The sequence below is a fragment of the Sneathiella sp. HT1-7 genome (genome assembly GCF_020731145.1).
GTDB lineage: Bacteria > Pseudomonadota > Alphaproteobacteria > Sneathiellales > Sneathiellaceae > Sneathiella.
In genome coordinates, this window is sequence record NZ_JAJFZN010000004.1 from 286,856 (window position 1) to 517,541 (window position 230,686).

The 230,686-nt window shown below is 50.8% G+C and carries 222 protein-coding genes, 6 tRNA genes, 4 pseudogenes and 2 riboswitches (2 of these 234 cut by a window edge); of the genes and pseudogenes, 93 read left to right on the top strand and 139 right to left on the bottom strand.

The window, feature by feature from the left end:
* From rpsB to LKE13_RS15110, 37 genes are all read right to left on the bottom strand, one after another.
* Window positions 1-610, bottom strand: partial view of a 30S ribosomal protein S2 gene (rpsB, locus tag LKE13_RS14930; RefSeq protein WP_265334915.1) — the 5' portion only. Its footprint begins 254 nt before the window's first position; 610 of the gene's 864 nt are visible here — the first part of the coding sequence; the start codon lies at window positions 608-610; its stop codon lies off the left edge, out of view.
* A gap of 193 nt (window positions 611-803) precedes the next feature.
* Entirely contained in the window at window positions 804-4,319 is a 3,516-nt protein-coding gene (gene dnaE / locus LKE13_RS14935; protein ID WP_227952191.1) for a DNA polymerase III subunit alpha, read from the bottom strand.
* 359 nt (window positions 4,320-4,678) lie between these two features.
* Complete coding sequence (locus LKE13_RS14940; RefSeq protein WP_227952192.1) at window positions 4,679-6,589, bottom strand: mechanosensitive ion channel family protein; 1,911 nt, start codon at window positions 6,587-6,589, stop codon at window positions 4,679-4,681.
* Window positions 6,590-6,725: 136 nt separating this feature from the next.
* Window positions 6,726-7,406, bottom strand: a complete 681-nt coding sequence (locus LKE13_RS14945) for an ABC transporter ATP-binding protein (RefSeq protein ID WP_227952193.1) — start codon at window positions 7,404-7,406, stop codon at window positions 6,726-6,728.
* Window positions 7,399-8,619 (bottom strand): lipoprotein-releasing ABC transporter permease subunit, encoded by a 1,221-nt coding sequence (locus LKE13_RS14950; protein ID WP_265334933.1) that lies wholly within the window; start codon window positions 8,617-8,619, stop codon window positions 7,399-7,401. The genes LKE13_RS14945 and LKE13_RS14950 overlap by 8 nt, the downstream gene beginning before the upstream one ends.
* A 23-nt stretch (window positions 8,620-8,642) precedes the next feature.
* Complete coding sequence (proS, locus tag LKE13_RS14955) at window positions 8,643-9,962, bottom strand: proline--tRNA ligase (RefSeq protein WP_227952195.1); 1,320 nt, start codon at window positions 9,960-9,962, stop codon at window positions 8,643-8,645.
* A gap of 80 nt (window positions 9,963-10,042) precedes the next feature.
* Entirely contained in the window at window positions 10,043-10,450 is a 408-nt protein-coding gene (locus LKE13_RS14960; protein ID WP_227952196.1) for a hypothetical protein, read from the bottom strand.
* A gap of 12 nt (window positions 10,451-10,462) precedes the next feature.
* Window positions 10,463-10,723, bottom strand: a complete 261-nt coding sequence (locus tag LKE13_RS14965; protein WP_227952197.1) for a DUF1467 family protein — start codon at window positions 10,721-10,723, stop codon at window positions 10,463-10,465.
* Window positions 10,724-10,732: 9 nt separating this feature from the next.
* Complete coding sequence (mce, locus tag LKE13_RS14970) at window positions 10,733-11,137, bottom strand: methylmalonyl-CoA epimerase (RefSeq protein WP_227952198.1); 405 nt, start codon at window positions 11,135-11,137, stop codon at window positions 10,733-10,735.
* 13 nt (window positions 11,138-11,150) lie between these two features.
* Complete coding sequence (locus LKE13_RS14975) at window positions 11,151-12,830, bottom strand: ribonuclease J (RefSeq protein ID WP_227952199.1); 1,680 nt, start codon at window positions 12,828-12,830, stop codon at window positions 11,151-11,153.
* Between the two features lie 8 nt (window positions 12,831-12,838).
* Window positions 12,839-13,606: a type III pantothenate kinase gene (locus tag LKE13_RS14980; RefSeq protein ID WP_227952200.1), complete on the bottom strand. Its 768-nt coding sequence runs from the start codon at window positions 13,604-13,606 to the stop codon at window positions 12,839-12,841.
* Between the two features lie 12 nt (window positions 13,607-13,618).
* Window positions 13,619-14,401 carry a biotin--[acetyl-CoA-carboxylase] ligase gene (locus LKE13_RS14985; protein ID WP_227952201.1) on the bottom strand — a complete coding sequence of 261 codons (783 nt, stop codon included), beginning with the start codon at window positions 14,399-14,401 and terminating at the stop codon, window positions 13,619-13,621.
* Window positions 14,398-15,837: an NADH-quinone oxidoreductase subunit NuoN gene (nuoN, locus tag LKE13_RS14990; protein WP_227952202.1), complete on the bottom strand. Its 1,440-nt coding sequence runs from the start codon at window positions 15,835-15,837 to the stop codon at window positions 14,398-14,400. Before nuoN ends, LKE13_RS14985 begins: the two co-directional genes overlap by 4 nt.
* Before the next feature lie 14 nt (window positions 15,838-15,851).
* Complete coding sequence (locus tag LKE13_RS14995) at window positions 15,852-17,363, bottom strand: NADH-quinone oxidoreductase subunit M (RefSeq protein ID WP_227952203.1); 1,512 nt, start codon at window positions 17,361-17,363, stop codon at window positions 15,852-15,854.
* Between the two features lie 3 nt (window positions 17,364-17,366).
* The gene (gene nuoL / locus LKE13_RS15000) at window positions 17,367-19,301 is read right to left on the bottom strand and encodes an NADH-quinone oxidoreductase subunit L (protein WP_415776544.1); all 1,935 of its coding nucleotides are present in this window, start codon (window positions 19,299-19,301) and stop codon (window positions 17,367-17,369) included.
* A 12-nt stretch (window positions 19,302-19,313) separates the two neighbouring features.
* Window positions 19,314-19,622, bottom strand: a complete 309-nt coding sequence (gene nuoK, locus LKE13_RS15005; protein WP_161315086.1) for an NADH-quinone oxidoreductase subunit NuoK — start codon at window positions 19,620-19,622, stop codon at window positions 19,314-19,316.
* Between the two features lie 8 nt (window positions 19,623-19,630).
* Window positions 19,631-20,245 (bottom strand): NADH-quinone oxidoreductase subunit J, encoded by a 615-nt coding sequence (locus LKE13_RS15010; RefSeq protein ID WP_227952205.1) that lies wholly within the window; start codon window positions 20,243-20,245, stop codon window positions 19,631-19,633.
* A gap of 64 nt (window positions 20,246-20,309) precedes the next feature.
* On the bottom strand, window positions 20,310-20,798 hold the full coding sequence (gene nuoI / locus LKE13_RS15015) for an NADH-quinone oxidoreductase subunit NuoI (protein WP_227952206.1): 489 nt from the start codon (window positions 20,796-20,798) through the stop codon (window positions 20,310-20,312).
* A gap of 75 nt (window positions 20,799-20,873) precedes the next feature.
* Window positions 20,874-21,899 carry an NADH-quinone oxidoreductase subunit NuoH gene (gene nuoH / locus LKE13_RS15020; protein ID WP_227952207.1) on the bottom strand — a complete coding sequence of 342 codons (1,026 nt, stop codon included), beginning with the start codon at window positions 21,897-21,899 and terminating at the stop codon, window positions 20,874-20,876.
* Window positions 21,892-23,943 (bottom strand): NADH-quinone oxidoreductase subunit NuoG, encoded by a 2,052-nt coding sequence (gene nuoG / locus LKE13_RS15025; protein ID WP_227952208.1) that lies wholly within the window; start codon window positions 23,941-23,943, stop codon window positions 21,892-21,894. The genes nuoH and nuoG overlap by 8 nt, the downstream gene beginning before the upstream one ends.
* Before the next feature lie 26 nt (window positions 23,944-23,969).
* A complete protein-coding gene (gene nuoF, locus LKE13_RS15030) occupies window positions 23,970-25,250 on the bottom strand; it encodes an NADH-quinone oxidoreductase subunit NuoF (protein WP_227952209.1) in 1,281 nt (426 codons plus the stop codon).
* The gene (gene nuoE, locus LKE13_RS15035) at window positions 25,250-25,852 is read right to left on the bottom strand and encodes an NADH-quinone oxidoreductase subunit NuoE (RefSeq protein WP_227952210.1); all 603 of its coding nucleotides are present in this window, start codon (window positions 25,850-25,852) and stop codon (window positions 25,250-25,252) included. Before nuoE ends, nuoF begins: the two co-directional genes overlap by 1 nt.
* A complete protein-coding gene (locus LKE13_RS15040) occupies window positions 25,849-27,027 on the bottom strand; it encodes an NADH-quinone oxidoreductase subunit D (RefSeq protein WP_227952211.1) in 1,179 nt (392 codons plus the stop codon). The genes nuoE and LKE13_RS15040 overlap by 4 nt, the downstream gene beginning before the upstream one ends.
* Complete coding sequence (locus LKE13_RS15045; protein ID WP_227952212.1) at window positions 27,027-27,635, bottom strand: NADH-quinone oxidoreductase subunit C; 609 nt, start codon at window positions 27,633-27,635, stop codon at window positions 27,027-27,029. Before LKE13_RS15045 ends, LKE13_RS15040 begins: the two co-directional genes overlap by 1 nt.
* Before the next feature lie 20 nt (window positions 27,636-27,655).
* The gene (locus LKE13_RS15050; protein ID WP_415776537.1) at window positions 27,656-28,225 is read right to left on the bottom strand and encodes a NuoB/complex I 20 kDa subunit family protein; all 570 of its coding nucleotides are present in this window, start codon (window positions 28,223-28,225) and stop codon (window positions 27,656-27,658) included.
* Window positions 28,195-28,560 (bottom strand): NADH-quinone oxidoreductase subunit A, encoded by a 366-nt coding sequence (locus LKE13_RS15055; protein WP_227952214.1) that lies wholly within the window; start codon window positions 28,558-28,560, stop codon window positions 28,195-28,197. Before LKE13_RS15055 ends, LKE13_RS15050 begins: the two co-directional genes overlap by 31 nt.
* 215 nt (window positions 28,561-28,775) lie before the next feature.
* A tRNA-Asp gene (locus tag LKE13_RS15060) sits at window positions 28,776-28,852 on the bottom strand.
* Window positions 28,853-29,252: 400 nt separating this feature from the next.
* Window positions 29,253-29,329 (bottom strand) — tRNA-Val (locus LKE13_RS15065).
* A gap of 112 nt (window positions 29,330-29,441) precedes the next feature.
* Complete coding sequence (locus LKE13_RS15070; protein WP_161315097.1) at window positions 29,442-29,717, bottom strand: HU family DNA-binding protein; 276 nt, start codon at window positions 29,715-29,717, stop codon at window positions 29,442-29,444.
* A 151-nt stretch (window positions 29,718-29,868) separates the two neighbouring features.
* The gene (lon, locus tag LKE13_RS15075; RefSeq protein ID WP_415776545.1) at window positions 29,869-32,280 is read right to left on the bottom strand and encodes an endopeptidase La; all 2,412 of its coding nucleotides are present in this window, start codon (window positions 32,278-32,280) and stop codon (window positions 29,869-29,871) included.
* Window positions 32,281-32,391: 111 nt separating this feature from the next.
* Window positions 32,392-33,654, bottom strand: a complete 1,263-nt coding sequence (gene clpX, locus LKE13_RS15080) for an ATP-dependent Clp protease ATP-binding subunit ClpX (protein WP_227952216.1) — start codon at window positions 33,652-33,654, stop codon at window positions 32,392-32,394.
* A 208-nt stretch (window positions 33,655-33,862) separates the two neighbouring features.
* A complete protein-coding gene (clpP, locus tag LKE13_RS15085; protein ID WP_321576146.1) occupies window positions 33,863-34,507 on the bottom strand; it encodes an ATP-dependent Clp endopeptidase proteolytic subunit ClpP in 645 nt (214 codons plus the stop codon).
* Between the two features lie 95 nt (window positions 34,508-34,602).
* Complete coding sequence (tig, locus tag LKE13_RS15090; protein WP_227952217.1) at window positions 34,603-36,051, bottom strand: trigger factor; 1,449 nt, start codon at window positions 36,049-36,051, stop codon at window positions 34,603-34,605.
* 93 nt (window positions 36,052-36,144) lie between these two features.
* A tRNA-Leu gene (locus tag LKE13_RS15095) sits at window positions 36,145-36,229 on the bottom strand.
* A 253-nt stretch (window positions 36,230-36,482) separates the two neighbouring features.
* Entirely contained in the window at window positions 36,483-36,719 is a 237-nt protein-coding gene (locus LKE13_RS15100; RefSeq protein ID WP_227952218.1) for a hypothetical protein, read from the bottom strand.
* Between the two features lie 103 nt (window positions 36,720-36,822).
* A complete protein-coding gene (locus tag LKE13_RS15105) occupies window positions 36,823-38,304 on the bottom strand; it encodes an NAD(P)H-hydrate dehydratase (RefSeq protein WP_227952219.1) in 1,482 nt (493 codons plus the stop codon).
* A 3-nt stretch (window positions 38,305-38,307) separates the two neighbouring features.
* Window positions 38,308-39,723, bottom strand: a complete 1,416-nt coding sequence (locus LKE13_RS15110; protein ID WP_227952220.1) for an amidase — start codon at window positions 39,721-39,723, stop codon at window positions 38,308-38,310.
* Window positions 39,724-39,834: 111 nt separating this feature from the next.
* Here LKE13_RS15110 and LKE13_RS15115 point away from each other — a divergent pair, with 111 nt between their 5' ends.
* The 3 genes from LKE13_RS15115 (at window position 39,835) to LKE13_RS15125 (ending at window position 41,167) form a co-directional block, all read left to right on the top strand.
* Window positions 39,835-40,086: a PGPGW domain-containing protein gene (locus LKE13_RS15115; RefSeq protein ID WP_227952221.1), complete on the top strand. Its 252-nt coding sequence runs from the start codon at window positions 39,835-39,837 to the stop codon at window positions 40,084-40,086.
* 89 nt (window positions 40,087-40,175) lie between these two features.
* A complete protein-coding gene (locus LKE13_RS15120) occupies window positions 40,176-40,682 on the top strand; it encodes an RrF2 family transcriptional regulator (protein WP_227952222.1) in 507 nt (168 codons plus the stop codon).
* 20 nt (window positions 40,683-40,702) lie between these two features.
* Complete coding sequence (locus LKE13_RS15125) at window positions 40,703-41,167, top strand: carboxymuconolactone decarboxylase family protein (protein WP_227952223.1); 465 nt, start codon at window positions 40,703-40,705, stop codon at window positions 41,165-41,167.
* Window positions 41,168-41,217: 50 nt separating this feature from the next.
* On the opposite strand, the gene LKE13_RS15130 is transcribed toward LKE13_RS15125, so the two are convergent.
* Both LKE13_RS15130 and LKE13_RS15135 read right to left on the bottom strand, forming a co-directional pair.
* Window positions 41,218-41,294 (bottom strand) — tRNA-His (locus LKE13_RS15130).
* Between the two features lie 50 nt (window positions 41,295-41,344).
* Window positions 41,345-42,514 carry an aminotransferase gene (locus tag LKE13_RS15135; RefSeq protein ID WP_227952224.1) on the bottom strand — a complete coding sequence of 390 codons (1,170 nt, stop codon included), beginning with the start codon at window positions 42,512-42,514 and terminating at the stop codon, window positions 41,345-41,347.
* Between the two features lie 179 nt (window positions 42,515-42,693).
* Between LKE13_RS15135 and LKE13_RS15140 the strand changes: the two genes are divergently transcribed.
* From LKE13_RS15140 to glnA, 5 genes are all read left to right on the top strand, one after another.
* Window positions 42,694-43,863: a pyridoxal phosphate-dependent aminotransferase gene (locus tag LKE13_RS15140; RefSeq protein ID WP_227952225.1), complete on the top strand. Its 1,170-nt coding sequence runs from the start codon at window positions 42,694-42,696 to the stop codon at window positions 43,861-43,863.
* Window positions 43,864-43,870: 7 nt separating this feature from the next.
* Complete coding sequence (locus LKE13_RS15145) at window positions 43,871-44,074, top strand: SlyX family protein (RefSeq protein ID WP_227952226.1); 204 nt, start codon at window positions 43,871-43,873, stop codon at window positions 44,072-44,074.
* A gap of 80 nt (window positions 44,075-44,154) precedes the next feature.
* Window positions 44,155-44,469: a DUF3253 domain-containing protein gene (locus LKE13_RS15150; RefSeq protein WP_227952227.1), complete on the top strand. Its 315-nt coding sequence runs from the start codon at window positions 44,155-44,157 to the stop codon at window positions 44,467-44,469.
* Window positions 44,470-44,672: 203 nt separating this feature from the next.
* Window positions 44,673-45,011, top strand: coding sequence for a P-II family nitrogen regulator (locus LKE13_RS15155; RefSeq protein WP_227952228.1), 339 nt, complete (start codon window positions 44,673-44,675; stop codon window positions 45,009-45,011).
* A 68-nt stretch (window positions 45,012-45,079) separates the two neighbouring features.
* Window positions 45,080-46,486: a type I glutamate--ammonia ligase gene (gene glnA / locus LKE13_RS15160; protein WP_227952229.1), complete on the top strand. Its 1,407-nt coding sequence runs from the start codon at window positions 45,080-45,082 to the stop codon at window positions 46,484-46,486.
* 83 nt (window positions 46,487-46,569) lie between these two features.
* Here the strand turns inward: glnA and LKE13_RS15165 are convergent, their stop codons facing one another.
* Window positions 46,570-46,944 carry an acyl-CoA thioesterase gene (locus tag LKE13_RS15165; protein WP_227952230.1) on the bottom strand — a complete coding sequence of 125 codons (375 nt, stop codon included), beginning with the start codon at window positions 46,942-46,944 and terminating at the stop codon, window positions 46,570-46,572.
* Window positions 46,945-47,061: 117 nt separating this feature from the next.
* Here LKE13_RS15165 and parE point away from each other — a divergent pair, with 117 nt between their 5' ends.
* On the top strand, window positions 47,062-49,023 hold the full coding sequence (parE, locus tag LKE13_RS15170; protein ID WP_227952231.1) for a DNA topoisomerase IV subunit B: 1,962 nt from the start codon (window positions 47,062-47,064) through the stop codon (window positions 49,021-49,023).
* 8 nt (window positions 49,024-49,031) lie between these two features.
* Here parE and LKE13_RS15175 read toward each other — a convergent pair whose 3' ends face one another.
* Window positions 49,032-49,739, bottom strand: coding sequence for an alpha/beta fold hydrolase (locus LKE13_RS15175; protein ID WP_227952232.1), 708 nt, complete (start codon window positions 49,737-49,739; stop codon window positions 49,032-49,034).
* Window positions 49,740-49,985: 246 nt separating this feature from the next.
* Between LKE13_RS15175 and LKE13_RS15180 the strand changes: the two genes are divergently transcribed.
* The 14 genes from LKE13_RS15180 (at window position 49,986) to LKE13_RS15245 (ending at window position 62,763) form a co-directional block, all read left to right on the top strand.
* Window positions 49,986-51,428, top strand: coding sequence for a DEAD/DEAH box helicase (locus LKE13_RS15180; protein WP_227952233.1), 1,443 nt, complete (start codon window positions 49,986-49,988; stop codon window positions 51,426-51,428).
* A 134-nt stretch (window positions 51,429-51,562) separates the two neighbouring features.
* A complete protein-coding gene (locus LKE13_RS15185) occupies window positions 51,563-51,805 on the top strand; it encodes an Lrp/AsnC ligand binding domain-containing protein (protein ID WP_227952234.1) in 243 nt (80 codons plus the stop codon).
* Window positions 51,806-51,978: 173 nt separating this feature from the next.
* Window positions 51,979-53,115, top strand: coding sequence for an ABC transporter substrate-binding protein (locus LKE13_RS15190; protein WP_415776546.1), 1,137 nt, complete (start codon window positions 51,979-51,981; stop codon window positions 53,113-53,115).
* A gap of 99 nt (window positions 53,116-53,214) precedes the next feature.
* Window positions 53,215-54,144 carry a branched-chain amino acid ABC transporter permease gene (locus LKE13_RS15195; protein ID WP_227952236.1) on the top strand — a complete coding sequence of 310 codons (930 nt, stop codon included), beginning with the start codon at window positions 53,215-53,217 and terminating at the stop codon, window positions 54,142-54,144.
* On the top strand, window positions 54,141-55,133 hold the full coding sequence (locus LKE13_RS15200) for a branched-chain amino acid ABC transporter permease (RefSeq protein WP_227952237.1): 993 nt from the start codon (window positions 54,141-54,143) through the stop codon (window positions 55,131-55,133). The genes LKE13_RS15195 and LKE13_RS15200 overlap by 4 nt, the downstream gene beginning before the upstream one ends.
* Window positions 55,130-55,882, top strand: a complete 753-nt coding sequence (locus tag LKE13_RS15205; RefSeq protein ID WP_227952238.1) for an ABC transporter ATP-binding protein — start codon at window positions 55,130-55,132, stop codon at window positions 55,880-55,882. The genes LKE13_RS15200 and LKE13_RS15205 overlap by 4 nt, the downstream gene beginning before the upstream one ends.
* 2 nt (window positions 55,883-55,884) lie before the next feature.
* Complete coding sequence (locus LKE13_RS15210) at window positions 55,885-56,586, top strand: ABC transporter ATP-binding protein (protein ID WP_227952239.1); 702 nt, start codon at window positions 55,885-55,887, stop codon at window positions 56,584-56,586.
* A 185-nt stretch (window positions 56,587-56,771) separates the two neighbouring features.
* Window positions 56,772-57,800 carry a GGDEF domain-containing protein gene (locus LKE13_RS15215; RefSeq protein ID WP_227952240.1) on the top strand — a complete coding sequence of 343 codons (1,029 nt, stop codon included), beginning with the start codon at window positions 56,772-56,774 and terminating at the stop codon, window positions 57,798-57,800.
* Between the two features lie 166 nt (window positions 57,801-57,966).
* Window positions 57,967-58,749: an enoyl-CoA hydratase-related protein gene (locus tag LKE13_RS15220; protein ID WP_227952241.1), complete on the top strand. Its 783-nt coding sequence runs from the start codon at window positions 57,967-57,969 to the stop codon at window positions 58,747-58,749.
* A gap of 1 nt (window position 58,750) precedes the next feature.
* A complete protein-coding gene (paaI, locus tag LKE13_RS15225) occupies window positions 58,751-59,215 on the top strand; it encodes a hydroxyphenylacetyl-CoA thioesterase PaaI (RefSeq protein WP_227952242.1) in 465 nt (154 codons plus the stop codon).
* Complete coding sequence (gene pcaF, locus LKE13_RS15230; protein ID WP_227952243.1) at window positions 59,212-60,414, top strand: 3-oxoadipyl-CoA thiolase; 1,203 nt, start codon at window positions 59,212-59,214, stop codon at window positions 60,412-60,414. Before paaI ends, pcaF begins: the two co-directional genes overlap by 4 nt.
* A 16-nt stretch (window positions 60,415-60,430) precedes the next feature.
* On the top strand, window positions 60,431-61,729 hold the full coding sequence (gene paaK / locus LKE13_RS15235) for a phenylacetate--CoA ligase PaaK (RefSeq protein ID WP_227952244.1): 1,299 nt from the start codon (window positions 60,431-60,433) through the stop codon (window positions 61,727-61,729).
* 9 nt (window positions 61,730-61,738) lie between these two features.
* Window positions 61,739-62,440, top strand: coding sequence for a DUF2461 domain-containing protein (locus tag LKE13_RS15240; protein WP_227952245.1), 702 nt, complete (start codon window positions 61,739-61,741; stop codon window positions 62,438-62,440).
* Between the two features lie 98 nt (window positions 62,441-62,538).
* On the top strand, window positions 62,539-62,763 hold the full coding sequence (locus tag LKE13_RS15245; protein ID WP_227952246.1) for a hypothetical protein: 225 nt from the start codon (window positions 62,539-62,541) through the stop codon (window positions 62,761-62,763).
* Between the two features lie 72 nt (window positions 62,764-62,835).
* On the opposite strand, the gene LKE13_RS15250 is transcribed toward LKE13_RS15245, so the two are convergent.
* On the bottom strand, window positions 62,836-63,885 hold the full coding sequence (locus tag LKE13_RS15250; protein ID WP_227952247.1) for an alcohol dehydrogenase: 1,050 nt from the start codon (window positions 63,883-63,885) through the stop codon (window positions 62,836-62,838).
* Between the two features lie 32 nt (window positions 63,886-63,917).
* A complete protein-coding gene (locus LKE13_RS15255; RefSeq protein ID WP_227952248.1) occupies window positions 63,918-65,423 on the bottom strand; it encodes an aldehyde dehydrogenase in 1,506 nt (501 codons plus the stop codon).
* Window positions 65,424-65,630: 207 nt separating this feature from the next.
* On the opposite strand from LKE13_RS15255, the gene LKE13_RS15260 reads away from it, so the two are divergent.
* The 3 genes from LKE13_RS15260 to LKE13_RS15270 all read left to right on the top strand — a co-directional run bounded on the left by LKE13_RS15260 (window position 65,631) and on the right by LKE13_RS15270 (window position 67,862).
* Window positions 65,631-66,551: a LysR family transcriptional regulator gene (locus tag LKE13_RS15260; RefSeq protein WP_227952249.1), complete on the top strand. Its 921-nt coding sequence runs from the start codon at window positions 65,631-65,633 to the stop codon at window positions 66,549-66,551.
* A 233-nt stretch (window positions 66,552-66,784) separates the two neighbouring features.
* Window positions 66,785-66,985, top strand: coding sequence for a hypothetical protein (locus tag LKE13_RS15265; RefSeq protein ID WP_227952250.1), 201 nt, complete (start codon window positions 66,785-66,787; stop codon window positions 66,983-66,985).
* A gap of 103 nt (window positions 66,986-67,088) precedes the next feature.
* Entirely contained in the window at window positions 67,089-67,862 is a 774-nt protein-coding gene (locus tag LKE13_RS15270; protein WP_227952251.1) for a crotonase/enoyl-CoA hydratase family protein, read from the top strand.
* Here LKE13_RS15270 and LKE13_RS18800 read toward each other — a convergent pair.
* Window positions 67,859-68,395 (bottom strand): Lrp/AsnC family transcriptional regulator, encoded by a 537-nt coding sequence (locus tag LKE13_RS18800; protein WP_321576149.1) that lies wholly within the window; start codon window positions 68,393-68,395, stop codon window positions 67,859-67,861. The two genes, LKE13_RS15270 and LKE13_RS18800, sit on opposite strands and share 4 nt — an antisense overlap.
* Window positions 68,396-68,457: 62 nt before the next feature.
* Between LKE13_RS18800 and ald the strand changes: the two genes are divergently transcribed.
* Window positions 68,458-69,576, top strand: a complete 1,119-nt coding sequence (ald, locus tag LKE13_RS15280) for an alanine dehydrogenase (protein WP_227952252.1) — start codon at window positions 68,458-68,460, stop codon at window positions 69,574-69,576.
* 76 nt (window positions 69,577-69,652) lie between these two features.
* On the opposite strand, the gene LKE13_RS15285 is transcribed toward ald, so the two are convergent.
* From LKE13_RS15285 to LKE13_RS15300, 4 genes are all read right to left on the bottom strand, one after another.
* On the bottom strand, window positions 69,653-70,468 hold the full coding sequence (locus tag LKE13_RS15285; protein ID WP_227952253.1) for an ABC transporter ATP-binding protein: 816 nt from the start codon (window positions 70,466-70,468) through the stop codon (window positions 69,653-69,655).
* Window positions 70,465-71,475, bottom strand: a complete 1,011-nt coding sequence (locus LKE13_RS15290) for a FecCD family ABC transporter permease (protein ID WP_415776538.1) — start codon at window positions 71,473-71,475, stop codon at window positions 70,465-70,467. Before LKE13_RS15290 ends, LKE13_RS15285 begins: the two co-directional genes overlap by 4 nt.
* Window positions 71,476-71,485: 10 nt before the next feature.
* Complete coding sequence (locus LKE13_RS15295; RefSeq protein WP_227952255.1) at window positions 71,486-72,280, bottom strand: ABC transporter substrate-binding protein; 795 nt, start codon at window positions 72,278-72,280, stop codon at window positions 71,486-71,488.
* 83 nt (window positions 72,281-72,363) lie between these two features.
* On the bottom strand, window positions 72,364-74,316 hold the full coding sequence (locus tag LKE13_RS15300; protein WP_227952256.1) for a TonB-dependent receptor plug domain-containing protein: 1,953 nt from the start codon (window positions 74,314-74,316) through the stop codon (window positions 72,364-72,366).
* A gap of 238 nt (window positions 74,317-74,554) precedes the next feature.
* Window positions 74,555-74,761, bottom strand: a riboswitch (cobalamin riboswitch).
* Window positions 74,762-75,034: 273 nt separating this feature from the next.
* Between LKE13_RS15300 and LKE13_RS15305 the strand changes: the two genes are divergently transcribed.
* The 8 genes from LKE13_RS15305 to LKE13_RS15340 all read left to right on the top strand — a co-directional run bounded on the left by LKE13_RS15305 (window position 75,035) and on the right by LKE13_RS15340 (window position 82,949).
* Entirely contained in the window at window positions 75,035-75,724 is a 690-nt protein-coding gene (locus LKE13_RS15305; RefSeq protein WP_227952257.1) for a MotA/TolQ/ExbB proton channel family protein, read from the top strand.
* Complete coding sequence (locus LKE13_RS15310; RefSeq protein ID WP_227952258.1) at window positions 75,711-76,097, top strand: ExbD/TolR family protein; 387 nt, start codon at window positions 75,711-75,713, stop codon at window positions 76,095-76,097. Before LKE13_RS15305 ends, LKE13_RS15310 begins: the two co-directional genes overlap by 14 nt.
* Window position 76,098: 1 nt before the next feature.
* Window positions 76,099-76,515: an ExbD/TolR family protein gene (locus tag LKE13_RS15315; RefSeq protein ID WP_227952259.1), complete on the top strand. Its 417-nt coding sequence runs from the start codon at window positions 76,099-76,101 to the stop codon at window positions 76,513-76,515.
* Window positions 76,512-77,363: an energy transducer TonB gene (locus tag LKE13_RS15320; protein WP_227952260.1), complete on the top strand. Its 852-nt coding sequence runs from the start codon at window positions 76,512-76,514 to the stop codon at window positions 77,361-77,363. Before LKE13_RS15315 ends, LKE13_RS15320 begins: the two co-directional genes overlap by 4 nt.
* 81 nt (window positions 77,364-77,444) lie before the next feature.
* The gene (locus LKE13_RS15325; RefSeq protein WP_227952261.1) at window positions 77,445-77,879 is read left to right on the top strand and encodes a hypothetical protein; all 435 of its coding nucleotides are present in this window, start codon (window positions 77,445-77,447) and stop codon (window positions 77,877-77,879) included.
* Window positions 77,880-77,952: 73 nt separating this feature from the next.
* Window positions 77,953-80,013 (top strand): TonB-dependent receptor family protein, encoded by a 2,061-nt coding sequence (locus LKE13_RS15330; protein ID WP_227952262.1) that lies wholly within the window; start codon window positions 77,953-77,955, stop codon window positions 80,011-80,013.
* Between the two features lie 58 nt (window positions 80,014-80,071).
* Window positions 80,072-81,571 carry a hypothetical protein gene (locus LKE13_RS15335; RefSeq protein ID WP_227952263.1) on the top strand — a complete coding sequence of 500 codons (1,500 nt, stop codon included), beginning with the start codon at window positions 80,072-80,074 and terminating at the stop codon, window positions 81,569-81,571.
* Between the two features lie 226 nt (window positions 81,572-81,797).
* Entirely contained in the window at window positions 81,798-82,949 is a 1,152-nt protein-coding gene (locus tag LKE13_RS15340) for a tyrosine-type recombinase/integrase (RefSeq protein ID WP_227952264.1), read from the top strand.
* A 95-nt stretch (window positions 82,950-83,044) separates the two neighbouring features.
* Here LKE13_RS15340 and LKE13_RS15345 read toward each other — a convergent pair whose 3' ends face one another.
* From LKE13_RS15345 to LKE13_RS15400, 12 genes are all read right to left on the bottom strand, one after another.
* A complete protein-coding gene (locus LKE13_RS15345; protein WP_227952265.1) occupies window positions 83,045-84,274 on the bottom strand; it encodes a CoA transferase in 1,230 nt (409 codons plus the stop codon).
* 20 nt (window positions 84,275-84,294) lie between these two features.
* A complete protein-coding gene (locus LKE13_RS15350) occupies window positions 84,295-85,467 on the bottom strand; it encodes an acyl-CoA dehydrogenase family protein (protein ID WP_227952266.1) in 1,173 nt (390 codons plus the stop codon).
* A 74-nt stretch (window positions 85,468-85,541) separates the two neighbouring features.
* On the bottom strand, window positions 85,542-86,993 hold the full coding sequence (locus LKE13_RS15355; RefSeq protein WP_415776547.1) for an aldehyde dehydrogenase family protein: 1,452 nt from the start codon (window positions 86,991-86,993) through the stop codon (window positions 85,542-85,544).
* Window positions 86,994-87,048: 55 nt separating this feature from the next.
* The gene (locus LKE13_RS15360) at window positions 87,049-88,212 is read right to left on the bottom strand and encodes a CaiB/BaiF CoA transferase family protein (RefSeq protein ID WP_227952268.1); all 1,164 of its coding nucleotides are present in this window, start codon (window positions 88,210-88,212) and stop codon (window positions 87,049-87,051) included.
* A gap of 23 nt (window positions 88,213-88,235) precedes the next feature.
* A complete protein-coding gene (locus tag LKE13_RS15365; RefSeq protein ID WP_227952269.1) occupies window positions 88,236-88,994 on the bottom strand; it encodes an SDR family NAD(P)-dependent oxidoreductase in 759 nt (252 codons plus the stop codon).
* Window positions 88,995-89,095: 101 nt separating this feature from the next.
* On the bottom strand, window positions 89,096-89,707 hold the full coding sequence (locus LKE13_RS15370; RefSeq protein WP_227952270.1) for a TetR/AcrR family transcriptional regulator: 612 nt from the start codon (window positions 89,705-89,707) through the stop codon (window positions 89,096-89,098).
* A gap of 70 nt (window positions 89,708-89,777) precedes the next feature.
* Window positions 89,778-90,764, bottom strand: coding sequence for an aldo/keto reductase (locus tag LKE13_RS15375; RefSeq protein WP_227952271.1), 987 nt, complete (start codon window positions 90,762-90,764; stop codon window positions 89,778-89,780).
* A 19-nt stretch (window positions 90,765-90,783) separates the two neighbouring features.
* Window positions 90,784-92,337 (bottom strand): AMP-binding protein, encoded by a 1,554-nt coding sequence (locus tag LKE13_RS15380; RefSeq protein ID WP_227952272.1) that lies wholly within the window; start codon window positions 92,335-92,337, stop codon window positions 90,784-90,786.
* Between the two features lie 67 nt (window positions 92,338-92,404).
* Window positions 92,405-93,715 carry a TRAP transporter large permease gene (locus LKE13_RS15385; RefSeq protein WP_227952273.1) on the bottom strand — a complete coding sequence of 437 codons (1,311 nt, stop codon included), beginning with the start codon at window positions 93,713-93,715 and terminating at the stop codon, window positions 92,405-92,407.
* An 8-nt stretch (window positions 93,716-93,723) separates the two neighbouring features.
* Complete coding sequence (locus LKE13_RS15390; RefSeq protein WP_227952274.1) at window positions 93,724-94,284, bottom strand: TRAP transporter small permease subunit; 561 nt, start codon at window positions 94,282-94,284, stop codon at window positions 93,724-93,726.
* Between the two features lie 102 nt (window positions 94,285-94,386).
* Entirely contained in the window at window positions 94,387-95,418 is a 1,032-nt protein-coding gene (locus LKE13_RS15395) for a C4-dicarboxylate TRAP transporter substrate-binding protein (RefSeq protein ID WP_227952275.1), read from the bottom strand.
* Between the two features lie 89 nt (window positions 95,419-95,507).
* On the bottom strand, window positions 95,508-96,767 hold the full coding sequence (locus LKE13_RS15400; protein ID WP_227952276.1) for a thiolase family protein: 1,260 nt from the start codon (window positions 96,765-96,767) through the stop codon (window positions 95,508-95,510).
* A 415-nt stretch (window positions 96,768-97,182) separates the two neighbouring features.
* On the opposite strand from LKE13_RS15400, the gene LKE13_RS15405 reads away from it, so the two are divergent.
* Window positions 97,183-97,698, top strand: a complete 516-nt coding sequence (locus tag LKE13_RS15405) for a hypothetical protein (protein ID WP_227952277.1) — start codon at window positions 97,183-97,185, stop codon at window positions 97,696-97,698.
* Here the strand turns inward: LKE13_RS15405 and LKE13_RS15410 are convergent.
* The 11 genes and pseudogenes from LKE13_RS15410 to LKE13_RS18925 all read right to left on the bottom strand — a co-directional run bounded on the left by LKE13_RS15410 (window position 97,641) and on the right by LKE13_RS18925 (window position 105,768).
* Window positions 97,641-98,168: an integrase core domain-containing protein gene (locus tag LKE13_RS15410; RefSeq protein ID WP_265334937.1), complete on the bottom strand. Its 528-nt coding sequence runs from the start codon at window positions 98,166-98,168 to the stop codon at window positions 97,641-97,643. The genes LKE13_RS15405 and LKE13_RS15410 overlap by 58 nt on opposite strands.
* A gap of 126 nt (window positions 98,169-98,294) precedes the next feature.
* A complete protein-coding gene (locus LKE13_RS15415; RefSeq protein WP_227952278.1) occupies window positions 98,295-98,699 on the bottom strand; it encodes a DoxX family protein in 405 nt (134 codons plus the stop codon).
* Window positions 98,696-98,911, bottom strand: a complete 216-nt coding sequence (locus tag LKE13_RS15420) for a DUF1427 family protein (protein WP_227952279.1) — start codon at window positions 98,909-98,911, stop codon at window positions 98,696-98,698. Before LKE13_RS15420 ends, LKE13_RS15415 begins: the two co-directional genes overlap by 4 nt.
* A gap of 86 nt (window positions 98,912-98,997) precedes the next feature.
* Window positions 98,998-99,138: pseudogene (locus tag LKE13_RS18920) on the bottom strand (XapX domain-containing protein); the annotation flags it as partial.
* Window positions 99,135-100,766, bottom strand: a complete 1,632-nt coding sequence (locus LKE13_RS15430; RefSeq protein WP_227952281.1) for an MFS transporter — start codon at window positions 100,764-100,766, stop codon at window positions 99,135-99,137. The gene LKE13_RS15430 and the pseudogene LKE13_RS18920, both read right to left, overlap by 4 nt.
* A 3-nt stretch (window positions 100,767-100,769) precedes the next feature.
* Entirely contained in the window at window positions 100,770-102,632 is a 1,863-nt protein-coding gene (locus tag LKE13_RS15435; protein ID WP_227952282.1) for an amidohydrolase, read from the bottom strand.
* Window positions 102,633-102,686: 54 nt separating this feature from the next.
* Window positions 102,687-103,367 (bottom strand): hydrolase, encoded by a 681-nt coding sequence (locus LKE13_RS15440; RefSeq protein WP_227952283.1) that lies wholly within the window; start codon window positions 103,365-103,367, stop codon window positions 102,687-102,689.
* A gap of 19 nt (window positions 103,368-103,386) precedes the next feature.
* Window positions 103,387-104,109: a pirin family protein gene (locus LKE13_RS15445; RefSeq protein WP_227952284.1), complete on the bottom strand. Its 723-nt coding sequence runs from the start codon at window positions 104,107-104,109 to the stop codon at window positions 103,387-103,389.
* Between the two features lie 31 nt (window positions 104,110-104,140).
* A complete protein-coding gene (locus LKE13_RS15450) occupies window positions 104,141-104,962 on the bottom strand; it encodes an alpha/beta fold hydrolase (protein ID WP_227952285.1) in 822 nt (273 codons plus the stop codon).
* 184 nt (window positions 104,963-105,146) lie between these two features.
* The gene (locus tag LKE13_RS15455; RefSeq protein WP_227952286.1) at window positions 105,147-105,518 is read right to left on the bottom strand and encodes a response regulator transcription factor; all 372 of its coding nucleotides are present in this window, start codon (window positions 105,516-105,518) and stop codon (window positions 105,147-105,149) included.
* Between the two features lie 112 nt (window positions 105,519-105,630).
* Complete coding sequence (locus tag LKE13_RS18925; RefSeq protein ID WP_227952433.1) at window positions 105,631-105,768, bottom strand: LuxR C-terminal-related transcriptional regulator; 138 nt, start codon at window positions 105,766-105,768, stop codon at window positions 105,631-105,633.
* 133 nt (window positions 105,769-105,901) lie between these two features.
* Between LKE13_RS18925 and LKE13_RS15465 the strand changes: the two genes are divergently transcribed.
* The 7 genes and pseudogenes from LKE13_RS15465 to LKE13_RS15495 all read left to right on the top strand — a co-directional run bounded on the left by LKE13_RS15465 (window position 105,902) and on the right by LKE13_RS15495 (window position 114,385).
* Window positions 105,902-107,524, top strand: a complete 1,623-nt coding sequence (locus LKE13_RS15465) for an MASE4 domain-containing protein (protein WP_227952287.1) — start codon at window positions 105,902-105,904, stop codon at window positions 107,522-107,524.
* Window positions 107,521-108,147 carry a response regulator transcription factor gene (locus LKE13_RS15470; protein ID WP_227952288.1) on the top strand — a complete coding sequence of 209 codons (627 nt, stop codon included), beginning with the start codon at window positions 107,521-107,523 and terminating at the stop codon, window positions 108,145-108,147. The genes LKE13_RS15465 and LKE13_RS15470 overlap by 4 nt, the downstream gene beginning before the upstream one ends.
* 112 nt (window positions 108,148-108,259) lie before the next feature.
* Window positions 108,260-108,423: pseudogene (locus tag LKE13_RS18930) on the top strand (alpha/beta fold hydrolase); the annotation flags it as partial.
* Between the two features lie 20 nt (window positions 108,424-108,443).
* Window positions 108,444-109,415, top strand: a pseudogene (locus LKE13_RS18935) (zinc-dependent alcohol dehydrogenase family protein).
* A gap of 427 nt (window positions 109,416-109,842) precedes the next feature.
* Window positions 109,843-112,542, top strand: a complete 2,700-nt coding sequence (locus LKE13_RS15485) for an AAA family ATPase (protein WP_227952291.1) — start codon at window positions 109,843-109,845, stop codon at window positions 112,540-112,542.
* A 536-nt stretch (window positions 112,543-113,078) separates the two neighbouring features.
* The gene (locus LKE13_RS15490; protein ID WP_227952292.1) at window positions 113,079-113,318 is read left to right on the top strand and encodes a helix-turn-helix domain-containing protein; all 240 of its coding nucleotides are present in this window, start codon (window positions 113,079-113,081) and stop codon (window positions 113,316-113,318) included.
* An 11-nt stretch (window positions 113,319-113,329) separates the two neighbouring features.
* Entirely contained in the window at window positions 113,330-114,385 is a 1,056-nt protein-coding gene (locus tag LKE13_RS15495) for a tyrosine-type recombinase/integrase (RefSeq protein ID WP_227952293.1), read from the top strand.
* Window positions 114,386-114,399: 14 nt separating this feature from the next.
* Here the strand turns inward: LKE13_RS15495 and LKE13_RS15500 are convergent, their stop codons facing one another.
* The 8 genes from LKE13_RS15500 to LKE13_RS15535 all read right to left on the bottom strand — a co-directional run bounded on the left by LKE13_RS15500 (window position 114,400) and on the right by LKE13_RS15535 (window position 119,419).
* Window positions 114,400-116,253 (bottom strand): 7-cyano-7-deazaguanine synthase, encoded by a 1,854-nt coding sequence (locus LKE13_RS15500; RefSeq protein ID WP_227952294.1) that lies wholly within the window; start codon window positions 116,251-116,253, stop codon window positions 114,400-114,402.
* On the bottom strand, window positions 116,228-117,007 hold the full coding sequence (locus LKE13_RS15505) for a hypothetical protein (protein ID WP_227952295.1): 780 nt from the start codon (window positions 117,005-117,007) through the stop codon (window positions 116,228-116,230). The genes LKE13_RS15500 and LKE13_RS15505 overlap by 26 nt, the downstream gene beginning before the upstream one ends.
* A gap of 149 nt (window positions 117,008-117,156) precedes the next feature.
* Window positions 117,157-117,233 (bottom strand) — tRNA-Arg (locus tag LKE13_RS15510).
* Between the two features lie 24 nt (window positions 117,234-117,257).
* Window positions 117,258-117,518, bottom strand: coding sequence for an ETC complex I subunit (locus tag LKE13_RS15515; RefSeq protein ID WP_415776539.1), 261 nt, complete (start codon window positions 117,516-117,518; stop codon window positions 117,258-117,260).
* 49 nt (window positions 117,519-117,567) lie between these two features.
* The gene (locus LKE13_RS15520; protein ID WP_227952297.1) at window positions 117,568-118,185 is read right to left on the bottom strand and encodes a PA14 domain-containing protein; all 618 of its coding nucleotides are present in this window, start codon (window positions 118,183-118,185) and stop codon (window positions 117,568-117,570) included.
* Window positions 118,186-118,356: 171 nt separating this feature from the next.
* Window positions 118,357-118,433 (bottom strand) — tRNA-Pro (locus tag LKE13_RS15525).
* 75 nt (window positions 118,434-118,508) lie between these two features.
* A complete protein-coding gene (locus LKE13_RS15530) occupies window positions 118,509-118,940 on the bottom strand; it encodes a PaaI family thioesterase (RefSeq protein ID WP_227952298.1) in 432 nt (143 codons plus the stop codon).
* 14 nt (window positions 118,941-118,954) lie between these two features.
* Entirely contained in the window at window positions 118,955-119,419 is a 465-nt protein-coding gene (locus LKE13_RS15535) for a DUF192 domain-containing protein (protein ID WP_227952299.1), read from the bottom strand.
* Between the two features lie 47 nt (window positions 119,420-119,466).
* Window positions 119,467-119,572, top strand: a riboswitch (TPP riboswitch).
* On the opposite strand from LKE13_RS15535, the gene LKE13_RS15540 reads away from it, so the two are divergent.
* The 3 genes from LKE13_RS15540 to LKE13_RS15550 all read left to right on the top strand — a co-directional run bounded on the left by LKE13_RS15540 (window position 119,566) and on the right by LKE13_RS15550 (window position 122,107).
* Window positions 119,566-120,375, top strand: a complete 810-nt coding sequence (locus LKE13_RS15540) for an ABC transporter ATP-binding protein (protein WP_227952300.1) — start codon at window positions 119,566-119,568, stop codon at window positions 120,373-120,375. Its footprint overlaps the riboswitch before it by 7 nt.
* Complete coding sequence (locus tag LKE13_RS15545; protein WP_227952301.1) at window positions 120,372-121,154, top strand: ABC transporter permease; 783 nt, start codon at window positions 120,372-120,374, stop codon at window positions 121,152-121,154. The genes LKE13_RS15540 and LKE13_RS15545 overlap by 4 nt, the downstream gene beginning before the upstream one ends.
* Window positions 121,155-121,165: 11 nt before the next feature.
* A complete protein-coding gene (locus LKE13_RS15550) occupies window positions 121,166-122,107 on the top strand; it encodes an ABC transporter substrate-binding protein (protein WP_227952302.1) in 942 nt (313 codons plus the stop codon).
* A gap of 37 nt (window positions 122,108-122,144) precedes the next feature.
* Here LKE13_RS15550 and LKE13_RS15555 read toward each other — a convergent pair whose 3' ends face one another.
* Window positions 122,145-122,714, bottom strand: a complete 570-nt coding sequence (locus LKE13_RS15555; protein ID WP_227952303.1) for a cold-shock protein — start codon at window positions 122,712-122,714, stop codon at window positions 122,145-122,147.
* A 300-nt stretch (window positions 122,715-123,014) separates the two neighbouring features.
* Between LKE13_RS15555 and LKE13_RS15560 the strand changes: the two genes are divergently transcribed.
* Genes LKE13_RS15560 through LKE13_RS15600 form a run of 9 tightly spaced genes read left to right on the top strand, consistent with a single transcriptional unit; the run spans window position 123,015 to window position 130,566 of the window.
* Entirely contained in the window at window positions 123,015-123,491 is a 477-nt protein-coding gene (locus LKE13_RS15560; protein ID WP_227952304.1) for a Na+/H+ antiporter subunit E, read from the top strand.
* Window positions 123,491-123,778: a monovalent cation/H+ antiporter complex subunit F gene (locus tag LKE13_RS15565; RefSeq protein ID WP_415776548.1), complete on the top strand. Its 288-nt coding sequence runs from the start codon at window positions 123,491-123,493 to the stop codon at window positions 123,776-123,778. The genes LKE13_RS15560 and LKE13_RS15565 overlap by 1 nt, the downstream gene beginning before the upstream one ends.
* The gene (gene mnhG, locus LKE13_RS15570) at window positions 123,778-124,119 is read left to right on the top strand and encodes a monovalent cation/H(+) antiporter subunit G (protein WP_227952306.1); all 342 of its coding nucleotides are present in this window, start codon (window positions 123,778-123,780) and stop codon (window positions 124,117-124,119) included. Before LKE13_RS15565 ends, mnhG begins: the two co-directional genes overlap by 1 nt.
* A gap of 29 nt (window positions 124,120-124,148) precedes the next feature.
* Window positions 124,149-125,201: a DUF4040 domain-containing protein gene (locus tag LKE13_RS15575; RefSeq protein WP_415776549.1), complete on the top strand. Its 1,053-nt coding sequence runs from the start codon at window positions 124,149-124,151 to the stop codon at window positions 125,199-125,201.
* Window positions 125,201-125,566, top strand: coding sequence for a cation:proton antiporter subunit C (locus LKE13_RS15580; RefSeq protein WP_227952307.1), 366 nt, complete (start codon window positions 125,201-125,203; stop codon window positions 125,564-125,566). Before LKE13_RS15575 ends, LKE13_RS15580 begins: the two co-directional genes overlap by 1 nt.
* A gap of 10 nt (window positions 125,567-125,576) precedes the next feature.
* Window positions 125,577-127,064: a monovalent cation/H+ antiporter subunit D family protein gene (locus LKE13_RS15585; RefSeq protein ID WP_415776550.1), complete on the top strand. Its 1,488-nt coding sequence runs from the start codon at window positions 125,577-125,579 to the stop codon at window positions 127,062-127,064.
* A 4-nt stretch (window positions 127,065-127,068) separates the two neighbouring features.
* Entirely contained in the window at window positions 127,069-128,574 is a 1,506-nt protein-coding gene (locus LKE13_RS15590) for a monovalent cation/H+ antiporter subunit D family protein (RefSeq protein WP_227952309.1), read from the top strand.
* A gap of 11 nt (window positions 128,575-128,585) precedes the next feature.
* Complete coding sequence (locus LKE13_RS15595) at window positions 128,586-128,858, top strand: hypothetical protein (protein ID WP_227952310.1); 273 nt, start codon at window positions 128,586-128,588, stop codon at window positions 128,856-128,858.
* Window positions 128,851-130,566 (top strand): Na(+)/H(+) antiporter subunit D, encoded by a 1,716-nt coding sequence (locus LKE13_RS15600; protein ID WP_227952311.1) that lies wholly within the window; start codon window positions 128,851-128,853, stop codon window positions 130,564-130,566. Before LKE13_RS15595 ends, LKE13_RS15600 begins: the two co-directional genes overlap by 8 nt.
* A 4-nt stretch (window positions 130,567-130,570) precedes the next feature.
* On the opposite strand, the gene LKE13_RS15605 is transcribed toward LKE13_RS15600, so the two are convergent.
* On the bottom strand, window positions 130,571-131,182 hold the full coding sequence (locus tag LKE13_RS15605) for a hypothetical protein (RefSeq protein WP_227952312.1): 612 nt from the start codon (window positions 131,180-131,182) through the stop codon (window positions 130,571-130,573).
* Window positions 131,183-131,398: 216 nt separating this feature from the next.
* Here LKE13_RS15605 and LKE13_RS15610 point away from each other — a divergent pair, with 216 nt between their 5' ends.
* From LKE13_RS15610 to LKE13_RS15685, 16 genes are all read left to right on the top strand, one after another.
* On the top strand, window positions 131,399-131,893 hold the full coding sequence (locus tag LKE13_RS15610; protein WP_227952313.1) for a PAS domain-containing protein: 495 nt from the start codon (window positions 131,399-131,401) through the stop codon (window positions 131,891-131,893).
* A gap of 82 nt (window positions 131,894-131,975) precedes the next feature.
* Window positions 131,976-132,629 (top strand): SRPBCC family protein, encoded by a 654-nt coding sequence (locus LKE13_RS15615; RefSeq protein ID WP_227952314.1) that lies wholly within the window; start codon window positions 131,976-131,978, stop codon window positions 132,627-132,629.
* A 148-nt stretch (window positions 132,630-132,777) separates the two neighbouring features.
* Window positions 132,778-133,245, top strand: a complete 468-nt coding sequence (locus tag LKE13_RS15620) for a (2Fe-2S)-binding protein (RefSeq protein WP_227952315.1) — start codon at window positions 132,778-132,780, stop codon at window positions 133,243-133,245.
* A gap of 3 nt (window positions 133,246-133,248) precedes the next feature.
* Window positions 133,249-135,600, top strand: a complete 2,352-nt coding sequence (locus LKE13_RS15625; RefSeq protein ID WP_227952316.1) for a xanthine dehydrogenase family protein molybdopterin-binding subunit — start codon at window positions 133,249-133,251, stop codon at window positions 135,598-135,600.
* 14 nt (window positions 135,601-135,614) lie between these two features.
* Entirely contained in the window at window positions 135,615-136,403 is a 789-nt protein-coding gene (locus LKE13_RS15630; RefSeq protein WP_227952317.1) for an FAD binding domain-containing protein, read from the top strand.
* 135 nt (window positions 136,404-136,538) lie between these two features.
* Entirely contained in the window at window positions 136,539-137,456 is a 918-nt protein-coding gene (locus LKE13_RS15635) for an AAA family ATPase (RefSeq protein ID WP_227952318.1), read from the top strand.
* Window positions 137,453-138,673: a vWA domain-containing protein gene (locus tag LKE13_RS15640; RefSeq protein WP_227952319.1), complete on the top strand. Its 1,221-nt coding sequence runs from the start codon at window positions 137,453-137,455 to the stop codon at window positions 138,671-138,673. Before LKE13_RS15635 ends, LKE13_RS15640 begins: the two co-directional genes overlap by 4 nt.
* Window positions 138,670-139,008 carry an XdhC family protein gene (locus LKE13_RS15645; RefSeq protein WP_227952320.1) on the top strand — a complete coding sequence of 113 codons (339 nt, stop codon included), beginning with the start codon at window positions 138,670-138,672 and terminating at the stop codon, window positions 139,006-139,008. The genes LKE13_RS15640 and LKE13_RS15645 overlap by 4 nt, the downstream gene beginning before the upstream one ends.
* A gap of 9 nt (window positions 139,009-139,017) precedes the next feature.
* Window positions 139,018-139,707, top strand: a complete 690-nt coding sequence (locus LKE13_RS15650) for an XdhC family protein (protein ID WP_227952321.1) — start codon at window positions 139,018-139,020, stop codon at window positions 139,705-139,707.
* Window positions 139,704-141,329 carry an NTP transferase domain-containing protein gene (locus LKE13_RS18805; protein WP_227952322.1) on the top strand — a complete coding sequence of 542 codons (1,626 nt, stop codon included), beginning with the start codon at window positions 139,704-139,706 and terminating at the stop codon, window positions 141,327-141,329. The genes LKE13_RS15650 and LKE13_RS18805 overlap by 4 nt, the downstream gene beginning before the upstream one ends.
* A gap of 9 nt (window positions 141,330-141,338) precedes the next feature.
* Window positions 141,339-141,770, top strand: a complete 432-nt coding sequence (locus tag LKE13_RS15660) for an iron-sulfur cluster assembly scaffold protein (RefSeq protein WP_227952323.1) — start codon at window positions 141,339-141,341, stop codon at window positions 141,768-141,770.
* Window position 141,771: 1 nt separating this feature from the next.
* Entirely contained in the window at window positions 141,772-141,993 is a 222-nt protein-coding gene (locus tag LKE13_RS18940; protein WP_227952324.1) for a DUF1289 domain-containing protein, read from the top strand.
* 77 nt (window positions 141,994-142,070) lie between these two features.
* Window positions 142,071-142,565, top strand: coding sequence for a cell wall hydrolase (locus LKE13_RS15670; RefSeq protein WP_227952325.1), 495 nt, complete (start codon window positions 142,071-142,073; stop codon window positions 142,563-142,565).
* A gap of 261 nt (window positions 142,566-142,826) precedes the next feature.
* Window positions 142,827-143,363 carry a PadR family transcriptional regulator gene (locus LKE13_RS15675; RefSeq protein ID WP_227952326.1) on the top strand — a complete coding sequence of 179 codons (537 nt, stop codon included), beginning with the start codon at window positions 142,827-142,829 and terminating at the stop codon, window positions 143,361-143,363.
* Between the two features lie 39 nt (window positions 143,364-143,402).
* On the top strand, window positions 143,403-144,530 hold the full coding sequence (locus tag LKE13_RS15680; RefSeq protein ID WP_227952327.1) for an efflux RND transporter periplasmic adaptor subunit: 1,128 nt from the start codon (window positions 143,403-143,405) through the stop codon (window positions 144,528-144,530).
* Entirely contained in the window at window positions 144,527-147,703 is a 3,177-nt protein-coding gene (locus LKE13_RS15685; RefSeq protein ID WP_227952328.1) for an efflux RND transporter permease subunit, read from the top strand. Before LKE13_RS15680 ends, LKE13_RS15685 begins: the two co-directional genes overlap by 4 nt.
* 63 nt (window positions 147,704-147,766) lie before the next feature.
* On the opposite strand, the gene LKE13_RS15690 is transcribed toward LKE13_RS15685, so the two are convergent.
* The 7 genes from LKE13_RS15690 to LKE13_RS15720 form a co-directional block, all read right to left on the bottom strand.
* Window positions 147,767-148,594: a CDP-alcohol phosphatidyltransferase family protein gene (locus tag LKE13_RS15690; protein WP_227952329.1), complete on the bottom strand. Its 828-nt coding sequence runs from the start codon at window positions 148,592-148,594 to the stop codon at window positions 147,767-147,769.
* Window positions 148,595-149,293, bottom strand: a complete 699-nt coding sequence (locus LKE13_RS15695) for a phosphatidylserine decarboxylase (protein WP_227952330.1) — start codon at window positions 149,291-149,293, stop codon at window positions 148,595-148,597.
* A gap of 110 nt (window positions 149,294-149,403) precedes the next feature.
* Window positions 149,404-151,236 (bottom strand): ABCB family ABC transporter ATP-binding protein/permease, encoded by a 1,833-nt coding sequence (locus LKE13_RS15700; protein WP_227952331.1) that lies wholly within the window; start codon window positions 151,234-151,236, stop codon window positions 149,404-149,406.
* Window positions 151,237-151,357: 121 nt separating this feature from the next.
* On the bottom strand, window positions 151,358-152,473 hold the full coding sequence (locus LKE13_RS18810) for a LysM peptidoglycan-binding domain-containing protein (protein ID WP_227952332.1): 1,116 nt from the start codon (window positions 152,471-152,473) through the stop codon (window positions 151,358-151,360).
* A 97-nt stretch (window positions 152,474-152,570) separates the two neighbouring features.
* Entirely contained in the window at window positions 152,571-153,470 is a 900-nt protein-coding gene (locus LKE13_RS15710) for a c-type cytochrome (protein WP_227952333.1), read from the bottom strand.
* Window positions 153,471-153,503: 33 nt separating this feature from the next.
* A complete protein-coding gene (locus tag LKE13_RS15715) occupies window positions 153,504-153,971 on the bottom strand; it encodes a c-type cytochrome (protein WP_227952334.1) in 468 nt (155 codons plus the stop codon).
* 77 nt (window positions 153,972-154,048) lie between these two features.
* The gene (locus tag LKE13_RS15720) at window positions 154,049-154,417 is read right to left on the bottom strand and encodes a hypothetical protein (RefSeq protein WP_227952335.1); all 369 of its coding nucleotides are present in this window, start codon (window positions 154,415-154,417) and stop codon (window positions 154,049-154,051) included.
* A gap of 30 nt (window positions 154,418-154,447) precedes the next feature.
* Between LKE13_RS15720 and LKE13_RS15725 the strand changes: the two genes are divergently transcribed.
* A complete protein-coding gene (locus tag LKE13_RS15725) occupies window positions 154,448-155,032 on the top strand; it encodes a TIGR00730 family Rossman fold protein (protein ID WP_227952336.1) in 585 nt (194 codons plus the stop codon).
* A gap of 103 nt (window positions 155,033-155,135) precedes the next feature.
* Entirely contained in the window at window positions 155,136-156,350 is a 1,215-nt protein-coding gene (locus tag LKE13_RS15730) for an NADP-dependent isocitrate dehydrogenase (protein ID WP_227952337.1), read from the top strand.
* A gap of 81 nt (window positions 156,351-156,431) precedes the next feature.
* Here the strand turns inward: LKE13_RS15730 and recA are convergent, their stop codons facing one another.
* The 8 genes from recA to LKE13_RS15770 form a co-directional block, all read right to left on the bottom strand.
* On the bottom strand, window positions 156,432-157,517 hold the full coding sequence (recA, locus tag LKE13_RS15735) for a recombinase RecA (RefSeq protein ID WP_321576148.1): 1,086 nt from the start codon (window positions 157,515-157,517) through the stop codon (window positions 156,432-156,434).
* 344 nt (window positions 157,518-157,861) lie between these two features.
* Window positions 157,862-158,266: a hypothetical protein gene (locus LKE13_RS15740; RefSeq protein ID WP_227952338.1), complete on the bottom strand. Its 405-nt coding sequence runs from the start codon at window positions 158,264-158,266 to the stop codon at window positions 157,862-157,864.
* A 516-nt stretch (window positions 158,267-158,782) separates the two neighbouring features.
* Window positions 158,783-160,297 (bottom strand): M81 family metallopeptidase, encoded by a 1,515-nt coding sequence (locus LKE13_RS15745; protein WP_227952339.1) that lies wholly within the window; start codon window positions 160,295-160,297, stop codon window positions 158,783-158,785.
* The gene (locus LKE13_RS15750) at window positions 160,294-161,289 is read right to left on the bottom strand and encodes an ABC transporter ATP-binding protein (RefSeq protein ID WP_227952340.1); all 996 of its coding nucleotides are present in this window, start codon (window positions 161,287-161,289) and stop codon (window positions 160,294-160,296) included. Before LKE13_RS15750 ends, LKE13_RS15745 begins: the two co-directional genes overlap by 4 nt.
* Window positions 161,282-162,262, bottom strand: a complete 981-nt coding sequence (locus LKE13_RS15755; protein ID WP_227952341.1) for an ABC transporter ATP-binding protein — start codon at window positions 162,260-162,262, stop codon at window positions 161,282-161,284. The genes LKE13_RS15750 and LKE13_RS15755 overlap by 8 nt, the downstream gene beginning before the upstream one ends.
* Window positions 162,263-162,267: 5 nt before the next feature.
* A complete protein-coding gene (locus tag LKE13_RS15760; RefSeq protein ID WP_227952342.1) occupies window positions 162,268-163,197 on the bottom strand; it encodes an ABC transporter permease in 930 nt (309 codons plus the stop codon).
* 7 nt (window positions 163,198-163,204) lie between these two features.
* Window positions 163,205-164,179 (bottom strand): ABC transporter permease, encoded by a 975-nt coding sequence (locus LKE13_RS15765; RefSeq protein ID WP_227952343.1) that lies wholly within the window; start codon window positions 164,177-164,179, stop codon window positions 163,205-163,207.
* A gap of 76 nt (window positions 164,180-164,255) precedes the next feature.
* Window positions 164,256-165,842 carry an ABC transporter substrate-binding protein gene (locus LKE13_RS15770; RefSeq protein ID WP_227952344.1) on the bottom strand — a complete coding sequence of 529 codons (1,587 nt, stop codon included), beginning with the start codon at window positions 165,840-165,842 and terminating at the stop codon, window positions 164,256-164,258.
* 189 nt (window positions 165,843-166,031) lie between these two features.
* Between LKE13_RS15770 and LKE13_RS15775 the strand changes: the two genes are divergently transcribed.
* The 3 genes from LKE13_RS15775 (at window position 166,032) to LKE13_RS15785 (ending at window position 171,498) form a co-directional block, all read left to right on the top strand.
* Window positions 166,032-166,958, top strand: a complete 927-nt coding sequence (locus LKE13_RS15775) for a LysR family transcriptional regulator (RefSeq protein ID WP_227952345.1) — start codon at window positions 166,032-166,034, stop codon at window positions 166,956-166,958.
* Window positions 166,959-167,532: 574 nt separating this feature from the next.
* Window positions 167,533-169,392, top strand: coding sequence for a hypothetical protein (locus LKE13_RS15780; protein WP_227952346.1), 1,860 nt, complete (start codon window positions 167,533-167,535; stop codon window positions 169,390-169,392).
* Window positions 169,393-169,437: 45 nt separating this feature from the next.
* Entirely contained in the window at window positions 169,438-171,498 is a 2,061-nt protein-coding gene (locus LKE13_RS15785; protein ID WP_227952347.1) for a hypothetical protein, read from the top strand.
* 303 nt (window positions 171,499-171,801) lie between these two features.
* On the opposite strand, the gene LKE13_RS15790 is transcribed toward LKE13_RS15785, so the two are convergent.
* The 8 genes from LKE13_RS15790 to LKE13_RS15825 all read right to left on the bottom strand — a co-directional run bounded on the left by LKE13_RS15790 (window position 171,802) and on the right by LKE13_RS15825 (window position 178,380).
* On the bottom strand, window positions 171,802-174,261 hold the full coding sequence (locus tag LKE13_RS15790; protein ID WP_227952348.1) for a PAS domain-containing sensor histidine kinase: 2,460 nt from the start codon (window positions 174,259-174,261) through the stop codon (window positions 171,802-171,804).
* Between the two features lie 51 nt (window positions 174,262-174,312).
* Complete coding sequence (flhB, locus tag LKE13_RS15795; RefSeq protein WP_227952349.1) at window positions 174,313-175,389, bottom strand: flagellar biosynthesis protein FlhB; 1,077 nt, start codon at window positions 175,387-175,389, stop codon at window positions 174,313-174,315.
* A gap of 6 nt (window positions 175,390-175,395) precedes the next feature.
* Window positions 175,396-176,157 (bottom strand): flagellar biosynthetic protein FliR, encoded by a 762-nt coding sequence (gene fliR / locus LKE13_RS15800; RefSeq protein WP_227952350.1) that lies wholly within the window; start codon window positions 176,155-176,157, stop codon window positions 175,396-175,398.
* Window positions 176,158-176,174: 17 nt separating this feature from the next.
* Entirely contained in the window at window positions 176,175-176,438 is a 264-nt protein-coding gene (fliQ, locus tag LKE13_RS15805; RefSeq protein ID WP_227952351.1) for a flagellar biosynthesis protein FliQ, read from the bottom strand.
* A 39-nt stretch (window positions 176,439-176,477) separates the two neighbouring features.
* Window positions 176,478-176,798 (bottom strand): flagellar hook-basal body complex protein FliE, encoded by a 321-nt coding sequence (locus LKE13_RS15810; protein WP_227952352.1) that lies wholly within the window; start codon window positions 176,796-176,798, stop codon window positions 176,478-176,480.
* 20 nt (window positions 176,799-176,818) lie between these two features.
* Window positions 176,819-177,229 (bottom strand): flagellar basal body rod protein FlgC, encoded by a 411-nt coding sequence (flgC, locus tag LKE13_RS15815; protein ID WP_227952353.1) that lies wholly within the window; start codon window positions 177,227-177,229, stop codon window positions 176,819-176,821.
* Between the two features lie 26 nt (window positions 177,230-177,255).
* Complete coding sequence (gene flgB / locus LKE13_RS15820) at window positions 177,256-177,657, bottom strand: flagellar basal body rod protein FlgB (RefSeq protein WP_227952354.1); 402 nt, start codon at window positions 177,655-177,657, stop codon at window positions 177,256-177,258.
* A gap of 153 nt (window positions 177,658-177,810) precedes the next feature.
* Window positions 177,811-178,380, bottom strand: a complete 570-nt coding sequence (locus tag LKE13_RS15825) for a DJ-1/PfpI family protein (RefSeq protein WP_227952355.1) — start codon at window positions 178,378-178,380, stop codon at window positions 177,811-177,813.
* A 360-nt stretch (window positions 178,381-178,740) separates the two neighbouring features.
* On the opposite strand from LKE13_RS15825, the gene LKE13_RS15830 reads away from it, so the two are divergent.
* The 7 genes from LKE13_RS15830 to LKE13_RS15860 all read left to right on the top strand — a co-directional run bounded on the left by LKE13_RS15830 (window position 178,741) and on the right by LKE13_RS15860 (window position 181,878).
* Entirely contained in the window at window positions 178,741-179,028 is a 288-nt protein-coding gene (locus tag LKE13_RS15830) for an EscU/YscU/HrcU family type III secretion system export apparatus switch protein (RefSeq protein WP_227952356.1), read from the top strand.
* A gap of 23 nt (window positions 179,029-179,051) precedes the next feature.
* Window positions 179,052-179,345 (top strand): hypothetical protein, encoded by a 294-nt coding sequence (locus LKE13_RS15835; RefSeq protein ID WP_227952357.1) that lies wholly within the window; start codon window positions 179,052-179,054, stop codon window positions 179,343-179,345.
* A 79-nt stretch (window positions 179,346-179,424) separates the two neighbouring features.
* Window positions 179,425-179,727 (top strand): flagellar biosynthetic protein FliO, encoded by a 303-nt coding sequence (locus tag LKE13_RS15840; RefSeq protein WP_227952358.1) that lies wholly within the window; start codon window positions 179,425-179,427, stop codon window positions 179,725-179,727.
* Window positions 179,724-180,515: a flagellar type III secretion system pore protein FliP gene (gene fliP, locus LKE13_RS15845; RefSeq protein ID WP_227952359.1), complete on the top strand. Its 792-nt coding sequence runs from the start codon at window positions 179,724-179,726 to the stop codon at window positions 180,513-180,515. The genes LKE13_RS15840 and fliP overlap by 4 nt, the downstream gene beginning before the upstream one ends.
* Window positions 180,487-181,050, top strand: a complete 564-nt coding sequence (locus LKE13_RS15850) for an EndoU domain-containing protein (RefSeq protein WP_227952360.1) — start codon at window positions 180,487-180,489, stop codon at window positions 181,048-181,050. The genes fliP and LKE13_RS15850 overlap by 29 nt, the downstream gene beginning before the upstream one ends.
* A gap of 9 nt (window positions 181,051-181,059) precedes the next feature.
* Window positions 181,060-181,392 carry a hypothetical protein gene (locus LKE13_RS15855; RefSeq protein WP_227952361.1) on the top strand — a complete coding sequence of 111 codons (333 nt, stop codon included), beginning with the start codon at window positions 181,060-181,062 and terminating at the stop codon, window positions 181,390-181,392.
* A 93-nt stretch (window positions 181,393-181,485) separates the two neighbouring features.
* Window positions 181,486-181,878, top strand: a complete 393-nt coding sequence (locus LKE13_RS15860; RefSeq protein ID WP_227952362.1) for a flagellar basal body rod protein FlgC — start codon at window positions 181,486-181,488, stop codon at window positions 181,876-181,878.
* Between the two features lie 11 nt (window positions 181,879-181,889).
* Here the strand turns inward: LKE13_RS15860 and LKE13_RS15865 are convergent, their stop codons facing one another.
* A complete protein-coding gene (locus tag LKE13_RS15865; protein ID WP_227952363.1) occupies window positions 181,890-182,585 on the bottom strand; it encodes a 4'-phosphopantetheinyl transferase family protein in 696 nt (231 codons plus the stop codon).
* Between the two features lie 195 nt (window positions 182,586-182,780).
* On the opposite strand from LKE13_RS15865, the gene LKE13_RS15870 reads away from it, so the two are divergent.
* Window positions 182,781-183,332: a hemerythrin domain-containing protein gene (locus LKE13_RS15870; protein WP_227952364.1), complete on the top strand. Its 552-nt coding sequence runs from the start codon at window positions 182,781-182,783 to the stop codon at window positions 183,330-183,332.
* 32 nt (window positions 183,333-183,364) lie between these two features.
* On the opposite strand, the gene LKE13_RS15875 is transcribed toward LKE13_RS15870, so the two are convergent.
* The 6 genes from LKE13_RS15875 to LKE13_RS15900 all read right to left on the bottom strand — a co-directional run bounded on the left by LKE13_RS15875 (window position 183,365) and on the right by LKE13_RS15900 (window position 191,816).
* On the bottom strand, window positions 183,365-185,380 hold the full coding sequence (locus LKE13_RS15875) for a putative 2-aminoethylphosphonate ABC transporter permease subunit (protein WP_227952365.1): 2,016 nt from the start codon (window positions 185,378-185,380) through the stop codon (window positions 183,365-183,367).
* Between the two features lie 2 nt (window positions 185,381-185,382).
* Window positions 185,383-186,528, bottom strand: a complete 1,146-nt coding sequence (locus tag LKE13_RS15880) for a putative 2-aminoethylphosphonate ABC transporter ATP-binding protein (protein ID WP_227952366.1) — start codon at window positions 186,526-186,528, stop codon at window positions 185,383-185,385.
* Window positions 186,529-186,611: 83 nt separating this feature from the next.
* Window positions 186,612-187,631 carry a putative 2-aminoethylphosphonate ABC transporter substrate-binding protein gene (locus LKE13_RS15885; protein WP_227952367.1) on the bottom strand — a complete coding sequence of 340 codons (1,020 nt, stop codon included), beginning with the start codon at window positions 187,629-187,631 and terminating at the stop codon, window positions 186,612-186,614.
* Between the two features lie 226 nt (window positions 187,632-187,857).
* Entirely contained in the window at window positions 187,858-189,321 is a 1,464-nt protein-coding gene (gene phnY / locus LKE13_RS15890) for a phosphonoacetaldehyde dehydrogenase (RefSeq protein WP_227952368.1), read from the bottom strand.
* Window positions 189,322-189,326: 5 nt separating this feature from the next.
* Complete coding sequence (phnA, locus tag LKE13_RS15895) at window positions 189,327-190,592, bottom strand: phosphonoacetate hydrolase (protein WP_227952369.1); 1,266 nt, start codon at window positions 190,590-190,592, stop codon at window positions 189,327-189,329.
* Window positions 190,593-190,619: 27 nt separating this feature from the next.
* Window positions 190,620-191,816 carry a 2-aminoethylphosphonate--pyruvate transaminase gene (locus LKE13_RS15900; RefSeq protein ID WP_415776551.1) on the bottom strand — a complete coding sequence of 399 codons (1,197 nt, stop codon included), beginning with the start codon at window positions 191,814-191,816 and terminating at the stop codon, window positions 190,620-190,622.
* Window positions 191,817-191,986: 170 nt separating this feature from the next.
* On the opposite strand from LKE13_RS15900, the gene LKE13_RS15905 reads away from it, so the two are divergent.
* Window positions 191,987-192,868: a LysR substrate-binding domain-containing protein gene (locus tag LKE13_RS15905; RefSeq protein ID WP_227952371.1), complete on the top strand. Its 882-nt coding sequence runs from the start codon at window positions 191,987-191,989 to the stop codon at window positions 192,866-192,868.
* 8 nt (window positions 192,869-192,876) lie between these two features.
* Here LKE13_RS15905 and LKE13_RS15910 read toward each other — a convergent pair whose 3' ends face one another.
* The 15 genes from LKE13_RS15910 to LKE13_RS15980 all read right to left on the bottom strand — a co-directional run bounded on the left by LKE13_RS15910 (window position 192,877) and on the right by LKE13_RS15980 (window position 211,042).
* Window positions 192,877-193,470: an HD domain-containing protein gene (locus LKE13_RS15910; RefSeq protein WP_227952372.1), complete on the bottom strand. Its 594-nt coding sequence runs from the start codon at window positions 193,468-193,470 to the stop codon at window positions 192,877-192,879.
* Complete coding sequence (locus LKE13_RS15915; RefSeq protein WP_227952373.1) at window positions 193,460-194,629, bottom strand: TauD/TfdA family dioxygenase; 1,170 nt, start codon at window positions 194,627-194,629, stop codon at window positions 193,460-193,462. Before LKE13_RS15915 ends, LKE13_RS15910 begins: the two co-directional genes overlap by 11 nt.
* Before the next feature lie 26 nt (window positions 194,630-194,655).
* On the bottom strand, window positions 194,656-197,109 hold the full coding sequence (locus tag LKE13_RS15920; protein WP_227952374.1) for a GcvT family protein: 2,454 nt from the start codon (window positions 197,107-197,109) through the stop codon (window positions 194,656-194,658).
* Window positions 197,110-197,991 carry a phosphotransferase gene (locus tag LKE13_RS15925; RefSeq protein ID WP_227952375.1) on the bottom strand — a complete coding sequence of 294 codons (882 nt, stop codon included), beginning with the start codon at window positions 197,989-197,991 and terminating at the stop codon, window positions 197,110-197,112.
* Window positions 197,992-198,162: 171 nt separating this feature from the next.
* Window positions 198,163-198,507: a zinc ribbon domain-containing protein YjdM gene (locus LKE13_RS15930; RefSeq protein ID WP_227952376.1), complete on the bottom strand. Its 345-nt coding sequence runs from the start codon at window positions 198,505-198,507 to the stop codon at window positions 198,163-198,165.
* A gap of 256 nt (window positions 198,508-198,763) precedes the next feature.
* On the bottom strand, window positions 198,764-200,590 hold the full coding sequence (locus LKE13_RS15935) for an AMP-binding protein (protein WP_227952377.1): 1,827 nt from the start codon (window positions 200,588-200,590) through the stop codon (window positions 198,764-198,766).
* Window positions 200,583-201,407 carry a thioesterase domain-containing protein gene (locus tag LKE13_RS15940; protein WP_227952378.1) on the bottom strand — a complete coding sequence of 275 codons (825 nt, stop codon included), beginning with the start codon at window positions 201,405-201,407 and terminating at the stop codon, window positions 200,583-200,585. The genes LKE13_RS15935 and LKE13_RS15940 overlap by 8 nt, the downstream gene beginning before the upstream one ends.
* A complete protein-coding gene (locus tag LKE13_RS15945; protein ID WP_227952379.1) occupies window positions 201,404-202,588 on the bottom strand; it encodes a GNAT family N-acetyltransferase in 1,185 nt (394 codons plus the stop codon). Before LKE13_RS15945 ends, LKE13_RS15940 begins: the two co-directional genes overlap by 4 nt.
* Window positions 202,585-204,339 (bottom strand): gamma-glutamyltransferase family protein, encoded by a 1,755-nt coding sequence (locus LKE13_RS15950; protein WP_227952380.1) that lies wholly within the window; start codon window positions 204,337-204,339, stop codon window positions 202,585-202,587. Before LKE13_RS15950 ends, LKE13_RS15945 begins: the two co-directional genes overlap by 4 nt.
* A 239-nt stretch (window positions 204,340-204,578) precedes the next feature.
* Window positions 204,579-206,207 carry a class I adenylate-forming enzyme family protein gene (locus LKE13_RS15955; RefSeq protein WP_227952381.1) on the bottom strand — a complete coding sequence of 543 codons (1,629 nt, stop codon included), beginning with the start codon at window positions 206,205-206,207 and terminating at the stop codon, window positions 204,579-204,581.
* A 56-nt stretch (window positions 206,208-206,263) separates the two neighbouring features.
* The gene (locus LKE13_RS15960; RefSeq protein WP_161316040.1) at window positions 206,264-207,067 is read right to left on the bottom strand and encodes an enoyl-CoA hydratase/isomerase family protein; all 804 of its coding nucleotides are present in this window, start codon (window positions 207,065-207,067) and stop codon (window positions 206,264-206,266) included.
* Between the two features lie 39 nt (window positions 207,068-207,106).
* A complete protein-coding gene (locus LKE13_RS15965; protein ID WP_227952382.1) occupies window positions 207,107-207,910 on the bottom strand; it encodes an ABC transporter permease in 804 nt (267 codons plus the stop codon).
* Entirely contained in the window at window positions 207,907-208,752 is an 846-nt protein-coding gene (locus LKE13_RS15970; protein ID WP_227952383.1) for an ABC transporter permease, read from the bottom strand. Before LKE13_RS15970 ends, LKE13_RS15965 begins: the two co-directional genes overlap by 4 nt.
* 70 nt (window positions 208,753-208,822) lie before the next feature.
* Complete coding sequence (locus LKE13_RS15975) at window positions 208,823-209,893, bottom strand: ABC transporter substrate-binding protein (protein ID WP_227952384.1); 1,071 nt, start codon at window positions 209,891-209,893, stop codon at window positions 208,823-208,825.
* Between the two features lie 36 nt (window positions 209,894-209,929).
* Entirely contained in the window at window positions 209,930-211,042 is a 1,113-nt protein-coding gene (locus LKE13_RS15980) for an ABC transporter ATP-binding protein (RefSeq protein ID WP_227952385.1), read from the bottom strand.
* 297 nt (window positions 211,043-211,339) lie between these two features.
* Between LKE13_RS15980 and LKE13_RS15985 the strand changes: the two genes are divergently transcribed.
* Together LKE13_RS15985 and LKE13_RS15990 are read left to right on the top strand one after the other, a co-directional pair.
* On the top strand, window positions 211,340-211,966 hold the full coding sequence (locus tag LKE13_RS15985; RefSeq protein WP_227952386.1) for a TetR/AcrR family transcriptional regulator: 627 nt from the start codon (window positions 211,340-211,342) through the stop codon (window positions 211,964-211,966).
* Between the two features lie 80 nt (window positions 211,967-212,046).
* Window positions 212,047-213,087: an amidohydrolase family protein gene (locus LKE13_RS15990; protein ID WP_227952387.1), complete on the top strand. Its 1,041-nt coding sequence runs from the start codon at window positions 212,047-212,049 to the stop codon at window positions 213,085-213,087.
* Between the two features lie 346 nt (window positions 213,088-213,433).
* Here LKE13_RS15990 and LKE13_RS15995 read toward each other — a convergent pair whose 3' ends face one another.
* Genes LKE13_RS15995 through LKE13_RS16020 form a run of 6 tightly spaced genes read right to left on the bottom strand, consistent with a single transcriptional unit; the run spans window position 213,434 to window position 219,457 of the window.
* On the bottom strand, window positions 213,434-215,047 hold the full coding sequence (locus tag LKE13_RS15995) for an AMP-binding protein (RefSeq protein WP_227952388.1): 1,614 nt from the start codon (window positions 215,045-215,047) through the stop codon (window positions 213,434-213,436).
* Window positions 215,047-215,763, bottom strand: a complete 717-nt coding sequence (locus tag LKE13_RS16000) for an ABC transporter ATP-binding protein (RefSeq protein ID WP_227952389.1) — start codon at window positions 215,761-215,763, stop codon at window positions 215,047-215,049. Before LKE13_RS16000 ends, LKE13_RS15995 begins: the two co-directional genes overlap by 1 nt.
* The gene (locus tag LKE13_RS16005) at window positions 215,760-216,524 is read right to left on the bottom strand and encodes an ABC transporter ATP-binding protein (protein ID WP_227952390.1); all 765 of its coding nucleotides are present in this window, start codon (window positions 216,522-216,524) and stop codon (window positions 215,760-215,762) included. Before LKE13_RS16005 ends, LKE13_RS16000 begins: the two co-directional genes overlap by 4 nt.
* Window positions 216,524-217,414, bottom strand: coding sequence for a branched-chain amino acid ABC transporter permease (locus LKE13_RS16010; protein WP_227952391.1), 891 nt, complete (start codon window positions 217,412-217,414; stop codon window positions 216,524-216,526). Before LKE13_RS16010 ends, LKE13_RS16005 begins: the two co-directional genes overlap by 1 nt.
* 13 nt (window positions 217,415-217,427) lie before the next feature.
* Window positions 217,428-218,297, bottom strand: a complete 870-nt coding sequence (locus LKE13_RS16015; RefSeq protein WP_227952392.1) for a branched-chain amino acid ABC transporter permease — start codon at window positions 218,295-218,297, stop codon at window positions 217,428-217,430.
* A gap of 17 nt (window positions 218,298-218,314) precedes the next feature.
* Entirely contained in the window at window positions 218,315-219,457 is a 1,143-nt protein-coding gene (locus LKE13_RS16020; protein WP_227952393.1) for an ABC transporter substrate-binding protein, read from the bottom strand.
* 329 nt (window positions 219,458-219,786) lie between these two features.
* On the opposite strand from LKE13_RS16020, the pseudogene LKE13_RS18945 reads away from it, so the two are divergent.
* Window positions 219,787-219,897 (top strand): annotated as a pseudogene (locus tag LKE13_RS18945) (DNA-binding response regulator); the annotation flags it as partial.
* A gap of 42 nt (window positions 219,898-219,939) precedes the next feature.
* Here the strand turns inward: LKE13_RS18945 and LKE13_RS16025 are convergent.
* The 6 genes from LKE13_RS16025 to LKE13_RS16050 form a co-directional block, all read right to left on the bottom strand.
* Window positions 219,940-220,635: a GntR family transcriptional regulator gene (locus tag LKE13_RS16025; RefSeq protein WP_227952394.1), complete on the bottom strand. Its 696-nt coding sequence runs from the start codon at window positions 220,633-220,635 to the stop codon at window positions 219,940-219,942.
* 67 nt (window positions 220,636-220,702) lie between these two features.
* Window positions 220,703-221,728 carry a Gfo/Idh/MocA family protein gene (locus LKE13_RS16030; RefSeq protein ID WP_227952395.1) on the bottom strand — a complete coding sequence of 342 codons (1,026 nt, stop codon included), beginning with the start codon at window positions 221,726-221,728 and terminating at the stop codon, window positions 220,703-220,705.
* The gene (locus tag LKE13_RS16035) at window positions 221,721-222,638 is read right to left on the bottom strand and encodes an SMP-30/gluconolactonase/LRE family protein (protein ID WP_227952396.1); all 918 of its coding nucleotides are present in this window, start codon (window positions 222,636-222,638) and stop codon (window positions 221,721-221,723) included. The genes LKE13_RS16030 and LKE13_RS16035 overlap by 8 nt, the downstream gene beginning before the upstream one ends.
* Before the next feature lie 70 nt (window positions 222,639-222,708).
* Entirely contained in the window at window positions 222,709-223,992 is a 1,284-nt protein-coding gene (locus tag LKE13_RS16040) for a TRAP transporter large permease (RefSeq protein WP_227952397.1), read from the bottom strand.
* Window positions 223,989-224,534 (bottom strand): TRAP transporter small permease, encoded by a 546-nt coding sequence (locus tag LKE13_RS16045; protein WP_227952398.1) that lies wholly within the window; start codon window positions 224,532-224,534, stop codon window positions 223,989-223,991. The genes LKE13_RS16040 and LKE13_RS16045 overlap by 4 nt, the downstream gene beginning before the upstream one ends.
* An 80-nt stretch (window positions 224,535-224,614) precedes the next feature.
* A complete protein-coding gene (locus LKE13_RS16050) occupies window positions 224,615-225,637 on the bottom strand; it encodes a TRAP transporter substrate-binding protein (protein ID WP_227952399.1) in 1,023 nt (340 codons plus the stop codon).
* 403 nt (window positions 225,638-226,040) lie between these two features.
* On the opposite strand from LKE13_RS16050, the gene LKE13_RS16055 reads away from it, so the two are divergent.
* From LKE13_RS16055 to LKE13_RS16075, 5 genes are read left to right on the top strand one after another with little or no spacing between them, the layout of a single operon-like run.
* Window positions 226,041-227,141, top strand: a complete 1,101-nt coding sequence (locus LKE13_RS16055; protein WP_227952400.1) for an isocitrate/isopropylmalate dehydrogenase family protein — start codon at window positions 226,041-226,043, stop codon at window positions 227,139-227,141.
* 18 nt (window positions 227,142-227,159) lie between these two features.
* Window positions 227,160-228,452: a 3-oxo-tetronate kinase gene (gene otnK / locus LKE13_RS16060; RefSeq protein WP_227952401.1), complete on the top strand. Its 1,293-nt coding sequence runs from the start codon at window positions 227,160-227,162 to the stop codon at window positions 228,450-228,452.
* The gene (locus LKE13_RS16065; protein ID WP_227952402.1) at window positions 228,449-229,123 is read left to right on the top strand and encodes a class II aldolase/adducin family protein; all 675 of its coding nucleotides are present in this window, start codon (window positions 228,449-228,451) and stop codon (window positions 229,121-229,123) included. The genes otnK and LKE13_RS16065 overlap by 4 nt, the downstream gene beginning before the upstream one ends.
* 2 nt (window positions 229,124-229,125) lie before the next feature.
* Window positions 229,126-229,416, top strand: coding sequence for a putative quinol monooxygenase (locus tag LKE13_RS16070; protein ID WP_227952403.1), 291 nt, complete (start codon window positions 229,126-229,128; stop codon window positions 229,414-229,416).
* Window positions 229,417-229,418: 2 nt separating this feature from the next.
* A complete protein-coding gene (locus tag LKE13_RS16075) occupies window positions 229,419-229,811 on the top strand; it encodes a methylglyoxal synthase (RefSeq protein WP_227952404.1) in 393 nt (130 codons plus the stop codon).
* Between the two features lie 26 nt (window positions 229,812-229,837).
* Here LKE13_RS16075 and LKE13_RS16080 read toward each other — a convergent pair whose 3' ends face one another.
* Window positions 229,838-230,686, bottom strand: the 3' portion of a protein-coding gene (locus tag LKE13_RS16080) for an acetolactate synthase large subunit (protein ID WP_227952405.1). The gene runs 699 nt beyond the window's last position; the window shows 849 of its 1,548 coding nt (coding positions 700-1,548); its start codon lies off the right edge, out of view; it ends in the stop codon at window positions 229,838-229,840.

A 230,686-nucleotide genomic window follows, 5' to 3' on the forward strand; every position in this document is an offset into this window, starting at 1 on the left:
TACCCGGGATCGGATAGGTGATGCCATCCGGATCAGAGTTACTATCAAGGATCGCAACAACCGGAATACCAAGCTTGTTAGCTTCCTGTACAGCCAGTTCTTCCTTGTTGGTATCGATCACAACGATCACATTCGGCAGACCGCCCATTTCCTTAATACCACCGAGCGCGCGTTCAAGTTTGTCGCGCTGACGGGTCTTTTTCAGGATTTCCTTCTTGGTCAAACCTGTATGTTCCCCCGCGAGCTGCTCTTCGAGCTGGCGCAGCTGCTTGATCGACCCTGAAACTGTCTTCCAGTTGGTCAGCATACCGCCGAGCCAGCGATGGTTGACATAGAACTGGGCGCATTGTGTGGCGCTTTCTGCAACGACGTCAGATGCCTGGCGCTTCGTGCCGACGAACAGAACACGTCCGCCGCCTGCGACTGTATCGCGCACAACTTTCAGCGCCTGATAAAGCATCGGCACTGTCTGTTGCAGATCGAGAATATGAATTTTGTTACGAGCGCCGAAGATATAAGGACCCATTTTCGGGTTCCAGCGACGTGATTGGTGACCAAAGTGAACACCAGCTTCCAAAAGCTGACGCATGGTAAAAGTTGGCAGAGCCATTCTGCAATCTCCTTTTCCGGTTGAACCTCCGTGAGCAGCGGTCCAAAGGATTATCCTTAGAACACCGGAAGGGAAAGACCAACACAGCCTTACCCAAAGCTCACGTGTGAATTTAACAGGTCGCTAAATAGGCCCCTCCGCCACCTTATGCAAGGGAAAAATGCCGATTTATCGACAATTCCAACACAAGTGTCTAAATATCGTGAACGTCGATCACGCCAAGGGCGGATTTTAGGGCCTGGCGCACCTCTGGCGTAATGTTTGCCTGATCAGAGAGGTCAAATTCAACTTCCTTCGCCTCCGCCTCAAGATTGAGGACAAACGCAACACGTCCCCGCCCTCGTCCGCCTTGTTTCAGGATCGTTGCGACTTCGGCAAGAGGCTTGTCATCATTCGCAAAAATACGCACGCCATCGGCAATCGTAGCCGCCATGGATTCTAACCGTTGCAAGCTCTGGACTGTCAGCCGAGGTTGATCATTATCAAGGTTTCCGGTCACCCGTAAAACAAGCGACTGCCCCACAACCAGAAGATCGCGATATTTTTCAAGAGTCTCGGAAAACATCGTGACCTCATATGCGCCAGTCGCATCAGAAAGCTGGACAAATGCAAGCGGTTTTCCTTTTCGCGTTCGAAGCTCTCGCTTGCCCATGACAGTACCCGCAAGCATCCCGGCACTTTCGGCCGATCCAAGTCCCGCCAGATAACTCACGGACGTGCGCACACCGGCTTTATCAAGGGTTTTTTCCCAGGCATCGAGCGGATGGCCGGAGAGATAAAAGCCAATGGCATCAAATTCCTGCTTCAGTTTCTCCATTGATGTCCACGAGGACACCTCGGGCAGGTCAGGCCGCACCACCAGGGATTCCGCCGCGCCACCGAAGAGGTTCACCTGACCCGATCCACGTTCCTCCGCCGATTGTTGCGCCTGTCGCAGCAGGACCTCGATTGAGGTAAATACCTGTGCCCGATGATCCAGAAGGTCGTCGAAGGCGCCGGCCCGAACAAGGTTTTCCGCCTGTCGTTTGTTCATATGCTTCGGGTTAAGTCGTTCAGCGAAGTCAAACACGTCTTTGAAGGTGCCATTTTCCTCACGCTCCCGCACGATTCCGGCCATCGCCTCCCGCCCGACATTCTTGACCGCCGCAAGAGCATAACGCACAGCCCCTTGATCGCCATCAAACTCCACAGAGAATTCCACCTCTGAATTATTTAGGCACGGCGGATACACGGGGATTTTCATCCGATCCAGATCCTGACGGAAGATATTGAGCTTATCCGTATTGTTCATATCGAGGCTCATGGAGGCGGCCATGAACTCCACCGGATAGTTCGCCTTGAGCCAAGCAGTATGATAGGAGACAAGTGCGTAGGCAGCAGCATGCGATTTATTGAAACCATAGTTCGCAAATTTCGCCACCAGATCGAAAATATGGGTGGCATCCTTCGAAGAAACCCCTTTTTCCTTGGCGCCTTTCGCAAAAATGGCGCGCTGTAGATCCATTTCCGACTGAATTTTCTTACCCATCGCGCGGCGCAGAATATCAGCATCGCCAAGACTATATCCGGCAAGTGTTCTGGCAATCTCCATCACTTGTTCCTGATAGATGATGACGCCGTAAGTTTCCTCCAGCACAGGCTGCAGCTTCGGGTGAAGATAGTCCGGCTCTTCCTCTCCATGTTTACGGCGAATATAGGTCGGGATGTTCTCCATCGGTCCGGGGCGATAGAGCGCGACGATAGCGATGATATCCTCAAAAGCATCGGGGCGCATTTTCCGGAGCATGTCCCGCATACCGGAACTTTCAAGCTGGAAAATACCGATGGTATTCCCGGTTGAGAGAAGTTCGAACACAGCGGGATCATCAAGCGGTACTTTTGCGTAATCGACCTCGATCCCCCGGCGCGCGAGCAACGCCTTGGCACGGTCGAGCACCGTCAGGGTCTTGAGCCCGAGAAAGTCAAATTTCACAAGCCCAGCAGTTTCCGCGTACTTCATCGAAAACTGTGTCACGGGCATATCGGAGCGCGGATCACGATAGAGCGGGACAAGTTCATCGAGTGGCCGGTCGCCGATCACCACACCGGCGGCGTGGGTCGAGGCATGACGATACAGCCCTTCAAGTTGCAAAGCGATTTCCAAAAGCCGGGCAACGTCCGCATCATTCGCACGCTCTTCACGGAGGCGCGGCTCGGTATCCAATGCCTGTTGCAGGCTGACCGGGTTGGCCGGGTTAGCGGGGATCATTTTACTGATCCGGTCGACCTGACCGTAAGGCATCTGCAAAACACGCCCCACATCACGCACTGCCGCCTTGGCCTGCAGTTTACCAAAGGTGATGATCTGCGCGACCTGATCATGACCGTATTTATCCTGCACATAGCGGATTACCTGTTCGCGCTTGTCCTGGCAGAAATCAATATCGAAGTCGGGCATGGACACGCGCTCAGGATTGAGGAAACGTTCGAAAAGCAGCCCGAACCGAAGCGGATCGAGATCGGTGATGGTCAGCGCCCAGGCCACCACGGAGCCCGCACCCGACCCACGGCCCGGCCCCACCGGTACGTCATGTTCTTTCGACCATTGGATAAAATCGGAGACGATCAGGAAGTAGCCCGGAAAGCCCATTTCATTGATCACACCGATTTCAAACTCAAGGCGATCAAAATACTCAGCCGACTTGGCCTCTCGCTCCTCCTCCGTCATGTTCTCTGTGAAGACTTCATTCTCAAGCCGGACTTTAAGTCCCTCAGTTGCCATCGCGGCAAGTTCGCCCGCCTCGTCTCGCCCATCCGCTGAGGAAAAGGCTGGCAAGATCGGATCGCGTGTGGGTGAGGCAATGGCGCAACGCTGTGCAATCACCAACGTATTGTCAATTGCCTCCGGCAGGTCAGAGAATAGATCGACCATCTCCGCTTGCGACTTGAAATAATGCTCAGGCGTGCGTTTGATCCGGTTCTGGTCTCCGACATACTTTCCCGTTGCTATACAAAGAAGCGCATCATGCGCCTCATACATTTTTCGGTCAGAAAAAAAGACCTCGTTGGTCGCCACCAAGGGAATATCAAAATCATATGCGATTTTAAGGAGACCTGGCTCAGTCATCTGTTCCAGCGGAAGCCCGTGGCGTTGAATTTCCATGTAAAGCCGGCCATCGAATATTTCGACAAGCCTTTGAGCATATCCCTCCGCTGTCTCCAGTTGATCCGACGCGATCAATCGGCCAATAGGTCCTTCCGCTCCTCCGGTCAGACAGATGATACCCGCAGAGTTCGCCGCGAGAATCTCAAAAGGAACCTGCGCTGTCTCACCTGATTCTGTTTTGAGGAATGCATGTGACGTCAATTTCAGGAAATTGTGATATCCCTCCTCATCCTGCGCCAACAACACTATGGGGTCTGGTTCAGGTCGTCGACCACTCCGATCGACACCATCTTCTCGCAGAACCGCAATCTGGCAACCAATAATCGGCTGCACGCCGCCGCCCATCATCGCCAAGGAAAACTCCAAAGCACCGAACAGGTTGCTGGTATCGGTAAGCGCCACAGCCGGCATCCGGTTGTCCGCGCAAAGCTTCTGAAGCTGCTTGATCTGTACCGCCCCTTCCGAAAGAGAATAAGCGGAATGGACACGTAAATGCACGAAGCGGGGATCATTCTGGGCGGTGGACAACGGCAGATTTCCAATCTGTGATTTCAGCCGTCCCACTATTACATGTCCTTCTCTAAAGGTCAGGTCCTGACAGACTCAACCGATAAATTTCTTGTGGATAACTCCCCTCTTGCTGCCATTAGGCCGCGATATTAGTTCTCAACCAGTCAAGCCGGTCACGATATCCGCCCAAAACACCATCATGCCTAACGCCCCCGCAAAAGCCGCACATTCAAATCCACTCTTTATGATCCGGTCGATATCCATGATTGCTACTCCTTCTATCTGTTGAAGGTCATATTGTTCTTGTTTTGTTCTTATGTCAACCTGCTTTTCATCAAAAGATTTAGTCTCCCTAGTTAGTTGATTTAATTAAAAAATAAATGGGGAAATAAACAGAAAGAAGGAAAACACATTTACTTAGACAAAGCTTTCGCATCATCCTTCTGCGGCCACGCAATCAGAGAACTTCCCGCCTCCGGCGTACTGTCGGAGGCAAGATAGGTTGTTGTCGACGGGAAGGCGAAATCGGCACCGCGCGCCCGAACTATCCCGACGATTTTCATCAGGACTTCTTCCTGAACACGGAGGAATTCCGGCATACTGCCGACATCCACATAGGCGTAAATTTCAATGTTAAGTGAATAATCGCCCAGCTCGACAAACCGGACCCGGAGGGGATCGGCTTTTACCTGGATGTGATCTTCAAGATATTTATGGATATCATCAATGATTATGGTCAGTTGCGCTTGCGTCGTTTCATACCTCAATCCGATGCGATGGCGGAGATGAAACTGATCCCGGCGACTGAAATTTGTAATCTTGCGCTTGGCGAGATCCGCATTCGATATGGTAATGACCGTCCGATCAAGCGCTCGTATCCGGGTGGAGCGAATACCAATGGATTCAACCGTGCCAGACAGGTTGTCAAACTGACAAAACTCACCAACCCGCACCATCCGGTCCGCATAAAGAATAATGCCACCAATCAAGTTTTCAATGGTTGGCTGGGCGGCAAGCGCGATCGCCAAACCACCCACACCAAGCCCGGCAATAACGCCATAGACAGGAATACCGATCTGCGTAGCGCCATAGCCCATGATGATGAGTGCCACCGTACAGGAAAACACACGGAAACCAGTCCGCAACAGGCTCGCGTCGATACTGCCCGTTGGCACCGCCGGGTTTCTGATGGCTGAAGAATAGAGAAAATTCAACAGCTGATACGTCAGCAACGCGACGCAGGACCAGACAATGGCCGTCGTTACCGTGCTGATTCCCTGCATCAATCCGCCGGTAATATTGATCTGCCCATTACAAAGGTAACGATACAACAAGGCGAGGAATATAATGGCGCTAAAGGAAATCATCTGCCGGATTTGGTGGTGCGCGGTTACCTCTTCCTCCTCACTCCGTCTGGACCTTCGGAGAAAGACTGCGGGCAGACCCGCAAACAGGAGCGTCAAAATAGCCAGCATCGCCCACTGCCAAACCGTCTGATTATAAAATTCCTTCTGCAACCAGTCTGGCCCTGCAATCAGGAAGTCATACCATTTCGGGGCGACGAATCCGCCCGGCGTATAGATGTAGTAGTTATAAAGATCTTCCGTCCGATCATGTTTCAGCGGGAAAGTTTTTATTGTTTCATAATCTTCCGGAATACGTTCAACAGTTTCCTTGGAAAAGAGAAAGGCTCCCTGCTCTGCCCCCGGCTGCACCCGCGCAATGACAATATTTGTTCCAGGAACCGACCAGCTTGAAGGCAGCGTTTTAAGATCGGCGGCAGCAGGAAAGATACCTACTTCATAGCCTGGAATATCGACCAGTTCAGGAAGGTCAATCCTGTCAAATATTTCAAGGAGCTGGAGAACGGTTTCAATGCTCACATGTTCACGCGCACTGGCCGGCACTGCGCTTAAGTCAAACGTCTGCGATGCTTTTTCAAGGATCGCCTGAACCATACCAAGGCGCCGTTCATCGGCCGGGCTTAAAAATACAGTATCACCTTTCGCGTAATCGTCACGAACATCAAGCCAGATATTGCGCGCCTCGCCCAAGAGGAAGAGAAAGCTCTCAATCGTTGCACGCGGACTAGAAGTATCAGGCGGCGATATCGGATTTTCCAGCAGATATTTTTTCTGGGACCGGGACGGATCCGGATGAACATCCGGCACGATAGAGGGGTTGATCGTCTCACTAACTTCCGTTTGCTGCGCTGTGGCGGGCGGCACCATCCCTATAAACAGGGCACAAAGCACTGCCCCCACGGCAAGAGTTAGTTGCCGTAAAAATCCGGTGACGTTTTCGATCGAAAATTGGTTCGACATACTATCCCATACCCAATGTCATTTAGAGTTAATGAGATATTGACGAAAACTGCTTTAAATTATGTTAACTAAGGCCTTTCAACAAAGAAAATTGACCCCTGCCTTGGAAGCAGGCACAAGTCGCAAAAAATGAAGGTTATTCAATAACCAAGCTGTGATCATGGACACGGACAATGCGGTCCATACGGCGTGCGAGATCAGTATTATGAGTCGCGACCAGAGCTGCAACGCCGCGATCACGGGTCACATCGAGGAAATATTGAAACACCATCTCCGCCGTCTGCTCATCAAGGTTTCCCGTTGGCTCGTCGGCCAGCAGAATGAGCGGATCATTTGCGAGCGCCCGGGCAATGGCAACGCGCTGCTGTTCCCCACCGGAAAGCTTCGCCGGACGATGGCCGAGCCGCTCCGCCAGCCCCATCCGGGTCAGGAGTTCCGTTGCATGTTCTTTTGCTTGTTTCTTGGGGACACCGGAAATCAGGTTCGGCATCATCACATTTTCAAGCGCCGAGAACTCCGGTAGCAAATGATGGAATTGGTAGACAAACCCAATCTTGTCGCGGCGGACTTCTGTGCGTTTATTATCCCTTGCCTTGCTGCAATCGACGCCATCGATAATGACCGATCCACTTGTCGGAGGCTCCAACAATCCGGCAATCTGCAGAAGGGTCGATTTACCCGAGCCCGACGGGCCGAGCAGCGCGACAATTTCGCCGGGGTGCAATTCAAGCGCTACTTTTTCGAGAACGAGCAGCTTCTCCTGCCCTTGCGCAAAAGTTCGACCAATATTCTCGAGTTTGAGGACAGGCTCACTCATAGCGCAACGCCTCTACCGGATCGAGCCGAGCCGCGCGCCAGGAAGGGTAAATCGTCGCAAGCAATGAAATGACGAGAGCCATAATCACAACGGTTGTCACTTCCATCGGGTCGACTTTCGCCGGTAAATGGGAAAGGAAATATATCTCGGCGGAGAAAAGCTCGGCGCCGGTGATCCCCTCAATCAATTCCTTGATCTTATCGATATTCATGCAAAACCCGAGGCCAAGCAAAAAGCCAAACAGCGTTCCCACAACGCCAATGCTGGCCCCCGCAATAAAAAAGACGCGCATGATCATGCCGCGTGTCGCCCCCATAGTGCGAAGGATCGCTACATCCCGCCCCTTGTCCTTCACCAGCATAATCAGGCTGGAAATAATGTTGAACGCGGCGACAAGGATAATCAGGGTCAGGATCATAAACATGACGTTCCGTTCAACTTCAAGCGCATTGAAAAAGCTCGCCCGGGACTGCTGCCAGTCATAGATAAAGGCGCGGATATTTACGGCCTGAATAATTTCGCGGCGGATTTCAAGCGCTTTGTCGGGATCAACTGCGAACACTTCAAGCGCCGTCACCCCCTCGCCCAATCTGAAATAGCTCTGCGCGGCTTTCAGCGACATATAGATATAGCCGCTGTCATACTCATACATGCCCGTATCAAAGAGCGCGGCGACATCATAGGTCTTGACACGAGGCATTGTCCCGAAGGCCGTCGGGGTACCATTAGCGGAAATGAGCTTTACCTTATCACCCGCTGCAACACCCAAAGTGCGCGCGAGCCGATACCCAAGAATAACAGAATTATTCTCGCCAAAACTCTCAAGAGAGCCACCAATGATATTGGAGGAGAGCACATCTAGGGATGCCAGCTGATTTGGCGAAATGCCGCGTACAAGGGCACCACTTGCCTCTTTGCCGGACGCCATAACCTGCCCTTCGACTATCGGGGTTACGCGCACTACATCAGGGATATCCGCGAGACGGGCAACAACACCGTCGTAATCGACAAGGGTATCCGGCGCAGGCGCACGCACTTCATAATGACCATTAAGGCCAAGAATGCGATCGAGCAGTTCTGCGCGAAAACCATTCATCACAGACATGACGATAATCAGGGTCGCAACACCAAGACCTATTCCTAGAAAAGAGAAGGTGGCGATGACGGAGATAAACCCCTCCTGCCGTCGGGCGCGCAAGTATCGAAGCGCCATCGTCCATTCAAACCGGGAAAACACTAGTTCTTGCCTGCCAACAATTTTAGCGCGTCGTCAACGGAAAGTTCCTGCTTTTCCCCCGTACGGCGGTTTTTCACCTCAACAACTCCAGCCTTGACCCCGCGCGGGCCGATCGTTGCCTGCCAGGGAAGCCCGATCAGATCCATCTTGGCGAATTTCTCGCCAGCCCGGCCTGCCGTATCATCATAAAGGACATCAACGCCAGCATTTTGCAGTTTACCATAGAAATCATCACACGCCGCATCGCAGGCGGCATCACCACCCTTGAGGTTGATCAAGCCAACCTTGAACGGCGCAACACTCTCCGGCCAGATGATGCCGTCATCATCATGGCTCGCCTCGATGATGCCACCGACGAGACGGGAAACCCCGATACCATATGACCCCATGGAGACCGTGACATCCTTGCCTTCCGCCCCGGCAACCGTTGCGCCCATGGCGTTCGAATATTTATCACCGAAATGGAAGATATGCCCAACCTCAATCCCGCGCCGGGTGACAAGATCATCACTGCTTACATCGCATTTCTCCGGATCATGCATATCGTCGGCCGCGGCGTAAAAACTGGTCCACTGATCAACAATTTCCTGCAACTCCTCCGCCGTGTAATTATCGCGGTCTGGCGTTTTCTGCGCGAGAAGGTCTTTATGGTAGAACACCTCACTCTCGCCGGTATCCGCGAGGACAATAAATTCATGGGACAGGTCGCCGCCGATGGGTCCGGTTTCTGCACGCAACGGAATAGCATTCAGCCCAAGCCGCGCAAATGTTTTAAGGTAAGCCACGAACATATTGTTATAAGCCGTTTTAGCGCCTTCATAATCCAAATCAAAGGAGTAGGCATCCTTCATCAGGAATTCACGCCCGCGCATAATCCCGAAACGCGGTCGCACCTCGTCACGGAACTTCCACTGGATATGATAAAGATTAAGTGGCAAATTCTTGTAGCTTTTTACATGGTTGCGGAAAATATCCGTCACCTGCTCCTCATTCGTCGGACCATAGAGCATATCGCGCTCATGCCGATCGGTGATCCGCAGCATTTCCTTGCCATAGTCATCATAGCGACCGGACTCCCGCCAGAGGTCAGCTGGCTGAATGGTCGGCATCAGAATTTCGAGTGCGCCGGCCCGGTCCTGCTCTTCGCGCACAATCCGTTCGATATTTTTCAGCACCCGAAAGCCCATCGGCAACCAGCTATATATCCCGGCTGAGGATTGCTGGATCATTCCTGCCCGCAGCATGAGCCGGTGAGAGACAATCTGCGCCTCCTTCGGGTCTTCCTTCAGGGTCGGGAGAAAAAAACGGGACAAACGCATGGGGGCCTCGGCTCAATTACACGGAGTTGATTAGATTTCTGACTTTTAACGGGATTCACAAAGATTGCAAGGACTTCGCCCTATTGATACCGCTTGCGGCATTCTTTGGCGATGGCATTCTGCGCTGGATCTGTAAGTTCCTGACCATTGTAGAGAAGCCGGCCCGATGCGATATCATATTCCACCGTTCCTACATATACATCAGCATTTGCAAGCTTTGGATTATAGTTTCTAAGTAAGTCTTTAAACGGCAAGGACAAATCAATAAAAATGCGATCCGGGATCTGTATCTGGCTGCCGTTCAAATCGGCGGGCGCAACTGGTTTTCCATGGACATCGACACCCGGTTTATAGGCGACATCAGGATCAGGCGTATATTTCACGATCCGCTCGCAATCCTTGCGGGACACTTCCATCCGGACATCTTCCGCCATAGCAGAGCCTACAAATCCGATCAGAAATAACAGGACAAGGAAAGATCGGATCATGAGTTCATTCCTTTATATATTCTGAAAAAATGCACGTAGATCAAACAGTTCCAATTCAAATATCGTCCAGATAATGATGAATATCAGGGTCGTTATGACAGTGGTCATGGCGAACTTCGTCCAGATTCTGGGGTTGATCGGTGCGCTTTCAACTGTTCCCGGCTCAATCTCTTCGTCTTCCTCCCCTTGCGGTCTTACACCGAAGGGCAGCACGGTGAACAAAACCACCATCCAGGTAATGCAGAAAATAACAATGCCGCCAACAAAAGACATTTGCGCGCCCTATACCTGTTCCAACTCAACCAGCGTTCCGCTGAAATCCTTCGGGTGCAGGAAAAGCACCGGCTTTTTATGGGCGCCGATCTTGGGTTCCCCATCGCCCAGGACACGTGCGCCCTTGGCTCTCAGACGGTCCCGCGCCTCGATAATATCCTCAACTTCATAGCATACATGATGAATGCCACCGGAAGCGTTTTTCTTCAAAAACCCCTCAATCGGAGAGTTTTCCCCTAGTGGATGCAGCAATTCAATTTTCGTGTTTTCGAGTTCGACAAAAACCACGGTCACGCCATTTTCCGGCTCGTCCTGAGGCGGGCTTACCTTCGCTCCAAGCGTGTCACGATAAATCGTTGCCGCCGCGTCAAGGTCCGGCACGGCAATGGCAACATGGTTTAAACGTCCAATCATCTTTCTTTAATCCTTATTCTTCTTCAAATCTGATTACGTAAATATCAGTTATCGGCCGCCGACCGGCCAATCGGCGAAAAACCCGCCGCACCGCGTTATGCGCCGTTTCCTCGACCCGATCATCATCCATTTTATCCTGATTTTTCAGCTTACTATGGTTGATTTTTATCTGCTCACGTAACTCTTTCTGCAAATCAGGAAACAAATTTTCATCCAACACACCCCGCAGGCGAATGATCGGATCTTCCGTTATCTGGCCCTTTTCATTGACGATGACAACCCCGCTTACACTGCCATTATAAACAAGGCGCCGACGGGTTGTCAGGAATTCCCCGTCAAGCGGCGTCAGACCACCCGCATCGACCGCGAGCCGACCTGAAGGGACATCATCTATAATTTCGGCATTACCTGGAGCCAACTTCAAGACATTGCCATTTGTAATTTCAATAGCCTGTTCAACACCAAGGGACAATGCCAACTCGCAATGCGCGCGGATATGACGCGCCTCCCCATGCACCGGAATCGCAATTTTTGGCTTCACAATCCTGTACATATCGGTCAGCTCTTCCCGCGCGGGATGACCGGAAACATGAACAAATTCATCGGCTTCGGTGATCACATTAACACCGGATTCCGTTAATTGGTTATGTAGTCCGTAAAGCGATTTTTCATTTCCCGGTATAACCTTAGAGGAAAAAATGACAGTATCACCTTCGGAAAGTTCGATATGGGCATGCTCCCCACGTGCAATGCGGGCCATGGCACCGCGGGGCTCCCCCTGACTTCCCGTACAGAGCAGCAGGATTTTATCGCGCGGAATATGTCCTGCATTTTTCTCATCAAGAAACGGCGGTAAGTCGTTAAGGTAACCCGCTTTTTTGGCGGCCCCCGTCATACGGTGTAATGATCTGCCAACAAGGACGACATGTCGGTCGTGACGCTCCGCTACATAAGCGATGGTCTTGAGGCGGGCGATATTGGAGGCAAAGGTTGTGACGGCAATGCGGCCCGTTGGAATATTTCGCAGCAGCGCGTCAAGACTTTCCTGAACTGCAAGTTCGGAGCCGGAGACGCCTTCTTTAAAAACATTTGTGGAATCACAAATCATGGCGAGGACGCCCGCTTCGGAGACTTTCTGCATCTTGGCAAGATTACTCGCGGGGCCAACGACGGGATCGGGATCGAGTTTCCAGTCGCCACTATGCAACACCCGGCCATAGGGCGTCGTAATCATCAGGGCCTGCATCTCCGGGATAGAATGGGTCAGGTCGACAAAATCGATATGATAGTCGCCAATGGCCATGGAACTGCCCGGCGCAATTACATTCACTTCCACCTCGTCCCCGAGTCCCTCCTCCGCTAGTTTGAGTGCAAGTATCTCGGCCGTAAAGGGGCTGGTATACACAGGGCAGCGAAACTGCGGCCAGAGACGTGCAACGGCGCCGACATGGTCCTCATGCGCATGGGTGACAATAATCGCCAAAAGATCATCACGGCGATCTGCGATCCAGCCTGGATCGGGCACAATGACATCAACGCCCGGCGCGCGATCATCGGCGAAGGAAATCCCGCAATCAATCATCAACCATTTACCGTTACAGCAATAAAGATTGAGGTTCATGCCGATCTCTCCGCTACCGCCGAGCGGGAGAAAATAAAGGCCTTCCTTAAGCGTCGTATCAAGTTTGGTCATAAAGACTTTCAGCTATTTCGATAAAAAATTTCAACCAATCCGGCAAGCGTGAGATCGCCATTAACGATCTCAATCTTATCCGTACCCTTCGAGAAGAGCGGCGCGAGACCACCGGTTGCCACCGTTTTCATGTCCGAACCATATTCTGCGCGGATACGGCTGACGAGCCCCTCCACCATCGCGATATATCCGCAGTAAATGCCTGCCTGCATACATTCAATCGTATTCTTGCCAATCACGCGACCAGGCGCTTCCACAGCGATACGGGGGAGTTTAGCTGCCGCCCGGTAAAGCGCATCAAGGCTGAGATTAACACCGGGCGCAATAACACCGCCGATATAATTTCCTGTCTCATCGACAACATCGAAGTTTGTTGCTGTGCCAAAGTCGATCACAACAAGCGGGCCGCCATAGAGGGAGTGGGCACCCACAGCATTGACGAGACGATCCGCCCCGGCCTCCGACGGACGATCGATCAACGGCGTCATGCCAAGATCGACATTCGGCTCCCCAATTACGAGCGGGGTCACCCCAAAATAGCGCCTGCAAAAGCCCTTGATATTGAATAATGTTTCCGGGACAACCGTCGCAACGATTGCATGTTTCACATCTTTCAGATGTAGTCCGTCAATGGCCATTGCCTGACTGAGCCAGACGCCATATTCCTCGGCAGTGCGAGAGGCAGATGTTGATATCCGCCATTCATTGACCAATTCCCGCTCTTTATAGGCCGCGCAGGTTATGTTCGTATTTCCGACATCAATCGCCAGTAACATCAAGGCCTCCTATTAAGTACGGGCTGAGGGAACTATAAACACTTCTCCCGCTGTGATCAGTTTTCTTTCACCATTATCCATCGAAAGGATCAGCGCGCCGTTTTCATCCAAATCCGTGAACACACCTTCCAGCGTCTCCTTGGAAAGTTTTACAGTTATTCGGCCACCGAGCCCTGTTGCATTAGCCAGCCATTCCTTCCGGATTGGAGCAAATCCTTCGCGTTTCCAGATCATATAAAGATCGTAGAAGGCCTTCGCATATGCCGATAGGACCTCAGGAACAGACACATCCGCCCCAACCTTTTTAAGGGAGATCGCAGGTAGCCCATCCGTATGTTCCGGATAGGTTGCGATATTAACCCCCGTCCCGACAATGACATAGCTCATCTGCCCATCGGGTTTCGTTTTACTCTCAAGAAGAATGCCCGCCGACTTATGCCCGTTAATAAGGACATCGTTTGGCCATTTAAGCCGGACATCAACATCGGGATTCACAAATTCAGAGACGGCCCGGCGGATGGCAAGTGCCGTCAAAAAGGAAAGGCGCGCGGCAGAAGACGGATCACATTCAGGGCGTATTACCAACGAACAATACAGATTGCCTTCGGGGCTTGACCATTGCCGACCACGTCGACCAACGCCCCGCTCCTGCCTTTTCGCCCAGACGATAGCTCCTTCGGCATCTCCAGCATCTGCAAGCTTGAGAGCCTCGATATTCGTGCTACCCGTCGTTTCAAGGACCGTAAGCGTATAAAACGGCGGGAGATCAATCCTGCCATCGGAAGTCTGGGTCACGGGAATAGCACAGCCGCCGCAGCCTGGGCGCCATCAAGCAGCGGTCCCGGAAAGATGACGAAGAAGGCAATAAACAGCCCCGACGCCGCCATGATGATCGACTGTGTACGGCTAGCCGGCTCAAATCCTTCCGTCGGATCGTCGAAGTACATGATCTTCACAATCCGAAGATAATAATAAGCACCGACAACAGAGGTAACCAAGCCGATCACGGCAAGCGGAATAAGCCCGGCATTGACCGCCGCGATGAAAATGTAGAATTTCCCGAAGAAACCTGCAAGCGGCGGAATTCCTGCCAAGCTGAACATGAAAATGAGGAAGAAGAACGCCATCCAAGGCTGCGTCTTGCTGAGGCCAGCAAGCTCCGAGATATCCTCAACCATACCATCTCGATGACGCATTGAAAGGATACAGGCAAAAGTCCCGATATTCATCACCACATAGATCGACATATAGATCAGGACGCCCCGCACCCCTTCTTCGGTCCCTGCGGCAAGACCAACAAGTGCATAGCCAATGTGCCCGATGGAGGAATAGGCCATCAGCCGTTTGATATTCTTCTGGTTGATCGCAGCAAAGGCACCAAGAACCATCGAGGCGATGGAAACGAAAACAATAATCTGTTGCCATTGTTCGACCAGTTCGCCAAAGGGAGTAACGAATACGCGCAGGAACAGGGCGATTGCCGCCACTTTCGGCGCAGCCGCGAAAAAGGCCGTCACCGGCGTCGGCACCCCTTCATAAACATCAGGCGCCCACATATGGAACGGCACAGCGGACACCTTAAAGGCAAGGCCCGCAATCATGAAGACCATGCCGATCAGAAGGCCGATGCCCGCCTCTTCTTCTCCGCTGGTGAAGAGGTTGGCGAGAACATCGAAGTTTGTCGTGCCGGTAAAGCCGTAGATCAGGGAAACACCATAGAGCAGCATGCCCGAGGAAAGGGCCCCAAGAACGAAATATTTAAGGCCCGCCTCGGTCGAGCGGACGCTGTCGCGCTTGAAGGCCGCTGTCACATAGAGTGACAGGCTCATCAATTCGATACCCATATACATGGTCATCAGGTCATTTGCCGAAATCATGACCATCATACCAAGCGTAGCAATCACGATCAGGATCGGGAACTCAAAGCGAACCAGCTTCTCGCGCTTATTGAAATCAATCGACATGATGATGGCAAAGGCGGACGCACCAAGGCACAGCGTCTTCATAAAGACCCCATAGGCATCGTCGCGGTAAAGTCCGCCGAATGTGGTAATGGTGCTGTATCCGTCAAACTGGACTAACAGCCCGGCCACAATGAAAGACAGTACCGACAGCCAGGAAATCAGGCTTGTCGACTTGTTTCCCCGAAACGCGCCGATCATCAAGAGCGCCATGGCGGCACAGGCGAGGAATATTTCCGGAAGTGCGATTGAAAAATCAGGCAAAACCATTTCTTTAAACCTACCTACTTAGCCGCGTTGAGTATTGTTTTGCTGGCCTGCATGGCCGTCTCATGCTGATCCATCAGATTGATGACAGAAGCATGCATAACGTCCAAGAATGGCTCTGGATAAATACCAATCCAGAAAGCCACCAGAATAAGCGGGGCGAAAATCAGGATCTCCCGCCGACCAACATCCATAATATTTTTAAGGTCATCCTTCACCAATTCACCGAAGACCACCCTGCGATAGAGCCAGAGGCTATAGGCCGCGCCAAGAATAACGCCGATAGTCGCAAAGAAGGCCACCGTTGTGCTGACCTGATAGGCACCAACCAGGATCAAGAATTCACCCACAAACCCGCTGGTACCGGGCAGACCGATTGTCGCCATTGTAAAGATCAGGAAAATCAACGCATAGCGCGGCATCCGATTAACAAGGCCGCCATAGCGAGAAATCTCACGCGTATGCAGCCGATCATATACCACGCCCACACAGAGGAACAGCGCGCCAGAGACGATACCATGGCTGATCATCTGCAGAATGCCGCCCTCCAGCCCCTGCTGGGTGAAGGTAAAAATTCCGATGGTAATAAAACCCATATGCGCAACGGAGGAATAGGCGATCAGTTTCTTCATATCCTTCTGCACAAGCGCCACAAGCGATGTGTAGATAATTGCAATAACACTGAGCGCGAAGACAAGCGGCGCAAAATATTCGGACCCTTCTGGGAACATCGGGATAGAGAATCGCAGGAAACCATACCCCCCCATCTTCAGAAGCACGCCCGCCAGAATGACCGAGCCCGCCGTCGGTGCCTGCACATGAGCATCAGGCAACCAAGTATGTACCGGCCACATCGGCACCTTCACCGCGAAAGAGGCAAAGAACGCGAGCCACAGCCATAGCTGCAAATGCGGATCAAAACTGAAGTTGATCAAGGTCGGGATATCCGTCGTGCCGGCAATGAAATACATTGTAATCATCGCCACCAGCATCAACACAGAGCCGATCAGGGTATAGAGGAAGAACTTGAAGCTGGCATAAACGCGCTGTCCACCGCCCCATATTCCGATAATCAGGAACATCGGGATCAATCCGGCCTCAAAGAAGAGGTAGAACAGAACCATATCAAGTGCGCAGAAAACACCGATCATCAGGCATTCCATCACCAGGAACGCGATCATATATTCCCGCACGCGAACGGTAATCGCCTCCCAACTCGCCAAAATACAAAGCGGCATCAGGAAGGTTGTCAGGATAATGAACAGCATCGAAATACCGTCCACACCCATATGATAGTTTATGTTATTACCCAGCCAGCTGCTCTTTTCCACGAACTGGAACGCCGCAGTATTATTATCGAAATTAATCCAGATAAAGAGCGAAATGACGAAGGTGAACAGGGTTGTCCAAAGCGCAACCCAACGGGCATTACGCGCCGCCGACTCTTCCTTGCCGCTGGTCAGCAGGATAAGCACTACCCCGATCAGGGGCAGAAATGTCACCGTTGATAAGATTGGCCAATCAAGCATGACTTAATGTCCACCCGCAAAGAAAAAGTAAGAAACAAAAGCAACGACGCCGAGAAGCATGGCAAATGCATAATGATACACATAGCCGCTCTGGAGTTGGGAGGCGCGCCGCGCCAACACCAGTACCCGACCGGCAACTCCGTTCGGACCCAGTCCGTCAATCACCTTGCCATCGCCAAAGGTCCAGAGGAACCGGCCGATAGCTTTCGAAGGCCGGACAAAGACGAAATCGTAAAGCTCATCAAAATACCATTTGTTGAGCAGAAACTGGTAAAGCGCTGAATGGGTCTTGGCGAGCTGCACCGGAATATCCGTCCGGCGGATATACATCTGGTACGTCAGGGCAATCCCGAAGACACCCAGAACCAGCGGCAGCAACTTGACCCAGAGCGGCACATGATGCGCATCAATCATTGCCGTGCTGTTCTCCAGCATCAGGATGGAGGCTCCCCAGAATTCCTTGTAATGTTCTTCCCCGGTCATGTAGGGGGCGAATAGCATGCCAGCGAAAATCGCGCCGAGCGCCAGGACACCCAGCGGAATAAGCATCACCTTGGGGCTTTCATGAACATGGGCCATCACTTCCTTGCTGGCGCGCGGCTTGCCATGGAACGTCATGAAGATGAGGCGACCTGAATAGAAGGCCGTCAAGAGAGCGGCGGCAACACCAGCCCAGAAGGCATACTCACCAACCCCAGTATGGGCCGCAAAGGCGCTTTCGATAATCAGGTCCTTTGAGTAGTAACCCGCAAGAGGCGGAATACCGGCAAGCGCAAGAGACCCGATCCACATCATTGCATAGGTGACTTTAATATGCTTCCACAGGCCGCCCATATTGCGCATGTCCTGCTCATCAGAAACCGCATGAATAACGGAGCCTGCGCTTAAGAACAATAGCGCCTTGAAGAAGGCATGTGTGAAGAGATGGAAAATCGCCGCCGGATAGGCGCCAATCCCGAGCGCGAAGAACATATAGCCGAGCTGAGAACAGGTTGAATAGGCGATCACGCGCTTGATATCATTTTGTACCAATCCGATGGTCGCCGCGAAGAAACAGGTCGAAGCGCCGACGATTGTCACCACCATCAAGGCGTCAGGCGAATATTCGAATAGTGGCGAGCAGCGTGCTACCATAAAGACACCGGCCGTCACCATCGTCGCCGCATGGATAAGAGCAGATACTGGTGTCGGGCCTTCCATGGCGTCCGGCAACCAGGTATGCAGGCCGAGCTGGGCCGATTTACCCATCGCGCCAACGAAGAGCAGCAGGCAGAGCGTTGTCAGGACATCAACCTGATAGCCAAGGAACTCGAAATGCTGTCCGACCTGGCTCGGTGCGGCGGAGAAGACATCATCGAAGCTGACGGAATCAAAGACAAGATAAATGCCCATGATACCAAGAGCAAAGCCGAAATCACCAACACGGTTGACAACAAACGCCTTGATCGCAGCGGCATTAGCAGAAGGTTTCTTGTACCAGAAGCCAATCAGCAGATAACTTGCGAGGCCAACCCCTTCCCAGCCGAAATAAAGCTGTACGAAGTTATCGGAGGTGACCAGCATCAGCATCGCAAAGGTAAAGAGCGACAGATAGGCCATAAAACGCGGCTTATGGGGGTCATGCGACATATAGCCGATGGAATAAACATGCACGACGGCGGAAACCGTGTTCACCACTACCAACATAACGGCAGTCAGACTGTCAATCCGGAGCATCCAGTCGACATCGAAATCACCTGAATCGATCCAGGTCATCAACTCGATCACTTCTGTCGTCTGCTGAAACGCGATCTGGTAAAGCGCGACCCATGACAGGATGGCGCTGATAATAACGGCAGTGGATGTGATCAACTGGCTACCGCGATCCCCGATAGCGCGGCCGAACAGCCCGGCAATCAGCGCCGCAAGTAACGGCAGGAAAACGATGAGGACGTACATCATGATTTTGTCTTAACCCTTCATGTGATGGATGTCCTCAACCGCGATAGTGCCGCGATTTCGGAAGTAAACGACGAGAATAGCAAGCCCGATCGCTGCTTCACCGGCCGCAACGGTCAGAATAAACAGCGCGAACACCTGCCCAACCAGATTGCCCAGATAAGCAGAGAAAGCAACAAGGTTGATATTAACAGCAAGCAACATCAACTCGATCGACATCAGGATCACGATGACATTCTTCCGGTTCAGGAAGATGCCGAAAATACCCAGGGTCAGCAAAATCGCGGACACCGTCAGGTAATGAGCAAGACCGATTTCCATGTTTCCCCCTACACGCCTTGTCCAGGCTCGACTTTACGAACCGCCATCGACTCTTCAGGACGGCGATATACCTGCCGGGCAATATTTTGTTTGCGAACGCCCGGTCGGGACCGGTTGGTCAACACGATCGCCCCGATCATCGCCACCAGCAGGATCATGCCCGCAATCTGGAACAAATAGGCATAGTCCGTGTAAATAACGTGCCCCAGCTGCTCCGTATTGGTAAGGTCCGACACAACAGGTGCCACCTGCGATCCAACCTGTATTGCCTCCGGTGAGAGCGCCCAGCCACTAACCACCAGTATCAATTCAATCAACAGGATCACGCCGATCAGGCCTCCGATTGGCAGATACTGCAAAAAGCCCTGACGCAATTCAGCGAAATTGATATCGAGCATCATGACAACGAATAGGAAAAGGACCGCCACAGCGCCCACATACACCACGACAAGGATCATCGCGATAAATTCAGCTCCTAGAAGCACGAACAGAGCCGCCGAATTGAAGAAGGCGAGGATAAGATAAAGCACGGAATGAACCGGGTTCTTCGCCGAGATCACCATAAATGCCGAGGCAATAGTCATCGCCGCAAAAAGATAGAAGGCAATTGTCGAGATAATCATCGCGCCCCTCTTCCCGTGATATTTAGATCCGTCTTTCGCATGGCTGTCACAATCTTACTTTCGATTATCTATAAGGCGCTTCCGCAACAAGGTTTTGGGCAATTTCCTGCTCCCAGCGGTCGCCGTTCGCAAGCAGCTTCTCCTTATCATAGAAAAGCTCTTCGCGGGTTTCCGTCGCAAATTCGAAATTCGGCCCTTCTACAATGGCATCAACCGGGCAGGCTTCCTGACAGAAACCGCAATAGATGCATTTCGTCATGTCAATATCGTAGCGAGTAGTGCGTCGGCTACCATCGTCACGCGGCTCTGCCTCGATTGTGATAGCAAGTGCGGGACATGCCGCCTCACACAATTTACACGCAATGCACCGCTCTTCCCCGTTGGGATAGCGCCGCAGGACGTGCTCACCACGAAACCGCGGGCTCAAGGGTCCTTTTTCATATGGATAGTTGATGGTCGCCTTCGTCTTGAACATATAGCGGAACGTTGTCGCCAGACCGGTGACAATCTCCGCCAGAAGCAGACTACGCGCCTGTTTGTCGATAAAGCTCATTTTAAAACAGCCTTTTCACTATCTCATTTCTTGCCGTCGCCCGAATTCCGGCGCCGACGGTTACTAAAACTTGCCTTATGCCGGAACCATGTCGAAATAGACAAGGAAACCAGCCGTCAAAACTACCCATAACAAGGAGAAGGGCAAAAACACCTTCCAGCCAAGTCGCATCAATTGATCATAACGATACCGAGGTAGCGTCGCCCGAACCCAGATAAAGACGAACAGCAAAATCGCAATTTTGATGCCAAACCAAATGATCCCCGGGATCCAGGTGAAGATCGCCCAATCCGCCGGCGGCAACCAGCCACCCAGAAACAGCACCGTACAAATTCCGCTCATCAGGATCATGTTGGCGTATTCACCAAGGAAGAAGAGCGCAAACGCCATCGACGAATATTCTGTCTGATACCCCGCAACCAGCTCCGCCTCTGCTTCGGGAAGGTCAAATGGATGCCGGTTCGTTTCCGCCAGGATCGAGATGAAGAAAATAATGAACATCGGGAAAAGCGGTATAAACCACCAGTTCAAAAGGCCGAGGTCGCCTTTTTGCGATTCTACAATACCTGAAAGGTTAAGGGTTCCCGCACAGAGCAGCACCGTCACAATCACAAACCCGATGGACACTTCATATGACACCATCTGCGCTGCGGAGCGGAGGGCACCAAGGAAAGGATATCGGGAGTTAGACGCCCAGCCCGCAACAATAATGCCGTAAACACCGAGAGAGGAGATCGCAAACAGGTAAAGTCCGCCCACATTGATGTCCGCAAGCACCCATCCTTCGTCAAAGGGAATGACCGCCCAGGCAATCAAACTAAGAATAAAGGTCACCATAGGAGCAAGCAGGAACAGTATTTTGTTCGCGCCTGTCGGAACGACTGTTTCCTTGAAGAAAAGCTTCGCACCATCCGCGAGTGGTTGCAGCAATCCAAACGGACCCACCACATTCGGCCCCTTACGGAGCTGCATCACCGCCATGACTTTACGCTCATACAGCGTCAGATAAGCCACCGCAACCAAGAGCGGCACAACAATCAGCAGGATCTGGCCGACAATAATCAGGGCCGGGAGAAGATAAATATCCCAAAACTCAGCCATTTGTACCGGTCCCCTCACCCTTTACCTTAGAGAAAGTCGCACTGCATTCCGCCATAATCCGGCTCGAACGGGAAATCGGGTTCGTCAGATAGTAATCCGTGATCGGGTTGACGAAAGGCGCATCGTCTATTGCCCCGTCCGTGCCGAATGCCCCCCAGTCAGCGGAAGTCACTTGATCTATATCGGCAAAGTGAGGCGCCACCTCAATCATCTTCTCTCGAAGTTCCCGTATCGTGTTGTAAGGAAGCGTTTTCCCGAGTTTTTCAGAAAGCGCCCGGAGGATCGTCCAATCCTCCCTTGCGTCACCCGGCGGGAAGATGGCTCGCCGACCTAGCTGAACCCGGCCTTCCGTATTGACCCAAGTGGCATCTTTTTCCGTGTAGGCCGCACCCGGCAGGATGACATCGGCGGCGCTTGCCCCGGCATCCCCGTGGCTGCCCTGATAGATTACGAAGCTATTTGTAAGCTTTGATGTATTGATTTCATCGGCCCCCAGCAGGAACAGCACATCAAGCGACCCGTCCAGCATTTCCCTCGCACTCTTGCCGCCTTCACCTGATACGAAGCCGAGATCAAGACCAGCAACCCGTGCGGCCGCCGTATGAAGAACGTTAAAGCCGTTCCAATCATCAGAGGCAAAACCGTAATCATCGGCAATTTTCTTCGCCAACGCCAGAACCGCCGCGCCATCATTCCGGCTAAGCGCGCCCTGCCCGACAATAATCATCGGACGCTCGGCCTTTTTAAGGGTTTCGGCGAAAGAATGCTTACCTTCAGCCACTTCCTTCAAGGTCGCAGGACCGGCACCGAGATAATCATAGCTGTAGGTCAAATCGACTTGCTCACCGATCAGCGCAACCGGGAAGTTACCCGCTTTCCAACGCTTGCGAATGCGGGCATTGATCAAGGCCGCCTCATGACGTGGATTACTACCCACGATCAAAAGCGCATCCGCCTCATCAATTCCGGCGATGGTCGTGTTAAAGAGATACCCGCTCCGGCTTTCCGTCGTCAGCGCAGCGCCATCCTGTCGGCAATCGATATTCGGCGATTCCAGTAGATTCATCAGGTCTTTCAGCGCGATCATGCTCTCGGCGCAGGCCAGATCCCCGGCAATCGCTCCAATCTTCGCCCCTTCGACGCCCTCCAGCTTGGCGGCGATAGCATCGAACGCCTCGCCCCAGCTTGCGGGCTGAAGTGTTTCGTCTTTGCGAACATAGGGGGTATCCAGTCGCTGAGCTTTCAGGCCATCGTAAGAAAAGCGCGACCGGTCCGAAAGCCACTCTTCGTTCACGTCCTCATTGAGGCGCGGTAAAAAGCGCATGACTTCCTTGCCGCGGCTATCAACCCGGATATTCGCCCCGACGGCGTCGAGCACGTCGATACTCTCGGTTTTGGAAAGCTCCCACGGGCGTGCCGTAAATGCATAGGGCTTCGATGTCAGCGCCCCAACCGGGCATAAGTCAATGATATTACCGGAGAGTTCGCTATCGAGCGCTTGCTCAAGATAGGTCGCGATCTCCATATTTTCACCACGGTTAATAGCGCCAAGTTCCTCAACTCCCGCAACCTCCGTCGCGAATCGCACGCAACGTGTACAGTGAATACAGCGAGTCATCGTCGTCTTGATGAGTGGCCCCATATTCTTTTCTGTAACGGCGCGCTTCATTTCATGATAGCGGCTGTTGCCGGAGCCATACGCCATCGATTGATCCTGCAAATCACACTCACCGCCCTGATCGCAAATCGGGCAATCAAGCGGATGATTGATCAGCAGGAATTCCATGGCCCCCTCACGGCCTTCTTTCACCTTTTGGGTATTGGTGTGAATGACCATACCATCGCCAGCGGGCATTGCGCAGGAGGCGATCAGCTTCGGAGCCTTTTCCATCTCCACCAGGCACATGCGGCAATTACCGGCGATCGACAACCGCTCATGATAGCAAAAGCGCGGGATTTCCGCGCCCGCTTCCTCACAGGCCTGAAGGACCGTGGTTCCCGGATCGACTGTAACTTCTACACCATCTACTGTAAGTGTCGGCATTCTTCACTCCCCACGCGGTCCAGCCCTCAGGCCGCCCGTGCAGCCTTCCGTGATTTAATACGTTCCTCAATAACCGGGCGGAAGTGCCGCACCAGTCCCTGAATTGGCCAGGCCGCCGCGTCACCAAGGGCGCAGATGGTATGACCTTCAATCCGTTTTGATACATTGATCAGCATGTCAATTTCCTCAACCTCCGCATCGCCGGAGACAAGGCGCTGCATCACCCGCCACATCCAGCCAGTGCCTTCACGACACGGCGTGCATTGGCCACAGCTTTCATGCTTATAGAAATGGGAGAGCCTCTCAATCGCCCGGATCACATCTGTCGATTTATCCATGACAATGACGGCAGCCGTACCGAGCCCGCTCTGGGCATCGCGCAAACTATCGAAATCCATCAGCATCGTATCGCAGATATCTTTCGGCAACATAGGAACGGAAGACCCACCGGGAATAATGGCCAGCAAGTTATCCCAACCACCCCGAACACCGCCCGCATGCTTTTCGATCAGCTCTTTGAGCGGAATGCCCATTTCCTCTTCGACATTGCAGGGCTTGTTCACATGGCCAGAAATACAGAAGAGTTTGGTGCCGGTATTGTTTGGGCGGCCAAGACCGGAGAACCATCCTTCCCCGCGCCGAAGAATTTCAGGCGCAACGGCGATACTCTCAACATTGTTTACGGTCGACGGACAGCCCCAGACACCGACATTGGCAGGAAATGGCGGTTTCAGTCGTGGCTGACCCTTGTTGCCTTCAAGGCTCTCGATCAGAGCCGTTTCCTCGCCGCAAATGTAAGCGCCGGCGCCGCGATGCAGATAAATATCGAAATCATAGCCGGAACCAGAGGCGTTCTTGCCGATCAGCCCATCGTCATAGGCTTCCTGGATGGCAATCTCCAGATTGATCGCCTCCTGTACAAACTCCCCGCGAATATAGATATAGGCCGCAACGGCACGCATGGCGAAACCGGCGACGAGACAGCCTTCCAGCAGACGGTGCGGATCGAAGCGCATGATTTCCCGGTCTTTACAAGTACCCGGCTCTGATTCGTCGGCATTGACCACAAGATAGCTTGGACGGCCATCGGATTCCTTGGGCATAAAAGACCATTTCAAACCCGTCGGAAAGCCCGCACCGCCGCGACCGCGAAGGCCGCTTTCCTTCATCGCATCGATAATACCGTCCTGCCCCATCTCTATGAGTGTCTTGGTATTATCCCAGATACCGCGGCTTTTAGCGCCCGCAAGCTTCCAGTCGTGAATGCCGTACAGATTAGTGAAAATCCGATCCTGATCTTTCAGCATTACGCGCCCTCCGTCTTTTCAAGCAATGTCGTCGGGCCACCTTCCGGTGCCGAATTGGTCCGATCAATCTGTGGACCCTTGGGCGGAACCTCACCTTTGGCTAGCTTATCCAGAACGACCTCGAAGTTTTCAGCGTTCAGATCTTCATAGAAATCATCATTGATTTGCACGACCGGTGCATTCACACAGGCACCAAGGCATTCCACTTCGAGAAGGCTGAACATCCCATCCTCTGTGGTCTCGCCATTGGTGATCCCCAGCTTGTTCTTGCAGACCGCTTCCAGATCGTCGCTTCCACGCAGCCAGCAGGGCGTCGTCCGGCAAAGCTGCAGGAAATATTTTCCGACAGGCTTGAGGTTATACATGGTGTAGAAGGTTGCCACCTCCAGCACGCGCATATATGGGACATTCAAGTAGTTCCCGACATACTCAAGCACTTCCTTGGAGAGCCAGTTCTCATTCTGGCGCTGCGCAAGATCAAGAAGCGGCATCACCGCGCTTTGCTGACGGCCTTCAGGGTATCTCGCGATGAATTTCTGGGCCTTTTCGACATTTTCAGCCGTAAATTCAAAGGCTTTTCCTGTTTCGATAACCTGACTCACCGGTCCACCTCACCAAAAACGATATCCAAACTGCCGAGAATTGCCGACGCATCGGCCAACATGTGCCCCTTGGTTAAAAAGTCCATGCCTTGCAAATGCGCAAAACCCGGCGCCCTGATCTTGCAACGATAGGGTTTATTTGACCCATCGGAGACCAGATATACGCCAAACTCGCCCTTTGGCGCCTCTACCGCTGTATAAGTCTCTCCAGCAGGAACTTTAACACCCTCAGTGTAATGCTTGAAATGATTGATCAAGGCTTCCATAGAGGTTTTCATTTCGCTCCGACGTGGCGGTGCAACCTTAGGATCAGTTGAAAGAACCGGTCCCGGCTTCATCTGATCAAGGCACTGCGTCATAATCCGCATGGATTGGCGCATTTCTTCCATCCGCATCAGATAGCGATCGAAACAATCCCCATTAAGGCCAACGGGAATATCAAAATCCATCTTTGCATACACATCATATGGCTGCGCTTTTCTGAGGTCCCAGGCAAGCCCGGTAGACCGAAGCATTACACCAGAGAACCCCCAGCCCATTGCCTCTTCTTCCGAGACAATACCGATATCGACATTCCGCTGCTTGAAAATACGGTTTTCAGTGAGCAGCGCCTCGACATCGTCAAGAACAGCCGGGAAATGCTCGATAAAAGTGCGAATATCATCCTCGAGCTTTTCAGAAATATCCTGATGAACGCCGCCAACACGGAAATATGCGGCATGCATCCGCGCGCCACTTGCCCGCTCATAAAACTCCATCAATGTTTCGCGCTCAACAAAGGCCCAGAGCATCGGCGTTGTCGCGCCAACATCCATGGCCTGCGCGCAGACATTCATGATATGATTGAGAATACGGGAAATTTCAGAAAACAGGACACGGATATACTGCCCGCGTTCCGGCACTTCACAGCCCAGCAGTTTTTCTGCCGCCAGCACAAAGGCATGCTCTTGGCTCATCGCCGCCACATAATCGAGACGGTCGAAATACGGCATCGCCTGCATATAGGTTTTATGCTCGATCAGCTTTTCAGTGCCACGATGAAGCAGACCGATATGCGGATCGATCCGCTCAACGACTTCACCGTCAAGTTCCATCACCATGCGCAGCACACCATGGGCCGCAGGATGCTGAGGACCGAAGTTAAGCGTATAATTCTTGATCTGGACTTCCGCCATCAGCCCTGTCCTTCTGCTTTTTCGTCGCCGGGCAGAACATACTCAGTTCCCTCCCAGGGGCTTTCAAAATCAAACTTGCGAAATTCCTGCGTCAGATTGACCGGTTCATAGACAACCCGTTTTTCATCTTCGCTATAGCGCAGCTCCACATAGCCCGTAAGCGGGAAATCCTTGCGTAAAGGGTGCCCCTCGAAGCCATAATCAGTCAGCATCCTGCGCAAGTCCGGATGGCCGGAGAACATAATGCCATACATATCCCAGGCCTCGCGCTCAAACCAGTTCGCTGTCGGGAACAATCCGACAACAGAAGGGACCGGCGTCCTCGCGTCAGTTTCCGCTTTGACAATAATCCGCTGATTATGACGGAGGCTGAGAAGATTATAGACGACATCGAACCGCTTCGCGCGCGTCGGATAATCCACCCCGCAGACATCGCAGAGAATCTCGAATTTGCAATTCGGATCATTGCGCAGGAATTCGAGAAACTTATCCAGCGATTCTGCGCGCACAATAACAGTCAGCTCACCGAAGGCGACGTTAGTTGACACCACTTCGTCGGAACGTTCGGCCGCGATTAACTCGCCCAGCTCTACAAGCGCTTCATTCATGTAACTGACGACCCTTTCCGTTAGCGCAAAAATGTTCCGGTGCGATGAATTTTCTTCTGCAGCTGAAAGACACCGTAAATCAGCGCTTCTGCCGTTGGTGGACAACCGGGAACATAGATGTCAACCGGGACAATCCGGTCGCAGCCGCGCACTACAGAATAAGAATAATGATAATATCCGCCGCCATTAGCGCAGGAGCCCATCGAAATGACATACCGCGGCTCCGCCATCTGGTCATAAACCTTGCGAAGTGCTGGTGCCATCTTGTTAGTAAGCGTCCCCGCCACAATCATGACATCAGACTGACGAGGCGAACCACGAGGAACAACACCGAGCCGCTCCATATCGTATCGAGGCTGCCAGGCATGCATCATTTCAACAGCGCAACAGGCTAAACCGAAGGTCATTGGCCAAAGGGAGCCCGTACGGGCCCAATTGACGAGTTTGTCTACCTGAGTGACGACAAAACCCTTGTCATCCAGCTCCTGACCAACCTGACGGAAAAACGCGTCCTGATCTTGTGCGCCGGGTTGGGTGTCTGCACCGACCAGTTCAGAACCTACTCCCATTCCAGAGCTCCCTTTTTCCATTCATAAATAAACCCGATCGTGAGGATCCCGAGAAACACCATCATCGACCAGAACCCAAACAGCCCGACCCCACCTAGAGAAATGGACCAAGGGAAGAGAAAGGCGACCTCAAGATCGAAAATGATGAACAAGATAGCGACCAGATAGAACCGGACGTCAAACTGATTGCGGGCGTCATCGAAAGGTTCAAAACCACATTCATATGGCGAGAGCTTTTCAGAGTCCGGATGCTGCGCTGCGACAACCATGGACGCAATCACAATGACTGCGGACAACCCGACCGCCAATCCCAGAAAGATCAGAATGGGCAAATATTCTACAAGCAAGGCTTCCATACTATCAAAACTGCCACGATAAACGGGTAAAGATCAACCCGTTTGGCGGCAACCCCTCTTACCAATTACGTTCGGTATTATAGTGTCGGGTTATAAGGAAGAAAACCGAATTAGCAACAAAATTCGGCCATATTTTACAATGCAGGAACCCAAATGTGTGCCGCCCCGGTTGAATGACGGGATAGCTGAGAATCGTTCGCAATTTTGGGAAAAAGTGGCGGGAGTGACGGGGCTCGAACCCGCGACCTCCGGCGTGACAGGCCGGCGCTCTAACCAACTGAGCTACACCCCCGCAGGGACGCTGTTTTCTATTGGACCTCACCCGCCATGTCAAGCCGGATAAGCAGTTTTTGAAAAGAAAATTTTGCCCCCCGCAACGGCATCGCAATTTTCAGCGTCTTTGACGTTATATGAACTTTCTTGCAACCAGTTCGATGTTCCCCAAAATCCTGATGGCGGGCACCCCGGTTTGATTCGACATCAGTTCTAGGAAGGCAAAATAAACGCAGCGCTATGACCGTTTTCTCTCAGCACCTATCTAATCTAAGAGCAAGCTTTGTTGCTTCAATATAAAAAAAGTAGTCTTCATGGCGCGCATGAGCCAAAGCTACAATCCCACCGGATTAGCTAAAGAATTGCACACTGGCCCGGGTGTCGGGCCTGCTGCAACAAATGATGCGTTTAATGAGAAATGGTGGGTGATGAGAGATTCGAACTCCCGACCCTCTCGGTGTAAACGAGATGCTCTAACCAGCTGAGCTAATCACCCTAATTCCAAGCGAGCCCGTGTATATCAACCTACACCGGCAATTGGAAGTAAAAAAACGAAGCCAGATTCAAAAAATTGAATCTGGCTTCGTTTTGGTCTGTAACCACGTGTGTTACTTATTGACCGAGTCCTTCAAGGCTTTACCAGCTTTGAATTTCGGCTGCTTGGAAGCCGGAATTTTGATCGTTTCGCCAGTGCGCGGGTTACGCCCTTCAGAGGCTTTGCGATCAGCAACGCTGAACGTGCCAAAGCCGACGAGGCGAACTTCATCGCCGCCACTTAAGGCGCCGGAAACCGCTTCGAGAACTGCATCAACACTTTTTCCTGCTTCTGCTTTCCCCAGACCTGAAATATCAGCTACTGCGGCAATGAGATCATTCTTATTCACTATAAGCCCCCTTCAATTTAGACTTGAACATATCATATCAAGAAATTCGTTTAAGACGGTCGAATACTAGTTTGTCGACCGCTCCGGGTCAAAGGGAAAAATCAAGATATCCCCAACTTTTCTGCGGTTTTGACCCGGTTTTCGATTAATGTCAGTGGGTTGTTACACCATCCTCAACTTTTCGCTGAGCGGCCGCACCAGCTAGTTCTTTCGCCAGCTCCTCCTCGGTCCAATTCAGTGGAACGAGAGGTTTCGTCAAGGCATGTTTCAGAACTTCCGAGACTTCTGAAACAGGGATAATTTCAAGCCCCTCTTTCACATTGTCGGGAATTTCTGCAAGATCCTTTTCATTATCCTTTGGAATCAACACCTTCTTGATTCCGCCACGAAGAGCCGCCAGAAGCTTTTCCTTCAAACCACCAATTGGCAGAACCCGACCACGCAAGGTAACCTCGCCCGTCATGGCAACATCCTTGCTCACCGGAATATCAGTCAACACTGAAATAATCGACGTGACCATGGCGACACCGGCAGACGGCCCGTCCTTCGGCGTTGCGCCTTCGGGCACATGGACATGGATATCATGCTTGTCGAAATCGGTCGGCTTAACGCCCATTTCCATGCATCGTGATTGCACAAAACTTTTCGCAGCCTGCACAGATTCCTGCATAACATCGCCAAGTTTACCGGTGATTTGCATCCGGCCCTTGCCATAAAGCTTGACCGCTTCGATGGTCAGCAACTCACCGCCAACTTCAGTCCAGGCAAGACCCGTTGTCAGACCAACCTGATCCGTGTCCTCGATCTCACCAAAGCGATATTTGCGAACACCGGAATAATCTTTCAGGTTATCCGACGTAATCGCAACCGACGTTACGCCATCAGTAATGATTTCCTTAATCGATTTGCGGCATAGCTTGGCGAGTTCCCGCTCTAGATTACGAACTCCGGCTTCGCGGGCGTAATAACGGATAAGATCTTGGATTGCCTCATCAGTAATCGACCATTCGTCTGATTTCAGACCATGAGCCTTCATCTGTTTCTTCACAAGATGACGCTTGGCAATCTCCACCTTTTCATCTTCTGTGTAACCGGAAAGATGGATGATTTCCATACGATCACGGAGCGGACCGGGCATGTTAAGGGAGTTCGCCGTGCAAATGAACATCACTTCCGAAAGGTCGAACTCGACTTCAAGATAATGATCGGCAAAAGTCGCGTTCTGCTCCGGATCGAGCACTTCAAGAAGAGCGGATGACGGATCACCGCGGAAGTCATTTCCGAGTTTATCAATCTCATCGAAGAGAAACAGCGGATTGCTTGATTTCGCCTTCTTCATCGACTGAATAACTTTGCCCGGCATGGAGCCGATATAGGTCCGCCGATGACCGCGAATTTCTGCTTCATCCCGCACGCCGCCCAAGGCAACGCGCACGAAATTCCGCCCCGTAGCCTTCGCAACTGACTTACCAAGCGAAGTTTTACCAACACCCGGAGGACCAACAAGACAGAGAATAGAGCCGCGTATTTTCTTCATCCGCTGCTGCACGGCGAGATATTCAAGGATACGTTCCTTAACTTTCTCCAAGCCGTAATGATCGTCATTGAGAATTTTTTCGGCCCGGACAAGATCCTTCTTGATACGGGTCCGCTTGTTCCACGGCAGGCTGGTGATCCAGTCGAGATAGTTGCGAACAACCGTCGCCTCGGCTGACATGGGGCTCATGTTCCGGAGTTTTTTCATCTCCTGATTACATTTTTCGAGCGCTTCCTTGGTCAGCTTTGTCTTGGCGATTTTCTCTTCAAGCTCGGTCAGTTCATCCCGGCCATCCTCGCCTTCGCCAAGTTCCTTCTGGATCGCCTTCATCTGTTCATTGAGATAATATTCGCGCTGGGTCTTCTCCATCTGGCGTTTGACCCGGCTACGGATTTTCTTCTCAACCTGAAGGACGCCGATTTCGTCTTCCATCAGCGCATAGACACGCTCCAACCGCTCGCTCGCACTCTCGATTTCAAGCAGTTCCTGCTTCTCGGAGATTTTGAGCGCCATATGCGACGCCATTGTATCAGCAAGCTTAGACGGCTCATCGATTTGATTGAGAGAGACAAGCACTTCGGGCGGGATCTTACGGTTGAGCTTCACATACTGTTCGAACTGGGAAATAACGGAACGTGCCAGTGCCTCTAGCTCCGGTGTCTCCGCGTCTTTATCTTCCAAAATTTCCGCATGAGCCTGGAAAAAATCGGGATTGCCAACGAATTCGTCAATTCGTGCCCGCTCACCGCCTTCAACCAGCACCTTCACGGTACCATCGGGCAGCTTCAAAAGCTGCAATACCGACGCGATAGTACCAACACGGTGGATATCTTCCTCGCCAGGATCATCCTGACTTGCATTTTTTTGCGCGACCAGCAGGATCTGCTTGTCATCCTTCATCACATCTTCAAGTGCCCGAACAGACTTATCACGTCCGACGAACAGCGGGACAATCATATGCGGGAATACGACAATATCGCGCAGTGGAAGAACCGGGAATATTTGCGTACGAGGTGTATCAATCATCATGTTGCCTTTTGGGACGGGCATTCAGACATGCCGCAGCAGCCGGGAAAAAATATGCTGGTCCTACAAATTAAAATACAGTGGGAAGGTCACCCTTCCCACATTACCTAGCTAAGCGCTACTCGTTGCGTCTTGCCGGTCAGCATATATATGGAGAGGCTGGGTACCACCGTCAACCACCTCCGCATTAATAACGATTTCCTCCACCCCTTCGAGTGCGGGGAGGTCATACATCGAATCCAGAAGAATATTCTCCATGATCGACCGAAGGCCGCGGGCGCCAGTCTTACGAATGATCGCCTTCTTCGCAATCGCCGACAGCGCGTCTTCGGTAAAGGTCAGGTTGACATCTTCCATATCGAACAGGCGCTGATACTGCTTGACCAGAGCGTTCTTCGGAGATGTCAGAATTTCGATCAGAGCTTCCTCATCAAGATTTTCAAGCGTTGCAACAACCGGCAAACGTCCGACAAATTCAGGAATCAAACCAAACTTCAGAAGATCTTCCGGCTCGACATCCTTCAATGTTTCGCCAACATTGCGATCCTCTTCCGCCTCGACAGAAGCGCCGAATCCGATGGAGGTGTCTTTTCCACGCGAGCCAATGATCTTGTCAAGGCCGGCAAAAGCGCCACCACAGATAAACAGGATATTTGTTGTATCCACCTGCAGGAATTCCTGCTGAGGATGCTTACGCCCGCCCTGCGGCGGAACGGAGGCAACGGTGCCTTCCATAATTTTCAGAAGCGCCTGCTGTACCCCTTCACCGGAAACATCGCGGGTGATCGAAGGATTGTCAGATTTACGGCTGATCTTGTCGACCTCATCAATATAGACAATACCGCGCTGCGCCCGCTCTACATTGTAGTCAGCAGACTGCAACAGCTTGAGAATGATGTTCTCCACATCCTCACCGACATAACCTGCTTCGGTCAGGGTCGTAGCGTCCGCCATGGTGAAGGGAACATCAAGAATGCGGGCCAATGTCTGAGCAAGCAGTGTCTTACCACAACCTGTCGGGCCAATCAGTAGAATGTTGGATTTTGCCAATTCCACATCGTCCGATTTGGCGCTGTGGTGAAGCCGTTTGTAATGATTATGGACGGCAACGGACAAAACTCTTTTCGCATGGAACTGGCCGATCACGTAATCATCGAGAACGTTACAAATTTCCATCGGCGTTGGCACGCCATCATTCGTCTTCACCAGGGTGCTTTTGTGTTCTTCGCGAATAATATCCATGCACAGCTCAACGCATTCATCGCAAATGAACACAGTCGGTCCCGCGATCAGCTTTCTCACTTCATGCTGGCTCTTGCCGCAGAAGGAGCAGTACAGGGTATTTTTCGAATCTCCACCACTTAATTTGGTCATAAATACTCCAATAGTCCGTTCGACTTTTCATATTAGCCGTCGTCTCTGCGGGCGACAACAAGAATGTTCATCTCGTCGAAATCAATGGCGGCAAACCATTTTGATCACCTCGAAGATATATAATATGTAAAATTGACTCAACTTTTCGTTAACATGACGCAATTCGCGCCCGTTTTACGAAAAATAACAATCTGATTTTGCCGCGGAGTTACTTGGATTTTTTGTCTTCTTCATCCGCATCCGTTGGACGCTTAAGCACGACTTCATCAACAAGACCAAATTTCTTCGCTTCTTCAGCGGTCATGAAATTGTCCCGTTCCATGGAAGCTTCAATCACATCAAGCGGTTGCCCAGTATGCTCAACATAAAGACTATTGAGCCGCGCCCGGACTTTCAAGATTTCGCGGGCCTGGATTTCGATATCCGTCGCCTGCCCTTGTGCACCACCGGAAGGCTGATGGATCATGATCCGGGCATTCGGAAGACAATATCTTTTTCCCTTCGCCCCGGCCGTCAACAGGAAGGAACCCATGGACGCCGCCTGACCTATACAGACCGTTGCAATTTCAGGCTTGATATATTGCATCGTGTCATAAATCGCGAGACCGGAGGTCACGACCCCACCCGGTGAGTTGATATACATGTAAATAGGTTTCTTCGGATTCTCAGCTTCCAGAAAAAGAAGCTGCGCCGTAATCAACCCAGCCATGCCGTCCTGAATCTGTCCAGTGACAAAAATAATCCGCTCTTTCAACAGGCGGGAAAAGATGTCGTACGACCGCTCTCCCCGTGCTGTTTGCTCCACAACCATCGGGACCAGATTATTCATATAGGTGTCGATGACATCAACCATTCTCGAGATTCCTTAAGTTTAGCAGCTGCGCCACGTCATCATATATGTATGACAAGCGCAACTGTAAATCCGCATTTCAAATTTTCCGGACTATTTTATTCAGCCGCTTTCTTGGCTGCCGGCTTTTTCGCGGCGGTTTTCTTCGGAGTTGCCTTTTTTGGAGCTGCCTTTTTCGGCGCAGCCTTCTTGGCGGCTGGCTTCTTCTTAGACTTGGCTGCCTCTTCCTCGTCCGGATCCTTCATCAGGTCGTCAACCGAGACTTTCTTTTCCGTAATCGTCGCAAGTTCGGAAATGAAGTCGATGACTTTATCCTCAAAGATCGGGGCGCGGAGCTGTGCCTGCATTTCAGGGCGCTTCTGGAACATTTCGAAAATCATCTGTTCCTGACCGGGATAGTTACGCGCCTGCGCAACCATGGCCTGGTTGACCTCTTCCTGAGAAACCTCAATGTTGTTAATCCGACCAACTTCCGCAAGCAACAGGCCAAGACGGACACGACGTTCCGCAATGTCATTATACTCAGCGCGCAATTCCTCTTCAGACTTGTCCTGATCTTCAAGTTTCTGACCGGACTGCTCCAGCTCCTGCTCAAACTGCTGCCAGATGCTGTCGAACTCCCCCTGCATCATGCCGGGTGGTACGTCGAAATCATGAGCTTCTGCCATCGCGTCCAGCATGCTGCGCTTCAGCAACTGACGAGACATCTGAGAATACTGCTGCGAAATCTGTCCGCGTACGGCCTCTTTCAGGGCATTCAGATCATCAAGGCCAAGCTTTTTGGCAAACTCGTCATTAATCTCGACGTCGGCTGCTTCCTGCACCTCGTGAACTTTCACTTCAAACACGGCATCTTTACCGGCAAGGTGTTCTGCGCCGTAGTTTTCCGGGAAAGTGACTTTTACATCAAGGTCATCGCCGCCCTTGGCGCCGATAAGCTGTTCTTCAAAGCCTGGAATAAAGCTGTTAGAGCCAAGCTCCAGCTGATGCCGTTCGGCAGCGCCACCTTCAAAAGCTTCTCCGTCGACCTTACCAAGGAAATCAATCAAGAGCGCGTCGCCCTCTTTCGATTTGCGGTTTTTGGAAACGGCAACAAAGTTCTTTTGTTGTCCGGCAATTTCCTTCAGCGCCTCATCAACTTTCTCGTCCTCGACATCGGCAACCGGCTTCTCAAGCTTTAGCTTGGAAAAATCCATCGGCTTGAAATCGGGCATGATCTCTACTTCGAGAGTGAACTCAAGGTCCGTACCTTCATCGAATTTCGTGATTTCAATTTTCGGCTGCTGGGCCGGGCGCAGCTCATTATCATCAAGCGCCTTCTGGCTCATTTCATTGACGGTCTGTTCGAGCACTTCGCCCATGACGGATTTGCCAAAGCGCTGACGCAAGATCGACATCGGCACTTTACCCGGGCGGAACCCCGGAAGTTTGACTTCTGCGCCAACAGTCGTCAGCCTTTCCGTCACTCTCGTATCGATTTCCGCTGCCTCAACAACAACTGTGAAATCCCGCTTTAGTCCGTCAGAGTTAGTCTGTGTAATTTGCATGAACGATCGTCCGTCATCATTTATTTAGCAATAAACGCATCCCGTCCCATTTCGTGACGAAAAGCGCCAGCTCGAAAGCTTCATTCAGTATATTGGTGCGGGTGAAGGGAATCGAACCCCCACTTCATAAGAAACTGGTACCTAAAACCAGCGCGTCTACCAATTCCGCCACACCCGCATCATTTTTTCACCCGCGGCATCCACATAGAAATGCAGACGCTCCAAACGGGAGCGGCTGTCTATAGCATATGATTTCTGGGATTGACTAGGGGAATTACCGATAAAGCGCGAGAAAAGTAAAAAGAACCGGCCTCATCGGGATTTGTTGGGTATATCTGGCAAGGATGTCGGCGAAGAGGCAACCAGAATATGTGCAGATACAACAGGTCGTTATTTAACACGAGCCGTAATAAGCATGCTTAAAAATCGAATTATTGAGCTTCCTGAAAGTCCCGCTCGAAAATCGCCAACGCAAGGACATTTGTACCGGAATGTTCCTGATAGCCGGTGCGAAGAACCGTCTTCTCATAATGTACATGTGGAATGCCCTGATCGTCATCCTCAACACGGAGGACTCTCGCCTGTTCTCGCAGGCTCAACATCATGCGGCGGTAAAAAATGTCACCCGAGGCGATCCGGTCCCGTAAACTTTGCTTCTTAAAAAACATATTTGTCACCCAACAATTTTGTCTAATTTTTCTAGTACTCTTCCCTTAATAAGGGCAAATCGTAAAAAAACTGTTGAAAAATACGTCGATTTTTACGGATTATTCAGGATCCACTTATAAGACCAGCCAGAATTTCCGGAATGACACTTTCAATATCCTCGGAAATCAGGCCAGGGCCTAGCCTATCTCCCGCGGTGCCATGTATCCAAGCTGCTGTGGCCGCCGCCGAAAAAGCCGTCATTCCGCCAGAGAATAGCCCCACAATCAGACCGCCGAGCACATCACCAGATCCCGCTGTTGCAAGAAAAGGAGGCGCATTATAGTTGATAACGGCTTTTCCATCCGCCGTTGAAATCACTGTATCCGCCCCCTTTAAGAGAACAATCGCCCCGGAGAGTGCCGCCGCCGCACGCGCGCGTTCCAGCTTGGAGCCTGCGAAAGAGAATATCCGCTCGAACTCCGCTTCATGGGGCGTCAACACAACTTCCCCCTCCTCCTTGTCTTTTGTCAAAGAAAAGAGAGTATCAGGATCATCCCGGAAGACCGTCAAGGCATCGGCATCAATCACGACATTCGCAGTGCTTTCCAGAGCGAGGCGCGTAAATTCACGCGTCCGGTCGGTGACACCGTTACCCGGCCCGATCAGCACTGTTCCGATGCGGCGCGACCGAAGCCAGTCAGCGAACTCGTCCTCCTCCCGGATAGATGTGATCATCACAGCCTCCAGCGCAGCGGCGTAGACCATCAACGCAGAGGGTGGGCTAACAACTGTGGTTGCACCGGCACCTGCGCGCAAAGCCGCACGCGCCGCGAGCCGGGCCGCCCCGGTTGAAGATACGCCTCCGCCGATTATTGCGGCGTGCCCCCGGCTGTACTTCTGCATTTCCGGAGTGAGAAAGGGTAAGTCATCCCGCCAGAGATCAGGACCGTTCAAATGCGTCTCCGGATCTATTTCTTCAAGGTAATCGGCAGCGATCCCGATATCGATTACCCTCAGATCGCCACAGTATGTTCGACCAGGATAAAGAAAATGACCGGGCTTCGCGCGAAAGAAAGTCACCGTCATCACGGCCGGAATAGCATTCGCGTCAACAGCGCCTGTATCCCCGTTGACGCCACTCGGCATATCAACGGCCACAACTGGAATTCCTGCTTTTTTTACGCGGGATAACAGCGCCGAGATATCACTATCCAGAAACCTTGAAAACCCGGCACCAAACACCGCGTCGACGACAAGATTTAAATTATCAAGTGTCACCTCATGCCAGGCCAAAACATCGCCATTCCATTTGTCGCGCATCACAGCCGCATCGCCAGTCAGGATTTGAGGATCGACTAGGGACGCGAGGGCGACCTCCCAGCCCGCATTCTGCAAATGCCGGGCAACAACATATCCATCGCCGCCATTATTGCCGGGCCCGCAGATAACAAGGCACCGACCCATCGGCCAGTTACCAAGGATCAGGTCTGCAATGCCTTGCCCGGCCGCCTCCATCAAAGTCGTACCGGCCACACCGCCTTCCATGGCAAGACGATCCGCCTGATACATTTCCGAGACATTAAGAAGTTCCGACGGTAATGACATGACCTAGAGTAGTTTCTCAAGATCAGGGCGCGCGCCAACGACAGGAGAGACCTGCTCGAAGGCAAAAGCGGCATTAAGGACCGAAAGATCATCCTGCATGCGTCCGACAATTTGTAATCCGATCGGCAGGCCATCGCTGGAGAATCCACAATTGACTGAACAAGCTGGCTGCTGCGTCAGGTTGAACGGATAGGAGAACGGCGTCCAATCTACCCAGGCTCCAACGGCAGCGAGTTCTTTCGGCGCGAGCTTGCCTGCCTCAAACGCCGGAATGGACAGCGACGGGGTAATCAGAAAATCATAGGTTTCGTGGAATTTCCGCATCTTTATACCAAGGTCGCCACGCGCCTGGTTCGCTTCCAGATAATCGGTGAGGGTAATTTTCGCACCCGCCTCCACCACGGTGCGTAGACCCGGATCAAGCTCATTCAGTTGCTTGTCATCCAGATTACGGAGCGCAAAGGCCGCGCCGGACCACCAGAGCGTATTGAATATCGGTAACGGGTTTTCAAATCCCGGATCGACTTCTTCCACAATCGCACCAAGCTCTTCAAAAAGAGTCGCAGCACTCTTGACCGCAGCAGCTACTTCCGGATGCACTTTCGCATAGCCGAGTGTCGGGCTATAGGCAATCTTCTTACCCTTGATCGATGCCGACAAACCGGCAAGATAATCCGTATCGACCGGCGGCAGAGCCGTCCAGTCGCGCACATCCGGCTGGGTCAAAACCTGAAGCATCATTGCCCCGTCCCGGACGTTACGAGTCATTGGGCCAACATGTGCAACTGTCCCAAAGGGAGAGAGTGGCCAGGCTGGCACCCTGCCATAGCTTGCCTTGATCCCAAATATACCGGTGAAAGATGCCGGAATACGAATTGAACCGCCACCATCCGTTCCCACATGGAAAACGCCCATTCCCGCCGCGCAGGCCGCCGATGCCCCGCCACTGGATCCGCCGGGGGTCATTTCCTTGTTCCAGGGGTTGCGCGTGATGCCGGTTCGGGGGCTGTCCGTCACCCCTTTCCAGCCAAACTCCGGCGTTGTTGTCTTGCCCAGAATTACCGCACCATTCTCTTTCAGGCGTGCAGTACAAGGCGCATCGTCATCCCAGGGGCCAGCGGCGTCTACACTTAAAGATCCACGTAAAGTCGGCCAGCCTTCGGTCAGCAAGATATCCTTGATCGTTGTCGGCACGCCATCGATAAGCCCCATTGGCGTCCCTGCCCGCCAGCGCACTTCCGACTCGCGTGCCCGGGCCAGCGCATAATCCTCATCCACCAGAACGAAGGCATTCAGCGCGCCGTTATACTTCTCTATCTGATTGAGCGCCGCCTGCGTCGCCTCAACCGGGGAGATCGATCCATCCCGATAACCATCAAGTAGTTCTGTCGCCGTTGCATAGGCCAAATCGTTGCTCATACCGCCCTCGTTATATTTATTACCACACTTTAAAAAAGATTAGGCGTTCACGAGAAATCAGGCAACCACCATTCCTTGACGCCGCGTAATTTTGCCGCCATATGATCTGGAATGCCCAAACAGATTTTCCAAAATCCCAAAACCAAAATCGGACGGTTCTTCGTCGGTTGGTCACTTGTTATTGGTGGCATTCTGGGATTTCTACCTGTTCTCGGGTTTTGGATGATCCCGCTCGGCCTTCTCGTTCTCTCTGTCGATTATGCCTTCGCCCGTCGATGGCGCCGAAAGCTGCAGGTTTGGATGGGAAAGCGGCAGAGAACCCGTTCTTCCTCGAAAAGAAACAATTCCAAAAACGGCGACTGAATAACGCCCAGTTTAAGAACGTTCAATTTCTCATATTGACATCAATTTAATCATGGATATATTTTATCTATGATATACAAGGAGCCGTAATGAAACTGAGTGCAGGCATAGAACAGGCGATTCACAGCGTTACCATGCTGTGCGGACTTTCCGGGGATGGCGTCCTGTCTGCCGCCGCGCTGGCGGAATTTCACGGTGTCTCCACAAGCTATCTGTTAAAGCATCTTCAGGCGCTCTCCGGCCGGGGTATCCTGAAAACAGTGCCGGGGCCGAAGGGTGGCTATCGACTTGCCCGCACACCGGATGAAATTTCTCTTCTCGATATAGTCCTTGCCGTTGAGGGCTCCGAGCCGGCCTTTCGCTGTCAGGAAATACGTCAGCGCGGCCCCAATCCCCTGCCGAAAAGCAAATACACTAAACCCTGCGGAATCAATGCGGCGATGTTGCGCGCGGAACAGGCCTATCGCGCGGAACTTCGCAAAGTCAGCATTGCCGACCTTATTACAGACCTGACCGCAACGGATGACGGGTCGACCATGAAACGGGGCTGCCAGTTTCTTGCCCTTCATGAGCGCAATTCGACGACCAACAGCTAAACCAAAAGAAGGAGAATGTCATGCAAGCGAGATTAGATTTTACCAAAGCTTCCCCCGCCGCCCTGCAGGCAGTGCTTGGGCTTGAAAATTTTGTAGTTAATGAATCTGGCCTCGACCGGCATCTTATTCATCTCCTTAAACTACGGGCATCACAGATTAACGGCTGCGCCTACTGTGTGGATATGCATTCAAAGGAAGCAAGGCACAGCGGCCTCAGCGAGCAGTGGATTAACCTGGTCAGTGTCTGGCGTGAATCCCCCGTCTTCGATGAGCGGGAACGCGCCGTACTTGAATGGACCGAGGCCTTAACTAATGTGGCCGACAGCGGTGCGCCAAGCGAGGCCTATGAACCACTTAAAGATCATTTCACCGAAAAGGAAATCATGGACCTGACGGTCGCGATCAGCCTAATCAACGTCTGGAACCGTCTCGCCGTCGGCTTCCGCTCCCAACATCCGATCGATGAAGTGAGAAAAGCATCGTAAACTAGAAATAAAAAAGCCCCGAAATCGTGCGACTTCGGGGCTTTGGAATTTGGGGCGAACGAGGGGTCTTGAACCCCCGACCTCCTGAGTCACAGTCAGGCGCTCTAACCAACTGAGCTACGTTCGCCGTAAGAGCGGCCCTGTTTAGCGATCCTGTCAGCGCCGGTCAAGAAAACTTTAGTCTCTTTTCCCAAAAAAATCCTGCAATTTTTCAATTGCCGCATCAAGCACTTCGTCCCTTTTGCAAAAGCAGAAGCGAGCAAAATTGTCACGCGCGCCCTCGGACTGGTAAAAGGCGCTGAACGGAACGGCGGCCACCCCGGCCTCGGTCGTGATCAGGCGGCAGAATTCCTCATCCGTGCCCTCAAAGCCGATGGAGCTGATATCCGCATTAATGAAATAAGTGCCATCACAGTCCGCTGTCTTAAAGCCGATGCGCTGCAAGCCATCGCGGAACCGGTCACGCTTCGCCTGCATGGAACTTTTCAACTCGTCATAGAAGACATCCTCTTTCGCAAGCCCATAGGCCACCGCCTTTTGCAGGTTCGGCGCCGTCGTGAAGGTGAGAAACTGATGCGCCTTGGCGATGCGCGCCGTCAGCTCTGCTGTGGCCGTAAGATAGCCCACCTTCCAACCGGTCAGCGAGAATGTCTTGCCCGCCGAGGCAATGCGCGCCGTCCGCTCCCCCATTCCCGGCAAGGTCAGGAGCGAGAGATGCTTCTTGTCCCCGAAGACAATATGCTCATAGACCTCATCGCAGATGGCGTAGGTGTCATGCTTGATGGCCAATTCCGCGATCAGTTCCAACTCCTCGCGCGAAAAGACCTTGCCTGTCGGGTTCATTGGGCTGTTCATCAGGATCAGCTTGGTCTTGTCACTGAACGCGGCCCGGAGCTTGCTCTCATCAATCTCCCAGTTCGGCGGGTCGAGGCGCACAAACTTCGGAATGCCACCCGCCAGTTTGATCATGGGTAGATAGCAATCATAAAGCGGCTCAAACAAGACCACCTCATCTCCCGGATTGATCAGGCCCAGCATGCTCGCCGCGAGGGATTCTGTCGCGCCGGATGTGACCAGAACATCTGTCTGCCAGTTAACGCTCAGGCCGTAGAAGCGGCTGTCATGTGCTGCGACAGCCTGACGAAGTTCGGGCACGCCCATCATCGGCGGATACTGGTTTGGCCCCTCTTCCCCCTCTCGGGCAGCGACGGCGCGTATGTCGGCGGGACCATCCTCATCCGGGAACCCCTGCCCGAGATTGATCGCTTCATGCTCGATAGCAAGCTTGGACATGACTTCAAAGATGGTGGTTCCGAAGCCGGCGAGAACATTACTGGTATTTTTCACGTGCGATCCCTGTCAGATTTTTAATGCGGGCACAAATTACGCCCGGACACCTGCGAATATCAAGCGAAACCATTCCAACATTGCACAGGCACGACTATGCGGACGGATTCTTTCCTTGCCCCGGTCCCGAAAGCGCGGCATATCTTTGGGCAAAATGAGAGGAACCAAAGGGCAAGTAAATGAGTATTTCAGCAAAGATGTCCCGCCTTGGAACGGAAACCGCCTTTGATGTGCTGGCCCGGGCCAATGCATTGGCGGCAGACGGTATGGATGTAATCAATCTCGGCATTGGCCAGCCGGATTTCCCAACGCCGGACAATATTGTTGAAGCGGCGATTTCCGCCCTTCGAAGCGGTGCGCACGGATATACAGCGGCGAACGGCATCCCGGAACTTCGCGACGCTGTTGCGGAAGACATCAAAAAATATCGCGATGTAGAGGTTAATCCAGATCATATTATCGTCGTGCCGGGCGGCAAGGTAACCATGGCCTTCGCAATTGAGATGTTTGGCGAAAACGGCGCGGAGATCATGTATCCCAATCCCGGCTTTCCAATCTATGAAAGCATGATCCGTTATACCGGCGCGACGCCCGTTCCCATCCCCCTGATCGAAGAAAACGGCTTTTCCTTCGATGCAGACAAAGTCCTTGCGCAGATAACAAACCGGACGCGATTGATTATCCTGAATACGCCTGCCAACCCGACTGGCGGTATTGTCCCCGCGGCGGAGCTTGAAAAACTCGCGGCGGGACTCGAAAAATTTCCCGATGTCTACATTCTGTCAGATGAAATATACAGCCGGATGACCTATGACGGCGAAGGTCATTGCAGCATGTTGAACTTCCCGGAGTTGCGGGACAGACTGATCATTCTGGATGGCTGGTCGAAAACCTACGCCATGACAGGCTGGCGCATGGGATGGGGCCTTTGGCCGGAAAAACTTGTCCCCCACGCGCAACGCCTCTGCGTGAATTTTCATTCTTGCGTCAATGCTGCAGCGCAATTTGCCGGGATAGAGGCATTGAAAGGCGATCAAGGGCCCGTCGATATGATGATGGAGGCGTTCGATGCCCGCCGCAAACTCATTCACGAACGCCTGAATGCCGCGCCGGGAGTCAGCTGCGTAATGCCAAAGGGTGCGTTCTATGCCTTCCCGAATATTTCCGGGACGAGCCTCTCCGCCAAGGACATGCAGGACAGGCTTCTCGCTGAGAAAGGCGTGGCCGTCATCGCCGGCACCAGTTTCGGTGCCTATGGTGAGGGATATGTGCGGTTTTCCTATGCCAACTCGATCGAGAATATCGAGCGCGCCATGGATCGTTTCGATGAATTTCTGAAAGGGCTGTGATTAAGTGATGGAAGACAACCGCCTCACCGACCTCGAGATCAAATTCATGGAGCAGGAACAGGCGATCAGTGAGCTGAGCGATATCGTCAATCGCCAGTGGCAGGAGATTGAACAGCTCAAGCGCAAATTGATACATGCGCATGATCGAATCGTCACCCTTGAAGACGCCGCGCCCGACGCCCCGGCGAATGAAAAACCACCGCATTACTAAAGGGGCAACGATCCGCAGAATCCTTGCATTTATACCGCTGCATATATAGAACCGCCTTTTCCGGAAACCTGGGAGCCGAAATGACCGACGACACAAACAAAGCTGACAATGCCGACAAACCTGAAATAGAGGATGATCCAGTGGTGGACTATATCCTTGACGCGGTTGCATCCGGCGGTGACATCGCGCCCCAGGAAATTGCCCAGGCCATTGCCGGTGATCGCCTGAAGTCGTCCTCACCGAAGGACGCCTGGAGAAAATATATGACTGCCGTCCGACAGCAGGCCATTCATCTCGCGCGCGACGGTCGCCTGCATATTATCCGTAAAGGCAAAATTGCCGACCCAAACGACTTCAAGGGCCTGTATAAACTACGCAAGGTTTCCGGTGATTAATAAATAGTCATTTGCCTAATTTTTAATCGCCTAATTTTTGATCACTCTTTCGTCAAGTGACGCAGTTTTAAAAAAAATCGCAGTTTATTGGGACTCTCCGGTGCGGCAATTTATCTTCCCAATTCTGGCACGCCTCATGCTATAGAATGAGTAGAGACACTCCTCGGACGATATGACGTCCTATTTAGTATGAGACCTGCCATATGAAAAAAATTGAAGCGATAATTAAACCGTTCAAACTTGACGAAGTGAAGGAGGCTCTTCACGAAGTCGGGCTTCAGGGCATTACCGTTACCGAAGCCAAAGGCTTTGGCCGACAGAAAGGCCATACTGAGCTTTATCGTGGCGCCGAGTATGTAGTGGATTTTCTGCCGAAGGTGAAAATCGAGATTGTGCTGGAAGATTCGCTGGTTGAGCGAGCTCTGGAAGCCATTCAACAGGCCGCAAGAACCGGACGGATCGGAGACGGAAAGATATTTGTCTCCACTGTGGAAGAAGTAATTCGTATCCGGACGGGCGAAACAGGCCCCGAAGCGATCTAAATTTAAGCGCTCCCCGATGAACGGGCAGTGCCAATAATCTATCCCCTTAAGCTAAACAGAGAGACGTTATGATGGCTGCTGAAATTCTTAAAATGATCAAGGAAAATGAAGTCGAATATGTAGACCTTCGTTTTACAGACCCGAAAGGTAAATGGCAGCATCTTGCCATGCATGTAGATGTCGTCGACGAAGACATGTTCGAAGATGGTGTGATGTTTGACGGCTCATCCATCACCGGCTGGAAAGCCATTAACGAATCCGACATGACACTGATGCCCGACCCGACATCTGCAGTTATGGATCCCTTTGCTGCACGCCCCACTCTGGTCGTATTTTGTGATATTCACGATCCGCTTTCCGGCGAGGGCTACGAGCGTGACCCACGTTCCGTTGCAAAACGTGCCGAAGCCTATCTTGGCAGCACCGGGATTGGCGATACTGCCTATTTTGGTCCTGAAGCAGAATTCTTCATGTTTGATGATGTTCGCTTCGCAAACACCAGCCATCACACATTCTACAAGCTGAGCGATGTTGAAGCACCGTTCATGTCTGGTGAAGAAATCGAAGGTGGCAACAGTGGTCATCGTCCGGGTGTTAAAGGCGGCTATTTTCCTGTACAGCCTGTCGATAGTGGCGCCGATATCCGCAGTGAAATGGTTGAAGTCTGCAAGGAAATGGGCCTTTCCGTTGAAAAACACCATCATGAAGTGGCCCCGAGCCAGCATGAACTTGGCATGAAATTCACAACGCTTGTCGCTGCGGCTGATGAAATGCAGAAGCAGAAATATGTCGTTCACAACGTCGCCCATGCCTATGGCAAGACAGTCACCTTTATGCCTAAGCCGGTATCCGGCGACAATGGTTCGGGCATGCATACGCATATGTCGATCTGGAAAGACGGCAAGCCTACCTTCGCGGGTTCCGGCTATGCGGACCTCTCCGAGACTGCGCTTTTCTACATTGGCGGCGTGATCAAGCATGCAAAGGCAATCAATGCCTTCACAAATGCAAGCACCAACTCCTACAAGCGCCTGATTCCGGGCTTTGAGGCTCCGGTCCTGCTTGCATACTCTGCGCGCAACCGCTCTGCGTCTTGCCGTATTCCTTACTCTCCGAGCCCGAACGGCAAGCGTGTTGAAGTTCGCTTCCCAGATTGCACGGCGAACCCGTATCTTGCCTTTGCCGCAATGATGATGGCTGGCCTTGACGGCATTCAGAACAAGATCCACCCGGGCGATGCCATGGACAAGGATCTTTATGATCTGCCACCTGAAGAACTTAAAGATATTCCAACGGTATCAGGTTCCCTCCGCGAAGCCCTTGAAGCTCTTGATGCGGACCGTGAATTCCTGAAAAAAGGTGGTGTTTTCACCGACGATATGCTCGACGGTTATATCGCAATGAAATGGGAAGATGTGTTCAGGTTCGAACATGCACCGCACCCGGTCGAATTCGAAATGTACTACAGCGTCTAAGCGCCAAATCGATCTAAGAAAAAGGCTGCCGGGAAACTGGCAGCCTTTTTTATTGGCACGGTAACTATGTCAATCGAGAATGACTACCCGTCAACCAGCCTTGGTTTTCCGTTGTCATCGATAGCTACGAATATATAGGTGCCCTCGGTCACCTTAATCTCTTTAGGGTCCAGTTTACGTGTGACAATAGTTGTCAGCTTCACCGCAACGGACGTCCGTCCTACCCGCTCAATCTCGCCATAGATGCTGACAACATCACCGACCTTGATAGGCTGATGGAACGTCATCGCCTCGACAGCAACAGTAACTGTGCGCCCATTTGCCCGCCGCGCGGCGAGAATGCCACCCGCCATATCCATTTGCGACAATACCCACCCACCAAAAATATCGCCATTGTTGTTGCAATCGCTGGGCATTGGTGCTGTACGGATAACGGGGTCACGGAATTCGGTAGTCATGATCTTTAGGCTTCCTTATCACTGTAAATTAAGAGTATAACCTATACAGATTCAGCCCGCGGGGCGAACATATTTTAATCACCGCAACCAGTCAAAAACAGTCAGTGAATTGCCTTAATGTCCGATCTTTTTCAGCAACCTAAATCCGAAAGTGCAGATTATTCCGCTAAAGATATCGAGGTCCTTGAAGGCCTTGAACCTGTTCGGCTACGTCCGGGCATGTATATCGGCGGCACGGACGAGCGCGCACGCCATCATCTCGCGGCCGAGGTTCTGGATAATTCAATGGATGAGGCCGTCGCGGGTCATGCAACCCGTATCGAGGTCGAGCTCTTTGCTGACGGTTCGCTTGGCATTCGCGATAATGGCCGGGGCATACCGATTGATCGGCATCCAAAATTCAAGGATAAGTCCGCGCTGGAAGTCATTCTGACGACCCTCCATTCAGGCGGTAAATTCTCCAATAAAGTCTATCACACCGCCGGTGGCTTGCATGGTGTTGGTATTTCCGTTGTGAACGCTCTCTCTGACCGCATGACGGTGGAAGTTGCCCGCGATAAGGAACTCTGGCGGCAGGAATTCTCAAAAGGCCTTCCAGTTTCTGCTCTTGAGAAAGTTGGCGCCGCTCCAAACCGGAGGGGCACCTCCGTCCAGTTTCACCCCGACCCGGAGATATTCGAAGCCGGCACGGCCCTTCGCCCGGCGAAGCTTTATAAGCTGGTTCGCTCGAAGGCCTATCTGTTTCGCGGCGTTGAAATTCGCTGGAAATGCGCCGAGGAACTGATCAAGGATGAGACACCGGCCGAGGCAACCCTGCACTTTCCGGGAGGTTTGCGCGATTTTCTGAATGCCTCCCTCGACGGTATCAAATCCGTAACGCCGGAACCTTTCGCTGGACGCGTGGAGTTGGACAATGATCGGGGCCGCGTTGAATGGGCGATTGCCTGGCCACTAACGAACATGACCTTTCTGAATTCCTATTGTAATACTGTGCCGACACCGGAAGGCGGCACTCATGAACTCGGTTTTCGCGGAGCACTTCTGCGGGGACTCAAGGCCTATGGGGAGCTGATCAACAACAAGAAAGCGGCGCAGGTCACGGCGGAAGATATTCTCTCCGGTGCGGCGGCTGTGCTCTCCGTCTTTATTCCAGACCCGCAGTTTCAGGGACAGACGAAGGAAAAACTGACCACCACGGAGGCAAGCCGCCTCGTTGACCTCGCCATCAAGGATCACTTCGATAACTGGCTGGCGGCCGCGCCGGACCAGGCGAACAATCTGCTCGCCTGGGTGATCGAGAAATCCGAAGAACGACTCCGTCGGCGGCAGGAAAAGGAAACAAGCCGAAAGACCGCGACCAGCCGCCTGCGCCTGCCCGGCAAGCTCGCTGATTGCAGCAAGAGTGGCCGCGACGGCACGGAAATTTTCATCGTTGAGGGCGATAGCGCTGGTGGTTCCGCCAAGCAGGGACGTGACCGTAAGACACAGGCTATTCTGCCGCTCCGCGGCAAAATCCTAAATGTTGCCTCTGCCACCAATGACAAGATCAAAGCCAATCTGGAATTACGGGACCTGGAGCAGGCGCTCGGCTGCGGCCTCCGCGACAAATACAGAAGCGAAGACCTGCGCTATGACAAAGTCATTATCATGACCGATGCCGATGTTGACGGGGCCCATATCGCCTCCCTCCTTATGACATTCTTCTATCGCGAAATGCGCCAACTCATTACTGATGGGCATCTCTACCTGGCGCAACCGCCGCTCTACCGTCTCTCACAGGGCGGAAAAACCTTTTACGCAATGGATGACACCCATAAAGACAAACTGATGGAAACGGAATTCAATGGCCGCGGCAAAGTTGACATTAGCCGATTTAAGGGCCTTGGCGAGATGCCCCCCGCGCAGTTAAAGGAGACAACCATGAACCCGGCAAATCGGGTCCTTCTCAAAGTCGACGTCCCGATGGAGGAATTTGGCGAAACTGCGGATCGGGTCGAAAGCCTGATGGGCAAGCGGCCGGAACTCCGATTCTCATTCATTCAGGAAAACGCCCGTTATGTCGAGGATCTGGACGTCTAGATGACGGATTACGTTCGCGCGAGCCAATGTCGCATATATTTGCTGGTAATCTCCGGCTCCTCCATCGTCGGCAAATGACCACAATTCGGAATTTCTACATATTGCGCATTCGGGATTTCAACGGCCATTTCCCGCTGGATTTTCGCCGGGATTAACTTGTCATCCGCACCGGCCAACACCAAAGTCGGGCAGGTAATAGTCTTCAGCATATCGGTCAGCACAGCACGGTCAAGCAGAGCGCGTTCCTGCCGAAGGAAGGCCTCCTTTCCCACATCTTCTGCCATCTTGAAAATACGATTGATAAGGTCTTCATCCTTTAGGCGCGATTCATGTATCAAAATGGGTAGCAAGCTGCGGGTCACGCCTTTAAACGCTGATCCCTGCTCTACCAGCTTCATGAAATCAATCCTCTTCTGACGATCCTCGGGTGTATCGGCAACAGCGCGCGAATCCATAACGGCCAGATGCGTCACCCGCTCCGGCGCCTGACGCATAATTTCCAATACGATATATCCACCCATCGACAGCCCAGCGAGCGCAAATCTTTCGGGAGCATTTGCCAATATACGCTCGGCAATCGCCGGCATATTATCGTCTTGCGTATGATCTCCAACGGTAATATCTGCGATATCAGAGAGGTCAACTATTTGATCACGCCACAAATCGGCAGTGCACAACAAACCCGGAACAAGAACAAGTGAATGTTTTTCTGTCATTTTTATGTGCTTTGTTATATTTTGTTTGAAGATTTTGGTTCTTGGCTTAGTCTTTCTTTTACAGATTGGATTTCGGCTTGAGAACCGTTAACTTTAAATTACAGCAAAATTAGTGTAATACTCTTGCCGTAACCCCGGTTTTACTGGGCAAATTGCAGGAAACATTTGACAGAATGTGCTAATTCACTAGATTGCGCACAGTTTTAAGATGATTTTATTTTTTTTACGAACGGTAGTTCTCTTTATATGAAATTTGCAGATCTCGGCCTTAGCCCCGAAGTGTTAAAAGCGGTTGAGGAAACCGGTTATGAAAGCCCGACGCCTATTCAGGAAAAAGCCATTCCCTATGTATTGATGGGGCGTGATGTTCTGGGCACGGCACAAACGGGTACTGGCAAGACCGCGAGTTTCACCCTACCGATGATTGATATCCTCGCTTCCGGTCAGGCGAAAGCGCGAATGCCGCGTTCCCTGATCCTGGAACCCACGCGCGAACTGGCCGCACAGGTTGCGGATAACTTTGAAACTTACGGCAAATACAGCAAGCTCTCCATGGCACTTCTGATCGGCGGCATGTCGTTCGCGGATCAAGACGCCAAACTCGACAAAGGCGTTGATGTCTTGATTGCAACGCCGGGTCGCCTCCTCGATCATGTGGAACGCGGGAAAGTTCTTCTGAACGGCGTAAAAACACTGGTGATCGACGAAGCCGACCGGATGATGGATATGGGCTTTATTCCGGACGTCGAACGGATTGTCTCTCTCCTACCACCACTTCGTCAGACTCTCTTTTTCTCGGCGACCATGTCGAAGGACATGCGAAAACTCGCCGACAAATTCCTTCTGAACCCGAAAGAAGTAGCTGTATCTCTACCAACGTCAACCGCAGCAACGGTGACGCAAGGGCTGGTTATAGTCAAACGGGCTGAAAAACGCCCTGCACTTCGCAAACTGCTTGAGAAAGAAGAAGTGAAGACAGCTTTTATCTTCTGCAATCGCAAGAAAGATGTTGATATCCTTCTGGGTTCACTCATGAAGCATGGCTTTAATGCCGGCGCTTTACATGGCGATATGAGCCAGAGTCATCGCATGGAAACTCTTGATAAATTCAAGGCCGGCGAGATTAAATTGCTCGTATGTTCCGACGTTGCCGCCCGCGGTATCGACGTCAGCTCGGTCAGTCATGTGTTTAACTTTGATGTGCCGACTCATGCAGAAGACTATATTCACCGGATTGGCCGGACGGGTCGTGCCGGACAAGAAGGCCACGCCTACACAATCGTCACGAAAAGCGAAACAAAATATCTGGATGGAATCCAAAAACTGGTTGGCCGGGATATTCCAATTCTGTCAATTGATGGTATGGATCAAATCGCGGAAGAAGGCGCCGTAATCGCGGAACGTGAAAAAGGATCGGGCCGTGATGCAAAAAAAGGCCGTCGGCGCGCAAATGACGATGCTCCTCCGGCCAAGTCTTCCCGCAAAAGCGCCCCTCGTGATGACGACAAGGCACCCTCTAAAAAATCAGAGGCACGCAACGCCGACGCTACGGAAGAGAAAACTAAAGACAAGAAGCCGCCCCGCCGGTCACGGCAGGCGAATGACGACCAGGATCCGCCTGTCGTCGGGCTCGGGGATAATATTCCGGCATTCTTTAAAATTCCGCTGCGGAAGACCGCGCAGAAATAACTTACCCCTCACAACAGGCTTCCTGAATATGGAAGCCTTTTTTGTTTCCATCTATCCGTGGAGTTTGTAGTATTCTAAAAATACTACATGCCAGAACATGTGCAGTTGCGACGCTGCGGGAAAGGTGACGTTTCTTGAAAACAATATTTATCATGGTGAAATGCGACCTCGGAAAAGCATATGATGTCGCCGCAAAAGCCATCGAAAATGTGGAGCATGTCTCGGAAGTCTACTCCATTTCGGGCCAATATGACTTGATGATGAAATGCTATCTTGATGATGATCAGGACATCGGGCATTTCGTCAATGAGCAGATTCAGACCCTTCCTGGCATAAAAGATACTTTCACCATGATCACATTCAAGGCGTTCAGCTAACCACCGCATAACACCTAAGGTACGGTGCCAGAAAACATTTCCTTTGCGCCCGCTATAAAATTACTTAATCTAAGGATCGCTTTAGGGAGTGGAACGGGATACCCGTTTCTGAGACAAAACAGGGAGACTTCATTGTGAACAAGAAATTTATCAGCTTGGTTTCTGCCGCTGCCATGCTGGCAGCGCCAGCCATGGCCAACGCCGCAGACGCCGTAAAAATCGGCTTTGTGACCACCTTGACCACCGGTGCCGGCGCTATCGGTAAGGATATGCGCGAGGCTGTGGATCTCGCCGTCATTCATCTTGGCGGCAAAATGGCCGGTCGAGACATTGAGATCATTTATGAGGATGATGGCTTCAAGCCGGAAATCGGAAAGCAAAAGACCGATAAACTTGTCAAGAAAGACAAGGTCGACTTTATAGCTGGCTACATCTGGAGCCATGTTCTAATGGCGTCCTACAAGAGTGCCGTCAACAGTGGGACCTTCCTGATCAGTTCCAACGCAGGACCAAGCGCACTCGCTGGCAAGCTCTGCCACGAAAACTTCTTCTCAACGTCCTGGCAAAATGACCAGACTCCCATGGCTATGGGCGAAGTCCTGAACCAGCGCGGCATCAAGAAACTCTATATTATGGCGCCGAACTACGCTGCGGGCAAAAATATGGTGACCGGCGTTGAACGCACCTTCAAGGGGGAGATCGTCGGCAAGGATATGACGAAATTCCCGGCGCAGCTCGACTTCTCTGCAGAACTCGCCAAGGTCCGCGCCGCCAAACCAGATGCGCTTTTTGTTTTCTATCCGGGCAAGCATGGCGCCCAGTTCATGGCACAGTATGCGCAGGCTGACCTTGCATCCTCCGTCCCGCTCTATACCACCTTCACCATCGACTCCATCAGTTTGCCCCGAGTGGGTGAACAAGCCGAAGGCAGCTTGATGACGATGTTCTGGTCACCAGACCTGGACACGCCAGGTAACAAACGGTTTGTCGGCGACTTTACGGCCAAATACGGCCACTACCCGAGCCACTACGCCGCGCAATCCTATGACTCGATCATGCTGATCAATAGCGCGGTTGAAAAGGTCAAGGGCGATTTGAGCGACCGTGATGCCGTTCGAGCCGCTATGAAAGCCGCTGATTTTGAAAGTGTTCGTGGCAAGCTGAAGTTCGGAAACAATAACCACCCGATCCAGAATTTCTACCTGCGGCAGGTCGTCAAGGATGACAAAGGACAGTACACCACAAAGATTGTCTCCACCGTCTATGAAGATCATCAGGATACATATGCCAAAGAATGCAAAATGAAGTAATTCTTCTTGCATTTCACAAGACTGGAAAAGGTGCGTAAGTCGGACAAGGCTACGCACTTTTTTCACATCCAACATGAGATTTCACGGTAAGGCGTATCGATGAACTGGTTATTACTGCTGGAACAGATACTAAACGGATTCCAGCTTGGCCTGCTTCTCTTTTTGCTGGCGGCGGGGCTGACACTCGTCTTCGGTATCATGGATATGGTGAACCTTGCCCATGGCTCGCTTTATATGATGGGGGCGTATTTTTGTGCAACCTTCACAGGTTGGACCGGGTCCTTCCTGATCGGCGCCCTGCTCACCCTGCCTGCTGTCTTTCTTCTTGGCGTGGTCGTCGAAATGGTCGCTCTTCGAACGCTATATGCCCGGGATCATCTGGATCAGGTGATGGCGACCTTCGGCTTGATCTTGTTCTTCAATGAGGCGACGCGCTTAATCTGGGGTCCGATCGGACTGGTTATTCCCCTACCGGAATTTCTGAATCAGACGGTGGAAATTATACCCGGCGCCCCCTACCCCGCCTTCCGCCTTGCGATTATTCTCGTCGGATTTCTTGTTGCCGGACTGTTATATCTCATCGTCTCACGAACAAAACTCGGTATGCTGATCCGCGCAGGCGCGAGCAATCGGGACATGATCGGCGCCCTGGGAATTAATATCCGACTTCTCTTCACCCTTGTCTTCGGCCTCGGTGCCGCACTTGCGGGCCTCGCAGGACTAATGGCCGGACCTATTCTCTCGGTTGAGATCGGCATGGGAGAAAGCATCCTGATCCTGACACTCGTTGTCATCGTGATTGGGGGCATCGGCTCCATCAAGGGCGCCTTTATCGCGGCCATCCTGATTGGGTTGATCGATACGGTCGGCCGGTCTTTCCTGCCCGAATTACTGGATTTGGTACTCCCCTCCCAGACGGCAGCGACTGCGGCTCCTGCAATCTCCTCAATGATGATTTATCTATTGATGGCGCTAGTCCTCGCGATCAAACCGCAGGGGCTGTTCCCGCCAAAAGGAGTTGGTAGATGAGTTTAACTCCCCGCCAGATGATAAATGCCGCCCTGCTTGTTATCCTCGCCCTCCTGCCCTTTCTGACCGATTGGGCCGGTGACAGTTTTTACACAGGATTGGTTGCCCGTATCCTCATCCTCGCAATTGCGGCTCTCAGCCTCAACCTGTTGATCGGCTATGGTGGTATGGTGAGCTTTGGTCACGCCGCCTTTATCGGTGTTGGCGCCTATGTGGTCGGCATTGGCGCCTTTCACGCATTCGAGGATGGCATCGACTGGATGCTAAACGGATATATACAATTAATCTTAGCGATTTTTGGCACAGCATTCATTGCGCTCATTATCGGCGCAATCAGTCTCCGTACCCGAGGTGTCTATTTCATTATGATAACGATGGCCTTTTCGCAGATGCTCTATTTTACAGCTGTTGGCGTAGAAACCTATGGAGCAGATGACGGACTGTCCATCTATTCGCGCAGTGACATGCTGGGCCTGATCGATCTGAACGACGAAAAAAGCCTCTATTACCTGATTTTTTTCTCCCTGCTGGTGGTGCTATATTTGATGCACCGGCTGGTCGGCTCTGCGTTTGGCAATGTTATCCGCGGGAGTAAATCGAACGAGGCCCGCATGCGCGCCATCGGATTTTCACCCTATAAATACCGCCTGACGGCTTTCGTCATTGCGGGTGCGATTGCCGGATACGCCGGCTTCCTTATGGCGAACCTCAATGATTTCGTCAGCCCGGACGTGATGCATTGGACGCGCTCTGGCGATCTGATCATCATGATCCTCCTTGGCGGCATGGCGAGCCTGTTTGGCCCTCTCTATGGCGCCCTCGCCTTCCTGATGCTGGAAGAACTACTCTCTTCCATCCCGCTTACAATTGGCGGGCTCCGCGTTGGTGAATACTGGCAGCTGTTGTTCGGTCCCCTTCTTATCCTGGTCGTGCTTTATGCGCGAAACGGGGTGGATAGTTTCCTCCCCGGTGCGAGGAAGAGCCCATGACCACACAGGATCTTTTAGTTATCGATAACCTGATAAAGCACTATGATGGCCTTCTCGCCACCGACGATCTATCCTTGACCGTACGGAAGGGGGAATTACACGCCATTATCGGCCCGAACGGCGCCGGAAAAACAACTTTGATCAAGCAGCTCACGGGAGAAATTCCATCGGATGGCGGCCTAGTATCCTTTGCGGGGAAAAATATCAAGCGCCTGTCAGAGCCCGCTCGCTCCCACATTGGCATCGCCCGATCGTTCCAGATTACATCGCTTTTTCAGGACTTTACTGTTCTGGAAAATGTATGTCTTGCCGTACAGGCCCACAACGGACATTCGTTTCGATTCTGGAAGAAAATTAACGATGACACAACGCTGACCGACCCAGCCCGCGCGATCCTGCGGCAGATGGGTCTTGAAGAGCGTGCGGATACTGCCACTGCCGCGCTCAGTCACGGGGAGCAACGGCAGCTTGAAATTGCCGTTGCGCTTGCCACAAAGCCCAGACTCCTCCTCCTAGATGAACCCATGGCTGGCATGTCCCGGGAGGATAGCGAAAAACTAGTCGAGCAACTCAATGAGTTGAAGCAGCACTATACAATCCTTTTGATCGAACATGATATGGATGCCGTCTTCAGTCTGGCTGACCGGATCAGCGTGCTTGTCTATGGTCGCGCTGTCGCCACTGGAACGCCCGATGAAATCCGCAATAATGAGGAGGTTCGTCAGGCCTATCTCGGGGAGGAAGCTTGACCATGCTGGAAGTTGACGCGATCAACAGCTTTTACGGCCAGAGTCAGGTTCTGTTCGACATGTCCCTGACTGTGAACGACGGTGAGGTTGTTACTCTCATGGGCAGAAATGGCATGGGCAAAACAACCACCATACGCTCTATCATGGGCCTTACCCCGGCTCGGCGCGGCACCATTCGGTTCAAGAATAAAGAAATCACCGCCCAATCGCCTTACCGGATTGCCCGCCTCGGTATTGGTCTGGTGCCGGAAGGGCGGCTGATCTCCCCAAATCTGAGTGTAGAAGAAAACCTGATTGCAACGGCAAATTCTGGACCCGCGGGCACGGGCCGCTGGGATATTGCAGCTGTCTGGAACATGTTTCCCAAGCTACGCGAACGAAAAAACAGCATGGGAAACCAAATTTCCGGCGGGGAACAGCAAATGCTCGCCATTGCCCGTGCGCTGATGACAAATCCGGAGCTTCTCTTGTTGGATGAGGCAACCGAAGGACTCGCCCCCCTCATCCGGCAGGAAATCTGGTATTGCCTGCGCAACCTGAAAGAGGAAGGCCAATCCATACTGGTGATCGATAAAAATATGCAGGCACTCACTGATATCGCGGATCGGCACTATATTATTGAGAAAGGATCTGTTGTTTGGGAGGGAACGTCTCGCATGCTACTCAAGGATGATGCAGTCAAACATCAGTATCTAGGCATATAAAGGCACTCAAAAATAGTAATACCCTACAACGAATACTCTTCGAAAAAAATATCCATTCGGTTAATTAATTGTATTTACAATTACAAACATTTTTTTTAATTATACGTCACTATAGACTTAGAGTACTAATAGTTTGCCATTGATAAAAAACACGGCAAATAAATCGGAGGCTTGATGCTTTGGCTATGACAGAAAATTATCAAAACACTCGTGTCATAGCTAAAAAGACATTGGCTCTGATAGAAGACCGTGGCATCCGGCCAACCCCCCACAACTACGCAATCTGGTTTGAGTATTTGCAGGAATCAAACCCGGATTTGACCCGAGCCGTTAATGAACTAATGGCGAAGAACGGCAAATACTCGGAGAAAATGGGTGTTGAGCTTTTCAACCGGTTCTTTACGCGTGATCGCGAAGGCCGGATAATCCAGGAAACAAACCGACTCGTCCAAAAATCAATGGACAATGTTATGGGCGATTTGAAAAGAACGACGGCGGATTTTTCCTCATATGGCGAACAGTTAAGTAATTTTGCCATCAAAGCAGAGAAAATGAGCGGACCGGATTTGCAGAGTATGATTGGTGACATTGTCGACCAGACAAACTCCATGTCCGATAACAGTTCGCAACTCCAGAATGGCCTCGATACTGCCTCACGCGAAATTGCTGATTTAAAACGTCGGCTCCAACATGTACAGAAAGAAGCTTATACCGATTCCCTCACAGGCATCCCGAACCGCAAGAGTTTCGATACGGTTCTCTCAAAAGAAATAGCAACGGCAAGAGAAAATCAATCCGGCTTGTGCCTTGTGATGGCCGACATCGACCATTTCAAACAATTCAACGACCTCCATGGCCACACATTCGGAGATCAGGTTATCAAACTTGTCGCCGCTACCCTCGCAAGGGGGATTGAGAAAAATGCTGTTGCCGCCAGGTACGGCGGAGAAGAATTCAGCGTCATTCTCCCGACTACCGATCTTGCAGATGCTGTTAATCTTGCCAATGATTTACGCGCGGCGATTGCGGCGAAAAGGTTGATAGAAAGAACCACAAAGAAAGACGTCGGCAAGATCACCATGTCCTTCGGTGTTACGACTTACGCTCATCCGGAAGGTTCCACAGCCTTTATCAATCGCGCGGATCAGGCGCTTTATTCCGCAAAAAAGGCAGGGCGGAACTGCGTGAAGCATCTCCAACCCCGCGGCGTCTGAAAGATTTGCCCTAAAATCCAACAATCCGCAGATGATCATGCGGTATCATAAATCTTTCGATCAACCTGATATGTTGTTCTCATAGAAAAACCTGTTCTCCCGAGTGCTATTCGACTAATCTTGTCCGATAAACACACTCATAAAAAATAACAATGCGCGGGGACCTATGACATACGCGACAATCAAATTCGACATTAAAGACGGTGTTGCCGCAATAACGCTGAACCGTCCCGATAAACTAAATTCATTCAGTGACGAAATGCATGAGGAACTCCGCTCTATCATGCCACAGCTGGAGAGTGATGACGTTCGCGCAGTCTTGATTACCGGTGAAGGCAGAGCCTTTGGCGCTGGAGCAGATCTCTCTTCAAGCAGCGCCTCAGGTGGTGGTCTTGATGCCGGGGAAACACTCGAGAAAAATTATAACCCCCTGATCCTGTTTGTCCGGAACCTGAACAAGCCGGTTGTGGCAGCCGTCAACGGTATTGCCGCCGGGGCGAGCATGAGCCTCGCGCTTTCCTGCGATATTGTCCTCGCCGCAAAATCCGCTTATTTCCTTCAGGCCTTCTGCCATATCGGGCTAGTGCCTGACGCTGGCAGCACTTATTTCCTGCCCCGTCTTGTCGGATCGGGTAAGGCCATGGGCCTGGCCATGCTGGGCGACAAACTTCCCGCCGATGAGGCAGAGAAAATGGGCTTGATCTGGAAAACCTATGAGGATGATGAATTAATGCCCGCGGCAAAGACGTTAGCAGCTAAGCTAGCCGCTGGTCCAACGATGGGCTACGCCTATATCAAGCAGGCAATGAACGCCAGTCTTGTCAATAATCTGGAAGCACAGTTGAAAGTCGAGCGTGACCTTCAACAGAAAGCAAGTGGCACGGAAGACTTTTACGAAGGTGTTTCCGCTTTCCTCGGCAAACGGAAAGCCAACTTCAAAGGCAAATAAAATGTCCGGAAACGACGGGCTAAGCGCCGAGGATATAGCCAGAACAGTTGGCGAAACCATGTATCGCAAAGATACAGCCGCGCAGCATATTGGAATTACGCTGAAAGAAATCGCACCCGGTCGGGCCGTGATGACAATGCGGGTATCGGAATATATGCTGAACGGCCACCATATCTGTCACGGCGGATATATTTTTACGCTGGCCGATACCGCCTTCGCTTATGCCTGCAACAGCTATAACCAGAATACCGTCGCGCAGGCTGCCCAAATCAATTTCATCCAGCCGACACCTCTGAATACGCTTTTAACGGCGACGGCGACCGAAATTGCACGGACCGGTCGAACCGGGCTATATGATATTACTGTTCACGATGAAAACAGAGAAACCGTTGCCTTTTTTCGTGGCAACTCCCACACCATAAAGGGACAGATGATCCCGGGCCTCAATGAAAGAGAAAAAGAATGAAAAATGCCTATATTTGTGATGCTGTCAGAACCCCGATTGGCCGTTATGGCGGTAGCTTGTCTGCTGTTCGCACCGACGACTTGGGTGCCATTCCAATCAAGGCTCTGATGGAACGCAATCCCTCCGTCAATTGGGAAAAGGTTGATGACGTGATGTATGGCAACGCCAACCAGGCCGGAGAAGACAACCGCAATGTCGCCCGGATGAGCGCCCTGCTCGCCGGACTACCTGAAAGCGTCGGTGGCGCCACAATCAACCGTCTTTGCGGTTCTGGCATGGACGCCACAGCATCGATTGCGCGCCAGATCATGACGGGAGAGGCAAATCTTGGTATTTCCGGCGGTGTTGAAAGCATGAGCCGCGCGCCCTTCGTGATGGGCAAGGCAACAACGCCTTTCTCCCGCAATGCAGAAATTTTCGACACCACCATTGGCTGGCGTTTCGTCAACAAGAAGATGAAGGATCAGTATGGTATCGATTCCATGCCGGAAACGGCGGAAAATGTAGCCGAGGATTATCAGATCCGGCGCGAAGATCAGGACCTCTTTGCCCTTCGCAGTCAGGAAAAGGCAGCCGCCGCGCAGGCAAACGGATCATACAACGACGAAATTATCCCCGTCACCATCCCACAGCGCAAGGGTGACCCGATTATTGTCGATAAAGACGAACATCCCCGTGCGACCAGCATTGACAAGCTCTCCGCGCTAAAGGCCCCGTTCCGGGCGGGCGGTTCTGTTACTGCGGGCAATGCCTCCGGCGTGAATGACGGTGCCTGCGCCATCCTGCTCGCTTCCGATGAAGCCATTGAGGAATATGGTCTAACTGCCAAGGCCCGCATTCTGGGTGCCGCCACTGCGGGCGTTCCACCGCGGATCATGGGGATCGGCCCTGCCCCGGCTAGCCAGAAATTGCTGTCTCGCCTTGGGCTCACCATTGAAGATATGGATGTGATAGAACTGAACGAGGCTTTCGCTGCACAGGGCCTTGCCGTCATGCGGGAACTTGGCCTGAAAGACGATGACCCGCGTGTCAATCCACTCGGCGGCGCCATCGCACTTGGCCATCCACTCGGCATGTCCGGCGCCCGTCTGCTAACGACTGCAATGTATCAGTTACACCGCACAGGCGGACGCTATGCCCTCTGCACGATGTGTATCGGTGTTGGTCAGGGGATCGCGACAGTTATCGAAAGAGTATAACGCATAAGGGGGAGACATGCGCCTTAAGCCACCGTCCAGAGACGAGCTCGATCCGATCGAGGTTGCGAGCCGGGATGAGATCTCGGCCCTGCAGCTGGATCGCCTCAAATGGAGTTTGGCGCATGCCTACCAGAATGTTCCGCTCTTTCGGGAGCGGTTCGACGCGGCGGGCGTACATCCCGATAACCTAAAGTCTCTGGACGATCTCGCGAAATTTCCTTTCTGCAAAAAGCAAGATCTGCGGGACAACTATCCTTTCGGCATGTTTGCCGTGCCTAAATCCAATATTGTCCGGCTGCATGCCTCCTCCGGCACAACAGGCCGGGCGACGGTCGTCGGCTATACACAAGGCGATATTGATAACTGGTCGACCCTTGTCGCCCGTTCTATCCGTGCCAGCGGCGGACGGAAAGAACATTTGGTTCATGTGACATATGGCTATGGACTTTTTACCGGTGGCCTCGGTGCACATTATGGGGCCGAGCGACTGGGCTGCACCGTTGTTCCCATGTCGGGCGGACAGACAGAACGACAAGTCCAGATCATCAATGATTTCGGCGCGGATATCATCATGGTTACGCCCTCCTATATGATGGCCATTGCCGAGGAGTTTGAACGGCAGGGCCTCGACCCGCGCAAATCACCGCTAAAGGCCGGCATATTTGGCGCCGAACCCTGGAGTGAGGCCATGCGCCGCGAAATAGAAGACCGCTTCGATATCGACGCGCTCGATATCTATGGGTTGTCAGAGGTGATGGGCCCTGGTGTTGCCAGCGAATGCATCGAGACCAAGGACGGCCCGGTTATCTGGGAAGATCATTTCTATCCCGAGATCATTGATCCAGAGACAGGAGAAGTTCTTCCTGACGGCGAAAAAGGGGAGCTTGTCTTCACAACCCTAACGAAGGAGGCCTTTCCCGTTGTCCGATATCGCACCGGGGATCTCACGCGTCTAATGCCTGGCACGGCCCGATCAATGCGGCGCATGGAAAAAATAACCGGGCGCACGGATGATATGCTGATCATCCGGGGGGTTAATCTCTTCCCCTCCCAAATCGAAGAACTGGTGGTTCAGACCGAGGGACTCTCCGCTCACTACGTTCTGGAGGTACATCGCGAAGGGGTTCTCGATAGCCTTACTATTCGCGTTGAACACGCTCTTTCGGGGACTGCAAACGCTGATACAGCAGGAAAGCTTCGTGACCGGATCAAGGGCGTTCTGGGGGTCAGTTCCGTTATTGATATATGTGAACCCGGCTCGGTCGAACGTTCCCTCGGCAAGGCGAAACGGGTCATCGACCATCGAAAGACATAAAGGCGGCAAATGACCAGTGGTTTTCAGGGTTTCCCGAAGGATTTTCTGCGCTTTTACGCAGAGCTCATCGAGAATAACAATCGCGACTGGTTCGGGAAAAACAAACAGCGCTATAAGGATGTCGTTGTCTATCCGATGTGTGATTTCATCGAGGCAATGGCGCCACGTCTGGAAGCCATCGCGCCGAAATATATAGCCGACCCGAGACCCAATGGCGGCTCCATGTTCCGGATTTATCGCGACGTGCGATTTTCTCGCGACCCAAAGCCTTATAAGGAGCATGCGGCCTGCCAGTTCAGGCATCAAGCCGGAAGGGACGCACATGCGCCGGGCTACTATGTCCATCTCGCCCTCGACGGAGTACGCTTTGGAGGCGGCATATATCTGCCCCCTTCCCCTATTCTCAACAAAATACGCCATGCCATCGATAAGAAGGATATAGAGTGGACCGCCATCAAGTCCGACCCCGACTTCAAGGCAACTTTCATTGAAGGAATTCGGGGCGACGGTCTGAAACGCGCGCCCAAAGGCTATCCTATCGATCATCTACAGATTGAGGATTTACGGCGTAAGACCCTATTTGTGATGAAACCCCTTGCGAATATTCAGGCCATCACAAAGCCGGATTTTGTCGATGAAGTTGAGGATGCATTTCAAAAGGCAACGCCCTTCATGCGATTCTTGACCAACGCAGTTGAACTTCCTTTCTAAAAACGATTTCCGTGCGGCTATCGTTAACTTTCTTTTAAGACAATTTTTCTAAAATTAACGGCAAGTTGAACAAACGGCACCGATTAAGGATGACGGCCATGATGAATATCATTGAATTGCACCCCGATACGACAATCGATCTTTATAGTACGGCGCACGACCTGATTGCCCATCAGGGAGAGAACGCCGTTGACATGCTAACCGCGGAGGCAGATGCCCTGCGCCGGAATGATCAGGCCGAGGAAGACCTCTATGCCTGCATCGAGTTGATGCGTGTCGTAAATGAGCTTATCGACATGGAAGTTGCCGGTCCGATACATTAATCAAACACGACAAGACGTTAAAAAAGGCGGCACTTAAAATGCCGCCTTTTTTGTTCTGACTATATCAGACACTCAGCTTTGCAGCACCACTCGGCCGACGACCTTACCGGCACGCAGATCCTCAAGTGTGTTATATGCTTCTTTCATTGGACGTGGTGTAATCATAAGCTCGCTAAGCTTGCCCGCCTTCGCGAGTTCCATCAATTCCCGCATTTCCCGCAAGTTGCCGACATAGCTGCCTTCCACCGAGATGGCCTTGATTGGGAACATTGGAATTGGCATGCTAAACCCGCCACCAAAGAGGCCAACGATAACAAGCTTCCCGCCCTTGGCGAGCACTTTTGCGCCGAAGGCCGCGCTGCTTTCTGCACCGACAAAATCGATGGTTGCATTCACACCGCCGCCAGTCATCCCCATAAAGCTTTTAAAGGCCGCGGGATCAGACGGATCAATCGCTTCAACGGCACCGGCTTTCAGGCCGGCCTCCCGCTTTGCCGGATCAATATCCGCGACGTAAATATCCGCATCGGTCACGGATTTGGCAATCGCCATCGCCGCAAGGCCAACGCCCCCCGCCCCGATGATGAGCAGCTTGCCCCCATCCGTGCGGGATTTCACCTTGTTAAGCGCACTATATCCAGTCAGTCCGGAACACGTGTAAGTGCAGGCTAACTCCTTCGGGAGCGAGCCATAATCAAGAAGATAGCGAGAATGAGGTACAATCAGGGTATCAGAATATCCACCAGCGACATCTATGCCAAGTTGACGTGGACGATTGCAAAGCTGCTCCTCCCCTGAGGCGCAGATAGCACATTCGCCACACCCAATCCAGGGATAGACAACGCGCTTGTCACCGACCTTAACATCGGTCACATTTTCACCAACTGCGGTCACCGTTCCGACGATTTCATGACCGAGCGTGAACGGAAGTTCCCGTCCGCCCTTGATATTGAGCTGCTTGCCGTGGCCGAGATCGAAATGGCCTTCCCAGATGTGAATGTCACTATGACAAACTCCACAGGCCGTGACATCCATCAATACTTCATCGCCGCTTACACTTGGCGCCTCGCTGGTATTTTCCACCAACGGGGCTCCATATTCCTCAAATTGATAGCTTTTCATTTTTTCCTCCCAGATTTCTTGTTTTTCAGCGATCAGGCAATATTGATCCAGGTTGTTTTCAGCTGTGTATATTTTTCAAGAGCATGGAGGGAACGGTCGCGCCCATTACCGGACTGCTTATAACCACCAAACGGCGTGGACATATCGACATCATCATATGTGTTGACCCAGACAGTACCGGCACGCAGGGACTGTGCAAGTTGATGCGCCTTGGAAATATCCCGTGTCCAGACGGACGCGGCCAGGCCATAGATCGTATCGTTGGCGATGTTAATTCCCTCTTCCATATCTTTAAAGGTAATGGCACTGACAACCGGACCGAAGATTTCTTCCTGCGCGATGGTCATATCATTGGAAACACCATCGAAAATCGTTGGCTCGATATAGAAACCGCCGGTTTCCTGACGGACCTGCTTACCACCGTAATGCAGTTTCGCGCCTTCTTCCTGACCTTTGTTGATATACCCCATCACGCGATCTGTCTGGGATTTGTCCACCATAGCGCCGATAACTGTCTTTGCATCCAAAGGATCACCGGGCTGCAATGTTTTCGCGACATTTGCGATCTTTTCAACCAATTCGTCCTTGACGCTGTCCTGAACGACAATACGGGAAGCGGCGGTGCAAACTTCACCCTGATTGAAGAAGACACCCATGGCAATTTTCTTCGCCGCGAGATCAAGGTCAGCGTCCGCCATCACGATGCTTGGGCTTTTGCCGCCGCATTCAAGACCAACTGCTTTAAGGTTGCTTTCTCCCGAATAGCGCATGAATAGCTTACCGACCTCGGTCGAGCCAGTGAACGCCAGAGCATCCACATCCATATGACGGCCGAGCGCCTGACCCGCGGTTTCACCAAAGCCGGGAAGGACGTTGAAGACCCCTGCTGGAATTCCTGCCTCAATCGCAAGTTCCGCGACGCGAAGCGCAGTAAGCGGTGACTGCTCAGCTGGTTTCATGACAACGCTATTACCCGCCGCAAGCGCCGGTGCAAATTTCCACGCACCCATCAAAAGCGGGAAATTCCAGGGAACAACGCAGGCAACAACACCAATAGGCTCGCGTGTAATCAACGCAAGGGAGCGGCGGCGATCTGTCGGGGCGATTTCGTCATAAACCTTGTCGATTGCCTCTGCGTACCAGGAAATACTGCCTGCCGAACCTGGAATATCAACGGCACCCGCCCATTTTACGGGTTTGCCCATATCAAGGCACTCCAACAGCGCCAGTTCGTCCTTGTTCTTCATGATCAGACCGGCAAATTTCTGTAAAACGGCTTTTCGTTTGGCCGGTGCCGCGCGGGACCATGCGCCGGAGTTAAAGGCCGCCCGGGCCGCACTTACGGCGCGATTGACATCTTCAACATCACAGGCAGCAACCTGCGTAAGGACACGGCCGTCAACGGGGCTGACGCAATCAAACGTTTTACCGGAGGCGGCATCAACATATTCGCCATTGATAAAGGCCTTGTTGCGAATTGAAATCTGGCTTTCGAGTTTCTGCCAATCTTCACGTGTAGGAGCTGGTGCTGCGGACATGCTATTTCCTCTTTTATCTTATTGATGTCAGACATGATTTAATTTTGGCACGAGCATAAACAATGCCCTGCCATCGTGAAAGAGTTAGTTTGCGTGACATATAAATTTTTACTTGTAAATTTTTTGCTGAAACGCTCCTGACTTTTACTGCATTGTAATATATAACTCTTTTTTACTAAATCCAATTATTATCAATAGGATAAGTTTATGGTGCCGGGAAATTTAAATCTGACCCAGCTTCAGACATTTCTCTGGGTCGCCTCTCTACACAGTTTCCGGAAAACCGCGGAAAAAATGAACACCACGCAACCAGCGATTTCCGCCCGAATTGCGCGACTTGAAGAGACGTTAGGTGTTCGGTTATTCGAACGTGAAACTGGCGTTATCCGTATGACAGCCAAAGGCCTCGAGCTTTTCCCCTATGCGGAAAAGCTTCTCATGACATCTGCGCAACTCGTTGATCGCATTGGTCAGGAAGAAAATCTTACCGGCATTTTACGCCTGGGAGTTTCAGAGACGATTGTACATACATGGCTTCCTGATTTTATTGCCAGCCTGCATCAGAAATTTCCGGCGATAGAGGTGGAAATAATGGTTGATACAACACCCAACCTTCGACAGGAACTCATCGACAGATCACTCGACTTTGCTTTTCTAATGGGCCCGATCTCCGACTTTAAAATAGAAAACCATGATCTTATCGAGTTCGAGGTTATATGGGCTGCCGCACCTTCCCTCAAAATTGACCAAAATATTCCGCTCCCCCTTGACGAACTGGCCAACAATCCTCTCATTACCTATTCCCGAAATACACGCCCTTTTGCGGATCTTGCCCGGCAACTTAGGAAAAACACGGACTTACCTGCGCGTATATTCCCCTGCAGCTCCCTTGCTGCCATCCTGAAAATGGCACTGGATGGTCTTGGGGTGGCGTCTCTCCCCCGCAGGTTGATTGAAAAAGAGCTCGAAAAGGGCACTTTAATTGAAATTGACTGTGACTGGCGTCCACCAAACCTGAAATTCACCGCCTCCTATCCTATGGAACCCTATAACCCGGTAACGGAAAAATTCATCCAACACGCGCTTGAAGTTACCGAGGAATACAAAAAAAAGACCGGAATTGAATAATAAGTCGCGATAAGAATCGATATTTATACCCTCTGCCCTCAATTTCCTAAGTATTGGTCTCATGGTGGAAAATTTGGCAAAAAAAGGCGTATTTACGCTATTATTTAGATTAGCAAACGTATAATATTACAGAATAATGACGAAACCGGGTTGTCGATCGGGATCGCCATTATCACATAATAACCCTCCTGAGGCGGCGGGTTTGAGCATTTGAGTAAAATATAGAGAGAACGATGAGTACTTACGTTTTTTCCGTTTATCATGCTGAAGCGCGGGATGCGCTGAAAAACAATCAGGAACATCCACATATTTCGATGCGCTGGGCCACGCCCTGTCGTTTCGCCATCGAGGCCGAAAATCCTCGGGAAGCGGAAAACTGCATCACAAAGAAATATCCGCATGATAAGGGGTTTGTGACCAGACGTTTGAACTGACAGGCGCGTCTGTTCAAAAAAACTTCAACTGGACGGCTTGTTTACCGTACCATACTGATGTCGCGCGCACCCTGCCGCGATTGAACTATGGCAACGGATAAAAATGACAAAAGAACAAAAAATAATTACCGAGATAAACGGCCCCGTAACCACCATCATTATCAACCGGCCTGAGGTGAGAAACGCCCTGGATCAGGAAACGTCTGACCTGTTGGCGCAGGCCTTTCGCGACTTCGACGCAGATGACTCCCAACGGGTTGGAGTAGTGACGGGCGCAGGCGGCGCCTTTTGTGCCGGTGCGGATTTGAAGGAAACGGCAACACGGGTGGATTACAAGGCCTGGGCTGGTCATCCGGAAGGTCCCTTTCACGCCCCGCTATCCAAGCCTCTGATTGCTGCTGTGGCGGGCCACGCCTGCGCTGGTGGTATGGGTCTCGCCCTTTACTGCGATATCCGCATTGCAGAAGAAACCGCTATTTTCGGAATTTTCTGCCGCCGTTGGGGTGTCCCGATGAGCGATGGGACCACGGTTCGGCTCCCGCGCGTTATCGGAATGGGGCCAGCACTCGACATGATGCTGACCGGCCGACCTGTCCCCGCAAATGAGGCTCTTTCGATGGGGCTGGCAACACGGGTGGTTCCAACGGGCACCGGGCGCGCAGCGGCGGAAAAACTGGCGCTCCAGATCGCGGAATTCCCGCAAATCGCCATGCTCTCAGACCGCGAAAGCGTTTATATGCAGGAAGGAAAAACAGATGCGGAGGCCATTCATTTCGAAATGGTCGCTGCGGAGGAAGCAAAACAGAAAGAAGCGCAAGTCGGTGCCGCACGCTTTGCCGCGGGTGAAGGCCGACATGGTGACTTCAACAAGCCTTAAGTGACCGGATAACCTTTCCAGGACTTGATCGCCCTAAGCGCAAAAGTTGACCGCATACTCGCCACATGAGGCAGCTTTGCCAGACAGTTGCGATGAATGCGGTCATAATCCGGCACGTTCCGAGCGGCCACCCGGATTATGTAATCTGCCCCTCCCGTTGTCAGATGACATTCGAGAATTTCGTCATAGGTCATGACAGCCTTTTCGAAGAGATTAAGCGTTTCCTGGCTTTGGGACGTCAGGGAGATTTCAACAAAAACGTCAACTTCAAGCCCGAGCGCGTGTTTATCGAGCCGCGCAGCATATCCATCGATAACCCCCGCAGCTTCCAGCATCTTGATGCGGCGATGACAGGCGGAAAGCGAAAGATTGACCTGTCCGGCTATCTCGGAAATCGGCTTGTCAGAGTCGATCTGCAGTTCAGATAATATTTTACGATCAAAGTGATCTATTGAATAATTTCCTGAAATTCGCGTTGAAACCCGGATTTTACACCAGAAAAAGGCATTAAGGAAATAAATTTCGGAAAAAATATCAGCGAGAAAAAGCTATACTTTCCGTATCAATTTATTCTTCTAATTAGGGAGCGAAAGGCATGATCGTTGGAACGCCAAAAGAAATTAAAAACCATGAGTATCGCGTCGGGCTGACGCCGGAAAGTGCCGGAGAGCTCGTCGCGCATGGACATGAAGTGCTAGTTGAGACCGACGCCGGCAAAGGCATTGGTGCCCTCAATGACGCCTATGAAACAGTTGGCGCGAAGATCGTCGACACAGCAGAAGAAATATTCGCCCGTGCGGATATGGTCGTTAAAGTAAAAGAACCACAACCGGCTGAACGCGCCATGCTGCGCGAAGGCCAGATCCTTTATACCTACCTCCACCTCGCTCCCGATCCGGAACAAACCCATGACCTGGTTAAATCCGGTGCCGTCTGCATCGCTTATGAAACAGTAACAGACAACAATGGCGGCCTCCCTCTCCTGAAACCCATGAGCCAGGTTGCAGGCCGCATGTCCGTGCAGGCGGGCGCCACAGCACTTGAAAAAGCCCATGGTGGGCGCGGTGTTTTGCTCGGCGGTGTGCCGGGCGTTGCACCGGGTAAAGTTGTCATCATCGGTGGCGGCGTTGTCGGCTTTAACGCGGCGCAGATGGCCATTGGCCTTCATGCGGATGTCACCATCCTCGATCGCAATCCGTTGACCCTAGAGCGACTGGAAAACCACTTTGAATCCTCCGCCAAGGTTATCTACTCCACCAACGCCCTGCTTGAACGACTGGTGATGGAGGCTGATCTTGTCATCGGCGCGGTACTTATTCCGGGCGCGGCGGCACCAAAACTGGTGACCAAGGAGATGCTGAAGACCATGCAGGACGGATCGGTCATTGTCGATGTCGCGATCGATCAGGGCGGCTGTTTTGAAACCTCCAAAGCAACCACCCACGCGGATCCGACCTATGTGATCGACGGTGTTGTTCATTATTGCGTCGCCAATATGCCAGGCGGCGTTGCCCGCACCTCAACCTACGCACTCAACAATGTCACCCTGCCCCATGCTCTCAAAATTGCGGACAAAGGCTGGAAACAAGCACTGAAAAGCGATCCACATCTCGCGAATGGCCTCAATGTATGGAACGGCAAGATCACTTGCGAACCCGTCGCGCATGACCTCGGTCTAGACTATACGCCAGTTGACGTCGCGCTTCAGAGCTGAAAGGCAGGATTGCAATTAGGCGCCCAAAAAAAGCTGCCGGAGAACGTCTGTCATTTGATGATGATAAGGGGATGCGCTATAGGCCGTCGGGTTTGCCACTCACCGGCACATCCCCTTGATTAGTTCTTGCTATGGGAACGATAACTAGGCCCTTTTCGGCCAAGCCATGAAACGCCCGAATGCCATAGCAGCGGGCGAGATTGTCTGCCGTCAAGACGTCTTTGGCGGCGCCCTCCGCCGCAATGACAGTATCGTGCAACAACACAAGCCTGTCGCAATAACGCGCGGCGAGCGTCAGGTCATGCATCACAACAACGACACTCTTACCCGAATGTGCGAGATGTGAGAGTCGGTCCATCACATCGATAGCATGGCCAGGGTCTAGCCCGCTGATCGGCTCATCTGCCAGCAGAACATCGGGCTCACCTGCCATCGCCCGCGCGAGAAGTACGCGGGACCGCTCCCCTCCGGATAATTGCTCGACCGGACGGTGACGGAATTCAAGGATATCACAAGCCTCCATTGCCCGCGTGACCGCCTGCCGATCAACATCAGTCAGGGCACGCCATCGCCCTTGATGCGGGAGGCGTCCGAGTGCGACCAGCGCTTGCACCGTTACATCCCAGTGAATTTCCCCTGATTGCGGAAGATAGGACAGTGACCGGGCAAGTATTTCAGGGTCGACCTGATGGCGTGGGCGGCCATCAATATAAATGTCCCCCTTGTCCGGATCCAGCAGTCCGGCAATACAGCGAAGAAGCGTTGTCTTTCCCGAACCGTTCGGACCAATCAGTCCCACAATTTCTCCGTTACTGATGTTTAGTGTAATCTCCTCAAGAACTTTACGCTGGCCGAAGGATTTGGAGAGCGACCGTATCGATACTGGCGTCATGAAAGCTCCTTCCTCTGACGCAGAACAAGATATAGGAAGAACGGCGCGCCGATCAGGGCTGTCAGAACACCAATTTTGAGCTCACGACCGGGGGATAGCAGCCGTACGGCCACATCCGCAGTCAGGGTCAAGGCAGCTCCGCCAAAGGCGCTTGCAGGCAAAAGACGGCTGGGACGGTTTCCCGTCAAACGGCGAAGTAAATGCGGAACAACCAGCCCGACAAATCCGATGGCACCGGCCACTGATGTTGCCGCGCCAACAGATAGTGCCGTGCCAAAAATAAGCCGTCGCCGAACTTTACCTAGATTAAAACCCATCGTCTGCGCCGCGTCCTCCCCCAGTGTTAAAGCATCAAGCGGTCGCGCGATCGTCATCAAGACAAGGCAGCCTAGAAAGATAAATGGTGCCGACAGCCAGACATGCTCAAAACTCCGATCGGCGAGCGACCCCATCAGCCAGAACATGATCTCCAGCGCGGCGAAGGGGTTCTCCGCCATATTCAAAGCAAGGGACGTAAGGGCTGCGGCAAAGCTAGTCACCGCGACACCCGCCAGTATAAACGTTAGCGGGCTATTTGATCGACCCGCAAGGAGGTGTACAACCAAAACGCCTAACCCTGCGCCCAGCATCCCCCCCAGCGGCAGGGCGAGCGCAAATAACCCGGCAAGACCGAAATAAAAGGCAATCACCGCCCCGAGGGACGCAGAAGCCGACACACCGATAATGCCCGGCTCCGCCAGCGGGTTGCGCAAGTATCCCTGAAGCGCGGCTCCCGTCAAGCCCAGCGTCGCCCCAACCATCAGACCCAATATGGCGCGAGGAAGTCTTATCTCGAAGAATATCAGCGACGCCGTCACGGCCTCACCTGAGAAGATTGCGCGTAGAAGTTCAAATGGATTTATCGATGCCGGCCCCACCAGCAGTGATGCCAAGAAGGCAACAATGACCGCTATCGCCAATACGAAAAACAAAATTGGTATTCTGATTAAATATTGCTCTTTTCGCATCACCGACGACTCACTTCTGATCTACTTTTCGGTAGGACATAATCTTCGACTTGATGGCATGTAATTCGGCAATGGCATCGGCAATAACAGGTGTTCCGCATACCCACAAATTCGACGGAATACTGACCCGCAAATGATCAGCGAACATCTTCTGCAGCGCCGGGTGATGTAAATTTTCTGTCGCCATCGCCGGTTTATCCCGCTGTGCGTCTAATATCAACAAATCCGGAGCGGATGTTATCAATGTTTCAAGAGACACCTGCCCGGTCCCTCTGATGCCGAGCTCACCGCCAAGATTTCGAAACCCGGCCGTCTTCACAACCGAGCTTGCCAGTGTCCCTTCCCCCGATGTAAAACCGTTTGCCCAATAGAGCGCCGCCATCGGCGCGTCTGCCTCGTTCTCCGACATACCAGCGGATGGCAGTTTATTATCGAATTCTGCGACCAAGGCTCTGCCCCGCTCTGATGCGCCAACCGCCTCCGCAACAGTTTTAATGTTCGCTCTGATATCGTTCAAACTGGTCGCAATGGGAAGCACTATCACCCGATAGCCCAGTTTACGCAAAAGAAACACCGTCGGGCGAGTTGTATATTCCCCGGCGAGAATGAGGTCCGGCTCAAGTTGCAATATCTCCTCAGACAATCCGTGATTTTTAGGCAAACCCGCTGCCTGCTCCGCCATCATGGATGTCTCCTGATCCGTGGCGAGATTGCTCAGCGATATGATCTGTTGCCGATCCGCCAAAAGGAGGAGAAGCTGATCAGCACAAACATTCATAGACACTATCCGCTCTGGCTTCGCCATGCCGCTCCCTGGCAGAAATACCGCCAGGGAGAGAGCGAGAAAGGCCCGCTGTAACCAAATAAATAGACTATTTCCCGCCATTATCAGAAGGGGCCGAATTTAATATGGAGACCGGCGAAAAACGAAATTCCCGGAGATCCATAACCATAGACTTCCTGATAGTCTTCGTTCAGAAGATTTTCCCCGCGCATATAAACCTCCGCTCCTTCTGCAAACTCATAGGATGCCGCCAGATTGACAAGAGTATAGCTATCCAGATCAACTGTTCGCGTCGCCACGGGGAAATAGCTGTCATAGACAATATCACTCTGCTTACCGTTATATTGAAGACTCAAATTGAGGTTGGCAGGTCTCTCCATAACATCGAAACTGTAGTTTCCGATGAGGCTGGCGATATGTTTGGGCCGCCGGACAAGCGCCGTTCCTATTGCGTCCTTCCCATTTGTGTAGGTATAGGAAGCATCGAAGCGTATGTTCTCAAACGGCTCGGTCGAGGCAGTAAACTCCATACCTTGTATCCGGCTTGTGCTGGCAAGATTAACGGCTGTATTCCCGCTGCCCTGAATAAGATTCTCAATGCGATTGTTGAAATAGGTCACATCAAGGATCAGTTTGTCTTCCAAAAATGCCTGCTCAACACCCGCGTCCCATCCGAATCCTTCCTCTGGCTTCAAGTTGGGGTTGCCGGTGAAACCGGGCGTGGAGCCGAACAACTCAAACAATGTCGGGTTTTTGACCGCCCGGCCAAAGCTGCTATGAAAACGGGTTGCGGTTTCATCAAACAGATAGGCGGCCGTCCCGCGATAGGTGATCTGATTGTCGAAGAGATCATCATTGTCATCATAACGCAGCGCGCCGGACAGAAATAGATTTTCCCATAAGCTGACCCGGTATTCCGTTGAGTAACCGTAATTTACGATATTCACTGTATTGGGGCCGGAGAAACCGCTGTTGGTATATTGCTCCTCCTCATCGCGTTCAACCGCGAAGGTAGCAGTATGGTCGGCGTTTGCAAAACCCGGTGTCGAGAAATAATAATCCGACTGATAGCCATAGGTGATCCGCTTGCCTTCCGATGTATAGGTGGTCGCCCCCGCTCCGTTTAGATAGTTCGTTTTATCGTCCATATAGCTCATCTTGACCTGTTGGTCCCAGGCACCATCGGCGAGAGTTAGTTTTGCGCTGGTCAAGCCGTATCTTTGCAGGGACTGAGAGCTGTCTTCACCATCGATCGTGTTGACCACAGCGGCGGAGGCATCACTATCCAGATCACTGTCGACAATCATGCCCACCGCTTTAATTTCAAGGTTCTCGATGGGCTTGACGCTGATTTTGAGGCGACCGGTCGTATTATCATAACCGTCCTTCTCGGTATTGCCGTTTTTCTCATCGGCCACAGAGATGCCATGCGTAATATACCGCTCGACCGTACCGGAAATGGTGAATTTATCACTTCCATAGCCCATATCGACCTGCCCGTCCTTCGTAGAGAAAGAGCCAAACTCCCCACGGGTGGAAAGGGTGAAACCGGGTTCGGGGTCCTTGGTGATAATATTCACCACGCCGCCAATAGCATCACTGCCGTAAATCGCGCTTTGCGGTCCACGCAGCACTTCGATCCGCGCAATCCCCGCGTTCAGGATATTCGCAAAGTTGAACTCCGATCCCGAAGCCGGGTTATTGACTTCTATCCCATCGATCAGGACAAGCGTCTGGTTTGCTTCCGCTCCTCGAATGCGGATTTGCGTCTGGCTGCCAACCGGCCCTGTGCGATTAACGGCGATACCCGGCACATCCCGTAGAACATCTGAGACGATCCTCACTTGCCGTTTTTCCAACTCATCTGCTGTGATGACCGTGACGGCGCTACCAATTTCCATAGACGGCAGCGGCGTACGGCTTGCCGAGACGACAATTTCGGGCATGAGTTGGGTTGTGTCATCCGCCAGGACCGACATGGCGATAATGATCGCAAGGAAACTGCCGGAGGCAAGGCGGACGGGAATAGGTTTCTTCTTTTTTAAGTAATCAAACATTGCTGATCCCTCTTGTTTCTTAAAAGACAAGTAAGGGCAAACAGCGACATTGCCGCTTGCGCCTGACGACGAAGAAACACAGTGCGATCAGATAGAAAACTTCAAGTCCGCATAAAACGGACAAATGGCTTTCAGCAATTGAGGAAAATAGAATTCAAATCCAAAACCCCGATAGCAACGCATTCCTGCGCGCCACCACAAACGGGTTTCCGTCCCACGAGCACACCCCGTACAGTGGTCGAGTAGCGCTTACGACGGCAGGTCTCCTGGCTCACAGGTCATTGCGTTTCCCAGCCTTCCCAGTTTCCCAGTGGCTTTTTCGGGCACGCTCTCTGTTCACAGTTGCGGGGGCAGCCAAGGTGTAAAACAGCCTGAATTCAGTCAGGCTGGTCAGTCCCTGTTCCCTTTTTCATCCATGAATGGAACCATCGCTGAGATAGTAATTGCATCAGCGTTTTTTATAAGTCAAGCAACAAGAAATCATTCTGGTACTGTTAGAAATGAAACGTCACATCAAGCTGGCTGCCGTCGATCACGAGACAATTTGCCGCAGCTAATGACTACTAATACTAAAACAACCCGGTTTCCCTAAATTTACAGAGGCAAATGGATGCGCTTTGCGCAAAACCAGAGGCTCGGCCCTTCAAACCGCGACTTGACAAAACATGTCTCTGTTTGCGTATTAGTTGCGAATCTTAACCCTTGGGAAGGCGTCCTCGTGATCGAATATGTAATATCGCTCTATGATAAAGGCGGCCCCGTAATCGCTATTCTGGCTGTTCTTTCCGTGGTGGCATTGTCAGTAGCCCTGCAAAAGCTCTGGCTCTTTACATCAACGGGCTTGGGTCGACATGAAAAAATCCGGGAAGCCATGCTGCTCTGGAAACGCAATCAAGGACTGCAGGCGATCGAGCTCCTTCAGGCACAAAAGAGCCCGACCGCAATGACCGTGCGCCATACGTTGCAAGGTCTCTATTATTCGCCAGATCGGCAGGCACTTGTCCGAGAGGATATTGATCGCGTCGCCGGGGAGGAACTTGCCAAGGCACGCAAGGGAATTCGATTGCTGGAAACAATCGCCCAGATCGCGCCTCTGCTGGGCCTGTTCGGGACAATTCTCGGAATGATCGAAGCTTTTCAGGCCCTGCAATCCGCAGGTGCAAATGTTGACCCTTCGGCGCTAGCCGGGGGAATATGGGTCGCGCTGCTGACAACGGCGGCGGGCCTCGCCCTCGCGATCCCGGCTTCCATGGTGGCAACCTGGTTTGATACTTTGGTCGATGCAGAGCAGCAGGCAATTGAAAGCATGGTCACATCCCTCCTGACTGGTGAAATTACCGCCGTTTCTCTTAACCAATCTACCTCCGGCCTTTCTGCGACGCTCACCGCTGATCATGCGAATTCGTAACGGCAAGAAGCGCAAAAACCTAATCGGTCTTACATCGCTTATCGATGTAATATTCCTGTTACTTCTGTTTTTCATGCTGTCGTCGACCTTCACAAAATTTACCGAGTTCACACTCTCCGCCGCAACGGCTGGTCCTGCCCAGGAGAAAACAGAAAAGCCCATCATAATTTTCGCCCATCTTGACGGGCGGTTTGAAATTGAGGGGATTTCGATAAGCGCAAGCGCGCTGAAAAACCGCGTGCAAGAGCAAACCGAGGAAGGTCGCACCAGCGCCGTCCTTGCTCCGGATAAAAAAATGCCGACGCAACAGCTTGTTACGATTCTGGAAACCCTTGAGCAAACAGATTTGCAATCTGTTTCTTTGGCGCGCTGACATGAAAATAACCACGCCCAAAGAAAAGCGCGCCCTGCCCGAGAATACGATTGCGCTCATCAATGTTGTCTTTCTAATGCTGATCTTTTTCCTGATCGTCGGGACGGTCGCCGCCCCTCTTTCCAAAGATCTTCAGCCCGCCTGGACGAGCCAGCGCCCTCTGGTCCCCCCACATCCACAGGTGATAGAAATCAACGCGATCGGGGAGATTTCCTATCAGGGAAAGACCGTCGCATTAGACCGTCTTGGTTCGACTGCCCGTCAGATTTTGACAAAAGATGGCGACGAAATTTTCATCAAGCTTGCGGCAGATCACGAATTGGAAGCAGGTCGCCTCATCGAAATTCTGGAGGTACTGAAAGCCGTGAAAGTCGGCAATATCCGCTTGGTGACCCTCGACAAGGTGGCGTCAAAATGACCGCCCTTTTGCTTCGCCAACCAACTTTCTTGCTGCTCTCAACCGGATTGCATGTCATTGGTATTATGGGGTTAGTTGCCTGGCAAAGCGCACCCCCGTCGCTCGCCATGCCGAAGGGCCGGATTACGCTTACGGTCGGCCAATTACCCGCGGTGAACAGCCCACCGAATACGGAGCCTGCGCCGACGTCCGAGCCTGAGGCGGCATCCCCCAAGCCTAAAGAAGTGACGGTCTTCCCGATCCAACCAAAGGTGATTGAAGCCGTTCCCACATTACCCGTAGTCCCGAATAAAAAGGTCATCCCAATAACGCCACCGAAGGAGACAGTACCCCTCCCCGTTCTAGTCAGCAAAAAGCGGGAACCTGTTAAACCGCTGCCCGTCCCGCCGCGACCGATACCCTTGAAACAGACAGTTAAAAACAAACAACCTGCCCCACAGAGTCCACAGAAGACAAAAGCTGTCCAGCCCGTTGAAATTCCACAGAAGGCGACAACAGGTGGTCAGAAAATTGCAGCAAGCCATCCCGGAGTAGCGGACGGCAGTTCGATCGGCAACAGCGAGACCAGTGCGTATCGCGATACCGTTCGGGCCGAACTTGCACGGAACAAATATTACCCCCGCGCTGCGAAGTTGCGGCGGCAGGAGGGTGTTGTTCATATTGAATTTACCCTGACATCAAATGGTGCGTTACAGAATCTTAAAATCTTCAAATCTTCAGGATCAAGGGCGCTGGATGAGGCAACCTTGAAAATGGTGCGAAAGGCGGCCCCGTTCGATCCCTTTCCATCAACCATCCCGGAGGCGGCTTTGGAATTCAAATTTCCGGTCAGGTATAATTTCGAATGACAGGGCATATGAGGAAACGGAATTACATATGGTCTTCAACGCATCTTGCGGCGAACGCAGGTCGTGTTTATGAGAACGATCATGTTCGATAATAGATTTCGGAAAAATATAACTCTTTTGATGCTCCTCACGTTCCTTGCGAACGCGGTGATGCCAGCCCTTGCCCTTGGCGCATCAAACATCGAACAAGCTACCGACAACCCCGAGCTATCGCAGTTGGAGAAGCTGGTTGGTGAGCGTTTCCTCATCTGTACCCCGGAAGGGATCAAATGGGTAACCTGGGCCGATCTTCAGGATGCCAACGTCCAGACTGACCCCGGATCGCACCCAAGATGTGCGCTCTGCGTCCTACCGACCTTTGGCACGACGGTCGGGAATATTTTATTCGACGGAACGCCGATACCAATCCTTCGCATAGCGAAGGCCGACCCTTTTATTTCCATCGCAAATGATGCTCATTTCGATCTGTTTCGCATTCGCGGTACTTTTTCTCGCGCGCCACCCCACAGCCTCTGATCACAGCAAGAATTTCAAATGACATTAAGCCCGGCCAGGCGACTGGCTGCGGCGTGTGAACTTGTGAGGCAAAATGAAAACAAGAACTTTAATGCTGGGCGTCAGTCTGGCTGCCCTAAGTGTATGGCCAATCAGCGCCGAGGAAAAAGCACCGCTCGAAAAGGAAATTACGGTCACAACGACCGATGAAAGCAGCAGTTCCATTACGGTGCCAGGAAATGAAGACGCGCGGATGATCATCAATCGAACCCCCGGCGCTGTCGATCTGGTTGAAGGGACTGAGATCGAGAGCCAGCTCAATATGAGTTACGAAGATACCCTCTCGCTGGTCCCCGGCGTCAGCGCCAAGAAGCGCTATGGCGAGGAAGTGCGCCTTTCCATCCGAGGTTCTGGCGTTTCCCGAGGGTTTCACCTTCGTGGCATCAAGCTGACGCAGGATGGCATACCATTCAATCTCGCGGATGGATCCGCGGATTTTCAGGAACTGGACCCCGAAATCACCCAGCGGATTGAAGTCTATAAAGGTGCAAATGCCCTGCAATATGGCGGGACCAGTCTCGGCGGCGCGGTTAACACCGTCACAAAAACAGGCCGCACGAATCTAGGGCTGGAATTCAACCTGATGGGCGGTTCCTACGACACCTATCGCGGCAATATTCAGGGCGGCATGGCGACTGAAAAATATGACGCATATGGGAGTGTGACGGGAACAACCAGTTCGGGGTTTCGCGATCATGAGGATCAGGAAAACCTTAAGCTGAACGGGAATGTCGGCATCAGATTGAGCGACGGTGTCGAGACGCGCTTTTACCTCAGTGCGAACAACATAAATCAGGAACTTCCCGGCAGTGTCAGCCGATATGACGCCCTGCATGATCCTGAAGCTGCAGATCCGGGCGCAATCACTGGAGACTGGCAGCGAGATATCCGTTCTGTCCGCCTTTCCAATAAGACTTCCTGGATATTCGGGGATGACGAGCAGGTCGATGTCGGCGTTTTCGTGAATTACAAGGATCTCTTCCATCCGATCACGCCCTTTGTCGGGATAATAGATCAGAAAAGTTGGGACTATGGAGCCTTCTCCGAATTTAGTGGCAGCACTGAAATCGGCGGATACAGGAACAGCTATCGCATCGGGTTAATCGGCCAGCTCGGGAATACAGACGCGGATGTCTACCAGAACATAAATGGCTCACGTGGTGCCCTCACCTCGGACATGGACCAGAGAGCCACCGATATCGTGCTTTATGGGGAGAATACGTTCTACATTTCGCCTGAAGTTTCCGTCATTACAGGGGCCCAGCTTACCAGCGCCGGTCGCAAGGTTACGGATTATACAAATCCGGCGGAAAGCGACAGCAAGACCTATAACTCCATCAATCCCAAGATTGGGGTCATGTATGAGCCCACCGAAAATCTTCAGTTTTTTGGAAATGTCAGTCACAGCAGTGAAGCGCCGACATTCTCGGAGCTCACACAGGGTGGCACTGTTGGCTTTACCCCGGTTGAAGCGCAGAAAGCCTGGACGGCGGAAATTGGTACCCGTGGCAATATCGGCATCGTCGAATGGGATGCCGCGCTCTATCGTGCCTGGTTGAAGGATGAAATGCTACAGTTCACCACTGGCCCTAGTATTCCCGCCAGCACCTTTAATGCGGATCGGACAATCCATCAGGGGGTGGAGCTTGGCTTTGACGTCAATGTGGCGAATGACCTGATGACAAAGGGGGACAGTCTCGTCTGGCGTAACAGCTATACCTATTCGGACTTTTATTTCGAAGGGGATGCCCAGTATGGCGATAACCAGATTCCCGGTATCGCGGATCATTTCTATCAGAGTGAATTAAAATATGATCACAATGGGGAATGGTTTATTGCGCCGGGAATCGAAGTTTCCGGCAGCGCCTATGTAGACTATGAAAACACGATCGAAGCCCCAGGCTATCTGCTGGTGAATTTCTCTGCCGGTTATACGGTCAGTGACAATGTGTCTCTGTTTCTGGATGCCCGGAACCTGCTGGATCGGCGATATATCTCCACCTACAGCACCATCATAAATGGTGCCGGGAATACCAACGTGTATTACCCCGGCGAAGGCCGTCGCGCGTTTATTGGCCTCAAGGCTCAACTCTAGATCAGGGAACTGCCGCCCCACCTCCTTTTCCCGGATTTGGGGCGGTCGCTTTATCAAAATGAAATTTCGAAATTTACTCGCGAAAAAGAACCTGTCCCTGCACCGCCTTCTGACATGGGTTGGCGGTATAGCCCTTCTCCTGTTTGTAGTCTCGGCCTTTATGCATCCTCTAATGATCTGGACAGGCCCGAGGGCCGCATCCTTTTTCCCGCCACAGGTCAAAATAAAGAGCTCCGTGGTTGAATCCATCCCCATAATCCTTAGCCAAAACAAGATCGATAACGCTGCAATCGTCAAGATTGTACAGGGAGAACCAGGCCCTCTCCTGCAGGTCTCGGCTGAAATATCCGGACCAAAGCGATATTTTAACCCGGTAACGAAAACAGAGCTGCCTGACTATGATCAAACACAGGCGATCTGGCTGGCCCGGTACTATTCCGGCCTATCAGATACGACGATAACTAATATTACACTCCAGACTGAATTCAACACCGATTATCCCTCGGTCAACCGTCTGTTACCAGTCTATAAAATCGAGTTCGATACCCCGGACAACAAAGCCTTGTTTGTCCATACCGAAACCGGGGCCATGGGTAGTATAACCAACAACTGGAAATCGGCACTCCAGTCGGGCTTTCAACTTCTGCACACATGGAACTGGCTTGAAAATGTCGAGACATTGCGTCTTATCGCCATGGGTATAATGCTGCTTTCAATACTTGGCCTTGTGATTAGTGGCACGGGATTGGTGTTTCTTTTAAAACGCCGAAAAATCCCACAGAAATCCCGTAGGTTTCACCGGTATATAGCCTATGCAATCTTGCTTCCCCTGCTCGCCTCCTGCCTGAGTGGCAGCCTGCATCTTTTCTGGTCATCTTTCGAAGGCAATATTGACGACCAGCGACTCCAGAGAAACCTTGATCTTGCCCAGGCTCATTTCAATGAAAAATCGAACTGGCTCGCGCCCTACCAGGATATTTCCTTTAATGCGATGAGCCTTATTGAGGGAGCTGGCGGCGGCTATTTCTATCGATTGGGCATTCCTCCGGCGCAGGTAGATAAGGTGATTACCCGACGCCAGAAATTTGATGGTATGCCTGTTGAAAAATCCGCCCTCTACATCGCGCTCAACAATCAAACGGAGGCACCGCTTACCGACCGTAATATGTCTATTCACTACGCGCGGAAACTTCTGAAAAAAGATATCCAAACCTCAGCTAGTGCCTCACTCATCACCCGTTTCGGGCCGGAGTACGATTTTCGGAACAAACGTTTACCAGTTTGGAAAATCATCTTCGCCGACGCTCCATCCGATATTCTTTATATCGACCCTATATCCGGCATCCTCGTTGATCGCATGACATCACCAGATCTCTTTGAACGATATGTCTTTTCCTGGGCCCATAAATGGGACTTCCTGGTCCCTGTCTCTGGCAGACCCGGACGCGATGCATTGGTTATGCTGTTCCTCACATCACTTCTTGTGTTGGCTGGATTGGGTATTTATATGCGGACTAAATCAACCAAAACAAAAAATGGCTCACCGAATGAACGGTAAGCCATTGAAATAATTGGCGACCCCGGCACGATCCGAACGTGCGACCTATTGATTAGAAGTCTATAGGACCTACATTCTTCAAATTTCTACAGACTTCTTTTCAGTTACATTTATTGTTTAAATATAAAATCTTAATAGAATTATAGAACAAAAACTTTCACCTCTCTTCTTTCATTTTCTACGAATTTCGCTTACCCTAAGCTTACCTATAGTAATTCGAGATAATATGGCTAAGATCCGGCTGACAAAAAATTTAGTCGACAGGCTTCAAGCAGAAGATGCAGAATGTATTTTCTGGGATGAAACATTGCCGGGTTTTGGCATCAGAGTGAAGCCCTCTGGCGTAAAGAGTTATGTTGTCCAATATCGCAACCGTCAAACAGGCCGATCAAGACGGAAGACTCTAGGCAAACACGGTCCTCATATGTCATTGCATCAGGCCCGTGAACTTGCACAAGGTTACTTATCCGATGTAGTTCGAGGCAGAGACCCTGTCGCAGAGTTCAATGCAATACGTTCATCACCCTCCGTTCGGGAACTTGCAGATAATTATATGAAGCTACACGCCATCCCTAAAAAACGCCCTAAGAGTGCTGCAACCGATCAACGAATGTTAGATAGATTTATCCTACCAAACCTTGGTGGCCATAAGGTATTCGAGATTGGGTATAACGATATACAGACGCTCCATAATTCTCTTAAGTCGACACCATTTCAAGCCAATAGAGTACTCTCACTTCTTTCAAAAATGTTCGAACTATCTATTAAGTGGCGATGGCGGCGTGATAACCCTGCCAAGGGTGTTGAAAAGTTTCATGAGGAGAAAAGACATCGTTGGCTTGCTGACGAAGAACTCAAGAGACTGACAAAAGCGCTAGATGAACATCCAAATCAAATAGCGGCCAATGCCATCCGACTTCAACTTTTGACTGGCGCAAGAATTGGCGAAGTTTTATCGGCAAAATGGGCTGATTTTAATCTTGAACGTGGCGTCTGGATCAAACCCTCCCATCATACCAAGCAGAAGAGAACAGAGCACCTGCCTCTCTCAGGAGCAGCCAAAGAATTACTAATCGTTCATCAAAAATCAATTGGCAGTGATTCAGTTTATATATTTCCCGGGCGACAACCCAACAAGCCAACTGTAGATTTAAAAAGATTCTGGCGCTCAATAGTAACAACTGCGGAAATTGACAACTACCGCATTCATGACAACCGTCATACCCATGCTTCGCAACTCGTTTCAAGTGGCCTGAGCCTCGCGATAGTGGGGCGCTTACTCGGTCACACTAGCCCAATGACTACTCAACGTTACGCTCACCTTGCTGATGATCCGCTTCGGGAAGCGGCAGAAATCATGGCGAAAAAGATGAATTAATTTCATAATTAGCGAGCACACTCGTTAAATATTAATCAAGAATCCTTTGCATTCAAAAAGATTATAATATTTGAAATAAGTTACGCTATAACCAATTATCTTTTACTTGGCCCAGCAACAATTCCCTGATCATGAAGAGTTCCGATCTGGTTAGACGAAAGGGCTAACACTTCCGCTAATACTTCATCCGTATTCTCGCCAATCAAAGGCGCTCTTGAAGGGGCTACCCGTTCGCTAAAGGAGAAAGTACCAGCTGCCCCGGGAGTCGGATAGGTGCTGCCACTAGGATGAAACACTTCGGAGAAAATTGGATTTCCACTTACGAACCCCTGCTCCGTTTCGATCGCATCTGACAGTGTTTTATATGCAGACCAGCATACAGCAGTTTTGCCAAATAGAACTTCCAGCTCCTTATAGGTTCTTGCACAAACTTCCGCTTGGATAACCTCACACAGACGAGCTCTGTGTTTGTATCGCTCGCCTTCATGCAAGAAGGATACACCTAGCTCACTTTCAAGGGACGTTACTACAGCTTCTATACCTAGTGAACGGACCAGCTCCATCCATTGCCGTTTGGTAATGGAAACGATGATAATGCTTTGTCCATCCCTGGTTCTAAAATCCCTCCCCAAAGAGCCATAGAGATCGTTCTGGATCCTTGGTCTGTCCCCATTTCCAATCATTGTTTCGGCAATTTGACCAACATGCCCGAGCGAGGCTGCCGCGATATCGCTCAATGGTATCTTCACTTCTTCACCTCTCCCCGTCAACTGTCGGTTCCTCTCCGCCGCCATTAGCGCAAAGGCCGCATATGATCCGGTCAGCAAATCCCAGGCAGGAAGCACATGATTGACGGGTTCGTCTGCTTCTATAGAGTTCGGGCCTGTCATAAGCGGGATTCCTGTTACCGCATTTATCGTATAATCCACGGCATTTCTGCCGTCTGCCCAGCCCATAACCCTCACCGTAATAAGGTCTTCTCTACGGGAAACCAGTTTTTCATGGGCTAAAAATCCCGTGTCTGAATAATTCGTTACAAACATTCCGGCCTGCGACCCCGGCGCAGTCACTATTTCCTGTGCCAGCTCTCTACCCGCCTCAGTGGTCAGGTTAATTGCCACGGATTTCTTACCCTTATTCAATCCTTCCCAATAGTAACTCGCGCCATTGTCAGCTACTGGCCATCTTGTATAATCCGGCCCACCACCAATCATATCAAAGCGAATGACTTCCGCCCCTAACTGCGCCAAATAGAGGCAACAAGAAGGAGCCGCTATGAAAGAGGCCCCCTCAACGACACGCATTCCTTCCAATATCTTATACATGATACAAATACATAGCCTGCCTAGTAGGAGCGCGGCATGCCTAATACATGCTCGGATAAATACGAAAGAATTAGGTTTGTTGAAATTGGTGCAATCTGATAGAGGCGCGTTTCACGAAACTTTCGCTCGATATCGTACTCCTCAGCAAATCCGAACCCACCATGAGTTTGTAGGCATGCCTCTGCTGCTGCCCAAGACGCCTCAGCTGCAAGCAGCTTCGCGGTGTTCGCTTCCTCACCGCATTTCTCTTTAGCATCAAAAAGAGACGCGGCACGTTGTACCAGAAGCTCAGCAGCTTTCATCTGAGCATATGCTTTTGCTATTGGAAATTGAATGCCTTGATTTTGACCGATAGGTCTACCAAATACTACCCGTTCTCTGGCATAGGCCGTTGCTTTTTGAATAAACCATTTTGCATCACCGATGCACTCAGAAGCGATGAGAATACGTTCCGCATTCATGCCTGACAAAATATATTCGAAACCTTTGCCTTCCTCGCCTATTAAATTGGCTTTTGGGATAGGCACGTTGTCAAAAAACACTTCTGTAGTTGAGTGATTGATCATTGTTGGCAGCGGCCTAATAGTCATACCATTTTTCAGGGCCTCCTTCATATCGACAAGGAAAACTGACAATCCCTCTTTCCGCTGCAGAACGTTCTCTTTTGGTGTCGTCCTGGCAAGCAACAACATCAAGTCTGAATACTCTGCACGCGAGGTCCAAACTTTTTGTCCCGAAACAATATATTGACCGTTCTCGTATCTCGCGAAAGTCCTAATATCAGTGGTATCAGTTCCACTCGTAGGCTCCGTTACTCCGAATGCCTGCAATCGTAATTTTCCAGAAGAAATACCGGGTAGATAGGCTCTCTTCTGTTCTTCACTGCCATGCCGAAGCAGAGCGCCCATAATATACATTTGAGCGTGACAAGCTCCTGCATTACATCCCGCACGTTGAATTTCTTCTAAAACAGCTATTGCCGCAACCAGAGGAAGTCCTGCCCCACCATATTCTTCTGGAATAAGGATGGATAAGTATCCAGCCTCATTCAAAGTTTCGACGAATTCCGTTGGATACTTGTTGGTTCGATCAAGCTCGCGCCAATATTCGCCCGGAAATTCTTCACATAATTTTGGGATAGCTTTTCGTATTTCTGCGATTTCGTCGCAAAATGTCTCAGCGTCGGTTTTCATGAATCCGATTCCTGTGTCAAAATAGTAATTTTGGTAAAGTTGTCGCTATGTTAGACTTTTAGCAGCTAAAGTTACTAAACAGCCATCAACACAGACTTCGTTTCGGTATAAAGATCCAATACTGCTCTGCCCATTTCGCGTCCGAAACCGGAGAGTTTATTGCCCCCAAACGGCAAATTTGGATCAAGCAAGTTATGGCAATTAACCCATACTGTTCCAGCCTGTAGATCGGGAATAACGCGATGGATTTTTTTATGGTCGTTGGACCATATGCTTGATGCTAATCCATAGGGTGAATCGTTTGCCAGAGATACCGCCTCCTCAACCTCATCAAATGGCATCGCGACGAGAACGGGGCCAAAGATTTCTTCTTGAACAACGTCACTTGCTTGGGGCATGCCAGTCAAAATTGTTGGTTGCAGGAAATATCCCGGAGAGTCTGGGCACGAGCCACCAGTCAGCACAGCCGCACCTTGCTTTTTACCTTTCTCAATATAATTGCAAACGGACTGTCGTTGCCGTTGAGAAACGAGTGGGCCCATTTGCGTTGTGGGATCCAGCCCAGGACCGATCTTCATATTGGCCGCACGCGCAGCCACACCTTCAATAACCTGATCAAAAACAGAGCGTTGGACATATAATCGAGAACCTGCTGTGCATGCTTGCCCCTGGTTAAAGAAAATTGCCGAAGTGGCCCCAGCGATTGCCGCATCAAGATCAGCATCATCAAAAACGAGCACTGGTGACTTGCCACCAAGCTCCAGCGATACCCGCGTGATGTTTTTCATTGCCGCAATGCCAACCGCCCTGCCGACCTCTGTCGAACCGGTGAATGCAATCTTATCGATGTCAGGATGCGAAGAGATGGCCGCCCCTACCACTGATCCGCTTCCTGTAATGATATTGACGACACCCTCAGGAAAGCCTGCTTCCAATATTAATTCCCCTAAACGAAGTGCTGTTAGAGGTGTTTCGCTAGCTGGTTTAAGAACTATCGTACATCCAGTTGCGAGTGCTGGTCCGATTTTCCAAACAGCCATGTTAAGTGGAAAATTCCATGGAATAATTGCACCAACTACCCCTACTGGTTCCTGCGCAGTATAAGCAAAATAGCCGCCTCCATCTCGTGGACGCGGAAAAGAAACATCAACAGTCCTGCCTTCCATTTTCGTTGCCCAGCCAGCAATGTAACGTAAATAGTCAATTGAACTACGAACATCTACTCGATTGGCCATCATCACTGGTTTTCCGTTATCAAGAGATTCCAACTCAGCAAACTCATCGATGTTGGATTCTAACAGATCCGCTAGTTTCAGCAGTGCTCGCTGTCGGTGCGACGGCCGCATCTGAGACCACTTCGGATTTCTAAACGCCATCCTCGCCGCAGCGACTGCCTTGTCGACATCTTCCATATTAGCACTAGGTACATAGGTAAATGCTTCAGCCGTCGCAGGATTAATAACGTCCTGTGTATTACCAGAGACAGACGTCACCCACTCTCCACCAATAAGCATTGTGCCCGCCATTCTTTTGATGGTCGTAACGGTTGCCTCAGAAATGCCCTCAAACGGTTTCATATTGTTAAATCTCCTTCAATTTCGCACTTAGAACGACTTTTGCGTCCAGCAATTCGGTAATTTCATTTTGAGAGAATCCCCATTTCTCAAGCACGGGTACTGTGTGCTCGCCAGGAAGTGGTGGCGCTGAATTTATTTTGGGTTCTGTCATGCTGAATCGAGGAGCCGGGGCAGGCTGTACTACTCCCTCATGATTTATGAACGTCTTGCGTTCTCTCATGTGGCGATGTTGAGTAGACTCTTCGATTGACAACACGGGAGCATAACAAGCATCACTGCTTCCAAATATCGCAGTCCATTCATCCTGTGTTTTTGAAATAATTTTCTTCTCGATCATCTCTTTTAAAGTTGGCCAATTGTCACGATCCCATTGGTCTGGAATATTCTCAATTTCCAGTTCCAGACGTTTGATCAGTTCGCCAAAAAAGCGCCCTTCGATCGCACCAATTGAAACATATTTGTGATCTGAAGTTTCATAGACTTCATAGAATGGCGCTCCGGTATCTATCGCGTTTGTCCCACGCTCATCTTGCCAGTTCCCCTCTGCGCGCATACCAAAGATTCCGGCCATCAAAGACAGCGCGCCATCAATCATTGCCGCATCAACTACCTGACCCACACCGGTTTGCTTCGATGATAGAATGGCGGAAACTACGCCGAAAGCCAGATACATGCCGCCGCCACCGAAATCGCCAATCAGATTTATCGGAGGGACTGGCTTCTCACCCCTTCGACCGATTGCATTTAACACACCAGCCAAAGCAATATAATTAGCATCATGACCCGCAACTTGCGCCATGGGGCCAGTTTGTCCCCAACCGGTAACACGCCCGTAAACTAGCTGAGGGTTCAATTTCAGACAAACCTCGGGACCCAAACCAAGTCTTTCTGTCACGCCCGGTCTGAAGCCTTCTATTAGTGCATCTGCCTGGGCAACAAGACGCAAAACCGCGGCAACCCCTGTCGGTGCTTTAAGATCAACGGCAACTGACTGTTTTCCGCGGTTCAGTACTTCAAACTTGGGTTCCCCATTGAGTCCTATGTCTGCAGAAGAGGCACGGTCTATTCTAAGAACTTCTGCTCCCATATCGGCCAACATCATGCCACAAAAAGGGGCAGGCCCAATTCCTGCCAACTCAACTATCTTTAATCCGTCTAACGGGCCCATAACTCACACTCCTTCTTCACTGATCAATGCATTACTGTCCCGCCATCTACGGCAATATCTTGACCTGTAATGAATTTACTCGCATCGGAAAGAAGCCAATGAGCGGTGCCTACCAAGTCCGAAGGGCTTAGGTTATTGGGAATCGATTGCATTTGACTAATAGTCTTTAGTGCCACATCCAGCTTACCGGCGAAAAACTCATTTGTTCCCTCGGTTAGGACTGCTGAGGGTGAAATCGAATTAACACGAATTAGATAACGACCTAACTCTCTGGCTAATCCGCGAGTCAATCCACCAACTGCGGCTTTTGATGTTGTATAATGAAGAACGTATGGCGTTCCATATGATGCGGCAAGAGAAGTAATATTGATAATGCTTCCGCCCCCAACTTTTCGCATTTCAGGAACGACGCCCTTACAGCAATTCCAAATACCCTTTACGTTTACAGCCATTGCTGCATCCCAATCAGACTCACTCAGGGTATCAAATCTTCCGCCTTGCAATGTGCCATACAATGCAGCATTGTTTATTAGCCCATCAATTTGGCCAAACTCCTGAATGGACACCTCAATCATTTCATTGACTGAATTGATATCGGTAACGTCCAAATTAACTGAAATAGCAGTTCCGCCAGCTTGTTTTGTGAGTTCTACAGTCTCATCACAATCGTTAATGTCGGCGACTACAATCTTGGCTCCAGCCTGCCCCAAATACCTCGCATATTCCTGACCTATACCGCGAGCCGCCCCCGTAACAATGATGACTTTATTTGACATGTCCATTTGAAACAATTCCTCTAATTTACTTACTAGTTACTTCAATAACCATTTGGTCACACATACGTCGTTAAAAAACCTGCCAAAAAATGACAGATTTTTAAGTGCTACTTTCGGCTCTTTACACCATCAACTAGAATATCGGCCATTAGCTCAGCAAGCTCCGACGAATTGAATTTTCCGTCTTCCCTAAACCAACTCGGTATCCAGTTAATTGAACCCATAAGAGCAAGTACAATGAGACTCGTGTCCGCCTTAGCGATACTTCCATCAGACATGCCCTCTTTCAGCATGTCTTTCAGAGCCCCATCTATTTCATCACGGCCCTTTACGACATCATCCCGCTGGTGCGGTAGCAATGCTCCTATTTCAATCATTGCACCGCCTGCCAAATTGCTATCAAGATAATCTCGAATAAACTTTGCGACAAAGAACCGAAGCCTCACAACTGCCTGCCCAGGCTGTTTTTTTGTTTCCTTAAGGGCGTTCTTTGCAAGTATTTCAGCGTGTTTGAAACATTCATACAGCACTTCATCTTTGCTCTTCACATATCGATACAGTGCAGCCTTAGAGACACCCAGAGATGCAGCGATGTCATCCATAGATGTTGCGTGATAACCTCGTCTACGAAACTCTTGAGCCGCTTGTTTTACCAAAGCCTCTCGTTTCTTTTCTCGAACCTGTGCTTGACTAGGTACCGTATTTCCCCAAGTCGTCATAAAACTCAGTCCTTTTTATTGGTAGGTGAATTGCCTAATTTCCGCGATACTTATTAAAAGCAGCGGATTTTTAGGCATTAATGCCCTTCATGCCCTCATCCGTATATCGGTTTCCACTTATCGCTTCCTTATTAAACACCTTATCAAGCGTTGCTAGATCACTTGGGCTTAGATTCACATTTACTGAACCGGCATTTTCATCAAGATATTTAATACGCCGCGTACCAGGAATAGGAATAATGTCGGGACCTTGCGAAAGCAACCAGGCAAGAGCAACCTGACCTGTCGTACAGTCATGTATATTCGCAATTTCTTCCACCGCGTTTAACAAAGTCACATTATGGGATAGATTTTCATCTTGAAACCTTGGATTTGAAGCACGGAAATCACCTTCTGCGAGATCGTTTTTACTTGTAAGTTTACCAGTTAGGAAACCACGCCCTAATGGGCTGTAGGCTACAAACGCTGTATTTTGCTCTCGACAAACATCCAAAATAAGATTTTCCGGTTCGCGGCTCCACAAGGAATACTCCGTTTGAAGCGCAGCTACCGGCAAGACAGTATGGGCTCGACGTAGAGTCTTCTCTGAGACTTCGCAAAGTCCATAACTCGTTATTTTTCCTTCAGCCATAAGATCCGCCAAAGCTCCTACAGATTCCTCAATCTGCACCTCTGGATTCAATCTATGCAGATAGAATAGATCAATAAAATCCGTTCCGAGGCGTTTTAATGAGGCCTCACACGCTGATTTTATATAGTCTGGACTGGAATCTATCCTTCTTTCATATTTTCCTTTCTGCCGAACAATGCCGCATTTTGTTGCAAGTACTATTTTGTCTCTCTTCCCTTGCGCAAAACGCCCTAAAAGTTCCTCATTGTGTCCAACGCCATAAGTATCAGCACTGTCATATAGTGTAATTCCAATATCGAAAGCATGTTCAAGAGTATTCAACGACTGTTCATCATCTGCAGGCCCATAGAATTCGGACATTCCCATACAACCCAAACCAAGCGCAGATATCTCGATATTACTGTTTCCAAGTATTCTCTTTTTCATAATATTCTCCAAAAAAATATCAAATTTCTACATTTTCCAGTTTGGGGCTTTGTGCCAGCTGTTTCCTGAGCTCTGTTTTTAGTATCTTTCCATAGTTACTCTTGGGAAGCTGATCGACGAGGAAGTATTCTTTCGGCCGTTTGAATCTCGCTATATTGCTCAGACACAAGGCATCCAACTCCTCAGCCCTTATCGTTTCGCCTTCTCTTGGAACTACAAACGCAACAACCTCTTCACCCCAGTCAGAATGTTCTCGACCAACCACCGAGACCTCATCAATTCTCTGGTCAGTCATCAAAACTTCTTCGATTTCTCTTGGATAAATATTAGAGCCACCACTGATGATCATGTCCTTAGACCGGTCCTTCAAGGTGATAAACCCCTCTTCATCAGCAAAACCAATATCTCCAGTGTGCAACCAACCACTTCTTAGGGCCCGCGCTGACGCCTCTGGATCATTCCAGTACCCCAACATAGTAACATCGCTACGGAAAAGAATTTCACCCAATTCGCCTACTGCTACGTTCTCATCATCCTGATTAACCACACGCACCTCTACACCAGTGCGCGGGATTCCAGTGCTCGCGAGCCTTTGTTCGTAGCGCGGGTGGGAGCTATCCGCGTGCATTTCCTTGCTCAGACCAACGCCGGTCATTGGAGACTCTCCCTGACCGAATATCTGGTAAAACCGCGGGCCAAACACCGATATTGAGCGCTTGATATCCTCTAGGTACATTGGCGCTCCGCCATAATAAATTGTCTTAATGTTTTCTGCTTTGGCTTTGGATGCTCGAGGGTGATTTGTCATCCGGGTCAACATTGTCGGAGCCGCGAAGAACGTCATATTTTCATATATTTCCAGAAGGTCAAATATTTCGTCAACGTCGAACCCCCTACTTTCCGGGATAATTTGATGTGATGCCTTGAAAAGATGCGGAAGCCCATACAGCCCCCCTCCATGAGATAACGGTGCAGCATGAAGGTAACAGTCATCACTACTAACTGGATCAATATCTGCATAATAACGGAGCGCCATGCCCATTAAATTGCGATGGCTTAATGTCGCTCCTTTTGGTCTTCCGGTAGTTCCGCTAGTATAGAAAATCCATGCCGGATCTTCCTCAGATACGGCAACAATATCAATCCCTTCATTTCTAACAAGCGCCTCATAATATTTGTCATCAACACTGATTATAAATCCCAAATTTTCGGTTCCGTAATCTGACTTTGCAATTCCCTCCGCGAGGTCGTCCGTCACAAAGCAAACTTTAGCAGCGGCGTTATTAAGAATGAATGCGAACTCTTTCGGGTGAAGCTTTGAATTCATCGGAACAGCACAAAGACCCGCATGCCAACATGCGACAAGGATCTCAAGATACTGCGGTGCATTCGTCATCGCCAAGCCCACACGGTCGCCCTTCTGCAGATTCAACTTTCCACGAAGTGCCCCTGCCAACCCGGCAACCCGAGCCGAGAATTGTTCGTATGTGCAAAAAAGTGAGGTTCCAATTGAAACTGCCGGTTTTTCTCCATGCACTTTCACAAGCTGAGGCAAAAAGCCAGATATGTTCATTTTATAGCTCTCCATTTCATTTACTCTATTTATAGAGCACCAATCTATATGTGAATTTTTACTACTATTAGCTGTACATTTGGGTAGGCAGCCACAACGATATTTGGGGAAACCATATAATCAGACCCAATGTCACTAATTCCATGAGTATGAATGGCAGGATACCGCGGAATATCTTTCGGGCATCAACCGCTCCATCGGACGCGCTAATAACAGCAAACAGGTTTAGCCCAACTGGCGGAGTTATTGCTCCAATTTCTATCAGCTTCACCACAACAACACCAAACCAGATAGGATCGAGACCTAGTTCGTTGGCAACCGGATAAAGGAAGGGAACAGTCATAACCAGCATAGATATGCCATCGACAAACATACCGAGTATCACGTAAATAAGTACTGCAGCGAACAAGAACCCCCAAACCGGCAAGTCAGAACTGTTGACATATGCTGAGATTGCCCCGATAGATCCCGAGACCAGTAGCAACCTGGACAAACAGAGACCTCCAATGATGATCAGGAAAAGTACAGAGGTCATCACTACTGTTTCTTTTAGGGACTCCCAAAGACCTTTTCCTGTAAGCCGCCCTCTTACAAGCCCAATCAATAGAGCTCCACCAGCCCCCGCAGCTCCAGCAGTAGATGGGAACATCACACCGCTGTAGATACCGCCCATTACAACAGCTATCAGCAATAGAATCGCCCAAAGTCCCTTTAAGCTCGAAAGCTTTTCAATAAATGTGTATTTCTTGATCTCATGCGGCGCAATTTCAGGTTTAGCAGCAATAAACAGTTTCAAGCCCACAAAATATATTCCGACCGTCAACAAGCCAGGAATTAATCCAGCCATTAGAAGCGCGCCAACACTCTGCCCTGTGAGTAACGCATATATCACCATGGCGAGTGACGGCGGGATCAATGCGGCGAATGTGCCAGCAGCACAAATGCATCCTGCACTTACGGGAACAGAATATTTGAATCGGATCATTTCCGGCAATGCAATACGAGTAAATAATGCAGAGCTAACCACAGTCGAGCCATTGATTGCTCCAAACCCTCCAGCTGCAAGGGTTGTGGCAAAATAAAGCCCGCCACGTAAACCGCTCGTCCAACGATATGCTGCTGTATAGAGTTCCGTAGTAACACCTGTGGCCGCGGTTAGTGTCCCCATTAAAATGAACATTGGAACTACGACAAAGGCAAAATCACTTGCCACCGCATAAGGTAATGTTTGAGCAGTCGTCAGCAGGAACGGAGCACCAACCAATAACCCCATACCACCCATCGATACAACAAACATCGCTATTCCGACAGGTACTCCAAGCGCGATCGGTACAAGCAGTACGACGATAATAATTACGCCAATTAACAACGGATCCATGACTACACCTATTCCCCGACGCCCAAAGTTTCTGAAGATTGATTGGCAAAAACCGACCAAGCTAATTTGCGAATACATTCCAAGAAAATGATCGTCATAGCAGCCGTAACTGCAATTTTGATGGGCCATACCGGAAAGCGTATGGCTGCTGCTGCTAATTCTTTGTCTGCAAAGCTGTCAGCCGCTAAAATTGCGGACTGCCAAGCCAAAATAAAAAAAACTATAGAACCCAAACTATAGGTTAGGATCTGGATTAGGCGTCGAACAAATGGACCTGCATTCGATATAAATAGATCCACATTTACATGACGATTTTCTCTCATCGCCGCCGACATCGCTGCAAAAATAATTACTGGCAGTAGAACTTCAGAGAGCTCTCGAGCGAGCGGAATTGGTTTATTAAACAGGAAAGTTGTAAGGACATCAGCACTACCAAAAATTGCTAAAAATAAAGCTAAGCAACAAGAGAGCGCCAAACAAACATCCACCAGGTATCGTATTAGTACATCCAGCCTCGTTAAAGCAGAACGACTTCGAGTCACTTTTCGCGACTTCGTCAAAATACTCATTATTCCCTCCCTGAATACTTTATTACCGCGTTTCCCGCGGATTTTTAGGAACGCTCTAGAGTTAAAGCGCAAATCCAAAAAAATGGATTTGCGCTTTTCTCTTTATTTTGCTTCCGCTATTCGCTTCCGCGCCGCGTTTGCCACTTCCTTGGCAGAGTCACCATAGCCAAGCCGATCCATTTCTTCTTGCCAAACATCGATGAAATCCGGTACTTGTGCACGGAGTTCTTCTTCTTGAGTAAATTCGACTTTCTCAACTCCTGACGCCAACATTTTTTCAATCGCGGCTTCACCAGAAGCACGAACTTCAAGTCGATCACGTTCCAGCGCTTCAGCACCCACCTCAACAAATAGTTCTTTTACATTTTCAGGCCAGCTTTTCCACTGATCCGCGTTTGCATAAATCGGCCATGCAGTGATCGCACCAAAGTTTGCTGTAATGAGATACTTCGACACTTCATGAAGTTTATACGCATAAGAAAAATCGTCAGGTAGGTATGAGCAGTCTATTGCCCCCCGATGCAATCCTTCATAAATTTCAGGAGCCAAGACAGTAACGCTAACGGCCCCAAGTGCATCCCACATTTGCGGCACATACTCACCGTAGCTACGCATTTTCGCACCCTTGAAATCTTCTAGAGTTCTAATCTCCTTGTTGCACAGCAAATGATATGTCGGCAAGCTGGACCACATTACCGGTACAACGTTATTGCGTGCATGCTCCTCTTTTACACCATCGAGCTCAAGAATATCTTCCGCGGCAAGCAAAGCTGATGCGTTTGTAGGAAATGCCATCGGTAATTGAGTGATATTAACCAGGGGCAGCTTCGACGCATAGTATCCAGGCGAAGGTGATGCTAAATTAACCGCACCGCTACTCACCAGTTCTAAAAGTTCTGTCGACTTGCCGAGAGATTGGGACCAAAAAAACTCTATATCAATTTTTCCGCCACTGCGCCTCTTAAGCTCATCTCCCCACCATTGAAAAATCTTAGCTTGGGGAATATTGTTGGATATATACAAAGCAAAACGTAGTTTCAGCTCTGGATACTCCTCTGCAGTTGCTTTGATTGGCGACAATGTGACACCAAACACTGATGCAGCAACGCACAAACTTGCTAGTAATTTTTTCATTTTTTCTCTCCCTTTTTCATTAACTTACTCCCTTATTAACTGGATTACGCAATAGCTTTCATAGTCGCAATCCAGCACAAACAACCTTACTAGGCATCCTTGCGCCCAAGTATTGTGACACAGGCGACAGCCTCTTCACATCTGTAGAAACCACCACCATTTTCAGCGATCGCAAAACGTGCATTTTCCACCTGACGGCCATTGGCTTCATGCCTTAGCTGCGTAACCATCTCGTGTATTTGGCCAATGCCGGTAGCGCCGATCGGATGCCCTTTACATTCAAGTCCCCCGGACGGGTTAATAGGAATTCGGCCGCCAATCGTGGTTTCGCCTTTTTCAGCAATCCAACCGCCTTGTCCATATTCGCAAAACCCCAGGTTTTCAGATTGCTGAACTTCAGCAAATGCACTTGCGTCATGCACTTCGGCGAATGACATATCACTTGGACCTAGGCCAGCAGCTTCGTATGCTCTATCCGCTGCAAGTTTGCATATTTGTTGGTCCAAACGCTCTGGTTCTCGGTTCGTTCCGCCACCTACGATGGATGCTTTAATAACAATCGCCCTCTCAATGTCCACGCCTGCTTTGCGCAGTTTCTCCAACCCCGCCTCGTTACACACAACTGCCGCAGCGGCCCCATCACTGATCGGCGCGCACATGGCAATAGTAAGTGGCCAAGATATCATTCGGGAACCAAGCACCTCTTTGACTGACATCTCATTCTGATATTGAGCCAATGGGTTATAGGATGAATGCTTGTGGTTCTTTGAAGCAATAATAGCCAAATGTTTTTCCGTTGTTCCATAGGTATTCATATGGAACTTAGCCAAGTTGGAATAGACGTCCATGAAAAGACTGCGCTGATTAGCACGTTCGGCTCGATCTTCAGGTGGTTTGACATTTTCCCCTAAGTATTCAAGTGTTGCTGCTGTTTGCTCAGCCGTTGTGACATCCCAAGCGCCGTCAAATACTGCAAAACCTTTTGATTTATCTTCAAAACACATCTTTTCTGCACCAACCGCCAGTGCAATGTCATTCAAGCCTGCTTTTACATTTGCAAATGCCAGGTGAAAGGCTGTGCTGGAACTTGCGCATGCATTTTCAACATTTGTAATTGGCGTATACTCAAATCCCATATCACGAAGGGCTATCTGGCCGGGCACCATATGCTGCCCTTCCAAGAATGACTGGCCCGCATTGCCAAAAAATGCAGCACCAATTTCCTCCTGTTTGATCCCTGCATCATTTAGTGCTCGTGTCACCGCTTCAGCAGTCATCGATTTAATGGTTTGATCAAAAAACCTGCCAAAACGAGTCATCCCGATGCCAATTACATAAACATTTTCCATGCTTTTTCCTTTTGCCTATCTACTTGGTCACTGATTGTGACTGCTCGGTCACATATATATCCAAATGGTTTGTGCTCGGTCAACCAGATTTTCTAAAATCTAACCAGATTATTTATAACTTATTGTTTTATATAGAATTTATGAGATACAAATATTCTAGATGTCACTAATTAATGAATCAATCATCATTGAAGAGGATGAAAATTTGCGCCCTAAATCTACTTTTATTGACGGCGAGAAGAATATATTTTCTATCAAAAGAAATTTATTTCTCTGATAAATATGCTCCATGAGTTTTATTAAATTTCTCCAATTGAGTACAACTTTATATTGAATTTGGTAAATAAATTTCGCAGTGTATAGTTGAATTGAAGGCCCCTACTTTAAAAACTATTAAGGAACTAATAGTAACAGAATGGTTGAAATACCAGATGAACTTCGTAGAGCGCACGAAGACGGAGAGGTCGTCTTCTTTTGCGGCGCTGGTGTCTCGGTACCGGCAGGGTTAAAGTCATTTAAGGGACTGACAGAAGCAGTATTAATGGAGCTTTTTGGCTCAAAATATTCCTGCAAACCAGAAACCCCAGAAGCGGCAGCCTGGTTAGCGTTTGATGAAGCACGATATGATGAAGCTTTAAATATACTTGAACATCCACGCGCAGGAATTAAACCAAAAGACGTTCGCAAAATTGTAAAAACGGAGCTCGAAAAAAAGCCGCGAACATTGGAAAACCATCTTATAACTGCGCGACTTGCCGATCTAGATAAACGTAGCGGTCGCCTCGTTACCACTAATTTTGACCACAATTTTTCAAAAGCCGTTGAACATTTGCAGCGAGAAGGAAAATCGAAATATATTGTAAAGCCCCCTTGTTATGTACCATTATTTGATAGAGTTTCAGGAACGGGCGGTTTCATGTTGAGGGCTTGATGAGGTCTGACATGATTGTACTGCCTGCGCCATTTGTTGATAACAGTTTTGGCCTGATCAATAGTTAAGAACCACTCAGCATTGAGCACTTCTCTGCGGAGCGTTCCATTGAAGCGTTCGTTGTAGCCATTCTCCCAAGGACTGCCCGGATAGATACGGATTGGTTTAATTCCCACTTTGGTGAGCCATGTCTGAAATGCCTTTGCAACGAACTCCGGTCCATTGTCGGAGCGGAGGAACTCCGGCTTTCCATGAGTGAGAAAAATCGGGTACAGGGCATCGAGTACATCCAGGTTCCCCATTCGGGGCTTCACGGCAACACAAAGAGCCTCCCGAGTATATTCATCCAGCACCGTCAGCATCTTGTAAGGCCGACCATTGCTAAGCTTGTCATGGACGAAGTCAATACTCCAGATATGGTTGGGGTATCTGGGGCGTAACCGGATAATGGAACTGTCTTTATGATACAGGCGTTTGCGCTTCTTGTGGCGCTGTGGGAGTTTTCACCACTTCCGGCCACGCCGTGCCGGAAATGAGCGGCATGCATAAGATAACAACGCCACCTAAGAATATTTTATTCTTTGGTATTTCAAACATTAATTGCGATATCTCAAACGGTAACGGCCCGGCCCCAAAAGAGCGAGCGCAAAGAAACCTCCGACGATAGCAAGATGTTCCAATGCGGTGGTCAACTGCCGCTGAAAGCTAACGTCGGCGTAGTTCCAGAAATCATGGGCGAGAAGCGTTGCAACGATAGTGAAACCGCCGAGAGCCGCCGCCGCGACGGGGATCCCCCAGCCAAAGATCAGGGCAAGGCTCCCGCCGAGTTGAACCAAGATCGTAAGCCCAAGACTGATTTCCGGAAACGGCAGCCCAAGCGCCGACACTTCCGCCACACCTGCCAACCAGTCCAGCGCTTTCGTCACGCCGCTGTACTGAAATACAGCCGCCACGCAAAGCCGGGCAATCAATTGGCCCATGTCCCGCGAGACAAAAGTCATCGTACCGTCGTCTCGAGTACCGAAATATTTACCGCGACACCTGCCATTTCAATGTTATGGACTAGATAATCGGTTCCCAGAAACCCAGCCGTCATCGCCACAACGAGAAGGGCGCCGACCAGTTTCGGCGGGGCTGGCAAGGGAATATCGAACCAGCGGCATCCCGCGCCGATCAAGAATCCCATTGCAATGCCGACGATACTTTCTATCATGAAATCCCCGCCACTTTTGAGTGCGCCTCCCCCGTTGGACCGCCGCAAAGAGGCTTCGATTTCGCAGCGCGGTGAGAGGCGAACCGGTCAACGGTGATATATCCAACTGTCATGGCAATCACCAGCAAAGCACCAACAATTACTGGCGGTGCAGGCAAGGGCAATCCAGCCAGTCGGCAAACGATACCAATGGTTAATGCAACGAGTATTCCGATAGCTGCTTTCATTTGCCGTCTCCTTTTGTTAGCGCTGACGGCAGGTCATTCGGCGACGATATGCCGAGAAGATGCTGTACAACTGGGGCATTTTCATCGCCCATCAACGCTCGTACTTTTGCCTGAATTTCCTGATCTTCGCCGGTTACGCGCTCATGGTGGCGCAGATGATCAAGCCAAGAGCCTTCGAAAAAATATTCAATGAAGTGATCCGGCGCCGCCGCGTCCTGCATCAAACCCCAGTCATAGGCGCCCGAACGTTTTCGCGCTTGTCCCAAATTCTGCATCAGATCGATAAATTCACGTTGGTTGGACGGTGGGACAATATAGGTGATCATAGTGGCGACCGGCCCTCTATCCTCTACATCTGATGCCGCTACGATCGGCGCTGGCCAATGCATCGAGGGAGCAAGGTTCATCATCTCCCCCTGCCCTAGTTTAGCATTCCGTATTAGCGGAAGTAACAACAGGATACCCGCCGCTGCCGTATATAGCGCGACTGGGATACTGGTATGGCTCGCAATTTGACCCCAGATTAAACTTCCGGCCGTCATTGACCCAAAGAATACGGTGATATAGATCGACAGGCCGCGTCCGCGAACCCAACCCGGCAACGCCGTCTGTGCTGAAGCATTCAGGGTTGTCAGCACAATGATCCAGGAGAGCCCGGCCAGGAAGGACGCGGCAATCGCCACCGGTTTTACCGGCGCAGCCGCGAAGAGAAGTAGCACTAAAGTTGTGCCAAACGTGCCCGCAATTACCATCGCGTTAGGCTGTAACCGTTTGCGAAATTTTGGCAGCAATAGCGCCCCGAAAACGGCACCTGCGCCGATACAGGCGACCAGAATACCATAAAATGTCGCATCGCCGCCCAACAAGGTCTTAGCAATCAACGGCAACAACGCCCAATAGGCCGAAGCGAACAAGAAAAATGCAAAGCCGCGGAGAAGTGTCGCCCGGAGCGGCGTACTATTCGCGGCATAGCGGAGGCCAGCGCGAAGTGCATCAGTCATATGTTCGCGGGGGAGCGTCGATTTATCGTCATGAACCGGACGCCAGACCAGCAGCGCCAATACAATACCAACAAAACTGACGGCATTCACCGCAAAGGGCGCATAGAGGCCGACGGAAACGATCAGAACACCGGCGAGCGCCGGACCGATAGCTCGGCTGATATTGATCCCGAGGGAGTTAAGCGCAATGGCGGGCTGAAGCGTGTCACGTGGCACCAAGGAAGGCACGATTGCCTGCCAGGCGGGCGCCGCAAACGCTGTCCCGGTTCCCATCAGGAAGGTACAGACTACCAATATCAGAGGTGTTGCCGCACCCGTCGCCACCAGAATTGACAGGATGCCTGCGGTTAATGCCATCAGAATATTGACGATGAGCAGCAGGCGCCGCCTGTCGAAAAGATCTGAAATAGCACCCGCAAGAATGGCGAAGAGGAAAACCGGCAACGTCGTCGCGGCCTGAACCAACGAGACAAGGACCGGCGTCGGGTCCAGGGTTGCCATCAGCCAACCCGCACCTGTGTCGTGCGTCCAGGAACCAACGTTGGAGGCAATGGTCGCACACCAGAGAATTGTGAAGGCACGGGAGCGAAACGGCGCCCAGGCGCTTTGGGGTGCAGACTCAGTCATTTATTAAACCGCAAAGCACGAACATCCCAACGCCCCCCAAAATGATGTTTTGTCCTTGACCGGGATAGGAACCGCCCAGGCGATCTGGTGGTGATGGCCGTGCATCGCACAGGCAATAGCGCAAGAATCATGACAGGCGCGGTTCATTGGTAATGCTTCAAGGCTCCGGGCGTCCGTACGCATGGCAGGTGTCGGGATCTGACTGACGGGGCTCCATGACGGACTTGCAGGCGGCAGCGGCGGCGACAGCTTGGCAAATTCCGCGTTCCCGTAGACAATGCGACCGCCGACAATGGTCAGCACAGAGGTGATCTGACGGATATCCTGAGGCGGGACCGTCATGTAATCGGATGACAGAGCGGCAAGATCCGCGTACATCCCGGGCGCCAACGTACCTTTTTTATCCTGTTCACCAGAAAACCAGGCCGATCCCTTCGTCCAGATTTCCAGCGCTGCTTCTCGGCTGAGAATATTAGCCTCGTCATAAAGCGGCAATCCGCCGACGGTCTGACCTGTTGTCAGCCAATGCAGAGCAACCCATGGATCGTAGCTGGCGACCCGTGTCGCATCGGTTCCGCCGCCAACTGGCACTTCCATTTCGAGCATTTTGGCGATAGGCGGTGTAGCCTTTGCCGCCGCTGCCCCGTAGCGGTCGATAAAATACTCACCCTGAAAAGCCATGCGGTGCTGGGTCGCGATGCCGCCACCGAGGGATTTGATCCGCTCGATATTCTTCTCCGAGATCGTTTCAGCATGATCTATGATAAACCGGGTTGCAAAGGGTGTCTTACCATTTACCCGTTCGAAGACACTCAAGAACCGATCGATCGTCTCGTCATATGTCGCATGGATGCGGAACGGCCATTTATTGGTCGCGAGCAGTTCGACGATCTTTTCGAGCTCCTTTTCCATTATCGGCGCAAGATCAGGGCGCGGCTCAAGGAAATTTTCAAAATCGGCTGCGGACCAGGCGAGATTCTCCCCTGCGCCAGTCATACGCAGCATGCCATCCCCCGCCCCGGGTTCCGTCATAGCTACCCAGCGTTCATAGTCAGAAAGTTCCTGTCCGGCCTTTTGCGCAAACAAATTATAGGCGATACGGATGGTTAGCGAGTCATCGTCATGCAGCCGCTGAATAACCTCGTAGTCATCGGGGAAATTCTGCCCGCCACCGCCCGCATCGATGACACTGGTGATCCCGAGCCGGTTCAGCTCACGCATGAAATGACGCGTAGAGTTAAGCTGGTCCTCTACCGGCAGCGCTGGCCCCTGCGCGAGGGTGGAATATAGAATGAGGGCAGAGGGCTTTGCGATCAGCATACCTGTCGGCTCGCCCTGTGCGTCCTTCTCGATCAAACCTCCGGGCGGATTGGGTGAATCCTTACTAATTCCCAATACTCTAAGCGCCGCGCGATTAAGCAGCGCGCGGGCATAAAGGTGAAGAATAAAAACCGGCGTGTCCGGCGCAGCCTTGTTGATCTCCTCCAGGGTCGGCATGCGCCGTTCGGCAAACTGGAATTCCGACCAGCCGCCAACAACCCGCACCCATTGCGGCGCTGGAGTTCGCTCAGCTTGTTCTCGCAATAGCCGAAGGGCATCAGCGACCGAGGGAACATTTTCCCACCGCAACTCCATGTTATAGTTCAGCCCGCCGCGGATCAGATGCGTATGGCTGTCATTCAAGCCGGGAATGACCCGCCGCTTATTAAGATCGATGAGTTTAGTCGAACCGGTTCGGAGCTTCATAATCTCAGTGTCCGAACCCGTCGCCTGAACCAAGCCGCCCTTAATCGCGACCGCCGAGACATCCGGAGCATTGGAGCCCAGCGTTGTGATCCGGCCATTATGTAAAATCAGGTCAGCCATGTTTAGCCCTCCCTTGAAGGAAATGAGTGTAACCGAAGGGAAATGTGTTCGACGTTAAGCGGCGACCGGTTTCAGGGTTTCGCCATGCTTGACTCGCTCAGGCGCTTTATGAACCATTGTATAGGCATAATCGACGCCCATGCCGTAAGCTCCGGAATGCTCACGAACGATGTCCATTACGGCGTCGTAGGTATCCCGGTGGGCCCAGTCGCGCTGCCATTCCAATAACACCTGCTGCCAGGTCATAGGAATGATACCAACCTGAATCATGCGCTGCATGGCATAGTCATGCGCTTCCTTAGAGGTGCCGCCGGATGCATCGGCCACCATGTAAATTTCATATCCGCCGTCCAACATGGCAGACAGGGCGAAGCTGTTATTGCAGACCTCCGTCCAGAGGCCGGAAACGATGACCTTGTTCTTGCCGTTCTTCTTCAACGCATCCCGGACTTTCTGGTCGTCCCAGGAATTCATCGACGTCCGCTCCAGGATTGGGCTTTCCGGGAAGACATCGAGAAGTTCCGGGTATGTATGGCCGGAAAAGCTCTCTGTCTCGACCGTTGTAATCGTGGTCGGAATATTGAATACTTTGGCGGCCTTAGCCAGTCCAACGGTGTTATTTTTCAGGACCTGGCGGTCGATTGATTGAACCCCGAACGCCATCTGCGGCTGATGATCGATAAAAATCAGCTGGCAGTTTGTCGGGGTGAGTAGTTCCAGTTTGGATTTAGACATGTTTTTTCCTTTTCTGATGTTAGGATGTCGCAAATTCGGAACTCAAGTCGAACAAGAGAAATTCCGAGGATTTGTCATGGATCGATTTTAATGTCAGGGGCCCCTCCTCTTCATGAATACCGAGCCCATCTCCTTCGCCGTAAAAATTACCGCCAATATCCAGATATCCGCTCACGATCTGGATCCAGAGCATTCGCTTGGGCTTTATGGTGAAGGAAACCGCCTGACCTTTCATCAACAGGCTGGTATAGAGATCGACATCCTGATGGATGGTGATCGACCCGTCGCGGCCATCGCGAGAACCAATCAGCAGCAAGGTGTTTTCCCGGCGCACGAGTGGGAAGCTTTTCTGCTCGTAGCCCGGCGTCAGGCCCTTTGTATCCGGAACGACCCAAATTTGCAGGAAATGAACTGGATCGGTTTTCGAAGCATTAAACTCACTATGACGAATACCGGTTCCGGCAGTCATGCGCTGGACATCGCCGGGTTTGATGACAGAGCCGGTGCCGATGGAATCCTTATGCTCCAATCCGCCTTCCAGAATATAGGAAATGATCTCCATATCCTGATGGGCATGGGTTTCAAAACCAGCACCGGGCTTTACCCGATCCTCGTTTATCACACGCAGGGCGCCGAACCCCATATACTCCGGGTTATGATAGCTGCCGAAAGAAAAGGAATGGCGGCTATCCAGCCAGCCAAATTTAGCGCGTCCCCGGTCCTCAGATGGTAAAAGTTGCATTCAAATCTCCTCTATAGGTTCGGGCCTGTCCTCAACTTTTAACGAAAGCCAAAAGATCAGTGTTGAAGCGTTCCGGTTCCGTTTGCGCGAGCCCATGTGGAGCCCCCTCGTATATCTTCAATGCCGCCTGCGGCGCGATCTTTGCGGACAGGAGAGCTGCTCCGCCGATCGGCACGATCTGATCGTCCTCGCCATGCACAATGAGGGTCGGCACATCCATCCGTTTGAGGTCTTCGGTGTAGTCAACCTCGGAGAATTCGCGGATACAGTCATACTGTCCGATAACGCCGCCCATCATGCCTTGAAGCCAGAAGTTCTGACGCAGACCGTCAAGTGTCGTGACCCCTTCCCGATTGAAGCCATAAAAAGGCATTGTAAGATCCAGATAGAATTGCGACCGGTTATGCGCGACGCCTGCGCGGATTCCATCGAACACGTCCATGGGTAACCCGCCCGGATTGGCTGGCGTCTTTAACATGATAGGCGGAACCGCGCCGACCAGAACCGCTTTGGCAACCCGTTCCGTCCCGTGACGACCAATATAATGGGCAACTTCGCCGCCACCGGTCGAATGCCCAACAAGAATAAGATCCTTGAGGTCAAGAGCGTCAATTACCGCTGCCAGATCATCTGCGTATGTATCCATGTCGTTGCCTTGAAAAGTCTGATCAGACAGCCCATGACTCCGCCGATCGTGCGCAATTACGCGATATCCGTTCTGGGCAAAAAACAGCATCTGCGCGTCCCATGCATCGCTAGTCAGCGGCCAGCCATGGGAAAACAGTATCGGCTGTCCGCTTCCCCAATCCCGGTAGTAAATCTGTGTTCCGTCTTTCGTCGTAACTTTCGCCATCGGTTGACCTCCGTCATATCGAATTTGAGGTTTGGAATTGTTCGTTGTCTGGGTGTTAGCGCCTAAGGTCAGTCCTGGCATCGAAGCGGCTGCAATCAGACTCCCAACGCCAAGCAATATATTTCGGCGTGACGGGCTTAGATGAAACGGCAAACCTATAGATTTCATTGTGTTATTTCCTTGTTTAACGGTCATCCAGCACGTGATGTATACATTCGAGCAATAGGTCGGCGGCGACAGGCTTTGACAGATAGCATTTGATCCCTTCGGCCAGCGCGCTTCGGCGCACCGCTTCATCGACATAGGCGGTAACAAGGATTGTCGGGATTGGTCTTTCAGACGCTTTGAGTACACGAAACAATGCAATCCCGCTCATCCCCGGCATCCGCACATCGGCAATCAGACAATCGGTCAGCTTCCGACAATTCGAGGCCAGGAACCCGGCAGAACTGCTGAATACCTTCACTGTAAAGCCGAAGGACCGAACCAGACTTGCAATCGCCTCACGAGCCGCATCTTCATCATCGACAATGCTGATTAACAATTTTGGCGACATTTCATCTCGACCTTTTCCAGTGGAGGAAGGCTATTACGCTGTCATCTTTTGCGTGATGAGGAGAATAAGAAACATTGTGGGATGGGAGCAATCGTACTTTGGTATGACGCAGCTAGTGCTTTGGTATCACCAAATCCAATCTGTCGGCAAAGCGAACGAGATCGGGGAGCGATTTCGCCTTCATTTTATGCATCACCTGTGCCCGGTGCGCTTTGACAGTAACCTTGCTCAGATGAATTTCAGCCGCGATCTTCCCTTGCCAGTGCGATGACTTCTTGGAATTGGCTAGTTTCCGGCAGCCTAACTAAGTACCACATTGCAATAAACAAATATCCTTCGTTCTGTTATAATACGGGGTATTGGAACGTCAATTGGGAGTTGAGATGTCACTTATGGGCACTACTGAAGATGACGTTCGGTCCTTCCTGATATCACTCGTACCACCGGGACGGCATCAAACAAATCTGGCCGTCTTTACTGTAATAATGCTTATTTGTGTGCTGGTATTAACCCTGCCGTTTGCCCATATTTATCTGTCGCATACAGAAGTATTCGTTCCCGCATATGCTGCAGCTGTTTTTGTGAATGAGTTGATCACCACCACCCTGTTACTAGTCCTTTATTCGGTTCAACGTTCAACGGCTGTCTTGGCATTGTCCATGGGCTACCTTTTCTCCGGGCTTTTGATCATTCCCTGGGCGGTTACTTTTCCAGATGTGTTTGCTCAGCTGAGGCTACCGGATACAGGCCTGCAAAGTACGGTATGGATAGCAATATCGAGGCGCCTCGGTTTTCCGCTTTTTATACTCGCCTATTTAATGATAAGGGACGATGCACTCTCAATCCGAAAACCATTCCACCGGGTTCGCCGAGCAATAATCGGGTCAATCACAGGAATAAGCTTTCTTGTAGGCGGCATTTGCTTGATAGTTTTTACAAGCGATGATGCGTTGCCGGAAATAATGCGCGACGCGCGAAATATTTCGAGCCTTTGGCAATATGTTCCGGCAACGGCATTATTGTTGTACGCTATCTGTCTCATCACACTTTGGCGCCGCCGACGATCCCTGCTGGATCTATGGTTGATGGTTGTACTTTGCACGTTGATTTTTGAGGTTATTCTTCTGTCCTATTTGGGCGGTGGCCTTCGCCTGAGCGTGGGTTGGTGGTCCGGCAGGTTTTTCGGCTTCGTCTCCGCGACAGTTATCCTGCTTGTCCTGCTTTCGGAAACGACATTGTTGTATGCCCGCCTTGCCCGGTCCATTGCGGCGGAGCGGCGAACGCGTGAGAGCAGGTTGACCGCTATGGAAGCCTTGTCGGCGACAATTGCCCACGAGATCAACCAGCCGCTGGCAAGCATGATCACAAATGCCGATGCGGGGGTACGTTGGCTACAAAAAAGCAAACCTGATCTTGAAGAAACACGTACAGCTCTCGAGCGCATTGTCAGGGATGGCCACCGCGCCGGAAAGGTGGTTGAAAGTGTTCGGTCCATGTTCAGAAAAGGCACCCAAGAACGGGGTCCTGTAGATCTCAACGGTCTGATCGCAGAAGTTCTCCGCTGCAGTCAAAGTGAAGTGACGATCGGCCATGTTACTCTGCAAACGGAAGTTGATAAACAACTGCCTTTGGTGACCGGCAATCAGATCCAGTTGCAACAGGTGGTCTGGAATCTGATCTCCAATGCCATCGACTCCATGCGGCCTGTAACTGACAGGGCGCGTGTTCTTCGCGTTAGCTGTAAACGTCAGAATCGGGATGCCGTGTTGTTTAGCATTGAGGATACGGGCATCGGTATGACGCTTGATGACAAGAATCAAATATTCGAGCCCTTTTATACAACCAAATCTGACGGCATGGGAATGGGGCTCATGTTCTGCAGGGCGATTATTGAATCGCACGGCGGGCAACTGTGGATGAAGGAGAATATTCCACATGGTACAATATTCCTGTTCACGCTGCCGGGCGCGGATGAAATCTTGCCAGACATGAGGGCATCGACATGACGGACGAACAAACAATTGTCTTTATTATCGATGATGATATTTCCGTGCGGGAGTCGCTTACCAGTCTTATGAGGTCGGTCGGGCATGCCGCGGAATCATTTGAATCTACGCATGATTTTTTGATGAGCGAGCGGCCGGAGGGACCCGCCTGCATTGTCCTTGATGTGCGTTTACCGGGACAGAGCGGACTTGAATTTCAACGGGAAACTGCGGGTTTGGGTATTCATCTTCCGATCATTTTTATCTCCGGCCATGGCGATATACCGATGTCTGTCTCGGCAATGAAAGCAGGCGCTATCGAATTTCTTACTAAGCCGTTCCGGGACCAGGACTTGCTGGACGCCGTTCATCGCGGCATCGAGCTTGACCGCAAATGCAAAAGGGACCAGGCACGTCTCGATGGCCTGCAGCAGCGCTATCAGGGTTTGACGCCCCGTGAGCAGGAGGTTATGGCGCTAGTTGTCAATGGACAGCTCAACAAGCAGATTGCGGCTGAACTTCATCTAAGCGAGGTTACTGTCAAAGCGCACCGGGCACAGGTGATGCATAAAATGAAGGCGAAATCGCTTCCCGATCTGGTTCGCTTTGCCGACAGATTGGATTTGGTGATACCAAAGCACTAGTGCTTTCATACCAAAGTACGATTGCCCCCATCCCACAACGTTTCCTATTCTCCTCATCACGCAAAAGATGACAGCGTAATAGCCTTCCCTTACTGGAAAAGATCGAGATGAAATGTCGCCAAAATTGAACTATAGAACTCAACAGGTCGGGAACGTAACGGTATTCTACAGCAAGGTCGGTGCAACGAACGCACCTGTCCTCTTTCTGCTTCACGGCTTCTCCTCATGGAGCACATGTTCCGCGACCTAATTCCACTGCTTGCCGATCGTTATCGCGATAAATGGAAGGAAAGAAAATGGAACATACTATGAAAGCCGCCGTTCTTACCAAGTTCGGGGGGAGCGACGCGTTCGAGATGAGAAACGTCCCCGTACCTTCGGTTGGACCGCGGGAAGTGCGCGTCCGGGTTCAAGCGACAGCGGTCAATCCGCTGGACTACCAGATCAGGCGCGGAGACTATGCCGAATATGTTCCGCTCCCGGCGATCACGGGCCATGATATCTCTGGCGTCATCGAAGAAACCGGCGCCGATGTGAGCGAGTTCGCAGTGGGCGACGAAGTCTACTACACACCTCTTATCTTCGGTGCGCAAGGTTCCTACGCCGAGCAGCACGTCGCTAACGTCGATTTGATCGCGCGAAAGCCGAAGAACCTTAGCCATGAGGAGGCAGCAAGCCTTACCCTGGTTGGCGGGACTGTATGGGAAGCATTCGAAACACGTGCGCAGCTAAGAGCAGGAGAGACGATCCTGATCCATGGAGGCGCCGGTGGAGTTGGCACCATCGCGATCCAGGTTGCCTAAGCAATGGGGGCTCAAGTCTTCACTACGGCAAGCCGAAAAAATCACGATTTCGTAAAGGAGCTTGGTGCAGATTTTGCCATTGATTACCAAACGGAGGACTATGTCGAAGTGGTCAACGACCTCACGGGCGGCGCAGGAGTCGACGTGGTCTTCGATACAATTGGGGGCGATGCACTTACCAGGAGCCCATTAGCTCTTGCGCAGATGGGTCGAGTAGTGACGTTGGTAGATATCGCCCAACCCCAGAACCTCATCGAAGCCTGGGGCCGCAATGCGTCCTATCACTTCGTCTTTACACGTCAGAACCGGGGGAAACTCGATGCACTGACCCGTCTTGTGGAGCGAGGACTGGTACGGCCTGTTGTTGGCGCGACCTTCCCGCTCGCGCGTATCGGTGAAGCCCATGCGTATCTTGAGGCTGGATCGGCCAACGGCCTGCGCGGGAAAGTGGTCATCACTGTTTAGGGGTATCGTTCCAAATGACGGAGATCGCGATTTTTGTCTGGTCGCGCCCTCCTTGGCAATATCCTTATGTGATCAACAATGTAAGCAGACACTCTGCCCAGCAAAATGGAGGCCAGATTTAATCCGCATTGCTGACTTCGATAATTTGCTAGTCCTGAGTCAACCGAAGGTCTGCTTTTGGAAACTCAGGTTTTGCACAGTGAATGACAGCTTTGGGCGGGGGAGCAGACTTTTGCTGCAGGATGCTTCGATGGCTGGATTGGAGAATGTACCTTCATCGTGGTTTTTCGTAGCTACAATTTTAGTGCCGCAACTGAGCCCCCAGAGCGTTAAGTGGGTGCAGGGAAGAAAGCTTGCAGCGTCCGGTAGATGTCGCATTTCTGTTATGCTACTATCTCAGCGAGTATTTCTTTCGCAAGGTGTATTGATGGCATTTGAAGAGCTTGTTATCTGGTCAGGTCAAGATATACGGCCGGTCTGGCAAAAGGACGCGCTTCGGCGTTTAGCAAAAACCGCAGAATTGACAAACGACGATCTTTCGACACTACGAAAGGTCATTGAGAAGGAAGTTGGTCTCATCAATGAAGAACTCCCGCCTATCACTGCTTTGGCCGCCGAACACTTATCCGATCCGGCGACAGGTGCCCCTCGTACGATTCTCGGCGCGATTGGACCTGTGCGCCGGGTTGATCGGCTAGCGAGCGACCAGCCTTCGATCAAATTCGCGAAGAAAGGTATCACGCTCGTCTACGGCGCAAACGCATCTGGCAAGAGCGGTTACTGCCGAATAGCAAAACAGCTTTGCCGGTCTCAGAGTCCTCAGGAGCTCAAAGGCAATGTCTACGATGCTCCCGCTGATCCGCCGGAGGTTGATTTTGCATTCGGCATCGAAGGAGGAAAACCCGAGCGACAAGAGGCGACTTGGCGTCATGGCGATTCCTCTCCGCCGGAATTGGCACGAATATCAGTCTTCGACACAGCGACCGCCCGCGTCTATGTTGATAGAAATCGCAAGGTCGAGTTCCTTCCCTACGAACTTGACCTTCTAAACAAACTGGCTTTGGCAGCTAGGTCCCTGGACGGTGACTTTGAGGCACGGGAAAATGCGATAGATGCCGCGATCCGAACACCTCTTCCCGGCGGCTATTCGGAAGGCACTGCTGTTTCCCAAACTATTGCAAAGCTTGTACCTGAAACCGTTAAGGCTGATCTTCCCGAAGAAGCGGAGCTGCGCGCACTTGCCGAATGGAATGATGAAAAGGAAGCTACGCTTCAAAGTCTGAGCGAAGAAATTCGTGCCGATCCCAAGGCGCGATTGCGGACTCACAAATCAGCGATGCAGGAACTTGAAAACGTCAAGACCGAACTCTCAGGCCACCTCGCGCTCCTTGCCGACGATGCCATTGCCAAGATCAGAGATGCGCATACCGATATGACGACAAAGGCCGCGGCAGCCAAAGCCGCGGCACAAGGCTTGGGAAAGGGAATGCCAATTTCCGAAATCGGCTCGGAATCCTGGCAGAAGATGCTTCTTTACGCTCGTGAATTTGCTGGTGAAGTCTTTTCAGAGCACGATGACCCGAAGCTCGTCAACGGCGAAACGTGTGTTCTTTGCCAGCAGTCCTTGGAGGATAAAGCGTCGGCGCGGCTAACAAAATTCGATGAGTATATTTCAGGTCGCGCTTCCAGGGACAGCCAAGCGGCGGTGGATAGTTACGAGGCGCTTGTCGCTTCGGTAAATACCCTTCGCCTTAACACGCCGGATCAAGCCAAAGTGCTCCTTGATGTCTATGGCGGGATAAGTGATGACCGTCGGGTCCATGCCGACAAAATTGCCCAAGCCTACGTTGTACTCGCTTCGCGTCTTGAGGCGGTAAAGGCGATGGTCGAAGCGGGTGCTTTCGACGATGTGGATGCTATGGAAGTCATTCAGAACGATCTCATCCATGAGATTTATATAGCGCTCGCTAAGCTTGGAGAGCAGATTGACGCTCTGGAGAACACAGGTACTGATGAAGAACGTCTTAAAGAACTCGCATCCCAAATGACGGAGCTCGAAGATACTAAAAAGCTGAGCCAAGATATTGAAATTGTGATCACTCGGCTCAAGCAGCTTGTGGAACGTCTCAAGATCAAGGAGGCGCGCAAAAAATGTGCCTCTGGTCCCATCGCGCGACAGCTAACAACCCGCCGCCGCGCACTCTTAACCGACAGTTTGAAAACGCAGCTCACGAAAGAGCTTGAGACACTCAAACTCTCGCACATTCCCATCGACCTTTCGGACCGGAGTGTTGGCCCAGATAGTGTGATCGAAGTTGGTCTTACTGCCAGTCAGCGCGTGGCGAACAACAGTGATGTGTTGAGCGAGGGCGAACAAAGGGCACTCGCACTGTCTTGTTTTCTTGCCGAACTTATCGAGGTCGGAGCGGAACATGGCATCATTGTCGATGATCCAGTCTCTTCACTTGACCATTTCCGCATGGAAGCTGTGGCAAAGCGGCTTGTGGCGGAGGCAAAGGCTGGCCGCCAAGTCGTTATCTTTACGCACAATATCATGTTTCATTACATGATAGAAAATGAGGCGCGTCGTGCTGATATTCCCAGCCACACTGAATGGATGTCAAGCCAGGATGGAACTAAATTCGGAATCATTGATGACTCAGGAAGGCCAAACCACACCAAGAAAGCAAAGACGCGTATAGGTGAACTCAATGAAGCAAAAGCCAAGTTGTTTAAAGACGGATATGATCCAGCGGTACCGGCATGTCGTGATCCGCTCACGGCTATCTATACGCTAATGCGCGAGACTTGGGAGAGGATCGTCGAAGAAATCTTGTTTAACGGCACGATTCAGCGGTTTCGCCCGGAAGTAATGACGCAAAGCCTCAAACATGCCTGTTACGTTCCAGCAGATGACTACCCGGCGATCTTTGAAGGAATGAAGCGATGCTCGCATTATTCCGGCCACGATAAGGCGGCAGATTTACCGCTAGACTTGCCGGCAAAGGAAGATATTGAAGCGGACCTGCAGGCCCTAGTCGATTTCTACAAGAAGGTCTCTGAAAGAAAAGCTACTTTGGAGAAAGGGCGTACTTACGAGAAGGGGCCCGAGCCAGAGTTTCTTTGAGCAGACGTCAGCAAAGCCGCCATTCGTTACTCATTGCTCCAACGGCAGCTCAGGGCCAAAATTGCCATTGCGGGTATACATACCGAAGGTCTTGAAGGGGCTCGGAGTTGTTGTTCACATCAAATTCAGCCGATGTCTCTTTTTGGCACACTGTCACCATTTGATTTTGGCTACTGAGCGATCATTTTTGTCTCGAAATAGCAGTTAGCGACATTTCCAGCCCTACCATATCGACTTTATTGGCTATCGCGATACTAAATTTAGCAAGTCTTTCGTGACGGGCTTTTTCCATGTAGACGAACCAGCGAAACATCCTCCCAAGCTTCATGGAAACATACAAAACTTTGGATCAGCTATAAGGGGGCAGGACAGGTCACGTCTTTCCAACCGAGGCTCTATTATTTCAATAGCTTAGATGCCACTTTGGTCACGTCTTTCACGGCTCTGTCCACAGATTTTCCTCTCGTCGAATTTTATATTCTGCTCATGAACTAACCCGAACTCTTTCGAGGTTAGAAGTAGAGATGAGGTTCAGAATGACTAATTTGACACAAGACCAGCTGGCGGATCGCTGGCATATGTCACCACGAACACTGGAACAATGGCGCTGGCTTGGAAAAGGGCCCGTTTTCCTGAAGATCGGGGCAAGGGTGCTCTACCCTGAAGACCGGATCGAGGAGTATGAGTCAACCCAGCTCTGCCAGAACACCTCCGGCCCACTAACCTCGGATAGTGTCCTCAACAGATACCCCCTTAAATGTAACCTTGGAAATTGAGAGTAAAGCCAATGTCAAAACACATATCAAATAACCTCCGGATCAAGCGTAAATACCTTCTCTGGCTGAAAGATGCCAAAGGCCTCTCTGAAGCATCCATCGATAAGGCTGCTGCTGCCATTTCAGTCTACGAACAGTTTCTTGAAAAGAAGGATTTTCGCGCTTTCCACTCAGAACGGGCTCGGGCATTCAAGCGCTTTCTATCCTCCCGGAAGAATGAGCGTACTGGCGCCGATCTCTCCCAGAGTTCGATAAACGGAATTCTCCGGGAACTCAAAAGTTTCTATTCCTGGCTGGCGGATCAGGCGGGCTATAAGTCAAGGGTAACCCATTCTGATGCGGCCTATCTCACACCGGACCGCAAGTCAGAGACCGCCCGGCGAGGTTCCCTGTGGAAGCCGCACCCTTCATGTGAGCAGGTTCACTATTTACTGCAGTCCATGCCTGTTGATACTGTCATACAGCGACGTGACCGCGCCTTAATCGCCTTTCTTTTTCTTACAGCCTCGCGTGAGGGCGCAGCCATCTCTCTTCGAATAGGTCATGTCGATCTTCTTAATGCCTGCGTTCAGTTCGATGGCCGGACAGCGAACACCAAGTTTGGCAAGACCTTTGTCACAGGCTTTTTTCCTGTAGGCGAACCAGCGGAACAGATTGTCTGCGACTGGATTAGCGAGTTGAAGTCTGTGCATCTTTATTCGGCAAGTGATCCTTTATTCCCAAAGACAAAAATCGGGATTGGAAAAACCCGACGATTTGAGGCAATGGGTATTACCCGAGAGCCTTGGGCCAACCCGTCATCTGCAGCCCAGATATTCAAGCAGGCATTTACGGATGCAGGACTACCCCCCTTCTCGCCTCACAGGATACGCAACACAATTGCAGAACTCGCAAAGGATCATTGCCGGACACCTGAGGATTATACCGCCTGGTCGCAAAACATGGGGCATGATGACCCGCTTACGACCATACATTCATATGGTTCTGTCGCTCAGGGGCGCCAGGTCGAGTTGTTTAAAAAATATCGTGAACGTGGACCGCTTGATGATGACGACAAGAATGGATAGATGCCAATATAGACCTAAACTTTGCTCCTCATGAAGACCCTCGTCTGTTCAGGGTTCAGGCGATATCCATGCCACGGTAAATTCTCGACCAGTATTTTACCATGCTCTGAATTTAGACCCGCAGAGAGAAACTTTTTCGCAAGCCGGTTACGGGCGCGTTTCACATTTTGTCGAACCGCTTCTTCACTAGAAAGACCAAGCTTTTTACGGAGGCTGAGCGCTGGTATCGCCGGATAATCAAGCAGGTTAAGGCCCTGACCTGCAGCTTCCAGATGTTTCTCCGCCAACACCGACAACAACTGGTATGCTGCTCCCCGCAGCTCCACCATTTCATTGATAGTAAGTGTTTTGCGTTTGCCATCGAAGACAAGCTGGAGCGGCTCTAATGGCATGATCTTTACATTTTCACTAGAAGCTATTCCGAATAAAATTGTTACCTGTTCCTGCTGTAGTTCACCGAACATAGACGGGAGGCTATCAGATGGAAAATCATCAGGATGACTGGTCGACTTAATATCCTTCATTATTTTAATGACACCCGCCCCATGACGTTTGAGAAGATCAGAGAGGCGCATTAAGGCCACATCCGGGCTTTCATCCAAGTACTTTATCGCAGATAAAACTTCTGGAAAGTGGCGCTCCAATTGATGTGGTGACATCACGTCATATCCAAGAGCATTGCGAACATACGACAGTGCTACCTCCTTATCCTGAACCGACGTTCTGGTGCCCGTCATCAGGTCTACCCGATATGCTTCTTCTGGATCATGTTTTTGTAATCCAGCAGCCATAATGGCAAACCGGCGATCTATGCATTGGGAACAGCGGCCACAATGTACATGTTGCCTTGTCTGGTTGTGGACATCGGCACAGCTTCTTGTATGGGCAATCTGATCCGCCATTCCGAGGTGGAATATTTTCTCAACAACTTCTTTTTTTGTACGCCAGAAAAAAGGGTTATCCACCCGCAGCGGAGTTCCAAAGATACGACTGAACAGAGAGCTGAACCGGGTGAGTGTTTGAGGATGGGTTGTGCGGGTGGCCCGCGTTCCCAGCACATTACCGACAGGCGGAAGGTTGAGGCTGACGATGCCGTTTTCATAAAAGGAAATTCTGTCTTGATCAAAAGCCGCTGCAATTGCCGCCGCAAGTGATGCAAACAGGAACGACCTTGTTCGGTGAGTGCCTTCCTTATTTGTGCCTGCCTTTAGCTGAACTTTCGTCTGGAAATGCTTCAGCTTTTGCGATCCAAGCTTTTGCGCCATTGCTTTCTGGAGTGAATCCTGAATCGGTTTAATCTTGGTTGAGGAGAAATGGCTAATCAGGGCCACCTTGTTTTCGCGTTCAACAATCTCTTCCAGGGCTCCGGCAAAGGAATCCAGTCCACCGGAAAATAACATGACTGTATCAGGTACCCACGAACCCTCATCGCCGAAATCAAAATAACGTTCCCGGTTTAGAGGCTTATCTTTCAATTGGGTAAAAATGAATTCGAACCTGTCTCCCGACAGGAACATCACGGTTTCCTCCAGTTCCTGCTTGATCTCAGTCCGGTTCCAAAGACTTAAGGCCCGCACCGGCATTGTTACAAGGAAGCGTCGGTGCCATTTTGCGCCCATGGCCTGATCTCGCAGGCCGCCCCGGCTGATGCTCGCATCTATGGCATATACGAAAGACGCTATTTCTATCAGATCAATGACATGGGTTGGAAGCGCAGAAACAAGGCTTTTCGTCAGGCTGGTAATTTTTAGGGAAACGCCCTTTAGTTGCCCGTCAATCTCAAACTGCAGCTGCTCATCACCGCTTACATCGGCGATAGGCTCAAGGCAACTGACGTGATGCTCACGCGATTTCGCGGCGGCGGACAAGTTCCGACCTCATCTTCTTGAAAGCATATCGCGTAAATTTATTGATCGCTTCTTGATCCAGATTTTGCTCTTTCCAGATCGTTTTGCCGTACCATCCGCCCGCAAACTCCTCTACAATCCGCGACGCTTCAACCGTATGTTGCGCCAGAGCACTCTCAAATTCACGGCGTTGGGCATCATCCGAGAAACGCTTGTTTGCCCCAGTGTGATTGGCCAGTTCACGGCTTAAATAATAATCAAGGGATTTGTACGTTAGTTTGGCGAAAAAGGCGCGCGCGAGAGGGGCGAAGTTTGCTCCGCTGGAAAAAGACGCCAACGCCTTTCGGATCTCTTGTGGTGTCGGCTCGAATAGCGATGGCAGCCGATGACGGAGCTCGACGGACAATGTTTCGAGAAATGCCGAGCGGGCAAGCTCTCCGGCGTCTGACGAACCACCAAGTTCAAAGAAGCTTTGGTCAATTGAACCGCTGAGATTAGCAAGGAGTGAGGAGACAGACGAAAGCGCGTTAGGATCAAAGTTCAGCCCCGCTAATACCTGATCAAACCCGGGCGAACGCGCCCAAAAGGGCAATTGAACCAGCAGGCTGGTGACATGTTGGAAGGCTGGATCATCAGAGGCACGCCCCAGATCAAGCTCCGATGCCCTTGCAGCAGCGGCAGCAACTTCGTCCAAAGAAGCATCCGCCTCGAGCAGATCAACAACTTCACGCCATTTCTTCGATTGCGGTAAAGTTCCAAGCCGGATATGACCCATATCTATCCCCCGCGTTTAAGAAGATAGATTGTACAATCATTGGTTTCAGGTAAAGAGAAAACAACAAAAATGATGCGTTTCAGGCTTACCTGGCGCTTACCTGACAAAATAAATGGCTCACCGAATGAACGGTAAGCCATTGAAAATATTGGTGACCCCGGCACGACTCGAACGTGCGACCTATTGATTAGAAGTCAATTGCTCTATCCAGCTGAGCTACGGGGCCGTTATCTCGTCTCGGTAACCGCGCTTATCCACGAACCCGTGTATAGGAGAAGTTATCGGCATACGCCTTCAAATGGAGCTGTCGTTTTTTGGGCTCAAAAACCGTAAAGTCGATATTATTGCTTTTACAAAAAGCGATTGCACTTTCCTTGTCGTCAAAGTCGATCGTCACTTCCGCATTCATATCGCGCGACCCTGTCCAGCCCATAAGTGGCTCAACATATCTAGCCTCGGCCGGCGCATATTCAAGGCGCCAATGCTTCGTGCCCTTACGGCCGGACTGCATGGCGTTTTTCGCCGGTTGATATATTCTCGCCTTCGCTACCATTGCGCGCCTACTCTCCAATATGACTGAATACTTCGGCCGGAACGAAATCCATTTCGCCATAGCCGGGAGCTTCCCAGTACAACTCCAATGTCGCGGTGTTTTTCTTTTCGAAATATTTGATGTGGATCGGATACCAGCCCGGTTCAGAAATCTCAACAATTATTTCATCTGAGAAGCGATCGGCATGCACATCCGGGTCTTCATAAATCAGCTTGTCGCCGATGGCAATCCAGACTCCATCGTTGGAATGCACCATAAAAACATAGCGGCCGGGTTTCTCCATCTTGATAAACCCCTTGATGATCGCGCCGACCATATCGTTGCTGTTGGATGTGAGCACATTACCCTGTCCCACCTGATAATTCAGCATAGGAAGAGGAGTTCCCGGCTTACCATCCATATAACCCATATTCTCTTCAAGCTCGCCAATACTGTTGACCTTGACCCCATAATAGGTGACCGCAAGACCGGGCTTCAGATTTGCGGGGTCCGGCTGAGGCGAAACAGGCTTGAGATCCTTAAATGTTTCCGCATTGGCCAAAACGGGCAGCATCACAAGCCCGAGCAACAGAACCATCCATCGCATCCCGAACCTGAAATTCCCATTTTCGTTTAATTTCTTCATCAACTTGGCGCCTCCTCCTGACCACAATATATAATCACATTTTAGTGAAAATTCAGCAGACAGCAATCTAAAGCGCAAAGAGAAGGAAAATTTCAATAAACTGTCAGATTTAATATTAAAATATTTAATAAAAAAAGCCCTGCAATCCATTGAATTGCAAGGCTTTCTTTTTGGTCGGGGCGGCAAGATTCGAACTTGCGACCTCTCGCTCCCAAAGCGAGCGCACTACCAGGCTGTGCTACGCCCCGTTCGGTGAATGTGATGATCTATACTATCAGAGCCCGACCTGCAAGCCGGAATTCACAGCAAAAGCCAATAAATCTTTATCGGCCTGCACGGACATAGTGAAATATCGCGTCTGCCTTAAAAATTACCTTGTTGCCGACTTTCAAATCTCCGCGCACAAAGGCGACGGTGCGCGTGCTCCGGATCACTTCTACATCGGATTCCACCCAATCCCCTTCGCGTGCCGGCGAGAGAAATTCGGAATTCATCTTGATGGTAACGCTGGATCGGCCACTTACATGCCTGACCGCAGCCGCCAGCGCAGAATCGGCGAACGTCATCAACATGCCCCCATGGATAATCTTGATGCTGTTCAGATGCTTCTCCTCTACACGGAAAGCCCGTATCACTTTATCCTTGCTGACAATTTTTCCAAAAAACGGACCATTCGCATCTGTAAAAGGGCCTTTTCCTTGGACGATTTCAAATCCTTCGGGAACAGGAAGGGTTCCGGTAGCTTGTTTATTCATTGTTATTCCGGCAGTTACTCTTTTTCAAAAAGGGGATGGGAAAGCATATCCCCCACCATAATAGACTTCTTTCGCGCGAACCCACCGTTTACTTCCAACACCGCCCGAGCGGGTTTGTCATGCGCGATGATCTCAAGCGAATGAGGTTCAGCCTCATGCTTAATGTAAAGAATTTTCCCGGTCGCATCCACAAAGAACATGTCGAGCGGGATTTCCGTATTCTTCATCCACATGGTAATCGGGCGGGACATTTCAAAATCAAAAAGCATCCCTGTATTTGTTGGCAGATACGTCACATGCATCAGCCCCTTGCTACGTTCGGCGCCGTCATCAGCGACCTCTACATCCAGCACAATTTCTTCATGTGCTGTTTTCACGACAAGGCGTTCCGCCCGTGCCGTGAGAATAGGTGCGAGAGTCGAAAACATCAGTGCCAGACTAAACAGCAAGACAATATACTTTTTCGCAGCATCTATCATAAATCTAGAATAATCCTTTGCCAACAAACGAGAATTCACTATAGTGATGCCTCCTCGGGGGGAGCCATTATGGCTGAGAGGTTCCATTGAATGGGACGACCCCGATTACCTGATCAGGCTAATACCTGCGTAGGAACGAGTTATCAATGGAATCTCAAGATCCACCCTATTCCGGTTTAACGGAATCTATGCCCGATACCGTGCCCGATCAAGGCAATATCGGCATTGGCGTACATCTCTCTCTGGACAAGCTGGCCTTTGATGGTGATACGATCCTGAGCGATCTCGAACTTGAACTCGATCCCGGAAAAATCACCTGTTTGCTGGGACCGAGTGGTGTTGGCAAAAGCAGTATTCTCAAAATTCTGGCAGGTTTCATTCCCCTTCCCGGGCATAGCCGCATTACCGCAAGTGATGGCGAAAGCCTGACGGGGCGCCTTTCTTATATGGATCAGAAAGACCTGTTGCTACCTTGGGCGACCGTTATTGACAATCTTCTGATCGGCGGCCGGTTACGCGGTGAAAGACCGGACAGGATGCGCGCCGAAACTCTCATCCAACAGGTCGGCCTGGAAAAATGGCGGTACAACCGCCCCAGCACCCTCTCCGGCGGGATGCGTCAGCGCGTCGCGCTTGCCCGGACATTGATGGAAGGGAGTCCGGTGCTTTTGATGGATGAGCCATTTTCCGCACTCGACGCCATCACAAAATTCCGCCTGCAGGATATGGCTGCGCAATTACTCGCCGATAAGACGGTGCTGTTAATCACGCATGACCCGATGGAAGCGTTACGTCTTGGGGATATTATCTATGTTCTGGCCGGCCACCCCCCTCGCCTGTCGGCCGCTATAAAACCAGAGAAAGCCATTCTGCGCGATCCGTCGGATGGCGCCTTCACCCAGCATTATTCCGCTATCATGACGCGCCTCGCTGGCGAGGCTGAGGAAACGCTATGAAGACGCTGCGTGCCCTGATTACGATTACCGGGCTCATCCTGTTTTGGGGGTTACTCACCAGCTTGCTGGAACTACCGAGATTTATGCTCCCATCCCCGCTGGTGGTCGGTAAGGCACTTGTGACAAATGCCGGCCTCATTGGCGAGAATGCTTTGACCACAGCGATAGAGATCGTTCTCGGACTGGTTCTCGGGGTGCTGTTCGGAACTATTTCCGCCCTACTGATTTCCGCCTATCGACCAGTCAAGCAATGGGTCTTTCCCCTACTGATCGCCAGTCAGGCCATTCCTGTCTTTGCTATAGCGCCACTCTTGGTACTCTGGCTCGGCTATGGTATGGCACCAAAGATTGTGATGAGCCTATTAATCATCTATTTTCCTGTCACAGTCGGTTTTCTCGATGGCTTAAACCGGACAGATCCGGCGTGGCTCAATCTCGCTGGTCTGTTGCAGCAATCCAGCAAGAGCGGACGCCTTCGCAAGCTCATCAATCTGTACATTCACATCAAAATACCTTTCGCGCTCCCCTCCCTTGCCTCTGGCATTCGGGTTGCCGCAGCGATCGCGCCGATTGGCGCAGTTGTCGGAGAATGGGTCGGCGCCTCATCCGGGCTTGGCTATTTGATGCTGCACGCCAATGCCCGGGTTCAAACAGATATCATGTTCGCGAGCCTGCTGGTCCTGACCACCATGGCGCTCCTTCTATACTACCTGATCGATGCCCTGCTGCTTCGTGCGTTGCCTTGGTTATCAACCCCAAACGATACAAAAATCCAATAATGGAGATATAGATGAAAAAACGGATTTTATTGCCCCTCCTTTGCGCCCTGATGATACAGGGAACGACGGCACAGGCCGCAGAAAAGCTGACGGTCCTGCTGGACTGGTTTGTGAACCCGGATCACGCCACTCTGATCATTGCCGAGGAAAAGGGCTTTTTTAAAAAGCATGGGCTGAATGTGGAACTGATAGCACCCGCCGACCCGAGCGCGCCGCCGAAACTGGTTGCCGCCGGAAAGGCAGATCTCGCCATTTCCTATCAGCCTCAGCTTCATATGCAGGTGACGAATGGGTTGCCAATAAAACGGATCGCAACGATCGTCGCCACTCCGCTCAACAGCCTTGTCGTGCTGAAAGATGGGCCAATCAAAACGCTCGCGGATCTGAAAGGCAAGAAAATTGGCTATTCAGTCGGCGGATTTGAAACAGCATTGCTAACCACCATGCTAGCGCCCCACAATCTGACTGCAGATGATGTAACATTGATCAACGTCAATTTCTCGCTTTCGCCCAGTATTCTCTCTGGTCAGGTCGACGCAGTGATCGGTGCCTTCCGGAATTTTGAGCTTAACCAGATGGATATCGAGGGTCATCCTGGCCGCGCGTTCTACCCTGAGGAAGAAGGTGTTCCGTCCTATGACGAGCTAATCGTGATTGCAAATGCAGACAAGCTTGATGATCCGCGTTTCAAGCCCTTTGTTGATGCGCTGGAAGAGGCTGTACAATACCTCGTCAATCATCCGGATGACAGCTGGGAGCTGTTTATCAAGAACCACAAGGAATTGGATGATGAACTAAACCGCCGTGCATGGGCCGACACGCTACCGCGCTTTGCATTGCGCCCGGCGGCTCTTGATGTCGGCAGATACGACAGATTTGCCGCCTTCATGAAGGCGCAAGGACTGATCGACGAAGCAAAAGACGCAAACAGCTACGCTGCCGTCCTCAACTAGGGGGAACACCGAGAAAGAAAAGTATCGTCCGGAATGGTTATTCCGGACGTTCAATCTCCGCGACTTGTGGTCCCTTGGAGCTATCACCGATCCGGACACTCATCTTCTGTCCCGCTTGTACCGGCAAAGCCCCTTCACGGCGCAAAGTTTCCATATGCACAAAAATGTCCTGGGTATCATCACCGCGCGTCAAGAAACCGTATCCCTTGACCGGATCAAACCACTTGACTTCCACTTCGACGAAATCCCCCTCAGGCTGCACGGCGGGGTGATTGGTCACATTGTTCTTTTCAGGCACCCGTGGCTCAAAAGGAACAGCCGTCGATGTGTCAATATCAAGAACCTTGATTGCCTGCAGGCCCTTGGACCGACGCACAACAACACAGGTTACGCTCACACCTTCCGCCACATATTCATGACCTGCTTCGCGTAAACAAGAAAGATGCAGAAAGATATCCCCCGGTTCGTTATTCGGCGTTAGAAAACCAAAACCCTTGACCGTGTTGAACCATTTAACACGTCCTGTCATTTCAAAGTTGGCTTCCGGGGATTCGTTCGTTTTGCTGTCTTCCTGCTTACTCCGCAATTGTTCAATTTTGGCTGTCATATATTACTCCCGAACTTGACAGACGCATGGTGACGTCTCGCCAGAACAACAGTTTAACACAATTTTAAGGAAACTTTCAATATTCGAATTAGTAAAGTCTTTGCCGCTATACTATTGATGAATAAGAACGCAGAATTCGCAGGTAAATCGCTGTGAAGTCTATCGAGTGCTTTCTCCTTCGTTGATACTTGCGGACATAGAAATCCCGTGGCATATACGGGGGCAAGCCATCGACCATCCAGGAGTTTAACTCCCAAGAGTTTTAACCAGTGCCGACAATACGACAGGGAATGCAGGACATTGTTAAAAACCATTAGTTTGTTTCTTGTGCTTATGGCTGTCTGGCTTCTGTTGTCAGGGCATTACACGCCACTAATTACGGGCTTTGGTATTGCCTCCTGCTTGCTATCTGCGCTGATTGCCTATCGCATGGATGTAATTGACCATGAAAGCCACCCGATCTATCTGGGGCCCCGCATCATTTCTTATTGGGGATGGCTGGTTGTTGAGATCTTCAAGGCAAACATAGATGTTGCCAAATGTGTCCTGTTCCCAAGCCGGTACCTACGGCCCAGCATGTTCACGGTTACCGCCAGTCAGAAATCTGATCTTGGCCGCGTGATATATGCCAATTCCATCACCTTGACACCGGGAACGGTAACCGTCGATCTGGATGATGATCAGGTAATGGTCCATGCCTTGACGGAAGGCTCCGCCGATGGTGTAAAAAATGGCGACATGGATCAACGGGTTACCAAGGTAATGAAGGAAACATGATGATTTACGCCATTACCGCCATCGCCATCCTGGTCAGCATCGCGCTTGCCCTCACCCGAGCCATTCTCGGACCGACATCCTACGACCGCATCCTGGCCGCTAATGCCATCGGCACAAAGACAGTGTTATTGATCGGCGTGATGGGTTTTCTTGCAGGGCGTCCTGATTTTCTTGATCTTGCACTGGTTTACGCCCTCGTTAATTTTATCGGGACGCTCGCTGTTCTGAAATATTTCAAATTTGGGACGTTGCGCGGAACCCTTTCTAAACCGGCGGATAACTCCTGATGGACCTCATTCTCGATATTGGCACATGGGTGCTATTGCTGGCCGGCAGCCTGCTGCTGCTGATTACCGGGTTTGGGCTGCTACGCCTACCTGATCTTTATACCCGCATCCACGCGGGCGGCATGGCCGACACGCTGGCGACTTTCCTGATATTTGTCGGGCTATCCTTTCAAAGTGGCTTTTCACTTGTTTCTGTCAAACTTCTGCTAGTGATCGTATTCGTATTTTTTACTAGCCCAACCGCCTCCTACGCCTTGGCGCAGGGAAGCTTTGTTGCGGGATTAAAGCCAAAACTTGATGGTTTTGGACAGAGCGAACAAAAAGAAAAAGATGACGCGTAATTAATTACTGAGCGAGAGGGGACAGGACCATAGCTGCCTTTGTAGATATTTTTCTGATGCTGTTACTGATTGCCGGGACCATGTCGGTCCTGTTTGTCCGCAATCTGTTTGTCGCTACCATGTTGCTCGGGATCGTCAGCTTCATCATGGCGTTGATCTTCATCAGCCTTGATGCAGTGGATGTCGCCTTTACAGAGGCGGCCGTCGGCGCCGGTATCAGCACCGTGCTATATATCGGCACTCTGGCCCTTGTTGGCTCCCAGGAAAAAGACCAGCCGAAATTTGCTGCGGGCCCCTTGGTCATTTGTCTTGCCGTTGGCGCCGTTCTTTACTACGCGACCTATGAAATGCCGCGTTTCGGTGAAGCGAATAATCCGGTCCATACCCATGTCGCTCCCCGCTATATTAATGACAGCCCGACGGAAATTGGCGTACCCAATATGGTGACATCGGTTCTCGCCAGTTATCGCGGCTATGATACCTTCGGGGAGACTACAGTTATTTTTGCCGCCGGGATCGGCGTTCTCTTGATCCTGCGTCAGCGGCGTCGACGCAAGAATGAAGACGATGAAACTGACGTGCCGCTTGATGAGGGCAAGACTGGACGAAGCGGTAGTTTAACCGGGCTGGGCAGTCAGCATGACCTTATCCCCCATGTAATCGCGAAGCTGCTGATACCGTTTATTTTTGTTTTTGCTCTCTATGTGCAATTTCATGGCGACTACGGACCCGGCGGCGGGTTCCAGGCCGGCGTGATTTTTGCGGCGGGCATAATTCTCTATGCTCTTGTTTTCAGCCTCGACTATGCCCGCTCCGTGGTGAGTGAAAGGGCAATCCTCTTTCTGATTTCGGCAGGCGTGCTTCTTTATGGAGGTGTCGGCGTTGTCAGCATGATGCTCGGTGGAAATTTTCTCGACTACAATGTCCTCGCGAGTGATCCGGTCGCAGGCCAGCATCTCGGCATTCTGTTGGTCGAACTCGGCGTCGGCATCACGGTGACGGCGGCCATGCTGGCAATTTTCTATGCCTTTGTCGGCCGCGCGGATCTAATTGCCGCCAAGGCAGAGCAGGAGGAAAACTGATGTCCTTTGGGTTTTTCAATTACTGGGTTTTCATCATCCTGCTGATGATCGGCCTGTACACGGTTATGAGCCGCTCCAATCTCGTCAAGAAAATGATTGGACTTTCGTTGTTTCAGATTTCCGTCTTTCTCTTTTACATCAGCATGGGCAAAATTTCTGGTGGCACGGCGCCTATCGTTGTTGACGGTCCACTTGACACGGCGGCCCCCATATATTCGAACCCGCTTCCCCATGTGCTCATCCTGACGGCAATTGTCGTTGGTATCGCGACGACGGCGCTTGGCCTCTCCCTGGTCGTGCGGATAAGGGAATCCTTTGGCACCATTGACGAAGAAGAAATTCTCGAGATGAAGGATGGCGCCTGACATGCTGTCATTGAGTTCCCAGTTCCCTATTCTGGTTGCAATCGCGCCCCTTTTGACCGCGCCAATTTGCGCGCTCCTTCGCGGAAAAACCGCCCCTTGGGCCGTAACGACGATTGCCAGCGCCTATGCATTTTATATCAGCCTGCAGCTTCTCCTGACCGTTGCATCCTTCGGTCCGATCTCCTATGAGCTCGGCGGATGGGCTCCGCCTTGGGGGATTGAATATGTCGTCGATCTTTTAAGTGGCTTTATGCTGGTATTGATCAGCGGGGTCAGCACAGGCGTGCTGCTCTTCGCCCGCGAAAGCGTCACCAAGGAAGTTCCGACGTCACAGCTTGGCCTCTTTTTTGCGGCCTATTTGCTGGCGCTGACCGGTATGCTCGGCATCTGTATCACAGGCGACGCCTTCAATGTCTTCGTCTTTCTGGAGATTATGTCCCTCTCCTCCTACGCACTTATCGCGATGGGAGAGCGGACGGATCGCCGCGCCCTCACCGCCGCGTTTCAATACCTGATCATCGGTACGGTTGGCGCGACCTTCTATCTGATTGGCGTCGGCCTTATCTATATGATGACGGGCACACTTAATATTGCGGATATCGCCGCGCGGTTTCCGGAAATTGAAGGCACCCGCCCCATTCTTGCGGCGGCCGGCTTTATCGTCATCGGACTCGCCATCAAGCTGGCGCTCTTCCCATTTCATATCTGGTTGCCGAACGGCTACACCTACGCCCCCAGCATTATAACCGCCTTTTTCGCCGGAACCGCGACCAAAGTCTCCGTCTATTTGCTGATCCGCTATATTTTCACCGTATTCGGTGTGAATTACAGTTTCCAGGGGCTGGAGCTTATGGATATCCTGCTCCCGTTCGCGGTACTGGGGTTTCTCACCATGTCCGCCGTCGCGATTTACCAGACGAACATCAAACGGCTCCTCGCCTATTCCAGTGTCGCCCAGCTCGGCTATATTATACTCGGCATAGCGCTTGCCAACGAAACCGGCCTGACGGCTTCAATTGTCCATATTTTCAATCATGCCATTGTCAAGACGGGCCTGTTCCTCTCAGTCGGTTGCATGTTCTTTGTCGTCGGCTCCACCTATTTGAAAGACCTTGAAGGGATTGGGCGTCGGATGCCGATCACTACATTCGGTTTTGTGCTGGGTGGCCTTGGCCTGATTGGCGTGCCGCTCACCCCCGGCTTTATCAGTAAATGGTATCTAGTGGTGGCCGCTCTCGAAAAAGGCTCCGTTATCGGATACGGCCTTGTCGCTCTTTTGATGGTATCCAGCCTGCTTGCCGTAATTTATATCTGGCGGGTGGTGGAGGTCGCCTATTTCCGTGATATGCCAGAGGGCACCGTGAAAGAGGAGGCGCCGATTTCCCTGCTGGTGCCAACATGGCTCTTTATCCTCGGCAGCTTCTATTTCGGTATTGAAACCAGCTTTAACGTCGGCATTGCCAAAGCGGCAGCCGCATTTCTGATGGGGGGGGCGTAAGATCATGTTTGCCCTTGAAACACATGTCGCTCTCTCCCTGATCATTCCGCTTGTCGGCGCGCTCGGGATTGCGATCACCTCCTCCGTCCCGAATATTCGTGAGACGGTTACGCTGGTCACATCAGTTCTGCTTTGCCTGAATGTCTTCAGCATTCTGCCCAGCATCATGAATGGAGTGGAACCGGTTGTTCTGCTGGTTGAATTGCTGCCCGATATTGCGCTGATGTTGAAGGTCGAACCTCTCGGCATGACCTTCGCGGCTGTAGCGTCCTCGCTCTGGATTATCAATTCGATCTATTCCATCGGCTATATGCGCGGGAATAACGAGCCGCGCCAGACCGGATTTTATATTTGTTTCGCAATTGCAATCGCCGCAACCATGGGCGTCGCCTTTTCCGGAAATCTGCTGACACTATTTGTTTTTTACGAGGTCCTGACGCTCTCGACCTATCCGTTGGTCACGCACAAGAAGAACGCCGATGCCCTGAAAGGCGGCCGGATCTATCTCGGCATCCTGATCGGCACCTCCATCGGGTTGTTCCTGCCCGCGATCATCTGGACATGGAACCTTACGGGAACCGTCGACTTCGTGAAGGGCGGCATTCTTGACGGACATGCCAGCGCCGGAGTGACTGGCGTGCTTCTCTTCCTCTTTATGTATGGCATCGGCAAGGCAGCCCTGATGCCGATCCATCGCTGGCTTCCGGCTGCAATGGTCGCGCCTACGCCGGTCAGCGCACTCCTCCATGCGGTGGCTGTTGTTAAGGCCGGTGTATTCTCGGTATTGAAAGTCGTGATCTATATCTTCGGGATTGATTTTCTGAGTGAGACCGGTGCGGCGGAATGGCTCACATGGGTCGCCGCTTATACCCTGATTGCGGCGTCGGTTGTGGCACTCACCAAGGATAACCTGAAAGCCCGGCTTGCCTATTCCACGATTAGCCAACTCGCCTATGTGGTGCTTGGCGCATCCATGGCAACGTCGATGGCGGTGGCCGGTGGCGCACTCCAGATCGTCATGCATGCCTTTGGCAAGATCACTCTCTTCTTTTGCGCAGGTGCGATCTATACCGCTGTGCATAAAACAGAGATCAGTGACATGCGGGGCCTTGGCCGTCAAATGCCAGTCACCTTTATCGCCTTCCTGATCGGCTCGCTGAGCATTATCGGCTTGCCGCCTTTGGGCGGAAGTTGGAGCAAGTTCTACCTCATGCTTGGCGCAGTGGAGGCGGACGAGATTTACCTGATGATTGTGCTGCTAGTCAGCTCGCTTCTCAACATCGCCTATCTGTTGCCGATTGTCGCGCGCGGCTTCTTTTATCCGCCGCTCGGACAGAGCGACGAACCCGTACCCGTTGGATATGAGAAATCTGACTTCTCCTGGCGAAATATACAGGAGGCGCCGCTTTTCTGTGTTCTGCCGCCCGTCCTGACCGCTTTGGCCTGCGTAATCCTCTTCTTCCTTGCGGATCCGATCGTCAGGCTGATCGAACCCATTTTGACGCCATAGGGATGGAAAAAATGTCAAAACCGGATGATGAAAAAAAATATTGGCTGGATGATCCAAAGAATATCGACAAGGTGTTTTACACCATTCTTGTTCTTTGTGCGTTAGTGTCCGTGCCTGACATCCTTTCACTGTTCAATATTCTCTATCACAAACATGTCGAGTTTGAGTTCGAAAATATCTTCGAGTTTTACTCCCTCTATGGACTTGTTTGTTATGTCGGACTTGTCTTGATTGCCAAGAAACTCCGTAAAGTTTTGATGCGGGATGAGGATTACTATGATTGAAGGTCTAAATCCTGGCTTCATCCTCATTTTTGGCGCCCTGCTTGTTCCGATCACAAGTGGCATTATTCGCTCTATCCTGCTGCTCACGCTTCCGGTTTTAGCGCTCACGCAGATATATACCCTTGGTCTTGGTACTTGGGGCCATTATGAATTCTTGGGCCTTTCGATCGAGCTGACCCGCATTGATCCGCTTGCGCGGATATTTGGCACGGTCTTCTGTTTGGCCTCCTTTATGGGCATGATATATGCGCTGCATGTCAAAGACACGATCCAGCATTTCGTCGCCCTGATCTATATGGGATCCGCAATTGGGGCGGTATTTGCGGGCGACATGATCACCCTTTTTGTGTTCTGGGAATTAACCGCAATTTCCTCGGTCTTCCTGATCTGGGCGAGCCGGACGGAGCGCGCCTATAAGGCCGGCATGCGCTATTTGATTATTCAGGTATCCTCCGGCGTTATTCTGCTTGGCGGGATTATTCTTTATTATCAGGAAACCGGCTCTATCGCGTTCAATTACATTGGACTTACAGGTCTGGCGAGCGGCCTGATCCTGCTCGCCTTCGGTATTAAGAGCGCTTTCCCCTTCCTGCATAACTGGATGCAGGATGCTTACCCGGAGGCGACCGTCACCGGCACCGTGATCCTGTCTGCCTTTACAACGAAGCTCGCCATCTACACGCTTGCGCGGGCCTTCCCGGGAACTGATATCCTGATCCCGATCGGCGCGGCAATGACGGTCTATCCGATCTTCTTCGCCGTCCTTGAAAATGACCTTCGAAGGGTACTGGCCTACTCCCTTAATAACCAGTTGGGGTATATGGTGGTCGGTGTCGGCATCGGAACTGAACTTGCGATCAATGGAACGGCGGCACATGCCTTCGCCCATATTATGTATAAAAGCCTTCTCTTCATGAGCATGGGCGCGGTATTGTTCCGGACCGGAACGATCAAGGCATCGGAACTTGGCGGACTTTATAAGTCCATGCCGGTGACGATGGTCTTTTGTATTATTGGCGCCATGTCGATTGCAGCCTTCCCGCTAACGGGCGGTTTTGTCTCCAAAGCCATGATCCAATCCGCAGCCGCAGACGGCGGCATGGTCGTGATCTGGTTGATCATGCTGTTCGCCAGCGCTGGCGTCATGGACCATTCCGGCATCAAGGTCCCGTTCTTCACCTTCTTCGCCCATGACAGTGGCATCCGGGTGAAAGAAGCCCCGATGAATATGCTGTTCGCAATGGGGTTTGCTGCCTTTTTCTGTATCGGGATCGGTGTCTTTCCTGGCCTGCTATATGAACTGCTACCCTATGAGCCAACATATAAACCATACACGGCCGGGCATGTAATCACCTCGCTACAACTCCTGTTGTTTGCAGTCCTCGCCTTCGCCCTGCTGATGCGATACAAGATTTATCCGCCCGAGCTTCGCTCTACGAATCTCGATTTCGACTGGTTCTATCGTGTTCCACTGAAATGGCTGGCGCTTGCGATTGGTCGTCTGATACTGGTGATCTGGAACTGGTTTCTTGGCATTGCCAATGACATTGTCTATAGCATCATCAATACGACGGAAAAGACACATGGAGATGGCAAGGTATTGGCCCGGACGACGTCATCCAGCACGGCGGTAATGATCATCGTCGCGGTACTTGGTTTTGTGGTGGTGTTCTTCTATCGCTTTCTGCAGCAACCCTTACCGATGTAGGGCTTCAGTTTAGGACGGGGCGCTCTTTGCTCATGATCCGTTTCTTCGGCATCCATTTGGTGACCGAGCGGCCATCGGCAGTGAAGCGCACCTCCTGCTTGGCGTTCGGTGCCGCCTCAAGCTCTGATCGCCCCCCCTCCCGAAACGAGGGGGTTGGTTGGCCTGCGTCTTTCCCAATGCCCAACAATGGTAGTCCTTTTTTATAGGCAATCGCCATGTCAGAAACAGAAATCTCAGAATTCCGCCCACGCGCCATTGCCGACCGGATTGCCGTATCTTTGGACAGGATAAAATCAATATCCGTCTGCCCCATGTCTTTAAAGTCCGCATAAAATGAGGAAAGATATGCCCCTACTTCCGCACTCGGTGGTAACGGATTGCCGATGGTCAAATTATTTTCCAGTGCCAGAAATATATCCGGTTCGATCGGCCCCGCAGCTGTCGCAAGAAATGTCGCGGGCATCAGTTTTCTTTGTTTATTCGAAGCGGCATACAACGCCTGCGCCAGATAGAGGAGCTTTAACTGAAAAGGAGCCTCGGACGCCTTGTCGGACGTCCAGCTTTGATTTTTCAGCCAGCAGAGAATGTCAAAAGTTGAGCGGGTCGCAGGGCGCATATCATTGATCTCACATAGTTTTATCAAATACAAACTACGGATGAATGGTTAATCCCTGCTTAATGAAAGAGCGACTTCGTTGTCATAATGCCACATTAAAATGTAATTAAGTCCGAGCAGCCCCAAATGCTACCATTAGACGAATAAATATGTTGAAAAATCACCGACCTTACCTTATCTCTGCGCAGCCATTTTCGACAACCGGATTAAGTATTGATGACGGAATTCACGACATCTCTAACGGAGATCAACCATCAAGCCCTCATTGATCTGGTGAGATACTGGCAGCAGCTTGACCCTGCTCCGACAGTACCAAGACGCCAACAATTTAATCCGGTCGATATTCCACAGTGCCTCCGGCATATAGTCCTTCTCGATGTTGGTGTAGGCAGGCCCAGGTATTTTGTCCGCCTCGCCGGATCTTCGGTCAACCCTGTCTATCAAAAATCGATAACTGGAGAGTATCTTGAGAATGTCTTGAACAACGAAGACCGCCAAAAAATTATAGCTCAGTATGATTACTCGGTTGCCCATCAGCGACCGACATACATGGCCAGCACGACTTGTTCTCCCCTCGGCCGAAGGCTGAACTATGAACGCGTTGTTCTCCCGCTTACAACAAATGGCGATAAAACGGACAAGTTACTGGTCGGCATAAATTTTTCCGATATCAAACAGCACCTGATTGACCGACCGACATTCAAATTATGACTCCCGATAACAGGCTTGCCCTTCCCGTTCGTCATGGAGTAGGCTAGGAAAAACAAACCAAGCCAACGTCGGGAGAGTTATCATGCAAATGAGCGGTGAGGAACTGATCAACGCTTCACGGGCAGAAGTTTGGGACGCGCTAAACGATCCGGAAATCCTGCGCCAGTCTATCCCCGGATGCCAGACCGTTGAAAAGGTCAGTGACACGGAATTTTCTGCAACGGTTAAAGTCAAGGTCGGCCCTGTTTCCGCTAAATTCAACGGCCATGTGACATTGAGCAATATCGATGCGCCGAATGGGTATACGATTACCGGTGAAGGCAAAGGCGGCGCCGCCGGGTTTGGCAAGGGCGGTGCGGATATTTCCCTGAAAGAAAGCGATAACGGCACACTGCTATCTTATGACGTTAATGCCTCTGTCGGTGGGAAAATGGCGCAGATCGGCTCCCGCCTGATTGATGGCACCGCGAAAAAGCTGGCATCGGAGTTCTTTGCAAACTTCAATGAACTTGTCAGCTCAGGCCGGGAAGAACATGCAGAAGAACCGTTGGCCGCCGAAGAAATGAGTGCAAGCGAACCCGCCGTACCGGACGTCAGCGCGACTCAGGAAAAGGTGGCGCCCCCCCCCCTGCCCGACGCGGAGAAAGCTGCCTCCCCCGACTGGATGCGCCCCTCGATTCTTATTCCACTCGGTATAATCGCGGCTGTTATTTTGTTCTATCTTGCAGGCGATTGATTTAAATTTTTGAAATGACTTTACAGCGCTTGACGTCGCGCTAGATCAGTTGGAAACTCATAACCGAATAAAACAAAAGGTCTGAATAACAGTCTGACACATCGCTACGAACTCAAAATAAAACGCTAAATCAAGGGAGGAAGATCATATGACAACCGTTAGTATGACGGTGAACGGGAAACAGGTCAGCGCCGAAGTTGCGCCCAACACCCTACTCGTTCAATTTATCCGTGAAAATCTCCGACTGACCGGAACCCATGTCGGCTGTGATACCAGCCAATGCGGAGCCTGTACCGTTCATGTCGACGGAGATAGCGTTAAATCCTGCACAATGTTGGCAGTTCAGGCTGACGGCGCGGAGGTCACCACCATCGAAGGTCTGGCGCAAAATGGCGAGTTGCATCCGATGCAGGCCGCCTTCAAGGAAAACCATGGCCTGCAATGCGGATTCTGCACGCCGGGCATGATCATGAGTGCGGTTGATCTTGTAAAGCGCAACCCGAACCCATCTGAGGAGACAATCAGAACCGAGCTTGAAGGCAATATCTGCCGGTGCACGGGCTATCATAATATTGTCAAATCCGTCAAATCCGCATCGGAGAATATGGGAGGGTGATCAATGACTGTCGAAAATGGAATTGGCGCCTCTGTCAGGCGTAAAGAAGACCAACGATTTATTACCGGTAACGGCCACTATCTGGATGATATCAACAGGGTGGGGCAGACTTACGGCTATTTTCTGCGCTCCCCACATGCCTTTGCCAAAATCAATAATATCGATCTCGCCGCCGCGAAAGCAGCTCCGGGCGTTGTCGATATCTTCACCGGCGCCGATATGGTCGCCGATGGGATTGGTGGCCTGATCTGCGGCTGGGGTATCACCAGCAAGGACGGCTCTCCCCATAATGCACCGCCTCATAACAGCATGGCAGTCGATGCCGTCCGGCATGTGGGTGATCAAGTGGCGTTTGTCATCGCCGAGACCCTGCAGCAGGCAAAAGACGCCGCGGAGTTGATTGAGGTGGATTATGAGGTTTTAACGCCCGTCACCAATATTTCCAAGGCACTTGCCCCTGGTGCTCCACAAATACATGAAGAAGCGCCAGGAAATCTTTGTTATGACTGGGAACTTGGCGACAAGGCGGCCGTGGATGCGGCCTTTGCCAATGCGGCGCATATCTCAAAGATTGATCTGATTAACAACCGGCTCTCTCCCAACCCGATGGAGCCGCGTGCGGCTCTTGGTGAATATGATGCGGGCAGCGAGGAGCTGACGCTTCATACCACCAGCCAGAACCCGCATGTCGCGCGGTTGATTATGTCGGCTTTCTTGGGCATAGCTCCAGAAAACAAGCTCCGGGTTATTGCTCCGGATGTCGGTGGTGGCTTCGGTAGCAAGATTTTCGTCTATGCCGAGGAAACGACAACCATCTGGGCCGCGCGGAAGATTAATCGCCCGGTAAAGTGGACGGCGGATCGCTCGGAAGCCTTCCTGACCGACGCCCATGGTCGTGATCATGTCTCCCATGCGGAGCTTGCCATGGATAACGACGGCAAGATATTGGCGTTTCGGGTTTCGACCCAGGCAAATATGGGTGCCTACCTCTCAACCTTTGCCTCGGCTGTACCAACCTACCTCTATGGCACGCTGTTAAGTGGGCAGTATAAAATCCCGAGTATCTATGTCGAGGTCAAGGCCGGCTTTACCAATACGACGGCGGTTGACGCCTATCGTGGGGCGGGCCGTCCGGAGGCAACTTATGTTGTCGAACGTATGATGGACACAGCAGCACGGGATCTGGGTATGGATCCAACGGAATTCCGGCTTAAAAACTTTATCCAGCCGGATGCCTATCCGTATGAGACACCGGTTATCATGACTTATGACTCGGGCGATTATCCGCTTGCCATGAATATGGCGAAGGAGATGATCGACTATAACGGCTTTGCCGCACGCAAGGCCCAATCAGAGGCCAATGGCAAAATCCGTGGTATTGGTACAGCAGCCTATATTGAGGCCTGCGGCATCGCCCCATCTGCGGCCGTCGGCTCGCTCGGGGCCGGCGTGGGTCTCTGGGAATCAGCTGAGGTTCGCTTCAACCCGACAGGCAGCGTTACAGTCTTTACCGGCAGTCACAGCCATGGTCAGGGGCATGAAACTACCTTCGCACAGATCATCGCTGACAAACTCGGCGTTCCGATCGAAAGCGTTGAAGTCGTGCATGGGGATACCAGCAAGGTTCCCTTCGGAATGGGTACCTATGGCTCCCGTTCCCTCGCCGTTGGCGGATCAGCCATCGTGAAAGCGGTCGATAAGATCGTCGAGAAGTCAAAGAAGATCGCCGCCCATCTCATGGAAGCCTCGGTTGAGGATATCGAACATGAGCATGGCGTCTTCTCGGTCGCCGGAACGGATAAGCAGATGACCATGGGCGAAATTGCCTTTGCTGCCTATGTCCCGCATAACTATCCGGCTGATCTGGAACCGGGCATGGCAGAAAATGCGTTCTATGATCCGCTTAACTTCACCTTTCCAGCGGGAACTCATATTGCGGAAGTCGAGATTGATCCGACAACAGGTGTTGTCGATATCGTTGACTGGGCCGCCGTGGATGATTTCGGCAATATCATCAACCCGATGATCGTAGAAGGTCAGGTGCATGGCGGCGTCGCACAAGGCATCGGCCAAGCTCTTCTCGAAGGCGTGGTTTATGACGACGAAAGCGGACAGCTGATCACCGGATCCTACATGGATTACTGCATGCCACGGGCTGACGATCTGCCAAACTTTCGTATTACGACAACAAACACCCCCTGCCCCAGCAATCCGCTGGGCGTGAAAGGGTGCGGCGAGGCGGGCGCGATTGCGGCCCCTGCGGCCCTCATGAACGCCATCGTCAATGCGTTGGGTAAGGATATCGATATGCCGGCGACGCCAGAAAAGATCTGGCGCGCCATCAACAGCAATTAAGAAGGGACCAACCCATGTATTCATTCGATTATGAACGCCCTTCGGGGGTAAATGAGGCAGTTTCCGCCATACGTGAGGATGACAAGTTTCTGGCCGGTGGCCAGACCTTGCTGCCGACCCTCAAGCTCAGGCTGGCACAAGCGGACAAACTGATTGATCTCAGCGGCATTGCGGAACTTAAAGGTATCAGCGTCAGCGAGTCCGAGGTTTCCATTGGCGCGATGACCCGCCATGTGGATGTTGCCAATTCTGCAGATGTTAAATCCGCCATCCCGGCGCTAGCGTATCTTGCAAGCCATATTGGCGATGCACAAGTGCGCAACCGGGGGACAATCGGCGGGTCCATTTCCAACAATGACCCGGCGGCGGATTATCCGGCGGCGCTGGTTGGTCTTGGTGCAACAGTGCATACCAACAAACGGAGCATCTCGGCGGAAGATTTCTTCGTTGATCTGTTCGAGACGGCATTGGAGGAAGATGAGCTTGTCACCAAGGTCACTTTCCCCGTTCCGGAAAAGGCAGGATATGCGAAGTTTCCAAACCCGGCGTCGCGTTTTGCTTTGACCGGTGTGTTCGTCGCACAGACAGCTCAGGGCGTGCGTGTTGCAGTGACTGGTGCGGGACCTTGCGTCTTCCGCCAGACGGATATGGAAGCTGCCCTATCGAGCAATTTTTCCGCCGATGCGGTATCCGGTATCAAGACAGAAGCCTCTGGCCTCAGTGCTGATATTCATGCTTCCGCTGACTACCGGGCGAACCTGATCTCCGTCATGGCGGCGCGCGCGGTTCAGGCCGCCTCATAGTCTGAGCCGTCAACCCGGACAATTAAAAAAGGGGAAGTTTTGGCTTCCCCTTTCATCTTTAGTAACTATTTCCCCATTTCGGGACCAAAATTCCGGCGCAACCAGATTTAAGCAACCAAGGGAAATCCGACAAGCATGACAAACGTCCAGCCGCAATCCATCGACGCCGTACAGGACCTCTTGCAAGACGCCAATTATGTGGCGGATCGTAGTCTGGCCACAGTCCTTTTTCTGTCCCTGAAAATGGGCCGTCCGCTCTTTCTGGAAGGGGAAGCAGGGGTCGGCAAGACGGAAATCGCCAAGGTTTTGGCGGAACAGTTGGATCGTCCCCTAATCCGCCTGCAATGCTATGAGGGCTTGGATGTCAGCTCCGCCGTCTACGAATGGGACTATGCCCGCCAGATGATTGAAATCCGGCTGGCTGAGGCAACCGAGACGGCCGACCGGGACCGCCTCAGCAGCGATATCTTTTCGGAAAAGTTCCTGATCAAGCGTCCGCTGCTGAAAGCACTGGAAAGCAACGTCGGCGGCGCCCCCGTTCTACTGATCGACGAGCTCGATCGCACTGATGAGCCGTTCGAGGCATTCTTGCTTGAAGTACTCTCAGATTTTCAGGTCACCATCCCGGAGTTTGGCACTATCAGGGCGAAAGAGCCGCCAATTGTCATCATTACCTCCAACCGGACGCGGGAAATTCATGATGCGCTAAAGCGCCGCTGCCTCTATCACTGGGTCGACTATCCAAATGCGGAACGTGAAAAAGAGATCATTGCTCGAAAAATTCCCGGCGCGGATGAGCGGCTTTCAAAACAGATTGTTCTGTTCATACAGGAATTGCGTAAAGATCCCAATCTGTTCAAGCTACCGGGCGTGGCGGAGACGCTGGACTGGACCAACGCGCTGAAAGAGCTCGACATCATCTCCCTCGACCCCGATGTCATCAATGACACGCTCGGTGTTCTCCTTAAATATCAGGATGATATCGTGAAAATACAGGGGAGTGAGGCAGCGGACATCATCCAGAAGATTAACTCCGAAATGGACGCCGTATGAGTGAACCGGCGGTACATACCGGTGGCACTTTCGCGGAAAACATCATGCATTTCGCGCGAACGCTACGCCGGGCTGGGCTGCCTGTCGGTCCGGGCCGCGTGATCGAAGCGATCCGCGCTGTCGAAGTCGCCGGTATTCGCCGCAGGGATGATTTTTACTGGACCTTGCATTCGGTCTTCGTCAATCGCCGCGACCAATGGGATATTTTCGATCAGGCGTTCCATGTGTTCTGGCGTAACCCGGAACTCCTGAAAAAGATGATGGACATGATGCTGCCGACGACGTTTCTCGATAGCACCAAGCGGGACGATCAACCGGAATTGAGCAGGCGTCTGTCCGAAGCACTCGCGCCCTCACCCGCCCCGGATACTGAGCAAGAAAACGAACAGGAAGAGATCGAGATAAACGCAACGCTCACTGCCTCGGAAAGCGAACTTCTGCAGTCGAAGGATTTTGAGAGCATGAGTGCGGAGGAAATGGAGGAAGCGAAAAAGGCCATGGCCAGGATGCGCCTGCCGATTATGGAGGTAAAAACCCGACGGCAGCGCGCGGATTTCCATGGCGGCGTTGTTGATATGCGCCGCACACTGCGCGCCAGCCTGCGAAGCGGTGGGGCCAGCATACCGCTCCGCTTCAAGTCCCGCGTGACTCGGCATCCACCGCTTATAATAATCTGTGACATTTCTGGCTCTATGACACAATATAGCCGCATGCTGCTACACTTTATGCATGCGATCACAAATGACCGAGATCGCGTTCACACATTTGTATTTGGCACCCGGCTCACCAATATAACAAGATATATGCGTTATCGCGATGTTGACGCCGCTCTGGATGCGGTCAGTGAAAAGGTAGAAGACTGGTCCGGTGGTACACGTATTGGCGCAACGGTGAAGGAATTTAATAAATTCTGGTCTCGCCGTGTCCTCGGACAAGGGGCGGTGGTCCTGTTTATCTCCGATGGGCTCGACCGCGATGCAGGAGAAGGATTAGGGGTTGAAATGGAACGGCTGCATAAGTCCTGCCGACAGTTAATCTGGCTGAACCCGTTGCTCCGGTATCAGGGGTTCGAGCCACGCTCGAAAGGCGTCAAGGCGATCCTGCCCCATGTCGATCAATTCCGGACGATCCATAATCTCAACAGCCTGAAAGACCTTGCTGACATTCTATCCAACCCCATGGGCGCGCAACCCGATAAGAGGAGTTTTGCCGCATGACCGAAACTGCATCAACTCTGTCCGATGACGATATCCTGAGCCAGGCGCTCAACTGGAAAAAGGATGGCCGGAGCGTCGCCCTCGCGACCGTGATCAACACCTGGGGATCTGCTCCGCGCCCAGCGGGCAGCCAACTCGCAATCGATGAAACGGGTCAGATGGTCGGTTCCGTAAGTGGCGGCTGTGTCGAGGGAGCTGTCATTCAGGAAGCGCTGGAGATCATCAAGAGCGGTGAGCCCAAAACACTGGAATTCGGTGTCAGCAATGACGAGGCTTGGGAAGTCGGTCTTGCCTGTGGTGGAAAAATCAATGTCTTTGTTGAAAAGCTTGACTGAGGCAGCGACATGAAAACGGCTTTACTGGAAGAACTGCAACAGGCGCGCGTCGAAAAGCGTCAGGTTGTCCTTGCGACAAACTTAACATCCGGAAACCAAAAACTTCTCTACCCATTTGAAAGTGAAGATAATTCCGATCTGGCGGAAGCAGCGAGAAATGCCCTTCGATACGATAAACCCGCCACATTCGAGAGCGAAAACGGAACCGTTTTTCTGAATATCTTCAACCCGCCACTGCGGCTTTTCATCGTTGGGGCTGTTCATATCGCGCAGGCCCTCGTCCCCATGGCGGCGGGAGCGGATTATGAGGTTACTGTTATCGACCCGCGCCGGAGTTTCGGTTCTAGCTTTCGATTTCCCAATGTCACCCTCGATAACCGTTGGCCCGACGAAGCGCTGGAGGAGTTGAATCCAGATCGACGCACGGCCATTGTCACGCTAACCCATGATGCAAAGCTGGATGATCCGGCATTGCAACATGCTCTGAAATCGGATGCTTTCTATGTTGGCGCTTTGGGGAGCGGACGAACCCATACGAAACGGCAACAAAGGCTTCTGAAGGTGGGCTTCACAGAAGAAGATTTCGCGCGTATTCATGGGCCCATCGGCCTCGATATCGGCGCAAAAAGCCCGGCGGAAATTGCCATCTCCATCATGGCGGAAATCACGGCGGTTCTCCGTCAGAAGGAAATAACGTGATCTTTGGCCGCATAGCTGTCGAGGAGGCGGAAGGTATCGTCCTTGCCCATGCGGTAGAAACTGCACCAGGCAAGCTGCTCAGGAAGGGGCATGTGCTTTCAAAATCCGATGTAGAATCCATCAAAAACAATGGCATAGATACCATTCTTGGCGCACGTCTTGAAGATACGGATATGCCGGAAGATGAGGCTGCCGCAAAGATCGCGGCCCCCCTTACGGGGCATAATGTGACTGTAAAGCCGCCTTTCACTGGCCGCGCTAATCTCATCGCGGAAGCGCGAGGGGTCGCGGTGATTGATGAAGAACGGATAAAGACGCTCAACCATATCGATGAAACGATCACCATCGCCACAGTAAAAAACTATGAGTTGGTGGATGCCGGGCAGATGCTGGCAACGGTCAAAATCATCCCTTTCGCCACCCCGAAGGAAAAAGTGGAGAAAGTTCTAGAATATATAAAGAAAAGCACCCAATCAATTGTTTCCGTTCATTCTTTTGTGAAGAAAAAGATCGGTATCATTTCAACGATATTACCGAACACAAAGAAAAAGGTAATCGAGAAGTCGGAGCGGATCATGGCCGATCGTCTGGCGCGCTGCGACAATCAAATTGATTCAAGCCGCCATTGCGACCATCATGAGGATGCACTTGCGGAGGCGATCACGGCGTTAGATAAAGGCGGATGCGATCTTATCCTAATCTTTGGCGCATCGGCCATCACGGACCGCAAGGATGTCATCCCCGCAGCCATCACGCAAGCAGGCGGCGAAATCGACCATTTTGGCATGCCGGTAGATCCAGGAAATCTCCTTCTTCTCGGGCATTTACGCGAAAAGCTCGTGATCGGCTTGCCGGGCTGCACCCGCTCCCCCAAGCTGAATGGATTTGACTTCGTCCTCGACCGCATTCTGGCCGATATTCCGGTAACGGCATCGGATATCATGGATATGGGTGCAGGCGGATTACTGAAGGAAATCCCGAGCCGGCCGCAGCCACGCAATCAGGAACGAAAGGCCGGAGCGACAAAAGGAAAATCAGTTGCCGTCCTGATCCTCGCTGCGGGTCAATCCCGACGAATGGGGAGTAAAAACAAGCTTCTCGCTGAAATTAATGGAAAAGCCATGCTCCGCCATACGGCGGAAATTGCGCTCAAATCAAAAGCGGCGGGTGTCTTCGGTGTAACCGGTCACGACCGGAAGAAGATCGAGAGATTATTCAACGATCTCAATATCTCCTCTTTTTACAATCCGGACTATGCTGACGGCTTGAGTAGCAGCCTAAAAACCGGCTTTCGCGCCCTTGCCGATAAATATGACGGAATTCTTGTTTGTCTTGGCGATATGCCGCTGGTGGATGCGGATCTCTTTGATTCCTTGATCGATGCCTTTGATGTAGAGGAAGGCCGCGCAATAGTTGTTCCCACTTTTCAGGGCAAACGGGGCAACCCGGTTCTCATCGGTAGCCAATTTAAGAATGAAATCCTCACCGTTACGGGAGATATCGGCGCCAAGTCATTGATTGCGGAGAATGAATCACACGTCTTCAACGTCGAGGCCGATAAGGACAGTATCTTCACCGATATCGATACGCCGGACGCGCTGGTCGCCCTCCAACAAAAATGAGTAAATAACGTGATTGACGAACTTTATCACAAGAGCTTGTTGCGGCTTGCCGCCAACGCCACGGGCGATGGCATACTTGACAATCCGGATGCGGAAGAAACGAAGGATAATCCGACCTGCGGCGACCGGATCACTATGCAGATCCGGCTGGGTGAAAAAGAAATTGCCGAGCTGAAGCATCAGAATCGATCCTGCATGCTCTGTCAGGCGTCGGCGTCTATGATCGGTGAACATGCTGTTGGTAAAACACTTGAAGACATTCTAAAAACACGCAAAAGTCTGCATTCCATGTTGCAGGGCGGCGTCATTCCCGATACATCGGAATGGAAAGAACTCGAATTTTTCAATGTTGTCGCCAACCACAAGAGCCGTCATAATTGCGCCCTCCTTCCCTTTGATACTCTGATCCGGGCGTTGGAGACAGCGTTAAAGAAAGCATGAGATGCGTCGTAAAAACCCAAGAATAAAAAACATTCCCGACCTTCCCTCTCCCTGTACCGGTATATGCAGCATGGACACCCAAAATCTTTATTGTCGAGGCTGTTTTCGGACACGAAATGAGATCGGTGGCTGGGTATTGATGACCAATGAAGAGAGAATGGATGTCCTGAAAGAGATACGTCAGCGCCGACGGGATTCCCGTCTTTCGGACAAATCGCCTTAATTTCGCCCACTTCCCCCCGCTTAATGAAAGCATCGTTGATCTCAATATGAGCTTGCTTTCAAGTAATGGGGGCGCAAATGTATTTGAAAACACTTAGCATTTTGACAGTTTCCTTTCTGTCACTATTGTTTCTTGTCATGGCAACATTCATGCCAGCGGCAACAACAATAGTTGCGTCAACTGACAATGATCCCGATACCAAATGTCTTGCACAAGCTGTTTATTTTGAGGCGCGCGGCGAACCCTTCAGCGGGCAGGTCGCGGTCGCACAGGTTGTCCATAACCGCGTGGCGGAAAAGGGTACATCTTATTGCAAAGTGGTATTTGAAGGCAGCACGCGCCGCAACGCCTGTCAGTTCTCCTTTGCCTGCGACGGTAAATCCGATACCGCAACGGATCAGGTGTCCTGGCAGAGGGCATTAATGGTGGCCAACCTTGTGAGAAGCGGAAATATGCGCGACCTCTCCGGCGAGGCAACCTTCTATCACGCGAATTATGTCTCCCCGACTTGGTCGAAAAGCTTGGTGATAACGGCCAACATCGGTAATCATATCTTCTATCGGCAAATGTAATTAGCGAAACTTGATTACTGGATAAATTGCAAAAGCGGCCAATGGCCGCTTTTTTTGTCGCGTGTTTCCCCCATTATCGCCACACCCGCAAAACGATTTATTTAATTCGTGATCTTCATCACATGCTGGAATCAAAAATTAATCTATATTGAATTTGTAATTATATCGATTTGATATATATTCGTTCGGAATATGGGCATCTAGATCCCGACTTGGAACGTGGGCGCGTTTCTCGACATTTTATGTAAGTAAGTGGAATTTATGGATATTCGCACTTTATGTCTTGGCATTCTCACTATGGGGGATGCGACCGGCTATGAAATAAAGAAGACCTTTGAAGATCGGCTGGATCTGATATTCCACGCCAGCTACGGTTCTATTTACCCTGCTCTCAATAAGCTGACAGAGGAAGGCCTTGTCTCTTGCCGCGAACTCAGCCAGGAAAAGCGACCCGATAAAAAAATCTATTCCATCACCGCAAACGGTCGATATCAGTTTTTCGACGCGATCATGAAAAAACCGGCGTCTGATCGATTTCGGTCTGAATTTTTGGCAACCCTGATGTTTTCCCATCTTCTGCCGGCAGCCACAATTTCAGACCTCATCGATGGCCGGATAGAAGACCGTCTTCAGAAAATTGCAACCATGACCGACGAATGTGAAACCAAGCAAACGGATCGGGAAAAATTTCTATGTAATTTCGGCATGAAAATGTATCAGGCAGAAATTGATTACCTGCAAGATAATAGACACTTGCTGGAAGCGGACGCGCTCATGGGGAACCGCGCTGCAGAATAATACAACTAAAACCATACTCTATAAACAAGAGGTATCACTGTGAACCGCTCAATCATCATCGCAATAATAATCGCCGTTGGCGTGACGGCCTGGATTGCGTCTGGACAGATAGACACTGGCGGCGACAGTGAGACAGCGAACGGCGATGCCGTCGCGGCGACCAAGGCAGACGGAACTTCCGCCGACACTGCCGAAACGCATAAGAACCAGCCCAAAATCATGGGGGTGCGTTATGCCATCTCCACCGCACAGCCTAAAGAGCAGGAAATCATCGTCCACGGCAGAACAGAAGCCAACCGTGTCGTTGAGCTCAAGGCGGAAATTTCGGGCCGTATAAATAAAATATATGTTGAAGAAGGTGACCGCGTGAAGTCCGGAGATCGCATCGTCAGCTTTGATGTCAAGGATAACAAGGCGCGTCTTCAGGAAGCCGAAGCTCTGGTTCGGCAAAGGGAAATCGAATTTAACGCAGCCAAGAAGTTAAACAAAAAAGGCTTCAGTTCCGACACCACATTTGCCAGTGCAAAGGCGCAGCTTGATAGCGCCAGCGCGCAAGTAACCGCGATGAAAATTCGCCTTAATGATCTGGTGATCACAGCCCCGTTTGACGGTTATATCGAAGCGAGAGAAGCCGAGGTTGGCGATTACGTCAAGGATGGGAATGGGATTGCCACCATCGTGGAAAGCGACCCTTTATTGATCACGGGACAAATTTCCGAGTTGCAGGTCGGTAATATTGAAGTCGGTGGCAAAGGGTCGGCGAAACTTGTCACCGGCGAAACCGTGAACGGCAAGGTCAAATTCATCGGACGGGTTGCGGAACCTGAAACCCGCACATTTCGTGTAGAATTGGAAGTCCCGAATAAGGGGTATAAACTCCGGAGCGGTGTAACCGCGGAAATTGTCTTCAAGACAAATTCAGTGATGGCGCATTTCATCTCCCCCGCATATCTGACGCTAAACGATTCTGGCGTCCTGGGCCTCAGAACTGTGGGCGAGGATGATGTTGTCAAATTCAATCCGGTTAAAATTCTCGCAGACACACCAGATGGCATTTGGGTGCAAGGGCTTCCCGAAACCGTTCGGTTGATCGTCGTCGGACAGGATTTTGTCCGGGCGGGCGACAAAGTGAGACCTGACCTCTTCGTTGCCGAGGCTTCCCAATGAACGCCATTATTGACGCTGCCATAAATCGTTCACGGACGGTTATATCGGCTCTCCTTCTGATACTGGTCGCCGGGGCGTATGCCTATATTGATATCGCGAAGGAATCCGACCCGGATATCAATATCCCGATCATCTATGTGTCCATGACCCATGAAGGCATCTCCCCAGAAGATGGGGAGAGATTGCTGATCCGGCCAATGGAGTTAGAACTCCGCTCTATCGAAGGTGTCAAGGAGATGACCGCGAGCGCATCTGAGGGGCACGCCTCTGTCACGCTCGAATTCGATGCCGGTTTCGATGTAGACAAGGCACTTCAGGATGTGCGCGAAAAAGTTGATCTCGCAAAAACCGAACTGCCCCAGGAAACCGATGATCCGACAGTCAATGAGGTTAATTTTGCGCTCTTCCCGGTAATTGTGGTGACGCTGTCGGGCGATGTCCCGCTTCGGACCCTGATCAAGCTCGCGAAAGAGCTTGAGGATCGGGTGGAGGGCTTACCGGGCGTGCTGGAAGCCGACATTGGCGGTGATCGCGAGGAAGTGCTGGAAGTGATCATCGATCCGGTGAAGCTAGAAAGCTACAAGATTTCCAATGCAGAGCTTGCCAATGCTGTTGTCTCGAATAACAAGCTGATTGCCGCCGGCTCCATGGATACGGGCAAAGGCCGTTTCGCGATCAAGGTGCCTGGGCTTTACAAGAATGCCTCGGATGTGCTGGACATCCCCGTCAAGGTTAACAATGAAGGCGTGGTGACGCTTCGTGATGTGACGGAAGTCCGGCGCACCTTCAAGGATGCCGACAGCTACGCCCGTCTGAACGGACGCCCTGCTGTGGCGCTGGAAATCAAAAAGCGCGTCGGCGAAAATATTATTGAGACAATCGAAGCCGTCAAACTAGCCGTCGCCGAAGAGCAAAGCTACTGGCCGGAAAATGTGGTCGTGACCTTTTCGCAGGACCGATCCGAAGATATCCGGAATATGCTGCTGGATCTGCAAAATAACATCATCAGTGCCATCATTCTGGTTATGATCGTGGTGATCAGTGCCCTGGGTGTCCGCACGGCAGGCCTCGTCGGACTATCGATCCCCGGCTCTTTCCTGATCGGCATCCTGTATATGTATCTCATTGGACTGACCATCAATATCGTTGTTCTGTTTGGTCTCATCCTCGCCGTTGGCATGCTGGTAGATGGCGCTATCGTTGTGACGGAATTTGCCGACCGGAAAATGGCAGAGGGCGTGCACCGGAGGCAAGCCTATGCCCTCGCGGCCAAGCGCATGGCCTGGCCAATCATCGCCTCGACCGCAACGACACTTGCCGTGTTCATGCCGCTGATGTTCTGGCCGGGCGTGGTCGGGGAGTTTATGAAGTACCTCCCCCTCACCCTGATCACAACACTGACCGGCTCTTTGCTGATGGCACTTATCTTCGTGCCAACACTGGGGTCAGTGTTTGGGAGGGCAGGTTCGACCAATTCCAAGAGCCTTGCAGCGCTGGCGGCGGCGGAAAGCGGTGATATTCTTAGCCTTGGCGGGCTTACGGGACGCTATGTGCGCTTCCTTGCTGTTTGCATCAAACATCCGGCAAAGATTGTCGTTCTTGGTTTGGTAACCCTTGTCGGAGTTCAGATATATTACGCGACCCATGGTAATGGTGTTGAATTTTTCCCCGAAGTCGAGCCGGAAATGGCCTTGGTCTATGTCCATGCCCGCGGTAATATGTCAACGGATGAAAAGGATCTGCTCGTCGGGCAAGTCGAGCAAGAGATTCTGAAGCTTGACGATTTCGAAGGCCTTTATACCCGCTCGGGCACTACCGGCGGCGGCCAAAATGTTTCTGAAGACGTAATTGGAATCATACAGATCGAATTCAAGGACTGGCAGGAACGCCGCCCGGTGGAAGAGATATTTACCGACATTCGCGAACGCACGGCCCATCTTACGGGGATCGTTGTCGAGGCCCGAAAGCCCGATAATGGACCACCGACCGGTAAGCATGTGCAGATACAGCTTTCGTCGCGCAATCCTGATCTCCTCCCAATTGAGATTGAGAAAATCCGCCATCATCTTGAAACCAATGTCAGCGATCTGATCGACTTGGAGGACAGCCGACCCATTCCGGGTATTGAATGGCAGGTCACTGTCGATCGGTCTCAGGCCGGCCGTTTTGGCGCGGACATCCAGACTGTAGGCAAGACAATCCAGCTCGTCACCAATGGTATCAAGGCCGATGAATACCGCCCGAACGATGCAGATGACGAGATTGATATCCGTCTGCGTTTTCCCGATGACAAACGCAGCATTGACCAGCTTGATAATCTGCGGGTGATGACAACTAACGGCATGGTGCCGATCTCGAATTTTGTAACACGTGAAGCCCGTCAGAAAGTCGGAACGATCAGCCGTTCTGATTCACGACGGATTATGACTGTCAAAGCCAATGTCGCCGCCGGTGTGCTGGTCGATGACAAGGTACAGGAAATTCAGGCCTGGATACAAAATGAGGCAAATATCAACCCAGAAGTCTCCTATGTGTTCAAGGGACAGGATGAAGAGCAGAAAAAGGCCGGGGAGTTCCTCGGCAAGGCATTTGCCGTCGCCCTCTTTATCATGGCGATTATTCTGGTGACCCAGTTTAACAGCTTCTATCATGCCTTCCTGATCCTGACTGCAGTCATTATGTCAACCATTGGCGTCTTTGTCGGCCTGATCATAACCGGTCAGCCGTTCGGCATTGTCATGACGGGCGTCGGGGTTATCGCGCTTGCCGGGATCGTGGTGAACAATAATATCGTTTTGATCGATACCTATGCGCACTTACGCAAGCAGGGCATGGAAGCGATGGAAGCGGTTCTGAGAACCGGTGCCCAGCGCCTGCGCCCCGTGATGCTGACGACCGTCACGACAATTTTCGGCCTGCTGCCCATGACCTTGCAGATCAACATCGATTTTGTCTCACGCGAGGTCGTGACGGGTGCGCCATCTTCGCAATGGTGGGTACAGCTTTCGACGGCGGTGGCCTTCGGCCTTACCTTTGCGACGCTCCTCACCCTGATCATGACACCGTCATTGTTGATGCTGGGGGCAAATGTCAGTAGCTTTCTGGAACGGCATCGTGAGAATAAGGCTGCGAAAAAGGCCCTAAAGAATGCTCATCCGGAACCTGCGGAATAGGACGTCATCGGTCCCTTCCCCGGCAATATTTCTATAGGTGAAACCGAAAAGGCTTGAGAATTCTCAGGCCTTTTCTTCTTTTTCCTCTTCGTCGTCATCGTCAATGGCGTCGGAGATTTCCCCATCCGTGTTTTTACGGTTTTCCTGTTCCTGCAGTCGGCGATGGCTGAGGATGGAAAAGGGGATGGTCGCCATATAAACAATCGCAATAAGGGAAAGCAGCTGCCACGGATAGCTTGCAAGCACCGCCGCCAGACCGCCAACCAGCAACAGAACCGGCATAATAAAGCGACGGGCGATGCGAACACGCTTGATGGAAAACGTCGGAATCCGGCTCGCCATCATGAAAGCCATGAATAGTATCCATCCCGCATTCAGGATGGCAGAACGGAAGAAATCGCTCTCTGTATAGAAATGCATCACCATGAACAGAAGCGAGATAGAGGCTCCTGCTGGCGCCGCAATTCCAGTGAAATAACGGCTGGCCCACGCAGGTTGCTCCTCATCCAGCATGGAATTGAACCGCGCAAGACGCAACGCACAGGACACCGTGAAAATGAGTGCAATAATCCAGCCAACCCCGCCAAGACCACTCTCAAGCGTCCAGAGAAACAGAACAAGACCAGGGGCAACACCGAAACTGACAAAATCAGACAAAGAATCAAGTTCCGCGCCAAATCTTGACGAGCTTTTCAATAGCCGTGCCATCCGGCCATCAAGCCCGTCCAGTACTCCCGCCGCCAAAATCGCGATGACCGCCATTTCCCATTTCTCATCCAATGAGAAGCGCACAGACGTGAGTCCGGCACAAAGCGCCAACATGGTGAGCATATTCGGGATCAGGGAGTTGAGCGGCATAAACCGCAGGCGGCGACGCTGACGGATGGGCATTTAGCGAACCTCCAACGCCATGGGCGCCTCGTTCTTTGCCTTCAAATCTGCGATAACCGTCTCTCCGCCGACCATTGACTGACCGACACCGACAAGCGGCTCTACCCCATCAGGAAGATAGATATCCGTACGGCTTCCGAAGCGGATAAGACCAAATCGCTCACCGGTCCGAACTTCCTGATTATCGGTGAGATAGCAAACGATCCGCCGCGCCACGAGGCCGGCAATCTGCACAAACACGATGTCATTGCCATCATTATCACGCAAATGTACCGCATGACGTTCATTCTCCTCCGACGCTTTGTCGAGGGCTGCGTTCAGAAACTTGCCGGGGCGATAGACCTGACGGATGATCGTGCCGCCGAGTGGGATGCGATTGACGTGCACATTAAAAACATTCAGAAAAACACTAATGCGAAGGCGTGCATCTGACCCCATGCCGAGTTCCTCCGGCGGAACGGCCCGTTCGATCATCTGAACGACCCCATCAGCAGGACTGACAATCAAGCCCTCTCTGGTTGGAACATGACGGTCTGGATCACGGAAGAAGTAGACGCACCAAAGCGTCAGGATCACACCGATCCAGCCGAGCAACGGCCAGGTAAACAGAAAAAGAGCGACAGTTATCGCGGCAAAGATGGCGATAAACCGGTGGCCTTCCTGATTGATCGGAACCAGTACTGATTTTAGCGTGTCCATGTTTACTTCCCTTCGGCATACGACCCGTTACTCAAACTAGGTCATACCGCATGTGTTCGTCAAAAAGAACAAAAAGATGATATTCCGAAACAGCAGATAGATTGTATCGTTTAATCCAGTACCTGCTCAAGTTTCTCCTGATAGGTCGCGGCTTCCTGCTGCCGTTTCCACATGGCGGCATATTTCCCTTCCTTCGCGAGGAGGTCTTTATGGCGCCCGCGCTCTTGAATAATACCATTTTCAAGAACAATAATCTCATCCGCCTCCACCACCGTGGAGAGTCGATGGGCAATCACCAGCGTTGTACGGTTTTTAGAAACTTCTGCCAAGCTCGCTTGTATTTCTTTCTCCGTATGGGAATCAAGCGCGGAAGTCGCTTCATCAAACAGAAGTATGCGCGGCTGTTTCAGGATGGCCCGTGCGATCGCGACACGTTGTTTCTCCCCACCGGAGAGCTTCAAGCCCCGCTCGCCCACCATAGTATTATAACCATCGGGTAATTTTTCAATGAGCTTATCAATGCTGGCAAGACGGGCCGCCGCCTCGATCTCCGCATCGGTCGCGCCGGGGCGTCCATACGCAATGTTGTAGCGAATCGTATCGTTAAAGAGGACAGTGTCCTGCGGTACAATACCGATAGCCGCGCGCAAGGAATCTTGCGTCACTTCATTAATCTTCTGCCCGTCAATTGTCACATAGCCCTTATCAACATCATAGAACCGGAACAGAATGCGCGATATCGTCGACTTCCCGGCGCCAGATGGTCCGACAATGGCCGTTGTCTTGCCGGACGGCACCCTGAAAGAAACATCGTGCAATATCTGCCGATTGTCCTCATAGCCGAAATCAACATGGTGAAACTCAACATCCCCGCCGCCTTCTGCAAGAGGCTTCGCTGCCGGGATATCCGCAATTTCACGGGATACGGTCAGGAGCTCAAACATCTTCTCCATATCGACAAGGCTTTGCTTGATCTCGCGATAAACGAAGCCAAGGAAATTGAGCGGCTGCACAAGGAGCATCATAAAGGCATGGATAGCTACGAAATCACCGACCGTATACTCACCGGCCACAACCCCCCGTGCTGACAGGATCAGGACGGCGATCAACCCGGCACTGATAATGAACCCCTGCCCGATATTCAGATACGCAAGTGTCGTATTGCTTTTAACGGCGGCCGTTTCATAGGACGCAAGGGCCTTGTCGAACCGGCGGGCCTCATGCCCTTCATTGCCAAAATACTTGACCGTCTCGAAATTCAGCAGGCTATCAATGGCCTTGGTATTCGCCTCACTATCCTTTTCATTCATCGTCCGGCGGTATTTTAGTCGCCATTCGGTTACTGTCAGGGTGAAAAAGATATAGCTGACCAAAGTAACCAACGTAATAACGGACATCAGCCAGCCATACTGGACCAGCAAAATTCCGCAGATAAACAGGATTTTGAGTAAGGTCGGCGCAATGTTGAACAGCATAAAGCGCAGCAGGAAATCAATTCCCTTGGTGCCTCGCTCTATTACCCGACTAAGTCCACCCGTTTGCCGATCCAGATGAAACCGCAACGAGAGGCGATGCAGATGCTGAAAAGTATTCAGCGCAACCTGCCGGATGGCGTTTTGCCCCACTTTTGCGAACACCGCATCCCGCAGCTCAGCAAAGGCTTGCGTCAAGACACGCGCCACCCCGAACGCAACAATCAAGCCCGCCGGCATGACAATGACTGGATTCACATCCCCCGTCATATCATCAACGATATACTTCAAGATATAGGGTGTATAAACGGAAGCGACCTCAGCCATTACAAGCAGAACAACCGCAATCACAACACGGATTTTCAGATCATTCCGACCGCCAACCCAGAGATACTCACCGAGCGAGCGCAGCGTTGAGAAATGGCTACGTGAGCTGGATTGGCTGTGGCTGTCGAACGTCTGATTGCTCATGATGTATCCGCATTGACCCAAGTTACTTAAACATAGCGTAAAGCCCGGCAATTAGAGCCGACAAAATCCCTGTGACCACCCTTTTTGTGATGGTCACTACATCTGAACTAGGGGAATTTCGTCATTCTTGCTTAGGAAGAGCGAAAATCTGTCCCGGGTAGATGAGATCAGGATCGCGGATCTGGTTCTGATTAGCCTGATAGATCACGGTATATTCCATCCCCTCACCATAAACGCGCCGGGCAATGCGCCAGAGGCTGTTACCGGGCTGGACAATGGCGCTGAGACCGCCACTAGCCTGAGCAAGAACAACATCGCTAGCCGGTGTTTTCTGAAACGGCAGCTCGATCCGCGAGATAATTTTCCCGTCCGTCCCATGCTGATCAATCCGAAGCGTGTGATTACCTGCCGGAATGGACTCGTCCGGGACCAGTGACCAGTTACCATCGCTATCAACTACGGCCGTCCCGACCGGCTTGTTATTCATATATACCGTGATACGATTGCCCGGTTGCCCACGCCCCGAAAGAGAGAGCGTTCCCTTATCGTCATAGTTCACAGATCCAAGCGATAAATCCTTCGCCGCAGAGACATCCCCTTTCGCTGCAGGTACCTGCAAGAGCTTCGTCGTGGAACCTGTTGCCGCGCCGCTCACATCATCTTTCGGAACCAGCATGGCGATCGCAGGAACCCGATCATCCACGGGGATTGTGCAATCAGGCACATTCATGATGACGAGGCTGCCTGACTCAAGCTCGTTGCCATCGATCCCGAGTGCGCTCAAATTAACTGTTTGCGATCCCGACGGAAGAGGTTTGCTTGACGTGAACACCCACTCCCCATTCGAAGACGCCGTTGCCTCACCGGTCTTATCCGAGCCTATATAGATTGTAACCAAAGCTTTGGGTTCCGCCCGACCGGCGGCCACAAGGTCGCAATTTTGATCAATACGAATAATATCGAAGCTCGGGCGGGCAAGCGCCACGCGTTTACCTTCATCATCTGTTGTATCGTCGAGATTTTTCTCAATGACTTTGGCCTGAGAGACAGCTGCCTGTTCTGCTTCTTTGGCACCATCCCCTCCATTGGCCTTGGCGGGGGCAGTCTCCGCATTCGATAGGTCAGTTGTTTCAACGGGACCCTGCGGTTCAGAGCCGAAAAACATGTCACTGCGATAAAAGAGAAACAGACCAGCCACTAAAAGCAATAAAATCGCCAAGATACCAAATACGCGCACCAGAGCCTCACTCGGTTAACTATATATGTCGCTATTATGAACCCCCATGGCAATTCGCGCAATCTTTAGTAAAATTTGAAAGATTGAGGGTCGTGAGCTACTGGATTTTATTGTTAATCGGAGGGATACTTTTTAAGTAAACAGCAATCGCAGCGAGGTCATCCTCCGTCAGCTTGGATGTGCTATGGTTGATCACTTCTTCCATGCTGCCTTGTACATTGTCGAAGTCGGGTTTCATCCCGTCCTTCATGAAGCTGACGATATCCCCTTCTGACCAGTCTCCAATCCCCGTTTCACCATCCGGCGTGATGTTTGGAACTTTCTCTCCCTCCCCGCCATTCACTGTCCCGGCGAGATAAAAATCACTCTCCGTTCCACCCAGAAAATTGCGCGGCGTATGACATTCTCCGCAATGGGTCAATGCCTCCACCAGATAGCCGCCTCGGGCAACGGCCTTGCTGGCATTCGCGGGAGGAGTATAAGCACCATCTTTAAAAAAGAGGAGCCGCCACCCCCACTGCAACCAACGCCAGGAGAATGGTGCGGATACTTCATGCGGCCGGTTTTCTTTTGCAACTGGCGTCAAAGACATCAGATGGGCTTTAATGGCAAGCGCATCACCATCTGTCATTTTAGTATAGCTGGTATAGGGAAAAGCCGGAAAAAAATACTGTCCCGCAGGCGAAATACCGTGTTTTACTGCCTTCAGAAATTCTTCATTCGACCAGCCACCAATGCCATTATCCTTGTCCGCCGTTATATTCGGCGAATAGAAAGTGCCAAAAGGTGTATCAAGCGCACGCCCTCCCGCGAATGGCTCACCCTTGTTCTTGATATCCGTATGGCACCCATAGCAGCCGCCAGCCGCGGTGAGATAAGCGCCTTTATCTGCTATCTCATCCGCCTGCGACACACTGATACAAACCGACGCCAATAGATAGGCCGCCCCAAATTGCATGGCGGTCCGTCGGAGCTTGGACTGGAATCTTCTCTGCATCTGCAGTTTCACACCCCGAAAGTATCGTTACTCTTACTGCTTTGGTTTACGGAATTGCTTGTGACAGCCGCCGCATGTGCCACCCGTTTCCTTTAGTGCCGCGCCAATCATTGCCTGATCGCCCGATTTTACGGCCACAACCAATTGCGTAGCGGCAGCCTGAAAATCTTCGATATCCTTTTGAAATTCGTCAGGTTGCGTCCAGATTTCCGGTTTCGCGCGTGAGGCCTCAACACCGGATCCTTCGGGGAAAAACTTGGGCATATTCGCCGCGATCCCCGCGATCTCCTCGGCATTGTCATTCAGGGAATCGCTATAGGCCACCTCCCCTTTCGCGACCTTTGCGATGGCTCCCATATTCATGCCGAGTTTCTTCATTTCCGCAATTCTGAAATCGGCTTCCTTATTACCGGTGGATTCCGAATGTGCATTCGCCATACCGCCAAACAAGGCGCCACCAATCAATATCGCCATAACTGGTTTCATGAGCATCTTTTTCATTTTCTAACTCCCAAGCTAGTTAAATATAAGATCAATTCGACATGCCTTACACTTTGAATAGATGCAAAACACTAATTTCATTGCGGGATAATGACAACCATTTCCGCACCGCCGGTGCCATGAACCTTGTCATGGGCACGAATACGTACCTTTTTCACATTCATCGGCAATGACAAGGTTTTGGATCTGGTAAAGGGTTGCTCGTCCTCATGAGGATGCATTAAAACCCGACTGCCGAGATTGTTGCCGTCCATGTCCAGAATATCCCAACGATCCGCATAGTGATCCCATCCCTGATCCTCATGACGAACGGTAACACTGAAGCGGTAAACGTCTGCATCGACCTTCACGACCTTGACGTCAATGACATCCGCCTCCCCCGCCAAAAGAGAGCTTGACGACAGAAGCAGGAAGCCGCAAATAGTTAAGGTAATGATACTTCTCATATCCCACCTTTTTCCGGTATAGTTTGTAGCATGACTGAAATCTCTTCACTTTGTGTATATTGTGGTTCCCGGATACCCAAGGATCCATCTCATATTGATGCCGCCAAATCCCTTGGAAAAGACCTTGCCGAAAACGGGATCAGGCTTGTTTATGGTGGCGGGCATGTTGGCCTGATGGGCGTCATTGCCGATTCCACGATTGACTCTGGTGGACAGGTTACCGGGATTATTCCCGGCCATCTACATGATATTGAAGTCAGTCACGAGAAATTGACGGAACTCCATATCGTCGACAGCATGCATGCCCGCAAGGAAATGATGTATCAGACATCGGATGCTTTTGTCGTCCTTCCGGGTGGCCTCGGGACATTGGATGAAACATTTGAAATGGTCACCTGGCGTCAATTGGGGCTGCATGACAAGCCAATCATCCTTGTCAATTACAAGAATTACTGGCGGCCGCTCCTCGATCTGATGGATCATATGATAAAGGCAGGATTCGTAGAGAAAGAGGCCCTGGGCTATTTCACGGTTGTTGAAGAGCTCAAGGACATCATTCCGGCCCTTGCGAAAGCGCCGGATGCGGAAATAAAGGCCGATATCTCGAAATTTTAAAGGGAATTCGCTGTTTTTTTGTCGGATCAGCTTGCACAGATCGTCGGCAGTGATATTTTGCAGCCGCAGAACAACTAACCCATAGGCTAAGAAGGACGTCGATATGCCAAAAATTCAAGTCAAAAATCCAGTCGTTGAACTGGACGGCGACGAAATGACCCGGATTATCTGGGAGTTCATCAAGAATAAGCTCATTCTTCCCTATTTGGATATCGATCTGAAGTATTACGATCTAGGGATCGAAGCTCGGGATGAAACCGATGACCAGATCACTGTAGACGCGGCGAATGCCATCATCAAATATGGCGTAGGCGTAAAATGCGCCACTATCACCCCGGATGAAGAGCGGGTTGAGGAATTTGGCCTGAAACGCATGTATCGTTCCCCTAACGGCACGATCCGTAATATTCTGGGCGGCACCGTTTTCCGCGAGCCTATCATTTGTACAAATGTTCCCCGCTTGGTTCCAGGCTGGACCGATCCAATTGTCATCGGCCGTCATGCTTTTGGTGATCAGTACCGCGCAACGGACATGGTCGTAAAAGGCCCTGGCAAGCTCACCATGAAGTTTGAGCCAGCCGATGGTAGCGAAACACAGGAATTTGAAGTTTTTGACTTCCCGTCAGGCGGCGTCGCCATGAGCATGTATAATCTGGATGACTCCATTCGCGGTTTCGCACGTGCCTGCATGAACTACGGCCTTAATCGCGGCTGGCCGGTTTATCTCTCCACCAAGAACACAATCTTGAAAGCCTATGACGGGCGCTTCAAGGATCTGTTCGAAGAAGTCTTCAACAGTGAGTTCAAGGCCAAATTTGATGAGAAGGGCCTGACCTACGAACATCGCCTGATCGACGATATGGTCGCCTGTGCGATGAAATGGTCTGGTAAATATGTCTGGGCCTGTAAGAACTACGACGGTGACGTACAGTCCGATACAGTCGCACAAGGATTTGGCTCTCTCGGGCTGATGACCTCTGTCCTGATGACGCCCGATGGCGACACAGTAGAAGCCGAAGCTGCTCATGGTACCGTGACCCGCCATTACCGGATGCATCAGCGGGGCGAGGAAACCTCGACCAACCCGATTGCCTCCATTTTCGCCTGGACACGCGGCCTGATGCATCGTGCCAAGCTCGATGGGAATGAAGAGTTGAGGAAATTTGCCGAGTCCCTTGAACAGGTTTGCGTCGCTACCGTTGAAGGCGGCGAAATGACGAAGGATCTCGCACTTCTGGTCGGTCCCGATCAGCCTTGGCTCACCACCAACCAGTTCCTGGACGCGCTGGATGCAAATCTGCAAAAGAAAATGGCCTGATCCAAGATCAGAGCTCTAATACGCAAAGAAAAAGCCGATCCTTCCGGGTCGGCTTTTTTTGTCGCTACTTATCTTCCAGCGTTAATCATCTGCCGTCTCGGCATCCTGCTCGGCGCCGCTGTCCGGACCGCCTTGCATGATTTCAGAAATAACGCCCGCATTGGCGAGAATTTTCTGTTCAATCTCTTTCGCCATCTCGGGATTTTCCTTCAGAAAGCTTTTCGCCTGCTCCCGCCCCTGCCCGATGCGCTGACTGTCATAGGAGTACCAGGAACCGGATTTCTCAACAATCTCCGCCTTGACGCCCAGATCGAGAATTTCTCCGGTTTTTGAAATTCCTTCGCCATACATGATATCGAACTCGATCACCTTGAACGGTGGCGCGACCTTGTTTTTCACGACCTTGACCCGGGTCTGGTTCCCAACGATTTCGTCTTTTGCCTTGATCTGGCCAATTCGGCGAATATCCAGCCGTACCGACGCATAGAATTTCAGAGCATTCCCGCCAGATGTTGTTTCCGGGCTGCCAAACATCACGCCGATCTTCATCCGGATCTGGTTAATGAAAATCACCATGCAGTTGGAGCGCGAAATAGAGCCGGTCAGCTTACGTAGCGCCTGGCTCATTAACCGTGCCTGAAGTCCAACATGGGTGTCACCCATTTCCCCTTCCAACTCAGCCTGTGGCACCAGAGCCGCCACACTGTCGACCACCAGCACGTCAATTGCGCCTGAGCGCACCAGCGTGTCGGTAATCTCAAGCGACTGCTCCCCCGTATCCGGCTGGGAAATCAATAATTCATCAACGTCCACTCCCAACTTGCGGGCATAAACCGGATCCAGCGCATGCTCTACGTCAATGAAGGCACAGGTGCCACCTTGCTTTTGCGCTTCAGCAACGACATGCAGCGCCAACGTCGTTTTACCGGAACTTTCCGGGCCATAAATCTCAATCACCCGTCCCTTGGGCAAGCCCCCAATGCCGAGCCCGATATCGAGCCCGAGCGATCCCGTCGGGATCGCCGCCACGTCTAAAGTCTCCTGCTGACCAAGCCGCATCACCGACCCTTTACCAAAGGCCCGATCGATCTGGCTCAAGGCCGCTTCCAATGCTTTTTTCTTATCCATACCACCTGCTTCAACGAGCTTAAGAGCTGTATTTACCATCGATCTCCCCTTATTCCATAGGTCAGTCCCGGATGCAACTGCCATAAATGTACATGTTTTGTTCTCCTTTGCAAGAAGTTTTTATCTAGTTGTAATCGTTTATTTTTTCAGTTTATGTTGTGCCTTTGTTCGAAATTTTCTCCATTAAGGAGTATAGAGAATTTCCGGCACACCAATTCGAAGATCTGGTGATCCGGATTCTTTTATTTTTCCATGAAATGAGGTTAAGTTATTGATATTTAATAACATTGAAGGTTCGACAATATGAAATTCATATATTTCAATAAGTTATAATTTATCTTCCTTATTGCGCACCTTTTACCCTTTGATAGTTATTTGTAATTCTAGCTCTCTATGCCGAGCAGACGACAATCCCATAGCATTAAACCTGTCAATTCAACCGAAGCGAAACCATGTGCTTGTTTCATTGATAGCTTCTTATCCTCTTTTGCTTCAATAAATGTGGAAAAATACTTCTCATAAAAATAACTAAGTAAGTCCGATTTTCGTTTGAGACCCTTTTGTCGACCGAGCCAATCTTCTCGCAATTTCTCCTCAATAAGCGTTAGAACATTCAGCAAACAATGATAATCTGAATGGCGTTCTCTAGGGATACTCCAACCACCTTCATCATACGCTACTGGATTTAGAAATGGACCTTCGCCAGTAAGTAGCCAATGGACATCTAATTGCGTGAAATAGTCAGCAATACCTATAATCATTTCAATAGACAGTTTGCCTTTTTTCATTTTCCGCTTCGGACAAATAACTTCATAAAACTCCATGCTTATCTGAGAATTGTGCTTGTGTTTCCTTATAAATCAATCGAGCTATTTTTATTCTCTCACCTAACCTCCCGCATCACGGCTAATTGATATACTCATCCCGCCATATCCCAGAAAATATCTACATCCGCAAATATCTAGCTAACACCGGAACTGCAGGATGAAAAATCCGAGAAAATGCTCGATGCCTTTTTTGACCCTCAAGACCACAGCATAGTTTCCATCCACGAATGCTATCATCCCCGCGCTAGGCCTCCAGCACGATCCTGAACTTCTCTTCCTCAGTATACTGCTTGCGCGTCGCACATCGGATGCCCTTCACCTCCCGATCCGCAGGCGCTTTGGATTTTGCCTATTTTGGCTTCATCTTCGTTCCTTCTCAATTAGACTAACCCAAACCTTATTCTGCCTTTGTTGCTACGTGAATTTAATGCATGACAACATCAATGCCTTTTTTATACGTGGACTGCGCCACCTATCTCAAACCTCAAAATCATGCTCAAAATCTTTGTTAGGTCCTATACGCGCACCAGGCCGTAATTTTTTATATTTCAGTTTCACTAAATCAGCCTCAACAGGTCCGGGCGAGAGTGCAACGATAATTTCTTGTGCAAATCTTTCGAAATCTGCACGAAAATGCACCGAGCTTTTCAGGGCGATGATTGATTGGGCTTTTGGGTCAATACCTAAATGCCGAAACATTTCGCTATCTCCCGTTTGTACGGTTTTGCTGGAGACAGCAATTTTGACACCATCTCTTTCAAGTAAAGCGCACGGACCCAGTTGCATCTGCGCGCCCTTCCACATCGGTCCTGTGGCCAACAACTCACCATTCGCCAACGCAAGCACCGTATAAAGGCCGCTCAAAGGCGTATCGCCTTTAAATCCTTTCCCGCCAAGATCCGCAAGAATATCCCGCCCCACACCTGCCGCATGCGCCATTTCGGCAGTTTCGGAATCTGATATAAACCCGCATAGCGCATTCTGAGTCCCTGCAGAAAGAAGCTCTCTGAGTAGTCCGGTTGTATCACCAGATCCGCCAGCACCTGGATTATCCTGCGTGTCTGCAATGATGACCGGTTTACGGGCGGTTTCGCTGATTTTTAGGGCCATGGCGACAGCTTTATCAGCCGAAACACCGGTTTCCTTAAATAAATGCTCGGACGCTACGAGTTCTTGCTGGAAATTGGCAAGCGCCTCCAAAATCACATTTTTTTCCGGTCCATAGGCGATAACTGATGGGCCCGCCTCTTCGATGTCCGCAAGGGCAAAACCGGCGGCAAACGAAATATGACTATGAGGTGTCAAGCTATCTCGTATTTTCTCCAGCTTTTCACCGACGAGGGTTTTACAGGGATTCAAAGTGGTGCAGCCCATGTTTAACGGAATCAGAAAATCCGACTTATACATGGCCTTATTAAAACGAGTACCGTCACCGAGTAATTTAACCAGCACACCTGCCGTGCGTTTTCCTGTTTCCGCCATATCTGTATGGGGATAATGCCGGTATGTGTCGAGATAATCCGCATATTCAACCATTTTTTCCGTAATATTTGCATGGTAATCGAGACTTGCTGAGATCGGAATATTGGAACCCACCAGCATTCTAAGTCGGCGAAGCAGTTCTCCTTCCGCATCATCGTAATGCTCGGTAACCATTGCGCCATGAAGATCCAGATAAATACCGTCAACCGGGCCCGCACTCTCAAGCAGCCCCAGAATAAGAGAGGCAATCCGCTCAAAGGCATCGCGGGTTACTACTCCGCAAGGAACAGCAAAAGCCCAACATAGCGGCACAATTTCGATTTCTTCTTTGGAAAAGCAATCTATGGCGCCGACAATTGGTAAGTTAAACCCGGATACTTTCTCTATTAGCGCGTCGCCCTCGCATAAAGCTGGCCAGTCTTTCGCCATTGCAAAGGCGTCAAAATCTGCTTTCTTTTCTGCGAAAGTATTGGTCTCATGCTGAAAACCAGCAATTGCAATCCGCTTCATATTCTTTCCTCATCGACAGCATGGCAGGCGACCTTCGCAGGCCCATACTCCTTCAACACAGGCTGTTCTCGCGTACACCGCTCATTTGCGAATGGGCATCGCGGATGAAATGTACAGCCGCTCGGCGGCGTGATCGGATTTGGCACTTCTCCTTCAAGTGGCTTTCTGTGGGAGCCCCCTCTAAGATCCGGAATCGTTTCAAGTAAAAGCTTCGTATAAGGATGTCGCGGGTTGGAAAAGAGTTCAGCCTTAGGCGTTATTTCGCACACACGGCCCAAATACATAACGCCAATCCAGTCTGAAATATGATCGATGACGGCGAGATCATGACTGATAAAAAGATAGGTCAGTCCGAGTTCATCCTGAAGCTCTGTCATCAGGTTAAGAATTTGGGCTTGAACGGACACATCAAGGGCCGAGGTCGGCTCATCGCAAATAAGAAATTCCGGCTTACTGGATAATGCCCGGGCGATGGATATCCGTTGACGCTGTCCCCCGGAAAATTCATGAGGATATTTCTCGCCGTCACTCTCCGATAACCCGACCTGGACGAGCAGTTGCTCTACTTGCCTTCTCTCATCCCTTTTATCATTCGCAAGGTCAAAGGCACGAATGGGCTCAGCGATAATATCACGTACCCTCCAACGCGGGTCGAGGCTCGCATAGGGGGACTGGAAAATCATCTGCATTCGCCGTGAGATATCCGTTATTTTGGATTTCCCGTTTGCATTCGCCAGGTCCTGGCCATCGATTATGATGTTCCCGTCTGTTGCCTTGTAAAGGCCTGCAACCGCGCGCGCCACGGTCGATTTGCCGCAACCGGATTCGCCCACCAACGAAAATGTTTTCCCCCGCTCGATGGAGAAACTCAAACCGTCAACGGCCTTCAACACTTGCCTCGGCATTCGGTTAAGTAGCCGGGTAACGAGCGGCGGAGAAACATCAAAATACATCTTAAGCCCTTGAACTTCTAATAGACTTTGCTCAGACATACTTCTCTCCTCCCTCGTAAACCCAACAAGCTGCCCGTTGCCCGACGCTGCCCGCCTCGATCAGAGGTGCCGCCTGTTGATGGCATATGAATTTAGCTTTTGAGCATCTTGGATTGAAGGCGCATCCATCAGGCCGGGCATCAAGCCTGGGCATCGCACCCACGATATTCGGAAGAATTTTAAGGTTCTGGCCGATCTGGGGGATCGAATCCATTAATCCTTTTGTGTAGGGATGTTTGGGCGCGTCGATAACACTCCGAACATCGCCTATTTCCGCAAGCCGGCCCGAATATATGACGGCAACCCTATCCGCAGCCTCCGCAATGACCCCCATATCATGTGTCACCAGCATGGTAGCGACACCTTTTTCACGGGAAAGACGTTTTAGCAATGCAATAATTTGCGCCTGCACCGAAACATCCAATGCGGTCGTCGGCTCATCTGCAATAATCAGGCAAGGATCGCAGCAGAGCGCCAGCGCAATCACCACTCTCTGCCGCATGCCCCCAGAGAACTCATGTGGAAAGGCATCAAACCGCCGCTCCGGCGCGGGAATCCCGACCTCATTCAACAGCTCAATCGCCCAAGCCTTTGCCTGCGCATTCGACATTTTTTTATGGGTCAGGATAGTCTGCGTAAGCTGCTGACCTATGGTATAAAGCGGATCGAGACTAGTCAAAGGATCTTGAAAAATAACCCCGATTTGCGCACCCCGTATTTTCCTCATTTCCGATTCAGGCAAATGTGTAATATCCCGCCCATTCAACAGGATCACGCCTTCCGTGACATGCCCGGGAGGCTCCAGCAGCCCGACAATAGCATTTCCGGTGAGCGATTTTCCCGCCCCGGACTCGCCGACAATGCCAAGAATTTCACCTGCCTCAATCGACAGAGTTAGATCTTCAACGGCGCTTAACACGCCGCGGCGCGTCGGAAATTCGATGCAAAGATTGGAGATATCAAGAACAGCCATGACGCCTACCTCAATTTCGGATTGAATGTATCGCGAAGCCAGTCCCCAATCAGATTGACGGACAGAACCAGGATAACAAGTGTGAAGGCCGGGAAGAAAGTGATCCACCATTCGCCGGAGAACAGGAAGCTGTTGCCGATACGGATTAGCGTCCCCAACGATGGCGTTGTCGGAGGAACTCCAACTCCGAGGAAAGATAAAGTAGCCTCAATAATTATTGCGACCGCCACGCCGATAGTCGCAACGATAAGCGTTGGTCCGATTACATTTGGGAGAATATGCCGTAATAGTATCAACGATGTTGGCGTTTGAATGAGTTTGGCCGCCGCAACGAAATCCTTGCGCCGCTCCACCATCGCTCCGCTTCGGGTAATTCGCGCATACTGTGGCCAGCTTGCGATTCCGATAGAAACGATCAAAACGGGAATAGCTATCACCTCATGCAACTCACTACTCATGGAGGTACGTGTAACGCCATCAATCATTAACGCGATCAAAATGGGGGGAATTGTCAGCTGAATATCGGCAAAACGCATTATTGCCGTATCAACCCAGCCCCCAAAATACCCGGCGATGATGCCCAACGGAACACCTATTCCCATCGACAGCAGAACGCTCAACAGACCTACAACAAGGGAAATTTGCGTGCCATACATTATTGCCGCTAATATGTCCCGCCCCTGTCCGTCAGTGCCAAGAAAATGCTTCTCTATCCCGCCGCTCTCCCATACCGGCGGCAGAAAGGCGTCCGTCAACTCTAGGCTTCCAGGATCAAACGGCGTGAAGGACGTCAAAATCGGAGCGCCAAATGCGGCAACAAACATCAGGATCGTTATTATTGATGCAATAATTGTCGTCGGCGAATGAAGGAAACTATAGGTAATGTCATGGTCGACAAAGGTCGCCCATCGACCAGATGTGGTGAGGTTCTTCATACTCGTCCTATCCTTTCACATCAGCGCGAAGACGGGGGTCAACGACGAAATAGAGTAAGTCCACAGTTAGATTTATGACGACAAAGAAAAATGCAACCAGCACAAGATAAGCCGACATAATCGGTATATCCGCAAACTGAACGGCTTGGATAAACAGGCTGCCCATTCCCGGCCACTGAAAGACTGTTTCGGTAATAATGGAAAATGCGATCAGCGAACCTATTTGAAGCCCTGTAACTGTGATGACTGGAATAAGGGTGTTCTTAAGCGCATGCCCATAATTTATGTCGCGTCTTTTAAGACCACGGGCGCGGGCGAACTTGATAAAATCAGCCCTCATAACTTCGAGCATTTCGGAACGAATAATTCGCAGAATAAGCGTCGTCTGGTAAAGCGCCAGAGTAATGGCAGGCAAAATAATCGCTTTCCATCCGCTCACGGTGAGCAAGCCAGTGGTCCAGCCGCCGATATCAACCACTTCACCTCGCCCAAATGACGGTAACCAGTGTACCTTCACCGCAAATATGTAAATCAGCAGAATACCGATAACAAATGTTGGAAGAGAAACACCGACCAAGGACGTCGTCATAATCAATTTGCTGGCCCAGTGATCTTTTTTCAATCCGGTGAAGAGCCCGCCAACAACACCAAATACGATTGCAAGAATTGCGGAAACGAAAACAAGTTCCAGCGTTGCTGGCATTCTTTCGGCGATCAAATCTTCAACCGGTCTTTGCAGCCGGTAGGAAATACCAAAATCTCCTTGCAGGGCATGGCCCACAAAACGTCCAAATTGATACAGAAAAGGCTCGTTCAGTCCCAATCTTTCGCGCAGTTCCGCCCTGTCTTCTACAGTAGTTTCCTGCCCGACCATGTTGCTAATTGGATCACCCACAAAATTGAAAAGGAAAAAGCTGATCAAGGCGACCGCAAGCATAACAATTGCTGACTGAAACAATCGCTTTATAACAAAACTGACCATGGAATCGTCCCTGCAATTCTTTTGTTTATGTAATGGCTCGGCGAATTTGCCGCCGAGCCATCATGCGCATTGAGTATTACTTGAAGTTTGCCCAGTAGAACCGCGGCATATCATTGGGCTCAATCGGAATGCTGAGACTCTTCACCATAGCCCATGCGATTACCTGGTGATGCAACGGCAGGTAAGGGATATCATTCTGAACCTGCGTCCAGATTTCGTTGATAATCTTGTTCCGCTTTTCAGGGTCGACGATGCCTCTAATTTCGATAATCTTGGCATCTAATTCAGGAGTTCCGTAACCGGACGCATTCCAAGAGCCGTTTGACTCCAACAGGTAATCAAAAATAAACCCTGAATCCATTGTCGGAATACCCCATCCGAGCATATAGAAATCAGTATCCTTCCCGGTTATCAAAGGGAAGTGCTGCGTTTTCGGTTGCGCATTCAGCCGCACTTTGATGCCGATTTTGGCAAGCATGCCAACCGTAGCCTGGCAGATCGCCTCATCATTTTGATAACGATTGTTCGGGCAGTCCAATTGAACGGAGAACCCATCGGGATACCCTGCTTCGGCCAACAGCGCCTTCGCTTTCTCAGGATCATAAGGAAGACGGTTTTGATCCCAATCAGCGCGATATCCATTGATAGGTGGCTCGATAATCATACCTGCGGGGGCCGACCATCCGCGCATCACTGCCTTCTTAATCGCATTGATGTCAATCGCGTGATAGAAAGCTTCACGAACCCTTACATCCTTGAAGGGATTCTTGCCCTTTACGTCCGAGTGCCGCAATTCATCGGATTTAACATCAAACCCGTAGAAAATTGTACGAATCTGGGACGTCTTGTCTACTTTGAGTTTGGGATCGGTGAGAATACGGGCAAGGTCCTGTATTGGCGGATCCGTCAACAAATCGACTTCACCCGACAATAGCGCAGCCACACGCGTCGCATCGTTAGCAATTGGGGTCCAGACAACTTTATCAACGTTACTGGGATAATCTTTCTTTCCCCACCAATCTTCATTTTTGACTAAAACAGTTTTGACATCCGGATCACGGCTTTCCAGCTTGAACGCCCCTGTACCATTGGTATGGCGAACAGCGTATGTTTCCTGTTTATCTCCGAAATTCTGTGGCGCGACCACGTCATGCTCTTCACACCACTCCTTATCCATCATGAAAATATTAACCAACTGGTCCAGCATGATCGGATTAGGCTTTTCTGTAATAACCTGGACGGTGTAATCATCAATTTTCTTCACATCGGAAATTGTATTGACGTAGCCCTTCATCTGGCTGGTGTCCGCCTGCGCCCTTTTTATGGAGAAGACAACATCGTCAGCGTTAAAGGGGTTACCATTATGGAAAGTGACGTTTTTCCGCAGATTAAACTGCCAGGTATTCGGATCGATATTTTTCCAGCTTTCCGCCAGACCAGGCACCTTGAGCATATTCGGATCCCGCATGACAAGAGCGTCATACATTTGAATATCTGCCATTAATGTCACCAATGTATTCAATGCATGCGGATCAAGTGTCGCCGCATCGCCTACATTCGCGTATCGCAGTACATTCTCTGCTTGCACAGGCGCCGCCGTCAACGTTGCCGCTGCGCCTAACATAATTCCGGCAATTGCCAGACGTTTGGTCTTAAAAAACATGATACCTCCTCGCATCATTGAGTTTTTACGAATCAGAAGCGAGTTTCGTTATTTGGATTTCCCTTGCCCCTGATGCCTACGCTGAGGTTCTTGTGACCCCAATGCTTTGTGCGTCTGCAAACTGGATATTGACAGCTTGCGATTTATCCGAAAAATATATTATCAATATAATTATTATGAGTTTTTCTGATGAATGTATCTTTTCGCGTCATGAGGTATTTTGCAGCCGCAGCGCATTTCAAAAGTCTGACCAAAGCGGCGGCAGAGCTGAATATTTCGCAATCCGCGATCAGTCTGGCGGTCGATAATCTTGAGGCCGAGCTGGGGCTCACTTTGTTAAACAGGGAGCGGTCAAAAGGAATTTCGCTGACGGCAAAAGGCAGGGAGGTGCTCGTTAGAATTCAGGCAATTCTTGATCAAGTTGAAAATTTTGAAGATGAAATAATTGGCCTCCGCGAAAATATCTCGGGTCATTTACATGTCGGCTGTTTTAACGCAATCGCGCCGATCGTTCTGGCGCCAATCTTGAAAAGGCTGGTGTCGGAGCATAGTGCAATTCACGTAAATATTATTGAAGGGAATGTCCGGCATATTTTTGACAGCATTCATCGCGGAGAGATCGATGTCGGTATCTCCTATGACGAGGCCGACATCAGCGCCGGACTTAAGACCAAGACACTTGCCGTTGTACCACCACATGTGATTGTCCCACGCGGCCATCCACTTGCCGAAGAGAAATCAATTTCCCTTACTGAACTAATCGATCAGCCAATGATCCTTCTCGACTTGCCGAGTTCGCGCCAATATTACACGTCTTTGTTTGAAACCGCAGGCTTTGAACCCAAATTCGTTTATAAGTCCGGCAATTATGAGATGGTCAGAAGCATGGTCGGAGCAGGCCTTGGCATAGCTCTTCTGCAATCCCGGCCGTCGACCGAAGATACGCATTGCGGCGCAAAAATCCTGTGCAAACCAATAAAAGAAAATCTCCGTAAGTCGCGCCTAGTTGTCGCCTACACGGAACAGGGAATTAACCGCCGAATTGTGAAAGCATTTGTCGAGCAGTGCGAAGCCTATTTCACAACGAAAGAAAGTAGGGAACTCATTGTATCCTGACTAATTAGGTCCATATGCGTGTCTGACGTCAGCGCTTATGGGGCCAAGCAGTATAGGAACATTTGATTTCACTCTTACCTTTGCCGGTACAATGCTGGACCAGGAAACGGGCCTGCACTTCGGTGGTTGACGATATTTTTCGCCAGAACTGAGACGGCTCCTATCCCCGGACCCGGGAAAAACAAATACGGACCTGTATGCCTACCCTTCATATCCCATAAATTTCTTTGACTATTTCCTCAACTTCAACGACTGCAAATAACGACAGTTCGGATGAACCCTATAATTTTCCCTGCTTCCATAAGCAATGCTCCTTCCAGTTTATTGCCGGCCAACTGGTGAACGATCACCGGTTGCCCATGAAAGGTAAGCTGATAAGTCCCGGAATAGTATGCGCTGCGCCAACTCAACTAATTAATCGGCCAAATAGTTTTCATATAATCCAAAGTTAAAGAGTTTACGCCAAGCGGGTCGCACAATTTCAAGGGAAATGGACGAAAAAATTACACCTTATAGTTGTTTTTATATTTTTTATTACAATATAAAAATTGTTATTTCTAATAAGGAAAAAATTATGTCTAGCAAATTATTTTCACTACGAGCGAGCAAGGCGTTACGCCCAACAAAGTTCAGCCATCCGACCGTTTTTCAGATCAGCAATCGGCAAGTTTGTTTTCAGGACAGTGTGTTGGGGTTGGCAAATAAAGCCAACCTATTAAGAATGCGTGACTTTGACAAATCAGGTGGGCCATCGCTCTTAATGAAAAGCGGGATCTATGGTGTCCCTGTTCCTTACTTTTACGACCCAAGTAGCGTCTCGGGAAATGAAGACACAACGCGGCTATATGGTCTAAACACAATGAAACAAAGTCCGCATCACTACTGGAATTATCCTGAAACAGTTTACGGCTCCATAAAGAGGCGGAGCGGACTTTTGGAAGCGAGTTTCCAATATGACGACATAAAAGAGCAATGGAACCCGGACAATGTAATTACCTACATTGCGGAATATGGCATTGATCCTGTAAAGACCCTCGTCACAGATAAATTGTTTAACTCTTATTTGAAACGGGCAAATCCGAGTGATGAACAAATTATCAATATGTATTGGGCCGCATATAAAAAAAATGCCGATTCAATACCTAACGGAAGGTTAAATCCTAAACACCAAGAATGGTTCAACGAGGCTTTTAAAGACGGTGATCCGGAAAAAGGGTTAGCTGAAAATGAACGGATCAAGCGAATCAATGATGTCCGGCAAGCGGACGAGAACCTTCCATCATTTACAGATGTTGAATTCGCCTACTTATTCTTCGGTCTCAAACCCTCTAAAAGATATAATTTAGCTTGCTGTCTTAATGGAGGACATCTGATATCGACAGAGACCATTGCCTCTAAACTGAATGAACTTCTAAAATTAAAAAAGGCAAAGGATGAACAAAACTTCAATCAGAAACTAACCGAGTTTCTCGAAATTACAAAAGGTGATCCAACTAAGGCATCACGATCTGAAATGATCGCGGGCTCATTAAAAGAGCTTCCTCTGTTTAATACGATCTACCAGCAGAATTCATCTTTTATGGAGCGAAACTTCGAAGCTCTGTGCATAAAGCTGGACGCTTATCTGCTCAACCTTGTTAAACCGTCAGAAAAGTTGGTTATCAATCTTCATTTTTCCCATGTATTTGATAATGCGCCTTACTTCATGACCTTCCTCCTAGGGGTTGAAAAGGATGGGTCGATTGGGGTTCAGGAAGTATTAACGGATGCTTCGGATCCGCTCTCACTCTCTGCAAAGGTTGTGGATAGCAGGCTCAGTAACTCGATCAAAATTGTTGGTACGCCATCTGCAAATATACGCATCGTCGAAAACCCGGCGGATCTGATGGACAAAAGCAATCAGATTCTGAAAGACGCCAAATTCGCGCAAAAGATAAATGATGCCTCGGACAGCGCGTTTTTGGATAGGATTGACAACCTTTTCGATCTAATTAGCGACCAAAAAATAAAGCTGCGCTTTCTTAACGGGAACCCCGTTCAGCTTTCATCAAGTGGAGATGATTGGAGATACCGCGCATTCGCGATGTCAAGTATCAGATTCCCGTCATTCCAAGAAACTCCTAGGACAATAAAAGAAATCTTCCTGCCCAGCAGCAGCATAGACGGCGATGCTTATGAGGAAGGCTCGGACGATTACTGTGAAGAGGGTCCCATGTCGCCTAAATCATATCAATTTACTCCGATCCTGACCGCAGAACCACCAGAGGATTTCAACAAAAACAGAAAACTCAACCATCTCCCTGCCGGCTTTCCAACACCAGTTTTATACCCGGAACATGTGGGAGCCGCATCCCCACTTAATCCACTAACAACCAAAGGAATAGATCTGACCGAAGAATTATTTAAGAAATTAGTAAATAACGAAAAAATATAGTTAAAAAAATAAATATATCGATAAATATAAAAGGAATTTATTATTATGTCTTCTAAATTTAAGTTATCCAGAAGTATAGCCGGTCAATTACAGTCTATACTTAACGTTTCAACAGGAATTAGCAGCGCATTTGTTTCACAACGGCGCAATTATCGTTATAAAGCAATTCCGTCCCACAATATGACCTCGCAGAAGTATAGGGATCCTAAAGGAGATCCAATAGGAGGTTATCTGCCCGATGAGGAATGCGATGAAACAGTTAAGCATGTTCTTAATCGGCTCAGAATTCCCGAAGACGTAGATAGCCATCTCAGCGACATCTTCAAAGAGGTATATGGTGAAGATGTTCAGGATATTGATGATATTCATGGTGCGGCAAATCCGTCTACTGCCTCTGAAAACATCATTTCTCCTATCAAAAACATTGGCGGAAAGGATTCCTCTGCGCCAGACCACATTACCTGGCCAGCATTCTATAAAAAACCATTAGTCTCCATTGGTGGTCTTATCAGAAATGTCGTTTATGCAAACCCGAAAAGCGATATTATGCGGAATCTCGATTTCGTCGATTCTATTGAGGATAAGATTCAAGAAGGCCCAGGAAAACTCAGTTCCGTCGCTCAATTTTATGTCGGTCGAGGAACTCCGGTTTCCTTTGATAGCTTAAACTTCCTACTCGAGGAAAAATTCGGCAGAAAGCTGACCGACAAAGAACTGCAAGATCCCAAAATTGTCTCACATTATGTCGAGCAATATTTAGACGATATTCTTCCCGGGATTTCCAAAAAATTTAAAGTTGATATGAAAAAAAAAGAAATCTCCTGCGTTCACTTATTATCCCCCCATTCCTCGATTGTTTGTCAGTTCCAAGTAAAAGGAGAAGGAAACGGGTATGTAGGTGTGGAAGTAGGACGCCCGAGCTTTTCCTACATCGGTCAGAACCTCGTACAAAATTCTCATGAGCAAGTACTGGATCCGGCTGTATTCCAAGGTATGGTATATGGCCAGATCCCACCTAAGAATATTCCAAAAACGCTCAATGAGCTAAAGGAAACGCTGCCGACACTCACAAGAGATAACTTCTACAAGATAAACACAAAAATTCCCTATGAAGAGATCTCAGATAATCGCAAATCCTTAGTTAAAGAATTAAACCTGCTTTTTGATGAAAAAGAGGACAAAGCAATTTATACAACTGATGGCGTTCCCGCCGCCATACTTACCCTGATAGTGGCTTATGCAGACCGACTGGCTCGTGTACTATATTTCCTGATAGGCCCTGGCCCCGCTGATGCCTTGGTATTTGGCGGGTACTTCGCCCACGACGCGCGTGAAGGCCAAAGTCGAGCTTGTGAAGCTTTGCTAATTTACGCTTGTTACATAGCTGGCATAGACGTTAAAGATATGCTCTCTATTCTCAAGAAATTGAGGCAATATGATTTCTCGCAGGAAATGCGCGAGTCCGTCTATGAAAATTTTCTCTATGTCAAATTATCGGATACGGGCACTGAGGGTACTGAGGGTACTGAGGGTACTGAGGGTACTGAGGGTACTGAGGGTACTGAGGGTACTGAGGGTACTGAGGGTAACCAGGTTACAATCTATAGCAAAGAAGAAGCGCTAAATTGGCTGAATTTATCTACCAATACTTTTGTTATGATGAGTATTTATAAAGATATTTTGACTTCGGCGGAAAAGAAAATAGAAGAAGCCAAAATATTAAAAACTGTAGATAAAGAAGCAGAGAAGGTTAAAGAGACCGTACAGAACGGGACACTTAACCTCATGCGCAGATATGAGCATTTGTGGTCACTATCTGTCTTTCAGCTTGTGGAATTATATGACCTGTATGGCGCAGAAATTCTTCTCGATAAAGTTGATGAAAACCAGACTAATCAAAAAGCTATGAAACAGAAAAAATCCAGCGGCTTTTTGACGTTTACAAAAGCCGTCGTTGAGGAAAAAATCAGTAAATTAGAAAAAAAGATCAGCACCACGCCGACCGATCCAACTTCCGAGGAAATATCTGTTTCGCAGAGTTCTCTAGATTTGGCTAATAAGGCGCTCGCACGCCTTAAACAGATTGAGACTGAAATTTTGGGGTAAAGCGATTAAAAATGGGAATGGCTGTTCTAGTGTAACGGTTTGCCTTCCTGAATGAGTCGATATGATTTCAGTACTGTCAAACTGGAATAGATATAAAAATTTCTTTCTCGGGCGGATTCCACAGTAGTTTTGGGATCCGCCCAATTTTTCCTGCGCCTTGCACAACACCGTCTATATAATCTCGCTAGATCTATCCGCGCGATTGAAGCAGTCTAATGCCAGAATATAGCTCTTTTCAGCACCCGGAAGGAAGATTTCCGCAGATGATCCCTAGCTCCTTGAGCGGTCACAGCAAAGGTACGGTCACACCGTTTCGCGGACCAGGACTTCCTTGACCTTAGTGGCGATTTCTTTCAATGAGAAAGGCTTGGGGAGGAAGTCGATTTTACTGACATCGAAATCGAGATCTTTACGGAACGCATCCTCCGCATAGCCGGAAATGAAGATGACTTTCAGGTCCGGCATCTCGCCAAGAATTTCCTTCACCAGTGTCGGCCCATCCATTATCGGCATGACAACATCGGAAATGAGCAAGTCGATCACCCCTTCATGCTCATGGGCGACTTCAAGTGCGGCCTCCCCGCAGTCGGCCTGCAGAACCGTATACCCCTTGTTTTCAAGCGCGCGCGCAGCAAATAGCCGGACCGGATCTTCATCTTCCACCAGCAAGATCGTTCCTTTGCCTGTCAGGTCCCGATGGGTCGGTTGCGGCGCTATTCCTGTAGTATTTGTTCGTTTTGCGTCCTCCAGATAACGCGGTAGGAAGATGCTGAAGGTCGTGCCTGCCTCTTCATTATTCTCAGCGAAAATAAAGCCGCCCGTCTGCTTGATAATACCGTAAACCGTACTGAGGCCGAGCCCCGTTCCCTCCCCGACCTTCTTCGTTGTGAAGAAAGGATCAAATATCTTCTCGATCACATGGTCAGGAATTCCGGTTCCCGTGTCCGATATCTTGACAAGGATATAGTCACCGGGCGGTATCAGATCATTAAAATCTTTCTGTCCCGGCGCAATCGTCAGGTTCTCGGTCTCAAATGACAGGAGCCCATCGCCGGACATGGCGTCACGGGCATTCACCGCAAGATTGATAACCACCTGTTCAAATTGCCCCCGGTCCACCTTAACCAGCCAGAGATCACGGGCATGATTGATCTTGAGCTGGATCGCCTCCCCGATCAACCGCCGGAGCAGGTTAGAGAGTTCTGCCAGAACATCGGTGATATCTGTTACTTCTGGCCGCAATGTCTGCTGGCGCGAGAAGGCCAGAAGCTGCCGGACGAGACCGGCGGCGCGATTGGCATTTTGCTTAATCTGGTTTATATCTGAATAGGACGGATCGCCCACCTGATGACGCAACAACAACAGATCACAAAAACCGATCATCGCGGTGAGAAGATTGTTGAAGTCATGGGCAATACCACCAGCAAGTTGTCCAACAGCTTGCATCTTCTGGCTTTGCGCGAACTGGACTTCCAGGTTTCTCTGTACAGAAGTATCTATCACATGAACGAGGAGTCGCTCAGCGGAGGGATCATCGCCGATAATCGCGTTGATATAAAGGCTTGCCGCACGTTCCGTCGCGCCAAGGAGTTTTACCTCCGCCGATGGCGCGGCCATATTGCTCGCGCTTGCCTCGATCAACTTTTGCTGGAGTGTCTCGCGATCCGCCTCTTCCACCAGTTCGGTGACATGGCTGCCGATGGCCTTGCTGATCACGGTGCCGGTCAGCGCGCGAAACGCCGGGTTTACCTCCAACACGATACCGGTCGCATCAAGCAGCAGAATACCGATCGGCGCGGCCTCGAAAAAGCGGCGAAAATGCAACTCGGCATTCGCCACCCGTTCGCGCCATTCCTGTTCCTGCAGCAACTCCCGCACCACGGAACGAGACCCCATCAACTCGCCATTTTCGCCGCGAATGACCGTCTGTGTTACATGCACTGGCAGCACCGTACCATCCCGACCGCGCAAGGTTAGTTTGCCTTCATAAAGTGGCCCGTCAGCGGACACAATCTCCATCAGGTCGAGTTGATCCTCGTTCGATTTGACCACGAGATCCGAGAAGGCAAATTGCCCGTCGCTCAGCTCTTCCTGCTGATATCCCAACCAGTCAGCAAGTATCCGGTTCACGAACTGGATATTGCCATCCTCACCCAGAGAATAAAAGCCGACCGGCGCATTATTGAAATATTCAGAGAGCTTTTCATGCGCAACACGCTCTTCTTCCTCAAGCCGATGTTGCCGCGTCGTCTCTGTCACGTACCAGATGATATTGTCGGGCATAACATCTATGGCATGGGCAAGAATAGAGAGCCAGCGTCCGCTTTTGGTTTCGATGTCAATGCGTTCACCAGTCATGCCGTCATAGACTGCAGCCTTTAAGAGCCTGTCGATCTCTGACCGAACGTCCGCATCGTCCGCAAAATAATCACTGAGCGTTTGACCAATATCCTTCGTCGGAAGCTCCAAAAGGGTGCAATAGGCCTCATTCGCATAAACGAACCGCCCGTCTTTCGTTGTGAGCAGCCGACCCTCCGGACTGGAGGAAACCACGTCGGAGAGAAGATCGACGTTCCCGCTCGCGGCTTGGCGCAATCCATGAAAGATCAGATACCAGAGACCAAGCCCCATAGCGCCGACAACCATAACGCTAAGGATAACGATATTGACAAAATCCAACTCCTGTCCCAACAGAGCGGAAATGACAATCAGCGCAGCGACAAGGAAAAAGGCGGCTGCCAACTGCCGGGCATCCACACCCATAAAAAACTTCGGATTTCGCCGTCTATTCCGTCGTTGCACCATCTGGACCTGCTAGTTCGTCTGTTTCTTTTTGTTGAGCCGCATGACATAGCCGATAATTTCGGCAACCGCCTTAAAATGCTCATAGGGAATTTCATCATCGAGATCGCAGGCTTTGTGAAGAGCCCGCGCAAGCGGAGGATTTTCGACGATTGGAATGTCATTTTCGGTCGCGAGTTCTCGAATTTTTGCCGCAATATTATCCATGCCCTTGGCAACGACCACAGGCGCGCGTTCGTCCTCCGGTTTATACTGCAGGGCCACCGCAAAATGGGTTGGGTTAGTGATCACGACATCGGCTTCCGGCACCGACTGCATCATCCGCTGACGAGAGCGTTCTGCCCGCAAGGCCCGAAGGCGCGCACGGATCATCGGATCACCTTCCGTTTGCTTGAACTCGTCCTTGATTTCCTGCTTGGACATGCGGAGTTCTTTATTGTGATTGTAACGCTGATACATAAAGTCGAGGCCGGCAATAATACTCATCACCGCGACCACCCCCGCCAGCAACAGGAGCGCCTGGTCCTGAATCAGTTCAAGCACTTGCGATACATCGTAAGAGACAATGACAGGAAGCTGGTCCATTGATGGCAGGACAAACAAGATGGCAATCGCCCCCACGAGGGTGATCTTGAAGAGACCCTTCAAAAACTCGACGATTGATTTTAGGGAGAAAAGCCGTTTGAAGCCTTTTAGAAGGGAGAGCTTCTCCAGCTTGGGCTTTATCCGCTCCGCCGAGAAGACCGGACGGTGCTGCACCAAATTGCCAAGCAACCCGGCCATCATCAGCGTGCCGAGTGCCGGCGCCACAACGAAAATAACGGCCCAGCCAAGATCGCCAAAAACCTTCCCCAGATGGAAGCGATCCGTCGCAATGGCGTGAGGTTGTTCAACAAATTTAAGAAGATCAAAAGTAAGGCCGTTACCTAGTCCGGCGACAAAGATCATGACAACCAGCGTGATCCCAATAGTCATGAACCAATGGCTGACCTCCTGCGATTTCGGCACCTGCCCTTTCTTGAAGGCATCTTCAAGTTTCTTCGCGGTCGGTTCTTCGGTTTTTTGGGCATCATCTGTATCGTCAGCCAACTGCCCTTACTCCCCAAGAAAGCGGATTAACGCTTCCTCGTAATAACTGATAAACCACATCATACTGGCACCAATTGTAATCGCCAGAATGGCAAAGGAAAGGATAATTTGCAGTGGCATTGCGACAAAGAAAATCTGCACCTGCGGCATCAGGCGATTGATCAGGCCGATCCCCATGTAAAATGTAATTCCGAAAACCAAAAATGGTGCGGACATTTGAAAGCCGAGCAGGAATGATTGCTGAACAAAATCCGTGATCAGCATGCTGATACTGCCGAAATCCGGGACTGCCCCTACCGGGAATAAACGATAAGTGGCGAAAGTTCCTTCAATAAACAGATGATGCATGTCAGTGACAAATATCATTGTCAGCCCCATCAACGTCATGAAGGTACTCGTGATGGCGCCCTGTGTCATTTGCGCCGGGTCAAAAAACTGCGCGGCAGCAAGGCCGGATTGCTGCGCGATAATTGTCCCTGCCACATGCAGGCTGCTGAGCAGGAGCCGGAGCACACCGCCCATCACAAGCCCGATCACCAACTCCCCGACAATTAGCAACAACAGCCCGATCGGTGTCGACGGTTCCGGAGGGATTTGAGAAGCCGCAAAGGGCATCACAAGAAAACTGACGCCAAGCGCAATGGACAGCCGTACGCGGGTCGGAATAAACGCCTCCCCAAAGCCTGGAACTACCATGAAGGCCGCACCAATACGGACAAACACCACAAGAAAGGCAAAGATATTAACGTTGAGGAATTCGTCCAGCATCTAGCGGCGCCCGGCGATCATACGCCTGAGATACGCTGCGCGATCTGTTCCATCAACCCGATCATGGAAGAAATCATGAATGGCATAAAAATGATCAGGGAGAGAAAGATTGCCAGGATTTTGGGAACGAACACCAACGTCATTTCCTGCACCTGTGTCAGGGCCTGAATAAGGGCGATCACAAGACCAACCCCCAACGCGACCAACATGACCGGCGCAGAGACAGAGAGCAGGACCCAAATCGCCTCGCGAACTACGTCAACGACATCGGTTGGGCTCATGTTGCATCAATCCTTATGCTGTAAAAATACTATTACAGGCTAGATTGGCATTTTTATGATGTCTTGATAAGCCTGAATTACACGATCTCGCACTGCGACCACGGTTTCAAGGGTTGCTTCGGCGTTGCTGACCGCCGTCACGATATCCGCAAGGCCGGTATTACCGGTGATTGCCTCAAGGCTGACCTGCTCCGCATTGACGCCGGTTTTAACCGCATCAGCGCCGGCATCGGACAGCATTTCCGCAAAGCTCGGCCCTTCAATTGCCGCCTCAGAAGCCGCCTCAGGCTTGACGCCCAGAGAACTGTTAATTGCTTTTGAATAAGCTTGTGTCGCCGCTAAGGCGCTAGTATCTGCCATTGTCTACCCTCCACTCGTCCCTATTGTTTCAAGATGTCCAGCGTCCGCATGATCATCTTTTTCGACGCTTCGATAACACCTAGATTTGCCTGATAGGACCGCTGGGTTTCCTTCATGTCCATAATCTCAACCAGGGAATTAACGTTCGGCATCTTGACATAGCCATCCGCATTTGCGGCGGGGTGGCTTGGATTAAACTTGAGGTCAAATTCCGTCTTGTCTTCACCAATACGGCCTACCTTGACTTTGGTCACATTTTCTTCGCGGTCGAGAACATTGCGGAAGGAAATAGTTTTCCGCCGATAGGGATCTTCGTCAGGCGTCTTGCCCATACTGTCCTTATTTGCCAGGTTTTCCGAGATAACCCGCATCCGCTTGCCTTGGGCATCCATACCCGAGGCAGAGATGGACATTGTTTTTAAAAGATCCATGTTACCGGTTTCCTTCTCTAATCCGATTAACGGCGACCAAGGGCTGTTTTTAACATCCCCAGATTTTTCTTATACAGCGATGTGGTCAGCTCATACTGTATTTGCGTTTCAGCGACTTTCATCATCTCTTCTTCAAGGAGCACAGCGTTACCAGTAGGTGTCATTTCGCTTATGTCCCGATTTACCTGTGTCTCATAACTTGTTATTTCATCAACAAAAATATGCTTTTTGTTCGTCCTGTTGATCGAAACACTCTTGTCTTCAGGTGCATCGATCATTTCGCGAAATTCCAGCGGCTTGAGATCACGCGCGCGATAGTTTGGCGTGTCGGAATTGGCAATATTCTGCGCCAGCACCTTTTGCCGGGCGGTCAACCATTTCATTTTCTCCGTCAGCGCGGCGAAAAGAGGAATTTTTTCCAAATTCATATCAGGATCGCTTCTGTTCGCGGTTTTTCCTGACCTTACATTAGGGGAGAAACCTTAACAGACTATGAATTTGAAGAATTTGTGGATGGCAGGCACAAAAAAAACGCCCCGATAAATCGGGACGTTTCTGTCATTCTGAGCTGAGCCGCGCTATTAAGCAGCTTCCCAAGCTTCCGGTTCATAATTCTGTATCCGGTCGGCAAATTTTTCGACCAAGGCATCATCAGCGAGCTTACTCGTGACTAACATATCGTCAATATGCACCTCGGCTTCGACAACCGTCACGCTTTTTTCCAGCAGGACTTCGTTGATTTCCTCGGTGGAAACAACACTCCGTCCTTCCAGCAAATCTGCTTCGGCAAGAACTTTCGGTGCCTCCTCAATCAGAGCAACCGGCTTGTTGTCTTCCATGAAACCGCGCATGAAACGGGCTGTCTGCGGATCAGAAATGAGCCGGTTCACATGGCGCGAGCCACCAGGAATAATAACAGCATCGAAATGATGGGACATAGAGGTTGCAAGATGCGCATTCGCAGGGAAGAAATGTCCCCAGCCATTGCCGTGCCAGCTATTGACGACGCCTTTTTCCGGCGAGACGATTTTAACATCCGCTCCGGTCAGGACGAGAGCCTTGTGCAGGCTTGTCATATGGGATTCTTCAAAACCGTTGGCAACAAGAATGGCAACGGACTTGCCATTTAACGCATTTTCCAAGTCACTCATATAATCCATACCCCTTTAGTTTGTGGCATCCACCGCGCGTTTCAAATTACTGAACGACGGGAGCATTCAATATTACATGGCAATTCTCTACTGGAACGGCCAATCGTGTCACAATGACATTTGTTCAATTTCTTTTGTGCAAATCGGAGCCATCGCTCCTGTCAGTAATGCTGCACAGTGCCGGGAACAATAAATAAAGGCTATGTCGCCATTGCCCAGCGAGGCGGAACATAGTCGTTCCCAATCCGAGTTGCAAGAAAGAAGTTGCATGTTTGGGCCATTTCTGCGCTCCGATTAAGTAAAATTTAAGCACAAATATCTATGTTCAGTGACGCAGGTCACTTCTGGCCGGAGATACTGATGTCACAAAATGAACAAGACACTCCACGAAGCAATGATGACACCATCGCAGTCGCTTTGAATTATGACGAGTCTCCGACGTCGCTGGCCCGGGTAACAGCGAGTGGTAAAGGCGAGGTAGCCGAACAAATCTTGCAATTGGCGTTCGCTCGTGGTGTAAAGGTGCGCACCGATTCTGATTTGGCACAGATTTTGTCAGAAATAGAGGTGGATTGCCCCATTCCACTTGAGGCATTCGCCGCCGTTTCGGAAATTCTGTCCTATCTGTACAAGTGCCAGGATAAATAGTCAGTTTGATTAGTAAGCCTCTGATGAAAAATTTTGCGACAATAAATGCCGATATATCCGACGTACTGAACGACATTACGGAGTATCTGGACCAAACACGACGCGGGATCATGATCGACATGGGATCATTACCGCAAAAAATTGTTCATCTTCAAGGGCGAGTCCAGAACGCACCAAAGGATGAACGGCAGGAATTGTCCCAATTTATGACGCAGGTCATGCAGTCCCTCAACATCCTGTCTGACGAAATTCAGAAACGATATGATTCATTAAGCAGCGATATCAGCACGCTCGAAAACCACACCCATAAAGAATAGTTTTCAAAAACCCTTCAGCCCGCTACTGTATGTCCGTGACGCGTAAAAATGATCGGATGGATATTTTAATGGCAGGCCAATGGATCCCGTACAATACCTGAAATATATTGTCGGCTTGTTGATTGTTCTGGGTCTTATTGCGCTCATCACACTTCTCGCCCGGCGCTTCGGAATGGTGCCGAGAGCTTCTCGGGACCCGTCCGCCCCTAAACGTCTTGCTGTATCTGATGTCATGTCCATAGACGCCAAGCGGCGGCTGGTCCTTGTCAAACGTGATGACCGGGAACATCTCCTGCTGCTCGGTCCGGAACATGATGTCGTTGTCGAGCGGAATATCTCTGTCAATGAAAACGCCGAACAGGGCGATGTGAAAAACGCATGATAAAGTATCGTAAACCGGATCGTCTTTGCGGCATTAAATTGTCCAGTACCAACCTTGCCGCCCTTGCCGTCGCCATAATCGTCATGGCACTCCCGCTTGAGGTACTGGCGCAGTCCGTTTCCCTTGATCTTGGGGAAGATGCGGGCCCGCTGACCGGCCGGATTGTCCAGCTTGTCGTCCTGATGACAGTGCTGAGCCTGGCACCCGCGATACTGATCGTCACCACGTCTTTCACACGCCTGATTGTCGTGCTATCCCTCCTCCGAAGTGCGCTCGGTGTGCAGGCGACGCCGCCGAACGTCGTGATTATCTCCCTCGCCCTGTTTCTTACCGCCTTTATCATGGCGCCAACATTTGAGGCCGCCTATGAAAATGGTATTGTCCCGCTGATCGATGAAGAGATTAACGAGACCGAGGCATTTGATCGCACCGTGATCCCATTCAAGAACTTTATGCTCCAGCATGCGCGGGAGAAAGACATTCTTCTCTTTATGGATTTAAGCGCCACGCCCGAAACTGAAACACCGGAGGATGTACCTCTCCAGGTTCTGGTGCCCGCCTTTATGATCAGTGAGCTTAAACGTGCGTTCGAGATCGGGTTCCTGCTGTTCGTACCCTTCATCGTGATCGATATGGTGGTGGCCTCTATTCTCATGTCCATGGGTATGATGATGTTGCCGCCGGTCATGATCTCCCTCCCCTTCAAGCTGATCTTCTTTGTTCTGGTGGACGGATGGAATTTGGTCGCGAAGAGCCTCGTTGAAAGCTTCGTCAATGGGCCGGGGTAACGGTATCTCCTCTATTTTAAGAATGGTGCCGTTTGGAAGGGCGGGCATTGCCGCCGTTCTGCTTGCCTGCCTCGCCATTCTCTATGTTATCGTCCCGCTTATCTCCAACGAAGCACCCGCGCAAGGGAGCTGGTCTGAGACAACCCCTTCCCTTAACCTCGCACATATCTTTGATGGAGAGATCAACCGGCATGGCAAGCCGGTCGGCTTTCACGTCGCGCCGAAAGAACCTATGGGTGCGACGTCACGTATCAGGAATATTCTGTCCGGACCAAACCGGGCCGGCGTGTATACCGCTATGGTCGAGATATTTGATACGGGCGAACACCGGTGGAAAGAAAAATTCTCCAGCTTCTTTCCCGATGATTTTTCCCGGCAGCAAGTCATCGACAGCATATTGTTCGCCCATTCAAACAATCGCCTACCGGAGGGATCGCGCTGGCGCGGACCGTCGGGACATGGCTTCCTGATCGAAGGATACAGGTTCGGCAATGGCGACATTAATACCGCCTACCCTCTATATGCCAAGGATTAGGCCCCAACCATGCTGGAAATTCATCTGAAGATTGATAAAGAAACGGGTCTAATAGAGGCCGAATTATTCCCTGAAAACATACTGTTGAAAGAGTTCTTTGAAACTGAAATACAAGGAGATATCGCACTCGCCGACTATTTAAAGACAAAGGCAACCGGGCCGCAGGACGAGGATTATGAAATCACTGGCAACGGCTTTACTCTGACTCTCTCCCCTGATCGCTATATTATCACGCCGATCTATGAGGACACGCGCGCGCCAAAAGACGGCCCGCGCGATGATTTCTTTCTACTTCTTGATCACTGGCGTCAGTTTCTAAGTCATGAAACCAGAGAAAATTAACGGTTTGTTAATAAATTAGCTTCTATAACGTTTATATTAGAAAAATATTATTCGTATAAATATTATTTAAAATTGTATTGATTGGAGTCAATAATGACGTCAATTCTGGGTTCAGCCATCAGCGGCATGGCTGCTGCTACCAAACGGGTCGAAGTATCCGCGCAAAACCTTGTCAATGCGAACAGTGTCGGCACGCCCGGCGCTATGGACGAGAATCAATCCTACAAAGCCGTCGAACCCGTTCAAACAACAGACGAAACCGGTGCGCCGAACGTCAAGGTCCGGGAAAAGGATCCGGCAACGGCTCATGTCTATGCACCGCAAAATCCACTCGCCAATCAGGAGGGGCTTGTTGAAAGTCCAAATGTGGATATGGCGGAAGAAATTGTGAACCAGAATGTCGCTCTGCACAGCTATCGTGCAAATGTCAAAATGTTCGAAGTTTGGAGCGAACTTCAGAAAACCGCCATAGATTTAAAAAGCTGATCTCTCAGCACCTAGCCTAAATTTTCAATCGATTTGACAGTGAGCCGGGGCTCAAACAGCCCCGCGATACTGCAGGCGCCAGCGATATTCGCGATTTCTATTGATACAAGGCTCGCCATTGGTTTATCCGGTTTGCGATAAGCGACCGGACGTCCTGCCTCAATCGCGACATCAATATGTCGGGGATCAAGAGCCAATCCTTCTCCGGTAACTTTCATACGGGCTTCTTTCGCGGTCCAAAGCCAGAAGAACAACTCCCTGCGGTCAGTCACCTCTCGCAATGCATTGAGGGCGCCCTGCTCCATCTCCGTATAATAGTGGCGGCTTAAATCGTCGATTTCTACCTTGCGATCAAACATCTCTACATCAACGCCAATTTCCCCGCTTCGCGTAACGGCGAAGACAGCGGTATCGGCCGAATGGGACATGTTGAAATAGATATTTTGTGACGGAAGATAAGGTTTACCGCGTTCGCCTGTCTGTAAGCTGATCTCCGTCGGACCAACATCCATATATGCCGCCAGGATATAGCGAATCTGGCCATGCGCCCGCACATAGCGATTGCGATGAAGATCGAAGCGGAACCGTTCCGCCCGCGCCCGCTCCGCCTCGCTGAGCGCTTGCCAACATCTCTCGTAATCAAGCGGACCACCCTCACCAATATCAGCGTGGTAGATGTGAGTGTTTTCCTGCTCAAACGCGATCATAAAACCATAAACTCATTCAAAGTAACCTTTTTTCCAGCTAATGGCCCATGATAGCGAGAAGAAAACTATTGCGACAGGGCCAAATTCAAGACCCGGATTTTCGTCAATATGAAATCGTCAGTTGATCGCGATCAATGCCATCTCACGCCCCCTCCGTATAGTGACGACTACCTCAAATTAGATCAGGGAGGTTACATGTCGCAGGTTATCGCGAAGCTTCAGGAGGATCACCGGCGAATGTCCGTGCTTCTGGAAGTGTTGGAACGGGAGGTAGTCACTTTCTCGAAGGGGAATAGTCTTAATTTTTTCATGGTAGAGACAATCCTCGACTATATCGTGAATTTCCCTCAAAGATGCCATCATCCGATTGAGAATTTTCTTCTAAAAAGCCTGACCCGCCGAAATCCGGAGGCAGGTGCCGTTGGCGCGGAAATTCTGGATGAGCATGAAGAACTCACAAATATCATTACCCGCTTCTCGAATGAAGTGAAACGCGTCAAGCTGGAAGAACCTATTCTGCGCGAGGAACTTCTCGAGACGGTGTGTGAATATAAGGCGATTTTACATCAACATATGCGTAAGGAGGAAACGATTTTCTTTCCGGCGGCGGCGAAGTCCCTTATTCAGGCCGACTGGGATGTGATTGAAACACGGATGCGCGATAAGGGTGATCCGGTCTTCGGCCGGGAAGCAGATCGCGAATATCGCGCACTGCACAAGGTCATTGTTGATTGGGGGCAAAGGTAAATCAACACCAATCCACTTTTTCCCTCAGTTTTCTACCGTAGTCGCCATGCCTGTGTCCGCTTCAGTATGCCCTTCGAAACAGCGAGATGTATGATGCGAGCGGCGGCATTCGTATAGAAAATCATCATTCCCATTGCGGCGGCGGGCGCCACATCCCCTGCGTCATCCATATTCAGCACCGCGATTGAGGCAAGCGCCGTGTCCGTCGAATACAGGAACACGACTGCCGAAACCGTCGTCATTGCATTCACGAAAAGATAAATCGCGATATCCAATATGGCGGGCATGCAGACGGGCACAGTCACGCGCGCGAACAACTTATAAAAAGGCTGCTTCAGGGAGGAGGCGACGGATTCAAACTCCCCATCCATCTGTTTTAGCGCGGTAACCGCCGTCAGATGCGATACCGTATAGAAATGGGTAATAGTAACAATGACAAGGATCGCCATCGTGCCATAAATAGTGTTGAGAGGATTATTGGGGTCATTGAAAAAGAAGATGTAGGCGAGTCCCAGAACCATCCCCGGAATTGCCATCGGCAGCATCGCAAGGAACTGAAAAATACCACGGCCAAGGCGAAAGCTTCTGGTTTTATCTACCATATAGGCGCCGATAAATACCACAATGGTTCCAAAAAATGCCGTCAACAGGCCAAGCTTGATGGAGTTGCCATAAGCCTCCCATCCGCCGCCATCCATCACATCGAAATTGTAGTTTTTCAGGCTGAGGGAAAGATCATAAGGCCAGAATTTGATCAGCGCCGCAAATTGGCAAACGCCGAGAATTCCAATGATGAAAATCGCGACCAGGCTACAATAAGTAAAGCAAATACGATCAAATTTCCGGTCCGGCTTAGGCTCGAACACCACGGAGCGGGCGGATAGAAGAGCAACCTGCTTCTTCTGCACCTGACGATCAACCGCAAATGCAATAAAGGCGGGCATAAGCAGAACGACAGAGACCACTGCGCCCATCTCAAAATTCTGCTGGCCAATTACTTGCTTATAGATATCGACGGCCAGCATATTATACTGCCCGCCGATCACCTTCGGCAGGCCGAAATCAGTAATTACCAGATTGAACACAACAAATGCTGCCGAGATCAGGCCGTATCGGGCGCCCGGGATTGTGACCGTCCAAAAGGTCTTCCAAGGGCTCGCACGAAGTGAAACCGCCGCTTCATAAAGCCGCGCATCCGAAATGGCAAGCGCCGTCGTGATAATGATAAAAGCGTGCGGAAAAGTGAAGAAGATGGAACCCAAAACAATGCCATAGGGTCCATAAATGGATTCCCCCATCATCACCTCTTTCAGCATCCCCTGATTACCGAAAAGATAGACAAGTGCGATACCGGGCAGAAGAGATGGCACGAGGATCGGAGCCATCGCAATCAGACGAAACATCCCTTTCAGGCGCATGCAGCTTCGGCTCAGCGCATAGGCGAAGGCGAAGGCGAGACTGACGGTGACGATGGTACTGACAATCGAAATAAAGAGAGAATTCTCAATCGATCGAAAGAGCGAGGGCGTCGAGAAATATGTCGTAAAGTTACTAAACCCGAAGGATTGAACCGGGCGAAGAACGATCCGCCGGAACGTATTGGAATCCACCTCACGCCAGTCTGTGCCCGTCATCCGGTCCGAACCGATCAGATAGACCGCGTCCGCTGTCGTTCCACGAATTTTATATAGAACAGGGCTTCGAAAACTGAAATCAGGGAACAAAGGCGTCAGGCTCAGCCGGCCGTCGCTACTCGTCGCCATTTCATCCTGCGGAATAGCGTTCAATTTCTCATTAAGTGCCGCAGCGGAGAAGATCGTGCCATCAAACTTTCCGCTCTCATCGCTGACCTGCAGTTCGATTTGAGAAAGATCAAACTGGAATGTCGAGAACGCTTTCGACAACATGGCATAAAGCGGAAACGCAAGCGTTACGATCAGGTAAAGCGCGATGGCAAAGATAAATCCTCGCATCATCAGATCGTCCCGCCCGAGCTTTAACTTAACGGGCCGCTCATTCGGAAGACTGTCAGGCGTTATTACGCTCATTCCTACTCACCCGCCGGTCGTGCAAAAACCTTTAACCGGTTACTCGGGATTTCAATCACGAGATCCTTCTCTGCCTCTAGATCCAGCCGCCGCACCGCGTTAATGGAAAAATCAGCGATAAGCTCTTGTGCACCAAGCACCTCACTCCTCAGTCGACAACGCCAGAAGGAGCCTAGAAACTCCATTTCGGTAATCCGGCAGTTGATTGCATTATCAGGCTCTTCCATGGGCTCCTTCGCTGATTCCCCATGCGGAATAATATCTTCCGGTCGTACTGCCGCGATTACGTCGCTATCGGGTTGAAAGTCACCACCACCGGACGTAAATTCTTTCTGGCCGACGGTTACCATCGCAGAGGTGCCAAAGATCGCCGGGAGTTTGTTCATCTCACCAATAAAATCCGCAACAAAAAGCGTCGCTGGTTCGCGGTAAATGTCGGTCGGTGTACCAATCTGTTCGATCACGCCATGGTTCATCACCACAATCCGGTCCGCCATGGAGAGAGCCTCTTCCTGATCATGGGTGACCATGATGGTCGTGATACCGAGCTTGCGTTGCAGATCCTTCACCTCATGCCGCAAATGTACTCGCACCTTCGCGTCAAGGGCCGATAAGGGCTCGTCCAGCAGCAAAAGTCCTGGCGACATGGCAATTGCCCGCGCAAGGGCGATGCGTTGTTGCTGCCCACCGGAAAGTTGAGCCGGATATTTTTTCCCCTGATCCGGCAGGCCAACCAGTTCCAGCAATTCCGTGACCCGGGTCGAAATCGCAGTCTTCGAGAGACCTGCATTCTCAAGGCCGAAGGAAATATTTTTCTCAATCGTTAGGTTAGGAAAAAGGGCGTAGGACTGGAAAACAATACCAAAATCCCGTTCCGCTGGTGGCAGGTTGGAAATGTCATGACCTGCCTGTTCAATTGAACCGCGGCTTTGTATGTCAAGGCCCGCGATGGCGCGTAACAGAGTCGTTTTTCCGCAACCCGAGGGACCCAAGAAGCAAACAAATTCGCCTTCAGAAATACTCAAGGAGATATCTCTTAACGCAATAAATTCGCCGAATGCTTTCCACAGGCTATCTATCTTGAGATAGGCCTCCCCCTGAGGCTGAGTTTCATCTAAATCCAATTCACCGGTTGCCTCAGCTAGCATGTTTCCCCGCCCCTAATATTCTAACTCGTACAGTATAAAAAAAAGGCACCGCAAATGCGATGCCTTCTTTTTGGTTGTTTGGATTAGCTCTTGGCCTCTGATTTTGAATCGTAGCGTTTCTGCCACTCTTCCAGAATTGCCTTGCGATTGTTCGCGGCAAATTCAAAATCATTGTCGATCATTTTCTCCAGCAGATTTTCCGGGAAGAATTTGACCGGCTTGGCAACGCCAGGATACGCAACAACGGCATAGCCGGTGTTATACATCACGTTGGCATCCTTCGTAACTGTCCAGTCTACGAGGGTTTTAGCCGCATCGAGATTATCCGTTCCCGCAACAATCGCGGTTGCTTCCATATCCCAGCCAACACCTTCTGTCGGTACGATAATTTCAAGCGGTGCGCCGTCAGCTTTGGATTTTGCGCCGCGGAATGCGAAGGAAACACCGATCGGGATTTCACCAGCAGCCGCAAGTTTACAAGGCTTGGAGCCGGAATGAGTATAACGCGCAATATTCTCATGCAGCGCATCCATATACTGCCAACCACCTTCTTCACCGAACATCTGTAACCAGCTGGAGACGTCAAGGAAGCCGGTACCGGAAGAATTCGGGTTCGGCATGATGATATGGCCTTTATACTCAGGCTTCGTCAGGTCTTTCCAGCTTGTCGGTGCCGTCAGACCAAGCTTTTCAGCCTCAACCGTATTAAAGCAAACAGAGGCAACCCATGCATCCATGCCTGTCCATGTTGGTGGCGTGCTTTTGTCGACAAATTTCTTGTCGAGCATTTCAACACCTTTCGGTGCATATGGCTCCAACATACCTTCTGATTTCATCAGGAGGAGAGAGGTTGCGGCAAGGCCCCAGATAACGTCTGCCTGAGGATTGTTTTTCTCGGCCAGCAGTTTTGCGGTGATGATACCAGTAGAATCACGCACCCAATTGATCTGGATATCCGGGTGAGCTTTATTGAACTCCTCCGCATAGCGCTTCAGGTCTTCTGCTTCAACGGCCGTGTAGACAGTCAGCTCGGCTGCCATAGCACTGTTCGCAACGAACAGGCCCGCAATGGCGGTCAAAGCCAATTTCTTCAATTGTAACATTTTGTCGCTCCCCCTTTTAAGAGATTAGTTGAGAATTAAACTTGATCATACCCACAAAGATCCACAAAGATCCAAATTTGAATCACAATCATTTGTTACTCAATGCAATAGTGGCGTAATGTGACAAATAGAAGAAATCTATTATATTTATGAAGTCATAACTTAAATCGATATATTGATAATGGCAACTACTCTCTGACAACCGCATTCTTCTGCGATTCTCAGCCTAATTCTGGGGCCATGGCAGCGAATAAGTCTTTACATTAGTAAAAAATTTCATCGCTTCCAGAACACCTTCCTTCACGCCATTCCCTGAATCTTTAATTCCACCAAAGGGCGACATCTCAATGCGGTAGCCCGGCTGCTCCCAAATATTTACCGTTCCCACATCAAGCCCGTCAATGAAATGTGTAATCCGGTCAAGGCGATTAGTGCAAACCCCTGCAGAAAGGCCGAAGGGTGTCGAGTTGGAAATTTCAATCAACGCATCATCATCGTTGGGCACCCGGACAATCGGAATGATGGGTCCGAACGTCTCATCAAACACGAGTTCACTATCATGCGGCACATGATCAACAACGATCGGCGGCAGAAGCGCCCCGTCCCGCCCCGGATGATAGAGAATTTTCGCCCCTTGCTTCTCCGCCATGAGCACTCGATTCTCGAATGTTTCAGCCGCCTTTTCATGAATAACACAGCCGAGTTGCGTTTCTGGATCCTCTGGATCTCCAAACTTGATTTTCTTAGCGATTCCAAGAATATGTGGGACAATCTTGTCAGCGACATTCTCTTGCACAAGAATTCGTTTGATCGCTGTACAACGCTGACCAGAGTTGCCTGTCGCACCTGCAACCGCGATTTGGGCCGCCTTGATAAGGTCGTCATCACTCAAATCATCGAGAATAATCAGCGGATCATTGCCGCCAAGTTCCAGCGCGAGACGCTTGTACCCCGCTTTTTCGGCAATCATCTTGCCAACCGGCACACCGCCGGTGAAGGTCACAATATCCGCATGCTTGTTGATAATCATTTCCTCACCGATATCTTGCGGCCATCCGGTCACGACCTGAAACATCTCAGGTGGCAAACCCGCCTCATAGAGGATATCCGCCAGCGCAATCGCGGTGAGCGGCGTCTGCTCAGTCGGTTTACAAACAACGCAATTATTGGTGGCAATGGCAGGCGCAATCTTGTGCGACACCATATTGAGCGGATGATTGAACGGCGTGATGGCCGAAATCACATTGACTGGTTCACGCTTGGTGTAAATTTTTCGAGCTTTACCATGGGGTGTTAGATCGCATGAGAATATCTGGCCGTCATCGAGAATGGCAAGCTGACCGGCCAACATAAAAACATCATAGGCCCGACCCGTTTCATAAAGCGCGTGCTGATGACAGATACCAAGCTCAAGTGTAATGACCTTTGCGAGGCTCTCTCTTCGCGCCTGGATAAGTTCCGCCGCTTTGAATAGAATCTGCTGCCGTTCATAGCGTGTAAGCGACGGGCGATAATTTGCCGCAATCTCAAACGCTTCGCGCGCATGTTCGGCGTTGCCTGCGGGTACTGTTCCAATCACCTCGTTGGTATAGGGATAGCGCACTTCAACAACGCCCTTTGTTGTCACTTTTCGGCCGCCAATGCGCATAGCCTCGACAATGACCGGCCGAGCGGGTTTTGATGCTGTCATCTTGTTCACTTGGCAGCGACGAGCGCCGCGGCGCGCGTTGCATAATAGTAGGCGTCAAAATTTCGGAGCGTTGGTTTTTCCGGCAATTCCGGCATGGCGACATTCACAATGAAAGGCACAACCTGCTCGCTTACGCCACCATGAGAGCGAAGCGGCACTTCAAGACCAGACAAATCATGCCTATCCGCCGAGGTGCCTAGCACCTGATTCTCTCCGGATACAATCACAAGATCGCCGATCCGGTCTGGCGGAAGCTGAAACCGTTCTGCAGCGGTCGCCTTATCCAGCACAAGTTCAATCCCCGGAGTTGCCTCCAGCTTTGCAATCACCGCAGCCTGATCAACGTCCGGCTTGAGATAGGCCGTCGCAAAAGAACCAAGCGCGCCATGATGCACAACATAAGGGTCAGTGATTGGCAGGATAACCCGGCTCGCGCCCTCACCTGTTTCCTTATCCAACAAATCTTGCAGATAGATCACATCAGGTGTGCCATCGGCTTTATGCTTGGGCTTCATGCCGTGATCAGCAGTGACAACGATTGCGGCGCCCAGAGCATCAAGCTGGCCCAGATAGGAATCAAACATTTCATAGAAGGCGTTGGCATCGGGTGTTCCCGGAGCGGCCTTATGCTGCACATAGTCCGTTGTTGTCAGATACATCAAATCCGGCTTGAAGGAAGTCATTAGCTTCACCCCGGCATTGAACACATATTCGGAAAGCTCCGCTGAATAAACAGACGGCACCGGAATATCGAGGCTTTTTGAAGCATTGTCGATGCCATGTTCTGCAACGGTGGTGGTATCGGATTTCTCTGTCGAGAAGCAGAGCGCCCGTCCCTCATCAAACTTGAGACCGTGGCCGAGCAGCGCCCGAAGCTTGTCCTTCGCGGTGACAATAGCGATGCGCTTACCCGCATCGTAGAAGCTTTTGAAAATCGTTGGCACCCTGAGGAAGCGCGGATCATTCATCATCACTTCTTCACCGGTTTCCGGATCCAGCAGGAAGTTGCCGCAAATACCATGGACGGCAGGTGGCTGTCCCGTCGCAATCGACATGTTGTTCGGGTTGGTGAAACTCGGGATCACACAATGGGCGAGATGCATGCTGCCTGTCTCGCGGAAACGCTTCATCGTTGGCATCACACCCGCATCGATCGCGGCTTCAATATAGGCATTCTCGCACCCATCGAGGCAGATGACAACCGCTGTCCGCCCAGGAAACGGATAAGTCCGGTCATTTACGGTAACGCCATTCGGGGACATATTGTTCATTGTCTTCAAAACTCCAATTCAGATTCTTCAAGCCGCAAGGCGGGCACGTTCTTTCAGCGCAGATTCAGGGGGGCTCGCGCTATCAACATTCATTTCTTCCAGGGATTCTTTTGCAGCTGCTACGACATTGCGCATCACCTGTTCGTCAAGTCGGCCAATGCAGCCAATCCGGAAACTGTCCACCACGGTCAGCTTGCCCGGATAAATGATAAATCCCTTGGCCTTCATCAGATCATAGAAGCGCCCAAACGCGAAATTCGGGTGGTCCGGATTAAAGAACGTCACGATAATCGGCGACAGCCAGCGATCCTTTAACAAGGTCTCAAAGCCAAGATCCCTCATGCCGGCCACCATGACATCGCGATTGCGTTCATACCGCGCAAGTCGAGCGGGTGCGCCGCCTTCGGCCTCATGCATTTCCAGCGCTTTCATAAAGGCGGCGACCGCATGAGTTGGGGGCGTGAAGCGCCACTGCCCCGTTTTCTTGAAATTGGCCCACTGGGCATGGACATCGAGGCTGAGGGAATGGCTGTTACCTTTCGCGGCTTCCAGCTCAGATTTGTGGGCAATTATAAATCCGAAGCCGGGCACACCTTCAATGCATTTATTGGCAGAGGAAATCATGGCTTCATACCTGATATCGCGCACATCAAGCGGCAGCGCACCAAAAGCACTCATTGAATCAATCAGCAGTTTGCGCCCCGCCGCCGCAACAATTTCAGAGATTTCCTGCACCGGGTTCAAAATGCCGGAACTCGTCTCACAGTGGACAAGGACGACATGCGTTATTTCAGAGTCTTCTGCCAAAGCAGCCGCAACCTCAACACCACGCGGCGGCATATAGTCACCCTTGTCGATGACCAAATGGTTCCGCCCAAGATAGCGCAGTGTTTCTGCTATTCTTTTGCCATACGCGCCATTGACCAAAACCAGGGTCTTACTGTTCTTTCCAAGTAAGGAGCCCAGCATCGCTTCGACGGCGAAGGTCCCGCTTCCCTGCATCGGCACACAGTCATATTCCGTGCCATCGTCACCAGCAATATTGAGTAGCTTAGTACAGAGCGATGCCGTCATGGCCCGGAAATCACCATCCCAGGAACCCCAATCTTTCAGCATCGCCTGCTTGACTTCATAGGAGGTTGTTAACGGACCCGGGGTCAACAGATAGGGCTCTCCCATATGCGGTGCCGGAAACTCAGCAGTCGGCCGATTTTTCTCATCCATCTGCATTTATAATATCCTCACTAAAAAATTCACTGCGGGTGATCCAGAACGTAATTAACAACGTAATATATGTAAAATCGTTAAATACAATCGATGTATAATTTTAGTTGATATTATTAGTCTTTCTGTTAGTAAGCGCTATATTATCGATACAGAGGATAGGAATCCAAATGCGATATGTTCAACTACGTGCCTTTCACTTTGTCGCCACTCAGGGCGGATTTTCGCGTGCTGCCGAAGCTTTGTCCCTTACTCAGCCCGCGATATCGGATCAAGTCCGTAAGTTAGAGTGCGAGTATGACGTTTTGTTGTTTAATCGACAAAAAAAACAGGTCGCCCTTACAGATTTCGGCAAAAAGCTGCTGGAAATCACTCATCGAATGTTTGATGTGGAGCATCAGGCCCATGAATTACTATCGGAATCGCGAGCTTTAGGATCTGCGAATCTGAAAATAATTGCTGATTCCGTACAACATCTTCATCCGATCCTTGGCCCCTTCCGCCAACAATACCCGGAAGTCTTTATTTCCGTCAGCACCGGCAACACATCGGAAATTATCGAAAAACTGTGTAGTTATGAGGCAGATGTAGGCGTTTTGGGAGAAATACCGGAAGCGCGAGAGTTTGATGTTGTAAAACTGAGCTCCACCCCTATCATCGCCTTTGCCTCCAAACGAAGCTCGGCGGGCGGAATGAAATCCATATCTCTTCAGGAACTGGCTAGCAAACCCCTCGTCCTTCGGGAGAAGGGATCGAAAACACGTCAGAAACTTGAACAGATCGCAGCCGCAGCCGGACTGACCCTTAAACCGTCGATCGAAGCAGTGGGCCGGGAAGCCATCCGTGAAATTGTGGCAAGCGGCGCCGGTATCGGCATCGTTTCCGAGGCCGAGTTTGGCTTTGATGAACGTTTGTGCAAAATTGCGATTTCAGGATGCGAGCCGCTGATGGATGAGGCTTTGATCTGCCTGAAGGAACGCAGCAAGAGTAACCTTGTCGGCGCCTTCATGAAGATGGCGCAAGACCGACTGAAGCTTGAGTCTGCCGCCTGAGTAAAAACTTACCCCTTCATGGCACTATCCACCACCCTTTGCAGCATCGGGGCATAGTGGGAAAAGCCCGGCGTCTCCTTGCCAGGTACTTTGCCGATATCGTCCCACTTACGCACCTGAACGATTGCGTCGATATCTCCGTTCGCGGCAAATTTTTTCGCCGCCGACTCGCTCATTGGGCCGCCCTGAAGCTTCAGGCTCAGGATCGATGCATCGGATAATTTCGAAAAATATTCGGGTTCAACCGTACAGAGGTAGCGCTTCGCCGAGACATGATGGCGCACGCAGTCAGTTACAATTTTCGGGAAAAACGGCGCAAGAACAGTGGCCCCTGCCCGATCATGATGGCTGTCGATACCAAGCTCCGCGGCGTTATCGGGGAATTCATTGGTAAAATGCCCAATATCATGAAGCAATGCCGCAACAATCAGTTCTTCGCTCGCATCGGACTCTTCCGCGAGTTCCGCTGTCTGGAACATATGCTCCGAGATTGTCACATCTTCTCCAAGATATTCCTCCGCCCCGCGGCGAGCAAAAATATCGGCGATGAAGTCGACAACATTGTCTTTCGTGAGTTTCGAATAGTCTGGTTTAGGCATCATTAATCCCTAAATTCTCTTGTTCAAGTGTCGCAAGCGTTGATAGCAAACCATCCTTATCAGGATAGCAGCCCTGGAGCCAGCGTGTTCCGTGACCGGAGTATGCATTACGGGCATGCAAAACGCGGGTGTTATCAACTATAAAGCAGTCGCCGGGTTCAAGTCGGAAACTTACGGCCATCGCAGGGTCATTAATGATTTCACTCAACGCCCGGTAAGCCACATAATAGTCCGGCATTTTGTCGAACGGTACATCCGTAACCGGCGCAATGGAACGGTTATTGAAGCGGACGCCGACAAGCTCTCCATCCGGCTCCAGTTCAATCATCGGCTTGCGGGCTTGCAGGCAGACGCCCGACTGCCCGGCATATTCATACCGGGCATTATAGCGGGCCAGAATCTCGAAATGCTCCGGATTGCGCTCCTGAAGGCATTTAGCGGCCTTAAACCCATCGACAACGAGCGAATCTCCGCCCGTCGCCGAATTCTCCAGCGCATAAAGGATCTGCATCGTCGGAACCGGGTCACGATAAGGGTTATCCGTATGGGCCTGCAATCCCGCCGAAGTAAAGGCTAGATTGGTCGGCGTCACTTCAGCGCGCACCTCAAACCATTTGCCATAATTCGTCTCCCTGACAAAGCCAAACAGCGCCGCGACACCCAGAAGTGCTCCACTTTTTATTGGCCCACCGGTCATTTTTGCAAAACCAAATCGACGGATATCACCTAGCCATATGGCCAATGCCTCTTTATCACGTTTGACCGTTTCAAAATCCGCCGTTGGCACGCGGTTGGTCAACGCCTTATCCCAGATTTCAACGCTCGAATCGAGCCATCCGACGGAGTGCTCGCGCGCTATATCATAGGAATGTTCCTGCAGCCACCTTAGCGAATAGGATACGGACCTTTCCTCAGGCTGAAATTCAACGGTCAGCCTGTCCGGCGCGTCTAATGTCGCGGCGGTGATCTTCGTATTCAGCGGAATATCATCAATCATGATGAGACGTTGACCATTTTGCGGAGAGCGTGTGCGGACATCCAGCGCATTATCCCGAAGCCACAAGGCGTGAAACCGGATCGCGCCACCGCCTTCCCGGTGAAGAATAATATAGTCCCCTTCCCCGGCCAACTCGACATTCTGTATTCTGCAAATTTCGGTCATTAGTATTTGATTTCAAGCTATTGATATCAAGATTTAATTTTCTTCATAAGCGGATCATAGAGCGGCTCCAGATGCACCTGACACGGCACCCGCTTCAAGGCAACATCAAGCTCATAGTTGCCGCTCAGCACGAATTCCTTATCCACACCGTCTGGATTGCGGACATATCCATAGCCAATTGATTTTTCAATTGTGTGACCATAACCACCACTGGAAAGCCAGCCGACCCGTTCCCCATTCCGGTAGATCGTCTCCCGCCCCAAAAGGACAATATCCGGATCTTGGACCGTGAAGCAGGTCAGCATTTTACGAACCCCCTTTGCCTTCTGCCTCTCTATCGCCGCACGTCCCTTGAAGTCCCGGCCCGACTTCATTTTTACCGCCCAGCCAAGCCCGGCCTCAACCGGGGTGTGGTCCGGGCCGATATCCGCCCCCCAGGCGCGATAGCCCTTCTCAAGACGACAGCTTTCAATCACGCGATAGCCTGCATTCTTGAGACCGAGCGGCCCACCCGCGCTCATCAAGGCGTCATACACTGCGCCCGCGTTACTGGCAGACATATGAAGCTCCCAGCCGAGTTCTCCCATATAGGTCAGGCGCAGCGCCAAGACAGGATGGCCCGCAATATCGATCACCCGCCCCGTCGCGAAGGGATAGTCTTCATGGGAGATTTCATCCTTCGTTACCTGCGCCAGAATTTCGCGCGACACTGGCCCCATCAATGAAAGAACGGACCGTTCTTCCGTTATATCGCTCAAGATGCAGTCCATATGCGGTGGTACGTTCCGCAAGATCCAGTTGTAATCATGAGTTGCGAAGCCGGTTCCCGTGACGATATAAAATTCATTCTCTTCCAAGCGCGTAACGGTCAGGTCACACTCAATCCCGCCCTTGTCATTCAGCATCTGCGTATAAATAACCGATCCTATAGGACGCAAGACATTGCCTGACGCAATCCAGTCGAGCGCCGCCGCCGCATCCGATCCGGTCAGGAGAAATTTCGCGAATGAGGTCTGATCGATCAAGACGGCGGCTTCCCGCGCGGCTTTATGCTCTCTCGCCACTGCATTGAACCAGTTTTGGCGGCCAAAACTGTAGCTATCTGCCGGTATCTCCCCTGCCTCTATATCCGCGAACCAGTTCGGCCGTTCCCAGCCGAGCTTTTCGCCAAAACAGGCGCCAGCCACCTTCAACCTTTCATAAAGCGGAGAGGTACGAAATGGGCGACCTGCTTGATGCTCTTCGTGCGGCCAGGCCATAGTGTAATGCTTGCCATAGGCTTCGACGGTACGCTTTTTAATCCAGTCGTCGTCGAAATGCGGCTTTCCAAAGCGACGGATATCCGCGGCCCAAAGGTCATAGGGCGGCTCCCCTTTCGCGACCCACTCGGCCAACACCATGCCAGCTCCACCGCCAGAGGCAATACCAAAGGCATTAAACCCGGCACCGACAAAGAAGTTTTTAAGCTCCGGTGCCTCACCGAGGATAAAATTCCCGTCCGGCGTAAAGCTTTCCGGACCGTTGACCAGTTCCTTGATGCCCGCTGTCTCCAGCGCCGGAACGCGACCCAGCGCCAGTTCCATCATCGGCTCAAAATGGTCAAAATCCGACGGCAGCAGCGAAAAATGAAAGTCCTCCGGAATACCGTCTTCCGCCCACAAGACTGGGTTGGGCTCATATCCGCCCATGACGAGGCCGCCCACCTCTTCTTTATAGTAAGTCAGTCGGTCGGGATCGCGTAAAGTGGGTAGGTTACGCGGCATATCCTTGATGGGTTCTGTGATCAGATACTGATGCTGCACCGGGACTAGCGGCACATTTACGCCGAAACGCCCCGCAAACTCCCGCGTCCATTGACCTGCGCAACAGACAACGATTTCACATTCGATAAAACCTTTATCCGTTTGAATTCCTTTTATTTTTCCATCTTCAATAAGGATGTCTGTGACACTTGTATCTTCAAATATAGACGCCCCGGCCATACGTGCGCCTTTCGCCAGCGCCTGCGTGATATCTGACGGGTTTGCCTGGCCGTCCGTTGGCAAGAATGCCGCTCCAATCACATCCTCTATCGACATGATCGGCCAGAGATCCCGCGCCTCCGACGGGCTCAAAAGCTGCATATCAAGACCGAAGGATTGCGCCGTCGTCGCCTGCCGTTTGACTTCTTCCCATCTCGCATCGTTACAGGCTAGGCGAAGGCCTCCATTCATCTTCCATCCAGTGGCAAGCCCGGTTTCTTCTTCCAGCCGGTTGTAGAGATCGACGGAGTATCCCAGGAGCTCGGTGATATTGGCGCTGGAGCGAAGCTGCCCGACCAGCCCCGCCGCATGGAATGTCGTTCCGGAGGTGAGTTTCTTGCGCTCCAGAAGAACAGTGTCCGTCCAACCAAGTTTCGCCAGATGATAGGCCGTAGAGCAACCAACAATTCCGCCGCCGATCACAACCGCTTTCGCTGTCGTGGGGAGTTCTTTCACCATTTAGAGGTAATCCTTCTTATAACTGTCGTAAGCCGGCTCGAACTTTTCAAGGCAGATTTGGGTATATTTCCCATAGTCGAAATCAAGCTTGGAATAAAGCTCCGATACCATGCTCCACATTACCTCCCTGAGGAGAGAGGCAATTTTCATTGCTTGATAGCGGGCCCAAAGATCATCGGTAAGCGGTGTCTCGAAATAGCTTTCCAACATCTCTTTCTGGATTTGTTCCGCGACATCATTGTTAGAGGCTAATCCAGCCAAATCAAAAAGCGGCGTGTTAAACCCCGCATATTCCCAGTCAATCAGCCAAAGTCGTGCTCCGTCATCCAAAAAATTCGCGGCGAGCAAGTCATTATGGCCAAAAACAATATCATAGGGACCGGAGCGCGCCTCGGTCTCTGTCGCTATTTTCAGGAATTCCGATATTCGTTTTTTATGAGAACTATTTCCATCTGCCAGCAACCGTGCATATTCCCGCAGCACATGAAAGACCCAGAAAATCGGCGGCGACCCCTGAAGTCGTGCTGGAATGTCCCGATGTGCTTGCCGAATAAGGTGGATCGCCCGACTGCGGATATCATTGTCAATGAGGTCTTCCGGCGTGAGGGTCCTCCCCTCGATATACTCAAGAATCAGCACGCCTGGCTCACTATGGACAACCGCCGGTGAGATACCGGCGGCATGCGCGGCCTCGCTTGCGGCTAATTCATGGGCCCGAGTGATATGATGAAACGGGATGTCTTCGCCTAGCCGGACAACATACTGTTGCCCCCCGTCGGTCACGAGAAAATTCGCATTCGTCATACCGCCGTCCAGTGGCTCGATAGACGGTGTCACGTGCCACAGAGAAAGCCCGGATATTTTTTCCTGCGCACTAGTCACGTTGCCGTTCGCCAAATGTCAAACCATCCCCCTCCGCCTTTGCATCCGCAATATATCGCGACGGCATCCCATTCTACCTAGCAAAGAATGACGACAAAAGGAAGTTGCGGCTATCTGCATGGCGTAAGAACTCCCCCTCCTCTCACTAACGGCAAGATTTCGGACCAGTAATTATCCAGCAACTTTCTTCACAAACTCCGATTTTAGCCCCATCTGACCAATGCCCGGTACTTTACAATCAATATCGTGGTCGCCATCAACAAGCCGAATATTCTTGACCTTGGTGCCTACCTTCACAACTGACGATGCCCCTTTGACTTTGAGATCCTTGATAACCGTTACAGTATCTCCGTCCTGCAATTCTGCACCGTTCGCATCACGGATAATGTTAGATTCTGTTGCAGCACCATCGGCATCTTTGGCCCATTCATGAGCACATTCGGGGCATATAAGCAGGCCGCCATCCTCATAAACATACGGAGACTGACATCCTGGACAAGGGGGCAGTTCACTCATTGTAAAACCTCTCGCTCTTAGGCGTTAATCTAGGGCTATTGGACAAATCCAAACTAATCTTGTTAAAATCTCGCCTCTTTTACGACCCGCAATCGAAATGACCTTGCCAACGCGCCAATTCTATGACGCTTGAAACAGATTTGTTTAATTTGGGGACGTTCAAGATTGAAATGTTTATAGATTGACGCAGGAGTAGATACAAATATTTATAACCATCGCTGACGACAAAACGGCTGCTCAGCGGGCCACACTTTTCCTAAGAAACGTCAAGCGCCCCTTTGATGAACTCCATAGCATCGCCGAGGGCCGCGATCGAGGCAATCTCTGCGGCAGAAAACTGCATATCGAAAGCAATCTCCAACTCCTCAATCAGGCTCATATGCGCCAGCGAATCCCAGCCATCGGTATTGAACGGCGTTGAATCTGCCGATAGTCCCGTCGCATCGACATTGAAGCATTTGGCCGCAACCGCACAGACTTTTTCCTCAAGACCGCCGCTTTCTTCCGCAAACGTGGCGGGCTCTTCTGCCAAGACCGCCGCGTCGTTCGCCGCCCCGGCAATCATTTCTGCTATCAGTACCTTGCCTGAAGCGCCACGCGGCAGCGAAGTCATGATACGGAATTCTGCCGGTGTTCGCTCCGCCGAGAGATGCTTCCGGCAAAAGGCTGATGCGGCGGCGGGGGTAATTTCCTGACCAGGCTGAGGTGCAATCGCAGCGACCAGCTTTTCGCCGCGCGCCGCATCGGGGACGCCGAAGGCTACCGCCTCCGCCACACCTGGCATGGTCGAGAGAATAATCGCTACTGTCTCCGGGTGGATCGTCGCACCGGCGGAGACAATTGCCGTTTTCTTGCGTCCGACAAAATCATAGAGCCCGTCAGGGTTGATGCGGACATAATCACCCGTATGAAAGGCGCCGTCACGCAAAACTGTCCGAGTGATATCCGGTGCATTGAAATAGCCGCGCATCACCGTCGGGCCAGAAAGCACCAGTTCCCCGGTTTCGCCTGCGGGTACGGGGCGGAAATCATCATCCAGAACCATGGCGGTACACCCATAGGGCCGTCCGAGCGATCCGATCCTCCGTGTGGCGTTTTCCGGTCCAGCAAACAGGGCATCGCAGACCACTTCACTCAGGCCGTAGGCATTGACCACAGGTATCTTGAAGGTCTCCTCAACGTGGCTCCAGAGCTGAGCATCGAGAAGATCCGCACTACAAAGGATAAAACGAAAATTGGGTCCGGAGAAGGCGTCTCTTTTATCACTGCCGATCCGGGCTACAATACGGAGCATAGCGGGCACTGTGATAAAATGGGTGATATCCTTCTCAGTGAGCGCGTTCAGGATCGCAGGCACGTTCTGCACTGAAAAGGGTGTCTGGCGATAAAGATATCCGCCGAACCACAGAGCGACAAGCGGACCCCGGATCAATCCGTCAACATGATGAAGCGGCAACAGGTTAAGCAGCCGTGTCCCGCTGTCAAAGCCGTAAATCTCATCAAAAATGGTGAGCTGCGCGATCAGGTTTTCATAGGTCAGCTCAACGGCCTTCGGCGTCGATGTCGTCCCAGACGTCAGCACCAGAAGCGCAACTTCTGGCCGGTTTTCGACCGGTGTCCAACGGCCGGGATCTTGTACGTACAACAATGTGTCATGGACCTTGCGGATCGGGAAAATCCGGGATTGCGGTAGCTTCTCATCCAGTGTGGCATTTACCAGCATATCCTCATCCGCAAAGAGCGCGGCAGGATCGCAAACATCCATCAGTTCGCCGAGCTCCGACCCGGTTATTTCGGCATCGCCTATAACCGGCGTTATGCCCGCGCGAAGCAGTGCGAGAAAGAGCTTCACCACGGCTTCTTCATCCCTGGAAGCGACAAGAACCCGATCCCCGGTGACAAGACCGTTTGCGGTAAACATCGCAGCAAGGCAGCGCATATCACGAGCCAGCGTTCCATACGAGAAAGATCCGTTCGCCAGATCAGCAAATTTTTTCTCTAAATTTCCTTCCAACCTCCAATTGAGATTATCACAAAAATGATCGAAAGGATGAACGCCCGGCTTGATCGGCAACTCAAACATCAACTAATCCCTTTTTTACCGTCTCAAGACGAAGGCGCAATTTTTCGACAAGAACGACTGCATTATCTGGGTTGCGCAGCATGGAAAGATGGTCTCCCGGCACATTCACCAGCGTGAGCGCGCCGCTAATCAAATGCGCCCACCCCAGATCGTCAAGCCGATGACCCCACGGGGTTTCCTCGGCGCGAAAAACGGTGACAGACCCATCCCATGGGCGGGGCTGATATTCAGCCATCTTGGCATATAGTTGTCGGATAATCGAACGGTGCGCTTCAGCATGATTTCCAAGTTCCATACGAATCTGACCATAGCGATGCAGAACCAGCGGATCGCTCTCGCCTGGCAATAAAGTACGCCAGTTGCGAGCAACATAACGTGCGATATAGAGAGTTTCATGTAAAGGGTTCCGGAGAAAACGCGCGATCAAGGCGCGCGACCGGATACTCGTATCCAGAATAAGCAGTTCGCCGGTTTCTGGCTCCATTGTAGAAAGATGCCGCGCCGTCTCAAAGGCCAACAGCCCGGCAAAGGAAAAGCCGCAAATATGAATTGGCCGGGGTATATCCGACTGATGAATATCCGTGGCAAAGCGCTCCGCGATCTCAATCAGGCTGAAGCTATCAAGGGTGCCAACCATATCCGGGGCGAGACGCGCGCCAAAACAGGAAAACTCTGTGCAAAGAATTTTTTGGATTGGTTGCGCGTAAAGAACATTGCCACCGAAGTCTGGAAGAAAGACAAGGCTTCCCCCTGTCTCCAGACTGTTCATTCGCATCAAGGTGCGAGGCAAAGTATTGCGCAGCGTTTGCATATTCATTCCCCACCTTCCTTCTCAGGGTTTAGCGTGTAAGGCAAGCGCGCATTTTCCTCAATATTTTCTTTCGCGGCCGCTTCCCGCTTTCGTTTTAATCCAATTTCCGCAATTTCTAGAAATGCCTCTGAGCGAAACCACATACTGTGAAATGCCGGCTCCATACCGACGCCCCGCTCAACCTTATGCTGCCCGGTCGTGCCAAAGTTAACGGCGGCTCTCCCCTGCCTGATCGCCATCTCAATCGTCTGGTATATTCCCAGCTCAAAGTGCAGAAAACGTATGTTGCTCGTATGCCCCCAATGCTGGGCAAAAATTGTATCTTCACCTAGAAAACTAAGCTGCATGGCGATCAGGTCATTTTCTTTATAGGCAAAGACAAGATCAAGCATCTCCGGCATCGTCCGGAAGATCTGTTCGAAATAAGCTTGATTATGCCAGATCTCTGTTTCATTCCGATGGTAAGTTGCGGCGTATAATACAAAAAAAGGTCCGGCTAGCTCAGCGGTTATATTGTGCCCGGAATATTGCTTGTAAGTAAGCCTCTCTGCGGCAACCTTTCTCCGCTCTCGGCGAATTTTGGTACGGTGGCGCGAAAGCATAATTGCCAGAAAATCCTCAAAGCTGTCCATACCCTGATTGCGCCAAACATAGGCGTTGCCTTCGCTCTTCATGAAACCGCCAGATTCAGTTGTGTCCCATTCCGGCGCTGTCATATAGGCGATCTGTACAGATGAGGCACTGTCTTTTTCCGCTTGTTGCCTGAGCGCCGCCAGAAGGACAAGTCGGGCTTCCTCCTCATCCACGCCAGCACGCACCAACAAGCGCGGCCCGGAAATAGGAGTCATGGGCACCTCAACCTGAAGCTTCGGATAATAAGGTCCGACAGCCCGATTGTGCGCCATGGCAAGGCCAAGGTCGATACCAAGCTCACCTTCTGAATGATCCTTTAGATAGGCCGGCGCTGCGGCAATAATGTCGCTTTTCTGGTCACGCAGTATGATATGCCGAGGATGAAATCCGTTCTCTGGACTAGCAATGCCGTTTTCTTCCAGCGCGAGCAAGTGACTGTGCCGCACATATGGATTTTCCGAACCGGCACAGCGATCCCAATCATCGGCAGAAATATCCGCGATGGACGTATGAACAGAAACAGTTCTTGTACCGATATGGAAGGACGCGTTCAACTGGCCGCCTTTCCTTTGTTGGAACGTTGCCTGATACGCTGACCGCTGGCACGACGTGGATCACCAACGGCTTCAAGCTTGCCATCCAGATCACAGGAAACCAGACAGATGGACGGCTGTGAAATTCCGCCCGTCTTGCCATGCACCGATTTATGTCCACGCTCGGAAAGCGCCGTCAAAATTGCATCAGGGATTTCCTCCTCTGCAACAACCTTGCCAGCAAAAGAGAGGTGAGGCTCGGTCGACGCAGGAACGCTATGAGTGAATACACGCGGCGATTTCACCGCATCGTTCAGGCTGAGGTCGTGAGCAAGATGATGTGTCAGGGCTTGTGCCATGGCCTGTAGCTGCAAATCCGCGCCGGGCCCTCCACCGGCGATATGGCGACCAACTGCATCCCGGAAGATAAGTGGATAGGCACTGACTCGGGGTCGTTTCCCAGCCCGAAGGCGCGCCGGATGTTCCGCGGCGGTATAGCTTTGCGCTCCTCTCGTCGAGATGACAAAGCCGAGTTCTGGCACGACAGGACCGTCGAAAGACGGATCGCTTGGTGTTGAGGCAAAGATATTGCCCGCGCCGTCGATAACCGCCGCAACAGAGGTATCAAGAGTTATGGCTTTCTCACCCGTATCGGTCGGTGAAACCCGCTTCGGAGTTGCCACCATCCCTATTTCACCGGCAGCAGGCAATGGGTGGATTGCTTCCTCCATGCTAATCAGCGCGGCTCGATGTGCGGCGTAATCAGGCGAAAGTAATATGTCGAACGGCACATCCACAAAATCCGGATCCCCGTAATAAGCTTCCCGATCCACCAGAGCCAACTTCAACGCCTCTATTATTACATGGCACGCGCCAATGGATTGAGGCGCTTGGTCGGCAATGCCAGTTGACTCAAGTATTTGCAACGCCTGTGAAAGGGCTGGACCTTGCGTCCAGCTTCCAGGCGTGAAAAGACTGCCGCCAAAAACACTTGCCTCGGTCGGATAGACAACCGGGGTGTGATGCGCTGCGAGATCCGCATGAGAAAGCCATCCATCATACGCCTTGACATGACGGATCATGGCATCAGCGATTTCGCCTTTGTAAAAAGCATCCCGCACGGCTTGCAGCCCGCCTGTGCGCCCTGATGTCAAAGCACCCTTTTTGTCTGCATCTATCAGGAGGCGGATTGTATTGGCAAGCTCAGGCAGACGGAAAGTCTGCCCAAGTTCAACCGGAGCATCACCCGGAAGCCAGACACGGGCGTTATCATCACTGATGCGTCGGTAGTAACGCTCAAACTGGGTGGAGCAGGAAACGAGATCCTCATGCGCGGGAAATCCACTTGCCGCAAGGCCCTCCGCAGGTGCCGCGAGATCGGCAAAGCTCATGGTTCCGAACCGCTCGAGCGCTGTCAGCCAGGCATCTGGCGCCGCAGGAACAACGGTTCTCAAAATACCTTGCGGAATTCGGCCTCGGTGTTTCTCTTCAAAATAGCCAGGATTAGCACTGGCGGGCCAGCGCCCGGCCCCCTCGATAGAAAAATACCGGTTCTCATTCGCGATATAAACGAGGATAGGTGCAACACCGCCGAACTGGACCTGCTCCGAATGTAAAACAGTGAGCGCAATGGACGCTGCAACACCAGCGTCAACGGCATTTCCGCCGGCATCCAACACATCTGAGGCAATTCCGGCGGCAATATCGTGCCCCACAGAAACAGCGTAACTATTACTAGTAATGGCGTTCTGGATTCCGCTTTGACTACTCATTCAGATTACTGTGGCCATGTTAGCCCGGCCATTCCCGCATTAAAAATCGGACTATGCCACAGATTCCATTAAATTTTTCTTTATTTGTCCACTGTTTTTAAATGATTGTGGCGATCTCTCCACACCACGCAAAACGACCTAAACTTGCGTCAATAACATCGTAGAAAGTTGTTGCTCACGGGAAAGAGTCAGCCATTTTCCCGTGAGCAAAACTCACCATCTGATTGTCCGGATAATCTCTAGCGCCAAACGTTATCGGCACGGTCGAAACTATTGTCGCGCAAATCACCGTCGCGCATTTTATTCTTCGCGATTTTACCTGTCGGTGTTCGTGGGAATTCATCAACATAAGAGTAGTAGCGCGGGACTTTAAAATCTGCCAAATGTTGGCCACAATGCGCAATGATTTTCTCCGGCGGGCAATCTTCTGCCGTTGCGCCCTCCCGCAGCATAATGCAGACTTTCACCTCTTCGCGGCGCATAGGATCGGGAACGGAAAGAGCCGCGGCCTCTTCAATTTCATCCATGCCACGCAAGACTGCTTCGACTTCCCGAGCAGATATATTCTCTCCCGCCCGCTTGATCATGTCCTTGATCCGGCCGACGATGTAATAGTATCCATTCTCATCCTGCTGAAATATGTCGCCCGTACGGAACCATTTCCCGCGAAAACTTTCTGCATTCGCTTCAGGGCGTTTATAATACCCCCACAATATAGCCGGACCGGAAACCCATAGTTCGCCGGGCTCTCCTTGCGGGACATCATTGCCTTCTTCATCGACAATACGCACTTCACGAAAGGGCGACGGCAATCCACAAGCTTCTGACCCTGCCATATGAGTGGCTTCTGCCGGCAATGAAATACCGCTGCCAATTTCTGTCATGCCGAAAGTATTGCGAGCAACTAGATTGAAACGCTTTTCTATTTCAATATTCGCATCCCCGCGCCAACCGAAGGCATTGACATATTTCAACTTAATGAGCTTGTCTTTTTCCGACGGCGGGAATCTGGCGAGCGCAGGTTCTGGAAAAGCGCAATACTCAATTTCGAAATCAATGAGCCAATCGAAGAAATTCGTCAGGCTCATACGTGAGGCGATATGCGCTGTCCCGCCCAAGCACATTGTCATCAGGAACTGCCATTGCCCATCCATATAAAAGAATGGAGCCCAAATCAGGGTTTGCTTGATCTGGAATGGCCGCCCCCTTTGCAACGCAGCGCAATGGGCAAGCAGCACCCAATACTCATGAGTCAGCATACATCCTTTCGGAAAACCGGTTGTACCGGACGTATACTGCAAATTCACAAGATCCGTTGACGTGACACGCGACGGTGCCGCGAATTCACTCGGGCCATTATCATGCAGTTCTTGCCAGTTGAGGTGCCCTTCGGGCGTTTCGCCGCGAACAATTATTCTGTCCCGTGCAAGCAGTGATGGCCAATCTGGCATATTATCCAGACGTTCCAGAAAGCTTGAATCAATAATCATAAACTGTGCATCACTGTCGGCAAGGACAAAGTGCAGTTCTGCGCCAGTATAAGCAACATTTGTTGGCACCATAACCGCGCCCAGACGCCCAAGAGCAATCCAGCTGATGACAAATTCCTTTACGTTCGGAAGCATCACGGAAACATGTGTTCCCTTTCGGATACCAAGCGCCAGCAAGCTTCCTGCCAGACGGTCCGCAGATTGGTCAAGACCGCGATAGGTAAGTTTTTCTCCGTCATCAAAATAGTCGCCCAATAACTGGTCTCCCAGCGTATTGGCGCGTTCGCGAACAAACGCGCCAAGTGTATCCGGAAAATCAATTTCTGCCGCCAGGCGATGGACTTCTGCCATCCCTTTATGTCCATTATCGTAAGTCATCTCGAACCTTTTAATGTTTTCAATCTAATTCGCTGAAATTTCCGGATTATCCGATCCTACTTTTGCTCTGGCGCATTCGGATCCAGTGGCGTTCCACTCACATTGTCGCCCGTCAGATACGCAGCGCGTTGAAGCCGATAGAGGTGGCTCATATATCCATGTGTATCACGTTTGGACATGTCCATACTGCGATAAAAACCTTCCATTTCCACCCGAACGGCGATCGGTGGATAAGACGCAATTTTCTCGGCAATTTCCATGGCGCGCGGCAACAATTTGTCCTGATCAACAATTTCATTGATCAATCCAAATTTGAGCGCATCTTCAACAGACAAGGGCTCTCCTTCCAGAACCATGGACATGGCAATAGCAGGAGGCAAATGCCGCCACAATTGTGTCGCTGCACCGGCACCACCCATTCCGTATTTGATTTCCGGCAACCCAAACCAAGCATTTGGAGAGGCCAAGCGAATATCCATCAAAAGAATTGAATAAATAAATGCCATGCCGAGCGCAGGTCCGTTTAGTGCACCAACAATTGGTTTGTATCTGTCGATTGTGCGCATATCACGTTCCCAACCGGGCCGGGTTTGCGCACTCGCATCTGTTGAGCGCTGGAAATGGGCGGTTAAAGTGTCATGAAGGGTATCCTGACTCCAGTCATTCTTAATATCATCGCCCCCGCTGAAAGCCTGAGTTCCGGCGCCAGTGAGAACACCTGCATGAATACTGGAATCTTTGAGAAAGTCCTCCATGTAATCATAGAGCTCCTTATGCATCGGCGGCGTGATCTGGTTGACCTTCCCGTTTTCAAACGTAAAGACGGCCACATTTCCCACTTTTTCATATTTTACAGGCATTTAGTTACTCACTTTTCTGGTTGGTTTTAGTTTTTTTGGCTAGTTATTTGAAATATTGACACTTCGCCGACGCAGTATTTCCGCCGCGCCCATACCAATTATTGACGCGACGATTAGGATGCTGGAAACCGCTGCAATCGTCGGACGCATTTCCAGTTTCAGGTCAGCCCATATGCGCATTGGCAGCGTTTGTTGACCGCTCATCATGAATTCGGCAATGATGAGTTCGTCGAAGGATACAAAGAAGGAAAAGACCGCAGCTGCGACTATTCCCGGCAAAAGGCTCGGAAAGGCTGCTGAAAAAAAAGCGCGAACCGGTCCGGCACCAAGAACACGTGCGGCACGCTCATATGTCGGATCCAGTTGCCGATGACTCGCGCCGACAATTAGAAAAACGAACGGGAATGCAATGGTCGCATGGGCAAACGCAAGCGTAATTGCGTTATCTTCAATGCCGAGACGGATCGCAAATATAAACATCCCCAAAGAGATGAATATATGCGGCACAATGATGGGCGATGTAATGAAATAGGTCAGCAGGTTTTTGGATCGCAGAACTTGTCGTTCCAGCACCAGCACGGCCAATGTTCCGACCACAGTCGACACGACACAGGCTATCAATCCAACCTTCAGCGACAACAAAGTTGCCTCAACCCATCCGGAATCCCCGAAATAGGTTTCATACCAAAGCACTCCTAGATTACTCGGCGGAAAGCGCAAGAACGGATTGTTACTAAAGGATATCGGAATGACGATAAATATCGGAAATACGAGATACAGAATGACGACAAGGAAATAGCCGGTCAAGAGGAATTTCGACAAATTGAAGGGCTTCTTGTTCATGCGTGTCCTCCGCCAACGAGGCGTCTTATAAGTATTTTTGAAAGCCGCTTAATGATGATTACGCATAGGACCGTCCCGATGAGCAGAACGATGGAGATGGCGGCGGCAAAGCCCCAGTTCAACTGTTGGACCTGAAACTCGATCAGGTTCGCCATCATGATATCCTTTCGCCCCCCAACGAGAGCGGGCGTAATGAAGAAACCCATCGACAGCATGAAGACGATAATGGCTCCGGTGACAGTGCCGTCTAAGCTCAAGGGAAGGAATACGCGCCGTATGGCCTGCCAGGGTTTTGCTCCCAGAATGCGCGCCGCACGCATAAGGTCCAGGTCAATTTCGGTCATCGCGCTGTAGCAGGTAACGATCTGGATCGGCAATAATATCTGCACCATGGCAACATAAACTGCGCCCGTTGTGAAAAGCATCTTCACCGGCTCATCTGTAAAGCCAAGACCAATCAAGAGAGCGTTGATCATCCCTTCCCGCCCCAAGACGACCATCCAGGCGTAGGAACGAATTAGGACACTCATCCACAGTGGAATAAATACCAGGAACAGGAAAAATATCTGTTGTTTACGGGGCCGCTGCACGATGAAATAAGAAATCGGATAAGCTATGACGGCACAAATCAAGGCCACAATAACAGACAGCCTGATTGTACGCCAAAGGACGTCCAGATAGACGTTGCTCCCCAGTAGCTTCGCAAAATGTTTTGTGGTGAATTCCGGGTCATAAACACTCGCCCGAAGGATGTCTAACGTTGGAATGAGAAAGAACGCCACCAGCATAAATAATGCCGGCCAAAGCAACCACGTACTCGTAAATTTCTTTTTAGCGTTCACGTCTCTATCTCCTAAAATCGTGTCTGGCAGGTACAAATTTATCGCCAGACACGATCAATACTATTGAGGTCTACTGTAGGAGCCACTCGGTCCAGCGTTCCTGGATTGCATCGAGATTTTCAGCCCAAAACTCTGCGCTAGCTGAAAACTGTACTTTCTGGTTCGCTGGAAATGTGGGCATGTTCGCTGCCATCTTTGGATCCATTCCGTCAAACAGACCCGGCGCCCATCCTGGATAAGGTAGGTGAGTCACATATTCACGCATACGGTCGGCACTTGTTGTCCGGAACTTGACGTACTCGGTCGCCTCTTTTAAGTGTTCTGTTCCCTTTGGAATTGCGATGTAGGACTTGTGCATAGCCCCACCGTTCCAAACAATTTCTGCCGGAATGCCGGACGAAACAAGTGTTGTTATACGGCCGTTATACGATGGGCAAAAGTAAACTTCGCCGTCGGACAGCAATTGAACAGATTGTGCACCGCTGGTCCACCAAGTGGTAATATGCGGCTTGATTTCATCCAGCTTTGCAAAGGCTCGATCAAGGCCTTCCTCGGTGCTTAGAACCTTATAGATGTCTTCTGCCGGCACGCCATCCGCGAGCAAGGCAAATTCCAGATTATCTTCTGCACGTCCGCGTAAAGCACGCGGTCCCGGAAAATTCTCAACATCCCAAAAATCGGCCCAGCTTTCCATTTTCTTGCCGTCAGGAAGCTTGTCTGTCCGAACGATCAGAACCTGGGAATATGCTGCATAGGCAACCCCGAATTCTTCGCGCGTGTCTGCGGGAAGTTGATTGTCCGGATCTACCAAGCTGTAGTCAATTGCTTCAAACAGCCCCTTCTTAACGCCAAGCGGATAGTCAGAAGCGGAGACTTCCATGGCATCCCAAAGAACGTTTCCGGATTTCACCATTGCTTCGAGCTGGGGCATACGCTTTGCTTCAGCCGCAACATGGTTGATTTTTGTGCCTGTGGCTTCGGTATAAGGCCCCCACCAAACTTCCTTTGAGACCTTGCCAACAACACCGCCAGAACCACTAAATGTGATTTCCTTGTCCGCGGCGAGCGCCAGATTGGCACTCCCGGCAACAACAAGTGTAGCGACCGCTACCTTTGCGAATTGTTTTAGTAATTTTGTCATACATACTCTCCCCGAGTTGAATTGTTTAGCAATCAATTACGTGTGCCCTGAACCGTGGGTGCCTTCATCTAACGGGCGCGCGTCATTGATCGAAAATGCGAGTTTTAGTGATTCACCCCGAGCGAGAATAGGAACGCTGGGGCCACGGTGTTCTTGAAATAGCAGCGTCTTCCCCGTTGTGGTCCGGACGCTGTATTGAATGATATTCCCAAGGAATAAGTACTCTTCGACGGACGCATCAAAGATGATCACATGGTCACTTGGTGATATGTCACGATGTAACTTTTCCGGCCGAAGACTGATCGAGTTTTGACCCTGCCCCCAGCTCTTGTCATTTTCCTGAAGTTCAAATTCAGCGTTGAGAGCGGGAAACCTAATGATTGAAGATGGCCCACGCTCAAAATCCACAATATTTGTCGTCCCGATAAAATCAGCGACATATTTTGAATTTGGTTCATCGTAAATACGGTCTGGTGTATCGATTTGGACAATTCGCCCCTCCCCCATGACCGCAATTCGATCTGAAAGCGCGAGTGCCTCACCCTGATCATGGGTAACAAACAGAATGGTGCATCCTAACTGTTTGTGGTAACGCTTGATTTCCAACTGCATGGCTTCACGCAGCTTCAAATCCAACGCGCCCAGAGGCTCGTCCATCAACAAAACTGATGGCTCAAATACAATCGCTCTTGCGAAGGCGACGCGCTGCCTTTGGCCACCTGATAGTTGATTTGGCATACGATCGCCAAAATCATTGAGCTGCACCATCGCCAGACTTTCTCCCACCCGCCTCTTCACTTCATCTTGCGCCACTTTTCTCAACCGAAGTGGAAAAGCGACATTCTCAAATACATTCATATGAGGGAATAAGGAGTAATTCTGGAATACCATTCCAATATTTCGCCGTTCCGGCGGCAAGCCGAGAATCGAATTTTTATTTACACGAACATCACCTTCAGTCGCATCAACAAAGCCAGCAAGAACGTTCAAGGCCGTCGTTTTCCCCGAGCCACTTGGCCCCAATAAGGTAACGAATTCGCCCCGCTGAATAGATAAATTGAAGTCAGAGAGAGCCTTAACCGCGCCGTAAGTTTTTGAAACACCGTCAAAGGTTACAGAAGCACCAAATTCCACGTCGCGCTCAATCATGCTTGCCCCAAGGTTGTTTTTAATGACATTTATTATATTTATGACACGTAGTCTATTTATGACATTGACATCATTTATATGCGGTGTCAATATTACTAATAGTGAATTTTTAGTCCGAACAAAAAACCCATCAGGTTTCGAGTTTTCTTGTCGAAAATTACACGAAATGAGGGTAGAACTGCGAACGTGATGAAAAATTCAAACATAAAATCTTTTAGTCTCACGGAATTCCTCGTCCATCATTCAAAAAGTCTTAAAGGCAAACGCAAACGGTATCGCACGCGTGCGAAAATATTGATGGCAACAGCACTTGAGATGGAACGGGTGGGGTTTGAAAATATGACAGTCGACGGCATCGTCGAGACTGTCGATATGGCGCGCGGAACCTTCTACTTATACTTTGAAAATCGTGCCGAAGCTGCAAAAGCCGTCATACGAAGATACGAAGCCCTTCGCCGTAGAATACGTCCAAAAAACAGCACAGCGCCAACAATTTACCAAAAAATTCTGGAGTATAATCTTTATTATATTGGGGTTTACGTCAGAAATGCGGGACTGCTTGCCGGCCGTGAAATGCTGATGCGAGAAGCCCCTGAACTTAATTTGCGGCGCGATCAGATGGATGACAGATGGGCCCGTGTTGTCATGAGAGATCTCCACGCTAGGAATTGCATCACCACAGAGGACTTAAAAAGCCCGGCGACAAGGCTGATGGTGCGCGCAACAATTTCTATGGTCGATGAGTTGCTTCGTGAAACTTTTGTCTACAAATCCCCGAGTATGGCTGAATTTACCACTGATGAGGAATTGGTTGCTGAAGCTATTTCTCTTGCATGGTATCGGATATTATATGGGAAAACACCTGACCTCAAGTTACTTGATAAAACCAGGTCCTTTGCAAAGAACACATCAATGGCCGAATAGCATCCTTTGAAAGGAATACGCGTCAACACTTTCTGCCGGCGACCAATTGTGAATTACTTTTTGTGCTAGGGAATAACAAAATGACAACATTACCAACAAATCATGACTGGCTTAACCTCACAGTTGAAGAAACACTGGAACCCGATCTGCCAATTTGCGACCCGCATCATCATTTGTGGGAATTCCGCCCTCTGAGGGCATCGCACAAATACCTCCTCGACGAAATACTGTCAGACATTTATAGCGGCCATAATATCGTCTCAACCGTCTTCATCGAATGCGGCGCCATGTACCGGTCGACAGGTCCGGAAGAAATGATGCCGGTTGGCGAAACAGAATTCGTCAACGGCATTGCCGCAATGAGCGCGTCTGGTCTCTATGGCGACGCACGTGTTGCCGCCGGGATCGTGGGCTTGGCTGACCTGATGCTCGGAGATGCTGTCGCCCCTGTGCTGGATGCACATATCGCGGCGGGTGGCGGACGTTTTCGCGGCATTCGTCATCGCGCTCCGTGGGATGCAAGCGATGATGTACCTAATGCCCAACCAACGACAATTGAGAATGTGTACCTGAATTCGAAATTTCGCGAAGGATTCGCCAATCTTGCACCGCGAAATCTAAGCTTTGAGGGTTGGTGTTACCATCCGCAAATCCCGCAGCTGACGGATCTTGCCCATGCCTTTCCGGAGACAACAATAATCCTCAATCATTTCGGAGGCCCATTGGGCATTGGACCTTACAAAGGTAAACGGGATGAGTATTTTCCTGCTTGGAAAAAAGCCATAGCTGACTTGGCCGAATGCCCAAATGTCGTTGCAAAACTAGGAGGCCTGGCAATGGAAATTAACGGCTTTGACTGGCATTTGAATGAGCGCCCGCCCTCAAGTCTTGAGCTGATGGAAGCAACCCGACGGTTTTATGAACATACGATCGAACAGTTTGGTACTGATCGCTGCATGTTCGAATCCAATTTCCCGGTCGACAAAGTAACCTGCAGTTACAATGTGCTGTGGAACTCCTTCAAACGTCTGACGGCCAACTATAGCGATGCGGAGAAAGCCGACCTTTATTACAACACCGCAGCCCGTGTGTATCGGTTAGATAACCCTAAAAATTCTTGAACGGACTTCGTCATGGTACGGTGTACAAGGGGTTAAACTCCATGTTGAACCGCGAAGGGGTCATGTGTTGAATCTTCGGTCCAACCGTATCCTGCATATTTCGCAACATGTTTCGCGGCCGCTCAAAGAAAAATATATTGTAAATGAAGTTGCATACCAATGGGTGTTTGGAGATGACGAACGGATACGCCGCTGCTTATTACGCTTGCTTCACGTATCACCGAGCGATTACCGCCAACGCATTGCACAACTGGCCAGATAAATGCCTCTGGCGACTTTCTCAGAACACAAGGGCGAAGCTGTCAGACGAAGAACACCTTGTCTTTGACTGGTGAAAAATACCCATCTAACTTTTGGGCAGATTCTCCTGAAAATATCTGATTGCCTGATCGCGCAGTTTCGTCTTTTGAATCTTCAAACCATTTGCGCTTTCGGTTGTTGGAAAAGCATCAACTACGATCACTCTGAGCGGAACCTTGTAGTGCGCCAACGATGATTTTGCATTGCTGATAACGTCTTCTTCGTTTGGCGGGCGCGCCGCATCGGTGCCGATAACAAAAGCAACGGGCCGCGTTTTTCCCTCAAACTCTATGCCGACAACCTGGCATTTTTCGACGGAGTCATTTTGCTCGATCACTTCCTCAATTTCTTTCGGATCTGTGAGAAATCCGGAAAGACGAAGGAAGTCCCCGTTTCGCGCCATATAGACATAGGTACCGTCGTCACGGACATAGCCCACATCGTTACTATGGAAAAATCCTTCTTCGTCGATGGCCTTAGATGTCGCCTCTTTATTGCGGAAGTAACCAATAAAGTTTGTCGGTGCCCGAAATTCCATGACACCGACTTCATTGGTCGCGCACAGATCACCAATTTCCGTATTGCGTACCCGAATTTCTGTCAACTCGCTGGCGAATTTCCCGCCCCCTTGCAGCCGCTGATCAATCGGCAAGGACAGAGGTTGTGTTGATAAAATGGCGTGAAGTTCGCTAGCTCCATAAAGCCCCACTAAAGGAACGCCTGAGGTGGCCATCTGACGCAGTTTATCTTCCATGCCCGGCGTGAAGGAGGCAAAGCCGCAAATTCGCGCGTGAGCTAAAGCTTCTTTATCCTTTTGCCATATCTGCAGATACATCTCGTCACTTCCAAACAGATGCGTTATTGCATTCGCTTTTGCCGTCCGGATAAGCAGGTCGATATTAAACTGGGTATTTAGGTAGACCGGTGCACCGCTCGCAATTGCGGCCAATGTAGGGCTCAAACCAAAGACACCACAAAAAGGCATAACGGCGAGAAACCGCGCGCCTTCCTTATCAAAACCCATTGCTTTTGCACAATTATTCGCATGGAGCGCGACGGCGCGCTGTATATGAACAACAAGCTTCGGCGCATTGGTCGTACCAGAGGTTGTAAACAGCAGGATTGGACTATCTGGCCGTCCAACAGAGTCTGGCGCCGGCAAGGACGCATCCATTGTAAAGCTATCAATCTCGATTTTATTCAAGGGACGAAGCTGTTCGCTGTCCTGATCTATGCAAGCGAACATTTCCAGTTCTGGCAGCTCTGAAAAATCCAGCTCAGAAATCAGGCCATGGAAATCCGTGTAACTGTTCTGCCCCTCAAATATCAGCATCTTTGCACCGCTGGATTTGAGAATATGCTGAAGCTCCGCCGTGCGATAACGGGTATTCACCGCCCCAACGATGGCGCCAATCCGGGCGCAAGCAAACAGCAACGCCATCCATTCAATTTTATTCGGGAGCCAGATGGCAACCCTGTCACCTTCGATAATACCGCGCGAGGCAAGCCAGGCGGCACTAGCGGACACCATTTTCTCAAATGCGGAGGGAGAAATTGCCGTTCCATCCTCCAAAACGAAAATGGGGCGGATATCCCCCGCCTTCTCCGACGCAATTCGATCCTTGAGTGCGCTATCGAAAGTGAGCTCTGTGAACGCCATTAGTAAAGTTCCATAAGCCGTTCGTTGTCCTGAAGCTCATCGGGGAGTCCCTCCCAGATCATCGCGCCTGATTTCATGACAACCGCCCGATCGGAAATTTTAAGCGCTTCCCGGACATTCTGTTCTACCAAAAGGATAGAGAGTTTCTCCCGTTGTTGCAGAGCGCGGATCGGCGCAAGAAGATCCTGAAATAGCTTTGGTGCCAATCCGATCGACGGCTCATCCATGAGCAGAATACGTGGCCGGTTAAGGAGTGCCCGGCCAATCGATACCATCTGCTGTTGACCGCCGGACAGGGTTCCGGCAGGACGGTTCATGAATTCCTTGATCGCGGGCAGGATTTCAAGCACCCACTCAACCCGGTCTGACTGTTCCTTTTTGGGAACTCCCGCCGCATGCATGCCAAGAGAAAAGATATCACGCACCGTAAGGCTGGGGAAAACCCCGCGCCCTTCCGGCACCATGGCAACGCCACGATCAGCAATTTCGCGGGCAGTTTCTTTCGTCGTTTCCTTGCCATCAATTGTGATGGCGCCCGACTCTGAACCTAGAAGACCAAACATGCATTTCAGCAGTGTCGACTTCCCTGCCCCGTTATGACCGATCAGACACAAGACCTCATCCTCCCGGAGTTCAACCGAAATGTCATTGATGGCGGGATGCCCGCCATACCCGGCGGTGATATTTTGTGTAGCCAGAACGACAGATTTACTCATGTGCGCTCTCCAAAGTAAATTGCTCTCAGTTCGGGGTCATTCAGAACGCTTTGCGGCTCTCCATCCGCCAACAGTTTTCCCCGGTCAAGAAACGCAATCCGGTCAGAAATACCAATAACAATATCGAGGTTATGCTCGATAATACAAACGGTCACACCCTGTTTCACTTCTTCGCGCAAAATCTCCAGAAATTTCTCGTAAGAATTTGGATCAAGGCCCGACGCCGGTTCATCCAACAGCCAAAGCCGCGCATCAGTTGCCATTACCCGCGCCATGGATAGAAATTTTCGCTCCGCATAGGCTAGATCTTTTGCCCGTATCTTACGCTTTGTAAAAAGACCCGCACGGTTCAGGGCATATTCCACTTTTTCACGGCGGGCTGTACGCTGGCTCTTAGTCAGGGGAACAGGCACGGAATTATCTTCGACCGATGTCAGGATATTATCTTCAACAGACATTTCATTGAACAGACGTAAATCCTGAAATGTTCTCAATATACCGGCGCGGGCCGCCTGATAGGGTTTAATCTTGTTGATCGGATTACCGAGCCATTTAATGGATCCGCTATCCTTTAACAATTCACCGGTGATCAAGTTGAAAAGCGTCGTCTTGCCGGCCCCATTTGGCCCGACAAGGGTGGTAATAATACCCGCACGTAAATCCATAGAGACATCGTCGACGGCCTTTACGCCCCCGAAAGCCTTGTCAACATTACGAATTTCCATAAGGATTTCTTGCGTGTCCGCAGTTGATGCAACCATTACTCTTTTCCTGTTTCAGATTGCTTCTTGCGCCCAACAATTCCGCCTGGCCGATATATCATGAGCAACGCCATTCCAAGGCCATATATGATTTGCTGGATTGATCCGATCTCTGTTTGCGGAAGGAAATCCAGGTAACTGATCAAGCTCGGCAGCAAGAGCAACAACGCGGCCCCGACAATTGGTCCGGCCTGCGTTCCTGTTCCGCCAATGATCACCATAGCCATAATCAAAACGGAGGTATCAAGCTTGAAGCTTTCCACATTGATGAAGCTGAGATAGCTCGCATATAGAACTCCCGCCACTGCCGTCAGTGCGGATGAAATAACAACGGAAATGGTTTTAATGAGCGGGACGTTTTTGCCAAATGCCGCCGCCGCACTTTCGCTATCACGAATGGCCCGAAGGCTACGTCCAAAGCTTGAATGAACAAGGCGGTTTATGATGAAAAGGATAATGATCAGCGCACCTACCGTCACAAAGATAAACTGGCTGGGCTTGAACACCTCAAAACCCGCTACATCCAGAGGCGGAATTCCGATCAACCCGCCAATGCCTCCGGTCACACTTTTCCATTCCGAAAAAATAGTGACGGCCAGAACCTGCAATCCCAGCGAAGCCGCCACGAAATACTCGCCGCGCACACGCAGGGCCGGCAAGGCAAGTATCAGGGAAAGGATGGCACCTGCCGCCATAGCCACGGGCAGGGTGACAAAGATTGACGCATTTACATGCATCGCCATAAAGGTGCCCGCATAGGCCCCAACGCCGAAAAACACAGCATGCGCAAGAGAGTAAATTCCGGCATACCCCATAATGAAATTAAGGGTGACGCCAAGGATTGAATAGATTGAGATAAGAATGACGAGATTCAGGAGATAAGCTTCCACAGTATTCCCCTCCTCAATGCGCCGAAGAACGACCCAAAAGGCCGGACGGACGAACAATAATAAAGAGGAACAAAATTGCGAAGGTTACTGCCTCGGTCCATTGCGAATCCACATAAAGAAGTGCAAGGCTTTCTGCTAGACCAAGGGCAAGTCCGGCAAGCAATGTCCCTGCGACACTCCCGATACCGCCAACAATTGTTGCAGCGAGGGAGATCAGCATGACATGATGTCCCATCGCCGGATTCAAGCCCGACGTTGCGCCAGAAATAATTGCGGCCGGTACGACGAGAATTGAGCCAATCGTAAAGGCACAGGCAGATATAAAGCGCGGATTCAAGCCAAATACCCGAACGAGTTCCGGATTATCCGACAAGGCCCGCAGCGCCTTTCCCATCTGGCTGTACTTGAGAAAACACCAGAGAATACCAAAGAAAATAGCTGCGCAAATCATCGATATCCACGCCAAGGGTGAGACATAGAGCCCATCCATTAACTCGACGGAAAAGGAAAGTGGTGTCTGTACGGTGACATAACCACGACCAAACACCATCCCAATGACATTCTGGACAACAATACCGATGCCAAAGGAGGCAACAAATACAGTGAAGAAGGAGCCTTCATCGCGCTGGATAGGAACATAGACGAACCTGTTCAGAAGCAACCCGAAGATTATGGCCCCTGCCGTCGCGGCGATAATCCCCAAGATCAGGCCATACCCGGATACATTCACAAAGTAGAAGAGATACGCGGCAATAATGAAAGTTGCCCCATGCGCAAAGTGAAATATCCGGGTGGAACCGAAAATCAGGGAAAATCCGACGGCTGTAAGTGCATAGAGAGCACCGGTCTGAAGACCGGTGATCGTCAGCTGTAACGCAAGCATTTGCTACCTATTTCTACTTATTTGCCGAAATCGATTGTATCGATAACTTCAGGCTTGCCGTTCTTGACGACTTTCACCTGAATGGGGAACAACAATGTGCCGTTGCTCTGGAAGGAAACTGTTCCACCGACCAGATCAAAGCTGCCCATTTCTTGACGTTTCGCCAGCAAATTAGCTCCGGTTACTTCTTTACCCTCAGCTTCCAGTGCCTGCGCCAAGATCGCATACAACAGCGTCGCGTTGTAATAGTTGACGTTATAGGCTGTCGGATCGCGATCATATTTCGCTTTGTAGTCTGTGACAAACCGCTTGGTGACTGGATCGTCGGACTTGTAGTTCACGCCCTGGCCCGTCGTGATAATGCCTTCGGTTTCCGGCAGAGCAAGTGCGTCCGGCACAAGATAACCTGAATATGTGACAAGTTGCTGATCCACGCCATTGTCCCGCAGTTGCTTGACGATCTGGATTTGCTGGGCACCGTAGCTGGCGATATAGACTGCATCCGGCTTGGCCGCACGAACCTTCGCGGCGATCCCAGAAAATTGCTGCGCTGTCGTGGGAACAGACATTGTTTCCACCAACTCACCGCCCGAATCTTTCAACGTGGCTTCCAGCTCTTCAAGGATAGAATTACCGAAGGGGTCATCGATGTAGATAAGCACGACACGCTTAATGCCTTTTTCTTTAATAAGATAAGGCATTACCGCACGAACTTCTAGATTAACGAGAGGAATAACATTCCAGAAATATTCCCCGAGAGCGGCTAGATCGGGACCAACGCCCCCACCATTTACGGCAACAACTTCATTCCGCGTTCCCAGTGTGGAAATCGCTTTTGATACGCCAGTGAAAGCGGAGAGAACATAAGGAACATTCGTGACATTCACGAGCTTTGTCATTCCGACAACTGCCGGCTGCGGGAGGCCCTGGCTGTCCTCATACGCAATCGACATCGGACCGCTCAGCATTTTGTCCGCATTGATATGGTCAACCGCGAGATCAGAGCCGGACATGAAGACGTCGCCATATGTCGCGTTAGGACCGCTTAGCGGAAAGAGAGCGCCGATTGTATGATCTTCAGCTGACGCCGATCCGGGAATAAGGAAACCGAGACACGATATGACAGAAAATACAGCAAATAGATTTTTCATCTTTTTCATTGAGGGAACCTGTTCGTTTGTTTTTGATTTTTGTTCCGCCTAAAATGATTTCTTTTGCCCGTCATGTCAACTTGAGAGTGGCCGTCGAAACCCTACTATTGAATTTGCCTCAAGAAATGGCACGCCGACGCATTTGTTGTTTGAGCATGAGCCCGCACATCCGCCTGCAATTGGAGGCGCATAAATCCCAGCGATTTCCTTAAGCCAACATTGTGACACCTCGCAGACAGCAGACCATTATCTATTGAGATGTCATCCAGAGGTGCTTTACCTCGTTCGTCTGATGATGGCGTGCCACCATCGAGACTAGCAAGCCTCGGTTCAAGGCACGAGCAGTCAATAAACATCTAGAACAGATATTTCATAAACTGGGCGTCGACAAAAAAACTTCTGCGGCAGTGATGGCGATCAGCATTTGTAGAAAAATAGTTGGAACTTGAATAGAGCTTACATTTCAGGCAGCGCCATACATAATCACGCTGTTACAACTGTGTAAGACCGTGCTTTTCCAATAGTTCCACCAATAATTTTCCTGCGTTTTCGCGATGAATTCGGTGCAGCCTGCGCGCTTTATCCGGCTGCTTCTTCAAAATTGCTTCCACGACATTGGCGTGATCTTCATTCGACTTTAAAGGTGGGGGCCTGAAACTCAGGGTGAGCATGCGGACTCTGTGGGACTGATCGATAAATCGATCGACAAGCTCTATCAATCGTTTATTGCCGCTCATGGCGACCAATTGGCGATGAAAGGATTCATCGGCGCTGGCCCAGCCTTGCAGGTCCTGTTCCTTCAACGCCTTGCCCATTTTCTCGACACTGTCCAACAGCTTTTGGATTTCCGCATCATCATGGTCCAACGCCGCCGCTTGCCATGCGGCAGTAGATTCCAGCCCCGTCAGCAAAGCATAAATTTCCCGCATGTCAGACACAGAAATCGGTTTCACTTTCATGCCATGACGCGGACGAACCTCCACCAACCCTTCTGCTTCGAGCTTCATCATGGCTTCGCGCGCAGGTGTCCTGCTTATATCAAGCAACTCTGCGATTTCACCTTCCATCAGTTGGTGTCCTGGCGGGAGTTCATTTTCAAGAATCTGGCGTTTAAGTTCCGCATAGGCTTGTTCAGCAATAGAAATCTTGGGTGTTTTGCTTGTAACTTTCATTTCTTTCACGACCACAATCGTTACGACTCCCAACTATTTTTTGTCCCACTAAGTCTGGCAATAGTAACCCGATAGTTGCTAATCACAGAACAATTTTGACAGCTTTTTCATTTGAAACATACGATGCTTCTGCAATTTCCACATTTGCGAGGTATTCTTTTGCGGTGTTCATCAGTTCTTTTCCATATAGAAGATGATCGACCACATGCCGCTGCAACGAATACACACAATCACCCCCGAAGTCTCGGTCAATCCATTCGTAGGATATCTCTTTGACCGAATTCTGGCCATGATCCCGCCAGTTCAACCCGCCATTTCCATCAAGGGTAAGCGTTCCTTTTTCTCCCTCTATTCGCATTTCTCCCATGGTCAGCCGACGGTTATCTGCACAATGATCACTTAAACGATTACCATCAAACACGCCTTTGGCCCCGCTTATAAAATCGAAAAGGAGAATTCCCGCATCTTCCCCTTTAATGACCGGATTCACCCGGCGTAGATCGGCGTAAACGGCCCCGATTTCGCCAAATAGATATCGAAACACATCAACCAGATGAACAGCTGTTTCGTGCACCAAAAAGCGTTCCATTTTCTGAAAATACGGCTGCCGGTCGAGATAGGCCGACGGGCCCTGGCCATCGCCCGGTCGCAATGCGAAAGAAATCTCATAAAGTTGTCCGAACCATCCCTCCTCAAGTATCTCCTTGATTTTTCGATACCAAGGCTGAAAACGGAAATTCTCATGCACAATTACCTTACCCCCCTTCTCTTCAATGAAGGAGACGAGCTTTCGGGCTTCGGAGGCAGAAGACGTAAACGGCTTTTGGCATATGGCAGGAATGCCAAGTTCCACGGCCGTCGTCACATAATCCACATGGGTGATCGGCGGCGTTATGATATCAACCAGATCCGGTTTCTCAACTTCCAACATTTGGCGAAAGTCTGTGTAGACATTGTTTATGCCATATTGATCCGCCAACTCCTTTGCCGTAGACAATGTGCGATTACAGACCCCAACGAGTTGCACTTCAGGAATTCGATCCCAGGCAGCATATTGAAATCGACTGAAGTAGCCCGTTCCAACGGCCGCGACTTTAATCTTATCCATGGCGTTTCGGTCCTTCAAAATTCCAGTGAACCGGTGCATTTCCTTTGACGGGCGACTTAAACGTATAGACACAATCATCGAGTAGGCATCCCAAGTACCCTGTCGATAAATCCGCCCCGCCAAAGGCTAGACTTGATATGTTTTTAAGTTTTTCGCTTTGCGCATTGTCGAGATGTGGCCGCCCCATCTGCCCGGACATAAATGCCTCCTCCACCCAGTTGAGATGCTCGGGGCGACAATCTTCCAGAATGATCTCACCCTTGCCATCAGGGGCGATGCGGATAACGCGATTACTCACGATAGACGTAATCCAAATCCCGCCCTTTTCATCGAATGTCATGCCATCGGGATAGGTGCCATGGCCGAATTCCTGGATAACCGTCTTATTGAAAAGATCGCCATTCTCGGAAATATCGAAACTGACCAATTGACGGGAAAATGTTTCATTCACAAATAATCTGGTTCCATCCGGATGGACAAGGCACTCATTCGTATAGCCAAGGTTATCCGCGACAATGCGCGCCTGACCCTTTTCTATCAAAATGACAAAGCCATCCCTGACCGACTGATTATACCCCAATGACCGCGGGATATGGCGTGTACTGATGGTCGCCCATATTCTGCCTTTTTTGTCCAGGTGCACGTAGTTGCTGGGAGGCAGGGGAACCCCATCCACCTCCGTACAAAGGGCCGTCGTCCGACCGTCCTCGGCAATGCGATAGAGCCCTCCGTCCCTATCGCCAAGATGCGCAATCAGGAAGGCCCCGTCTGGCATCAGGCAAATCCCGTTGGGACGAAGTTCGAGTTCAGGTTCGTTGGAAAGCAAGCACCAAGTTGAACCATCTCTTTCCGTGACGGCCACTCCGCCGCGCCAATCCGCCGTATAAATCCGGCCGTTTGACGTCGTCAATACGCATTCCGGGCGATTCAACCCTCTGCCGACACGTCCGATTTTGTCTAAGCTAATCATGCGTTACTTCTTATCTGAAAAAATGAACCAATGTCATTGAAATTGCAGGAAAATAGGTCACCAGAAGCAGCGCTGTCAGCGCGGCCAAATAAAGCGGTGCCATCGCACGTGCGATTGTCAGAACCCCCACATTTGCAATACGTGACGCAACATACAAAGTGGCGCCAACTGGCGGTGTAAATAGACCAACGGCAACATTACAGGTCATGATAACCCCGAGATGAACGGGATCAACTCCGAATGTCATTGCTGTGGGAATAAAGAGTGGTGCCGTCAAAAGGATCGCCGGGACAGGGTCCAGAACGAGTCCGAGGATGAGCATCACCAAATTCACCAGCAGTAAGAAGGTAATCTGATCCGATGAGACACTCTGGACAAACTCAACAAGAATCTGGGGAAGCTGTTCCAAGGTTATCAGCCATCCCAACACGCTGGTCGCGCCGATCACCACCATCACAATCGCACTGGTCACGAAGGAATCGATAAACAGCGCGGGAAGCTGGCTCAGCTTGAAATCCCGATAAATGACCACGGTGACGAAGAAGCCGTACATGACGGCAACCGCAGCGGCCTCTGTCGGCGTGACAATACCGCCGAAAATACCCCCAAGGATAAGAATTGGCATAAAGAGCGCGGGCGCGGATGCCACGAAGGCGCCCCATAACTCCTTGGGGGACGATGTCGCGCCGCCAGGGTCGCATTTAGTCTTTTTACCGATGTAAAAACAGACGGCCATAAAGAGGAGGCCAAAAATCAGGCCGGGTACGACGCCCGCCAGAAACAGATCAGCGACGGATACATTGCCAACAAATCCATATATCAACATAGGGATTGAAGGAGGAATAATAATGCCAATTGTTCCAGCGGCGGCCACCAAACCACCGGCAAATCCCTTCGAATAGCCCTGCTTTGCCATGTTCGGGATCATGACCGATCCGATTGCCGCAGAGTCGGCGATTGCCGAGCCGGATATACCGCCAAACAACATGGAGGCCCCAACAACCACACAGCCTAGCCCGCCCGGCAAAAATCCGAACGCGGCTTTTGCGAAATTGATGATACGCTGCCCCACACCACCCCGTCCCATCAGCTCGCCAGCAACAATAAACAGAGGTATTGCAATAAAATGATTGGGTTCTACGCCTCCGATCAGGTTCAGGTAAACGGCTTGCAGGGGATACCCCAGATCAAACACGAATATGGGAAGAATAGCCGTAATCAGTATCGCCCAGACGAGAGGGACACCGATCATAATAGTGAAGAGAAATACGGCACAGATAAACAGCAAAATCATTCGAAATCCTCCCATGCCGGGTCATTGGATTTCCTGAAGGGATCGCGGGACGAGGTAAAACTATCCCGAATGTCAAAAACCATATTCGCCAGATGAAAGATGAATGTCAGGGCCATGCCGACTGGAAGTGAGGCGTATAGGAGCCCGACAGGCCAATACAGGACGGTTGTTTTCTGCGCCCATGTGTGTAGGGCAATCTGGAAGCCTTGATACATCAACGAAATTAATACGACGGCAATCGTAACATTGATGATAAACTCAAGAACCGGCTTCAGCCTATCTGGCACGAGGTAGGAAACGACTTCGGTTACTCTCATATGGGCGCCTCTGGCTTCCGCCGCCGCACAGCCCAAAAACGTCAGCCAAAGCAATAAAAACGCCGTAACCTCTAGTGACCATGCTAGATCGAAACCAGCCGCTCCCCGCAAGGCCGCATTTGCGAAGATCAACATCAGAACACACGCACCACCGCAGACCAGAAACAAGTCGATCAAGCGGCTCAACATTTTTATGAAAGCGGGATAGCGATTGCGGTAGTCCATCGACTAACACTCCCTCTTTGTTCACGATGAAAAGAGACAGGCCCGCAATTTGACGCGGACCTGTTTGATTTCATTGGTTATTATTTAGCGGGGAGCTTCTTGCGAATATCTGCTGCGTCCGCCAATACTTTTGCAACTTCTTCGCCATAGATACCTTTTGCTTTATCATACACAGAGGCGACGGCTTCTCTGAAGGGTCCAATTTCAGGCGAGCTGATTTTTGCACCGGCGGCCTTCATTTCGTCAAGCTGGCTATTGACGGAATCCCGGACCAGATTGCGGCTAAAGTTGGCGGCCTCATCGGCGGCTTTTTTCACGGCGGCCTTGTCAGCATCCGAGAACGACTGCCACGTTTTTTCAGAAACGGTCAGAGGTAGTGGGCTATAAACGTGACGTGTCAAAGTGATATACGGGGCCACTTCATAAAACCGCAAAGACTTAATCGTATCAACCGGGTTTTCCTGGCCGTCCACAACACCTTGCTGAATAGAGAGATAAACATCGGTAATCGGCATTACGACGGTTTGAAAACCAATTGCTTCCATGGTCCAGCGGATCATATCATTTGGATAAACCCGCATTTTGCGTCCTTCTGCATCCGCGGGCGAATTCAGCTCCATTCTTGTGGTAAAACTTCTAAAGCCTGCCTCCCATGTAGACAAAACGCGAAAGCCCTTGGCAGGCAGCTTGGAGAATTCATTCCTCAGCCAGTCCGAATTATCGTAAAATTCCCACCCCTGCTCGTATGTGTCGACAAGAAACGGCATGGCTGTGAGGTTCAAACTTGGTAGATGCGTTGCGTAACTTCCCGTGGCTGACACAGTGAAATCGACACCGCCAAGCTGGAGCTGTTCAATGGCCTTTGGATCATTTGCTAACTGACCGGCCGGGTAAATCCGGATTTTATACCGGCCTTCAGTGTATTCTTCCACTTTCTTCGCAAACACCTCAGCCGCAGCCTGACGAGATCCGCCAGGATTATCTGTATGGCTGAAACGCAGGTTTTTTTCAGCAAAAGCGTCGGTGGAGAAAACCATGGCGCCGGATATAACCGTTGCTGCAATAAACGCCCCTGATGTGAATTTAATGACCTTTTCTAGCATAATATACCTCCCAAATTACGGCGATTTTTTACCGTCGTTTATCAAAACGGGCGGATCTGTAACTCCGCCTTGTTTCAACTTCATTGGTACATTATATTCGATAATATATATGTCAATGAATATTTTTATGTATACATTGACATATTCAATAATGCCGTATTAAATAGGTGGCATCAGGTCACTATGACCTCTACTGTTTGCTTCAAATAAGTCGTGAAAATCAGAATGTTAGTCAGGGAGTTCAATGCAGGGTCATTCCAGCATGTTACTGGAAAAGAGATTATCGAAATACTTAGCCTATTTAATGATCCAGCGTAAAAGCAGCGGCAAGTATATTTCAGTCAGCTAGATATTATAACGTGCGAACTCGTCAACTAAGTGAATCACTGCGGGATTATCAATTATGGCCACTCCGTCTTTTCAAATTGCAACCATCAAAGGAGATGGGATCGGGATTGATGTTGCAGACGCAACTTTAGCCGTCATAGAAGCCGCACAGAGCCGGGTTGGCGGTTTTTCCCTTAACTATCAAGAAATACTGGCGGGTGCAGGATATTACCGCGAAACCGGCCTTGATATCGAACCGGATGGGGAAAAAATGGCCGGTGTAGCAGACGCGATATTTCTGGGTGCCATTGGCCTCCCCTCTGTCCGGTATGAAGACGGAACGGAAATCGCCCCGCACTTGCGCCTGCGGGATATTTTTCAGCTATATGCAGGCATTCGCCCAATAAAGGCTTATCCAAATGCCCCGCAACGATTAGCGGATGAAAGAGCCGCGGCAATAGATATGATCATCCTCAGGGAGTCGACTGAAGGACTATTTTATTCGGCGGCCGTTCATAACAGATGCCCCGTTGAAAATGACGCTGAAGTGCAGGACACGCTCAGAATTACTCGTAAAACAACGGAAAAATTACATGATTTTGCGTTTAACCTGGCCCGAAAACGTAAAGAAAAGGGCACCAAGGGCATTGTTACCTGTGTAGATAAAGCCAATGTTTTTAAATCCATGGCCTTCTTTCGTAAAATATTTGACGAAAGAAGTCGCGCATTCCCTGATATCGAAAAGGGATACAACTATGTCGACGCGCAAGCACTGGACCTCATCCGAAAACCATGGGATTTTGATGTTCTCGTAATGGAAAATATGTTTGGGGATATACTGTCTGATCTCGCGGGCGGGCTTGTCGGTGGCATGGGAATGGCGGCCTGCGGAGAAATCGGCGACAATCATGGTCTTTTCCAGCCCGCACACGGAACTGCTCCCGATATTATGGGCCAGGATAAAGCCAACCCGTTGGCGGCCATTCTCAGCGGATCATTAATGCTGGATTACCTTGCCGACAAAGCGGGAAGCCAAGCCTTATCCGATGCGGCAGATGTTATTTCAGATGCAATACAATCGGGGTTTTCCAAAAATTCCATAAGGCCTGCTGAGTTTGGCGGTGATATGGGAACGAAGGCGGTAACACAGGAAATCATTCGTCACATTCAATCTTGAAAGGCCGGGAGCAAATAAATGAGTATCGTACTTGGATGTATTGCGGATGATCTGACGGGCGCAACTGACCTTGCCATGATCCTGATGCGTGAAGGGATGAAGACGGTTCAGATCATAGACGTGCCGGACGAAATGACATCAATACCGGAAGCAGATGCGGTAGTTGTCGCCCTCAAATCAAGAACCATCCCTGCTACCGAAGCAGTTGAACAATCACTTGCCGCATGTGAGTGGCTGCTGAAAGCCGGCGCTAAACAGATTTTCTTCAAATACTGTTCAACATTTGATTCAACAGACGACGGAAATATCGGTCCGGTTACCGACGCGTTGATGGATTATCTGAAATGCCCCTATACCATCGCGTGCCCCTCCTTTCCTGAGAATGGCAGGACTGTGTATAAGGGCCACTTATTTGTCAACGGCACTTTATTGTCGGAGTCTTCGCTCAGAAACCATCCGCTTACGCCGATGACAGATTCCAACCTTAATCGCGTATTGTCCAAACAGAGCGCCAGCCAAATTTCAAACATTTACGTTGAAAGCATCGAACTCGGGACTGACAAAATCCGAAATATTTTCGACAATCACGATCCGGGCCAAAAAACGATTTTCGTAATGGACGGCTTAAACGATGACCATTTGAAATCCATTGACTCAGCCTGCAAGGATCTGAAACTGATCACGGGGGGATCCGCAGTGGCCATGGGATTGCCGGACAATTTCCGAGCAAAAGAACTCCTAAGAACTTCCCATCCGGATAACCCGTTTGATGTACCAAAAGGACGAACTGTTATCCTATCAGGGAGTTGCTCAGAAGCGACATTAGAGCAAATAGACTATGCCAAATCCCGGATGCCTGCTTTAAAAATCAATCCTCAGGACATTCTGGACGACAAGCCTGTTCTCGCGCAAACATTGGACTGGGTTAGCAAAAATATGGTGGAAGACGGGCCGATCCTGATCTACACCTCTGCGCCGCCAACGGAAGTTAAAGCACTTCAAAACAAGAAAGATCGCGTAGCCGTCGGTTCCCTCATTGAAGAAACCTTGGGTCAACTGGCGCCCGCCCTTCAAGAAAGCGGCTTTACTCGATTTATTGTCGCCGGAGGGGAGACCTCCGGTGCGGTAATCCATTCCCTTGCAATACAGGCCCTGGAAATAGGTCCCCAAATTGATCCCGGCGTCCCTTGGACGCTAAGCCACTCAGGCCAACCTTTGGCACTTGCTCTAAAATCAGGGAACTTTGGCGCCCAAGATTTTTTTCCTAAAGCAGCCGCGCAAATTCATGCCATGAGTACAAAGCCATCATGAACGATCTTGAAGCACGGCTTGAGATAATTAAAACGGTGCGGCAAATGAATGCGCTTGGCATAAATCAGGGCACTTCGGGGAATGCGTCTATCCGTGAAGGGAATGGATATCTGATTACGCCATCCGGTATGGCATATGATGACTTAACCCCGGAAGATATCGTTTTCAAAAGTTTCGGTGGCGACTATGAAAGCCCCAACGGACGACGCAAGCCATCTAGCGAATGGCGGTTTCATGAAGATATCCTCAATGCCCGGCAAGACGTCAACGCGGTTGTTCATACCCATGGCAAGGCCGTGATGACGATCGCCTGCCTCAATCATGATCTGCCCGCTTTTCACTATATGATTGGCATCGCAGGCGGAAATACAATCAGATGTGCCCCTTACGGGACCTTTGCCACACAGGAGCTATCTGACGTCGCGCTACGGGCGCTCCAGGACCGGAAGGCCTGCCTGCTGGCAAATCACGGACAAATTGCGCTAGGAGGCACACTAAAGCAGGCTCTTTCCATGGCGCAGGAAGTGGAAACCCTGTGCGATGTTTTTTGGCGGACATTAGCCGTCGGCGGACCTACTCTTCTGACCGAAACGCAAATGGATGAGGCAATAAGTAAATTCAGAAAAGGCTATGGAACCGGCAAGTCTTTTCTTCCAGACCCGGAGCAGTAAAAATGTTTGTCGTTCTTGTTGATTTTAAAGTGAAAGAAGAATTCATTTCCTCCTTCCGGAGTGCCCTTCTCAAGCAAGCCGAGAATTCTTTAAGCAAGGAAGCCGACTGTCATCAATTTGATGTCTGTTGCGACCCAGAGGACCAAACACTATTCACCCTGTATGAACTTTACACGGACCCTCCATCCTTTCAGGAACATCTCACATCCTCTCATTTTCTGAAATTTGACAAAACCATCCGCGACTGGGTCATTGACAAGTCAGTCCGCACACTCAGTCTGGTGTCGCGGTAATTATGGAAACGGCACGGCTGAATATAGGCCTCGTCGCCCATGATGCGATGAAGGCGACTTTGCTGGACTGGGTGACACGGAATAAGCCTATACTTGAGAAGCATAACTTTTACGCCACCGGCACCACCTGGAAAGTCCTGACCGAAGCCCATTCAGACATACTTATCCAACAGTTGAAATCCGGCCCACGGGGCGGCGATCAACAATTGGGTGCCCTTATTTGTGAGGGCAAATTAAGTATACTAATTTTCTTTCAGGATCCCATGACCGCGCAGCCACATGACGTGGATGTGAAGGCTCTGGTTCGAATGTCAACACTCTACGACATTCCCTTGGCCTGCAATCCGGCTACCGCTGATCTCATCATTACGAATTCAGCCCTTTTCAACAAATAAATTTCATCTGGCCGTTCCGATTTCTATCATAAAACGACTTCTATCAGATGCGGGCCTTTCTCATTCATGGAATGTGCGAATTGCTCGCGGAATTCTTTCACTGTGGTGGACCTGGACGCGCTCACTCCCATACTTTGCGCAAGCTGAACCCAGTTTAGTTCCGGGTTTCGTAAATCCAGCTGTGCCAAAGCCTTTGGACCTGGCTTTCCCACGCCAACACGACCGAATTCAACATTCAAGATGGCGTAGGATTTATTGGCGAAAATAATTGTCGTCACATCCAAATTTTCACGTGCCTGCGTCCAAAGAGATTGCGGCGTGTACATGGCACCGCCGTCTCCATGAAGACAAATAGTCTTCCGGTCTGGGCAGGCAACCGCAGCTCCCGTTGCTAGTGGCAGCCCCTGCCCGATACTCCCGCCGGTAAGTGAAAGCCAGTCATGTGGTGCGGCTGAGGTGCAGGCGCGCGATGGTCCAGTTCCAGAGGTATTGGCCTCATCGCAGATGATGGCGTCATCCGGCAAGAGATGCGCAATGGCTTTACCAACTGAAAACTGGTCAAGACGATCACTGTCGGATGGCATTTCCGTTTGCTTTTCAACTATTTTTGTCGGCGACTTCGGTCCCCCGACTGCGTCCGCCAGATCTGCCAGTGCCGCGGCAGAATTTTCATGGCTGTGCGATGCGTAGATAATCTCGCACCCCTCAGGTGTCAGCCAGCTTGCCTTGCCGGGATAAGCAAAAAAGGACACAGGTGGTTTTGTCCCCGCGACAACAAGAGTATCAATTCCTTCCAGTTTCTTCTCAATCATTTCAGAAAAATACGGAAGCGGCTGAACAAGCACCCTGCCAGCCCCTCTCTCTCGGCGGGCATT

Bases quoted from the DNA above. Each gene is read 5' to 3' on its own strand.
- LKE13_RS14940 (WP_227952192.1), bottom strand. From the start codon at position 6,589: ATGTCGAACCAATTTTCGATCGAAAACGTCACCGGATTTTTACGGCAA.
- LKE13_RS14945 (WP_227952193.1), bottom strand. From the start codon at position 7,406: ATGAGTGAGCCTGTCCTCAAACTCGAGAATATTGGTCGAACTTTTGCG.
- LKE13_RS14950 (WP_265334933.1), bottom strand. From the start codon at position 8,619: ATGGCGCTTCGATACTTGCGCGCCCGACGGCAGGAGGGGTTTATCTCC.
- proS (WP_227952195.1), bottom strand. From the start codon at position 9,962: ATGCGTTTGTCCCGTTTTTTTCTCCCGACCCTGAAGGAAGACCCGAAG.
- LKE13_RS14960 (WP_227952196.1), bottom strand. From the start codon at position 10,450: ATGATCCGATCTTTCCTTGTCCTGTTATTTCTGATCGGATTTGTAGGC.
- LKE13_RS14965 (WP_227952197.1), bottom strand. From the start codon at position 10,723: ATGTCTTTTGTTGGCGGCATTGTTATTTTCTGCATTACCTGGATGGTG.
- mce (WP_227952198.1), bottom strand. From the start codon at position 11,137: ATGATTGGACGTTTAAACCATGTTGCCATTGCCGTGCCGGACCTTGAC.
- LKE13_RS14975 (WP_227952199.1), bottom strand. From the start codon at position 12,830: ATGACCAAACTTGATACGACGCTTAAGGAAGGCCTTTATTTTCTCCCG.
- LKE13_RS14980 (WP_227952200.1), bottom strand. From the start codon at position 13,606: ATGTTACTGGCGATTGATGTCGGAAATACGAACATAACCTGCGCGGCC.
- nuoN (WP_227952202.1), bottom strand. From the start codon at position 15,837: ATGGTTTTGCCTGATTTTTCAATCGCACTTCCGGAAATATTCCTCGCC.
- LKE13_RS14995 (WP_227952203.1), bottom strand. From the start codon at position 17,363: ATGCTTGATTGGCCAATCTTATCAACGGTGACATTTCTGCCCCTGATC.
- nuoL (WP_415776544.1), bottom strand. From the start codon at position 19,301: ATGTACGTCCTCATCGTTTTCCTGCCGTTACTTGCGGCGCTGATTGCC.
- nuoK (WP_161315086.1), bottom strand. From the start codon at position 19,622: ATGGAAATCGGTCTTGCTCATTACCTGACGGTGTCCGCGATTTTGCTG.
- LKE13_RS15010 (WP_227952205.1), bottom strand. From the start codon at position 20,245: ATGATTATCTCGACAATTGCCTTCTATCTTTTTGCGGCGATGACTATT.
- nuoI (WP_227952206.1), bottom strand. From the start codon at position 20,798: ATGAGCTTTATCGACAAACAGGCGCGTAGTCTGCTTCTGGCGGAGATT.
- nuoH (WP_227952207.1), bottom strand. From the start codon at position 21,899: ATGGCTGAGTTTTGGGATATTTATCTTCTCCCGGCCCTGATTATTGTC.
- nuoG (WP_227952208.1), bottom strand. From the start codon at position 23,943: ATGCCGACACTTACAGTAGATGGTGTAGAAGTTACAGTCGATCCGGGA.
- nuoF (WP_227952209.1), bottom strand. From the start codon at position 25,250: ATGCTGAAAGATCAGGATCGGATTTTCACTAATCTGTACGGCATTCAC.
- LKE13_RS15040 (WP_227952211.1), bottom strand. From the start codon at position 27,027: ATGGCGGAAGTCCAGATCAAGAATTATACGCTTAACTTCGGTCCTCAG.
- LKE13_RS15045 (WP_227952212.1), bottom strand. From the start codon at position 27,635: ATGAATGAAGCGCTTGTAGAGCTGGGCGAGTTAATCGCGGCCGAACGT.
- LKE13_RS15050 (WP_415776537.1), bottom strand. From the start codon at position 28,225: ATGGAAAAAGGGAGCTCTGGAATGGGAGTAGGTTCTGAACTGGTCGGT.
- LKE13_RS15055 (WP_227952214.1), bottom strand. From the start codon at position 28,560: ATGGAAGCCTTGCTTGTAGAATATTTGCCCATTCTGATCTTTCTGGGA.
- lon (WP_415776545.1), bottom strand. From the start codon at position 32,280: ATGATTGATACACCTCGTACGCAAATATTCCCGGTTCTTCCACTGCGC.
- clpX (WP_227952216.1), bottom strand. From the start codon at position 33,654: ATGACCAAATTAAGTGGTGGAGATTCGAAAAATACCCTGTACTGCTCC.
- clpP (WP_321576146.1), bottom strand. From the start codon at position 34,507: ATGGTTGATGTCATCGACACCTATATGAATAATCTGGTCCCGATGGTT.
- tig (WP_227952217.1), bottom strand. From the start codon at position 36,051: ATGCAAATTACACAGACTAACTCTGACGGACTAAAGCGGGATTTCACA.
- LKE13_RS15100 (WP_227952218.1), bottom strand. From the start codon at position 36,719: ATGTTTTTTAAGAAGCAAAGTTTACGGGACCGGATCGCCTCGGGTGAC.
- LKE13_RS15105 (WP_227952219.1), bottom strand. From the start codon at position 38,304: ATGTCATTACCGTCGGAACTTCTTAATGTCTCGGAAATGTATCAGGCG.
- LKE13_RS15110 (WP_227952220.1), bottom strand. From the start codon at position 39,723: ATGAGCAACGATTTGGCCTATGCAACGGCGACAGAACTACTTGATGGT.
- LKE13_RS15115 (WP_227952221.1), top strand. From the start codon at position 39,835: ATGCCCAAACAGATTTTCCAAAATCCCAAAACCAAAATCGGACGGTTC.
- LKE13_RS15120 (WP_227952222.1), top strand. From the start codon at position 40,176: ATGAAACTGAGTGCAGGCATAGAACAGGCGATTCACAGCGTTACCATG.
- LKE13_RS15125 (WP_227952223.1), top strand. From the start codon at position 40,703: ATGCAAGCGAGATTAGATTTTACCAAAGCTTCCCCCGCCGCCCTGCAG.
- LKE13_RS15140 (WP_227952225.1), top strand. From the start codon at position 42,694: ATGAGTATTTCAGCAAAGATGTCCCGCCTTGGAACGGAAACCGCCTTT.
- LKE13_RS15145 (WP_227952226.1), top strand. From the start codon at position 43,871: ATGGAAGACAACCGCCTCACCGACCTCGAGATCAAATTCATGGAGCAG.
- LKE13_RS15150 (WP_227952227.1), top strand. From the start codon at position 44,155: ATGACCGACGACACAAACAAAGCTGACAATGCCGACAAACCTGAAATA.
- LKE13_RS15155 (WP_227952228.1), top strand. From the start codon at position 44,673: ATGAAAAAAATTGAAGCGATAATTAAACCGTTCAAACTTGACGAAGTG.
- glnA (WP_227952229.1), top strand. From the start codon at position 45,080: ATGATGGCTGCTGAAATTCTTAAAATGATCAAGGAAAATGAAGTCGAA.
- LKE13_RS15165 (WP_227952230.1), bottom strand. From the start codon at position 46,944: ATGACTACCGAATTCCGTGACCCCGTTATCCGTACAGCACCAATGCCC.
- parE (WP_227952231.1), top strand. From the start codon at position 47,062: ATGTCCGATCTTTTTCAGCAACCTAAATCCGAAAGTGCAGATTATTCC.
- LKE13_RS15175 (WP_227952232.1), bottom strand. From the start codon at position 49,739: ATGACAGAAAAACATTCACTTGTTCTTGTTCCGGGTTTGTTGTGCACT.
- LKE13_RS15180 (WP_227952233.1), top strand. From the start codon at position 49,986: ATGAAATTTGCAGATCTCGGCCTTAGCCCCGAAGTGTTAAAAGCGGTT.
- LKE13_RS15190 (WP_415776546.1), top strand. From the start codon at position 51,979: ATGCTGGCAGCGCCAGCCATGGCCAACGCCGCAGACGCCGTAAAAATC.
- LKE13_RS15195 (WP_227952236.1), top strand. From the start codon at position 53,215: ATGAACTGGTTATTACTGCTGGAACAGATACTAAACGGATTCCAGCTT.
- LKE13_RS15200 (WP_227952237.1), top strand. From the start codon at position 54,141: ATGAGTTTAACTCCCCGCCAGATGATAAATGCCGCCCTGCTTGTTATC.
- LKE13_RS15205 (WP_227952238.1), top strand. From the start codon at position 55,130: ATGACCACACAGGATCTTTTAGTTATCGATAACCTGATAAAGCACTAT.
- LKE13_RS15210 (WP_227952239.1), top strand. From the start codon at position 55,885: ATGCTGGAAGTTGACGCGATCAACAGCTTTTACGGCCAGAGTCAGGTT.
- LKE13_RS15215 (WP_227952240.1), top strand. From the start codon at position 56,772: ATGACAGAAAATTATCAAAACACTCGTGTCATAGCTAAAAAGACATTG.
- LKE13_RS15220 (WP_227952241.1), top strand. From the start codon at position 57,967: ATGACATACGCGACAATCAAATTCGACATTAAAGACGGTGTTGCCGCA.
- paaI (WP_227952242.1), top strand. From the start codon at position 58,751: ATGTCCGGAAACGACGGGCTAAGCGCCGAGGATATAGCCAGAACAGTT.
- pcaF (WP_227952243.1), top strand. From the start codon at position 59,212: ATGAAAAATGCCTATATTTGTGATGCTGTCAGAACCCCGATTGGCCGT.
- paaK (WP_227952244.1), top strand. From the start codon at position 60,431: ATGCGCCTTAAGCCACCGTCCAGAGACGAGCTCGATCCGATCGAGGTT.
- LKE13_RS15240 (WP_227952245.1), top strand. From the start codon at position 61,739: ATGACCAGTGGTTTTCAGGGTTTCCCGAAGGATTTTCTGCGCTTTTAC.
- LKE13_RS15245 (WP_227952246.1), top strand. From the start codon at position 62,539: ATGATGAATATCATTGAATTGCACCCCGATACGACAATCGATCTTTAT.
- LKE13_RS15250 (WP_227952247.1), bottom strand. From the start codon at position 63,885: ATGAAAAGCTATCAATTTGAGGAATATGGAGCCCCGTTGGTGGAAAAT.
- LKE13_RS15255 (WP_227952248.1), bottom strand. From the start codon at position 65,423: ATGTCCGCAGCACCAGCTCCTACACGTGAAGATTGGCAGAAACTCGAA.
- LKE13_RS15260 (WP_227952249.1), top strand. From the start codon at position 65,631: ATGGTGCCGGGAAATTTAAATCTGACCCAGCTTCAGACATTTCTCTGG.
- LKE13_RS15265 (WP_227952250.1), top strand. From the start codon at position 66,785: ATGAGTACTTACGTTTTTTCCGTTTATCATGCTGAAGCGCGGGATGCG.
- LKE13_RS15270 (WP_227952251.1), top strand. From the start codon at position 67,089: ATGACAAAAGAACAAAAAATAATTACCGAGATAAACGGCCCCGTAACC.
- ald (WP_227952252.1), top strand. From the start codon at position 68,458: ATGATCGTTGGAACGCCAAAAGAAATTAAAAACCATGAGTATCGCGTC.
- LKE13_RS15285 (WP_227952253.1), bottom strand. From the start codon at position 70,468: ATGACGCCAGTATCGATACGGTCGCTCTCCAAATCCTTCGGCCAGCGT.
- LKE13_RS15290 (WP_415776538.1), bottom strand. From the start codon at position 71,475: ATGCGAAAAGAGCAATATTTAATCAGAATACCAATTTTGTTTTTCGTA.
- LKE13_RS15295 (WP_227952255.1), bottom strand. From the start codon at position 72,280: ATGGCGAAGCCAGAGCGGATAGTGTCTATGAATGTTTGTGCTGATCAG.
- LKE13_RS15300 (WP_227952256.1), bottom strand. From the start codon at position 74,316: ATGTTTGATTACTTAAAAAAGAAGAAACCTATTCCCGTCCGCCTTGCC.
- LKE13_RS15310 (WP_227952258.1), top strand. From the start codon at position 75,711: ATGCGAATTCGTAACGGCAAGAAGCGCAAAAACCTAATCGGTCTTACA.
- LKE13_RS15315 (WP_227952259.1), top strand. From the start codon at position 76,099: ATGAAAATAACCACGCCCAAAGAAAAGCGCGCCCTGCCCGAGAATACG.
- LKE13_RS15320 (WP_227952260.1), top strand. From the start codon at position 76,512: ATGACCGCCCTTTTGCTTCGCCAACCAACTTTCTTGCTGCTCTCAACC.
- LKE13_RS15325 (WP_227952261.1), top strand. From the start codon at position 77,445: ATGTTCGATAATAGATTTCGGAAAAATATAACTCTTTTGATGCTCCTC.
- LKE13_RS15330 (WP_227952262.1), top strand. From the start codon at position 77,953: ATGAAAACAAGAACTTTAATGCTGGGCGTCAGTCTGGCTGCCCTAAGT.
- LKE13_RS15335 (WP_227952263.1), top strand. From the start codon at position 80,072: ATGAAATTTCGAAATTTACTCGCGAAAAAGAACCTGTCCCTGCACCGC.
- LKE13_RS15340 (WP_227952264.1), top strand. From the start codon at position 81,798: ATGGCTAAGATCCGGCTGACAAAAAATTTAGTCGACAGGCTTCAAGCA.
- LKE13_RS15345 (WP_227952265.1), bottom strand. From the start codon at position 84,274: ATGTATAAGATATTGGAAGGAATGCGTGTCGTTGAGGGGGCCTCTTTC.
- LKE13_RS15350 (WP_227952266.1), bottom strand. From the start codon at position 85,467: ATGAAAACCGACGCTGAGACATTTTGCGACGAAATCGCAGAAATACGA.
- LKE13_RS15355 (WP_415776547.1), bottom strand. From the start codon at position 86,993: ATGGCGGGCACAATGCTTATTGGTGGAGAGTGGGTGACGTCTGTCTCT.
- LKE13_RS15360 (WP_227952268.1), bottom strand. From the start codon at position 88,212: ATGGGCCCGTTAGACGGATTAAAGATAGTTGAGTTGGCAGGAATTGGG.
- LKE13_RS15365 (WP_227952269.1), bottom strand. From the start codon at position 88,994: ATGGACATGTCAAATAAAGTCATCATTGTTACGGGGGCGGCTCGCGGT.
- LKE13_RS15370 (WP_227952270.1), bottom strand. From the start codon at position 89,707: ATGACGACTTGGGGAAATACGGTACCTAGTCAAGCACAGGTTCGAGAA.
- LKE13_RS15375 (WP_227952271.1), bottom strand. From the start codon at position 90,764: ATGAAAAAGAGAATACTTGGAAACAGTAATATCGAGATATCTGCGCTT.
- LKE13_RS15380 (WP_227952272.1), bottom strand. From the start codon at position 92,337: ATGAACATATCTGGCTTTTTGCCTCAGCTTGTGAAAGTGCATGGAGAA.
- LKE13_RS15385 (WP_227952273.1), bottom strand. From the start codon at position 93,715: ATGGATCCGTTGTTAATTGGCGTAATTATTATCGTCGTACTGCTTGTA.
- LKE13_RS15390 (WP_227952274.1), bottom strand. From the start codon at position 94,284: ATGAGTATTTTGACGAAGTCGCGAAAAGTGACTCGAAGTCGTTCTGCT.
- LKE13_RS15395 (WP_227952275.1), bottom strand. From the start codon at position 95,418: ATGAAAAAATTACTAGCAAGTTTGTGCGTTGCTGCATCAGTGTTTGGT.
- LKE13_RS15400 (WP_227952276.1), bottom strand. From the start codon at position 96,767: ATGGAAAATGTTTATGTAATTGGCATCGGGATGACTCGTTTTGGCAGG.
- LKE13_RS15405 (WP_227952277.1), top strand. From the start codon at position 97,183: ATGGTTGAAATACCAGATGAACTTCGTAGAGCGCACGAAGACGGAGAG.
- LKE13_RS15415 (WP_227952278.1), bottom strand. From the start codon at position 98,699: ATGACTTTTGTCTCGCGGGACATGGGCCAATTGATTGCCCGGCTTTGC.
- LKE13_RS15420 (WP_227952279.1), bottom strand. From the start codon at position 98,911: ATGATAGAAAGTATCGTCGGCATTGCAATGGGATTCTTGATCGGCGCG.
- LKE13_RS15430 (WP_227952281.1), bottom strand. From the start codon at position 100,766: ATGACTGAGTCTGCACCCCAAAGCGCCTGGGCGCCGTTTCGCTCCCGT.
- LKE13_RS15435 (WP_227952282.1), bottom strand. From the start codon at position 102,632: ATGGCTGACCTGATTTTACATAATGGCCGGATCACAACGCTGGGCTCC.
- LKE13_RS15440 (WP_227952283.1), bottom strand. From the start codon at position 103,367: ATGTCTAAATCCAAACTGGAACTACTCACCCCGACAAACTGCCAGCTG.
- LKE13_RS15445 (WP_227952284.1), bottom strand. From the start codon at position 104,109: ATGCAACTTTTACCATCTGAGGACCGGGGACGCGCTAAATTTGGCTGG.
- LKE13_RS15450 (WP_227952285.1), bottom strand. From the start codon at position 104,962: ATGGCGAAAGTTACGACGAAAGACGGAACACAGATTTACTACCGGGAT.
- LKE13_RS15455 (WP_227952286.1), bottom strand. From the start codon at position 105,518: ATGTCGCCAAAATTGTTAATCAGCATTGTCGATGATGAAGATGCGGCT.
- LKE13_RS15465 (WP_227952287.1), top strand. From the start codon at position 105,902: ATGTCACTTATGGGCACTACTGAAGATGACGTTCGGTCCTTCCTGATA.
- LKE13_RS15470 (WP_227952288.1), top strand. From the start codon at position 107,521: ATGACGGACGAACAAACAATTGTCTTTATTATCGATGATGATATTTCC.
- LKE13_RS15485 (WP_227952291.1), top strand. From the start codon at position 109,843: ATGGCATTTGAAGAGCTTGTTATCTGGTCAGGTCAAGATATACGGCCG.
- LKE13_RS15490 (WP_227952292.1), top strand. From the start codon at position 113,079: ATGACTAATTTGACACAAGACCAGCTGGCGGATCGCTGGCATATGTCA.
- LKE13_RS15495 (WP_227952293.1), top strand. From the start codon at position 113,330: ATGTCAAAACACATATCAAATAACCTCCGGATCAAGCGTAAATACCTT.
- LKE13_RS15505 (WP_227952295.1), bottom strand. From the start codon at position 117,007: ATGGGTCATATCCGGCTTGGAACTTTACCGCAATCGAAGAAATGGCGT.
- LKE13_RS15515 (WP_415776539.1), bottom strand. From the start codon at position 117,518: ATGCAGTCCGGCCGTAAGGGCACGAAGCATTGGCGCCTTGAATATGCG.
- LKE13_RS15520 (WP_227952297.1), bottom strand. From the start codon at position 118,185: ATGAAGAAATTAAACGAAAATGGGAATTTCAGGTTCGGGATGCGATGG.
- LKE13_RS15530 (WP_227952298.1), bottom strand. From the start codon at position 118,940: ATGAATAAACAAGCTACCGGAACCCTTCCTGTTCCCGAAGGATTTGAA.
- LKE13_RS15535 (WP_227952299.1), bottom strand. From the start codon at position 119,419: ATGATAGATGCTGCGAAAAAGTATATTGTCTTGCTGTTTAGTCTGGCA.
- LKE13_RS15540 (WP_227952300.1), top strand. From the start codon at position 119,566: ATGGAATCTCAAGATCCACCCTATTCCGGTTTAACGGAATCTATGCCC.
- LKE13_RS15545 (WP_227952301.1), top strand. From the start codon at position 120,372: ATGAAGACGCTGCGTGCCCTGATTACGATTACCGGGCTCATCCTGTTT.
- LKE13_RS15550 (WP_227952302.1), top strand. From the start codon at position 121,166: ATGAAAAAACGGATTTTATTGCCCCTCCTTTGCGCCCTGATGATACAG.
- LKE13_RS15555 (WP_227952303.1), bottom strand. From the start codon at position 122,714: ATGACAGCCAAAATTGAACAATTGCGGAGTAAGCAGGAAGACAGCAAA.
- LKE13_RS15565 (WP_415776548.1), top strand. From the start codon at position 123,491: ATGATTTACGCCATTACCGCCATCGCCATCCTGGTCAGCATCGCGCTT.
- mnhG (WP_227952306.1), top strand. From the start codon at position 123,778: ATGGACCTCATTCTCGATATTGGCACATGGGTGCTATTGCTGGCCGGC.
- LKE13_RS15580 (WP_227952307.1), top strand. From the start codon at position 125,201: ATGTCCTTTGGGTTTTTCAATTACTGGGTTTTCATCATCCTGCTGATG.
- LKE13_RS15590 (WP_227952309.1), top strand. From the start codon at position 127,069: ATGTTTGCCCTTGAAACACATGTCGCTCTCTCCCTGATCATTCCGCTT.
- LKE13_RS15595 (WP_227952310.1), top strand. From the start codon at position 128,586: ATGTCAAAACCGGATGATGAAAAAAAATATTGGCTGGATGATCCAAAG.
- LKE13_RS15600 (WP_227952311.1), top strand. From the start codon at position 128,851: ATGATTGAAGGTCTAAATCCTGGCTTCATCCTCATTTTTGGCGCCCTG.
- LKE13_RS15605 (WP_227952312.1), bottom strand. From the start codon at position 131,182: ATGCGCCCTGCGACCCGCTCAACTTTTGACATTCTCTGCTGGCTGAAA.
- LKE13_RS15610 (WP_227952313.1), top strand. From the start codon at position 131,399: ATGACGGAATTCACGACATCTCTAACGGAGATCAACCATCAAGCCCTC.
- LKE13_RS15615 (WP_227952314.1), top strand. From the start codon at position 131,976: ATGCAAATGAGCGGTGAGGAACTGATCAACGCTTCACGGGCAGAAGTT.
- LKE13_RS15620 (WP_227952315.1), top strand. From the start codon at position 132,778: ATGACAACCGTTAGTATGACGGTGAACGGGAAACAGGTCAGCGCCGAA.
- LKE13_RS15625 (WP_227952316.1), top strand. From the start codon at position 133,249: ATGACTGTCGAAAATGGAATTGGCGCCTCTGTCAGGCGTAAAGAAGAC.
- LKE13_RS15630 (WP_227952317.1), top strand. From the start codon at position 135,615: ATGTATTCATTCGATTATGAACGCCCTTCGGGGGTAAATGAGGCAGTT.
- LKE13_RS15635 (WP_227952318.1), top strand. From the start codon at position 136,539: ATGACAAACGTCCAGCCGCAATCCATCGACGCCGTACAGGACCTCTTG.
- LKE13_RS15640 (WP_227952319.1), top strand. From the start codon at position 137,453: ATGAGTGAACCGGCGGTACATACCGGTGGCACTTTCGCGGAAAACATC.
- LKE13_RS15645 (WP_227952320.1), top strand. From the start codon at position 138,670: ATGACCGAAACTGCATCAACTCTGTCCGATGACGATATCCTGAGCCAG.
- LKE13_RS15650 (WP_227952321.1), top strand. From the start codon at position 139,018: ATGAAAACGGCTTTACTGGAAGAACTGCAACAGGCGCGCGTCGAAAAG.
- LKE13_RS18940 (WP_227952324.1), top strand. From the start codon at position 141,772: ATGCGTCGTAAAAACCCAAGAATAAAAAACATTCCCGACCTTCCCTCT.
- LKE13_RS15670 (WP_227952325.1), top strand. From the start codon at position 142,071: ATGTATTTGAAAACACTTAGCATTTTGACAGTTTCCTTTCTGTCACTA.
- LKE13_RS15675 (WP_227952326.1), top strand. From the start codon at position 142,827: ATGGATATTCGCACTTTATGTCTTGGCATTCTCACTATGGGGGATGCG.
- LKE13_RS15685 (WP_227952328.1), top strand. From the start codon at position 144,527: ATGAACGCCATTATTGACGCTGCCATAAATCGTTCACGGACGGTTATA.
- LKE13_RS15690 (WP_227952329.1), bottom strand. From the start codon at position 148,594: ATGCCCATCCGTCAGCGTCGCCGCCTGCGGTTTATGCCGCTCAACTCC.
- LKE13_RS15695 (WP_227952330.1), bottom strand. From the start codon at position 149,293: ATGGACACGCTAAAATCAGTACTGGTTCCGATCAATCAGGAAGGCCAC.
- LKE13_RS15700 (WP_227952331.1), bottom strand. From the start codon at position 151,236: ATGAGCAATCAGACGTTCGACAGCCACAGCCAATCCAGCTCACGTAGC.
- LKE13_RS15710 (WP_227952333.1), bottom strand. From the start codon at position 153,470: ATGCAGAGAAGATTCCAGTCCAAGCTCCGACGGACCGCCATGCAATTT.
- LKE13_RS15715 (WP_227952334.1), bottom strand. From the start codon at position 153,971: ATGAAAAAGATGCTCATGAAACCAGTTATGGCGATATTGATTGGTGGC.
- LKE13_RS15720 (WP_227952335.1), bottom strand. From the start codon at position 154,417: ATGAGAAGTATCATTACCTTAACTATTTGCGGCTTCCTGCTTCTGTCG.
- LKE13_RS15725 (WP_227952336.1), top strand. From the start codon at position 154,448: ATGACTGAAATCTCTTCACTTTGTGTATATTGTGGTTCCCGGATACCC.
- LKE13_RS15730 (WP_227952337.1), top strand. From the start codon at position 155,136: ATGCCAAAAATTCAAGTCAAAAATCCAGTCGTTGAACTGGACGGCGAC.
- recA (WP_321576148.1), bottom strand. From the start codon at position 157,517: ATGGTAAATACAGCTCTTAAGCTCGTTGAAGCAGGTGGTATGGATAAG.
- LKE13_RS15740 (WP_227952338.1), bottom strand. From the start codon at position 158,266: ATGAAAAAAGGCAAACTGTCTATTGAAATGATTATAGGTATTGCTGAC.
- LKE13_RS15745 (WP_227952339.1), bottom strand. From the start codon at position 160,297: ATGAAGCGGATTGCAATTGCTGGTTTTCAGCATGAGACCAATACTTTC.
- LKE13_RS15750 (WP_227952340.1), bottom strand. From the start codon at position 161,289: ATGTCTGAGCAAAGTCTATTAGAAGTTCAAGGGCTTAAGATGTATTTT.
- LKE13_RS15755 (WP_227952341.1), bottom strand. From the start codon at position 162,262: ATGGCTGTTCTTGATATCTCCAATCTTTGCATCGAATTTCCGACGCGC.
- LKE13_RS15760 (WP_227952342.1), bottom strand. From the start codon at position 163,197: ATGAAGAACCTCACCACATCTGGTCGATGGGCGACCTTTGTCGACCAT.
- LKE13_RS15765 (WP_227952343.1), bottom strand. From the start codon at position 164,179: ATGGTCAGTTTTGTTATAAAGCGATTGTTTCAGTCAGCAATTGTTATG.
- LKE13_RS15770 (WP_227952344.1), bottom strand. From the start codon at position 165,842: ATGTTTTTTAAGACCAAACGTCTGGCAATTGCCGGAATTATGTTAGGC.
- LKE13_RS15775 (WP_227952345.1), top strand. From the start codon at position 166,032: ATGAATGTATCTTTTCGCGTCATGAGGTATTTTGCAGCCGCAGCGCAT.
- LKE13_RS15780 (WP_227952346.1), top strand. From the start codon at position 167,533: ATGTCTAGCAAATTATTTTCACTACGAGCGAGCAAGGCGTTACGCCCA.
- LKE13_RS15785 (WP_227952347.1), top strand. From the start codon at position 169,438: ATGTCTTCTAAATTTAAGTTATCCAGAAGTATAGCCGGTCAATTACAG.
- LKE13_RS15790 (WP_227952348.1), bottom strand. From the start codon at position 174,261: ATGGGTGTGGATGCCCGGCAGTTGGCAGCCGCCTTTTTCCTTGTCGCT.
- fliR (WP_227952350.1), bottom strand. From the start codon at position 176,157: ATGCTGGACGAATTCCTCAACGTTAATATCTTTGCCTTTCTTGTGGTG.
- fliQ (WP_227952351.1), bottom strand. From the start codon at position 176,438: ATGAGCCCAACCGATGTCGTTGACGTAGTTCGCGAGGCGATTTGGGTC.
- LKE13_RS15810 (WP_227952352.1), bottom strand. From the start codon at position 176,798: ATGGCAGATACTAGCGCCTTAGCGGCGACACAAGCTTATTCAAAAGCA.
- flgC (WP_227952353.1), bottom strand. From the start codon at position 177,229: ATGGATCTTTTAAAAACAATGTCCATCTCTGCCTCGGGTATGGATGCC.
- flgB (WP_227952354.1), bottom strand. From the start codon at position 177,657: ATGAATTTGGAAAAAATTCCTCTTTTCGCCGCGCTGACGGAGAAAATG.
- LKE13_RS15825 (WP_227952355.1), bottom strand. From the start codon at position 178,380: ATGAGTGACTTGGAAAATGCGTTAAATGGCAAGTCCGTTGCCATTCTT.
- LKE13_RS15830 (WP_227952356.1), top strand. From the start codon at position 178,741: ATGTCACAAAATGAACAAGACACTCCACGAAGCAATGATGACACCATC.
- LKE13_RS15835 (WP_227952357.1), top strand. From the start codon at position 179,052: ATGAAAAATTTTGCGACAATAAATGCCGATATATCCGACGTACTGAAC.
- LKE13_RS15840 (WP_227952358.1), top strand. From the start codon at position 179,425: ATGGATCCCGTACAATACCTGAAATATATTGTCGGCTTGTTGATTGTT.
- fliP (WP_227952359.1), top strand. From the start codon at position 179,724: ATGATAAAGTATCGTAAACCGGATCGTCTTTGCGGCATTAAATTGTCC.
- LKE13_RS15855 (WP_227952361.1), top strand. From the start codon at position 181,060: ATGCTGGAAATTCATCTGAAGATTGATAAAGAAACGGGTCTAATAGAG.
- LKE13_RS15860 (WP_227952362.1), top strand. From the start codon at position 181,486: ATGACGTCAATTCTGGGTTCAGCCATCAGCGGCATGGCTGCTGCTACC.
- LKE13_RS15865 (WP_227952363.1), bottom strand. From the start codon at position 182,585: ATGATCGCGTTTGAGCAGGAAAACACTCACATCTACCACGCTGATATT.
- LKE13_RS15870 (WP_227952364.1), top strand. From the start codon at position 182,781: ATGTCGCAGGTTATCGCGAAGCTTCAGGAGGATCACCGGCGAATGTCC.
- LKE13_RS15875 (WP_227952365.1), bottom strand. From the start codon at position 185,380: ATGAGCGTAATAACGCCTGACAGTCTTCCGAATGAGCGGCCCGTTAAG.
- LKE13_RS15880 (WP_227952366.1), bottom strand. From the start codon at position 186,528: ATGCTAGCTGAGGCAACCGGTGAATTGGATTTAGATGAAACTCAGCCT.
- LKE13_RS15885 (WP_227952367.1), bottom strand. From the start codon at position 187,631: ATGTTACAATTGAAGAAATTGGCTTTGACCGCCATTGCGGGCCTGTTC.
- phnY (WP_227952368.1), bottom strand. From the start codon at position 189,321: ATGACAGCATCAAAACCCGCTCGGCCGGTCATTGTCGAGGCTATGCGC.
- phnA (WP_227952369.1), bottom strand. From the start codon at position 190,592: ATGAACAATATGTCCCCGAATGGCGTTACCGTAAATGACCGGACTTAT.
- LKE13_RS15900 (WP_415776551.1), bottom strand. From the start codon at position 191,816: ATGGATGAGAAAAATCGGCCGACTGCTGAGTTTCCGGCACCGCATATG.
- LKE13_RS15905 (WP_227952371.1), top strand. From the start codon at position 191,987: ATGCGATATGTTCAACTACGTGCCTTTCACTTTGTCGCCACTCAGGGC.
- LKE13_RS15910 (WP_227952372.1), bottom strand. From the start codon at position 193,470: ATGATGCCTAAACCAGACTATTCGAAACTCACGAAAGACAATGTTGTC.
- LKE13_RS15915 (WP_227952373.1), bottom strand. From the start codon at position 194,629: ATGACCGAAATTTGCAGAATACAGAATGTCGAGTTGGCCGGGGAAGGG.
- LKE13_RS15920 (WP_227952374.1), bottom strand. From the start codon at position 197,109: ATGGTGAAAGAACTCCCCACGACAGCGAAAGCGGTTGTGATCGGCGGC.
- LKE13_RS15930 (WP_227952376.1), bottom strand. From the start codon at position 198,507: ATGAGTGAACTGCCCCCTTGTCCAGGATGTCAGTCTCCGTATGTTTAT.
- LKE13_RS15935 (WP_227952377.1), bottom strand. From the start codon at position 200,590: ATGTTTGAGTTGCCGATCAAGCCGGGCGTTCATCCTTTCGATCATTTT.
- LKE13_RS15940 (WP_227952378.1), bottom strand. From the start codon at position 201,407: ATGAATATGCAAACGCTGCGCAATACTTTGCCTCGCACCTTGATGCGA.
- LKE13_RS15950 (WP_227952380.1), bottom strand. From the start codon at position 204,339: ATGAGTAGTCAAAGCGGAATCCAGAACGCCATTACTAGTAATAGTTAC.
- LKE13_RS15955 (WP_227952381.1), bottom strand. From the start codon at position 206,207: ATGACTTACGATAATGGACATAAAGGGATGGCAGAAGTCCATCGCCTG.
- LKE13_RS15960 (WP_161316040.1), bottom strand. From the start codon at position 207,067: ATGCCTGTAAAATATGAAAAAGTGGGAAATGTGGCCGTCTTTACGTTT.
- LKE13_RS15965 (WP_227952382.1), bottom strand. From the start codon at position 207,910: ATGAACAAGAAGCCCTTCAATTTGTCGAAATTCCTCTTGACCGGCTAT.
- LKE13_RS15975 (WP_227952384.1), bottom strand. From the start codon at position 209,893: ATGACAAAATTACTAAAACAATTCGCAAAGGTAGCGGTCGCTACACTT.
- LKE13_RS15980 (WP_227952385.1), bottom strand. From the start codon at position 211,042: ATGATTGAGCGCGACGTGGAATTTGGTGCTTCTGTAACCTTTGACGGT.
- LKE13_RS15985 (WP_227952386.1), top strand. From the start codon at position 211,340: ATGGCAACAGCACTTGAGATGGAACGGGTGGGGTTTGAAAATATGACA.
- LKE13_RS15990 (WP_227952387.1), top strand. From the start codon at position 212,047: ATGACAACATTACCAACAAATCATGACTGGCTTAACCTCACAGTTGAA.
- LKE13_RS15995 (WP_227952388.1), bottom strand. From the start codon at position 215,047: ATGGCGTTCACAGAGCTCACTTTCGATAGCGCACTCAAGGATCGAATT.
- LKE13_RS16000 (WP_227952389.1), bottom strand. From the start codon at position 215,763: ATGAGTAAATCTGTCGTTCTGGCTACACAAAATATCACCGCCGGGTAT.
- LKE13_RS16005 (WP_227952390.1), bottom strand. From the start codon at position 216,524: ATGGTTGCATCAACTGCGGACACGCAAGAAATCCTTATGGAAATTCGT.
- LKE13_RS16015 (WP_227952392.1), bottom strand. From the start codon at position 218,297: ATGCTTGCGTTACAGCTGACGATCACCGGTCTTCAGACCGGTGCTCTC.
- LKE13_RS16020 (WP_227952393.1), bottom strand. From the start codon at position 219,457: ATGAAAAAGATGAAAAATCTATTTGCTGTATTTTCTGTCATATCGTGT.
- LKE13_RS16030 (WP_227952395.1), bottom strand. From the start codon at position 221,728: ATGGATAAGATTAAAGTCGCGGCCGTTGGAACGGGCTACTTCAGTCGA.
- LKE13_RS16040 (WP_227952397.1), bottom strand. From the start codon at position 223,992: ATGATTTTGCTGTTTATCTGTGCCGTATTTCTCTTCACTATTATGATC.
- LKE13_RS16045 (WP_227952398.1), bottom strand. From the start codon at position 224,534: ATGGACTACCGCAATCGCTATCCCGCTTTCATAAAAATGTTGAGCCGC.
- LKE13_RS16050 (WP_227952399.1), bottom strand. From the start codon at position 225,637: ATGCTAGAAAAGGTCATTAAATTCACATCAGGGGCGTTTATTGCAGCA.
- LKE13_RS16055 (WP_227952400.1), top strand. From the start codon at position 226,041: ATGGCCACTCCGTCTTTTCAAATTGCAACCATCAAAGGAGATGGGATC.
- otnK (WP_227952401.1), top strand. From the start codon at position 227,160: ATGAGTATCGTACTTGGATGTATTGCGGATGATCTGACGGGCGCAACT.
- LKE13_RS16065 (WP_227952402.1), top strand. From the start codon at position 228,449: ATGAACGATCTTGAAGCACGGCTTGAGATAATTAAAACGGTGCGGCAA.
- LKE13_RS16070 (WP_227952403.1), top strand. From the start codon at position 229,126: ATGTTTGTCGTTCTTGTTGATTTTAAAGTGAAAGAAGAATTCATTTCC.
- LKE13_RS16075 (WP_227952404.1), top strand. From the start codon at position 229,419: ATGGAAACGGCACGGCTGAATATAGGCCTCGTCGCCCATGATGCGATG.